The following is a 230,686-nucleotide window of genomic DNA, read 5'->3' on the forward strand; positions in this document are numbered from 1 at the left end:
CGAGCGGCCGATGTATCAAGTCGCCTTCGCGGTCGACGTGTTTCCAGTGCTGGTGCCATGGCTGATGCTCAATCATGGTCGCCTCAGCGTGCTCGTGCATCCGAACACGACCGAGCCGTTGGCCGATCACACCGCGCATGCGTTGTGGATCGGATCGCCGCTCGGCATCCGCAGTGAGAATCTTCCTTCGCACGGCGAGGCAGAGCTGGCGCGTGAGCCGAACACCACGCCGACGATCGCCGCCTGAGCTCGCGTGCCCACGGGTGACCGCTCCGTCTCGTCACGCTCGGAGCCTGGGCGGACTTGCCGGACTACAGCGTGCGCGCGAGATCGAACGCGCGGAGAATGACCTCGGCGGCATCGATGTCGAAATTGCTCGGGCCGAGCAGGCGCGGCGCCAGCGGGCGGCGGCCGGGCAGGGCATGTCCGCCACCTTCGACGCGATACAGCGACACGCCGCCGATCACCTGGCAATCGCGCCAGCTGAGTTGCGTGACGGAGGTGTCGCTGGCGAGATCCCGATGCGGCAGCGCGACGGCCTGGCGCGCGCCGCAACCGTCGCGCCGCGCAAAGAACTCCGCCGTCCTGTCAGCGCTCCACACCCGGCCGCGCCCGCCGCGCAGCCCGACCTCGCCGCCGCGATAGGGCACCATCGGATCAGCCGTGCCGTTGATCATCACCACCGGCAGCGGCCGCGCGGCGCAGGGCTCGATGCCTTCAGGCATGTTGGCGATCACCGTGCCGATGCCGGCAAACAGCTCCGGCGCCTTGCAGGCCAGGGTGAAGCTCATCATGCCGCCATTCGAAATGCCGGCGAGATAGATGCGCCGGGAATCGGCTGTGCCGTCGGCGACGAGCTGCCGCACCAGGGCGCGGATGAAACCGATATCATCGGGACCGCCGGAGCGGCCGTCGCGGCCGTCATTCCATTGCCGGTTGATGCCATCGGGAAAGACCGCGGCGAAGCCATGGGCCGCCGCAGCTTCGGCAAAGCCCGTCGTGCGGGCGGTGCCGGCGCCGCTGCCGAGCGCGCCATGGAGCACGATCACGGTCGGCTGCGGCGTCCTGCCCGCGGTCATCACCAGCGCATGGCGCGGACCGTCGCTTGTGTCGATGGTGATGCCGCGCTCCGCGGCGACGGCCGTGGTCGAGACGAGCAGAACGGCCGCCATGGCGGCCATGGACGATCGGAGATGTGACGTCATGAGCATCCTTCTCGGTTGTCGGATGACTCCCGGCGGTGGCGCTTGTCTCCGGGGGCCGCGGTCAGCACGCGCAGCCGCGTGGCCCAGCTCCGCGCCGCCGCAAGGTCGCGGGCGATCGCAATCCATTCGCCAAATGCGATCCGCAACGGATTGAAGCTCGGTTCAACGCCGACGAGGCCATAGCGCAGCGTCTCGCCGGCCGGGGCCTCGGCGAAACTGCCGAACAGCCGGTCGAAAATGATGAGCACGCCGCCATAGTTGCGATCAAGACAGGACGCGTTGGCCGCGTGGTGGACGCGGTGATGCCGCGGCGTGTTCAGCACAGATTCGAGCGGACCGAGATGCGGCGCGAGCTCGGTATGGATGAAGAACTGGTAGAGCAGATTGACGCCGAGCATGGCGATGATGGCGAGCGGATGGAAGCCGAGCAGCGCCAGCGGCAGATAGAACAGGAAATGACCGGAGATCTCGCTCGTCCAGCCGAGACGAATCGCTGCGGTCAGGTTCAGACGCGTGGAAGAGTGATGCACGGCATGCGTGGCCCACAGCCAGCGAACCCGATGCGAGGCGCGATGGTGCCAGTAATAGACGAACTCGCTGGCGAGAAACAATGCGAGCAGGGCCAGCGGCCGGCTCGGATCGAAATCGAAGATCCTGTAGCGATAGGCGATGATGAAGGGAACGGCCGCGACGAGCGCGACCATTGCGCGGATCAGGTGCTGTCCGACCGCGACGGCGAACGAGGCTGCGGTCTCACGCAGGTCGTGAGTCTCGCGACCGGCGAGCCGGCTGAGCCCATATTCCAGCGTCATGAAGCCGATCGCCGTCAGCAGCACGATCATGCGCGTCGACGGGGGCAGGGAAGAGAGGATGGGCATGGCGCGTGTCCGGCGTCATCGGATGGAGACGGCGCGCCGGCCCGCTCCGGAACAGCAGGCGGACCGGCGATGTCAATGCTTCCGGAGGGCCGCGGCCAGCGGCGCCGCGGCGTCTGCTCAGCGCGTGACGGTGCGGCTGTAGCTGTAGGAATTGCCGCGCGGTCCCGTGCCCTGGCCCTGCCGGGTGCAGCTGCCGTCGCTGCAGCTCGCGGAGCCGGAGCGCGACCAGCTGCGGCCGGCGGGACCGGTGCCGCCACCCTGCCAGGCGCAGGCGCCGCCGGAGCAGCTGCCTGAGCCGCCAAATGAGGTGGTGCCGCGCGGTCCGGTGACCGAGCCGCTGCGGGTCCAGGCATTCGCGTCGACCGCTGCTGCCGCCGAAAGCACTGCCACGAGCAGAAATGTCGCGATGGATGTCTTCACGTCAGTCTCCCAATTCGTTCGCGCGGGCGATCGCGTCGCCTGCAAGGGGATACTGCGCGCTCGATGTCGCGGCCTGATGCACCGCCGGTGTCGTTTGGTCGCGGTGATTGGCTGGATTGTAACGGCTTGTCACACGACGGCCGTCCGATGCCACGACATCGCGCGGGGCGGACTTCGGCCCGCCGCCCCTCGACGCTCCGGCGCCCGTTCAGGCCGCTACCGGCCCGCCGTTGCGCTTCACCACCGGGTCTTGGTCGCCGTGTTGACGTTGATCACCGAAGTCGCCGTGTTGGACGTCGTCGTCGCCGTGGTGTTGATCAGGGTCAGAAGCTTGTAGTAGTCGACGACCTTGGCATTGGCGACGTACATCACGTCCTTGCTGCGCATCTGGAAGCCCGAAGCCAGCAGCATGCCGGAGGGATCGCGCAGGTTGATGTGATAGATCGTCGGGATGCGGTCGTAGATGAAGCGGCTGGTATCGACGCCGAGCTTCTGCAGCAGCGGGCGCTCCTCGTAGCGATACAGGAAGACCTCGGCCGGATCAGATTGCTGATCGTTCAGGCCGCCCGCCTTGCCGATCGCCTGCGCCAGCGTGAGGGTCTCGGTATCGAACGAAATCTCGGAATTGAAGCCGAAGACGTTCTGATTGAGGGCACCGAGGGCCGTGAAAGTCGGGGATTCCCGCGTGATGTAGACGACGTCGTTCGGACGGATGAAGATGTTCTCGCGCGGATCCTGCACGACGCGGCTGAGCAGCACGCGCACGCGCTTGCCGTCCCGCTGCAGGGTCACATAGCTTTCGATGGCCTCGTGCTTCGGGCCGCCCGCACGTGCGATCACGGCCAGCAGGCGTTCGCCCACGCTGTTGAGGGCAAGCACGCCCGGCGTATTGACGTCGCCGAGCACGCTGACCACGCTGGAATGCTGCTGGTTCAGGCTGACCACGACCTGCGGCTCGAGGGCGCGCTTCTGCAGCCGGAAGACGATCTCCTGCTCGATCTGCGGCAGCGTCCGGCCGGCGGCGGCGATCTCGCCCGCATAGGGCACGCGGATATTGCCTTGCTGGTCCACCGCCTGCGCCGGCAGATCCACGAAGTTGCCCGGGCGGGCACCGGCGGCCGTGGGGGGCGTGAACAGTCCGCCGGGCGCCGCTTCGAAGATGGAAACGTTCAGCACGTCACCAACGCCCGCGACCTGCACCGGCTTCGGCCGCTTGTCCGGGAATACGCCCTGGAACGTGATCAGATTGGGCTGCGACAGGAAGCCGATCGTCTCGGAGCTGACGTCGACCAGCGCATAGGGAAGCGCCGTGTTCGACCGCACGCTGGCCGTGGCATTGTCGCTCACGGCGTCGCTGGTCGGTCCTGTCCCGGGGAGCAAGGAACAGGCGGGCAGAAGCGCCAAGATCGCCAGGGTGAGGAGCGCGCGCGAGCGGCGGCAAAGGCCATGAAAGCTGCGCGGGTCCACTGTACTGCTGCGCACAGGAGACCCCCCGCCGCCGGTCGGCCCGGGCGGATTGATCAAGGCCTTCAAACGCGTCCCCGAATACAGCAAAAATACATTTCCCCACGCTGCTCCCTCCACCAAGAAGGGAGAACGTCCCACGTGTTTCAACCTACCCGGCGGCCATACTGGACGAAAGCGTACGGCCGTTCGGATTGGTCCGCTTTTGCCCGGCCGTGCCAATTAGGTCACAGTCTGACATCACCATATTACCGCCCCAAGCTGTCGGCGCCGCCGGAGGTCCCACGGTGAAGGGATGATCCATTCGACCTAACAGGGTCCGAACAATTTTAAGCACAAAGCCGTTGCGCAACGGTTAGCCCGAGTCGCTTGCTCGCGCAGGGGGCGACGACATCGCAGCCCGCGCAGCGCGTCGGTGAGCCGAGGCAGCCGGACAGCCGAGGGAGGCGGACCGGCGCCGCCAAGGCGGGCTGTAGCTGGCGAGATTCGAAGGCCGTGCGGGCGTCGGGACTGCAAGCGGGCGGCCGGTTGTCCAAGGCCGCCGATCAAGTCTATGCTGCCGCGCCAGCCCTTGAGGCTCTTTTTGCAACGGAGCACGCAATTGTCGAACGTGATCAGGATCGCCGCAGCCGCTTTCGCGATCGCCTTCACGGGCCTATCCGATCCCGCGTCGGCGCGCGGCCTCTATCCGCTGACGGAGTGCGGGCCGGATCTCAGCAGACTCTGCCGGTTGCACGGGACATTCGAGGCCACTCCGTTTCATTACAATCTTGCGATTCATCCCGGGTGCATTCGGCGTGTCGCCGTCGAGACGCCCCAGGGCGTATTGTACCGGCGCGCGGTGGTGTGCGGGGCGCCGGGGCGGCCTATGGTGTGGTAACCCGACCCCTTCCTCGTCGTCTCCGAAGGAGCTGGACGCTCCGCTCGGCCGAGTCATGGTCAAGCTTGGCGGCGAGGACTGATGAGGGCCGTGCTCGGCCGGTCCGGCCGCGTTCGGCAACGTCGATCGTCGCTCAGACGATTAAATGGGCAAGTTCCACACCGTATTCTTACGTAATCTAGAATTAAATTAATTGTGTAGAGACGATTCTGCACGGTCGGAGACATAAAAGGGTAGACTGAACAAACTAAAGCTTCAATTGTACCGGACGAAAGGTGCTTAAAAAGGTCTTTCTGGCAATGCGGTAGCATTTTACGGCAAACCGTGGCGAGTGCCAGAAGTATTTAATGTCTTGCTGTCAGATGGTAAATTAACTTGTCGCGAGTGGTTAATTTAATGCCGAAAATCGAATCCGTGCATCATCGCGATGACGGTTCGGCATTCGGGGAAGATGCCCTCAAAACTCGCCAACGAGTGGGGTCCGTCCTTGTGTGACGAGCTTGGTGCCGCGTTGATTGAGGATATTGAGATGGATGGCGGCGGTCGCGCTTTGAATGCCGTCCTGAAATCGCTGAATAAAATACGCCTTGCCAAATTACGTTTCGGCCGGCCAAGGTCGGGCCGTTCGCAGCAATCCGTGCTGCGGTCGCAGATCGAGCTTTGTGATGTCCTGCTCGATGAGATCCAATCCATCAGCACCAGCCTCGGCAAACGCGCGAAGAAGTCCGCGGCACCCAGGCGTCGCCCGATGGCCACGCGGCACGGCCGCGGGACGGCGCACGTGATTCCGCCCCGGCCGGCGGTGCCGGGTCGAACCAGGCAGCAGAAATAATCGCATCGGAATTTGATCGCTGCGGCGGCCGGCCGTCATGGCCGCGCCGCTTGCCGGCGCGAGGCGACAGCCGCTCGGCATTGACCCTGATGACGCGTCAGGTCGCCCCGTGCTGCTGTCGGCGGCCGCTCGACGGCCGGACGTCATCTGGACGTCCTTCAGCCGTCGTGTCGGGCAAGGACGGCGCTCCAAGACGGGCCCGAAACCATATCGCGGCGAGCCATGCGATGCGGCCGCTTCACCTGGCGCACAGGCCGCTGATGTCGCCTCCACGGACGATGACTTTGGACAACGGGTTTTCGGGATCGGCCGCCGGGTGTCCGCAGCCGTCCTCAACCTCACGGCCGATCGCAGCGGCAGTTAGTTCCGCTGCCGGTGTGTGCCTGTCTGACGCCGCGCGCCCCGCTGTCGGCGCGACGTGCGCAAGTCTGATCTGCGTGAGCGCACCTGAAGGATCTAATATTTAGGGAAGGCGTTTGATTCGCCGGAACGATGTCGGCTGCTTTGCGGCATATTCACGGTGGCGTGCTCAATTAAACCCGGTGGCGGCATTTTGTGCGCATGCAAAAATATCTCGATCCGGGTCTTCAGGGTGCTCGCTCGAAAAGGTTGTAAGTCCGTCGCGGCAGCTTTGAAAACCATGTCGTGGTGAGAATGTCAGCTATCAAATACGCGCAAGTTCGATCATCGAAACTACGTCACTTTGACGCGGTCTTGCCGTAGTATGCGACGAATCCGTTGCAGATCGTGTTGATTCGGTGGCTTCTTCCGGCGTGCAAACGAATGCTGCCGCAATCTCGAAGGCGGCGCGACATCGTTTCGGAAATGGGGTTGCGGGTTGAGTTTTATTTGAGTTACAACCATATGGCTTGGCCGGGTTGGTATAACTCAAATATTCAGTTTTTCCGACCGCGAGCCACTTGCGGAACGAAATACCGAATTATATGACGTTAATCCGGCAGGATAGAGATCACAGACAAAGGTCGCTGTATGTCCACCAAGAAGATCGATTTCGAGGCGATGTCTTTCGATGACCTCTGGTCTCTCCACGAGCAGATCAGTCAGATCCTCGCCGTGAGGATCACGTCGGAGAAGCGCGAGCTCGAACGTCGTCTGGCGGTTCTCAACCGCAGCCGCGGTGCCATCGAAGGTGCCGGCAGTGAGGGTGGGCAGTCCTACACCACGAGCGGCAAGGCGCGGCGCAAATATCCCCGGGTTCTGCCGAAGTATCGCAACCCGCAGACTTCCGAGACCTGGTCCGGCCGAGGCAAGCAGCCGCGTTGGCTGGTGGCGGCGATCAAGACCGGGCATCGGATCGAGGAGTTTGCGATCAATGGAGCGGCGGGCGGTTCGAAAAGTCGCCGTCAGCGGGCCTAATCGGGGCCGACTGAGTCAAGCCCGTCGATAGCCCGAGCGACGCGCAGCGTCGGTTCTGCACCTGATTCGCTCCCTCAACATCAGCGAACGACATGTGAGCGGTCTGACGCCCCCGCGTCGCGATCCGCAGTCTCGAGCCTGAGATCGGTCCGATCCGCCCGCACGGCTCCGCCGGTAGGCTTGCGATCATCATCCCTTGCGAATATGCGCTAATAGGCATTGTTGCCGCGGATCAGCTCGATCGGCGTCCTCAGCAGGATCGCGACGTCGAGCGACAGGCTCCAATTGTCGATGTACCAGAGATCGAATTCGACGCGCTGTTCGATCGACGCACGCGTGGGCGTCGGGCCGCGGCAGCCATGCACCTGCGCCCAGCCGGTCAGTCCGGGCTTGACGCGGCGACGGAATGCGTAGTTGCGCACGAGCTTGTCGAATTCGTTGTCGTGCGCCAAGGCGTGGGGGCGGGGGCCGACCAGCGACATGCTGCCGTCCAGAACGTTGAGCAGCTGCGGCAGCTCATCAATGCTGGTCCGGCGCAGCCAGGTCCCGAGCCGGGTGAACCGACTGTCGCCGATCTGGGCCTGGACGATGGAGGGCCCGTCCTCGAGCACGGACATCGTGCGAAACTTGTAGATCTGGAACGCCCGGCCGTTGAATCCGCAACGCTGCTGCCGGAACAGCACCGGTCCGGCCGAGTCGAGCTTGATGGCGATCGCCACCAGCAGCAGCAGCGGCGACATCAAGGTCAGCGCGATGCCGGCCAGCATGACATCCATGAGCCGCTTGGTGGCGTGTTCGAGCGGGCTCAGCAGGCCGCGCTGCAGCTCGATGGAGACGGCATTGCCGAGCTCGCGGCACGGCCGCTTGAAGATGTCCGACGCCGCTCCGACCGGCACGAAGCTCACTGGAAACGGCAGGACTCTCAGCTCGGCGCCGAGCGTGCGCAGGTCGGACAAGGGTTCGGGATTGGCGCCGACGACGATCTCTTCGATGTCGGAGCCGCGCACATAGTCGATCACGCTGGACACGATCCGCTGCCGCTGATCCGGATCCGCACCGGGCTCGGGAAGCAGGAAATGCCGCTGGACGCGAAAGCCGGTGTCGGTGAGCACCTGGGTCAGCCCGGCGTTGTCCTTGCTTGCTTCATCGGTGATCAGAACGATGTTTCGGCCCGAGAACCGTCTCTCCGCCAAGCCCTTTGCCAGCAGATATGCGGTGGTGCGGCGATGCAGGATCAGCGCCGCGAGCCCGAACATCGCGAAGACGATGCTCGTGCCGCGCGAGAATTCGCTCCCGATCTTGAGCGCGAACAGGGCGCCGGCCAGCACCAGGAACGCCGTGACCCAGGTCAGGCAGGCCGCGCGGATCTGGCGCGGCAGGATCAGGAGCTCGGCCGGCCGGTACATCCCGCGGATCTTCATCAGCGAGACGAACAGCGCCGACACGAGGATCGCCAGGCCGAGCGATTTGCTGACGTCGTTGGCGCCCGCCGCGTCCTGCAGGTGATACAGGAACCCGGACAGGACGCTCGACATGGTGATCGTCGCAATGTCCGCCACGATCGCGAACGGCTCCACCGAGTCGTAGTGGACGGGCCATTTGCGCCCCTGGAATTGCCGTTCCACGAGGACGGCCGGCATGCCGTTTCGATCGAGAGTCTCGGGCTGATCCACGTAATGCATGGGATGTCGGTGTTCGAAACTCGGTTAAATGGCGGTTAGTCATTTATTATATGTTTTGGCATTTAATTTAAACAATGAAAAATTGCCATTGGAATTTATTCACGCTGTCGGATTATCCCCCGATACCTGCGCGCAGGCAGCATGACGCCTGACGGTGGCGCTGAGGGGCGGTCAGGTACCGCCGCCGTGCTCGTTTCGGAGGCGACTCCGGGGAATTAATGGATGTAAGATTAATTTTAGTGGGAGCGGATATTTCGATGTCCGTCGCCAAGAATGGCATTTAAAAAGAGATATAATTGGATTATTAATCCGGTGCCGGGCGCCCGTGACGCGGGTGGCGTCCGTAGCCGACCGGATGCGGAGGGAGTTTTTCCCTGCGCGGACGGAAGGGCGACACGAGGGCACGGCGAGCTGTCGTCGAGGCCCGCCGGCGAGGTTGAAGATAGTGCTGCTCATTTCAGAGATTGAGAACCCGAAGGACGTCGCGCCATGAAGGTCGTATTGTTCTGTGGAGGACTCGGGACGCGGATCCGGGAATATTCCGAGAGCATTCCGAAGCCGATGATTCCGATCGGCCACCAGCCGATCCTCTGGCACGTCATGCAGTATTACAGCCAGTACGGGCACCGGGATTTCGTTCTGTGCCTGGGCTACAAGGCCAATGTGGTGAAGGACTATTTCCTGAACTACAATCAGGCGGCGACCACCGACTGCACGATCTCGCAGTTCGGCAAGAAGGTCGAGCTATTGGGCGACCGCCCGCCGGACTGGCGGGTGTCGCTGGTCGACACCGGCATCTGGCGCAACATCGGCCAGCGACTGCGGGCCGTCCGGCACCTGGTCGAGGGCGAGGAGATCTTTCTCGCCAACTACAGCGACGGCCTGACGGACGCGCCGCTGCCGGAGATGATCGATCGCTTCAAGCGTAGCGGCAAGATCGGCTGCTTCATCGCCATCCATCCGCCGATCAGCTTTCACCTCGCCGAATTCGACGCCGACGGCACCGTGGGCCGCATGGCCGCGAGCAACGATTCCGATATCTGGATCAACGGCGGCTACTTCATCTTCCGCAAGGAGATATTCGACTACATCGAGGAAGGGGACGAGCTCGTCGTGCAGCCGTTCAAGCGGCTGATCGACCGCGGCGAGCTGATGGCCTACCGCTACGAAGGGTTCTGGCGGGCCATGGACACGCTCCGCGACCGCCAGGTGCTCGAGGAGATGATCGAGCGCGGCGACACGCCCTGGCATCTCGGCTCCAGTCTTCCGGCGGTGGTGAACGGATGAGGGCGTTGCAGCTCGCCGGTCGCGGCGACCGGCTGTCGGTCCTGTGTCTCGGCGCGCATTCCGACGACATCGAGATCGGGGCCGGAGGCACGCTGCTGTCGTGGCTCGACCAGGGCATCCGCCTGGATGTTCATTGGTGCGTGCTCAGCGGCAATGGCGAGCGCGGCGTCGAGGCGCGGGCGTCGGCCGATGATTTCCTCGCCGAGGTCGCCAGCCGCAATCTCGAGATCATGCAGTTCCGCGACGGCTTCTTCCCCGAGCAGGGCGAGGAGATCAAGGCCTGGTTCGAGCAGCTCAAGGGCCGGATCAATCCGGACGTCATTCTCGCGCACCGCCGCGACGACGCCCATCAGGACCATCGGCAGGTCAACCGCCTGGTCTGGAACACATTCCGCGATCATCTCGTCCTGGAATACGAGATTCCGAAATGGGACGGCGATCTCGGACGGCCCAACGTCTACATACCCCTCTCCGAGCGGATCATGAAGCGGAAGGTCGCGCTGCTGATGACGCATTTCGGCAGCCAGCGCTCCAAGCAATGGTTCGATCCGGAAACGTTCATGGGCCTGGCGCGGCTGCGGGGCATGGAGTGCCGCGCGCCCGAGCGCTACGCCGAGGGATTTGTTGCGCGCAAGCTGTCATTGGGGTGAACGGCGGCCGAAGCCGACTTGCCGCGAGGTCCTCGCGCACGATCTATCCATCTCCGATGGGCGAGGCGATGAGCGGCGCTTGGCCGCTTTGCCAGGCTGCGGCCCGCCCTCAGCCGGCCGCTCGCCGCGGAAGTTCGACGATCTCCTCTGCCGGCGGACGCTCGATCGCGGTGGCCGGCACCTTCTCGAGCCAGACCTCGCGCCACCACGCATAGATGCCGCGCGGGCAGAACAGCCGGTTCTCGCTGTAGCGCGACTGGCAATAGACGCCGTCGAGGATGACGGCCGGCGTCTTCATCCGCCGGATGTAGCCGGTGCGCTCGTCGATGAACTTTTCGACGCGCGTTCGCACCCGGAAAACCTTTCCGCAATAGGGCACCATCTCGGCGTCGAAGCCCATGCCGCGGTTGTTGGTCTGCTTGTCGATGGTGGCCAGGATCTCCTGGTGCGGACGCACCCGGACGAGATCGCCGGGCTGCAGCCCGAGATCGGCGATCGGCGCGTCCTTGTCCGTCAGGAGGATACCGCGCTTGCGCGGGAACGGTACGCCGCCCCACAGCGACTGGATGCGGTCGTAGATCCAGCGCGCGGGCCGGCCGAGCCGCGGACGGCGGGCCATGGTGGCGCCGACATAGGCGAAGTAGAGGAGGCCCTTGAACATCTTCGCGAGCGAGACATTGCCGGACGCGATGTCCTCGGCGTACTGCCGGGCATCCCACCATTTGAGCGGCTGGGTGTAGGTCGGCAGCTCGGTCGCCTGGCAGGCATAGCGCGGGCCTTTTCCGGGCTGCTGGTCCGGCGACTTGGTCGCATCCCACACCGCGCGCACGGTGCATCCGCCGGACGGTTGAAGCGCAGCGGCGCGGTCCGGGATGGCCGCGGCGGGCTTGGCCGGATCGACCGGGGTCAGCCACGCCTCTTTCCAGAAGATCAGGCAGGCCGCCTGGCAGCCGCCATAGGCCTCGCCGTCGCAGCGATGCTCGAGATGCACCGCGTTGGGAAGGCGCCGTCCGAGCCACTCGCCGGTGTTGTATCCGGTGACCGTGTCGCAGGTCTTGTGGGCGCGCTTGTAGACCTGAAAGCGCTGGCCGCACCATTTGAACATCTGCGGCATGAACGGCAACCCTTCGAGGCGCCCGTTGGCATCGAGCGTCGCCAGGATCTCTTCCTTGCTGCGCACTTCGACCCAGTCGCCGGCGGATAGTGTCATGCTCTGTCTTTCAATGCTTCAATCAATGCGTCGTCAGGCCGGGGCGTTCCCGCACGCGGGACGTCCTCATTTCCATGGATCGAATTAAAGCTGCCGAGATTTGCGGTCAACATTTGTTCCTATTGTGGCATTATTTAATTTGGTGGAATAAATTAAATGGGAGAGGTTGCCTGATGCCGCATCGATCGGCGCCGTCCGGATGGGGCACGGTAACAGGCGGATCGAGATGGCGGAGAAGGGATTTTTACCGAGTTTTGCGTATCCCGCCGGAGAAGGCGGGCGGCACCGCCGCTGCCGACGGATTCACTGGACGCCGGCTGGAATATTAAATTATAATCGATTGCAGGTGATTTAAATTTTGTTTTGGTCGGTATCGTAGAGGGTGAGATTTTGAAGGTCCTGATCACCGGAAACATGGGCTATGTGGGTCCGGTCGTCGCGCGGCATCTGCGGGCGCAGCGCCCGGATGCGACGCTGCACGGCTTCGACAATGCCTATTTCGCCCACTGCCTGACCGGAGCGCCTGTCGTTCCCGAGCGATATCTCGACGAGCAGATCCATGGCGACGTCCGCGACATGTCGCTCGACCTCCGCGGCTATGATGCCGTGGTTCAGCTGGCGGCGATCTCCAACGATCCGATGGGCAATCGCTTCCAGGACGTGACGCTCGACATCAACCAGAACACCACCGTGTCGCTCGCCAGGAAGGCTGCGGCGGCCGGCGTGAAGAACTTCGTGTTCGCGTCGAGCTGCAGCGTCTACGGCATCGCCGACGGACCGCCGCGCAAAGAGGGCGATCCGCTCAATCCCATCACGGCCTACGCCAAGTCGAAGATCGGATCGGAGCAGGAGCTCGCCGCGATCGACACCGGCATGACCATCACCTGTCTGCGCTTTGCGACCGCCTGCGGCATGTCGGATCGGCTGCGGCTCGACCTCGTCCTCAACGATTTCGTGGCCTGCGCGCTCACCCGCCGCCAGATCAGCGTGCTCTCCGACGGCACGCCGTGGCGCCCCCTGATCGACGTGGCCGACATGGCGCGGGCGATCGACTGGGCGATCGACCGGCCGGCGGCGACGGGCGGCCGCTTCCTCACCATCAATGCCGGCTCGGACGACCGCAACTACCAGGTCAAGGATCTCGCCAACGCGGTGGCCGCGCGCGTGCCGGGGACCAGCGTGTCGATCAACACCTCCGCGCCGGTGGACAGCCGCTCCTACAAGGTCGATTTCGGCCTGTACCGCTCGCTGGCCCCCGATCATCAGCCGCAGGTCACCCTGGACCAGTCGATCCAGAACCTTGTCGATGGTCTCAAGAGGATGCAGTTCAAGGATGCCGAGTTTCGCTCGTCCGATCTGATCCGTCTCAAGGTCCTGCAGGACCACATGGAGACGGCCCGGATCAACGACAGGCTGCAATGGACGTGATCGCGCCGGCCGCGCCGGGCAGATGCTCGCCTCAGCCGGCAAGGACAGTGACGGAGACACCATGGAACTGACCCTTCCCACCGCCGTCGGCGTCGCGCCCAAGTGCCGGCACTGCGGCGACGACCTGACCCTCAAGCTGATCGATCTCGGCGCCTCGCCGGTCGCCAACGACTACATCGATCCGGCCAACTACATGCGGGCGGAGCCGTTCTATCCGCTGGAGACCTTCGTCTGCCGCGAGTGCCGTCTGGCGCAGACGCGCGACCTCCTGGCCGCGTCCGAGATCTTCCGCGCCGACTATGCCTATTTCTCCTCGCACTCGACCTCATGGCTCGAGCACGCGCGCCGCTATGTCGAAGCCATGGCCGATCGCTTCAAGCTCGGCCCGGCCTCGCGGCATGTCGAGATCGCGTCGAATGACGGCTATCTGCTGCAATACTCGCTCCAGAAGGGCATCAACTGTCTCGGCGTCGAACCCTGCGAAAGCGTCGCGCTGGCCGCGCGCGCCAAGGGCATCGAGACCCGGGTCGAATTCTTCGGCCGCGACTATGCGACCCGTCTCCGGGAGGAGGGCTGGTCGGCCGATCTCCTCACGGCCAACAACGTGCTCGCGCACGTTCCCGACATCAACGACTTCGTCGGCGGCGTCAAAATCCTCCTGGCGCCGGAGGGCGTCGCGACCTTCGAGGTCCAGCACCTGCTGACCTTGATGCAGCGGCATCAGTTCGACACCATCTATCACGAGCATTTCTCGTATCTGTCGCTGATCGCGGGCCTGCGCATCTTCGCCCAAGCGGGCCTGCGGGTGTTCGACGTCGAGCTTCCGGAGACGCATGGCGGCTCGATCAGGTTCTTCGTCTGCCACGCGGAGGCCGCTCATGCGGAGAGCCCGAACGTTGCCGATGTCCTGGCGCGGGAGCGGGCCTATGGGCTGCATGACGATGCCATCTACATGGCCTGGAACGAGCAGGTCAAAGAGACCAAGCGTGCGCTGCTCGAATTGCTGACGGCGCTCAAGCGCGACAACAAGAAGATCGTCGGCTACGGTGCCCCGGCGAAGGGTGTGACGCTGCTGAATTATTGCGGCATCCGCACCGATTTTCTCGACTTCACGGTCGATCGCGCCCCGTCTAAGCAGGGCCGCTACATGCCGGGTGTGCGCATACCGATCCTGCCGCCGGAAGCGATCTTCGAAGCCAGGCCAGATTACGTCCTGATCCTGCCGTGGAACATCAAGAGCGAGATCAAGGCACAGATGGCGGCGATCCGCGACTGGGGCGGCCGCTTCATCGTGCCGGTCCCCAAGGCGACGATCGAGGAGTAGAGCAGGGCATTGCCGCACCATATGCGCGAAGAGTGTTGAGCCATGAGGTTTGTCCCGCTTGGACGGTCGGATGCGCGGCTGATCGAGCTGACCGTTCGCTCCGACGAGCGGGGCAGCTTCACGCGGACCTGGTGCGCGAAGACTTTTGCCGAGCAGGGCATCGCGTTCGTCCCGATGCAGGGCAACAGCTCGGTGACGCGTCTCCGCGGCAGCATCCGCGGCATGCATTTCCAGCGTGCGCCAAGGCCTGACGCCAAGATCGTCCGCTGCAGCGCCGGACTGATCCACGACGTCATCGTCGACATCAGGCCGGACTCGCCGACGCGCGGCGAGGTCTATGCCTGCGAGCTCGGCCCCTCGACGGCGCGGATGCTCTACGTTCCCGCCGGTTTTGCCCATGGATTCCAGACGCTGACCGACGACGTCACGGTCGAGTATCTGATGGGCGAAGACTATGTCGAGCAGCTCTCGGACGGCTTCCGGCACGACGATCCGATGATCGGCATCCGATGGCCGCAGCCGGTGACGGTGTTGTCAGCCAAGGATGCCGCTTGGCCCTCGCTTGCCGAACGGGGTCTTTGGTGAAGCAGCATGACGACAGCGCGGTATCCTGGGGGAGGGATCTGGCGGCCACGGAGCGGCCCGATCGTCTCGAACGTTCTGACGATTTGTCGAGGAGGATCACGGAATGACGAACATTTTCGTTGATGCCACGATGCCCGATGACGAGCGGCGCCAGAAACTGTATCAGGGCGCGCTGTTCCTGCATTCGCCGACGCCCTCGCTCAATGCGCTGGTCGCGTTCGCCAGGGAGCTGATCGAGGAGGCGTTTCATCCCGATGATCCCCGGACGGCGCAATTCGAGCTCCCGGTCGAGCGCTACGTCGAGATCCTCGCCAGGCTGAAGCCGTTCTTCATCCATCACGCCCGGTCCAAGGAGCTGGTGCAGGGCACGCTCCGCGAGTTCGGCTGCGATCCCGAGTTGACCTATTTCGACGTGCCGCGGCTGCGGTCGGCAACCAGCAACGACTATCTCACCACCGGGATCGCGTTCGCATTCCACCCTCATCGCGACACCTGGTACTCGGCGCCGCCGTGCCAGCTCAATTGGTGGCTGCCGGTGTATGACATCGCGCCGGACAACGGCCTTGCATTTCATCCGCGCTATTTCGATGAAGCGATCAAGAACGGCTCCAGGACCTATAACTACTACGAGTGGAACAGGACCTCGCGTGCGTCGGCGGCGCAGCACATCAAGACGGATACACGGGTGCAGCCGAAGCCGGAGCAGGAGATTGCACTGGATCCGCAGATCCGGGTGATCGCGCCGAGTGGCGGCGTCACGATCTTCTCCGGAGCGCATCTGCATTCGTCCGTCCCGAACACCTCGGGCGTGACGCGCTTCAGCATCGATTTCCGTACCGTGCATTTTGCCGATGTCAGCAGCCGGCGCGGCGCCGTCAACATCGACTCGGAATCGACCGGCACGAACCTGCGCGACTTCCTGCGGGTGGCCGATCTCGCGCGGCTGCCCGAGGAGATCGTCACGCCATACGATCAGGTGGAAGCTCCGGCGGAGCATCTGGTCTACCAGCCGACGATCGTGCCGCTGCCGGCCGGCGATCTCGCGGCCGATGCCGCGCAGGCGTCGGCCTGACCGATGAAGTAGGGCTGACGCGTCATGCTGGACATCCTCAAATCCCCGGCTGGTCCGAGAACGCCGGCGATCGATCTCCACGATCTGGTCGCCGAACTGTTTCCGATCAACCGCAGCCTCACCGGGGCGGGTGTCCGTCAGACGCTCGGCATCGTCGCGCGGAATGTCGGGCTTGCGATTCACGAGGTGCCGTCCGGCACGCCGGTCCTGGACTGGCACGTGCCGGCAGAGTGGAACATTCGTCGCGCGACGATCTCGACCCTGTCGGGCCGCGTTCTCGTCGACTTCGCCGACAACAATCTGCACGTGATGGGCTACAGCAAGCCGGTCCAGGCGGTGCTCAGCCGTGCCGAGCTTGCCAAGCACGTCCATACCTTGCCGGACCAGCCTGATCTCATTCCCTACCGGACCGGCTACTATGCCGACGATTGGGGCTTCTGCCTGCAAGATCGTCTGTGGCGGGGGATGACGGACGACAGCTACCGCGTCGAGATCGACAGCGAGCTCTCGCTGGGGGCGTTGACCTACGGCGAATTCTTCGTCCCCGGGCAGACGGACAAGGAAGTCCTGATCACCTGCCATATCTGTCACCCGAGTCTCGCCAACGACAATCTCTCAGGGATTGCCGTCATGACGGCGCTGGCGATGCGGCAGGCGCAGCAGCCGCGCCGACTCGGATACCGATTTCTGTTCCTGCCGGCGACCATCGGCGCGCTCGCGTGGCTCGACCGCAACGAGCGGAATCTCGGACGTGTTGAACACGGCCTCGTCCTCACCTGTCTCGGCGATTCCAGTGGATTTCACTACAAGCAGAGCCGGAGCGGGGCGAGCATCGATCGCGCCGTCGCGCATGTCCTGAAGCACTCAGGCCATCCTCATGAGATTCTGCCATTCAGCCCCTATGGATATGACGAGCGGCAGTTCTGCTCGCCGGGATTCGATCTGCCGGTCGGGTGCCTGATGCGCGGCGTGCACGGCACGTTTCCCGAATATCACACCTCGGCGGACAATCTGGATTTCGTCAAGCCGGACTGTCTCGAGCAGTCCTACGCGGTCACCGAGGAGGTGCTGGATCTGCTCGATCGCGACCGCATCTATGAGCGCGTCGATGGGCGAGGGGAGCCGCAACTGGGACGGCGCGGCCTGTATCGCGCGATTGCCGGCCAGCGCGAGGCGGGCGGGGCGACGCAGATGGACCTGCTATGGGTCCTCAACCTCGCGGATGGCAGGCACAGCCTGCTCGACATGGCAATCCGGGCCGACGTTCCGTTCGCGCGCATCGAGGCCGCTGCGCGGATCGCGCTGGACGCCGATCTCATCAGAACACCGGTTTCATCATCGTGACGTCGCCGCCTTCGTACAGCACCGTGCAAGTGGTCCAACAACACCAGAGTGAGGCGTCATGAGTTCGCAGCCGGGCAAGCCCCGTATCGCCGTCTTCTCACTCCGAAACATCTTCGGCAAAGCCCTCAACCGCGGTCCCCATGTCGAGTTCGAGGACATCATCTGCGAGGTCGATTCCGCCGAGCTGTTCGCGCCCGAACTCGACCCGTCGAGCCGACGGGCGAGCTTCGCGACCCGGCTGGGCTACCACGCGCCCGTGCTGCTGAATCCCGGGCTCACGCGGATCAAGCCGCAGCAGCAATACGACGTTCTGTTCGCGATCTGCGGGTTCCCGCAGGACCTGATCATGTTCGACGCGATCGAGGATCTGAGAGGTGCGTGCGGGACCTCGGTGTGTCTGCTGGACGAGCTCTGGATCAAGGAGATCGCCAAGCACCGGCATTTCCTGAAGATCCTCGCCAAGTTCGATGTCGTGATGCCGTTCCAGATCGGCACGGTGAAGCCGCTCGGCGAGGAGATCGGCAAGGCTTGCGTGCATCTTCCGCTCGCCATCGACGCGATCCGCTTTTGTCCCTATCCCGATCCGCCCGAGAGGGTCATCGACGTCTTCAGCATGGGGCGTCGCTCCCGTGTCACCCACCAGTCGCTGCTCGCGATGGCGCAGCAGAGCGGCCTGTTCTATCTCCACGACACGATCGGCGGCAGCCAGGCCATCGACCTCCGGGAGCACCGGACGCAGATGGCAAACCTCGCCAAGAGAAGCAGGTATTTTCTGGTCAATCCCGGCAAGTTCGACGAGCCGCAGGAGACCGGGCGGCAAGTCGAGTTCGGCTACCGGTATTTCGAGGGCGCGGCGGCGGGCGCCATCATGCTCGGCGAGCGTCCCGACAATGACCTGTTTCCGCGGCTGTTCGATTGGCCCGAGGTGATGATCGACGTGCCGCACACATCGCCCGACATCGACCGGGTCATCAGGGAGCTGGACGGCGATCCGGTCCGCCAGGACCGGATGCGGCGAACCGGCATGGCCCAGACCTTGATGCGGCACGACTGGGTGTATCGGTGGGAGACGATCCTGGAGGCCACGGGTCTGCAGCCGATGCCGGGCCTCGCTGCCCGCAAGGATCGGCTGAAGAGGCTGGCGGAGATGGCGGCTGGCTCGGGGATGGCTCGCGAGCAGGAATTAAATCGCAAGCCGGTATTGTTGGCGCAGTGACGTTTCAATCCTTTTCTCCGCCACAAAGTGGCGTCATCGCTCCAGCGGCCTCCGCGAGCTATTTTATACCGGCTGCATTTTCGACGATCGGATTTTCATTGCCCTGGACGGATCTGTTTGGCCGTGACTGGGAATCGAAAGGTTGGTTACGATGATTGAAAGCGATTGAACGGAGATGTCGGAAGCCGTCGCCGCTTACTTCGAGGAACATCGGGAATCGAGCGATCTCGGACGCCGTGCGTTGCGCGGCGGCCTGATTTCCATCGTCATCCAATACGGCAATGCCGTGCTCCAGATCGGAGCGGCCATCGTCCTGGCCCGGCTGCTCGCGCCGGAGGATTTCGGGCTCGTCGCCATCGTCACCGTGCTGACGAGCTTCGCGCCGCTGCTGATCGACTTCGGCCTGCTCGATGCCACCGCTCAGCGCAGCAGGATCACGCCGGCCCAGGTCAGCGGCCTGTTCTGGGTCAGCACCGGCATCGGCGTTGCGGTGGCGATCGTCGTCGCGGCATCCAGCCCGCTGATTGCCTGGGTCTACGGTGATCCGCGACTGGAGCCGATCGCGCTTTGCGTCGCGATCACCTTCGTGCTGTCCGGGCTGACCAACCAGCATATGGCGCTGCTCCGGCGCACGCTGCAGTTCGGTCGCATCGGCCGGATCCAGTTGTTCGGCACGCTGGCAGGGACGGTTGCCGCCGTCGCCATGGCGTTCGAGGGCTACGGCTATTGGGCGCTGGTCATTCGTCCCGTCGTGACATCGATTTGCGTCGTGGTCGCCGCGTGGTCGGCCTGTCGCTGGAGGCCCGGCGTCCCCGTTTTCGATGCTGAGGTGAGGTCGATGGTCCGGTTCGGGCTGCACGTGGTCGGCTTCACCGTGGCCTATACCTTGTCGCGGGCGGTGGACCGGATCGCGCTCGGGCTGCTCTACCGGCCCGATCAGGTCGGCTACTACCAGAATGCGATGAACCTGTACGACAACTCGATCTATGCGGCGCTCAATCAGACGCATGCGGTGGGAAGCTCGGCGCTGAGCAAGCTGCAGGCGAATCCGGCTGCGCTTCGGCAGAAGTACGAGGTGGCACTCTCGATGCTGGCGTTCTTCCTGATGCCGGCGGCGGCGATCCTCTCCGTCACCGCGGAGGACCTCACCGTCGCGCTGTTGGGGCAGAAGTGGCAGGCTGCGGGAGGGCTGCTCAGCATCATTGCGCTGCGCGGCATTTCGCACGTCGTCGAGGGCTCGCAGGGCTGGCTGCATCTGTCGCTCGGGAGGGCGGACCGCTGGCAGACCTGGGGCATCATCTCTCTCTTTGCGCAGGTCGTTGCGGTGCTGGCCGGGCTGCCCTTTGGGCCGGTCGGCGTCGCCTGGGGCGTCGTGGCCGGATACTCGCTGATCGCGTTGCCGTCGGTGATGTATGCCGGACGTCCGATCGGGATCGGTGCGGAACTGGTGATCCGGGCCGTCGGTCCGCAGACCGTCGGCGCCGTTGCGACTGCGGCTGCGGGCTGGTGGATGCAAGCGACGCTTCTCGGAGCCTATCCCGCGCTCGTGCGCATGGTTCTGTCCGGCTGCTTCTGCGGCTGTCTCTATCTCGCGATCGTGGTCGGAATGTTCCGGGTCCGCGAGCCGCTCAGGATCGCAGGTACGATCATCCATGATTTCGCCGGCAGGCGCTGAGATGGAACGAAGGGGGCCTCGGACAGCACCGCACGTCGCGATTAACTATCGCAATCGTTAAATGCCACATATAAAATATCCCGTGATTTAAATGCTTTAAATGGTCATGGCCCGCGACAACCACCAAGGCTTGGATGTGATGGAGGTCGAGCCTGCGCCGCCAGCGCAGCGCGATCCCGAATGGTCGGTGGCCGGTTTCGCCGACCGACGGCGGCTCAGCATCCTCTGCGTCTCGCATATGCCGGCGAGCCCGCCGCGGTTCGGGGCACAGGCGCGCATGCACGGGCTGATGACCCAGCTCGCGCGCCGCCACGACCTCACGGCGGTGATGCTGGTCGATGACGCCTTCGACATCGACGAGTGCCGGCTGGCCATGCAGTCCTATTGCCGCGACGTGGTGCTGGTGCCGAACCCTTACGGCCGCGACGGTCTCGCGAAGCGGCTGCTGCAGCTGCGCTCGCTGGTCTCGGTGCGGAGCTTCGACCGGCTGCGCGTGGCCCTGCCGGAATTGCAGCGGGTGCTGGATCGGGTGCTGCGGTCCACGCGGTTCGACATCGTCAATCTCGAATTTCCCTATCTCGGTCACTGCCTGTTCCGTCAGGCGCCGGCAGGCGCAACGCCGCCGCGGCTGATCGTGGACTCGCATGAGATCGCCTACGATCTGGCGCGGCAGTTCGCGGCCACGGGGGCGAGCCTGGGCCGCCGGCTCTATGCCGGCGCGAACTGGCGCAAGCTGCGCCGCGAGGAGATCGCAGCCTATCGCCAAGCTGACGGCGTCTATCTCTGCAGCACGGACGATGAGAAGCGTCTGCATGACGACATTCCGAACGCCCGCACGGCGGTCATCCCCAATGCCGCCGATGTCGACTTCTATCAGCCGCGCGGTACCGATCCCGCGCCCGACGGCCGTACGCTGGTCTATTTCGGCCTGCTGTCGACGGTGCCCAACATCGATGCGGTCACGCATTTCGTGCAGGACATCTGGCCCCGCATCGCCGCGCGGCACCCGGATGCGCGCTGCAAGATCATCGGCGGCCGGCCGCCGCAGGCGTTGACGGCACTGGCCGGGCCGCGGATCGAGCTGACCGGTTTCGTGCCGGACCTGCGGCCGCACCTCGCCGCCGCGGCGGCGGTGATCGTCCCGCTCCGTCTCGGTGGCGGCACGCGGCTCAAGATCGTCGAGGCCATGGCGATGGGCAAGGCGATCGTCTCGACCAGCCTGGGTGCCGAGGGCATCGAGGCCGTCCCCGGGCGCGACATCCTCATCGCCGACGAGCCGGGCGCCTTTGCGGACGCGGTCAACGGCCTGCTCGCCGAGCCCGATCTCGCGGCGCGGATCGGCGGCGCGGCGCGGCAGGTCGCGGTCGAGAAGTATGCCTGGAGCGCGGCGGCGCAGGCGCTGGAAGACTTTTATTGCGAGATCCTGGAGGCAAGTTCGTGATGAAGGCCGTGCTCATCGGGGCAGGGCAGATCGCCCGCCAGCATCTTGCCTGCCTCAACACCTTGCCGGGCGTTCAACTGGCCGGCATCTGCGACCTGTCGCCGGCGACCGCGGAGGCCGCGGCCGAGCGCTACGCGATCCCGTCCTGGTTCACCGATCATCGCGCGATGCTGCAGACCGTGCGGCCCGATGTGGTGCATGTGACGACGCCGCCGACCTCGCATTTCCGGCTCGCGATGGACGCGCTGGAGGCCGGCGCGCATGTGATCGTCGAGAAGCCCGCGACCTCGACCTTCGACGAGCTGCAGACGCTGACGTTGCGCGCCAAGCAGACCGGCCGCCACGTCGTCGAGGACTACAACTACGTCTTCAACCGGGCGCCGCAGGACATCCTGCGCCGGATCGAGACCGGCGAGTTCGGCGCCGTGACCCATGTCGACGTGCTGATCTGCCTCGACATCCTCGGCCCCGACGGCTTTGCCGATCCGAACTCGCCGCATCCGGCGCTCAAATTGGCGGGTGGCGCGATCGCCGACTTCCTGCCGCATCTCGCCTCGCTGTCACATGCGTTCGTCGGCCCGCACCGCAAGGCGGAGACGGTCTGGAGCAAGCGCAAGCCGTCACCGCTGCCGTACGACGAGTTTCGCTGTGTGGTCGAGGCCGAGCGCGGCACGGCGACGCTCGGCTTCAGCGCCAGCGCTCAGCCCGACGCGTTCTGGCTGCGGGTCTATGGCGAGCGGATGCAGGCGACCGCCAATCTGTTCGAAACGCGGTTGACCTTCGATGGCCCGCGCAACGTGCCGAAGCCGCTGCGCCCGTTCTTCAGCGGATTGGAGGAGGGCCGCGACATCCGCCGCGCGGCGCTCTCGACCCTGCTGCGCAAGTTCAAGGGCCCGGGCGCCTATGAGGGGCTGTGGGAGTGTCTGGCGCGCACCTATCAGGCGCTCGGCGCGGGAACGGCCCTGCCGATCACGATCGAGGACGTCCTCGCGGTCAATCGGATGGTCGAGGCAATGAAGCCGACCGAGCAGGCGAACATGAGGGAGCTGGCGATATGAGAGCCCTGGTCACGGGCGCCAACGGTTTTCTCGGCCGGCATGTCGTCGATGCGCTGCTCGCCCGCGGCGTCGAGGTTCGCGCCATGGTGCGCCCGGCGACGCGCGTCGATGCGCTCGGCTGGCCGTCGTCGGTCGACGTCGTCAGGGCCGACCTGCGCACCTCGCGCGACCTTGTCGGCGCGTTCGAGAATGTGGACGTGCTGATCCATCTGGCGGCCGTGGTCTCCGGCGGCGAGGACGCGCAATTCGCCGGCACCGTGGGCGGAACCGAGCGGCTGCTCGAGGCGATGGCGGGCAGTGCCTGCCGCCGGCTCGTGCTGTGCAGCAGCTTCTCGGTCTACGACTACACGGCGACGCGCGATGTCCTCGACGAACGCGCGCCGCTGCAGCAGACACCTGACGTCTACACCCGTGGCGGATACACCGTCGCCAAATGGTGGCAGGAGCGGGTGACGCGCCGCTGCGTCGAGACGCATGGCTGGGATCTCACCGTGCTGCGTCCCGGGTTCATCTGGGGTCGCGGCCACGGCTATCTCGCCGCGCTCGGCCAGCAGATCGGACGCCACCACGTCGTGATCGGGCCGCTGACCCGCATCCCGATGACTCATGTCGAGAACTGCGCCGACGTCTTCGCGCTGGCGGCCAGGGATTCGCGGGCGATCGGCCAGACGCTGAACGTCGTGGATGGTCCCGGCGAGCGGGTCTGGTCCTATCTGTCGGACTACATGCGCGGCACCGGCGCGCGCGGCTTGCGGTTGCCCATCCCTCATTGGCTGGCCAGCGCCGTCGTGCGGCTGGCGTTTGCGACCGTGTTCAGGCGGGCCACGAAAGTGCCGGCGATCCTGACGCCCAAGAAATTCGATGCGATGCTCAAGCCGCTGCGCTTCGACAATCGCAAGCTGAGGGAGACGCTCGGCTGGACGCCGCCGCTCGACTACGAACAATGCCTGGCGCGGACCTACGGGCCGCTGCCGGCTTCGGCGCCAGCGCCGGCGTCCTGGTCGTCCGGAACGGCTGCTTCCATTTGAGGGCCGACAATGGTCCAGCGATGCCCGTGCCCTGTTAGTCCGCGATCTCGCGGGCGAGGCCATTCCGTGCCGTCCGTCATTTTGACGTCGCGCGTCTCAAACGGATTGTTCTGATGTGTGGCATCGCTGGGATCATCGGACGGGTGGACGACGACAACCGCGCCGCGCTGCAGCGGATGAACGACGCCATGCTCCATCGCGGTCCGGATGCCGGCGGAATTTGGACCTCGCCCGCGGACGAGCGTGGCTGGGGCGCGCTGCTGGCGCACCGCCGGCTCGCGATCCTCGATTTGTCGCCGGCCGGTGTGCAGCCCATGATCGACCCGGTCAGCGGGCACGTCATCGTCTTCAACGGCGAGATCTACAATTTCGCCGACCTGCGGCAGCGTCTGGTCGCCGACGGCCAGCATTTCAGCTCCACGGGCGATACCGCGGTGATGCTGCGCGCGCTCGGCCTTCATGGGCCGGAGGCGGTGGCGTGGCTGCGCGGCATGTTCGCGTTCGCCTGCTGGGATCCGAAGCAGCGCCGGCTGCTGCTGGCGCGCGATCCGCTCGGCATCAAGCCGCTGTACGTCGCCCGCGCCTCGAACCCAGACGCGGGGTGGTCGGTCGCCTTCGCATCCGAGCTGCGTGCTCTCCTGGCGTCGGGCCTTCTGGGCAGCGCCCAGCTCGATCCGCAGGCCGTCGCCAGCGGCGTCTGGAACGGTTTCGTGGTCGGCCCCGGTACCGCGGTGAAGGGCGTCGAGCTGCTGCCTCCCGGCCATCTCACCGCATTCGACGGCGTCGGCAACACCGTCCGCGATGAGGATTTCTGGTCGATCCCGGAGCGGGCTCCGGATCCGACGATGGATGAGGACCAGCTTGCCGAGATCCTCGAGGAGGGGCTGAGGCTGCACCTCGCCAGCGACGTGCCGCTCGCAGTGTTTCTCTCGGGCGGCATCGATTCCTCGGTCATGGCCAATCTGGCGCAGCGTGCGGCCAGGAGCCCGATCCACACCTTCACGCTGGCGTTCGAGGAGCAGGAGCTGAACGAGGGGCCGATCGCGCGACAGATCGCCGCCGCCATCGGCACCGAGCATCATGAGGTGGTGCTGACGGAGCAGCACTTCGTCGACAACCTCGATGCCGCGCTCGACAGCCTCGACCAGCCGACCTTCGACGGCTTGAACTCCTACTTCATGTCGCACGCCATCCGCGGCGCAGGCTTCACGGTGGCGCTGTCGGGGACCGGCGGCGACGAGCTGTTCGGCGGCTACACGTCATTTCGCGACCTGCCCATCCTGCAGCGATGGTCGGAGCGCACCGCCTGGGTGCCGGCCGGCGTCAAAGCCGCTGCGGCGAAGCTGGCCGCGCAGATGCTGTCGCCGTCGCGCGGGACGGTGGCGCCGCAGACGCGCTGGGCCAAGCTGCCGGAGATGGTCCGGTGCGGCGACGATCTCCTGGCGCTGTACCAAATGGCCTATGCGCTGTTCCTCCCCGGCTTTCAGCGCGAGCTGCTCGCGCCTGATCTCGTCGACACGCTGAACGATGGGCTGCCCGCCGCGATGAGAGCGAAGATCACCGCGGAGACCCGCGCGCGCACCCCGCTGTCGGCGATCAGCGTCATGGAGCAGCGCCTGTTTCTCGGCGAGCGCCTGTTGCGCGACAATGACGTGGCGAGCATGGCGGCCTCGCTGGAGCAGCGGGTGCCGCTGGTCGATCAGGTGCTGTTCGAAAGCGTCGACCGGCTGCCCGATGCGACGCGCTACGCGCCGCTGCGAAGCAAGGCGATGCTCAGGCGGATCGGCCTGCGTGGCCTCGATCCGTCGTTGTTCGACCGGCCGAAGAGCGGCTTCGTGTTGCCGCTCGATCGCTGGATACGGCGCGGCCTGCAGGATGCGATGGACCGGACCCTGCGCGACCCACAGGCGATTGCGCCGGTGGGGCTTGAGCCTGCGGCCGTGGAGCGCCTCTGGCGCGCCTTCCTCGATGGCGCGCCGGGGATCTATTGGTCGCGCGTCTGGTCGATCTACGTGTTCGTGCGTTGGTGCCACCGTCATCGCGTCTTCCACTGAGGCGCGATCGACATCAGGTGAGCGGGCTGCATCGAAGCGCGCGTGGTCAGGCTTCCGGCATGACGATTCCGCCGCACACTGGCACGCGAACGCCGGTCACGAAGCCGGCGAGGTCCGAGGCCAGAAACGCGATCATGTTGGCGACGTCCTGATCGTAGCCACGCCGCCCGAGCGGCACTGACCGCTCGTAGAGCGGCTGCACCTCGTCGCGGTCGCGGCGGTCCCTGTCGGAGATGACCCAGCCCGGGGCGACCTGATTCACCGTGATGCCATGCCCTCCGAGCTCCCGCGCCAGCGATCGGAGCATGCCGTCCATGGCGCATTTGGCCGCCGTGTATGGCGCGCGGTTGTGCAGGGCCAGGCTCGTCATCTCCGTGCCGAGAGAGATGAGGCGTCCCCATTTCCGCTCGATCATCGGTCCGGAAAACACCCGCGCGGTCGCCCAGGCCTGCAGGACCGAAGAGCGGAACACCTTGTCGAACTGGTCGGGTGTCTGCTCGACCACGGGACGTTCGTCGTACCATGTCACCGCATTGTTCACGACGATATCGACAGGACCGAGCGCGCGCTCGGTGGCGCGGCGCATGGCCTGCACGTCCTCGAGCTCGGCGACGTCGCCCGAGATCGTGCAGGCATGTTGCGGCTGAAGCTCGTTCAGCTCCTCGCACAGTCTTTCGGCGGCAGCCCGCGCCGTCAGATAATGGATCGCGACCTTCGCACCACAGGCCGCGAGCGTCCGGGCGATCGGCCGGCCGAGCTCTCCGGCCGCTCCGGTGACCAGCGCGACCTTGCCCGAGAGATTGATCTGGAGCGGGGACTTCAACGGGCGCAGCGCCGGATCGTCCGGCAGGGGACCGAGCGTGTTTCGCCGAATTCGTCGTGCAACCGCGCGCGCGATCCGCATCCACCCGTCCCCGAAAGTATTCATTCGCCCGGGTCGCAGTATTAAATGCGGGACTAATTATTTAAATTGCACAATTTGACGCATTTGTGCCGCAGCCGATCGAGCGGTGACGTGGGCCGATCCGCTCAGGATGCGCGCGGCGTCGGACTCTCGGCGAGACGGTTGCCGAGCGGCCAGTCTGCGCCGGACGCGTCATGCACCGCTCCGGCAGCAGGCGCAGGCCTGAACTTGTGCCGGAGCTGCCTGAAATACGGCTCGATGAAGCGCTCGATCGCCGCCGCGTAGATGACGGAGATCAGGAGCGCGAGCGGAAACAGGAGGTACGGCTTGGCGGCGATCGCGGGCAGGTTCTTGTCGATCGTTCGGATCACGACGTTGTGGATCAGATAGATCGCATAGGAATAGGTGCCGAGCGTCATCACCCAGGAGCGGTTGAGATCACGAAACAGCGGCGCGTCGGCGAAACGCACCGCGAAATAGAACAACGGCATCAGCGCCAGGCCCTGAAGGCTGTAGCGCGCGGTCTCCCGGAACACCGGATCACGGTAGACCAGCGAGACCAGCAGCGCCGCGACGGCGCCGGCCAGCAGCGCCCATTGGGCCGCCGACATCCGCCCCGAGGCAGAGCGCTGCCGCACCGGGTTCATGACCAGCGCCAGAATGCAGCCATAGGCGATCGAGTCGATGCGGGTGTCCGAGGCGTAATAGGTGCGGTCGGAGAAGAACCCAGGCGCATGCACGAGATGGAAGCGCCAGGCGAGGACGCCGAGACAGACGAGCCCGAGCAGCGCGCCGATGGTGCGCGGCCGCAGCGCCGATCCGAGCAGCAGCGTCATCAGCAAGGGATAAACGATGTAGAAATGCTCTTCGACCGCGAGCGACCAGAGAATGCCGGTGCCGTCGGGCACCGTGTTGCCGGGATCGAAGAACAGGCCGTAATAGTTGGCGAAATACAACACCTGGGCGGCCAGGCCCTTGACGGTCATTCCGCCGTCCAGCAGGCCGGCGGCGGTCAGGCCGTAGGCGATCGCCAGGGACAGCAGCAGAGGCGGCATCAGCCGGAACACGCGCCGCGCATAGAAACTGGGAACGTCGAGCCCCCCGGTTCGCTCATGCTCGGCCAGCATAAGCGTGGAGATCAGGAAACCGCTGAGGAAGAAGAAGATGGTGACGCCGAAGCCGCCGGGGACGATGGCCTGAAGTCCGGAATGGCCCAGCACCACGATCAGCACCGACAGCGCGCGGATGCCGTCGAGTGACGGAATAAGCGTGGATGCACTGCCCTTGATGTTCGTTCCGCGTGATGCCGCTGGCGCGGTCGCCCCGTCGCCGGGCGCCGTCATCGGCGGTAGAGCGGACGCGGCACGAAGGCGGCTGAGCTCGAGAATCTTGGCCATGCTGTCCAGACGGAGTCGGAGAAACACGTAGCTTCGTAATCGTCGTGTCAGTGCCGCGGCGATCGGTCGCCGAGCGTCATCGCGTGTCGGCCGCGGCGTGGCTGGCCCGCCAGAGCTGGGCCCGCTCCGCGTTGATCCGGGCGGTGGCGGCGCGCTTGCCCAGGCGCAGGCAGGCGTGCTGGTAGGCGCGGAGGAAGCGGCGGAATTCGAGATCGTCGTAGCGCGGCAGGCCCGTCAGCCAGCTCCGGAAATAGCCCCACAGCATCGCGGTGCTGCCGATCAGGGCGGGATAGGCCGGCAGGTGATAGACCGCCACCGCGAACTGATACAGCGGCGACGTTCCCATGAAGTACTGGCCAAAACCCTTGCGCAGCCGCCCGGTCCAGATGCCCTTGTGACTGGCGCCCTGCGGCCGCAGATGGATGAAGCGCAGCGCTTCGCTGTCGATGCTCTCGGCGATCCAGCCGAGCATGCGGCAGCGGTGGCAGTCGATGCCGTCCCACATCACCTGGCGCACGAAACCGCCGATCTCCTGGAAGCAGGCGACGCGGTAGAACTTGGTCATCCCGACCGACATCTCGTCGCCGCAGACCTCCGGCTCAAGCGCGCCGGTCTGGGGATGGACGAACCACGGCTTGCCCGAGGTGGTCCCGACCCGCGGATCGCTTTCCATCCGCTCCATCAGCAGCTCGAAGTAGCGCGCGGGCAGATCGAGGTCCATGTCGAGCTTGCAGAGATAGTCGAAATCCTCCAGCCGCACGCTCTCCAGCCCGGCATAGAACGCCTCGATCACGCCGGGCCCGACCTTGCGTCCGCCACGATCGGCGCGGCGGATCACGCGCAGATAGGGCAGGCGCTGGGCGTACTCGTCGAGAATGGCCGGGGTGTCATCGGTCGATCCGTCGTCCACCACGATCCACAGCGCCGGCGGCACCGATTGCGCAGCGACGCTGTCGAGAGTCCGGCGGAGGTATTGGGCCTCGTCCCGGCAGGGCGAGATGAGCAGGTAGCGGCGCGATGGCGTCACGTATCAAATCCCTTGCCGAAGGCGGAAGATTGCGACGAATCTCTGCCGAGCAGGGGCGTCGCCGGCCGCCTTTCAATAAATTAAATCGTGAATTAATATTATGTCAGGGCGCGTGTCAAAGTCATGGTGTTTTTAAATCGGCGCCCTCGTTCGCTGTGACCGGTCCTGCGAGAGGTTAACATGGATGGCATCGGCCCCGTGATCCCCGGCTGCACCCAGGCTTCGGCCCGGCCGGTCGCGCGTGGGACGCGCCGGATCGACGCCGCCTGCATCCGGGCGCTGCTCACGGCGGCGCTTGCCCTGCTGTCTGTCCGCGGCATTGCCGCAGCCGCCGAGCCGACCGCGTCCGCCGGGCCGTCACTGGCCGGCAATCTGCTGCCGGTGGAGCGTCTCGCAGCCTGGAATCCCGGGTTGATGTCAGCCGGCGGTATTCCGAACCGCACCATCATTTATCGCGCGCTGTCTCCGAGCGGGAGAGACGACAGCGGCGCGATCCAGGCCGCCCTGACCGCCGCGCCCGCCGGCCAGGTGGTGATGCTCGGCCCCGGGACGTTCATCGTCAACGAGCCGCTCCTGATCAGCCGGCCGGTGACGCTGCGCGGCGCGGGCGCGGGTGTGACCAGGCTGGTGAAAACCAACGGTGCACGGGCACGAACGTCGGCCGTGATTGCCGGCACCAAGGGAATCCTGACGCCGGTCGATCCGAGCACGTACAGCTATGATCCCAAGCCGATCATCATCGTCGGACCTTCGCGCTGGAACAATGGCCCCGACAGCAGCGCGTCGCAGGACCTGCTGGCCGACGGCGTTCAGGGAACGTCGACTGTGACCCTTGCCAACACCGCGAACCTGAAGCCGGGGGATTTCGTTCTGCTCGACGAGGTCTCGGGCGCATCGTGGCAGGCGACACCGGCCGGCTTTCCGGCGGGAGCGAAGGTCTGGCAAGGCGATCGGGTCGCCTGGAACATGCACGATCCGGTTCAGCCGGGGGACGACAATGCCGGCGCGAATGCCGGAGGTCCATATGACCAGACCCCCGGTATGCTGCCGAAGTCGATGTCGTGGTTCGCCCGGACCGACCGGGCGACCGCCGAAATCAAGGAGATCGCCTCGGTGACCGGCAGCACGGTGACATTCACCTCGCCGCTCACGATCAGCTATCGCAGGGATCACCAGGCGCAGCTCACGCCCTACAGCACCGACCCGAACAGCGGTCGCCACGCCGCCAACAATCGCGACATCCACGTTACCAAGGTGGGCGTCGAAGATCTGAGCATCATCGGCGGGGCCGACGGCGCGTTGCGGTTCGAAGCTGCTGCTTATTCCTGGGCGCGATCCGTCGAGGTGACGCAATGGCTCGGCGAGGGCGTGGCGATCAACAATTCGTTCCGGGTCGAGCTGCGCGACTCCTACATTCACGCCGGCTCGTGGCCGCAGCCGGGCGGGGCGGGCTACGCGATCAGCCTGGCGGCCGGCTCCTCGGAGGTTCTGATCGAGAACAACATCCTGGTCGATGTCTGCAAGAACATGGTGTTTCGGTCGTCAGGCGCGGGCAGCGTCGTCGGTTATAATTATGCCGACGACTCGTTCGATTTCGACAATCCCGGCTGGGTCGAGGTCGGCATCAACGCATCGCACATGGCCGGCGCGCATCACGTCCTGTTCGAAGGCAATCTGTCCCACAATGCCGACAGCGACTACACGCACGGCAACGCGATCTATCTCACTTTTTTCCGCAACCATCTCACCGGCCAGCGCCAGCGCTTCGTCGATCGCTCGGGCATCCGGGCCGTGGGTCTCGCCTACGGCTCGTGGTGGGATTCGTTCGCCGGCAATGTGCTGGGCCGACCCGGACGCATGGGCGGTTGGACCTACGACGATCCATCGATGCGGGCCGGCACGGCCGCCTGGGGGCAGGGCGGTGTCGGCAACGTCTGGATGCTTGGCTACGACCCGGAGCGATGGACCATGGCGCCCGATCCGAAGACGCTGGCCACGGTAATCCGCGGCGGCAATTTCGACTATCTCACCGGCAAGGTGGTCTGGACCGACGCTCTCGCGGCGCAGCCGCTGCCGGCGTCGCTGTATCTCAGAGCCAAACCCGGCTTTTTCGGCGATCATCCGTGGCCCTGGGTGGACCCGACCAGCGATACCAAGCTGCATACGTTGCCGGCCAAGGCGAGATTCGATGCGGGCGCGCCATTCGCGGCCGCGCCGGGATCAACGCAATAGAGCGGGCGTGAGACGTCCAACGGGTTTCCGTCAGGTGCGGACGCCGAGCCGCGGGCGCCAAGCCGGCCGTGTACGGCTCCAACGAGCCGGCCGCCTGTTCGCCGGCTGAGCGGCGGGCATGCTCTGTTGTGACCTCCGCCAGTATCGCGCGGCCTCGACCGTGACGAGCACGAACACCACCCAGGTCACGTCGAACGCGCGCAGCCACAGGGTTTCGAGCAGGTTGTAGAGCATGACGAACAGCGCGACGGACAGCAGGATCCACGCCCGCTTGTAGTCGTGCTTCATCACGCGGCCGATGACGTGAACGGTGGCCGCCAGAAAGACGAGGAGAAAGGCAAAGCCCACATAGCCCAGCTCCAGCATCGCATCGTAGTAGCCGTTGTGGGAGTTCGGCATGGCCTTCACCCAGCCGGGTGCATCGGTGATGCTTGGTGCGTCGGCGCCGACCAGCCAGAAGCTCTGATAGCCCCATCCCAGGAGCGGCCGCTTCGCGATCTCCAGATTCGAGAAGGCCCATATGGTCGTCCGGCCGGTGAAGCTGGAATCACCCGTCAGCAGATAGGCGATGCGGCCGGTCGTGAAGCCCGCGAGCTCGCCGACCACGAAGTAGCCGAGGATGATCGCCATCAGGATCAGAAGCGGTGCAACCCGCAGCGTTCTCGCAAGCGCCAGCGTCAGGACGGCCAGGATCGGGGCGACCAGAGCGAGGCCGAGCGCGGTCTTCGAACTGGACAAGAAGATCAGGACGACGGCAGCGGCGGCGACGACGATCCCAAGCGCGCGGCGCGTGCCGGGATAGAGCAGCTCGTGAACCGACAGCAGGAAGGCGATGGCAGCAAACTCGCCCAGCAGGTTCTTGCCCGAGAAGTAGCCCTGATAACCGATGTCGACCAGCGCGTTGCCGTACTGCGCGTAGGTCGCGTAGCCGCCGGGGATCAGCAGAACATTGAGGATCGCCCCCGCTGCAAAGCAGAGGAACATGCCGCGCAGGACGTCGGCGCTCGGCCTCGATAGCAGGGCGGGCAGCACGATGGCGGTGAGGACCATCGCTTCCTGGACGAAACGGACGAAGGCGAATTCGGGTTTGAATGCCCACGCAATGCTGGCGCCAGCCAATCCAAAATAGGCGCAGAGACTGATGATGTTGGGCGGAACGGAAAACCGCTCGCCGCGGGCGAGGCGTTGCATCGTAACGATGATGGCGACGGCCGCGAGAACAGGCCAGAAGACCCGGTTCTCGACCCTGCTCTCGAGCAAGCCCTGGAGTCCGGGCGATGGCGGGAAGCTGAAATAGATCAGCGGCTGAATGAGCGACGAGTAGGCGAAGGCGAGGACCGGAATCAGCGCGCAGACGTCGAACGTCCCCGCGGAGGCCTGCGGCCCGGCCGACATCGACGTGCTCGCTGCAATTCTCGGCATCAATCTCACTCGGATATTCGAACGGGGCGGCCCCCGGCAGCCGCCGGGAATACCGTCCATGATATTATCCAGAGATGGAATTAAATAAAAGAACCTTCGACGCGTGCTCGGAAGGTATCGCTGCGGACGCGCCGAAAATCTGCTCTGGCATTCACAAATAAATCGTATTAAATAAATCATGTGATTTAAAATTAAATAGTGGCTTTTAGGTCGCACGTTTTTCGGTCGGGGAGGTGCGGCAGGGGTCCGCGGCCCGGCATCCTCGTGCGGCGGGGCAGATTGAGGGAGAGCGGTTGATGCTGACCACGCATGAATTGCAGGAGCCGGGATCCTCCCTTTATCGCGTGGGGCGCTCCGGGGCGGGTCGCGATCGGCCGGAGGTCGATGCTGTCGCCCCGGCCGACGCCGCAATTCCCGACGACCTCGCGCGCGACGTCTATTGCGTCCTCGGAATACCGGTCGATGCCATCAACATGCGCGGCGTGCTGCGCCGCATCCGCGATGCTGCTCAACAAAGAACGCGGCTTCTCATTTCGACCCCCAATCTCAACTTCCTTGTCGCCAGCCAGTCGAACAGGAGTTTCAGGGAGTCGCTGATCCTGAGCGATCTCTGCACGGTGGACGGCATGCCGGTGGTCTGGATCGCCAGGCTGCTCGGGATTCCGATCAAGAGCCGGACGGCCGGCGCGGACATCTTCGACGCGCTGAAGTCGGAGGCCGCGCCGGCAAGCGCGCTGAAGCTCTTTCTTTTCGGTGGCCCGGAGGGGGCCGCCGAACGGGCCGCCCGGACGCTGAACGGTCAGTCGGCGGGATTGCAGTGCGTGGGCTGGTCGAACCCCGGTTATTTGTCGGCCGAGGAGCTGAGCCGGGATCACATCATCGACGAGATCAATTCCAGCGGGGCGGACTTCCTGGTTGCCTCGCTCAGCAGCGTGAAGGGACAATCATGGCTGCAGCGCAACCATGAGCGCCTCGAGATTCCAGTTCGCGCCCACCTCGGCGCCGCGCTCAACTTCCAGGCCGGCACCGTGAAGCGAGCACCGGCGTTCCTGCGCCGATCAGGCTTCGAGTGGCTGTGGCGCATCAAGGAGGAGCCCTATCTCTGGCGCCGCTACTGGAACGACGGCACGGCGATGCTCGGCCTCATGCTCACCCACGTGTTGCCGTTCGTGGTGTGGACCTGGTGGATGCGCCGCACGCATGAGCGGGGTGAGGCGCTGACCATCACGCAGGACTATGGGACACGCGCGGTCACGCTCAGCCTGTCGGGGCCCGCCGACTCGCGCCACGTCGACCGGGCCATTCCGGTTTTCCGCGCCGCGACGGCGTCCCGTAAGCCGGTCACGGTCGATTTCTCCAACGTCTGCGCCATCGATGCGCGTTTCCTTGGATTGCTGCTGATGCTGAGGAAGCAGTTGGAAGCCCAGGGCTGTACCGCGACCTTCGTGGGCGTTTCGCCGCTGATGGCCCGCATCTTCCGCTTCGGCGGTCTGGACCGGCAATGAGAGGGGGAGGCCTGTCATCGGTGGCATCACGGCTTCAGCAGTCGATGGTTCGATGATCGCCGCCGCGACGCTTGCCCGCGTTGCGAAGGATTGTCGGAGTCGTCAGTCCGGCTGGCGCCCATCGGCCGATCGTCGCCCATGGAGCGGCGCATGTTCGGAGCTCGACCGATGAGCGCAGCCGGCGGAAAGCGGCGCGAGCTTCTGATCGACTTCTATCGAAGCTGCGCGATGCTGTTCGTGTTCTATCATCACACGGCCAACGTCTTTCCGGACTCCGTCGATCTGTTCACGAAATTCAATCCCTTCGCCGAGCTGTTCGTCGTGATCTCGGGGTTCATGGTCGGGTACGTCTACCTGCACAAGGAGAGACACGGAGAACTCGTCGTCCGCGGCTTGAAGGTGCTCGCCGCCTATTTCGTCATCTCGGTGCCGGTCGCGATCGGCATGGCTGTTCTGGGGAAGAAGCGAGAGCCGGTGGGGCAGGCGATTTTCGACGTGCTGACGTTCCAGTCCGAGCCGACCGCCATCACCATCCTCAAGTTCTACGGGCTGATCTTCCTGCTGCTGCCGGTGATCCTGCCGATGTTCAAGCGCAGCAGGCTCCTGGTGCTGGCGCTGTCTGCTGCGATCTTCGTGGCCTGCACCTGGTTCAGCAATACGAGCACGGCCGCCGAGCTGGAGAATCCGGCCGCCATACTGTTGCTGTTCTCGCTCCAGGCGCAGATGTTCTTCGTGGTCGGTATCTGGCTCGGAGATCTTCATCGGTCCAACCGTCTGATCGGACCCGCGTTCTACACGGCGCTGGCGGGGATCTTCATCTTCGGGCTGCTGCTCGATTACAGCCTCGGCTTTCCCAGCAACGGCGAAAAATACCCCTATCGGTTCGACAAGCTCCTCAACCTGCTTTGGACATTGCCGCTGCTGTTGGCGCTGCTGTGGGCGGTGTACGCGCGCACCCGGCGATCGCCGGCAGTCGCGCTCATCCTCAACGTCGGCCAGAACTCGCTGATCGCGTTCCTCGGGTCGGAGGTGGTGCGGCAATCGGTAAAACTCGCGCTCCTCCTGGGCGGCGTCCACCCGCAGGTTTACGGCCAGACCGTGATGGGTCTGTTCGATGTCGTCCTGGTGACCGCGGTGCTTTGGCTCTACCGGGCGCACTGGCAGAACCGCCAGACAATGCTGCACCCGCTCAGCGGGCCGTAGGCGCATCTTTCGCCTGAAAGTGTTGCTCCGATGCGCTTGTTCGAATCCTCCCGGGCGGCTTAGCTCATCGCTAACCATTGGCCGCTAGCCTCTCGAGACGCCCGAGGAGGCATGAACAGATGTGGGTGATAGCGCTTCATTTTGCAGCCGGCGTGGTTGCCGGGACGATGTTCACGGTGCGCACGCTGCTGGCGCTTGCCGCGGTCGTCTTCATGGAGTGCATCGCCGCGTCGATCATCAGCGGGCTGCCGGCCGCGCTCTATGCCGGCGCCGGTCTGGTTGCAGTCCAGGTCGGCTATCTCTCGGGGATCTACGTTCGCAGCGCTCTGGAGCGTGCCGGCATCGCCCAGCCATCCATTCGCGCCGAGCACCAGCGCTGACGGCCGATCGATCTCCGTCATCGGTTGCCGTCCATGGCGCGCACCGGCCGGCGCGCGCCGATGGACCTACTCGGCCATCACGCTCCCGTAACGAGCATAGTATTTATGGTTGTAGTAGTCGCCGAAGTGATTGGCGTAGCGCTTCAGCGCCTTCATGTCGGTCTTGTTGAGCACGACGCCGAACAGGGCATCGTAGACGTTGGGCGCCGTGTTCAGCGCATGCTCGACCACCTCGGCGGGCGTCCGTCCCCATTCCACGACAAGGACGAAGCTGTCGAGCAGCGCCGAGATGGCCCGCGCATCGACGACGGGGGCGAGCGGCGGAAGATCGACGATGACGTAGTCATAGGCTTCGCGGAGCTGCTCGAACAGCTTGCGCATCTGCTCGTTGCCGAGGATATCGCTGGTGTCGCGCTGTGCGGCGCCCATTCCGGGCAGAAAATCCAGGCGCGTCACCGGGTCGGTCCAGACGGCGTCCGCGAGCTGACGCCCTCCCGAGACGATGTCGGCGATCCCGGTCCCGGCATCGGGGGCGAGCATGGCGGAGAGCGACGGATTCCTGAGGTCGCAGTCGACCACGATCACCCGCTTGCCTGAATTGGCGACCAACTGCGCCAGCGACGCGGCGATGACGGACTTGCCCTCGTTCGGCAGGGCGGACGTCAGTCCGAAGACCTTCCGCGACGTCCGGTTCGGGTCCTGGTCGATGGCGACTTTCAACGAGCGGATGGATTCGGCGAAGCGCGAGGTGGGCATCGCGGATGCGGCCCAGCAGGTCCCGGGGCCTCTCGAGACCATTCGCCGGCTGCCGTCCGGTTCGACCTTGGCGACGGCGTTGGCCGTCGCTTTCTTGGTGAACTTGTCGACTTCGCCTCGTTTGAGCAGAGGGACGACCGAGAGGCAGGGCAGGCGCAGGCGATCCTCGACCTGATCGGTCGTTCGAAAGCTGCGGTCCTTGGCCTCTGCGAGCAGGCCAAGGCCGCCGCCGAGCGCCAGGCCGCCGAACAGGCCGATCGCCATCAGCACGATGGACTTCGGCTTGATCTTCTTCTTCGGTGGCGTGGCGGCGGAAATCACACGCGCCTTGGCGATCGGGAAGGAGCCCTGCTGGACCGAGCCCATGTAGCGCTGAAGGAAGGTGTCGTAGAGGGCACGATAGCTCTTGGCGCTCGTCTCCAGCTCGCGGATGCTGACCTCCGCGGCCCTGGTGTCCTGCGACTTGCCAACGGCTTGCGCCAGCTGCCTCTCGATCTCCTGCTGCTGCTGCTTGGCCTCCGCATAGTCATGCTTGGCGACGTCGGCAAGGCGCCGCACCTCGTCGAGCATCGCCTGACGGATGCTCTTCATCGTCGCACGGATATTGACGACGGCGACGTGATCGTTGCCATATTTCGCAGCATATTCGTACTCGCGCTTGGCGTTATCGAGATATTGCTGACGCAGGCTGTTGATGATCGTCGTGCTGTTGGAATTGCTCAAGGAGAGGCCGTCCGGCGGATTGAGATTGCCGCTGAGTTCCGCCGGGGAGAAGTCGGAGACGGCGGCAATGCGGTCGACCGGCATATCGGCATTGCTCGTCGCGAGCATGTCGTCGAACCGATTGAGCCGGGTCATCAGCGAGGCGGTATGGGTGCGCGCCGCCACCAGACGGTTAGTGAGTTCTGTGACCTGCTGCTGGTCGATGAGCTTGCCGTCTGCCGAAACGATATTGTACCGGCTCTTCAGCTCGTTGACGGCGCGCTCGGCCGTCGTCGCGTCGTTGCCGAGGTCCTGCAGGCGGTCGTGGAGCCAGGCCGTGATGGTGCGCTGCTCGTTGGCCTCCGCCTTCAGCTGCTGATCGAAATACTCCTTGGCGATGGCATTGGCGATCATCGCCGCCCGATGGGGATCGCTGGCGCTGAAATCGACCTCGACGACCGAGCTGGTGCCGATCCTGAAGGCGTTCATCCGGCGCTGGAATTCGTCGAGGAGATCGTCCATGGACGGCGCGTTTGGCTCCGGCGCCAAACCGACGAGCCTGCGGACCGCGTTGACCGCACCGTGCAGCGGGCTGCCTTTACCGTTGAAGTCGGGGTCGTCGGCCAGGTTCAACTGGTTGATGACGCTGGTCGCGATCGACTTGGATTTCAGGATCTCGATCTGCGACTCCATGTCGAGCGGGGGCTCGTCCTGAACCGCAGGTTGCGGCTGCACGACCGCGGCCTTGGAGGTGCCCAGCATGATCTTGACGTCCGCCGAGTAGGTCGGCGGCAGGATTTTCAGCAGGGCGAAGCTGGCCAGGAGCGAAAGCACCGTGGTGATCGCAATCACCAGATAGTGCCGGCGCAGGAATCCCAGCGCCATGTCGAACGGCCCGGGTCCGTTCCGGTCCCAACCCTGCTCCTGCTGAGGGGGGTAGGCAGCCGTGCTCGCGTTGGGATTGTGCAGCATGTTTTGAAGCTTCATCAGTTGCGTTTCGGACGTCGGAGCCGTCCGATTGCCTGCGAGAACGAGAATTTATATATTCGGAGCCATTAAATGATCTGGGACTGCCGCTTGATTTAATTTATATTAAATAAGGTTTTGCTCAGCAAGTGGCCTTTCGAATTAAATATCGCCGGTGTGGAGCGCGCCCGCGCGCCAGCAAGGGCTTCTCCGGCCGGCGGATACCGGCGTCCCGCTCGCCTGCGTCTCGGTATTTGGCCGTGGCGTAACGGTGTGTAACGGCCGTCGCCGGACCATTGCCAAGCCACCGGTTTTGGGCATCAGTCCTGGCGATGAGCATGCCTGCGGCCACGCTTTTGATGGTGGAGGACGACCCGGAGATCAGCCGGCTCGTGAGTGATTTCATGCGCCGGGAAGGGTTCGAGATCGAGGTCGCCGCCACGGCGGCGGCGATGGATGCCGTGCTGCGGCGGCTGCGCCCCGATCTCATCATTCTCGACCTGATGCTGCCGGGAGAGGACGGGCTTTCGATCTGCCGCCGGCTGCGGGCGAGCGACGACATTCCCATCCTGATGCTGTCGGCCAAGAGCGACGAGATCGACCGCGTGGTCGGGCTGGAGCTCGGCGCCGATGACTATATGGTCAAGCCTTTCGGGCCACGCGAGCTTCTGGCCCGCGTGCGCGCGCTGTTGCGGCGTACCCAGGCGAGCCCGCCGCGAGACGCGAGCCGGCGTTTCGGTTTCGACCGCTTCGTGCTCGACGTTGATGCCCGCAGCATCGAGATCCCGGATGCGCAGGGCGCGCCGATCCAGCTGACCTCGGCGGAGTTCGACCTGCTCGCCTGCTTCGTGCAGCGGCCGCGGCGGGTGCTGAGCCGCGACCAGATCCTGGACTGGACGCGCGGCCGCTCCGCCGACCCGTTCGACCGCACCGTCGACATGCTGATCTCGCGGTTGCGGCGCAAGCTCGAGGCCGCAAGCCCGGGAACGAACCTGATCACCACCGTCCGCAACGGCGGATACCTGTTCACGGCGACGGTGAGGCCGGTGGCGTGATGATGCGGCTGACGCTTGCGATGCGTATCGGCCTCATCGTCATCATCGGCCTGTTGGCGATCTGGATCGTCACCCTGGCGCGGTTCTACCGCGCCCGTACCGCGGAGCTCGAAGGCGCGACGCCGCTGCCGATGCGGCTGGCCGCGCTCGCCGAGCTGATCGAGCGAACGCCCCGGACGGAGCGGGGCCGGGTCGTCGATGCCGTGTCCTCCGACCGCTTCGAGGTCCGGCTGGTCGGGGCCGACGCGGCGGCCCGGCTTCTGCGGACGGAGCCCGCGCCGGTCCGGTCCGGATTGCGCGAGGCCTATGCCGAGGCGCTCGGTGCGCGCCCGCTGGCCATCACCTCCGTGTCGGAGCCGGAGGGGCGGTGGTTTCCGCGGCTCTCGCGGGCGCCGCAGAATGCCCTGGAGTTCCGCATCGGCCTGAACGGCGGCGACGTGCTCGTCGTGGATTCGCGCTCGTCGCTGGTGTTGACCCAGCAGGGGTTGCCGATCGGACTCGGCGCGGGCCTGTTCGGAACGGTGGTCGCGCTGTTCGCGCTTCTCATCATGCAGCGCGAGACCCGGCCGCTGGCGCGCCTTGCCGCCGCCGTCGACCGGGTCGACCTCGGCGGAGCGGCGGTGCCACTGCCCGACGTCCGCCGCAACGCGCCCGAGGTGCGCGCCGTGGTCACGGCGTTCGGGCGGCTGCAGGACCGGCTCGCCGATCTGATGCAGGCGCGCATGGCGCTGGTCGGCGGCATTGCTCACGACGTCCGCACCTTCGCCACGCGGCTGCGGCTGCGTATCGACCAGATCCCGGACGACGCCGAGCGGCAGCGCGCCGTGGTCGATATCTCCGACATGATCCGTCTGCTCGACGACGCGCTGCTCGCGAGCCGGGCGGGGGCCGGCGAGCTGCCGCAGGAGCTCATCGCCTTCGACGAGCTGGTGCGGGCCGAGGTCGATGATCGCCGTGCGCACCGGGCGCGGGTGCGTCTCGACCATGCGGGCGATGGACGCGAGCTGCTGATGCTCGGTGACCGCGTCGCGCTGCGCCGGATCGTCGCCAACATCATCGACAACGCGCTCAAATATGGCGAGGCTGCGCATGTCTCGCTGCAACGCCAGCCGGAGCACGCCGTGCTGACGGTCGATGACGAAGGGCCCGGGATTCCCGGCGACCAGCGCAAGGCCATGCTTGAGCCGTTCACGCGCCTGGACACGTCGCGCAATCGTGGCACCGGAGGAGCCGGGCTCGGACTGGCGGTGGTGCGGACGCTGGTGGAGGCGCATCGTGGCAGCATCGAGATCACTGACGCGCCGCGCGGCGCCCGCATCGTCGTGCGGCTGCCGCTGTTTCTCGACGGGCCCGGCGATGTGCATTCCGATCTGACGTGATCGATGGCAGCGTGGTGATCGGAGCGCCGTCTTCAAGCGGTGGCAATTCGCCGTTCTTCCCGCAAAAGTTGAGATAACGACGTAGCGGGCGGGAAGGACGCGGCGGCTTGGTCTTCGCCTTACGCGACGTCGACGATGCGCCCGCTTGATGATCGCGTGGAGATTGTGATAGGTATTCGATGCATCCTCATTGCATCGCCACGCGGATTGAACTGGGCGCGGCGCCGATTTTGTAAACCCATCGTACCGAATGTCATTCAACCGCACGGGCCGCGCGGACCGCGGACTCGTGCGCCGATGGACGACGTCGTTCCGGCTCGCCCGGGCGAGAACGTCCGAGGTCAGGGCAGGATCATCGACATGGCAGCAAGAAAGACCCGCGTGGCGATATTGGGCGGCGGCATCGGCGCGTTGAGTGCGGCCTTTGCCTTGAGCGAGATCGATCCGCGCGGCGAGCTCTACGAGATCACCTTGTATCAGCTCGGCTGGCGTCTCGGAGGCAAGACCGCCAGCGGACGCAACGCCAAGCAGGGACAGCGCATCGAGGAGCATGGGCTGCATATCTGGGCCGGCTTCTACGAGAACGCCTTCACCATCCTGCGTGCCGCGCTGAAGGCACTGGATGCACCGCCGAGCGACCCGATCAGGACGATCGATGATGCCTTCAAGCGGCAGAACGAGATCTTCTACGCCGAGTATACCGACGGCCAATGGCTGCCCTGGCCATTCTGGTTTCAGCCGGATGTCGACGAATCGGTCTATCCCGGCCGGGATAGCCTGTGGGCGCCCGCCGACAACATCGTGCCACCGCTCTCGACCCTGCTGCTGCGGACCATCGCCAGCATCATCTTCAACCTGAACTACTATCTCGAGGATTGGCCGGGTGACCTGAATGCCGAACTGACGAAGGCGATCGCCGCCATGCCCGCCGAGCGGCAGGCCCGGCTGGCGGCGGTCCCGTCCAATGGCAAGGGCCATCCGCTGCTGCTGCTGGCTCACCGCGTCGGCGAAAAGCTGCACAGTGACGTCGAAGCGATCCGCCGCGATGCCCAGGGCGACATGGCGGCGCTTCTCCATGCGTTCCGCGGCATCGTCAAGGAGCACCAGAAGATCGATGGCCTCAAGGAAGGCCTGCGCCGGCTGTTGATCCTCGCCAATCTCGGCATCTGCATGCTGCTCGGCATCATCGAGAACGACTGCCTGACGGATGGGCTGGAGGTTCTCGACAGGTTCGAATTCCGCAGCTTTCTGGCGCAGCAGGATGAAGAGGCTGCCAACAACGCCATCGTGACCGCGCTCTATGAATACATCTTCGCCTTTCGCAGCGGCTCCCGCGAGCCGTCGGAGCAGCAGGTGTCGGCCTGCTCGGCCGTTCAGGGACTGCTGCGGCTGTTCTTCACCTACAAGGGGGCGTTCTTCTATAAGTCCGTCGTCGGCATGGGGGACACGATCTGCACCCCGATCTACCAGCTGCTGGCGCGGCGCGGCGTGAACTTCAAGTTCTTCCACAAGGTCACGAGCCTCGAGCCGACCGAGGACGGTAGCAACATCGCGATCATCAACATCGACAAGCAGGTCGAGTTCGTCGATGGCAAATATGATCCGCTGGTCCTGGTGAAGAACTACTGGTGCTGGCCGTCCGAGCCCAAATGGAAGGAGATCGAGAACGGTGAGTACTACGCGCTGAAGGGCTATAATTTCGAGAACGCCTATGGTCCTCCCAACCCGCCGCAGCCGCCTCCGGCGGCGCGGCTCAGCCTGCAGCTCGGCCAGGATTTCGACCAGGTGGTGCTGGGCATCGCGGTCGGCGCACTCGATGAGATCTGCCGGCCCTTGGTGCAGCAGAAGCCGGCCTGGGCCGACATGGTCGGCAATCTCCCAACCGTGCGCACCATGGCGCTGCAGCTCTGGCTCGACTGCCCGGTCGGGGATCTCGGCGGCCCCTATGTGGCGCCTGGACCGTCGCTGGAGACGATGGGGCCGATCGTCACCACCTGCAAGCCGCCGCTGGACACCTATTCCGACATGTCGCAATTGCTGCCGGCCGAGGACTGGCCGGCGCCGGGGCCGCGCTCGATCGCCTATTATTGTGCCATCATGAGCGACAAGAGCGCGCCGGACAATGAGGAATTGGCGGCGGACTATGTGAAAAACGCATCGAAGGACTGGATGACGTCCTGGCTCGATACGTTGTGGACGAACATCGGCAGCGGCAGCACGTTCCGCTGGGATCTGCTGCACGCGCCGAGCGACATCAGCGGATCGGCGCGGCTCGATTTCCAGTTCTGGCGCGCCAACATCAATCCGAGCGAACGCTATGTGCTGAGCCTGCCGGGCACGCTGCGGCACCGGATGGAGCCCGGCAAGTCCGGCTACGACAATCTCTTCCTCGCCGGCGACTGGACCCGTGTGCCTGAGATCAACGCCGGATGCGTGGAGGTCGCGGCGATGTCCGGCCTTGCCGCGGCGTCGGCGCTGTCGGGCGTCTACATTCCGATCGTCTCCACCAGCCCTGAGCCGTACATCACCAACGCCTATGTCGACTACGCCGGATGGATCACGCTTCCGCCGGCGCCCTATCTCTGCAACGACTCGACCTTCTACGGCTTCGCCGTGCCGGCCGACCTCGGTGCCTGCCAGCGATTCCTCGACCGCTCCTTCAACCGCGTCGCGGGCCGCGACCAGTTCCGCGTGATGCTGGACATGGCGTTCGTCAACGTCATCCAGGTGCGCAAGAGCCAGGCCGCGACGCCGCCATTCGCGGAGCAGGGGACGATGTCCGAGACCGATATCGGGCTGTGGCTCCTGGTCGGCAGCTATGAGCGGGGTGCCCTGCTGCCGAAATCGATCGGCTTCGTGCCTGCCTATCTGTTCGTCGACAATGCCTGGTCGGTGGTTGCGGGGCAGGAGGTCTGGGGCTTTCCCAAATATCACGCGACCATCGTCCAGCCGGCCAGCGCGCCATCGAACGACCCGTTCGACGTCTCGGGGCTGGCGATTGCCTGCTACGGGCCGGATGCCCATGCCTGCCAGCAGCGCGTCATCCGAATCGAAGGCACGGACGGATCGCCCCCGACCGCGACCGCGGTGGCCTCGCCGGCGGATGCGTTCCGGCGGCTCTGTGCCGGAGCCGACGACGAGCGGCTGAAGCAGGTGACGACCGGGCCCGGCATGGCGTCGTTCCTGGGCGGCGTCTGGGGCCTGCCGATTCCCGTGTTCTATCTCAAGCAGGCGCGGTCGGCGGACAGTCTCACCGCGGCGAGCTACAAGACGCTGTTGAACGGCGCGCTTGACCTGACGGCGCTGCGCAGCTGGCAACTGCAATCGGGCAACTGGACGATCGAGATGAGCGCGCTCGACAGCCTGCCGTTCATTCGCGACCTCGGGCTCGGCACGCCCGTCGACGGCAAGCTCGTCCTGACCGCGACCACGCGCATCTGGGCCGAGATCGACTTCACCGTCGCGACGGCCACCCCCATGGCCTGAACAGGTCGTCACGCCGATTGTCGCCTCGGCGCGTCATCATCGACGGCGGCGAGCCGCGCCGCCGCCCGGCGCAGGAACGCCGCCGCGCCCTGCGCCTCGGCCACCGTGACGGCCTCGCGCAGCGCGGCCGTCACCTGGCCCGGCGCATGATCCGGAACGGCGGCCAGGATCTCGGCGCGCCGCCGATGCAGCGGCGACAGGAAATAGCCGTCGCCATAGCGCCGCGCGGCGTCGATCGCCGCATCGATCGTCTGCATCGCCTCGGCCGTGTTGCCGACGATCAGTTGCAGGCCGGCGACCTCGCCGAGATAGAAGCAGGAGAAATGCATCATGCCGAGCGTCTGGAACGCCGGCAGCGCCTCGCACGCCGCCGCCAGCGCCTCGTCTGGATTCCTGCCGAGATGGCCGCGGGCGTGCGCCTGCAGGCTGCCCGCCACCAGCTGATAGAGCGGATAGCCATGGTCGCGGCAGATGGTCAGGGCTTCCTCGGTGGCGAGGAGGACATCCTCGTAGTCGCCGCGTGCGAGCTGATAGAAGGCGAGCCACGACAGCGCCCAGGCGAGGTCGAACGGACGTCCGAGCCGGCGCGCATGCGCGATGAGATCGCTGGCGACCGCGGCCGCACCAGCGTCGTCGCCCATCGCATGCAGCACCTGCAGCAGCGAGGCCTGGGCGGCGACCAGCGGATCCTGCGAGGACAGTTGCGGCAGCCGCGCGCCGTCCGACGCCTGATAGAGCTGCACCGCGGCGGCCAGCAGCCGGCGCGCGGCGGGGAGGTCGCCTCTGGCGAAGAGAATGTAGCCCAACGCAACGCCGCTCTCGATGCGATGCTCGGGAAGGCCGGTCTGCTCGCCGATTCCCAGGCACAGATGCGCCATCTCCTCGGCACCATCGAGATCGCCCGCGATGATCAGGAAACTGCAGATGCCGCGCAGCACGGCGAACAGGCCGGCGGTGTTGCCGAGCGCGTCGCAGATCGCCCGTGCCTCGGACAGCGCCTTGCCGACCTCGGGGACGGTGTAGCCGCGCGAGGCGGCGAGGCTGACGGCAAGCCCGATCAGGAGCTCGAGCTCCAAGTCGGCGCGCTCGCCGTCGGCGGATTGATGACGCAGCAGGTCGAGCGCCGTTTGCAGATGTCGCGCCGCTTCGACATGCGCGGCGCGCGAGGCGGCGCGCCGGCCCGCGGCCGCCCATAGCGGGATCGCTTCGGCGATCGCGCCGCTCTCGGTGAAATGGTAGGCCAGCAACTCCGGCTCGGTGTCCCGCGTCTCGGGAAAGCGATCGCGCAGCACCGCGGCGATCCTGCCATGCAATGTCTGGCGTTCGCGCCGGAGCAGGGACTCGTAGGCGGCGTCGCGGATCAACGCGTGCTTGAACGTGTAGAGGCCGTCGGGCGGCGCGCCGCTGCTCTCCACGAGGCCGGACTTGACGAGCTGATCCAGGCTCTCGCCGAGCCTGGCTTCGGGCTCCGCCACGATGGCCGACAACAGATCGTAGCTGAAGCGGCGGCCGATGGCGGCACCGAGATTGGCAATCCGGCGCGCCGGCCCCAATCGGTCGAGCCGCGCCACCAGGGAGTCCTGCAGCGAGGCGGGAATGGCCACGCTCGCATGGCCGTCCCGCGCGGGCGCCGCGGAGGCTTCGACGACGTACTTCGCCAGCTCTTCCAGGAATAGCGGAATGCCTTCGCCACGGCTGACGATCTGGCGCAGCGTCGCTGCCGGCAGCGCGGCCGAGGCGGCCACATGGCTGCAGATCCGCTCGGCGTCGCCGTGACTCAATCGCCCAAGCGGGAGCCGCGTGACCTGCGGGCTCGCGGCCCAGGGCGGCTCATATTCGAGCCGGGCCGTGACCACGATCAGCCAGCGGCGTTGTGCGGCGCGCCGGATCGCCCGATCGAGCAGCTCGAGCGTGGTCGTGTCGCTCCAATGCGCGTCTTCCAGCACCAGCAGCGCGGGCCCGGTCGGCACCATCATGTCGATCAGCCGGAGCAGCGTCTCCCGCGTGACTTCCGAGCGCTTCTCGACGGTCATCGTCTGCAGCGGACTGTCCGGCTCGGGAGCGACGCCCAGGATATCGGCGAGCACGGCGCGCGCCGTGGCGTCGCCGACGCCGTGCGCGTTCATGAAGCGATCGAGCTTGTCGCGACGCGTCGCTGCGCCGTCGGAGCGGTCGAAGCCGGCGATGAGCGCGAGCTGCTCCGAGATCGGATACAGCACGCTGTCACAACGGGTAGGGCTGCAGTGCCAGATCATCTGGAGCTGGGAGACGTCGGCCACGCGCCGACGCAGCTCCTCGACCAGCCGCGACTTGCCGATGCCCGGCTCGCCATGGAGCAGCACCACCTGTCCGCTGCCGAACCGCGCCGCCGCCCAGCAATCGAACAGACGCGCCAGCTCCTGGTCGCGCCCGACCAGGGGGGAGCTTTCGCCGCGAATGCGGGCGTGGAAACGGCTCGCGACGGCGGCTTCCTCCAGCACCTCGAACGCCTCGACCGGTGCGGCGAATCCCTTCAGCGCGAACGTGCCGAGATCGCGGAAGTCGAACATGCCGCGCGCGATGCGCTCGGTGGTCCGGGCCACGACGATGCTGTCGGGGGCGGCGATCGATTGCAGCCGCGCCGCCAGATTCGGCGTCTCGCCGACGATGTCGACCGGGCGGCCGTCGGCGCGGGGCATGAGGTCGCTGACCACGACGAGGCCGGTGGCGATGCCGATGCGCAGGCGCAGCTTCTGTCCATGCGGGGCCTCGAGCCGGCCGACGGCGTCGCGCAGCGCGATGGCGGCGCGGATCGCGGTGGCTGCATCGTCTTCCCCCGCGCGCGGATAGCCGAAATAGGCGAGCACGCCGTCGCCGGCATATTGCGTGATGGCGCCGCCATGGTGGCCGATGACGTTTTCGCAGGTCGTCAGGAAGGCGTCGATGACGCTGGTCATATCTTCCGGATCGAGCCTGACGGTGAGCGAGACGGAGCCGACGAGATCGCAGATCAGCGCCGTGACCTGCCGCCGCTCGGCCCGATGCATGCCGAGCAGGCGCGAGCTCGTCGTCGTATCGGATGACGGCTGTCGCAACGCCCCACCACACCCGCCGCAGACGTCCGAGCCCGGTGGATTGGGCCGACCACAGGTTTCACAATCCATCTGCGTTCGGGCTCCCGGACACGACTACGGAATGCGAATGAGCGCGAAGCGCGGAGCTTGCGATGAGGGCGCGATCGCGGCGCCCGTATCGACCGACGTCGCGCGCCGAGCGCGAAGCATCGGTTTGCGGTACTGGCATTTCGAGTGCGACCAGGACCGGCTGATCATGTTCAACTCATAGCGCATTCGTGGCAGAGTAGCAACGGTGCCGGATTGCTCGCGGTCGCTCCGGGGAGGGGGGAACGATGTCGGACGGCTCCCTCGGGTGTCCTCGATGCCGGCGGGACCGTTCAAGCCTGCGACGATTTGACATCAATGTGGAAGCATCAGGCCGCCTCGCTTGCGGAAAGGCGCGCATGATCGCGCGATCCCGCGGCGGATGGCCCGTCCGGGTGATGCGTCGTGAGGCCCTCGGAAAGCGTGAGGGCGCAGGGAAGGCCGGACCTCGACTGAGGCCCGTGGCCCGCCTGCGAAAAAAATGCAGGCGGCAGGTACCACAGGTCAGCCGGAAACCCGGCCCTCCCTGCGCGATGGTTGAACGGCTGCTTCGCGTTCTCCCTGGTGCGCCGGGCTTTCTGGCCACCATCCCCACGCGAAGCCAGGGCCTCGACGTGAGTTGATATCAGCATCGGGATATCAGGACCGCGCGACTTGACCGTGCGTGGCGAATTGTTCGTCGGCGCGAGCAACCCGCGCTGCAATCCACCACGCCCACCGCTCCCCGCCTCGCATGTCGTGACGACCGCGATACGCCCCTCAGCTCGAGACGGGATGTAGGAATAGAACCATGATTTTCGGAAAAACGAAAGAGAAATATTTTCGGCGCGGGGACTGGACAGGCCAAATCAGCTTGATCGCGCAGCGGAAATCAGTTTCTCGGCGCATCGAGCATCCAACGATTGCGCCGCCCGTCCGAACCTCGGGATTTGCTGGTCCGACGCTGACGCGTCGTCCTGGACCGACAAGGAGGACGACCGAGACGGCTGGCTGCGCCTCGCCGTCACGGCCAGTCGGCGAAGTTAAGGATGGCCCGTGACTGGCCTTTGGTCCGCTGCGACGAAACGCCCTTGCGCCACGCGCCCGGTGATTGGCCGGTGTGCCTGACGAAGAAGCGGTTGAAATAGGCGCTGTCCTTGAAGCCGAGCGCGAAGGCGATCTGCTTGATCGTCGCGGTGGTGGTTTCGAGCCGGGTCGCCGCCTCCTGAATGACGCGTTGCTGAATCAGCGCGCTCGGTGACCGCTGCAGCACCCGGGTGCACAGCGCGTGCAGGCGATCCGGCGTCACGCCGAGCAACGCAGCGTAGTCGGCGACCCGCAGTTGCTGATGAAAGCGTTCCTCGACGAGCCGGCGAAAGCGGCTCAGGATCTCGGCGCTGGAGCCCTGCGCCTCGCCGGCGCTGTCGTCGGCAAACAGCCGCCAGAAGCGCAGCACGCACAGGGTCAGCTCCGATGACGTGATCGAGGCCGCGCCGCGCCGTGACGGATTTTCGATCTCGGCTGCGATCGCCGCCATCGAGCGCGCGATGACCGCGGCGAACTCGGCCGTGACCGAGAAGGCCAGGACGGCCTCGGTGCCTGCGAGGTCGAGATAGGCGGGCTCGGCGGAGGAGGGCAGGTGGCGGTGCCAGAGCCCGGAGCGCAGCCGCAGGAGATGGCCGGCCGAGCCGGCCGCGACGTCGAGATGCTCGGCCTCTCCCGCTGGCAGCCAGACCAGCGCCGGACCGGACCAGGTCTGGATTTCGTCATCGGCGAAGCGCGCCGAGGCCGTTCCGGCGGTCAGGCAGAGCAGGTGGACGAACGGCCGCGCGGCATCCGAGCGCAGGGCCCAGCGCCGTGCCTCGAAATGCGTGGGAATGGCTTCGGCGCCGAGCGCTGCCGGGGTGCCGCGAGCCACCGGCGGCAGCGTCCGAGGCGCGGCATTACGCGCAGTCGTCGCCCCAGAAAAGTGCACTCTTTTGCCGAAACTGTCCATTGCGCCACCCAAGCCTGCGGTGTTTCCCTCGTCAAGTCCCGACGACCGCAAACAAAAAACCGCGGACGACGCCGGGGCAGAGGAACGTCACCGATTCACCCGCGCGGTCCGCGCGCGTGAACATGGGAGGAGGACAAGGACATGACTTCGACCAACCGTCGTCAGGTGCTACGGATCGCGGGAGCGGCGGCGATCGCAGCCGGCTTTGCCGTATCGGCCGCGCAGGCCCAGACACAGGACAAGATCCGCATCGGCTACGCGATCTCGAAGACCGGCCCCTATGCCGGCGGCGCCGGCATCACCACGCTGCCGAACTATCAGCTCTGGGTGAAGGACGTGAACGCGGCCGGCGGCATCAAGCTCGGCGACAAGCGGCTGCCGGTCGAGATCGTCGAATATGACGACCGCAGCTCGTCGGAAGAGGCGGTGAAGGCGATCGAGCGCCTCGCCAACCAGGACAAGGTCGACTTCATCCTGCCGCCCTGGGGCACCGGTCTCAACCTCGCGGTCGGTCCGACCTTGAACCGGCTCGGCTATCCGCATCTCGCGGTGACGTCGGTGACCGACAAGGCGCCAGAGCTCGCCAAGCGCTGGGCCAATGCCACCTTCTGGCTCGGCACGTCGGCGCAGATCTCCAACGGGCTCGCCGAGCTGCTCGGCAAGCTGAAGAGCGAGGGCAAGATCGGCGGCACCGTCGCGATGGTCAGCGTCGCCGATCAGTTCGGCATCGAGCTGGCCGCCGCCGGGCGCGAGGCCTTCAAGAAGGCCGGACTGACCGTCGCCTACGACAAGACCTATCCGATGGGCTCGCAGGATCTGCAGCCGCTGCTCAAGGATGCGATCGCGAGCAAAGCCGATGCCTTCGTCGCCTTCAGCTATCCGCCGGATACGATCGGGCTGACCGAGCAGGCGCAACTGCTCAAGTACAATCCGAAGGTCTTCTATGTCGGCGTCGGCACGGCGTTCCCGCTGTTCAAGGGCAAGTTCGGCGCGGGCAGCGACGGCGTGATGGGCATCGGCGGCTGGAACGCCGACGCGCCCGCGCTCAAGGATTATCTCGCCCGCCACAAGGCGGCGACCGGGCAGGAGCCGGATCGCTGGGCGAGCCCGATCACCTATGCCAGCCTGCAGGTGCTGCAGCAGGCGATCGAGAAGGTCGGCAAGGTCGACCGTACCGCGGTCGCCAAGGAGATCCGCGAGGGCTCTTTCGACACCATCATCGGCAAGGTGAAGCTGAAGGACGGCCTGCTGCAGGAGGTCTGGAGCGTCGGCCAGTGGCAGAACGGCGAGTTCTACGCCCTGGCGCCGGCCTCGCTGCCCGGCGCACGCGCCGCGGTCGTGCCGAAGCCCGAGTGGAAATAGCCGGAACGAGGTCGTGAGCTTGCGGACGCGCGTCAATGCGCGCGTCCGCGGGCCTCGCGCAAGAGGCACCATCCCATGCTGCTGTTCGACATCCTGCTGCCCGGTCTGGTGCTGGGGGGCATGTATGCCCTGATCGCGCTCGGCCTGACGCTGCAATATGGCGTGGCGCGCATCATGAACCTGTCCTATGGCGAGTCGCTGGTCGCGGCCGCGTTCGGCACGCTGTCGCTCTATTCCGGCCTGCAACTGAGTCCGCTGCTGGCGCTGCTGCTCGCGATGCCCGCCGCGGGACTGCTGAACTGGCTGCTCTACAGGCTGTTGCTGCAGCGCCTGATCCGCCGCGGCAAGGACGCCGGTGCCCAGGAGGTCGACAGCATCCTCGTCACCTTCGGCGTGCTGTTCGTGATCCAGGGCATCATGCTGGTCGCTTTTGGCGGGCAGTATTACAGCTACAGCTATCTCTCCATTCCCGTGACGGTGCTCGGCTCGACGCTCGCGGTGAACCGGCTGGTGGCGCTCGGTTTCGCCGCGCTGATCGGCACCGGCGTCTATCTCGCGCTGACGCGGACGAGGATCGGTACGGCCGTGCGTGCCGTCGCGGTCGATGCCAATGCCGCGCGGCTCGTCGGCATTGATGTCGCTTGGCTCGCAGGACTGGCGTTTGCGTTCGGTGGTGGACTGGTCGCCGCCGGCGGGGTGCTCGTCAGCATGTTCCTCACCTTCAACGCCTCGATGGGCGTCGTCTTCACGATGAAGGCGCTGGTGGTCGTGATCATGGGGGGCGTCGGCAATGTCATGGGCGCGCTGGCCGCAGGGCTGCTGCTCGGCGTCGTCGAGACCGCGGTGGCGCGGCTGGTCGATCCCGGGCTGACCTTGGCCGCGACGTTTGCGATGTTTCTCGCCGTGCTGCTGATCCGGCCGACCGGACTGTTCGGAAAGGCGGCGTCGTGATCAGCCCTGGCAAGATTCTCGCCTGGTGCATCGGGCTCGTCGGCGTTGCCGCAGCGGTCACGCTGCCGCTCTATGCCAACGGCTACTATCTCGCGCTCGGCATCAGCATTCTCTATTTCACCGTGCTGGCAACCGCCTGGGCCATGTTTTCCGGACCGACCCGCTACGTCTCGCTGGCGACGGCTGCGTTCTTCGGCATCGGCGCCTATACGGCGGCGGCGACGGGCGAGACGCTGAGCTGGCCGCTGCAACTGATGACCGCTGCGGGTGTCGGCGCCGTCGTCGCGGCCATCACCGGCCTGTCGACGCTGCGGCTGTCCGGCATCTACTTCATCATCTTCTCGTTCGGCCTGGCCGAGCTGATCCGCCAGCTCGTGATCTGGTACGAGGTCAACATCCACAAATCGGTCGGCCGCTATTTGTTCAGCGACATCACCCAGGAGATGCTGTACTGGCAGCTCTGCGCGCTGACGGCGCTGGTCTTCCTCACGGGCTTTCTGCTGACGCGCTCGCGCTATGGCCTCGCGCTGCGCGCGATCGGCGCCGACGAGACCGCCGCGCGCCATTCCGGCATCGATGCGACGGCGGTGAAGCTCGGGGTCTTCATCCTCAGCGCGATGTTCATGTCGGTGACCGGCGCGATCATGGCGCCGCGCTGGACCTATATCGATCCGGCGATCGCCTTCAATCCGATGATCTCGTTCCAGGTCGTGATCATGGCGCTGCTCGGCGGCGCCGGCTCGCTGATCGGCCCGGTGCTCGGCGTCATCCCGCTGGTGCTGCTGTTCGAGGTGCTGACAGCCGCGCTGCCGAACCATTTCAGCATCGTGCTCGGCCTCGTCTTCATCGGCATCGTGATGGCGCTCCCGAAGGGCGTGATCGGGGTGGTCGATCGGGTCTGGCGGCGCGAGCCCAAGGTCGCCGGCGCCAAGCCGGAGCAGGGCGGAACGCTGCTCATCGCCGAGACCGTCGGCAAATCCTTCGGCGGCCTGCGCGCCGTCGACAAGGTCAGTCTCGACGTCCGCGCCGGCGAGATCCTCGGCGTCATCGGTCCCAACGGCTCCGGCAAGACGACGCTGCTCAACATGCTCTCTGGCGCGCTGGTGCCGTCGGACGGCACCATCCGCTTCGACGGCACCGTCATCAACGGCATGGCCGCCCACCGGATCGCGCGGCTCGGGCTTGCCCGCACCTTCCAGTTGGTGCGGGTGATGCCGGACCTGACGGTCGCCGAGAATGTCGCGGCGGCGGCGGTGTTCCGCACGCGCCAGACCGGTGCGGCCGCGGAATCGATCCATGAGCTGCTCGCCCTGGTCGGCCTCGATGGCATGGCGGAGATGCTGGCGGGCGATCTCACTTACATCGACCAGAAGCGGCTGGAGCTCGCCCGCGCGCTGGCGTTGCATCCGCGTGTTGTGCTGCTCGACGAATGGCTGGCCGGGCTCAATCCGACCGAGCTCGAGACCGGCATCGGGCTGATCGCCTCCCTGCGCGACCGCGGCATCACCATCGTGATGGTCGAGCACGTGATGGATGCGATCCGCGCGCTGTGCGACCGCTGCGTCGTGATGAGCGCCGGCAACGTGATCGCGCGCGGCACGCCGGGCGAGGTGCTCGCCGATCCCACCGTGATCACGGCCTATCTCGGAGAGCCCGATGCTTGAGATCACGCGGCTGTCGCATGCCTATGGCAAGCACCAGGCGCTCACCGACGTCGCGCTCGAGGTCGCGCGCGGCGAGATCGTCGCCATCCTCGGCGCCAATGGCGCCGGCAAGTCGACCCTGCTGAAGGCGATCGCGGGACTGATCCGGCCGTCGCCCGGGGCCGTGATCCGGCTCGGCGGGACGGACATCGCCTCGCTCGCGCCGCATCTGATCGTCGAGCGCGGCATCGCGCTGGTGCCGGAAGGCCGCGGCGTCTTCGGCGATCTCACCGTCGCCGAGAACCTCCAGCTCGGCGCCTATCCGGCGCGCGCCCGCGACGGCGAGGCCGCGCGGCTCGCGCACGTGCTGCAACTGTTTCCGCGCCTTACCGAGCGCATGAGCCAGGCCGTGAGGACCATGAGCGGCGGCGAGCAGCAGATGGTCGCGATCGGCCGCGCGCTGATGTCGCGGCCCGAGCTGCTGCTGCTCGACGAGCCGTCGCTCGGACTGTCGCCGCTCTTGAGCCGCGAGGTGTTCCGGGCGCTCAAGACGATCCGCGGCGACGGCGTCGGCATCCTGATGGTCGAGCAGAACGCGCGCGCCAGCCTGGACATCGCCGACCGCGTCTACCTGATCGAGCAGGGGCGCAATGCCGGCGAAGGCGCGGCGTCCGAGATGAAGAACAATCCCGACATCCAGCGCGCCTATCTCGGCCAGTCGCGCGCGCCGAAATCTCCAGCAACCTCCAGCGAATCCGGGAGTCTTCCATGAACGCGATCAATCTCCTGATTGGCGGCAAGGATCAGTCCGCCGCCAATCAGCGCACCTTCCAGCGCCTCAATCCGATCAGCGGCGAGATCGCAACCATCGTCGCGGCGGCGTCGATCGACGACGCGCTGCGCGCCGCCGATGCCGCCGCGGCGGCGTTTCCGGCGTGGTCCCGGCTCGGCCCTGGCGAACGCCGCAAGCGGCTCAATGCGGCAGCCGATGCGCTGGCGCGCAATGCACCGGAGTTCGTCGCGCTGATGATGGCCGAGACCGGCGCCACCGCGGGCTGGGCCGGCTTCAACGTGCATCTCGCCGAGGGCATGCTGCGCGAGGCCGCGGCGATGACGACGCAGATCGCGGGCGAGGTGATTCCGACCGACGTGCCCGACAACATCGCGCTGGCGCATCGCCAGCCGGTCGGCGTCGTGCTCGGCATCGCGCCGTGGAATGCGCCGGTCATCCTCGGTGTCCGCTCGGTGGCGATGCCGCTCGCCTGCGGCAACACCGTGGTGCTGAAGGCCTCGGAGATGAGCCCGGGCGTGCATCGGCTGATCGGCGCGTGCCTGGCCGAAGGTGGTCTCGGCGACGGCGTCGTCAATGTCGTGACCAACGCGCCCGAGGATGCGCAGGCCGTGGTCGAGGCGCTGATCGCCCATCCCGCGATCCGCCGCGTCAACTTCACCGGCTCGACCCGCGTCGGCCGTCTCATCGCCATGGCCTGTGCCAGGCAATTGAAGCGCGCGCTGCTCGAGCTCGGCGGCAAGGCGCCGCTGGTCATTCTCGACGACGCCGATCTCGACGCCGCGGTGAATGCCGCCGCGTTCGGCGCCTTCATGAACCAGGGCCAGATCTGCATGTCGACCGAGCGCATCGTGGTCGACGACAAGGTGGCGGATGCATTCGTCGCGAAGTTCGCCGCCAAGGCCAACAGCCTGCCTTACGGAGATCCGCGCAAGGGCGACGTGGTGCTGGGCTCGCTGGTCAGCGCCGCCGCCTGCGACCGTGTCGGCGGCCTGATCGAGGACGCGGTGGCCAAGGGCGCGGTGCTGGCGGCCGGCGGCCGCGGCAGCGGCACGATCATGCCCGCGACCATCGTCGATCACGTCACGCCGGCGATGCGCATCTATGGCGAGGAGAGTTTTGGTCCCGTCGTCACCGTCGTGCGCGTCAGCGGCGTCGACGAGGCCGTGCGCGTCGCCAACGACACCGAATATGGCCTGTCGTCGGCGGTGTTCGGCCGCGACATCGCTCGCGCGATCGCTGTCGCCAAGCGGATCGAATCCGGCATCTGCCACGTCAACGCGCCGACGGTGCATGACGAGCCGCAGATGCCGTTCGGCGGCGTCAAGGCCTCCGGCTATGGCCGCTTCGGCGGCAAGGCCGCGATCGACGAGTTCACCGAGCTGCGCTGGATCACGGTGCAGACCGGCGAGCGGCACTACCCATTCTGAGGCGGGAACTCATCCGTGGCCCGGCTCTGGCGCATCGTCGGATGCAGCCGGAGCCGGTTGCATTCCGCGCGGCCATGCGCGGAAACGATTCGAACTGTGTCCGAGACATCGGCAGCAGCGACGTCGGCGCGCGACGTCGCGGCGGTGAGACGCGCCCCCGCCGGGCATCGATGGTGCGAGGTGCGATCGAAATTCACGTTGCAGCTCCGCTGGTTGCGGCAGACAGGCGCGCTACTTTAAAGAAATTCCAACGGCTTTAGATCGATTCAGTTTGCTGCGGCCCTTCTCTTGCCGGACGTTCGGCTCAACACGTGCAACGTCGATGACGAAGGGTGGGTTCGAGCGCATGCGGCTGTGGGTTCAGGTTCATACGTGGACGTCGCTGATCAGCATGATCTTCCTGCTGATGCTGTGCCTGACCGGGCTTCCGCTGATCTTCCATGAGGAAATCGATCATCTGTTCGAGGACGAGATCGCCGCGCCGGCGGTGCCGGCCGACACGCCGCTGCTGCCGCTCGACCGCCTGATCGCGGCGGCCAAGCAGCAGTTGCCGCAGCAGCATGCGCTGTTCGTGAGCCTGAAGCAGGCGGAGCCGCTGATCGTGGTTGCGATGTCGCCGACCGCCATTCCGGTGCCCGGGCAGTTTCATCGGCTCACCGTTGATGCGCGCACCGGCGTCGTGCTCGGCGAGGAGGCGCCGCATCAGGACGTCATGGACGTGATCCTGCGCATCCACCGCGACATGTTCACCGGCCTGCCGGGCGAGCTCTTTCTCGGACTGATGGGACTGGTGTTCGCGGCGTCCATCGTCTCGGGCGTCGTCGTCTACTGGCCCTTCATGCGGCGCCTGCAGTTCGGCACGGTGCGGGATCGCTCGGCGCGGCTGAAATGGCTCGACCTGCACAATCTGCTCGGCATCGTTACGGTGAGCTGGGCGCTCGCGGTCGGTCTGACCGGCACCATCAACACGCTGGCGGTGCCGCTGTTCGACCTCTGGCGCGCAAAGACCATGCCGGCGCTGCTCGCGCCCTATCAGGGCAAGCCGCTGGCGGAAGCAAAGTCGATCGAGGCCGCCGTCGGCGCCGTCCGCACCGCATTCCCCGACCGGCTGGTGACGTCCATCATCCTGCCGACGACGACGCGGTTCGGCAGCCCGCAGCACCTGATGATCTGGACCAAGGGCCGCACGCCGTTCACCGCGCGCATGTTCAAGCCGGTCCTGGTCGACGCCCAGGACAGCAGCAAGATGGTCGTGCCCGAGCTCGCCTGGTACCTCACCGCGTTGCAGGTATCGCGGCCGCTGCACTTCGGTGACTACGGCGGCTTGCCGCTGAAGATCATCTGGGCCGCTCTCGACGTGATCACGATCATCGTGCTGTGCAGTGGACTCTATCTGTGGGCCGCCAAGCGCTGGGGCTTCCGCAGGAAGGCGTCAGGTGTCGTGGCATCGGCCGCGCCGGCAGTGGTGTCGACATGAGCTCCTCCGCTGCCTCGGCGGCGCCGTCCTCCCGCGTCGCGCAACTCTCGACCTGGCAGGTGTTTCGTGCGCCGCTGCTGATCGGCCTCGTCGCCGCAGCCGGGCTCGCCTTCGGACTGTTCGGCGACGGACTGTGGGATGGCCTGTGCTGGCTCGGGCTGTCGATTCCGATCCTGTTGTCGCTCGCCTACGGCACGAGACGGAGCCGCGGCGCGAAGGCCGGAACGCAGGGCGCTCAGGCCGGAACGCAGGATGGGCCGCTCTGAGCGCTGACGTCCGCCGCCGGTCGGCGGAAGACGCCCCGCATCATTGACCTCGATCCGGGCCGCGGGACTACACGCTCGGCCGGCCAACGATCCCGCGCATCTCTTCTCTTACGCGTCTTCTCTCGCGCGCCGCGTCATCGCGATGGCCGCACGCTGCGTCGGCGGCGCGTGATCGGTCTCGCGCAGCGAGCGCCGCCGCGAGCGGCGTCTCTCCGCCCCGGAAACAAACAGATACAACGGTCACGATGCTCTCTCCGATCTGCGCGCGGCGCGGCGGAGATGCGGCGCATTTGAACGCAAAGATTGATTCAAAAGTGGCAATGTGATTAGTTATCATCGTACGATTGATCGAAATGATTTCGATGAGTTCGAGACGATTGGTGTCCTGAGTTGTATCAGCCGACACGATCACGTCGGCCTTCCGCGCGACATGCGCTTCTTTGGAAGGCTTCAAAGAAGCGGCGGGAAAAAAATCTCGTAGTAGCGGCAATCTGTTGAGCTGACCGATTCGGCGAGACTGTCGCTCGTTAGACGAGTTCTACGTCGCGCGACGCCATCCTCAAATACCTGTGTGTTAGGACCACCGACGATCCGAGTTGGAACTTGGAATGATCGGGGTGTCAGGATGGTTTGTCGCATTTGGGATAAGGACGTTGGATTGACGATGTCGTTGGGGCTTGTGAGCTCATTGGCGCTCACGCTGAATGTCGGAGGTGTTCAACCGGCCTTCGCGCAGACCAAGCTCCCCGATGTGACCGTCGACGCGCCGAAGCCGAAAGTCCGGCAGACCGCCTCCAGGCCGCAGGCGACCGCGACACGGACCGCTCAGCGGCGCCGCGTCGCCCCGCGCAACCTGCCGCCGACCGCCCCGGTGGCCTACGTGACGCCGTCGACGGGAACAGTCGGCGCGCCGCCGTCGCCCTATGCCGGCGGCCAGGTCGCCAGCGGCGGCGGCCTCGGACTCCTCGGCAACCGCGGCGTCATGAACACGCCCTTCAACCAGACGAGCTTCACCTCGCAGCTCATCCAGAACCAGCAGGCCCGCACGATTCGCGACGTGCTGATCAACGATCCCTCGGTGCGGACGATCCAGGCGGCCGGCGGCGGCGCCGACAGCCTGTTCATCCGCGGCTTCTACTATGACAGCGGCGACTACGCCTTGAACGGCCTCGCCGGCATTGCGCCGTATTATTCGACGGGCGCCAATTTCATCGAGCGGGTCGAGCTGCTCAAGGGGCCGGCGGCTCTGCTCAACGGCATGACGGTCGGCGGCACCGGCGCCTCGAGCGGCGGTGCGGTCGGTGGCAGCGTCAATCTCATCACCAAGCACGCGCCCGACACCGACATCACGCAACTCACGGCGACCTTCGCGTCGCGATCGCAATTCGGCGAGGAGGTCGATGTCAGCCGCCGCTACGGCGAGCACAAGGAGTGGGGCGTCCGTCTCAACAGCAAGTATTCCAACGGCAATACGCCGTGGGACCGCCAGACCGACGAGTTCGGAAATGCTCACCTCGCGGTCGACTATCACGGCGAGAACGTTCGCATCGACGCCGATATCGGATATCAGGCGGACAAGCTGAATCCGCCGCTTCGCTTCTTCACGGTCGGCCCGACCACGACCAGCATTGCGTCGCCGCCGCCGTCCGGCACCAACTTCCAGATGCCGTGGGCCTATTATGCGCCGACCGATTTCTTCTCGACGGTCAAGGGCGAGGTCGATCTCAGCGATCACATCACGGCCTACGCAGGGTTCGGCTATCACGACAGCAACATCAACTATCGCTATACGTCGCCGGTTATCGGCAATAGCGGCGTTCTCACCGGAACCCCGCTTACGGGGAGCGAGACCTATGAGACGTTGGCGGGCGAAGCCGGCCTTCGGCTGACCGCCGACACCGGGCCCGTCAACCACGCCATCAATGTCGGCTACTCCGTCACCGATCGCACCTATACCCAGCGTGTGGTCACGGGGACGCTGTCGGCGGCGACGCCTTGGAATCTCTATCGTGATCCCTCGAACATCGCGCTGCCGGGATTCTCGTCGACGCTGGCAGCCAATCAGATCGTCGGCGCGAATCTCTGGAGCGTCGGCGTCTCCGACACGATGTCCATTCTCGACAAGAGGATCCAGCTGACCGTCGGTGCGCGCCGCCAGACCGCGGGGACCGAGATAACGAATTTCGTCGCGCCGGGGTCGAGCAGGCCGTTCGCGGACACCTCGGTTTGGACGCCGGCCTATGCGCTCGTCGTCAAGCCGGTCCAGCAGGTCTCGCTCTACGCCAACTATATCGAGGGTTTGCAGACCCCGGCCGTCGTCACCGGCAATTTCAGCAATGTCGGCACGGTGTTCCCTCCGGGGCAGACCAAGCAGGTGGAGACCGGAATCAAGGTCGATTTCGGCCGCATCACGACGACGCTCAGCGCCTTCGACATCTCGCGCCCGAGCATCATCAGCGTCGCAACGGCAGGGGTGGCATTGCCCGCCCAGGTGCTCAACGGCTTGCAGCGAAATACCGGAGCTGAGTTCAACGTGTTCGGCGAGATCACGCCGGAGCTGCGCCTGCTCGGAGGCGCGGCCTACACCCACGGCGTGCAGGAGAAGACGCAAGGCGGCACGACGGACGGCAAGCGCGCCATCGGTGTGCCCGAACTGACGGTCAATCTCGGCGCCGAATGGGACACGCCGTTCGCACGCGACCTGACCCTGACGGGCCGGGTCGTCTACACGGCCGCGCAATATGTCAACGCAACCAATACGCTCTCGTTGCCAGATTGGACGCGAGTGGACCTGGGCGCGCGCTACAAGTTCACCTCGCCGTGGAACGGCAAGCCGATCATCGTTCGCGCCAGCGTCGAGAACGTGTTCGACAAGACCTATTGGGCGTCCGCCTATAGTGGCGTGATCACGCTGGGCGCGCCGCGCACCTACCTCGTTTCCACGACGTTCAACTTCTGAAGCGTCGACGTACATGAGGGCGACCAGGCCGCCGCACGGCAGATGTGCGGCGGCTTGGTTAGTTGGAGCGACGCGTAGAGTTGCATGTCCATTCGACGGAGAGTGTGCGGTCTGTGGCGCGCATGCCAAGGCGGGCAAGCGAATGGAGCGTGATGCAACACCGAACTACACGGCAATTGCTGTAGAGCCGCCGGAATCACCGACTTGAAGCCGATGCATCCAGATGTTGAGTCGTCACCCGCGTGTCACCTTGGAGAGATTAAAAACTTCGATCGGCGGTATCCTTTTGACTGTCATTATCAACTGCATTACTCGTAGTTCATCAACGTCGCTTGTTAGTAGGGAGTAGCCGGTCATGATGGTCTTCGACAGGGACGACGTCACCTTCACCGTCGTCGTGAATCACGAAGAGCAATATTCGATCTGGCCGACATTCAAGGACATTCCGAACGGGTGGACGGCCATAGGCGTCACCGGGAACAAGAAGGAGTGTCTGGACCATATCGAACAGGTGTGGACCGACATGCGGCCGCTCTCGCTGCGGAAATTCATGCAGGAGAACACGCAGGCCTCTGCCGAATCCTGAAGCGAGGGAGGATGGCTGCCATGCGGCTGATCTGTTTGCCCCATGCCGGCGGCAGCGCCATGGTCTACGCGCGCTGGAGGAGAGGTCTTCCGTCCTGGATCGAGGTCCTGCCGCTGGAGCTTCCCGGACGTGGCGCGCGGATGGACGAGCCGCTGCAGACGGATGCGGCCGTGCTGGCGGATCAGCTCGCGTCCGAACTGATCGGGTCGCCGTTGGCGCAGCCCTACGCTCTGTTCGGGCACAGTCTTGGCGGCTTGCTCGCCTTCGAGCTCGCGCACCGGCTGCTCGCGCGCGGTGCGCCGGGGCCGCAGATGTTGCTCGTGTCCGGAACGGAAGCGCCGGCCGTGCGCGACGGCAGCCGCTGGCGCGAGCCGCTCGGCGACGACGCGTTGCGCGACGAGCTTCTCAGGCTGAACGGCACACCGCCGGAGGCGTTCGAAAGCATGGAGATCATGCGCAGCGCGCTGCCGATCCTGCGGGCCGACTTCCTGATGTGCGGGACCTACGTCTATCAGCGGCGCCAGCCGTTGCCCTGTCCGCTGCACGTGTTCGGCGGCGATCTCGACGAGACGCGCGCCGAGGCGCTGGAGGCGTGGCGGGCCGAGACCTCCGGCGCGTTCGGCCGCGACACGTTGCCGGGCGACCATTTCTTCATCCATAGCCGGCAGGCGGAGCTGCTGAATCTCCTTGCCGCATTGCTGGCACGCGCGGCCCGGCCGGAGCTCGCCGTTGCTCGCGCGGGGCCTTGAGCGGCGTGCCGAAAGCGTGGCCCAGCCGGCGAGCCGGCTGGTGATGAGACTTCGATGCTGAAATCGACGGGAGACGGGGAGAGGTCATGTTCGCAGTACAATCGAAAGTAGAGCAAGATTCGTTGCCGTTCCTTCTGCGGGCCAGCCGCGAGCAGCAGCCGCTGATAGAGGCCGTCAGCGACGTCCGCGACATGATCGAGCGCCAGCTCTACGCCTGCGGCGGAATTCTCTTCCGTGGCTTCCATCTCGATGGCGCCGAGGCGTTCAGGAGCTTTGCCGCGAGCTTCGGCCATCCGCTGCTGTCCTACGAATTCGGCTCGACGCCGCGATCGAAGGTCAGCGCCGGCGTCTACACATCGACCGAATATCCGCCGCACCAGAGCATCCCGCTGCACAACGAGCAGGCCTATACGCGCGACTGGCCGATGAAGATCTGGTTCTATTGCGAGCAGGCGGCGCAGCAGGGTGGCGAAACGCCGGTCGCCGACAGCCGGCTCATCCACCGCGACATGCCTGCCGCGATCCGCAACCGTTTCGCCGAGCGCGGCGTCATGTATGTCCGCAACTATGGCAGCGGTCTCGACGTCGACTGGCGGCAGGTGTTCGGCACGGAGTCGAAGGCCGAGGTCGAGGCCTATTGCGCCGCGCATGCCATCGCCTGCGAATGGAAGGATGGCGACGAATTGCGGACACGGCAGGTCTGCCAGGGGACCGCGGTGCATCCCGTGACCGGGGACATGGTGTGGTTCAATCAGGCGCATCTGTTCCACGTCTCCAGCCTCGCGCCCGAGGTTCGGGAGAGTCTTCTCGACATCGTCGGCGATCCGCTCGAGCTGCCGCGCAATGCGTTCTACGGCGATGGTGCGCCGATCGAGGATGAGACGCTGGCCACGGTCCGCCGCGTGCTCGACCGGCACAAGATCGTCTTCCCGTGGCAGACCGGCGACGTCGTCATGCTCGACAACATGCTGACGGCGCACGCGCGCGAGCCGTTCAAGGGGCCGCGCAGGGTGATCGTCGCGATGGCGCAAGCCCATCGCGTGAACTGAAGCCGCGCAATCGACCACCAGCCGCTATCGGACCTCCGCAAGATGCCGCCACAGACCCTCGTCGAACGACTCCGTGAGCATGCCGCCTCGCGTGCCGATCATCCGGCGCTGCGCTTCATCGAAGGCGACGACGTCGTCGACGAGCTGTCATTCGCGGCGCTGGACCGGCGCATCCGTGCCCTTGCCGCGCATCTGCAGGAGATCGCGCGTGCCGGCGAACGTGCCGTGATCCTGTTGCCGAACGGGCCCGACTATGCGGTTGCGTTCTACGCCTGTCTCTATGCCGGGGTCATTGCCGTGCCGGCCTATCCGCCGGAGGCCGGCAAGGAGCGCTACACCAGCCGCCTCGACGGCATCCTGCGCGACGCCGCGCCGCGGCTCATTCTTACGCAGGCGCGGCTTCGCGACGCCGTCACGGCCTGTGTGGGCCAGATCCGGGCCGATGTCGTTGCCGTCGACGAGGTGCCGGTCGGCGCGGCCGTCTCCTGGCGCGAGACGGAGCTGAACGGCGATGCGATCGCGTTCCTCCAATATACGTCGGGTTCGACGTCGCAGCCGAAGGGCGTCTGCGTCACCCACCGAAACCTCGTCGCCAATGAGATTGCGATGGAGGCGGTGCTCGGCGGCACCCGGGATGACGTGTTCGTCAGCTGGCTGCCGCTCTATCACGACATGGGATTGATGGGCGGATTGCTCAATCCGCTGTTCACGGGTTTCACCGCCGTGCTGATGACGCCGCGCAATTTCCTCGAGCAGCCGCGGCGCTGGCTCGAGGCCATCGATCGCCACGGCGGCACCTGCAGCGGCGGGCCGGACTTCGCATTCGCGCTCTGCGCGGACCGGATCTCGGATGCGGCGATCGCGCACCTGGACCTTAGCCGCTGGCGCTTCGCGTTCTCCGGCTCGGAGTTCGTGCGGCGCGCGACGCTGGATCGCTTTGCCGCGCGCTTCCGGCCTGCGGGCCTCGATCCTCGCGTTCTGACGCCTTGCTACGGCCTTGCCGAGGCGACCTTGCTGGTGACCGCAGGCGACAGCGCGAGCCTGGCGGCTTGTCATACGCTCGATTCCGCAGCACTCGCCGGCGGCCGTGTTGCCGATACCGACGCAGGGACGGACCTGATGGTCTGCGGCACCGTGGCCGACGGTCACGCCGTCCGCATCATGAGAACCGATGCGTCCGCCCAGGCCGAGGCGAACGAAGTCGGAGAGATCTGGGTCGCGGGTCCGAGCGTCGCGCAGGGCTATTGGAACAATCCGGAGGCGACGCGGCAGACCTTCGTCGCGCGTGACGGCGCGCGCTGGCTGCGGACCGGCGACCTCGGCTTCGTCCGCGACGGCGAGCTCGTCGTCACCGGCAGGCTCAAGGATCTGCTGATCGTTCGCGGCCAGAACATCTATCCATTCGACCTGGAGCAGGCCGTCGAGTCCGACGTGGCCTCGGTCCGGAAGGGGCGCGTCGCGGCCTTCCCGGTCGAGATCGATGGCGCCGAAGGCATCGGCGTGGCGGCCGAGTTCAGCAGGGCGGTGCTGCGGCGGACGCCGGCCGATGTGCTGATCAAGGCGATCGGCGATGCGGTCATGCGGCAGACGCAAGATTATCCGGCGGTGGTCGTGCTGCTGAACCCGCAGGGCATGCCGTTGACCACCAGCGGCAAGCTGCAGCGCTCCGCCTGCCGCGCCGGGTGGGCGCACGGCACGCTCGACAGTTTTAGGATGTTCGAGCGGCGGCGTGAGGCGGCGGACCGGTCGCCGTCCTCGGAGCTTGCAACGGAAACCGAACGCCGTCTTGCGCTGATCTGGCGGGATGTGCTCCGGGTCACGGCCGTCGGCTGCGGCGACGACTTCTTCATGCTCGGCGGCAATTCGGTCGCAGCCGCCCAGGTCGCGGCGATGGTGCGCGAGCAGTTCGGAATCGAGCTCGCGCTGCGCAGCTTCTTCGATGCGCCGACGCTCGCAGCGCTTGCGGCGCTGGTCGATGCGGCCGGCACCGATGCAAGAGCGCTGGCGCCGCTGCAGCCGGCCCCGGAGGGCGTGCGCGAACTGCTGTCGCCCGCGCAGGAGCGGCTGTGGTTCCTTTGGAGCATGGACCCGGCCAGCACGGCCTACACCATCGCCTGCACGCTCCGCTTCGACGGCGCGCTCGATCAGGCGCTGCTGGTGCAGGCGCTGACCGAGATCATTGCGCGGCACGAGACGCTGCGCACCAGCTTTGCCGCGCCGGACGGTCGTGTCGTGCAGGTGATCCATGCGGCAACCGAGATTCCCGTCGCGGTCGAGGATCTACGGCGCAGGCCGGCAGCGGAGCGCGCGTCGCGGGCCGCGGCGCGGACACGCGAGGAGCTGGCGCGGCCGTTCGATCTCGTCGATGGCCCGCTGCTGCGCGCGGTGCTGATGCAGCTCGCGGACGATCGCCACGAACTGCTTTTGTCGGCGCATCACATCGTCGCCGATGGCCTCTCGCTCGACGTGCTGCTGGCTGAGATCGCTACGCTTTATGACGGGCTCCGGCGCGGAGCAGTCGCGCTGCCGCCGCCATCCGCCATCCAATATGCCGACTACGCCGCCTGGCAGCGGGAGTGGCTCGCCGGCCCCGAGGCCGCGCAGCAGCTCGCCTATTGGCGCGGGCGGCTCGGCGATGCGGATGCGCCGCTCGCCTTGCCGTTCGACCGGCCGCGACCGGCGGTGCCGAGCTATCGCGGCGACACCATCCACCTCGCGATCCCGCCCGATCTGGCGCTGAAGCTGCGCATGCTCGCCAGGGAGCATCGCGTCAGCATGTTCATGCTTTTGCTCGCCGCCTATCAGTTGCTGCTGTTCCGCTACTCCGGCCGCTCCGACCTGCGCGTCGGCGTGCCCGTCGCCGGCCGCCGGCAGGCCGAGCTGGCATCGTTGATCGGCTGCTTCGTCAATACGCTGCTGTTGCGGGCCGACGTGGCCGACGGCATGAGCTTCGCCGAACTGCTGGCGCAGGCGAAAGAGGAGGTCATCACCGGGCTCGCGCATCAGGATCTGCCGTTCGACCGTCTCGTCGATGCGCTCAAGCCGGCCCGCTCCGGCGGCCACAATCCGCTGTTCCAGGTCAAGTTCAACTACATGGCCGCGCCGGCCGGACTTGCGCTCGGCGACGGCCTGCGCGCCGAGACGCGCATCGTCGATCTCGCCGGCTCGCATTTCGATCTCGCGCTCGATATCGTCGACGGCCCGGCGGGCATGGATGCGAGCCTGAATTTTGCGACGGATCTGTTCGATGCTGCCACGGTCGAGCGGATCGGCGGCCAGCTCGTCGATTTTCTGCGGCAGATCGCGGCCGGTCCCGACCGGCCGCTGCGCGACTTCGCGATCGCGCGGGACGTCAGGCAGACCGTCGCAGCGGAGGCGAAGAGCTTCCCCGCGACGGATATCCTCGATCTGATCGGCACTGCGTTTGCGGGCCGCGACGACCGGGTCGCGCTGCGTCAGGGACAGGACACTGTCAGCGCAGCCGGACTGGCGCGCTGGTCGGACCACATCGCGGGCGCGCTCGTCGCGGCCGGCGTCACGCGCGAGACGCCGGTGGCGTTGTGGATCGAGCGGTCGCCGGCCTTCGTCGCGGCGCTGCTCGGCATCCTCAAGGCGGGCGGCGCCGCCGTGCCGCTCGATCCGGCGTGGCCGGTGGCGCGCGTGGAGCGCATCCTTCGCGACGGCGACATCCCCAACCTGATCGCGACCGGCGAACACCTGGCTGCGGCGAGGGCGCTGGCGTGTCGTACGTTCGACGGCACTGAACGCGGCGATGCGTCCGCGTTCGATGCCCCGCGGCCCCATCCGGCGCAGACCGCCTACATCATCTACACCTCGGGTTCGACCGGCGCGCCCAAGGGAGTTGCCGTCTCGCACGGCGCGCTCGCCAACTACGTGCAGGCGCTGCTGTCCCGACTGCAGCCGCCTGCCGGCGGCGGCATGGCGATGGTCTCGACGGTCGCCGCCGATCTCGGCCACACCGTGCTGTTCGGCGCGCTCGCGAGCGGTGTGACCTTGAACCTGCTGCCGGCCGATGCCGCGTTCGATGCGGATGCGTTTGCGCAAGCGATGCGCGATGGCGAGATCGGCGTCCTCAAGATCGTGCCGAGCCATCTGCGCGGCCTGTTGCGGGCGCGGCGCTCGGCCGACATCCTGCCACGCGACGTGCTGATCCTCGGCGGCGAGGCCTGCGATCCCGGCCTGATCGCAGAGGTCCGTCGGCTGCGGCCGCACTGCCGGATCGTTAATCACTACGGCCCGACCGAGACGACGGTCGGCGTGATGACCCATGAGTGGACGGACGCCGACGCCGAAGGTGTGGTGCCGGTCGGATTGCCGCTTGCGAACCTGCGCGCCTACGTTCTCGACGATGCGTTGAATATCGTGCCGGCCGGGGTCGCTGGTGAGCTCTACATCGGTGGCGCCGGGCTGGCGCGCGGCTATCGCGGCGCGCCTGGACAGACGGCCGAGCGCTTCGTCCCCGATCCATTCGGAGTCTCAGGCGAACGCCTCTACCGCACCGGCGATTTGGTGCGCTGTGATCAGGCGGGTCGGGTCGTGTTCGTGGGCCGGCGCGACGATCAGGTGAAGCTGCGCGGCTACCGCGTCGAGCCCGCCGAGATCGGCCGCGCCGTCTGCTCGTTGAATGGCGTCGCCGATGCCGCCGTCGTGGTCCGCGCCGTCGACGCGGAGCGGGAACGCCAGGAGCTCGTGGCCTATTGTGTTGCCGCGACAAACGTCGTGTTGCAGCCGGAGGCGCTGCGGCACCAGCTCTCGGCGATGCTGCCGGACTACATGGTGCCCTCGCGCTTCGTCGTGCTCGAGCGGCTGCCGCTGACCGCCAACGGCAAGCTCGACCGCGCGGCGCTGCCGCAGCCGGACGAGGACGTCGTGCTGTCCTATGCCGCCCCTGTCGGCGCGGTGGAGCAGGCGATCGCGGAGGTCTGGCAGGACGTGCTCGGCCGCGAGCGGATCGGCCGCAATGACAATTTCTTCGAGTTCGGCGGCGACTCCATTCTGAGCCTCCAGATCATCGCGCGGCTGCGCAAGCGCGGCGTCAGGCTGACGCCGAAGCAGATGTTCGCGCAGCAGACGATAGCGGCGCTGGCCGGTGTGGTTGCGACCACCTCCGCACCGGCCATGACGCCGCCGGCAGCAGCACGCAACGCAATGAACGCCTGCGCTGCGGAGCTGCTGCCGATCCAATTGCGCTTCTTTGCCGACGACATTCCCAACCGCGATCACTTCAACCAGGCGGTGCTGCTGATCCCGCGGGACCGGATCGACTGGAGCGTGCTGCAGCGGGCGCTCGATGCCGTGGTGAGGCATCACGACGCGCTTCGCATGACGTACCGTCAGGTCGCGGGCGAATGGCAGGCGGCGCCGGCCGATCTGCCTGCCGAGGCTGAGCTGCTTTGGATCCGCACGGCGGCCGAGCCGGCCGACATCGGTGCGATCGCGGCGGCGGCACAGGCGAGCCTGTCATTGGCAGCGGGATCGCTGCTGCGCGCGGTCGGGTTAGACATGGCCGACGGCAGCCAGCGGCTGCTGATCGCGGTTCATCACCTCGCCGTCGACGGCGTGTCATGGCGGATCCTGCTCGAAGACATCACGATGGCCTATGAGCAACTGGCAGGGCGGGCGGCCGCCGTCACCCTGCCGTCCACGAGCTCCGCGCCGTCGTCGTGGGCGCAGCGGCTGCGCGCGCATGCGGCGTCCGATCGGCTGGCTGGTGAGATGGCCTTCTGGCTGGCGTCCTCGCGCGGCCGCGCGCTGCCCTGTGACGACGATCATGGCGGCGCCGATGTCGAGGCCGAGGCCGAGGAGGTCGTGCTCAACGTCGAGGCGGAGCTGACCGAACAGCTGCTCGATGCCGCGCCTGCGGCCTATCGCACGCAGGTCAACGACCTGCTGCTGGCGGCGCTGGCGCGTGCGCTCTGGAATTGGAGCGGGATCGATGGCGTCGCGATCGAGCTCGAGGGCCACGGCCGCGAGGATGTCTTTGCGGACGTCGATCTCACGCGGACGGTGGGCTGGTTCACCACCGCATTTCCGGTCTGTCTCGACGGCGGCAGCGAGACCGACCGTGCGCTCATCGCCCGCGTCAAGGAGAGCTTGCGCGCCGTGCCCGACCGTGGGCTCGGCTATGGCGTCCTGCGCTATCTCGGCGCGAAGGAGCAGCGTGAGGCGCTATCGCAGACGCCAAGCCCGCGTATCGTCTTCAACTATCTCGGCCGCTTCGATGGGCAGCTCGGCGCGTCGGCGCCGTACCGGATCGCGCCGGAGAATCCGGGACCGATGCGGGCCGCAGACACGCCGTTGCGGGCCTGGCTCACCATCAATGGCGAGGTGCGCGACGGGCAACTGCGTCTCGGCTTCCGCTATGGCAGCCGGCGCTATCGGCGCGCCACCGTCGAACGGCTCGCGGAGCTCTATCGCGCGGCGCTGCATGGTCTCGTCGATCACTGCCTCTGCGCTGCCGGCGGTCTCACCCCGTCCGACGTTCCGCTCGCGGGGCTCGATCAGGCGGCGCTGGACAGGCTCTGCGCGACGATCGACAGTCGCTCCGTCGAGGACATCTATCCGCTGTCGCCGATGCAGCAGGGCTTGCTGTTCCATGCGCTGCGCGACGGCGCAGATGATGTCTATGTCAACCAGCTCTCGATCGAGCTCCGCGGGGTGACGCCGGCGCAGGTGCGTGCGGCATGGCAGGCGGCGAGCGCGCGGCATGCGGTGCTGCGGACCGGGTTCGCCTGGCAGCAATTGTCCGGCGCGGCCCAGCAGATCGTCTACCGCCAGCTCGACGTGCCCGTCGTCGAGGAGGATTGGCGTGGCCGTATCGCGGAAGGGGCCGCGACGGCGGAGATCGATGCGGCGCTTGCGGAGGCGGCGCTGCACGAGCGGAAGCTCGGCTTCGACATCACGCGGCCGCCGCTGCAGCGGCTGCGGCTGGTCCGGCTCGGTGATGACCGGCTGTGGCTGATCTGGACGCATCATCACATCGTGCTCGACGGCTGGAGCTCGGCGCGGCTGCTTGCCGACGTCCTTCAGCAGATCGGCGGCCATGCGCCGTCGGCGGCGCAAGGCAGCTATCGTGACTACATCGCCTGGCTGCAGACGCGAGACCAGGCGGCAGCCGCGGATGTCTGGCGCGAGACGCTGCGCAATTTCGAGCCCACGCCGCTGGCCGGTGCCTTGCGCGCCAGCCGCGCGATCGACGCTGCGAGCGGCCATGGCCGGCTGACTTTGCGCGTGGACGGCGATCTCGCGGCTCGCCTGCGGCGGTTCGCGACACAGCAGCGCATCACGATGAACACGCTGCTGCAGGGGACCTGGGCGCAATTGCTGCGGCAGTATACCGGGCAAAGCGCGGTCTGCTTTGGCGTCACGGTCTCGGGCCGTCCGGCCGAGCTGGCCGGCGCCGAGCACATGGTCGGCCTCTTCATCAACACGCTGCCGCTGATCGACCGCGCGCATCCGCACACCGCGACTGGCGACTGGCTGCGCGCGCTGCAGGCGCACAGCGTCGCGGCGCGCGACTATGAGTGGCTGCCGCTGCACGAGATCCAGCGCCTGGCCGACAGGGCCGGGCAGCCACTGTTCGACAGCCTGATGGTGTTCGAGAACTATCCGATCGATCGGACGCTCACCGCGCGCGACGGAGCCGGGCCGCAGATCGGGCGGGTCGACCACGTGACGCCGACCAACTATCCGATCGCGGTCATCGTGTTCGACGGACCGGAGGGGCTGCGCCTCGACTTCAACTACGATCGCGCGCAATTGGACGACCATGCGGTCCGCCAGGTGAGCGCGTCGTTGCGGGACTGGCTGACGCAGATATCGGCGGATGCCACCCGTCCGGTCGGCAGCCTTCGAATGGTCGACGGTGAGACACTGGCGTGCGTCCTGCGCTGGAGCGGAGCAGCGGTCGGCGAGACCTCATGCCGGCCGCCGTTCAGCGATTTGGTGCCCGGCCTTGTGGCGCAGATCGAGACGCGCGCGAAGGCCATCCCGGACGCGGTTGCGATCGTCAGCGGCGACCGCCGGATCAGCTACGGCGAGTTGAACGCACGCGCCAACCGGCTGGCGCGGCGACTGCGCGCGCGCGGGATCGGCGCCGGTGCCGTGGTCGGACTGGCGCTGGAGCGCGACGCCGAGATGATCGTGGCGCTGCTCGCCGTGCTGAAGGCCGGCGCCGCCTACATGCCGCTCGATCCGGACTATCCGGAAGAGCGTCTCGCCCACATGCTCGGCGACAGCAGTGTAAAACTGCTGCTGACGCAGACCGGGCTGCAGGATCGGTTCACGCGCGCGCTGGCCGACGGCGGAGTGGAGGCCTGGCTGCTGGATCGTGCCCACGAGGGCGGCAACGCCGACAATCTCGACCTTGCCATTCATCCTGAGAGCCTTGCCTACGTCATCTATACCTCGGGCTCGACCGGCTTGCCCAAGGGCGTGATGGTACGCCACGGCGCATTGACGAACTTCCTGGCGACCATGGCCGAGCAGCCGGGGATCACGTCCGACGACCGCGTGCTGGCCCTGACCTCGTTGTCGTTCGACATCGCGGTGCTGGAGCTGTGGCTGCCGCTGACACGGGGCGCACGCATCGTGCTGGCCGACCGGGCGTCGGCGCAGGATCCGGCGGCGCTGAAGGCGATCGTGGCCAGGCACGGCGTGACCTTGATCCAGGCGACGCCGTCGAGCTGGCGCATGCTGCTCGATCATGACGGGGCCGCGAGGCTGCCGCCTGGCTGTCGCGCGCTCAGCGGCGGCGAGGCGCTGGCTCCCGATCTGGCGCGGCGGCTCGTCGCGCTGAGCGGCGAGGTATGGAACCTGTATGGGCCGACCGAGACCACGGTGTGGTCCGCGCGTCACCGGCTGGACTCCGATGATCCAACGCCGGTGCTCGGCGGTCCGATCGGCAACACCACGCTTTACGTGCTGGACGCCAATCTCAATCTGCTGCCGCCCGGGGTGGCCGGCGAGCTGTTCATCGGCGGCGAGGGATTGGCCCGCGGTTATTGGAGGCGCGCCGGGCTCAGCGCGGAGCGCTTCATTCCGGATCCGTTCGGCCGCCCCGGTGCGCGGCTGTACCGGACCGGCGATCTGGCGCGCTGGCGTGCCGATCGCGCGCTCGACTATGTCGGCCGCGCCGATCACCAGGTGAAGATCCGCGGACATCGCATCGAGCTCGGCGAGATCGAGGCGCGGCTGCGCGCGCTGCCCGGCGTCCGGGACAGCGTCGTGGTCGCGCAGGAGGTGGGCGGCAGCAAGAGCCTGGTCGGCTATGTCAGCAGCGAGAGCACGCTCGATGGCAGCGAGCTGCGCGCGGCGCTCGCAGCCGCGCTGCCGGACTACATGGTGCCTTTGCGCGTCATCGTGCTGCCGCGGCTGCCGCTGACGCCGAACGGCAAGATCGACCGCAAGGCGCTGCCGACGACGTCGCAAGGCGAGGCGCGGGACCACTATCAGGCTCCGGTCGGCGAGATCGAGAGCACGCTGGCTGGCATCTGGGCGGAGCTGCTCGGTCTCGACCGTGTCGGGCGAGCCGATCACTTCTTCAAGCTCGGGGGCCACTCTCTTCTGGCGGTACGGCTGCTCAGCCGCATCGCGCAGGAGTTCGGCACGTCGATGCCATTGTCCGAGCTGTTCGCTCATCCCGAATTGACGGAGCTCGCGCGCATCCTCTCGATCAGGCTGATCGAGCAGGAGTTCGCCGAAGATGAGCTCGAGGACCTGATGACGGCGGAGCTATCATGAGCGGACAATCAGGACAGCCTCTTCTGCATGACCTCGATCCCGATGCGCTGCGCCAGCTGGCCTCGCGCGCACGACAGCGCGGCCGTAACGCAGGCAGGCGCGACGTCAACACCATCCCGACCGTCGATCGCGCGGGTCGGCTACCGCTCTCCTTTGCGCAGCAGCAGCTCTGGCTGCTGGCACAGCTCGAGGGCGGAGGCACGAACTATCACATCGACGTCGCGCTGCGGCTACGGGGCCGGCTCGACCTCGGCGCATGGCGCCGCAGCCTCGACCGCCTGTTCTCCCGTCACGAGGCGCTGCGGACGGTCTTCGTCGCCGAAGACGGCGAGCCGCGAGCCGTGCTGTTGCCGCCGGACACCGGCCTGCCGCTGGAGACGCACGATCGTCGCGGCTGGCCGGACCGCGAGGCGCGGCTGGCCGACCTGCTGAATGCATGTGCGCGCGCGCCGTTCGATCTCGCTCGGGGTCCGTTGATCCGCGGCCATCTGATCGGTCTGGGCGACGACGATCACGTCTTTCTGCTCAGCCAGCACCACATCATCTCCGACGGATGGTCGATGGGCGTCATCGTCCGCGAGCTCTCGGCGCTGTATGGCGCCTTCGCCGGAGGCGGCGACGATCCTTTGACACCGCTGGCGATTCAGTATCCGGACTATGCGGCATGGCAGCGCGATGCGCTGACGGCGGACCGACTAAAGCGGCAGCTCGATCATTGGACGACCGTGCTGCGGGACGCGCCATCCGTGCTGGCATTGCCGACGGACCGTCCGCGTCCCGCGCCGCGGTCCGACGCCGGCGCTGCTGTGGCTGTCGAGATCGACGACGGTCTTACGGCCGATATCAGGCAATTGAGCATCGCGCTCGGCGCCACCCCGTTCGTCATCGTGCTGACCGCCTGGGCCATCGTGCTGTCGCGGCTGGCCGGCCAGCAGGATCTCGTCATCGGCACGCCGACGGCCAATCGGATGCGGTCGGAGCTCGAAGGGCTTGTCGGCTTCTTCGTCAATATGCTGGCGTTGCGGCTCGACCTCTCGCGCGGTCCCGCTGTGGCCGAACTGATCGAGCGAGTGAAGACGGCCGTTCTTGCGGCGCAGGATCATCAGGACCTGCCATTCGAGCATCTTGTCGAGGCGCTCCAGCCGCCGCGGCATCCGGAATACACGCCCGTGTTCCAGGTTGTGTTCGCCTGGCAGAGCAATGAATTCGGCTCATTGGCGCTTCCCGGCCTTGCGGTCGAGCGCCTTGCGACCGAGCAGCACAAGGTCAAGTTCGATCTCGAGCTCGATCTCAGTGAGAGCCGTGGCCGCATCTCCGGCAAGATCAACTACGCGACGGCGCTGTTCGACGCCGAGACCGTGCGGCGCTATCGCGGCTATCTGCTGGCTACGCTGCGCGCCATGGTCGCTGACACCAGCCAGCCGGCCGACCGCATCGAGCTGCTACCGGCCGAGGAACGTGCGCTGCTGCTGGACAGCTGGAATTGCACCCGATCGTTCACGCCGGCCGACTGCTGCATCCAGGATCTCATTGCCGAGCAGGCACGCCGCCGGCCGTCAGCGGTGGCGCTGGTCCATGACGAGGTCAGACTGACCTATCGGGAGCTCGAGCTGCGCGCCAATCGCCTCGCGCATCACCTCGTCGCGCTGGGCGCCGGTCCGGACCGGCTGATCGCGATCTGCCAGCAGCGCGGCGTCGATACGATCGTCAGCGTGCTCGCGGTCCTCAAGGCCGGCGCCGCCTATCTGCCGCTGGATCCGACCTATCCGCCGCAACGGCTGCGCGAGATCGTGGCCGATGCCCAGCCGATGCTGCTGCTCCGTGACCGCGAGAGCGCCGGTGCGCTCGGCGACGTGGCATGCCCCGTGGTCGATGTGGAAAGCGATGCACCGGCCTGGAGCGGGCTGCCGGACAGCGCGCCGGATGTTGATGCCCGCGGCGTGACGCCGCGCAATCTCGCTTATGTCATCTACACCTCGGGCTCCACCGGGCGGCCGAAGGGGGTGATGATCGAGCACCATGGCCTGGTCAATCTCGCGCAGGCCCAGATCGGGCTGTTCGACACCGGTCCGGACAGCCGGGTCGCGCAGTTCGCCTCCTTCAGTTTCGACGCAAGCGTGTGGGACATCGTCATGGCGCTCTGCGCCGGCGCCGAGCTGCATCTGCTCGGAAGCCGCGAGCATCGCGACGCAGCCGAGCTGTTGAACTATCTCGCCGACCATCGCATCACCCACGCCACCCTGCCGCCCGCGATGCTGCAGGGCCGCTCGGACCTCGCGCGGCTCTCCGGGCTCGAGGTGCTGGTTCTTGCCGGCGAGTTGCCGAAGTCGGAGCTGTTCGAGGTTTTGCCGTCGGAGATTGCGGTCTTCAACGCCTACGGCCCGACGGAAGCGACCGTCTGCGCCACCGCGTGGCGTCGTCCAGCCGGCTTTGCCGGCGGTATCGTCCCGATCGGGCGCCCGATCGCCAATGCGCGCATCTATCTGCTCGACGCCCAGGGCATGCCGGTGCCGCGCGGTGCCGTGGGTGAGATCTGGATCGGCGGGGCAGGGGTTGCGCGCGGCTATCTCAACCGTCCGGATCTGTCGGCGCAGCGCTTTGCTGCCGATCCCTTCGGGCTGTCGGCCGACGCGCGGATGTATCGAACCGGTGACCTCGGCCGCCATCTGGCCGACGGCAATATCGAATTTCTTGGCCGCAACGACCATCAGGTGAAGATCCGCGGCTTCCGTATCGAGCTCGGTGAGATCGAGCATCGGCTGAATGCGCAAGCCGGCGTGCGGGACTCGGCGGTGCTGGCGCGGCGCGATGCGCAGGGCGATCTCAGGCTCGTCGCCTATGTGGTGCCGGCAGACGACACCGATGACGCCGCCGCATGGGCCGCGCAGCTGCGCGGGCAATTGCAGGCGTGCCTGCCGGATTACATGGTTCCCTCGGCGATCGTCCGCCTCGATGCGTTTCCGCTGACACCCAACGGCAAGGTCGATCGGCAGGCGCTGCCGGCGCCGGACGACGAAGCGTTCGGCCGCGGCGCCTATGATCCACCTCGGGGCGAAATCGAACAGGCCCTCGCGGCCATCTGGCGCGAGCTGCTGGGCATCGAGCGCGTCGGCCGCAACGATCATTTCTTCGAGCTCGGCGGCCATTCGCTGCTCGTCGTCCGCATGCTGGACCGGCTGAAGCGCCATGCACTGACGGTCGATGCGCACATGGTGTTCGCCAGGCCGGTGCTGCGCGATCTCGCGGCCAGCCTGCGGCCCGGCGAGGAGATTGCGATCCCCGCCAACCTGATCACGCCGGAGAGCGCGGCCATCACGCCGGACATGCTGCCGCTGATCGCGCTGAGCCAGCCCGAGATCGACCGCGTGGTCGCCCAGGTGCCGGGCGGCGTCGCCAACGTCCAGGACATCTACGCGCTGTCGCCGTTGCAGGAAGGCATCCTGTTCCATCATCTGCTGGCGACCGAGGGCGATCCTTACGTGCTGGTCGCACAGATGGCATTCGCGGGCCGCGATCTGCTGGATCGTTATCTCGCCGCGGTTCAGGACGTGATCGACCGGCACGACGTGCTGCGGACGTCGTTCCTCTGGGATGGGTTGTCGGTTCCGGCGCAGGTGGTCTGGCGCCACGCACCGCTGAGCGTCACCGAAGTCGCGCTCGAAGGTCACGCGCCGGCTCAGGTCGAGCTGGCCCGCCGCTTCGATCCGGGATCCTGTCGGCTCGATCTGATTCAGGCGCCGTTGCTGCGTCTGATCGTCGCCCGTGACGAGGAAAATGATCGCCTGCTGCTGCTGGTCCTGCTGCATCACATGGTCGGCGACCATACCACGCTGCAGGCGTTGCATGAGGAGGTGCAGCTGATTCTGTCGGGGCGCCGCGCTGATCTGCCTCCGCCGATTCCATTCCGCAATCTTGTCGCCGAAACGCGCAAGCCCGCCGGGCAGGATGCGCAGCAGCGTTTCTTCCGCGGCATGCTCGCCGACATCGATGCGCCCACGGCACCGTTCGGATTGATGGAGGTGCGCAGCGACGGCGACGGCGTGCGCGAGGCAAGGCTGCCCCTGCCGGCCGCGCTCGACGCGCGGCTGCGTGCACAGGCGCGGCGCCTTGGCGCGAGCCTCGCCAGCCTCTGTCATGTCGCCTGGGGGCAGGTGCTGGCGCGCAGCAGCGGGCGCGAGCAGGTCGTGTTCGGCACCGTGCTGCTCGGCCGCATGCAGGCCGGTCACGATACCGGCCGCAGCCTGGGCCTGTTCATCAACACGCTGCCGGTGCGGTTCGATCTCGACGGCACGTCGGTGGAGGACAGCGTTCGCGCGGCGCATGCGCGGCTGGCGGAGCTGATGGCGCATGAGCATGCCTCGCTGGCGATGGCCCAGCGCTGCAGCGGTGTCGCGCCGCCGACGCCGCTGTTTTCCGCGATCTTGAACTATCGGCACGGCCGGAGACAGGATGCGCAGGTGGATGCTGAGCTCCCGCAAGGCGTCGAATGGCTCGGCGGCGAGGAGCGCACCAACTATCCGCTGATGCTGGCGGTGGACGATGACGGCCATGGGCTTCACCTGACGGTCCAGGTCGCGGCGCCGGTCGCGCCCGAGCGGGTCGGCGCGATGATGCAGCAATCGCTCGATCAACTCGCGTTGGCACTGGAAGAGGCGCCCCATACGCCGGTGCGCCGGATCGACGTCGTTCCGGACGATGATCGCGCGCGGCTGCTGCAGGCCTGGAATGCGACGGCGACCAACGCTGCGAATGCGCCCTGCGTGTATCGACAGTTCGAGGCGCATGCGGCGCGAACGCCCGATGCGGTCGCGCTGGTGCATGGACCGGAGACGATCAGCTACGGTGCGCTGAATGCGCGGGCGAACCGGCTGGCGCGGCGGCTGCGGGATCGCGGCGTCGGCCCCGATGTGGTGGTCGGGCTCGCGCTGGAGCGCGGCGTCGCGATGATGGTGGCGCTGCTCGCGGTGCTCAAGGCGGGCGCGGCCTATCTGCCGCTCGATCCGGACTATCCCGCCGAGCGTCTCGCGCACATGCTGAACGACAGCGGTGCCAAGCTGCTGCTGACACAGGCCACGCTGCACGACCGGTTCGCGCCGGTGCTGGAGCGGAGCGAGGCCGAGGCTTGGCTGCTCGAGGTCGCGGCCGGCGATGGCCTCGGCCAGACCGACAATCTTTCCGTCGACGTGCACCCCGAGAACCTCGCCTACGTCATCTACACCTCCGGCTCGACCGGGCTGCCGAAGGGCGTGATGGTGCGCCATGCCGCGCTGACGAACTTCCTGGCGACGATGGCCGAACAGCCGGGCATCGCGGCCGGCGACCGCGTGCTCGCGCTGACGTCGTTGTCCTTCGACATCGCCGTTCTGGAGCTGTGGTTGCCACTCACAAATGGCGCCCAGGTCGTGCTCGCCGACCGTGCCGCGGCCCATGATCCCGAGGCCCTCAAGGCGATGGTCGCACGGCACGGCGTGACCATGATCCAGGCGACGCCATCGAGCTGGCGCATGCTGCTCGATCACGACGCGGCCAATCCTGATCCATGGCTGCCGAAGGGCTGCCGCCTGCTGAGCGGCGGGGAGGCGCTGGCCTCGGATCTGGCGCGGCGGCTGAACGCAGAGAGCAGCGAGGTCTGGAATCTGTATGGGCCGACCGAGACCACGGTGTGGTCGGCGCGCCACCGCCTCGATGGCGCGAATCCGGTGCCGCTGCTCGGCAGCCCGATCGGCAACACCGCACTGTACGTGCTCGACGGCGAGCTCAACCTCGCGCCGGTCGGCGTCACCGGCGAGCTCTTCATCGGTGGTGACGGGCTCGCGCGCGGCTATTGGAAACGCGCGGCGCTGAGTGCCGAGCGCTTCATTCCGGATCCGTTCGGCGACGACGGCGCGCGGCTGTACCGGACCGGGGACCTCGCGCGCTGGCGGGCCGATGGCGTGCTCGACTATGTCGGCCGCGCCGATCATCAGGTGAAGATCCGCGGGCATCGGATCGAGCTCGGCGAGATCGAGGCGCGGCTGCAGGAGCAGCCGGGCGTGCGCGACAGCGTCGTCGTCGCGCACGAGCTCGGCGGCAGCCGTCAGTTGGTCGGTTATGTCGGCGGCGAGGCCCCGCTCGATGGCAGTGAGCTGCGCGCCGCGCTCGCAACGGCGCTGCCGGACTACATGGTGCCCTCGCGCGTCATCGTGCTGCCGAAGCTGCCGCTGACCCCGAACGGCAAGATCGACCGCAAGGCGCTGCCGCGGCCGGATGCGACGCCGCCGGGGGCGCGGCGCGTCGATCCGCGCAATCCGACCGAGGCTGCGCTCGCGACGATCTGGGCCGAGCTGCTGCACAGGCCGGCGGTCGGCGTCACCGATGATTTCTTCGAGCTCGGCGGCGACTCGCTGGTGGCCGTCCAGCTCGTCGGCCGCATCAAGCGCGATCTCGCGCGGGAGCTGCCGTTGAAGCGGCTGTTCGAACTGACCACGGTCGCGACCATGGCATCCGCGCTCGCCGCGGACCCGCCGCCGAGGCGCAGCGACGACATCGCCGCCATGTTCGATCTGCTTGAAGAAGTCGAGTTCGCCAATGAATGATCAGTCCGGACTTCAGGCCCAGCAGCTCAGCGAGATCGCGCGCCGGTTGGTGCGTCTCGACGCGCCAAAGCAGCGCGCCTTCCTGACGCAGTTGGCGGCCAAGGGCATCGATCTTTCGATTCTGCCGATCGCCCGGCAGCAGCTGCAGCGCGCGCTGTTGTCGTTCGCGCAGGCCCGCCTCTGGTTCCTGTGGCGGATGGATCCGGACGGCTCCGCCTACAACATGCCGGTCGCGATCCGGCTGCGGGGCCGTCTCGATGCCGCCGCGCTTCAACGGGCGCTCGACGAGCTGGTCATGCGCCATGCCGCGCTCCGCACCACGTTCCGGCAGGACGGCGGCGAGCCGGAGCAGATCGTGGGACCGCCGGCGCCGGTCGCGCTTCGCCGCATCGAGATTGCCGGCGATGATTGCGAGCAGCAGGCGCGCCGGCTGCTGCGTGAGGAAGCGGCGCTGCCGTTCGATCTCGAATCCGGACCGCTGCTGCGCGCGGCGCTGCTGAGGCTCGACGAGCACGACCATGTTCTCTCGGTGACGCTGCACCACATCGTCGCCGATGGCTGGTCGATGCAGGTCCTCACCGACGAGTTCTGGCAGCTCTATCGCGCAGCCGTCCGCGGCGAGACCGCCTCGCTGCCGGCGCTCGAGATCGACTACGCCGATTTCTCCGCCTGGCAGCGGCTGTGGCTCGGCGCGGTGGAGGAGGAGCGGCAGCTCCGCTACTGGACCGGCCGGCTGCACGACACGGCGATGCTGCAACTGCCGTTCGATCGGCCGCGTTCGGCCCAGACCGACCAATCCGGCGGTGCCATACGCCTGTCACTCGGCGCCGAGCTTTCCGATCGTCTGCGCGAGCTTGCGCGGCAACATCACACGACGCTGTTCGTCGTGCTGCTCGCGGCACTGAAGCTGGTGCTCTATCGCTACAGCGGCCAGGACGACATCAGCATCGGCGTTCCCCTCGCCAATCGCGATCGGCCGGAAACGCGGCGCCTGATCGGGCTGTTGGTCAACACCCAGGTGCTGCGGACGCGGATCGACAGCCTGGGGACGATCGCCGACGTCGTCGAAACGCTGCGCGCGGCTTCGCTCGAGGCCAGGGATCACCAGGACCTTCCGTTCGAACGGCTGCTCGACGTGTTGCAGCCACAGCGCAGCCTGAGCCAGACGCCGCTGTTCCAGGTGCTCTACAACCATCAGCATCGGCGCGGGCCGGCGCATGCGCCGGCTAGCTCTGAATTGCAGATCGAGACGATCGCGGCCGAGATTGAGACGGTGAAATTCGACCTCGCGCTCGACAGCGAGGAATTGCCGTCGGGGGACGTCTCGGCGCTGTTTTCCTTTGCCACCGCGTTGTTCGAGCGGTCGACCATCACGCGGCTCGCCGGCCATTGGCTGACGATCCTGCAGGAAATGGTCGCAGATCCCACGCGCCGGATCGCGGCGCTGGAGCTGTTGTCGGACCGGCAGCGCGACGACGTCAGGCAGTGGAATGCCTGCGCGCCCGCGCGCGCGGCCTTCCAGTCGGTGCACCGGATGTTCGCGCGGCACGCCAAGGACACGCCGGGCGCGACAGCCCTGGTGTTCGGAGCCGAGACGATCAGCTATCAGGCGCTCGATCGCCGCGCCAATGCCATCGCGCAGCATCTGCTGGCGCTCGGCGTTCGACCCGGCGAGCTCGTCGCGCTCTCGATGCAGCGTTCGCCCGATCTCGTCGCCGGTTTCGTTGCCGTCCTCAAGGCCGGCGCCGCCTATCTGCCGCTCGATCCCGATCATCCACCAGCGCGGCTTGCTGCAACCGTTCGCGATGCCGGCGCGCGCGTCGTGCTGGTCGATGCGGCGGGACGATCGCAATGGCCGCCGATGCCGGGCATCGCAGTCGTCGATCTCGGCGTGATCCCGGCCGAGACGACGGAGATTGATCCCGCGGTCGATGTCCATCCCGCGAGCCTCGCCTACGTGATCTATACGTCCGGCTCCACCGGTGTACCGAAGGGCGTCGCGGTCGCGCATGGACCGTTCGCGATGCATTGCGACGCCACGGCCGGTCTCTACGAGATGGACCAGCAGTCGCGCGAACTGCACTTCCTTTCTTTCACCTTCGACGGCGCGCATGAGCGGTTGTGGACCGCGCTGAGCTGCGGCGCGGCCTTGGTGATGCGCGACGCCGATCTCTGGTCGGCGGAGAAGACGCTCGAGGTGATGCGCGCGGAGCGCGTGACCAATGCCGGCTTTCCGCCGGCCTACCTGCAGCAGCTCGCCGAATTCGCGGCGTGGCGCGGCGATCCGCCGCCCGTGTCGCTGTATTCGTTCGGCGGCGAGGCGATGCCCAAATCGGGCTTCGACAAGGTCAGGCAGGCGCTGCGGCCGCGCAAGCTGATCAACGGCTACGGTCCGACGGAGACGGTGGTCACGCCGCTGGTCTGGAAGGTCGACGCCGATGCCGAGATCGACTGCGCCTATGCGCCGATCGGCCATCCGGTCGGCCGGCGCTCGGCCTATGTTCTCGACGGCGATCTGAACATCGTTCCGGTCGGCGTCATCGGCGAGCTTCATATCGGCGGCGAGGGGCTCGCGGCCGGCTATTGGAATCGGCCGGCGCTGACGGCGGAGCGCTTCATCCCCGATCCGTTCGGCGCACCCGGCGCGCGGCTGTATCGCACGGGCGATCTGGCGTGCTGGCGTGCCGACGGCGTCATCGACTATGTCGGCCGGTCCGATCATCAACTCAAGATCCGTGGCTTCCGCATCGAGCCGGGCGAGGTCGAGGCGCGGCTGACGCGGCAGACGGGCGTGCAGTCGGCGGTGGTGGTGGCACGCGAGATCGGCGGACGCCAGCAGCTGATCGGCTATGTCTGCGGCGAGGATGGCTTCGACGAGGCAACGCTGCGCGCGGCGCTGACGAAGGAGCTGCCGGACTACATGGTTCCGGCCCGCATCGTGCCGATGTCGCAGATGCCGCTCACGGCGCATGGCAAGGTCGATCGCGACGCTCTGCCGGTGCCCGAGTCATTGTGTGCCGAGACAGACTATGTCGCGCCGCAATCGGCCGTGGAATTGGAGCTGGCGGCGATCTGGGCCGAACTGCTCGGCCATTCGCGGATCGGGCTCACCGACAATTTCTTCGAGCTCGGCGGCGATTCCATCATCTCACTGCAGGTGGTCGGACGGGCGCGGCAGCGTGGCCTGTCAATCGAGCCGCGCGATCTGTTCCGGCATCAGACGCTGCAGGAGCTGGCGCGGGTCGCGCGCCGCGATCGGGCGGTCATTGTCTCCGCTGAGCCCGGCGCGCGCGACGGCGATCCGGTGCCGCTGTTGCCGATCCAGCGCCGCTTCTTTGCCGAGGACGCGGGCGAACGGCATCACTGGAACCAGGCCTTGATGCTCGTACCCTCGGCGCGGTTCGACTGGCGCGTGATGGCGCGGGCGGTCGATGCCGTGGTGGCGCATCACGATGCCCTGCGGCTGCAATTCGAGCAAAGCGACGGCACGTGGCACGCGAGATACGGCAAGATGCCGGCGAGCGCCGATCTGCTCTGGATCCGCACTGTTCAGGACGCGGCGGAGATCACCTCGGTTGCGGCGGCCGCGCAGGCGAGCCTGTCCTTGCAGGGGCCGTTGCTGCGCCTCGTCGGCATGGACGTTGCGGACGGCAGCCAGCGGCTTCTGATCGTCGTGCATCATCTCGTCGTCGATGGCGTGTCGTGGCGCGTCCTACTCGAGGACATCGCCGCGGCGTATCGACAGGCGGCGCAGGGCGCGGCCGCGATTGTTTTGCCTCCCAAGAGCCAGTCCGTGGCGTCGTGGGGCAAGAGGCTCGAAGACTACGCCGCGAGCAAGGAGCTGGCCGACCAGCTCGTCTATTGGAGACAGCGAAGCGTCGCTGACGATCTGCCGTGCGACGACGATCACGGGGAGACCGATCGCGTCGCCGACGGCGAAGACGTCGCCGTGTCGTTCGATGCCGACGTGACCGGGCAACTGCTCAAGCAGGCGCCCGCCGCCTACAGGACCCAGGTCAATGATCTGCTGCTGGCGGCGCTGGCCCGCGCGGTCAGCCGCTGGTGCGGACTCGGTGAATGCCTGGTCGAGCTCGAGGGCCATGGACGCGAGGATCTGTTCGAAGGCATCGACCTGTCGCGCACGGTCGGCTGGTTCACGACAGCATTTCCGGTTCGGCTCTCCGCTGGCGCGAGCGACGACGCCACCCTCATCAGGTCGATCAAGGAGGAATTGCGGGCCATCCCGGCGCGCGGGCTCGGCTACGGCGTGCTGCGGTATTGCGGCAGCTCCGAGCAGCGCGCCGCCCTGGCGGATGGAGCCGAGCCGCGGATCGTCTTCAACTATCTCGGCCAGTTTGGCGCCGGCTCCGACCTTGCCTTCGCGCTCGCGCCGGAAGGCGCGGGGCCGTCGCGCAGCGCCAGCGCGCCGCTCGGCCGCTGGCTCAGCATCAACGGCCAAGTGCTCGACGGCCGGCTGAAGCTGACATTCAGCTTTGGCCGCCGCCGCTATCGCCGCGCGACGATCGAGCGGCTGGCCGCGTGCTATTCCGCGGCGCTGCGCGAGCTGGTCGTGCATTGCACCGGTGACGCACACGGCCTCACGCCGTCGGACGTTCCGTTGTCGCGCCTCGGCCAGCCGGAGCTCGATTTGCTCGGCGCGACGCGTGATTGGCGCGATGTCGAGGATATCTATCCGCTGTCGCCGATGCAGCAGGGCATGCTGTTCCACACGCTGCGCGACGGCGACAGCGGCAACTATGTCAGCCAGATCGCCGTCGACGTCGAAGGCGCGGACGCGGCGCGCCTGCGCGCGGCGTGGCAGGCGGTGACGGCACGACACGCGGTGCTGCGGACCGCGTTCGTGTGGAGGGAATTATCGAGCGCGCCGCAGCAGGTCGTCCATCGGCAGGTTCCTGTTCCCTTCGTCGAGGAGGATTGGCGCGACCGTGCGGACTCGATGGATCGAGCCACGCGTGACGCGGCGCTGGCCGAGGTGGCGGCGGCCGAATGGCGCGCCGGCTTCGACCTGTCACGGCCGCCGCTGCAGCGGGTCCGTCTCATCGATCTCGGCGGCGGCGTTTGCCGCCTGATCTGGACCCATCATCACATCCTGCTCGACGGCTGGAGCGCGGCGAGGCTGATCGGGGAGATCATGCAGCATGTCGGCGGCGCGTCGCTGGGCGCACCGCGCGGCCGCTATCGCGATTACATTGCCTGGCTGCAACGACAGGATCGCGAGGCGTCGATTGCGTTCTGGTCGCGCTCGCTCTCGACGCTCGGCGAGCCGAGCCTGCTGGCCGATGCGCTTGGCGGGCCGGCCGCACCAGCCGAAGGCCATGCCTCGATCGACCTCGTCATCGATGCAGCGAAAACCGAGCGGCTGCAGCTCGTGGCACGGCGCGAGCGGGTGACCTTGAACACGCTGCTGCAGGGGGCCTGGGGCCAGCTGCTGCGGCGCTTGACCGGCCAGGATGTCGTCTGCTTCGGCGCCACGATTTCCGGCCGGCCGCCCGAGATCGCGGGTGTGGAAGAGACGGTCGGCCTGTTCATCAACACCGTGCCTGTGCTCGAGGACGCGAGACCGCAAACGCTGGTGGGCGACTGGCTGCGCAGCCTGCAGGATCGCAACGTCGACCTGCGCGAGCACGGCTGGATGCCGTTGCACGAGATCCAGCGTCTTGCCGGCCGGGCCGGCCGGCCGCTGTTCGACTCCATCTTCGTGTTCGAGAACTATCCGGTCGACGCGGCGATACGCGATCAGGCCGGCGAGGGGCCGCGCGCCAGCCGCGCCGAGCAGATCTCGATCACCAACTATGCGCTGACGGTCGCGGTGTTCGCGACCGACGCCGGCATCCGGCTCGGATTCCGTTACGATCGCAGCCGGTTCGACCGGCCGCAGATCGAGCGGATGCAGGCGGCGTTCGCCTGTCTGCTCGCGCGCATCGCCGACGACAGCAGCCGCCCGGTCGCGGAGCTGCATGGCCTCGACGCCGACGCTTTGCAACGGGTGCTCCGCTGGAGCTCGGGACGCGCCGCGCCGACGGCGAAAGACGGCTTCGTCGACGTCATGACGCAGATCGAACAGCAGGTCGCACGGTCGCCCGCGGCCGTCGCCCTGATCTCTGATCAGGAGGGGATCAGCTACGCCGAACTGAACGCGCGGGCCAACCGACTGGCGCGACAGATCAGGCAGGCCGGCGTCGCTCTTGATGCTCCCGTCGCCCTCGCATTCGAGCGTAGCGCCGATCTGGTCGTGGCCGTGCTGGCGGTGCTGAAGGCGGGGGCCGGCTACCTGCCGCTCGATCCGGATTATCCGAGCGGGCGGCTCGCCGCGATGCTGGGCGACAGCGGCGCGCGACTGGTGCTGACGCAGCCGCAGTTGCGCGATCGGCTGATGGAGATCATGGCAGGGGCGGGCGCCGAGCTGATGGCCGTCGACGACAGCCGCGCTTCGCACGGGATCGATGCCGGCAGTTCGGATCTCCGCAGTCCGATCCACGCCGAGAGCCTCGCTTACGTGATCTACACGTCCGGCTCGACCGGCACGCCGAAGGGCGTGGCCTGCACGCGTGGCGCGCTGGCGGCACGGCTGGGGTGGATGCAGCGGGAGTACGGGATCGTTCCTAGCGAAACGCTGTTGCAGAAGACGCCATTCAGCTTCGACGTCGCGGTGTGGGAAATCCTGTGGCCGCTGACGGTCGGCGCGCGGCTTGCGATCGCAGCGCCGGGCGCCCATCGCGAGCCGAAGCGGCTGATCGATGCGGTCATTGCGCATGGCGTCACGACGCTGCATTTCGTGCCCCAGATGCTCGCGCAATTCGTGGCCGAGCCCGAGGCGCGCCGATGCGTGAGCTTGAAACGCCTGTTCTCTGGCGGCGAGGCTCTGCCGGTCCAGCTGAGGGACCAAGTCTACGCGGTATTTCCAGCGATCCGGTTCGACAACCGCTATGGACCGACCGAAGCGCTCATCAATGCCAGCTTCTGGAGCTGCCGCGAGGCGAGCGGGCCACGCGTGCCGATCGGCGTGCCGATCCCGGGTACGATCCTGCGCATTCTCGATGCCGACCTCAATCCGGTCGCCGAGGGTACGACGGGCGAGCTCTATATTGGCGGCGACGGGCTGGCGCGCGGCTATCTCGGTCGCGCGGCGCTGACGGCCGAGCGCTTCATTCCAGATCCGTTCGGACCTCCCGGTGCGCGGCTGTACCGGAGCGGCGACTTGGCGCGCTGGCGCAGCGATGGCGCCATCGACTATGTCGGCCGCACTGATCATCAAGTGAAGGTTCGCGGCTTCCGCATCGAGCTCGGCGAGATCGAGGCGCGGCTGTTGCAGCAGCCATCGGTCACTGCCGCCGTCGTCATCGCCAGGGAGTTCGGAGCAGGCCGGCAACTGATCGGCTATGTCTGCGGTGACGACACGCTCGACGGCGTCGTGCTGCGCGATGTCTTGTCCGCGGCCCTGCCGGACTACATGGTGCCGGCGCGGATCGTGGTGCTCGATCGTCTGCCGCTGATGGTGAATGGCAAGGTCGATCGCCATGCGCTGCCGGCGCCGGAGGCGCCCGCATCGGCCAAGCGGATTGCGCCGCGGACGGCGGCCGAGGCTGCGCTGGCGGCCATCTGGGCCGAGCTGCTGCATCAGCCCGATGTCGGCATGACCGACAATTTCTTCGAGCTCGGCGGCGATTCCATCATCTCGCTGCAGATGGTCAGTCGCGCGCGGCGAGCCGGACTTCTGATCGAGCCGCGCGACGTCTTCAAGCATCAGACACTGGAAGCCCTGGCGCGCGACGCGCGGCAGATCGCGCGGCTGGAGACGACGGTGGAGCACGGCCTCGTCTCAGGGCCACTGCCGTTGCTGCCGATTCAACTGCGCTTCTTCGAGCAGGAGCTGGAGGCGCCGGACCACTGGAACCAGGCCTTGCTGCTGCGGCCGCAGCGGCGGCTCGACTGGGACGTGCTGCGGCGCGCGGCGGCGGCGGTCGTCACCCATCATGATGCGCTGAGGCTGCGCTTCCAACGCATCGACGGCACCTGGCGCGCCGAGCACGGGCCGGCGCCGGCCGCCCCCAGCCTGTTTCGAGCGTGCGAGCTGGCTGACGGCGAGGCGGTCACCGCGCTGGCCGCGGAGGTCCAGGCGAGCCTCTCGCTCGCGCAGGGGCGTCTGGTGCAGATGGTCGGCATCGATCTGCCCGACGGCGGGCAGCGCCTCCTGATCGTGATCCATCACCTCGTGATCGACGGCGTGTCGTGGCGTGTGCTGCTGGAGGATCTCGCGGCGGCCTACGAGCAGCTGATGCGTGGGCAGGAGGCGACGCTGCCGCCCAAGACGCACGCCTATGCCCAATGGGGTGCGGCCCTGCACGCGCACGCCGCCTCGGATGCGCTGGCTGCCGAGTTGGATCATTGGTCCGGTCTCCGGCAGGCGGCGGACGTGCCATGCGATGTCGATCATGCGGATCGGGATACGATCGCCGACGCCGACGATGTGCCGCTTGCGATCGACGCCGAGCTGACCGCGCGTCTGCTGGGCGCCGCGCACGGCGCGTACCGAACCCAGGTCAATGATCTGCTGCTGTCCGCGCTGGCGCGCGCGTTATGGCAGTGGTCGGGCCGGGAGATGATGGCGATCGAGCTCGAAGGCCACGGCCGCGAGGATCTCGGCGACGGGCTCGATCTGTCGCGAACCATCGGCTGGTTCACAACCGCCTTTCCGGTGCAATTGACGGCTGGATCGCAGCCGCCCGCCGAGCTGATCAAGGCGACCAAGGAGATGCTGCGGTCCGTCCCCAACCGGGGACTTGGCTACGGCGTGCTGCGCTACCTGGGGTCTGATGCCCAGCGTGCGGCGCTGAGGACGGGCGTGCAGCCGCGCATCGGGTTCAACTATCTCGGTCAGGTCGATGGCAGCGCGGACGAGACGGCGCTGTTCTCGATCGCGCCCGAGAGCGCAGGACCTTCGCGTGCGGCGTCGAGCCCGCTCCGCCACCATATCGCGGTCAATGCGAGAGTGCTCGACGGCCGTCTGCAGTTGTCGTTCGGCTTCAGCAGGAAGCGCTATCGACGCGAGACCGTGACCCGCTTCGCCGATTGTTTCGGAGCGGCGCTGCGTGAGCTGGTCGATCACTGCACGAGCGGTGTCCATGGCCTGACGCCGTCCGATGTGCCGCTGTCGAAGCTGAGTCAGGCCGAGCTCGATGCGCTGGCGCTGGATTGGCGCGAGGTCGAGGACATCTATCCGCTGTCGCCGATGCAGCAGGGCATGTTGTTTCACGCGCTGCACGACGACGTCACCGGGGTCTACGTCAACCAGGCCGCTGCCGAGATCCGCGGCCTCGACGCCGGTAAGCTGCATGCTGCTTGGCAGGCCGTCAGCGACCGTCATGCCGTGCTTCGCACCGGTTTCCTGTGGCGTGAATTGTCCGGACCGCCGCAGCAAATCGTTTATCGCAATGCCGACGTTGCCTTCGTCGCGGAGGATTGGCGGGAACGTGCGGCGGGACTTACTCCGTCGGCGCTGGAGGTTGAGCTCATGGCAGTTGCAGATCGCGAGCGCGCCGACGGCTTCGATCTCTCGCGGCCGCCGCTGCAGCGCGTGCGGCTGGTCCGGATCGCCGATGACCGGCACTGGTTGATCTGGACCCATCATCACATTCTGATAGACGGCTGGAGCTCGGCCCGCTTCATTGCCGAGGTGATGCAGCAAGAGGGGCAGGGGGCGCTGCAAGGACCGCCGCCGCGCTTCCGCGACTACATCGGATGGCTGCAGGCGCAGGACCACGGTGCGGCGGCCGAGTTCTGGCGAGCGGCGTTGGCCGGGCTCGACGAGCCGAGCCTGCTGTCGCAGCCTGCGGCCGGCGCTCGCGTCGGCCATGGCTCGCTCGCCATGATGGTGGACGCCGATCTCAGCGAGCGGCTGCAACGCTTCGCGACCCGCGAACGGGTCACGCTGAACACGGTGGTGCAGGCGGCATGGGCGCATTTGCTCCGTCGGTTCACCGGCCAGCCTACAGTCTGCTTCGGCGTGACGGTATCGGACCGGCCCGCCGAGCTCGCCGGCGCCGAAGAGATGGTCGGCCTCTTCATCAACACCTTGCCGGTGGTCGATACCAAGGATCCGGAGCAGCGCGTCGGCGCGTGGCTGCGGGACTTGCAGGATCGCAATCTCGGCCTGCGGGATCACGGCTGGATGCCGCTGGCCGACATCCAGCGGATCGCGGGCAGGAGCGGGCGTCCACTGTTCGACAGCATCCTCGTGTTCGAGAACTATCCGGTGGACGCGGCCTTGAAGACCCGAGATGGCCGTCTGAGCGTCAGCCGGACGAGGATCCTCGAAACCAGCAACTACCCGCTGTTCGTGAGTGTCGGTCTCGAAAGCGAGCTACGGCTGGTGTTCAATTTCCAGCAGCAACATTTCGACGACGTCCAGATCCGTCGGCTGCAGATGGCGTTCGTGCAACTGCTCGCGGCCATCGCTCGCGATGCGGAGCAGGCGGTCGGCTGCATTGCGGCCGATGATCCCGCGGATATCGCGCTGCTGGCACGGGTGAACGCGACAGCGGCCGCCGTGATATCGCCCGGTGTCGTCGCTCAATTCGAGGCGCAGGCGGGGCGCGCGCCCGATGCGATCGCGCTCGTGCACAATGAGGAGACGCTCAGCTACGCCGCGCTGAACGCGCGCTCGAACCGGCTGGGCCAAAGGCTCAGGGAGGGCGGCGTCGGTCCCGATGTGGTGGTAGGGCTGGCGCTGGAGCGCGGTGTCACGATGATGGTGGCGCTGCTCGCGGTGCTCAAGGCGGGCGGGGCCTATCTGCCGCTCGATCCGGACTACCCGGCTGAGCGTCTCGCGCACATGCTGGCCGACAGCGGCGCCAAGCTGCTGCTGACGCAGGCGGCGCTCCACGACCGGCTCGCGCCGGTGCTGGCGGACGGCCATGCCGAGGCCTGGCTGCTGGACGAGGCGGCTGGAGAAGAAGCTGTCGACGTCGGGAATCTCGACGTCGCCATCCATCCTGAGAACCTCGCTTACGTCATCTACACCTCCGGCTCGACCGGACTGCCCAAGGGCGTGATGGTGCGCCATGGCGCGGTGACGAATTTCCTGACGACCATGGCTGAGCAGCCGGGCATTGCGCGCGATGACCGCGTGCTCGGTTTGACCTCGCTGTCGTTCGACATCGCGGTGCTCGAACTCTGGTTGCCGCTGACTCATGGCGCGCAGATCGTGCTGGCGGACCGCGCCTCGGCCCATGATCCCGCGGCGTTGAAAGCGATCGTGGCCCGTCACGGCGCGACCATGATCCAAGCCACGCCGTCGAGCTGGCGCATGCTGCTCGACCATGACGACGGCGCGCATGGATGGCTGCCTCAAGGCTGCCGCCTGCTGAGCGGCGGCGAGGCGCTGGCGCCCGATCTGGCGCTCCGGCTGCTCGCGCTCGGCGGCGAGGTATGGAACCTGTTCGGGCCGACTGAAACCACGGTGTGGTCGGCACGTCATCGGCTCGATGCGCGCGATCCCGCACCCGTCCTCGGCGGCCCGATCGGCAGCACCACGCTCCACGTGCTCGACGGCGATCTCAACCGCGCCCCTGTCGGCGTGACGGGCGAGCTCTTCATCGGCGGCGAAGGCCTGGCCCGCGGCTATTGGCGCCGGGCGGCGCTCAGCGCCGAGCGCTTCGTTCCCGATCCATTCGGCGATCCCGGTGCGCGGCTGTACCGGACCGGCGATCTGGCGCGGTGGCGGGCCGATGGATTGCTCGACTATGTCGGCCGTGCCGACCATCAGGTGAAGATCCGCGGCCACCGCATCGAGCTCGGCGAGATCGAGGCGCGGCTGCGCACGCAGCCCGGCGTCCGCGACAGCGTCGTGGTGGCGCAAGAGCTCGGCGGCGGGCGGCAGCTCGTCGGCTATGTCAGCGGCGACGATGGGCTCGACGGAGCTGAGCTGCGCGCGACGCTCGCGTCGGCGCTGCCGGACTACATGGTGCCGTCGCGCGTCATGGTGCTGCCGCTTCTGCCGCTGACGCCGAACGGCAAGATCGATCGCAAGGCCTTGCCATTGCCCGACACCCGGCCCGCACAGGGACAGCGCATCTCGCCACGTAGTCCCGCCGAGGCCACGCTCGCCGCGATCTGGGCCGAACTGCTCCACCAGCCGGACGTCGGCGTCGCCGACAATTTCTTCGAGCTCGGCGGCGACTCGATCATCTCGCTGCAGATGGTCGGTCGCGCCCGCCGGGCTGGTCTCGTGCTGGAGCCGAGAGACGTGTTCCGGCTGCAGACGGTCGAGCTGCTCGCGCCGGCCTGCCGAGCGGCGCGGAAAGATCAGCCCGTGATTGCCCTCGCGCGCGGCGCATTGTCCGGGCTGACCAGCGACGAGCTCGCTCGGCTCGGGGTCGACTGGGACCGCATCGAGGACGTCTACCCGCTCTCGCCGATGCAGCAGGGCATGCTGTTCCACAGCCTGCGCGATGCCGGCAGCGGTGTCTACGTCAACCAGATCAGCGTCGAGATCCGCGGGCTGGACGTCGAGCGGCTGCGCAGCGCGTGGCAAGAGGTCTCTGACTCTCATCCGATGCTGCGCACGGGTTTTCTCTGGCGCGAGCTGTCCGGTGCACCGCTGCAGGCCGTCCATCGTGCCGCGAACGCGCCGTTCGTGATGGAGGACTGGCGCGGGCAGGTCGTCGATGAAGCGCGGCTGTCGTCGGCCCTGGCCGCGGAGCGTAACGTCGAGTTCGATCTCGCGGTGCCGCCGCTGCAGCGTGTCCGGCTGCTGCAGCTCGACCACGAGCGCCATCGCCTGATCTGGACCTACCATCACATCCTGATGGATGGCTGGAGCTCGGCCCGCTTCATCGGCGAAATCCTGCAGCGCTATTCCGGGCGGGCGCTCACGGCTCGTTCAGCGCATTATCGCGACTATGTTGCCTGGCTGCTGGCCCAGGACGCGCAGGCCGCCGAGCGCTTCTGGCGCGGACAGCTCACGGCCTTCGACCAGCCGACGCAACTGGCCGATGCCTTCGGAGCACGGCGCCACGATGGGCACGGGCACCAGCGCTGCTACACGCGGCTCGACGAAGATGCGACCGCGGCCTTGAAGGCGTTTGCGCGGCGCGAGCGCATCACCCTGAACACGCTCATCCAGGGCGTCTGGGCGCTGCTGCTGCAACGCTACACCGGCCAGCAGACCGTCACCTTCGGTGTCACCGTCGCCGGCCGTCCGGCTGGTCTCGACGGGGCCGAGCAGATGATCGGCCTGTTCATCAATACGCTGCCGGTGATCGAGACGCCGTCGCCGGCCACCACGATCGGCGACTGGCTGCGTGCCATGCAGGACCGTAACGCGGCGATGCGCAATTTCGAGCAGACGCCGCTCTACGACATCCAGAGCTGGGCCGGCCGTGCTGGCGAGAGCATGTTCGACAGTATCATCGTGTTCGAGAACTATCCCGTCGACCGGGGCCTGCTGCAGGGCGACGGCTCGCTTCAATTCGGCGAGCTGCGCAATGTCGACGTCACCAACTATCCGATGGACCTGTCCATCATGGTCGAGGATTCGCTGCAGGTCGAGTTCACCTATATGCCGAGCCACTTCACGCCGGATCAGGCGGAGCAGGTGAGGGCGCAATTCGAACATCTGCTCGCGGCTATCATGCGAAGTCCGGAAGCCGCGCTCGGCGCGATCGATGCGGCCACCGCTCAGGATGTGCAGCGCGCAGTCGCCTGCAATGGTCGGGCTGCGTCTTCCGCGACGCGTCCGCTAGTGCACGAGATGATCAGCGGTCATGCCCAGCGCGACCCGGAACGTGTCGCCCTCACGATCGGCGGCAGGAACGTGTCCTACGGTGAGCTCGATCGTCGTGCCAACCGGCTCGCGCTCCGCCTCGTCGGCGCCGGGCTCCAGCCAGACCAGCGCGTCGGCGTCGTCGTCGCGCGCAATGAAGCGACGATGGCCGCGCTGCTCGCCGTGCTGAAGGCCGGCGGAGCCTATGTGCCGCTCGATCCCGAGCTGCCGCCGGACCGCATCGCCCATCTGATGCGCGATTCCGGGATGAGCATGCTGCTGTCCGGCGTGCATGAGATCGCCGCCACCGAAGGTGTCCAGGCCGTCGATCTGGCCTCGTTCGATTTCGACAGCGGTCCGCACCATGCGCCGGATCCGGGCCTGCATCCGGAGAATCTGGCTTATGTAATCTACACGTCCGGCTCGACCGGGCGGCCGAAAGGCGTCGCGGTCGCGCATGGACCGCTGGCGATGCATTGCCGGGCGACCGCTGCGCTCTACGAGCTCGACGAGCACGCAACCGAGCTGCATTTCCTGTCGCTGGCCTTCGACGGCGCGCATGAACGGTGGCTCACGGTGCTGTCGCAGGGCGCACGGCTGGTCATGCGCGATGCGGAGCTGTGGACGCCGGAGCAGACGGTCGCCGAGCTTCATGCGCAGCGCGTGACGCATATCGGTCTGCCGCCGGCCTACCTGCAGCAGGTCGCCGAATGGGTGGAGCAGACCGGAAATCCGCCGCCGGTGCGGTTGTATTCGTTCGGTGGCGAGGCCATGCCGAAGGCCGGCTTCGACAAGGTGAGGCGGGCGCTGAAGCCGCGGATCCTGATCAACGGCTATGGTCCGACCGAGACCGTCGTGACACCGCTGGTGTGGAAGGTCGATGGCAACACGGCATGCGACAAGGCCTATGCGCCGATCGGCATTCCCGTCGGCCGCCGCATCGCCTACATCCTCGATGGCGCGCTGAATCTCGTTCCGGCAGGCGCAGCCGGCGAGCTCTATGTCGGCGGCTTCGGGCTCGCGCGCGGCTACCTCGCCAAGCCAGGCATGACGGCGGAACGCTTCGTGCCGGATCCATTTTCGACGGAGGAGGGCGCACGTCTCTATCGCACCGGCGACCTGGCCCGATGGGATGCGAGCGGCACGATCGAGTATCTCGGGCGCAGCGACGATCAGGTCAAGGTCAGCGGCTTCCGGATCGAGCTTGGCGAAATCCAATCGGCTCTGCTGAGCGACCCCGCAGTCGCACAGGCTGCCGTGCTCGCGGTGGCGGGTGCGGGAGGAAGTCAGCTCGTGGCCTATGTGGCGCCACGGGCGCCGGGTGACGCCGCCGCTGCAGCGGCCGAGCGCCTGTCGGCGGCGCTGACGGCCACGCTGCGCCGGACATTGCCGGCCTACATGGTTCCGGCCCGCATCATCGTGCTCGAGCGCCTGCCCACGCTGTCGAGCGGCAAGGTCGATCGCAAGGCGTTGCCCGCGCCTGGTATCGCAGCCGGGCGCGCGTTCATCGCCCCGGAAAGTCCGCCAGAGGTCGCGATGGCGAAGCTGTGGGCGGAGGTTCTCGGCGTCGCGCAAGTGGGCGTCACCGACAACTTCTTCGAGCTCGGCGGCAACTCGATTCTCAGCCTCAAGGTGATCGCGCGGCTTCGCCGCGAACCGGTCCTCGATGGCGAGATCAAGCTGCGGGATCTCTTGCAGAAGCCGACCATTCGCGCCTTGCTCGGCTCGCCCGCAGCATCATCCACGCGGCCGTCGGCGCTGCTGCCCCTGAGTTCGCCGGTCGATGGCGCGGCGCCCGTGTTCTGCCTTCACGGCGGCTTCGGCACCGTGTTCGACTATGCGCCACTGGCGCGTCGTCTGGAGGGAGAACGGCAACTGATCGGTCTGCAGTGCCGGACGCTGATCGAGCCGTCCTTCACCGATCGCTCGCTGGCGGCGATGGCCGTGGACTATGCCGATGAGATCGTACAGACGCAGAGCGAGGGGCCCTATCATCTGATCGGCTGGTCGCTCGGCGGGCTGCTCGCGGGCCTCGTTGCCGCCGAATTGGAACGGCGCGGCGCGCGGGTCGAGCGTCTGGCGCTGATAGACAGCTTCGTTCCGCATGGCGGCCAGCAGCCGTCGCTGCATTGGACTGACGACTTGCTCGCGCTGCTCTCGGTCACGGCGCCGGGCGTGCAATTGTCAGCGATCGCGTCGCAGGTGGCGGTGATCCGTTCCGCCGATGCGCCGGCGACGGACGAGGTGATCCGGGGCCTCGTCACCAATGCGATCGGCATGGCGCCGCTGCAGCCGCGCGACGGCCTTCTCGGCGTCGACGACATCGTCGCGGCCTTCAGAGTCGGACGCCATCTCGCGCAACTGGCGCAAACGGCCGAATGGCCGGCTGATCTCGCTGTTGCGCCCGGCTGCTGGTGGACCTCGGGCCGGCTTCGACAGCGAGATCGGCTCGTGGCGCGGCTGCCGCAGGCGGCAGACCTCGGCGTGGTCGGCGACGATCACTTCGGGATCCTGAGCAACGAATCCTTCCTGACGGCGCTGGGCGCGTGGCTGGAGCCGGACGAGGCGGCGCAGACATCGCCGGCGCTGCAGTCCGAACCGGCTGAATGAGGTGGTCATGAGCCTTCACCCTGATATCGCCGCGTTGCTCGAGATGATCCAGCTCGGAACCGAAACCGGCGCGCGCATCCCGTTTCCGCAACTCACGCCGGCGCAGGCGCGCGCCGATTTCGACGCCTCCTCGCCGCTGCTGGATGTCGATCCGCCGCCGCTGGCGTTCGAGAGGCAGCTTGCGCTGCCGATGCGCGACGGGACGGAGATTGCAGGGCGGCTCTATGCAACGCGGCCGTTGGATGTCGCCGATCCGATGCCCGTGCTGCTCTACATGCATGGCGGCGGCTTCGTCGTCGGCAGCCTCGACTCGCACCAGCCGCTGTGCCGCGGCCTCGCGGATGACAGCGGCGCGGCGGTGCTGTCGATCGACTATCGGCTGGCGCCGGAGCATCGGTTTCCGACGGCGTTCGAGGATTGCGTCGATGCGCTCACCTGGATCGGGGGCGAGGGGCCGGCGCTTGGCTTCGACCCGCGGCGAGTCGCGATCGGCGGCGACAGCGCGGGCGGAACGCTGGCCGCGGCGCTGGCAATCGCCGCGCGCGACGACCGGGCCTTGCCGCAGCCGATCCTTCAGGTCCTCGCTTATCCCGGGCTCAGCCCGCAGCAGATCTCGGACTCCTACGAGAACTACGGCTCGGGCTATCTGCTCGAGCGCGAGACCGTCGACTGGTTCTTCGACCACTATCTGCCCGAAGGCACTGATCGCCACGACTGGCGATTTGCGCCGCTGGCGGCCTCCGACCTCACGCGCGTCGCACCCGCGCTGATCGTGCTGCCCGAGTTCGATCCGCTGGTCGACGAGGGGCAGGCCTATGCCGCACGCTTGCGCGAGGCCGGCGTCGCTGTGGACTTGAAGGTCTATCCCGGCATGGTCCACGAGTTCCTGCGCATGGGCAGCGTCGTGCCCGACGCCCTCCAGGCCCGCGCCGACATCGGCGACAAGCTCGCCGCTGTCTTCGCCACACGAATGGGAGCCGGCGGCCGATGATGACGCCATCCAATCTGGCAATCGCCAACGTCGGAAGCCTGCTGCGGCCGTATTGGCTGCTGCTGGCGGCAGCCTCCCTGCTTGGCCTGCTCGGCGGCGCCAGCGTTGCGGGTCTGCTCGCCGTGGTGAACCGCGGCCTTTACGCAGGCGCAGGCGACGTCGGCGGCCTGATTGCCTCGTTCGCGGGTCTCTGCATCCTGATCGTGATCGGGTCGGTTGGCTCTGACATCAGCGCCAATATCGTCGGGCAGCGGATCGTGGCCTCGTTGCGCAAGTCGCTGGCCGCCAAGATCCTGATGGCGCCGATCGACCAGCTCGAAGCCTATCGGTCGCACCGCCTCATCCCGGTCCTGACCAAGGACGTCGATGCCATCAGCGATTTCGCCTTCTTCTTTCCCGCCTTCCTGGTGTCCGGCGTCATCGTCGCCGGCTGCCTGATCTACCTCGCGGTGCTGTCGTGGCCGTTGTTCCTGGTCACGGCAATCTTGATCGCGCTCGGGTCGTTCGTCCATTACCTCGCCCGCAAGCGCGGAATGACGGGCTTCAATCTCGCGCGCCAATACGAAGACGATCTGCAGAAGCACTACCGCGCGATCTCCGACGGTGCCAAGGAGCTCCGTCTTCATCGCCAGCGCCGGCGCCATGTCCATGTCGATCTGATCGGACGGACGGTCGACCGGATCGGCGACGTGCAGATCAAGGCGATCAATCTGCTGGTGACGGCGCGTGCGCTCGGGACGGTTCTGCTGTTTCTGGTGATCGGGACCGCGCTGGTGCTGCGTCCACTGCTGTGGCCCGACAGCCCGGCCTCGGTGTCCAGCGGCTTCGTGCTGGTGCTGCTGTTCATGCGCGGACCGATCGACCAGTTGATCGGCATGCTGCCGTCGCTCGGCCGCGCCCAGGTTGCGATGCGCCGGATCGCCGAGTTGTCGGAGCGTTTCACCGCCGCAGAGGCTGAACTGCTCGATGATCCCCAGGATCGGACCGCTGAGCAGATCGAATCCATCGAGCTGCGCGGCGTCTCCTACGCATTCCCTGCGTCGTCATCCGAACGCCCTTTTGTCATCGGACCGATCGACCTTCGCATTCGCCGCGGCGAGATCGTCTTCATCGTCGGTGAGAACGGCAGCGGCAAGACGACGCTGATCAAGCTGCTGCTTGGACTCTATGTGCCGGACCGCGGCGTGCTGCTGCGCGACGGCAATCCCGTCGTCAGCGAGACCCGCGACGACTATCGGCAGCTCTTCACCACGATATTCTCGGACTATTTCCTGTTCGACACCCTGGCGCAGCAGAGCAACCAGCCGCCTGACCTCGCACATCGCTATCTCGATCGACTCGAGCTCGCTCACAAGGTCTCGATCGATGGCGGCGCGTTCTCCACCACCGACCTGTCGACGGGCCAGCGCAAGCGGCTCGCCCTGATCAATGCCTGGATCGAGGGACGGCCGGTGCTGGTGTTCGACGAATGGGCGGCCGATCAGGATCCAGCGTTCCGCCAAATCTTCTACACCGAGCTGCTCGCCGACCTCAAACGTCTCGGCAAGACGATCATTGTGATCTCGCACGACGATCGCTACTTCCACTGCGCCGATCGGATCGTGCGTCTGCGCGACGGTCGGATTGACGCCAGCGACGCCGCGGAACGCCGCGAGCCGGCACAAAGGCAGCGCACGCTTACGACTGTTCTGCATGAACCCGCTGCATCGCTTGGAGCATCGAAGCCGTGAGCCGCATCTTTGTAGTTAATCTAAAAACAGCGCTACGGACTTTGTTGTCTTCGTCGTGCCGGCCGATCTACATCCTGAGCGGGAGTGGACAGAGATGACGCCCGTGCAGATCAATGAGAGGGAGGGAGTTCGCATGAGCGCGACCGCGAGCGTTACGGGCAGTATCCGGACATTCCCTGTCGCAATCGACGCGACAATGTCGGTCGTTCGCGACGATGACGGGCTTCGGGTGATCGCGGACGGCGCGCCACTGCTGGCGCTTCGGCCGGATGGCGAACTGACGCGTCTGATCGTGCACGACGGGGTCGATGATTGGCGCCGGCTGTCGCGCGGAGCCGCGGCAATGGCCGAAGCGGTCTTTGCCTGGACGCCGTCGCTGCAGAGGCTCGACCTTGCACTCGACGACAACCCGGCAGCAGCATCGGCCCTTGCGAACGATGGCCTCGCGGTGGTGACCGACGGCAGGCTGGCGCTGTATCCGGACATGGTGATGCAGTTTCGCGAGAACTGGCTGACGGACGCCGCGCGCCCGGCGTTTCCACAGTCCTACGCGATGACCGACGGCAGGCGCCATCCGCGGCGGCCGCCCAAGCCGGTCGGCACCGTCTACGCCCGTTTCATTCCCTGGCTGTCCGACGTCGTCAGCTTTCGCGTCATCGACATCGCTCACGATCTCCCGTTGGTCCACCGCTGGCTCAACGATCCGCGGGTGGACTCGTTCTGGAACGAAGCGGGGGACATCGACAAGCACCGGCAATATCTGTCACGGATCATGTCGGACCCGCACATGGTGCCGCTGATCGGCTGCTTCGGGGATCGGCCGTTCGGCTATTTCGAGCTCTACTGGGCGAAGGAAAATCGTATCGCGCCGTTCTATGATGCGGCGGACTATGATCGTGGATGGCACGTGATCGTCGGCGAGGACGGCTTTCGGGGCCGCCGCTTCATCACGGCCTGGCTTCCCTCACTCATGCACTACATGTTCCTCGACGACTGTCGCACCGAACGTGTCGTCGGCGAGCCGGCGGCGGCACATTCCCAGCAGCTTCGCAACCTGGATCTGGCGGGGTTTGCCCGGATCAAGAATTTCGATTTCCCCCACAAGCGGGCAACCCTCGTCATGTTGCTGCGAGAACGCTTCTTCGGCGATCGGCTGTGGCAGCCGGCGGCCAAGGAAGCACCCACAGAAGCCTAGCGCGGACGGAGCATCACCATGTCGTATCATCCTGCCCCTGACTATGATGTCGTCGGCGTCGGCTTCGGGCCATCGAACCTCGCATTGGCGATCGCGCTCGACGATTGCTTCAGACAGCAGCGTCTGAAATGCCGGTCCTTGTTCCTGGAAAAGCAGCGGGACTTCAAATGGCATGGCGGAATGCTGCTGCCCGGCAGCAACATGCAGATCTCCTTCCTCAAGGACCTGGTATCGCTGCGCGATCCGACCAGTCCGTTCACCTTCGTCAACTACCTGCATAAATCCGGCCGGCTGCTCGACTTCACGAACTGCAAGACGTTCTATCCCAGTCGGATCGAGTTCAACGACTATCTCCGATGGGTCGCCGGCCAGTTCAGCACCACGGTTGCCTACGGAGAAACGGTCGAGTCTGTCGAGCCCGTGCATAGCGGTCAATCCGTCACCGCGCTTCGTGTGCTCACGCGCATGGCTGACGGAAAAGAGCGATCACGCGTCACGCGTCACCTCGTGGCGGCCGTCGGCGGCGTGCCGCACATCCCTTCCATATTTCAACCGATCGCGAGGGATCCGCGGGTCGTGCACACCAGCGGCTATCTGAGTTCATCGCTTGCGGCAGGATCGGATGGCCGGTCGCCGCGGGTGGCGGTCATCGGCGGTGGACAAAGTGCGGCTGAGGTCACGCTCGATCTGAGCGAGCGGCTTCCGGACGCCCGGATCGATCTGGTCTTCCGTGGGCACGCGCTCAAGCCGGCGGACAGCAGCCCGTTCGTGAACGAGATCTTCAATCCGGACTACACCGATTATTTTCATTCGCGGTCCGATCGGCAGCGCGAGACGATCGTCCGCAGCTTCCGCAATACCAATTATGCGGTGGTCGACCCCGACCTGCTCGATCAGCTCTACCGGATGACGTACCAGCAGCGGGTTGCGGGCGCTCGGAAACTGGCTCTCCATCCGCGCAGCGAGATCGTCGCAGCCTATGCTTCCCCTGAGGGGATGGTGCTCGAGATCGTCAACAAGGACGAAGAGGTCCGCCGCCGGGCCGCGTACGATGCTGTCGTGCTCGCCACCGGCTACGAGCGATCTCCGATTCCGGCGTGTCTCGATCCGATCAGCCGCTACATCGAATCGGCGTCGCTCGACCGCGACTATCGTCTGCAGACGAGCCCGGCGTTTCGTCCGCAGGTCTATGTGCAGGGCTGCGCCGAAACCTCGCACGGCCTCAGCGACACACTCTTGTCGGTGCTGCCGATGCGGGCACAGGAGATCACGCAGTCGCTGGTGTCGGCAACAGAACAGGACGCGGCGCCGTCTCACGACCAGGCTGAGCGCGTGTATTCGTGATGGACGGCCGAATGCAAGCCGCGAGGAGCGCGCCGCGCGCGGCGTCATGAAATGAGACGAAACGATCGGGCCGTCCCTGGCGTGTCGCGGTCGAATTGTCATCGGGGGGCGCCGTGCCTGCAATTGCTGGATTGCCGACATCTCGGGTCGGCCGGCGGGTGCGGTGGAGTGCAGGAATGGAAATGGGTGAGCCGCATCTGCCTGAGCGGGCCGTAACCTTGCTGGTGTCGAGTGAATACGCGCGGCTCGTCGGGCGGACCATGTCGGAACGGCTCGACTACATCGTCGACATCGCCTCGCTGCATACGCGCGACGAGTTGGTGCGGCGGCTGGACCTCGGCCGCGTGGTCGTGCGGCAGGTCGAGAAATGGCTCGCGTTCCATGGGCGCCGTTTGCGGCGTCCGAATGAAAGCATCGATATCGTCATGTGCGGATTGGAGTTTCGGAAGCGGCGTGTCCGGCGCTCCCGGGTGGCGGTACGAACGCGACGATTGAACGGCAGGACGCTCCCCAGGGAGCCAGGCCGAGGCGGCTGAACGGCTCGGGCTCTGCCTGAGCGGCGAGCCCACCGGAGGCTCCCATCGAGGCACTAACGGGACCGCGATGCACACGGAATGCACCGCGGGCGTTATCGCGTCGCATCATGGAAAATGAGACTCGTCGTCAAGGTCGAGGCCGGGCGGGTTGCGCGGGGGCTCGGCTCATCCGCTAGCCTCCGCGGTCGATGGGGGCTCACCGTCGCTCGTCAGAGATGGCGCGAGGCGACGGGAAGGTCCACTGCCAACATGGCCAAGAAAACAGTGGCCGGCACACGCTCGTGTGCCCCAGCAATGGGCGACAAGGGAGGAGTTCGATGCACATGCGAAGTGTAGGTATCGCCGTGTTCACGGCGCTTTTGCTGTCCAGCACAGCGTTCGCGCAGGAGAAGATCAAGGTCGGCGTCACCGCGACGCTGGAGGGCACCTATACCGTGCTCGGCGAGGACGGAATGCGCGGACATGTCACCGCGCTGAACGTGTTGGGTAAGAAGGTCGGCGACAAGGAGCTGGAATTCGTCGTCGCGTCGACCGACGCCACGCCGGACTCGGCCGTCCGTGCCGTGCGCAAGCTGATCGAGCAGGACAAGGTGCAGATCCTGCTGTCGCCGCTGTCGGGCGACGAGGGCATCGCCGTCAAGAACTTCGCAAAGACGCACCCCGAGCTGACCTTCGTCAACGCCGCGTCCGGTGCGCAGGAGACCACCTATGTCGATCCTGCGCCGAACTTCTTCCGCTTCAACATGGATGGCGCCCAATGGCAGGTCGGCCTCGGCAAATACGCCTATGAGACCAAGGGCTACCGCAAGATCGCGACCGTCGGCGAGGACTATTCCTTCATCTACACCCAGGTGTTCGGCCTGGCGCTGGAGTTCTGCGGCCTGGGCGGCAAGATCACCAGCCGGCAATGGGTCCCGCTCGGCACCAAGGATTTCGCGTCGGTGATCGCGGCGCTGCCCGATGATGTCGATGCGATCTATCTCGGCCTCGGCGGCGCCGATGCCGTCAACTTCCTCAACCAGTATCAACAGGCCGGCGGCAAGGCGCACCTGATGGGCGGCTCGATCATGATCGACCAGACCATCCTGTCGTCCAAGGGAAATGCCAAAAACGCCCTGATCGGTACGATTGCTGCATCGGGTCAGGCCGATACCTGGGAGGATCCGCGCTGGCAGAAGTTCGTGAAGGCCTATCAGGACTCGTTCCCGCCGGAGAAGCGCTTCCCGAGTCCGTCGCTGCTGGCGACCAACTATTATGGCTCGACCATGGCGTTGATCCTGGCGCTGCGCGAGGTCAATGGCGATCTGTCGAACAACCAGGCCAAGCTCAAGGCGGCGCTGGCGAAGATCGAGATCGATGCCCCCAACGGCAAGATCAAGCTCGACGCCAACCGCCAGGCCATCGGCACCAACTTCGTCACCGAGGTGGTCGACGACGGCAAGGGCGCGCTGTTCAGCAAGGTCGTGAAGGTGATCCCCGACGTCAACCAGACGCTGGGATACGACGCCGCGACCTTCGCCAAGATCGGCCTGCCGAGCCGCACCGTGCCTGAATGTAAGAAGTACTGACCTTTCGACAGGGAGCGACGCGGCTCGAGCGGGCTCGGGCCGCGTCGTCGCGTCCCTTGCTTTCTGACATGCAATGATCGACGCTGACGAATAATAAAAGCCATTTCGGTGAGGAAGTGATGAGTAGGGCGCTCGCCGTCTTTCATGCTCGCTTCGGCCGTGCGACGGTTTATCAGCTCAATCGGCCATTCAATGTGCATGCCCATCGCGAGGGACATCTGATCTTTCACGTTGGTGGGACGCCGGCCGACATCGACGTCTGCGACCAGCACTATCAGATCGGTGAGGACTGGATCGTCGCGGTCAATCCGTGGGAACCGCACAATTTCCTGCCGAACGACATCGACAACGGCGCCATCTTTTTTGTGCTCTACGTCAATGCGGAGTGGTTCACGCCCTCGGCTGCGCGCGAGCAGGGCCTGCGGTTTGGCCGTACCTGCTTCCGGCGGACTGCCGCGCTCGATCGCTGTATTCGCCGCACCGCAGCGTTGGTATGTGGCGCGCCATCGCTCGGCTGTCTCGACGGCGAGCTGAGGCAGCTCATCGACAGTTGCTACGAGGAAAGCTGGCGCGTCTCGGAGCAGATGCCCGAACGGCCATGCGCGGAAGTGACGGACTTTCGTGTTCGCAAGTGCATCAAGCTGATGTCGGACAGTCCGTGCGCCGAGATCGAGCTCGATCACATCGCCCGCGAATCGGGACTGTCACGGCCTCATTTCTATCGGCTGTTCCGCAGCCAGACCGGTGTGACGCCCAATCTCTATCTGAATACGCTGCTGATGGAGCGAGCGCTCGATGCCGTCGTGGCAACGGAAGCGCCGATCGCCGATATCGGCTTCGATCTCGGATTCACCTCGCAGAGCGGCTTCACGCGGTTCTTCGCCGGCAATGTCGGCATGGCGCCGACCGACTATCGCCGCGCTGCAAAAGTGCTGCGCGCCTGACCTGCTGCTGCGCGTCGCGCGAAAAGAGACTGTCGATCAAGTGCGCACTCTCGTCTGCCGCTACACTCTGGGCAACGTGATCCGCAGAAGGATCCGACGAGGGAGGACGAGCGATGGCCGGCAGACCCGGCGATCTTCGGCTGAATGCGCCTTTCCGCTGTGACGACGGATCCGTCCCTCGTATCCTGAGGGAGGGGTGATGAGCCGCTTCATCGAGCGTCACCCGATCTGGTCCCTCATCATTCTCCTCGCCTTGGCGCTGCTGGCGTGGCTGATCTTCGCCGTGTGGCCGCCGGGGCTCGAGGAGGCGATCGGCCGCAAGAAGGTGTTCCTGAGTGCGGTTTTCAACGGCATCACGCTGGGCGGACTGTATTTCCTTGTCGCGAGCGGATTCACGTTGATCTTCGGCCTGATGCGCAACGTCAATCTTGCGCACGGCTCGCTCTATCTGCTTGGCGGCTATGTGGGCTACGGCGTGTCCGCCGCGACGGGGTCGTGGATCCTCGCCTTCGTCGCCGCCTTCATCGTCGTGGCGGCCATCGGTGTTCTCCTGCAACTGCTCGTCTTCCGCCGCATGGAGGGGCAGGACCTGCGCCAGACCATGGTGACGATCGGCCTCTCGATTGTGTTCGCCGATCTGATGCTGTGGGCGTTCGGCGGCGACTTCTATCAGATCCAGACGCCGGCCTGGCTGATCGGGCCGGTGCAGCTGCCGCTGATGACGGCGATGAAATCGTCGGGCGAGGCGGTGTTCCTGCAATATCCGCTGGTGCGGCTGGTGATCTTCTGCGGCTCGGTCGTGATCGGCATTGCGATGTGGCTCGCGCTCAACCGCACCCGCGTCGGCATGATCGTGCGGGCCGGCGTGGATGATCGCGAGATACTAGCGGCAACCGGCGTGCAGATCCAGCTCGTCTTCGTGCTGGTGTTCGCACTGGGCGCGGGGCTGGCCGGCATTGCCGGCGTGGTCGGCGGAACCTTCCAGTCCATCTCACCCGGCGAGGACACGCGCTTTCTGCTGGCCTCGCTGGTCGTCGTCATCGTCGGCGGTATGGGATCGATCCCGGGAGCCGCGCTCGGCGCGCTGATCATTGGGCTCGCCGAGCAGCTCGGCTCGGTCTACATCCCAACCTATGCGATCGTCGTGACCTTCCTGATCATGGTGCTGGTGCTCGCGCTGCGGCCCCAGGGCCTGCTGGCGAGGCGATGAGATGTCGCTGATCCAGGAGGCACGTGCGCGGGAGAGCATGCTGGCAGGCGGCGCCGCACGGCAGCCGGTCGCGTGGTCGGCCACCGAGCAGCCCTGGGCCTGGGCGGTCGCCGCGCTGCTGCTGATCATGCCGCTGATCGCCAACGGCTTCTTCCTGATCGAGATCTTCGGCACGACCCTGATCCTCGGCACCATCGCGCTGAGCCTGATGTTCCTCGCCGGCTATGGCGGCATGGTCAGTCTGATGCAGCTGACGATCGCGGGCTTTGCCGGCTACATGGTTGCCGTTTTCGGCGTCAGCGGCAACGCCAATATCAGCCTCGGCTGGCCGTGGTGGTTGGCGACGCCGGTGGCGCTGGTGCTCGCGGTGCTGTTCGGCACGCTGGGTGGTGCGCTGGCGGTGCGCACCGAGGGCATCTACACCATCATGATCACGCTCGCGATCGGCGCGGCGTTCTATTATTTCACCAACCAGAACTGGGCGATCTTCAACGGCCACACCGGCATCAACACGATCGCCACGCCGCATGTTCTCGGCGTCGATTGGCGCACCGATATCGCGTTCTATTACCTGACGCTGGCGGTGGCCGCGCTGTGCTATTTCGCTGTGCTCTATCTGTCGCGCGCGCCGTTCGGCCTGGCGCTGCAGGGCGTGCGCGACAATCCCAGGCGCATGGCCGCGCTCGGCTTCAACGTCAATGCGCATCGCATCGCCGCCTATGCGTTCGCGGCCCTGATCGCCGGCATGGGTGGCGTGCTGCAGGTCTGGAACTATCGGCAGATCTCGCCCGGATCGGTCGCGGTCGAGCGCTGCATCGACATTCTCATCGTCGCCGTCGTCGGCGGCATCACCCGGCCGGTTGGGCCCTATATCGGCGCCTTCATCTTCGTCATCCTGCGCACTTTCGCGCTCGACTTCCTGGTCAAGGTCGGGCTCGACGGCAACCGGTTCCGGCTGCTGATCGGGCTCGGCTTCCTCGCCATCGTGTTCTGGTCCTCCGACGGCGTCATCGGTCTCTATGAGCGGTGGCGCAAACGCGGCCAGCGCACGGAGGAGCGGCCCCGTCCGGGAGGTCACGGCCATGGATAGGGTCGCGGACCGGCTCTCAGCGCTCGGCTCGACCGCAGCCCTCGAATTGCGTGGCGTGACGCGGATGTTCGGCGCGCTCGCCGCGCTGACCGACATCACGATCACGGTGCGGCCTGGCGAGCGGCGCGCGGTGCTCGGCTCGAACGGCGCCGGCAAGACCACCTTGTTCAACTGCGTGACCGGCGACTTCCTGCCGACGTCAGGCACGATCCGCTTCTTCGGCGAGGACATCACCGCCTTTCCGCCCTACGAGCGGATCCGCCGCGGGCTGCGCCGCACCTACCAGATCTCGGCACTGTTCCTCGGTCTGTCGGTACGCGACAATGTCTATCTGGCATGCCGTGGCGTCTCGCGCGCGCGCTTCTCGATGCTGCGTCCCAGCGCCAATGACGCCCTGATGCAGGCGGCCGAGCGCCTGATCGAGGCCGTGCATCTGACGTCCGTGCGTGATCAACTGGTTTCGGAGCTCGCCCATGGCCAGCAGCGGCAGCTCGAGATCGCGCTGGCGCTGGCCGGCGCGCCCCGATTCATCCTGTTCGACGAGCCGGCGGCGGGTCTGTCGCCGACCGAGCGGCGCGAGCTGGTCGAGATCCTGACGTCGCTGCCGCCGCACATCGGTTACATCATCATCGAGCACGACATGGACGTGGCGCTGCGCGTCGTCGAGAGCGTGACGATGATGCACAACGGCCGCATCTTCAAGGAGGGCGCACCGCAGGAGATCGAATCCGATCCGGAGGTGCAGGAGCTCTATCTCGGAGGCGGCCATGAATGATATCCGCCGCTCCGCGCCTGCGCTCGAGGTCCGCGGCCTCGACGTCTACTACGGCCATTCGCATGCGCTGCAGGGCGTCGACCTCCGGCTCGACAGCGGAGTGTTCTCGCTGGTCGGCCGCAACGGCATGGGCAAGACGACGCTGTGCAAGGCCATCATGGGCCTGCTGCGGCCGTCCGGAGGGACGGTGCGGCTGCGGGGAGAGGATATCACGGGCCTCAATCCCGCGCGCATCGCGCGGCTCGGCGTAGGCTACGTGCCGCAGGGGCGGCGTCTGTGGCGCTCGCTCAGCGTCGACGACCATCTGCGGCTCGCGGCCGGCCAGCGCCGCGGCGCCTGGACTGTCGAGCGCGTCTACGAGACGTTTCCGCGGCTCGCCGAGCGCCGCAACAATGGCGGCGGGCAGTTGTCCGGCGGCGAGCAGCAGATGCTGGCGATTTCGCGCGCGCTGCTGACCAATCCGCAGCTGCTGATCATGGATGAGCCGACGGAGGGCTTGGCGCCGGTGATCGTCGCCCAGGTCGAGGAGATGCTGATCCGGCTCGGCCAGGACGGCGACATGGCGGTGCTCGTGATCGAGCAGAACATCGGCGTTGCAACCGCAATCTCGGCCCGCGTCGCGATCATGGTCAATGGCCGCATCAACCGCATCATCGACTCGGCCCGGCTCGCCGCCGACCGCGAGCTGCAGCAGCGCCTGCTCGGCGTCGGCCAGCATGCCGGCGACGAGACGGATCTCGGCACGGGGCAGGACGGCGACGCGCCCGCCGCACGTGCGGCGGCGCCAACGACGCCGAAAGCTGCGCCCGTCAAGGTTTACGTCTCCAATCCCGTGCTGCCGACGCGCTGGTCGCAGCCGGTGCCGATCGCGCAGATCGAGGCCAAGGCGCGCACGCTCTCCACCAGCGTCAGCCGGCTTGACGAGGCCGCGCGCCAGGGCCGTGAGCGCGCCGTGCCGATCGCGTCAGGTCCGCCCGCGGTGATCGTCGCCGGCACGCTCGACACCAAGGGTGACGAACTGCGCTTCATTCGCGATCTCGTCGCGAGCCACGGGCTGCGCACCCGGCTGGTCGACGTCTCCACCAGCGGACGCCATACGAGCTGCGACGTCTCGGCCCAGGAGGTCGCGCTCAATCATCCGCGCGGCGGCTCCGCCGTGTTCGGCACCGATCGCGGTGCATCCGTCACGGCCATGGCCGACGCGTTCGCGCGCTGGCTGCGCCGGCAGGACAATGTCGCAGGCATCATCTCGGCGGGCGGCTCCGGTGGTACGTCGCTGGTCGCACCTGGCATGCGCGAGCTCCCCGTCGGCGTGCCCAAGCTGATCATCTCCTCGGTCGCCTCGGGAGACGTCGGCGCCTATGTCGGGCCGGCCGACATCGCGATGATGTACTCGGTCACCGACGTCCAAGGACTCAATTCGATTTCGCTGATGGTGCTGAGCAATGGCGCGCATGCGCTTGCCGGCATGGTGATGGCGCGCGAGCAACGGTCCGCTGTCGCTGATCGCACCCGACCGCAACGTCCCGCGATCGGCATCACCATGTTCGGCGTAACCACGCCGGCGGTGCAGAAGCTCACCGCCGAGCTGCGCGACGACTACGAGTGCCTCGTCTTCCACGCCACCGGCGTCGGCGGCCGCTCGATGGAGAAGCTGGTCGATTCCGGCATGCTCGCCGGCGTCATCGATCTCACCACGACTGAGGTCTGCGACCTGCTGATGGGCGGCGTGTTTCCGGCAACCGAGGATCGCTTCGGCGCGGTCATCCGCACCCGCGTGCCCTATGTCGGCTCGGTCGGCGCGCTCGACATGGTCAATTTCGGCGCGCCCGAGACCATTCCGGAGCGCTATCGCGGCCGCAAGTTTCACGTCCACAACCCGCAGGTCACGCTGATGCGGACGACGGCGGCGGAGAACGCGCAGATGGGGCGCTGGATCGGCGAGCGGCTCAACCGCATGGACGGGCCGGTCCGGTTCTTCCTGCCCGAGAAGGGCGTGTCGGCCCTTGATGCACAGGGACAGCCGTTCTTCGATCGCGAGGCGGACGAGGCGCTGTTTCGCAGCCTCGAACAGACGGTGCGGCAGACCTCGAACCGGCGCCTGATCCGCGTGCCGCATCACATCAACGACAATGAGTTCGCAGCAGCGATCGTCGGTGCCGTCAGGCCGATGCTCGGGCGGCTGCCGACGCGGCGCAGACAGGCGAGGTGATGGTGATGCCGAGATATGAGCGCGCACCGCTGCTGAAGAAGTTTCGCGACATGGTGCGCCGTGGCGTGCCGATCATCGGCGGCGGGGCCGGCACCGGCCTGTCTGCCAAATGCGAGGAGGCCGGCGGCATCGACCTGATCGTGATCTACAATTCCGGCCGCTATCGCATGGCCGGCCGCGGTTCGCTCGCCGGCCTGATGGCCTATGGCGACGCCAATGCCATCGTGGTCGAGATGGCCAGCGAGGTGCTGCCGGTGGTGAAGTCGACCCCGGTGCTCGCGGGCGTCAACGGCACCGACCCGTTCCGCGACATGGATGTGTTCCTCGACGAGCTGAAGTCGCTCGGCTTCTCCGGTGTGCAGAACTTCCCAACCGTCGGCCTGATCGACGGCACTTTCCGCGCCAACCTCGAGGAGACGGGCATTTCCTACGCGCTGGAGATCGACATGATCGGGCGCGCGCACGACAAGGACCTGCTGACGACGCCTTACGTCTTCAATGAAGCCCAGGCCGCGGGCATGGCGATCGCGGGCGCGGACATCATCGTCTGCCATCTCGGTCTGACAACCGGCGGCTCGATCGGCGCGCAGACCGCGCCCAAGCTCGAAGACTGCCCCGGCCTGATCGACAGCTGGGCCTCGGCCGCGCTCAGCGTCAACCCGGAGATTCTGGTTCTGGCCCATGGCGGCCCGATCGCGGAGCCGTCCGACGCCGACTTCATCATGAAGCACACCAAGAACTGCCACGGCTTCTACGGCGCCTCCTCAATGGAGCGGCTGCCGGTGGAGCGCGCGCTGACGGAGCAGGTACGACATTTCAAGGCAATCAGCGCGCGGCCACGCCGCGTCTGAGGTGACAACACGAGATCCGGCAGCCCTGGCGCTTGGCGCCACGCTCGCCGGACGGAGACTGAGGGAGGAATGAGATGTCCGGGGTTCTGATCGGTGAGCTGATCCTTTGGCTGATCATCGCGATCATCGTCATCGTGGTCGCAGTCTACATCGTCAACTGGCTGTATCATCGTTCGTCGAAGGAGGTCTCCTTCGTCCGAACCGGTTTCATGGGTGAGCGCGTCGTCATCAATGGCGGCGCCTTCGTGATGCCGTTCATTCACGACTATACGCCGGTCAACATGAACGTGCTGCCGATGGGAATCACGCGCGCGAAGCAGGACGCCGTGATCACGCGTGACCGCATGCGGGTCGACGTCGAAGCCGACTTCTACGTGCGTGTGCAGCCGACCAGGGAAGCGGTGTCGATTGCGGCCGCGACGCTCGGCCGGCGCACGCTCGAACCGGAAAAACTGCACGCGTTGCTCTCCGGCAAGTTCATCTCCGCCCTGCGCGCGGTCGCGGCCGAGATGACGATGGAGCAGATGCACGAGGAGCGCGGCGACTACGTGTCCCGCGTGAAGGCGGCCGCCTCCGAGGCGCTGGCGCAGAATGGCCTGGAGCTGGAATCGGTCGCGATCACCGATCTCGACCAGACCGACCTCGAATTCTTCAACCCCTCGAACCGGTTCGATGCCGAGGGTCTGACGCGGCTGATGGAGGACATCGAGAGCAAGCGCAAGCTGCGCAACGACATCGAGCAGGACTCGATGATCAAGATTCGCACCCGCAACCTCGAAGCCGAGCGCGAGGCGCTCGATATCGAGCGCGAGAGCGAGACGGCGCGGCTGGAGCAGGAGCGCGACATCGAGATGCGCCGCGCCCTGCAGCGGACGGAAGTGGCGCGCGAGCGGGCGCTGCGCGAGACCGAGGCCGAGCAGGCACAGATCATGGCGCGCGAGGCGATCGAGAAGGCGCGGATCGCGAACGAGCTGACGATTGCCGAGGCCCGAATCGCGGCCGAGCGCGACACGCGGCAGCGCGAGATCGAGCGGACGCGTGCCGTCGAAGAGAGGGAGCTGCTGGCGCGCGAGGATATCGAGAAGGCTCGTATCGCCAATCAGCGGGCCATCGATGCCGCGCGGATCGAATCCGAGCGCGAGGTGCGCCAACGCGATATCGAGCGGACCCGCACCATCGAGGAAGCAGAGATCGCGGCGCGCGAGGCGGTCGAGAAGGCGCGGATCCAGCAGGATCGCGTCGTCTCCGATGCGCGCATCGCCAATGACGAGGAGACACGCCGCCGCGAGATCGAACGCACCCGCGCGGTCGAGCAGGCGGAGATCGCCGCGCGCGAGGCGACCGAGAAGGCGCGCATCGCGCAGACCATGATCGTCAATCTGGAGCGCATCAGCTCCGACGAGCGCACCCGCGCCACCGAGATTGCCCAGGTGCGCAACATCCAGGAGGCCGAGATCGAAGCGCAGAAGGCGGTCGAGGCCGCCCGGATCGCGCGCGAGCAGGCATTGTCGGCGGAACGGATCGCTGCCGAGCACGCCACGCGCAAGCTGGAGATCGAGCGCAACCAGGGCGTCGAGATCGCCGGCATCGCCGCGCGCGAGGCGACGGAAGCCAGCCGCATCGCGCAGGAGGAGCGGGTGCGTGCGCTGGAGATCGCGCGCATCCGGACCATCGAGGAGGCGGACATCGCCTCGCGCGAGGCGATCGAAGCGGCCCGCATCGCCCAGGAGCTGGCTGTAACAGCCAAGCGGATCCAGTCGGAGAAGGAGACGCGCAGCCTGGAGATCGAGCGCACGGAGGCCGTCGAGGCCGCCGATCTGAAGCGTCGGGAGGCGGTCGAGCGGCGTCGCATCGAGGTCGAGCTGGCGCTGGAGGCCGAGCGCATCGCCTCGTCGCGGACGCGCGAGGTGCTCAACATCGACCAGAAGAAGGCGATCGAGCTCGCCGACGAAACCCGCGTGATCGAGCTCGCTGCCAAGCGCGCCGAGCGCATCGATGCGGATCGCCAGGTCAAGGAAGCCGAGATCGTTGCGCGCAAGCAGGTCGAGACCGCCGATGTCTCGCGCGAGCAGGCGCTGGAGGCTGTCCGGCTGGAGCGTCGCCGGGCGATCGAGCAGCTCGAGGTCGCGCGCGTCCAGTCGCTGCAGGAGGCCGAGATCGCGGCCCGTGAGGAGGTCGAACGCGCCCGCATCGCCTCCGATCGCGGTCTCGACGAGGCCCGCATCGGCCGCGAGCGCGAGCTGCGCAAGCTCGAAGTCAATCGCGAGAAGGACGTCGAGACTGCGCTGATGGAGAAGGCGATCGCGCTGTATCAGAAGTCGCTGGAGGAATCCGCGGCCAAGGTCGCGGCCGAGGAGGCGCGCACGCGCGCAACGGAAGCGGCAGAGAAAGTGGTCACCGCGCGCGAGAGCGAGATCGCCCGCCGCCGTAAGACCGTCGAGGTGCTGCTCGCCGAGAAGCAGGCCGAAGAGACGCGGATCGCGGCCGAGGCCGAGCGGGTTCGTGCCGCGGTCGAAGCCGAAGCGCAGAAGCTGCTCAACGAGGCCGAGAACGTCCTGACCGATCAGGCGCGCTACTCGCTGTTCCGGCGCAAGCTGCTCGACCGCATCGAGGGCATCGTGCGCGAGAGCGTCAAGCCGATGGAGAAGATCGAGGGCATCCGCATCCTGCAGGTCGACGGCTTGAACGGCAATGGCGGCAACGGCAATGGCGGCCGCAGCGCGACCGACGAGGTGATCGACTCCGCGCTGCGCTACCGCGTGCAGGCGCCGCTGATCGACTCCATCCTCTCCGACATCGGAGTCGAGGGCGGCAGCCTCGCCAAGATGCCCGGCCTGATCCGCGAAGCCAGGGACATGCAGGGCATCCGGAAAGAGACGTCCGCGCGCAAGGATGCAGGCGGCGGAGGTGGAGCAAATGATGCCAGCCCATCCGAGCCGCCAGCCGACCGCGGTCCGCGCAAGAAGGGGTGAGGCACCATGGCGAGAGTCTACGTCTCCACCGTCGTCAATGCCCGCAACGACCGGGTGTGGGCGCGGGTGCGCGATTTCAACGGCCTGCCGAACTGGCATCCGGCGATTGCCGAGAGCCGCATCGAGGGCGGCGAGCCCGCCGACAAGATCGGCTGTGTCAGGGATTTCAGGCTGCGCAATGGCGACCGCATCCGCGAGAAGCTGCTCGGCCTGTCCGACTACGACATGTTCTGCACCTATTCGATTTTGGAATCGCCGATGGGCGTGTCGAACTACGTCGCGACCTTGCGCCTGACGCCGGTTACCGACGGCGACAAGACCTTCCTGGAATGGACCGCCGAATTCGACTGCGCCCCGGAGCGCGAGGCCGACCTGGCCGGCTCGATCGGCGGCGGCGTGTTCCAGGGCGGCTTCGATGCGCTCAAGCGGGCGTTCGGAGGCTGACGCCGTGCCGCACGTCGTCAAGAGCACCATCATCGACGCGCCGACTGACCGGGTGTGGGAGGTGCTGCGCGACTTCAACGGTCATGATCGCTGGCACCCGGCGGTGGCGACCTCGGCGATCGAGCGCTCGCAGACGTCCGACAAGATCGGCTGCGTCAGGCGCTTCCGGCTCAAGGACGGGTCGGAGTTGCGCGAGCAACTGCTGGCGCTGTCCGATCTCGAACAGAGCTTCAGCTACTGCCTGCTCGACACGCCGATCCAGCTGTTCAACTACGTCGCCCATGTCCGGCTGCTGCCGGTCACCGATGGTGATCGCACCTTCTGGCACTGGGAGAGCCGCTTCACGACGCGGCCCGAGCAGGCCGAGGCTCTGACGCGCATGGTGGCGGAAGACATCTACCAGGCCGGCTTCGAGGCGATCCGATCGCATCTGAAGCAGGCGGCATGAGCAAGAGGTGAACCGATGCCGGTCACGGTGAAGACGTTTCAGGCCGCGAGCGACGCGGCGTCGGCGCTGTCGTCCGATCGCGCAGCCCGCTATCTCGGCGGCGGCACGCTGGTGATGCGCGATCTGAACGAAGGCGACGTCTCGATTGCGACCGTGGTCCGCGCGACCGACCGCGCGCTGCAGAGCATCGATGCGGCCGGCGCGCGCATCCGCATCGGTGCCGGGGTCACTTTTGCCCGCGTGCTGGCCGAGCGCGAGCTTGCGCTCCTGCATCCGGCGGCGCGCTCGATCGGCGGGCCGGCGGTCCGCAACATGGGCACCGTCGGCGGCAATTTGTTCGCGCCGGCGCCGTTCGGCGATTTCACCGTCGCGCTGCTGGCGCTGGACGGCATGGTCTCGGTGCAGGGCGGCTTCGGCGTCAGGGACATGCCGCTGGAAGAGTTTCTGCAGTCGCGCGATCGCCAGGCTGGTGCGCTGGTCGTTGCGGTCTCCTGCATTCGGCCGGCATCGGTGGACGCGTTCCGGTATCGCAAGATCGCCCGCATCAAGCCGAAGGGCGGATCTGTGATCACGATCGCCGCGCATGTTCCCCTCGGCGGCGGTCGCGTGACGGGGGCCCGGATCGCGCTGGGATCGATGGCCCCGACCGCCATCCGCGCCAAGGCGGCCGAGCGCGCGCTCGAAGGCCGGCCGTTCGATGCGACCGCGATCAGCGCGGCGGCTGCGGCGGCGGGCGAGGGGACAGCTCCCACGGACAATTCGCTGGCCAGCGCGTGGTACCGCCGCGAAGTCGTGGGCGTGCATCTGCGGCGGCTGCTGTCGGGGCAGGAGAGCTAGGCCATGGCAAAAACTCCCCTTCAATTCCGGCATAACGGCCGCGACGTCGCGCTGTTCGTCGAAGGTGGCACCAACCTCCTGGTCGTGCTGCGCGAGATGATCGGTGACGTCACGCCGAAATTCGGCTGCGGCCAGGGCGGATGCGGCGCCTGCACGGTGCTGATCGATGGCGATGCTCATCTCTCGTGCCTGACCCTGGCGGAGTCCGTCGAGGGCCGTGCGGTCGAAACGCTCGACGGCATCAAGGCCGGGCCGAACCTGCATCCACTGCAGCGGGCGTTCGCCGACGGCTTCGCCGCGCAATGCGGCTATTGCACGCCGGGCATGATCATGGCGGCCAAGGCCCTGCTCGACAAGACCCCGCAGCCGAGCCGCGAGCAGGTCGTCGAGGCCATCTCCGGCAATGTCTGCCGCTGCACCGGCTACGAGCCGATCATCAATGCGGTGTTGGCGGCGGCCGCGTCGCTGCGCGCGAGCGCGTGAGGAGGGATCGCCATGCTGGAATTGCGCAAGGACATCTTCGCCGACGAGCGCGACGACAATCTCAACGAGGTTGGCAAGGGCACCCAGCGCCAGGACATGCTGGGCCATGTCACGGGAACATCGACCTATTTCAACGATCACAAGCTGCAGGGCATGCTGCATCTGAAGGTCGTCAGATCCACGCAGCCGCATGCGCGGCTGCGCCGCATCGACACCAGCGAGGCCGAGCGGAGCGAGGGCGTGCGGCGGATCATCCGCGGCGCCGACGTGCCGCGCAATCTCAACACGCTGCTCAGCCTGATCAATTTCGGCAAGGACGACGAACCGACGCTCGCCGTCGACAAGGTGCGGTACCGCGGCGAGCCGATCATCGCCGTGGTCGCCGAGACGCCGCGCGCGGCAGCCGAGGCGGCGGCCAGGGTACGCGTCGACTATGAGACCTTGCCCGCGGTGTTCGACGTCGAGGAGGCGCTGAAGCCGGGGGCGCCTGTCGTCAACGAGACCTATCCGAAGAACACATTCACCTATCACGAGCGCTACGATCATCAGAAGCTGCGCTTCGGCGACGTCGAGCGTGGCTTCTCCGGCGCCGATCATGTCTTGGAACAGCGCTACCAGATGTCTCCGATCGAGCATGCGCCGGTCGAGACCAACGGCTCGATCGCCGCGCCCGACACCAACGGCCGCTACGTGGTCTATACCTCGACCCAGGCGCTGTTCTTCTCGCTCGACACCTGCGCCAAGATCCTCGATCTGCCGTCGAACACGTTCCACTTCATCGGCGGCACGGTCGGTGGCGGCTTCGGTGGCAAGGTCGACACGCTGACCGAGCCGCTCGCCATTCTCGCTGCGATGTTGACGGGGCGCCCGGTGCGCTACGTGCTCGGGCGAGAGGAGGAGATGCAGTTCGGGCCGCCCCGCGGCGCCGAGCGCATCTACATCAAGGACGGGGTCATGCGCGACGGCCGCATCGTGGCGCGCCAGATCCGCGGCTATTTCGACTCTGGCGCTTATACGCGGCTGTCGAGCTACGCGGTGGTCAAATGTGCCGCGCACCTGCCGGGGCCCTACACGATCCCGAACGTCCATGGCGACATCTACTGTATCTTCACCAACCGCACGCCGGCCACCGCGATGCGGGGCTTCGGCATCACCGGCATGGACTTCGCGCTCGAATGCCAGATGGACAAGCTCGCGCATCTGATCGGCATGGATCCGATGGAGTTCCGCATCCTCAACGCCTATCGCGACGGCGACATGAAGGCGCATCGCCGCGAGGCCAAGAACACCGCGCTGATCGAATGCGTCCAGGTCGCGGCCGAGAAGGCCAAGTGGCCGATCCGGGAGGAGTTCCGGCGCATGTCCTCGCGCAAGGATGGCGGCGGAGCGCGGGCGGCCGTTCCCTCCACGCCACGTGAGCCGGTGAGCGCGCGGCCTGCGCCGGCGCAGCAGCGCACGAGCTATGACCGGGGGCTCCCGGTTTCTCCACCTCCTGAGCCGCCGTCACCACCCCCACAGAGCCCGGCACCGGCTCCCGCACACGGCGCGACGCGGTTCTCGTCGGTATTCGGCACGAGGAGGCGCTGACATGACCAGGCACCGCGGCCGCGGCATGGCGGCGATCAACTATCCCATCGGCATGAATCTCGGCGGCGATCCGAGCCAGGCGCTGGTGCACTCCAATCCCAGCGGCAAGTTCACCGTGGCGCTGTCTTCGATCGATCTCGGACAGGGCATGAAGTCGGTGACGCGGCAGATCTGCGCCGAGACGCTCGGCGTGCCGGTCGAGGACGTCTATGTCGACACCGCCGATTCCGACACCGGCCCGCATTGCATGGGCTCGTTCGCCTCGCGCGGCACGCATCGCGTCGGCAATGCCGTGATGGCTGCCGCCAAGGAGGCGCGCGGCGTCATGATGGAGGCGGCGGCCGAGGAGCTCGAGGTCAACGCCAGCGATCTCGAGACCGATGGCCGCGGCAACATTCACGTCAAGGGCGCGCCGCATCGCTCGATCTCGGTGAAGGACGTCGCCATCGCCGCGCAGTTCCGTCAGGGCAAGACGATCTCCGGCCGTGGCATCTTCCTGGTGCCGCTGTCGGAGGTGGATCCTGAGACCGGCGAAATGTCCCCGGCGACCTGCTACGCGCATGCGTGTCTCGTTGCCGAGGTCGAGGTCGATGACGAGACCGGCGAGGTCGGTGTGGTCAGGATGGACAGTGCCTATGAGCTGGGACGCGCGCTCAATCCCCGCCTCGTCGAGCAGCAGCTGGTCGGCGGCGCCTGGATGGGCATGAGCCACGCGCTCTACGAGACGACGGAGCCGTATTACCCGGACCCGAAGCAAGGACCGCGCGACTTCGTCGAATACCTGATGCCGGGACCTGGCGACATCTGTCCGCACGACATCGCCGTGCTGGAGCGGCCGGCGCCCGACGGGCCGTTCGGCGGCAAGGGCCCTGGCGAAATGTGCGCCAATCCGGTGCTCCCTGCCATCGCGAATGCGATCTTCAACGCCGTCGGCGTGCGCATCGACGAGCTGCCGATCACGCCGGAGAAGGTGCTGCGCGCGATCAGGGCCCAGGGTGGCGCCCGGCCACAGACGCGGCGGTGACGCAGCATGGTGGTCCGCAGCAACATCGTCGGCATCGACTCGCCGCAGGCGCTGGAAAAGGCACTGCGGGCGGCCTACTATCTCGCCGATGACGGGCTCTCGACCGCGGCCTATCTCGCCCTCGCGCTGGGCAAGCCGCTGCTCTTGGAAGGCGCACCCGGCGTCGGAAAAACCGAGGCGGCAAAGGCGATCGCTGCAGTGCTCGGCCGCAAGCTGATCCGGCTGCAATGCTACGAAGGCATCGACGCCGCGGCGGCGCTCTACGAGTGGAACTATCCGCGCCAGATGCTCGCGATCCGCCAGGCCGGCGAGGAGAGCATCGACATCTATGGTGAGACGTTCCTGATCGAGCGGCCGATGCTGGCCTGCCTGCGTGCGCCCGACTCGACGGTGCTGCTGATCGATGAGATCGATCGCGCCGACCAGGAGTTCGAGGCGTTCCTGCTCGAATTCCTCTCCGACTTCCAGATCTCGATTCCAGAGCGCGGCACGATCCGTGCCGCCGAGCGGCCGATCGTGGTGCTGACCTCGAATCGGACTCGTGACCTGCACGAAGCGCTGCGCCGCCGCTGTGTCTATCATTGGATCGACTATCCCGATGCGGAGCGCGAGGCGCGGATCGTGATGATGCGGGCCTCCAGTGTTGCCGAAGCGACCGCGCGGGCCGTGGTGGCTGCAGTGGCGAAGCTGCGGCGCGAGCCGCTGAGCAAGGCGCCCGGGATTGCCGAGGCGGTTGATTGGGCGGAGGCGGCGACGCTGCTCAACCAGACCGGCGCACGCTGGCCCGATGCGTTCAAGCGCGCGATTGGCGTCGCGCTGAAGGATGAGGAGGATCTGTCCTTCATCGCGCCGCGGCTCGATGCGATGCTCGCGGAGGCGATGACATGAGCGAGCCCCGCCTGCCGCAGGTGACTGAGATCTTCGTGACGTTCGCTGCGCTGCTGCGGCGGAACGGCTTCGCGATCGCACCCGAGCAGACCACCGCCTTTCTCGCTGCGATCGAACTGCTGGGGCCGACCAGCCTCGACGATATCCGGCGGGCCGGGACGGCGACCCTAGCGCCGCCGCCCGAGCGGCTTGCGACCTACAATCTGCTGTTCGACATCCATTTCGGCGTTGCCGAGGCGACGGCCTTCGGCGAGAGCGACAGGCAGGATGATGTCGTGCGTCTCCAGGAGGAAGGGAGCGGCGCTGTCGATCCCGATATCGCCGAGGAGCAGAACGAGTCCGGTCTGGCGGCCACGCGTGCCGAGGCGCTGGTCGCGCGCCGCTTGGCTGCGACCACAGGCGGCAACGTCCTGCAGCGTCTCGCGCGCCAGGCGCGTGCCAAGCTGCCGAAGCGGCGCGGCCATCGGCGCATGCGCGCGCGGCGCGGCAGTTTCGTCGACCTGCGACGGACCCTGCGTGAGAGCGTAAGGCGCGACGGTGAGGTGCTGTCGCTGCGGCGGCTGAAGCGACGGCCTCGATTGCGACGATTGCTGCTGCTGATCGATGTCTCCGGCTCGATGAAGGCGCGGACCGAGGACAACATGCGGCTCGCCCACGTGCTGGTGCAGGCCGTACCCCAGGCCGAGGTGTTCACGCTTGGGACACGGCTGACACGTGTGACGCGGCCCTTGCGGCTCAAGCGGCGCGAGCAGGCGCTGCTCGCTGCCTCTCATCTCGTCAGCGACTGGGACGGCGGCACGCGTATCGGCGAGGCGCTGCAGGCCTTCCTCGCGGTGCCGCGGTTCTCGACCTACGCGCGGGGCGCCGCCGTGCTGGTCATCTCGGATGGGCTCGAGCGTGGTGACCATCACGTGCTCCGTGACGCCGTGTGGAAGCTGTCGCTGCGCGCCTGGCGCCTGAGCTGGCTGACGCCGCTCGCGACGGGGCCCGGATTCAAGCCTCAAACCGAGGCGTTGCAGGCGATTGCGCCATTCGTCGACGACATCGCAGCCGGCGGGTCGGACGAGGCCATCGTCGCGCATGTGCTGTCGCTGGCACAGAGGAGGGCGGCATGACCGGATACGTCGATGCACATCATCACATCTGGCGGCAGGCCGATCTGCCCTGGCTGGTCGGGCCGATGCAGCCGCGGATTTTTGGCCCCTACGAGCCGATCCGGCGCGACTACGCGATCGGGGAATATCTCAACGACATCGCCGGCAGCGGCGTCAGGAAGTCGGTCTATGTGCAGACCAACTGGGCGAAGGACGGCTTCGAGGACGAGGCCGCCTGGGTGCAGCGAACTTCTGAGCAGCATGGCTTTCCGCATGCGATCGTCGCCTATGCCGATCTGAGCGTCGACGATGCGCGGCCGCAGTTCGACCGGTTGGCGCGCTACCCGCTGCTGCGCGGGGTCCGGATGCAGCTCCACTGGCATGAGAACCCGCTCTATCGTTTCGCTTCGTCACCAGACCTTTGCAGCGATAACCATATCCGCTCCAACATCGCCCGGCTCGCCGACTACGGCTGGTCCTTCGACCTGCAGGTTTTCGCGCCGCAGATGGCTGGCGCCGCGGCGCTTGCCGAGAGCTGTCCGTCCGTGACTTTCATCCTTCAGCACGCCGGCATGCCGGAGGACCTGTCCGCACATGGTCGCGATCAATGGCGAGCCGGAATGCAGCGGCTGGCGAACTGCAGCAACGTCGTCAGCAAGCTCTCGGGCCTCGGCACCTTCATTCGCCGCAACGATCCGGCGCATGTTGTCGAGGTGGTGCGGGAGACGATCGGAATGTTCGGGCCCGAGCGCTGCCTGTTCGGTTCGAATTTTCCGATCGAGAAGCTCTGGACCGACTATCGCGCACTGGTGGGAGCCTATGAGGCTGCCATCCAAGACCTCGACGAGCATGCACGCGCGCAGGTCATGGGAGGGACGGCGCAGCGCGTCTATCGGCTGGGATGATACCGCCTGCAACGACAACAAAAGCAACAGGGACCGCTCATGGCGCTGGAAATCAAGATTCTCGACTATGGTGACATCGAGCTCGAATCGAGCTTCCTCGTGCTCGGTCGTGATTGCGGCCGCACCCGCCGGGTGCTGACGCTCGGCTTCCTGATCCTGGGCGGCCCGTATCCGGTCGTGGTCGATACCGGCTACCGCTCCAACCAGATCATGGAGACGCTGGGCATGCGCGGGCTGCAGTACCATGAGAACATGATCGAGAACCAATTGGCGCGCCACGGCGTCCGCATGGGCGACGTCCGCTATGTCTGCCACACCCATCTGCACATCGATCACGCCGGCAAGGACGACCTGTTCCCGATGAACACGACGGTCGTGCTCAACCGCCGCGAGCTCGAATACTCCGTCTCCGGCCTGATGCATCCGCAATATCCGGCGCCGGACATCAAGCATCTCATCGACCGGCTGCACACCAAGAGCGCGCTGCGCTTCCTCGACCTCGAGCTCACCGGCCCGGTCGAGCTGATGCCGGGCGTCTATTGCGATGCTGCGAACGCCCATACCGAGGGCTCGATGAACATCCACGTCCACACCGCCGACGGCATCGCCACCATCTGCGGCGACGTCATCTACGATTTCAACGACCAGATCGTGACGCCGTTCAACGAGATCCAGGATGGCGAGCCGCGCACCACCGGCAATCACGGCACCACCAAGCGTGCCGAGAAGGCGGCGATCAAGAAGCTGTTGTCGAGCTCGCGCTATCTGCTGCCGGTGCATGATCGTCCCGCCAAGATCGAAGGCGGCGTCGTAACGGGGCGGCTGCATGACCAGGTGCCGGGTCCGATCGTGCAGTCGCTGCCGCAGCGGCACTGGTTCCCGGCGTGATCCGCACGAGGCACAACGATGACACACGTGACCTTGCGCCCTGAGTTCGAGACCCTGGTCGACCCCTACGCGCCGGTGGCGCAGGTGGCGACCGGCTTCGAGTTCACGGAGGGGCCGATCTGGCATCCCGTCGAGCAGTTCCTGCTGTTCTCCGACATGCCGGCTGATGTCCGCCGCCGCTGGGATGCGAAGCACGGCGTGGTCGAGATGCGGCGGCCCTCGAACAAGTGCAACGGCATGACCTATGATGCCGAGCTCAACCTGATCGTCTGCGAACACGCGACGTCGTCGCTGGTGCGCGAGCGTCCCGACGGCCGCCGCGAGATCCTGGCGTCGCATTTCGAGAACCAGGAACTCAACAGCCCCAACGACGTGTGCGTCCACTCGAGCGGGGCGATCTACTTCTCCGATCCGTGGTATGGCCGCATGCCGGTCTATGGCGTGGAACGGCCGCGCCAGCTCGGCTTCCAGGGCGTGTACCGGGTGGCGCCGGGCGGCGGGCCACCGTGGCTGCTCGTTGACCGCCATCTGTTCGACCAGCCCAACGGGCTGTGCTTTTCGCCGGACGAGAAACTGCTTTACGTCAACGACACGGTGCAGGCGGTGATCCGCGTGTTCGACGTCGGCGGCGATGGTGCGCTGTCGAACGGACGCATCTTTGCAAGCGGCATCCGTTCCGAGCTCGAGCCCGGCGTGCCCGACGGTATGAAATGCGATCAGCGCGGCAATGTCTGGGTCACCGCTCCCGGCGGCGTCTGGGTCTACGCGCCCGGCGGCGAGCTGCTCGGCAAGGTCCGCGTGCCGGAGCTCGTCGCCAACCTCGCCTGGGGCGGGGCTGATTTCCGCACGCTCTATCTGACCGCGACGCATTCGGTCTACGCGATCGCAACCAAGATCGGTCCGCGCCACGAGACGTATATGAGCGGGCGGACTGGCAGCAACGCCGCGCCGGCCACCGCGTCTTCGGCCCCGCAGCTCGCTGCTGGCGACATGCAGCTCGACCCGCGCCGCTGCGCCATGATCATCCAGGACCTGCAGAACGACGTCATCATGGACGGCGGCGCCTTTGCCGAGTCCGGAGCGCCGGGGCACGCCAGGCAGCAGCGTGTTATCGACAATGTCCGGCGGCTCGCTGAGGCCGCCCGCGCGCGCGGCGTCGTCATCATTCACGTCTGGTTCGTGGTCGAGCCCGGCGCCCCCGGCGTGACCCTGAACGCGCCGTTGTTCGAGGGTTTGGTCGACAGCAGGGCGATGGTGCGCGGCAGCTGGGGGGCCGCGCCGGTCGCGGGGCTGGAGCCGCGGAGCGGGGACTTCGTCGTCGAGAAGATGCGGATGAGCGCCTGGGAGGGCACGCGGCTCGAGACCATTCTCAAGGCCACCGGGCGCGACGTCATCATCAACACCGGCGCCTGGACCAACATGTCGGTCGAGCACACCGCGCGGACCGGGGCGGACAAGGGCTACTTCATGGTGGTGCCGGAGGATTGCTGCTCGACCATGAACGCGGACTGGCACAATGCGTCGATCAACTTCGCCATGCAGAATGTTGCTGTCGTGACCACGGCCGACGCGGTGATCAGGGCACTTGGGTGAGGCATGCCAAAGCTGTTGCATCTCGTCGCCTCGCCGCGGGCGGATTCGGAATCCAGCGCCGGCGCGCGCGCCTTCCTGGACCGCTTCAGGCAGGCGCGGCCGGGATGGGACGTCGACGAGATGAATCTGTGGCGCGAGAATCTGCCGGAGTTCGACGGTGAGATTTTGCAGGCGAAGTATGCCCGCATGGGCGGCCGCGCCTTCACCGACGGCCAGCGCGGGGCGTTCGCGGCGGCCGAACGCATGGCGGTGCGGCTCGATCTGGCCGAGCGCGTCGTGATCTCGACGCCGATGTGGAATTTCGGCATTCCCTACAAACTCAAGCACTGGCTCGACATCATCAATCAGCCGGGCCTCACCTTTCACTTCGATCCGTCGCGTGGCTACCTGCCGCTCCTGAAGGATCGTCCGACGCTGGTGATCCTCGCCAGCGGCGGCGACTTCACCACCGGCATCAGCCGGGGGCGGACCGACCTCGCGACGCCCTATTTGCGCGAGGCGCTGCGCTTCATGGGTCTTCGCGACCTCCACTTCGTGGCGATCGGGCCGACCAGCGGACCGGCCACGCACACCGCCGCCGCACGTGAGCGGGCGCACAGGCGGCTCGCCGAGATGGCCGCACGATTCTAGCTGATGCGACGTTCCCGATTGCGATCCGACGGCAGACGAGACGGACTCAGCCGACGAGGTCGACTGCGGCTCCAGCCGCGTCGATCAGGTGAACACGTTCGATCTCGGTGCGGGGCAGCAGTGCACGGATCTCGGGCTCCGACATCAGGCTGAACGCGGTCGAGAGCGCGTCCGCCGCCGTTGCATTGCCGGCGACCGTGGTCACGCTGCGATAGCGCTGCGCGCAGCCGCCGCTGTGCGGATCGAACAGATGATTGAAGCGGCCTTGTGGATCGAAGCGGAGGCCATAGGCGCCTGACGTCGATACGGCCCGATCGATGATCGGTAGCATCGCGGCGATCCGATCGGGATTGTCAGGGTCGGCGATCCCGACCTCCCAGGGCCGCGCGTCCGGCCGTGCGCCGATGGCGCGGGCTTCGCCCATGTCGACCAGGCTGTGCTGTACACCCTCGCCGCGCAGCAGCTCGACGATCCTGTCCGTGACATAGCCCTGCGCGATGCCATTGAGGGTGAGCGCCATGCCGCGCGGCATGACGATGTGATCGCGACTGACGCTCAGCCGCTGATGGCCGACCCGCGTCAGCGCCTCTTGCACGGCCGCCTGCGGCGGGCCGTCGGGATTGGCATCCGGGCGCGAAAAATGATCGGCGTAGAGCGTCCACAGCGGCTGCACGGTCGGGTCGAAGCGGCCGTCGGTCATCGCGGCGTAGCGCTGCGAGCGTGTGAGGATGTCGACCAGCTCGGGCGCGGGGTCCACCAGCACGCCGGTGCGGTTCAGCGTCACCAGCGCCGATTGCTCCAGATACAGGCTGAACAGGCGCTCGAGCCGCCGGGCTTCGCCGATCGAGACCGTGATCAGCCGTTCGGCTTCTTGCCGGTCGCGGTGATGAAGCTTGATCGTGGCGACGGCGCCGAGCAGCGTGCCGCGCCATTCGACCAGTCCGCTTGTGCTGTCGGCCGCATGCGCCCTGGAAGGAGCGACCGCGAGGCCCGCCAATGCGGCGCTGATGCGGATGAAGCGCCGACGCGAGAGCTGATTTGTCATCGTTGCACCTCAGGCGTGTCCTTGTGGCCCGGCTCGATCGCGCCGGCGTTGTCGTCGGGCGAGCTCAGCACATAGTCGCGCGGCACCTCGGTGAAGCCGACGATGCGGCCGCCGTGCTCGGCAGCGAATCGCTCGGCCGCGCTCCGATCCGAGAACGGCACCGCCTCGTCGCTGCCCATGCCGCTCCTGACCCGGCTGCCGATCACGAACACCGCCTTGCGCGCCTCGACCCAATTGTCGGCGCCCGGATTGTCCCAGCTCGCGGCTTTGCCCATGTCGGAGACGTAGATCGCCTGGATGTCCTTGGGCTCGTCGGGCAGCATCGTGAAGGCGATGGCGTCGCGCGCGGAGGAGAACCACACCGGCTCGATCAGGCTGGCGGCGAAGATCTGTCCCTTGGGGCCGGAATGCTCGAGCAGGTTCATTCCGCAATAATGCCCGATCGCCTCCGCCGTCAGCTTGACCGGCGGCGGCGGCGCGGCGGCCTGCTTGTCGTTGCAGGCGGCGAGCGCAAAGGCGGCGATGAGCGCGCCGGCGTAAGCGAGGCGTTTCATAGCTCTCTCCGGGAGAAGGCCAGCGCGGCGCCTGCGAGCGGCACCAACGTCCACAGCACCAACGCGGTGAGCAGCACCTCAACCGACAGCGTACTGCTGCCGGCGAGCCCGGCCATGCCGGAGAACAGGCTGACATTGGCGAAGCCGGTCAGGTTGAACAGCCGGTAGGCGTCGGTCGGGTTGAGCAGCAGCAGCGCGCTGAGCAGGCCGCCGGAGACGTTGCGGCCCTGGTCGATGACCAGAAGGCCGAGCAGCGCCATGTCGTAGATCAGGACGAGCGCGAGCCACAGGCCAATGCAGACACCCGCTGCGGTGCCGCGGTCGCGCACGACTGCGCTGACCAGATAGCCGATCGCGACGAACACCGCGCCAAGCAGAACGGAGGAGCCGATCATCGCGGCGAAGGCCGTGAGCCCGTCGCTGTCGAAGTGGCTGCCGGCGATCAGCAGCGCCACCGCGGCTGCGCTATAGCCGAGGCAGGTCGCGAAGGCGAGCACGGCAAGATGTCCGAGGAACTTGCCGAGCAGCACCTGCCAGCGCGCCACGGGATAGCTGAGCAGCAGCAGCATGGTGCCGCGCTCCATGTCGCCGACGATGGCGTCATGCGAGATCAAAAGCGCGATCAACGGGATCAGGAAGATAGTCAGGCTCGACAGGCTGACGATGACGACGTCGAGTGCGCGCGCGCCCACGGTGCCAGTCGGTGCGCTGCCGAGAAAGGTCAGCGACAGCGCGAGCCCTGCCAGCAGCAGGGTCGACGCCAGCACCCAGCGGTTGCGGATCGCCTGCTGGATTTCCTTCGCGGCGATGGTGATCACGGCATTCATTGCGAACGCTCCGCGTGGCGCAGGAAATGCGCGTAGAGCTCGTCGAGATTGGGCGGGATGAGCTCGAGATCCTGCACGGCGGTGCCCTCGGCCGTCGCACGGCGCAGCAGAGCGATCTTCTCGTCCGGCGCCGCGTCGATCTCGACGATGTGGCCGTTGATCCGACGATAGGAGGTCGCCTCCGGCAGCCACGAGGGCCGGCCGGATAGCGGCAGGTCAGCGACCTTGACCCGGATCCGAGTCGGCAGTCGCGCGAGGCGGCGCAGTTCGTCGAGCGTGCCGTCGGCGACCTTGAGTCCCTTGTTCATGATGATGACACGGCCGGCCCTCTCCTCCAGCTCGGTCAGCGCATGCGATGACAGCAGCACCGTCGTGCCCTCGGCGGCGAGCTTCTGGATCACCTCGTAGAACGTCTGGCGCAGTTCGGGATCGAGACCGGTGGTCGGCTCGTCCAGCAGCAGCACGCGTGGCCGGCCGATCAGCGCCTGCGCCAGGCCAAGCCGCTGGCGCATGCCCTTCGAGTAGGTATTGACGCGGCGCCCGGCAGCGTCGCCCAGCCCGACGACATCGAGCAGCGCCAGTGCGCCGCTCACCGGCTCGCGTTTGAGGCGGGCGTAGAAGGTTTGCGTCTCGCGGCCGGTGAGCGCGGCATCGAAGGCGACGTTCTCCGGCAGATAGCCGAGCCGACGCCGCGAGGAGAACTCGCCGGCGGCCGGGTTTTCGCCGAGCAGCGCGATCGTGCCCTTGGTCGGCCGGATCAGGCCGAGCATCATCTTCATCAGCGTGGTCTTGCCGGCTCCGTTGTGGCCGATCAGGGCCACCATCTCTCCGGCCGCGAGATCGAACGACACGCCCTTGACGGCTTCGACCTTGCCGTAATGCTTGATCAACTCGGCGATATGGACGGTCGCGCTCATCGGGCGCTGCTCCCGGCGGCAGTGCGGCGCGCCGGCGGTGGCGACATCAGCGGATGGCTATCGACCACCCCGCCGGGCAGGATCGCCGGAAACTGCGCCTGCGCCCAGCGGATGACCTGCACGGCCGGGCTGTTGATCAGGACTTTGGCGGCCGGCGCCGTCCACAGCACGCGGTCGATCAGATCGTTCGGCCGGTAGGCGGTGTCGGCAACGCCGTCGCCGTTGAGGTCGAAGCCGGGATTGTCGCTCCAGTAATTGCCGCGGCCGTTCTTCGACCAGTCGAGATGGCGGGTGCCGACATATTTGATCTGGCTGGCGTTGTTGACGAAGGCATTGCCCCGGATGTCGTTGCCTTCGGAGCCGGCGGTGAAGTGCACGCCGATCTCGCAGCCCTCGAACCAGTTATTGGTGATACGATTATTGTTCGTGTTGTAGATGAACACGCATTTCTCGGGGCCGGGACGGACGCCGCCGCTCGGCGTGAACACGCTCTTGTCGGTCAGCGGCACGCCTTCGTCGGTGCCGCGGTTCTCGGCGGTCGCCCAGCGCTCCGCCGGCTGCAAGCCGCCGATCACGCTGTTGCCGGAGATTTGCGAGCCGTTGGTCGCGTTGAACAGCATGCCGCGATCGCGGTCGTGGTCTGAGACGTTGTCCTTCACGACCAGGTTCTTCGAGAACATCATCGCATAGCCGATGATGTTGCCGACCGAGACGTTGCCGGTGATCTCGCCGTCATTGGCGTACATGTAGTGGACGGCAAAGCGCAGCTCGCTGAAGCGGTTGTGGCTGAACGTGTTGTTGCGGCTGGTAATGGCGAACACGCCATCGCGGCCATAGCGGATGTCGTTGTCGATCACCTTGGCGCCCGGCGCGTTCCAGACCGAAACGCCATTGCCGGTGCCGCCGGGCAGCGTCGCGCGCAGGCCGATGATGCTGTTGTGGCGGACCATGGCATTGGCTGATCCGTGCAGATAGACGCCGAACAGATTGCCTTCGATCCGGTTGTTCTCGATCAGCGTGTCGTGCGCGCCCTGGTCGACGAAGATGCCGGAATCCATCTTCTCGAGCGAGCGGCCGGATCCTTTGAGGACGAAGCCTCGAATGACGGTACCCGGTGCCGCGACGGTAATGACGCTCCCATGCCCATCGCCGGTGATCACCGCGCCATGCGCGCCTGTCAGTGTCAGGCGATGGGAGATCCGCAGCGGCCCGCGATAGGTGCCTGCGGCCAGCACGATCTCATCGCCGTCGGCCGCGCGATCGAGGACGTCCTGCAAGTCGGCAATATCGGCCGCGACCTGTCGTGTCGCCGCCGTTGCGCGGAAGGGCAGGCCGGCGACGACGAGCGCCGCCAGCCCCAGAGTCATGATATGGCGCATGCGCCGCATCGCTCACGCGTTCTGCGGCGAGACCAGCATGCGCCCGCGCATTTCCATGTGCATGGCGTGACAGAACCATGTGCAGAAATACCAGTACACGCCGGGCTTGTCGGCGATGAACGTCACCGACGAGGTCTGCTGCGGATCGATCTCCATGTTGACGCCGTAGTTCACGATGCAGAAGCCGTGCACCAGATCCTCGACGTCGTCGATGTTGGTGACATAGACGGTCACCTCGTCACCCTGCTTGACCTCGAACTTCTCGAGCGCATAGGCGGGCGCGCTGGACCACATATAGACGCGCACCTTGTTGCCGTCGCGGATCACCTTGGCGTCGCTCTCCAGTGTGACGCCGTCGGCTGCGGCCTGCTTGCGGGCGTCGGCGAAGAACGGGTCGTCGCGCTTCCAGATCGAGGTCACGCGGCCCTCGAGCTTGGAGCGGTGCACGATGACGGCGTCGTGCGGCTCGGCGAAGCTCGGGCCGTCGTGCACCAGCTCCATCTTGTCGCCGGTGATGTCGATCAGCTGGTCGTTTTCCGGCTTCAGCGGCCCGACATTCAGGAAGCGGTCCTTGGAGAACTTGTTCAAGGACAGCAGCCATTTGCCGTCGGCTTCCTTGGTCTCGCCCATCGAAGCGTGGTTGTGGCCCGGCTGATAGTGGACGTCGAGCTTCTGGATGATGGGGTTGACCTTCTCGCCCTTGAAGGCTCGCTTGGCGAGATCGATGCTCCATTTGCAGACCTGGCTGTCGAGGAACAGCGTAGTGTAGGCATTGCCCCGGCCGTCGAAGGCGGTGTGCAGCGGCCCGAGGCCGAGCTCCGGCTCGGCCACGACGACGTCGCGCGGCTTGATCTTGTCGTCGAACAGGTTGTCGATCAGGCGGACGTCGATCACCGTGACCGTCGGCGCCAGCTTGCCATTGGCGACGACATGGATGCCGTCGGGGGCGGTGTTGAGGCCGTGCGGGCTGTTCGAGACCGGAACGTAGCGCGTGTAGGGCGAGCCCTTGCGGCCGTCGATGACGGGAACGCCGTTCATCTCCTTGAAGTCGCCCTTCTTGACGGCTTCCTCGATGCGCTTGATGTTGAAGATCGTCACCCAGTCCTGCTCGCTTGCCGTCATCTCGGCCAAGGTAACGCCCTTTTCCGAGTTGTAGCAGGTGGAGAAGGCATATTTGCCCTGGTAGTCGCAATCGGTGTTGTCGAGATTGCCGTCGACGATCACCTGCCAGGCAACCTTCATGGTATCGCCGTCGACGGCCGAGAACATCGACCAGTATTTCGACTTGTCGTCGAGCACCTTGCCGTCATTCGGTAGCGGCACCTCATATTCGCCGTTGCAGAACACGTAGCCGGTGCGCGGGAACTTCTGCGGCCGCATGCCGTGGATGGTGTACTGGTTCGGCAGCTCGATGATCTTGTCGCATTTCATCACGTCGGTGCGAATGCGGGCGAGGCGGGTGTTGGCCTTGTCGTTGATAAAGATGTAGCGGCCGTCATATGTGCCATTGGTGAACGACATGTGCGGATGGTGGCAGTCGCCGTTCATCCAGATGCCGAGCCTGTCCTTGAGCCGCTCGCGCGTCTCCGGCAGCAGCCCCTCGGTCATGATCTTGCGGCTCTCGTTGGTCTGGCCCCAGCCGGTGGCGCTGCACCGGTTGAAGACGGGGATGCGCATCAGCTCGCGCATCGACGGCATGCCGATGATCCGCAGCTCGCCGGTCTGGCCGCTGGAGAAGAACACGTAGTATTCGTCGAGCTCGCCGGGGGCGACCTCCGCCTTGCCGGCGCCCTGGGCCGAACGTGGTTGCGCGGCGGCCGGCGCGGTCTCGACGCTCTTGCCAAGTCCAATGCTGCCGGCTACGCCGGCCGCGCCCAGTGCGGCGGTGCCGACGATCCGCCGGCGGCTGATTTTTGTCTGGTCGTCGTCTTGCGCCATCGTCGTCTCCTTATGATGGATGGGTGAGATCGTTGGAGGGGGCCGTCGCCGCCATCGGCTGGCCGGCATGGGTGATCACGGTCTTCGGACCGGATTTCGCGGCGCGCATCGACGGCGATGACATCGCCTCGAATTTCTCGCGCTTGAGCCGGACCTGGATCATGTGCGGGCAGCGCTGATCGTCGTAGTAGAGCTCCTGGCAATGCATGCAGTAGATGCATTCATTGACGTTGATGTGTCCCTCGGGATGGATCGACTGCACCGGGCATTCCTTGGCGCAGCGCTGGCAGGGCGAGCCGCACTCCTTCCAGCGACGCAGCCATTCGAAGGTGCGGATGCGTCCGGGAATCGCCAGTGCCGCGCCCAGCGGGCAGAGATAGCGGCAGAAGAAGCGTTCGATGAACAGGCCAATGCCGAGCAGCGCCGCGGCATACAGCACGAACGGCCAGCTGCGCGAGAATTTCAGGATGATCGCGGTCTTGAACGGCTCGACCTCCGCGACCTGTTCGGCGAGCGCGACCGAATAAAGCGACAGGCCGAACAGGCCGAGGAAGATGATGTATTTGATCGGCCAGAGACGCTCATGCAGACCCCAGGGTACCGTGATCTGCGGCACCTTGAGCCATTTTGCCACTGTGTTGGTGAGCTCCTGCAGCGCGCCGAACGGACAGAGCCAGCCGCAGAACGGCCCGCGGCCCCAGAACAGCAGTCCAGCCGCCGTTGCCGCCCACAGGATGAAGATCAAGGGCGCCGCGAGGAAGAACTCCCAATGGAAGCCGGTCAGCAGCGCGTTGACGAAGGTGACGACGTTGACGACCGAGAGCTGGGCGTTGGCGTACCAGCCGAGCCAGACCAGCACGAACAGGAGATAGGCGCGGCGGACCCAGGTGTAGAGCCGGGGACGGCGCACCAGAACGTTCTGGAAGAAGAAGATCCCCGTGAGCACGGCCAGCGCCAGCGCGGTGATGCCGATGGCGACCATCTGCGAGCGCCAGATGCGCATCCATAACGGCTCTTCGGTGTCGTCGGCGACCGGTTGCGCCGTGGCTGGGGCGGGACGTGCGGTCGTCGCCTTCGCTGCCGGCACAGCGGGGCGCGTCTGCTGCTTCAAGTAGGCGTCGGGCACCGTGTAGTCGATATCGAAAGTCAGGAACGCCTTGTCGTGGCTGCCTGTGCTTCGTTGCACCAGGAGCTGGAGCTGCCATGGCTCGGTCGGGTCGAGCGTGAATTCGGGCGGCGTGACGAACAGTCCGATCTCGCGCAGGGCAGGGGCGCCGGCCGCGGCCAGCGCACCGAGGCGCATGTGGTTCTTGTCGCGGAACCGTGTGCTTCCGCCCTCCTGCAGCACCTCGATGCGGTCGAAGATGCCGCCTCGGACATAAGCGGAGCCCTTGAACGAGTAGATGCCGTCGCCGGCGACGACGATCGCCTGCTGTCCGGGCTGCAATCGCTGCTTGAGTCGCTGATAGCCCTCGTCGCCGAGCAGGCTGCGGCCGATGGTGGGCACGCTGACCATGGCCACATACAGATCAACGAAGGTGTCGCCGGCATCGCCGGGCTCCGGACTTTGCGCGGCCGCCGCATTGCCCGACTTGGCGAACGCATCGTTGACGTCGCCGATGCTGAGGTGCAGGCGCCGCACCGAGCCGTCGCCGAGCAGGCTGCTCCAGTCGCGGATCTCGCTCTTGTCGGGATCGACCGTCTTGGTCACGCCCGGCTGTGCCGCGGCGGCGCTCGCCGCAGCGCCGGCACCGATGCGGCCGCTGCGGATCAGGCGCGTGGCCGCGCGCACGATGCTGTCGTGCATCACCAGCACGGTGACCGTTGCACCTGAGACGATGTCGGCCTGCGGCGCGTGTTCTGCGCCTTGCGCAATCGGCATCATGTCCTTGCCGAGCAGGCCGTTGAGTGCGGCAACGATGCGTGGCTCGGGAATGCCGATCAGCACGATCGGCTCCTTGTGATCGACCAGCTTCAGCCCGGTGATGACGCCCTTGGGATCGATGCCGACGAGGATGTGGATCGGCTTGCCCGAATAGCCGACGGAATTGGCGAAATCGGAGTTGAGATAGACGTAACCCTTGAGCTGATCGCCGCGATACACCGGCATGATCGGCGGCTCGCCTTGCGGCACGCCGAAACGGTCCGCATTGGGGAAGAGATTGCCCGGCGTGATCTTCGAGAGGTAGGTTGCGAGATCGCCGGCCGCATGTGCTGCGCGCGGGGCCGCGATGGCGCAGAGCCCGATGAGGATTGCTACCAAGATAGCAGGCATGCGCCACCGATTGGTGGCGACATCACTCGCAACCATGATCACCTCAAGCGGAACGGCCGGCCCACGAAGGAGCCGTATTCCAGTCAGGACTGTTTCGGGAAGGAAGGATCGTCGCCATTGACAATCCCTGAGATAGAGTCAGGCTAAATTGACTCCTTATCGTGCCGGTTGTCTAGTGGGTCGCAATCCGACGGACGTTGCGCTGGATCAAACAGGCCCGGACAATCAGGCGGACTATTATATGTTGTTGTCACGCACGCTCTCGCTCAAGTCGGAACCGGCCGGGAACCTGCATTCGATCGACGAGCTGTTCGCGCTCGCGAATGCGATGGAGCAGGAGGCGGCCGATCGCTACGACGAGCTGTCCGGAGAGATGCAGCGTCAAGGCCGGCTCGATCTGGCCGACGTCTTCGCGAGGCTGGCCGCGGCCGAGCGCGAGCATGTCGACAGTGTCGCGCAATGGTCGCAAGCGCGTACGGGGCGCGCCCCCGATGCGTCGCTGGTGCGCTGGCAGCCGCCGGAGACCTTTGAGCCCGGCGCGGCGCGCGAAATTCAGGATTCGCGGTTGATGACTCCTTACCGCGCGCTGTCGATGGCGGTGCGCAACGAGGAACGGGCCTTCGCGTTCTGGTCCTATCTCGCCGCATTTAACGATGTTCCCGAGGTCAAGAGGGCGTCCGAGGCCATGGCGCGGGAGGAGCTCGGTCATGTCGCGACGCTGCGCAAGGAGCGGCGCCGTGCCTATCATCTTGAGACCGACGCCAGGCGCGCGGCGTCAGTGGCGTCGGACGCCGGCACGATCGACGCCGGCCGGCTGGAGCGTCGACTCGCCGAGCTGCTCGACGCGATGGCGGCGCGCGCCGCAGGCCGCCCGGCAGATCGCGTGGGCGAGCTTGCGCGCGAAGCCGCGGCAATGGCATCGGACGTTGCGGGCCTGTTGCGCCTGCCGGCTGGGCCCGCGCAAGCCGATGCAGCCGTGCTGGCGGAAGCGCTCGCGGACGCGTATCTGGAGCATGCGGAGCGAGCGACCGAATCGGACCGGCTCGGTCTCATGCAGCGGCTGGCGTCGCAGGCGATCGCGCGGCTGGCCTGGCTGCGGTCGCTCGGTTGAGTCCGACTGCAGCGCTGCTCGGCGAAAGACAAGGGTCGCCCAGCCAGGCTGGACGACCCGGTCATCATGAGGCTCAGTTGCGGGTCGGCGCCGGCACGGCGGTGCGGTTCGCCGGCACCGTGACGGGCTGGAAGGAGAACACGTCGCGACTGCGCGGATCGACGGTCACCTTGAGCCAGCGCACGTCGTTGTTGCCATTGCCCTGATTGTCGCCGAACGTTTCGACGCGAACGAAGTTCTCAAGCCGCTGGCCGGCAGCGTTGAGGAACGGCTGGTCGATCCGGAAGTAGTGGGAATCGCCGTGGACGTAGGCGACCGGCTTGCGGAACGCCTCGACCTCGGTACGCAGCGCAGTCAGGAAGCTGACGAAGCCATCGGGCTGCCCGTCGGTTTCGGCGAGCGTCTTGGGATCGCGCAGCGGCGCACGCGTCGGGTCGGCTTGGTCCCAGCCCGGGTTGCCCTGGGTGATGAACATCACCGCAGCGGAATTGCGCCTCTTGGCTTCAGCGAAGGTCTGCTGCATCCACAGAATCACGGCCGCATTGCGCGCATTGTATTCGTCCGGATCGGGGTTGGTGTCGCAGAGATTGTTGCAGGATCCCTGGATGTTGAGCGTCGCATAGGTCACGCGGCCGAGGGTCCAGCGGCGATTCTCGACGCAACCGACCTTGGTGCCATTGGCGCTGAGGCACAGCGGATCGGTCTGCACCTCCTGGCGCAGCTTGCGCTGGCCGAGCGAGAACGGTGTCGAGAAGAATATCTTGCGCTCGTAGTCGAGCCGGTCGCGCGAGTTGAAGCCGCCGTTCGACGGGCGATCGCAATCGACCCAGTCGTTGTCGCCCGGCGTGAACATGGCCGGTGCCTCCAGGCTGTTGAAGAAGGCGAGCGCCTGGGCGTAGAGGCCGGCATCGCAGGCGGAATTGGAGCCCTGCTTCAGGTCGCCGTCATGCGCCGTGAACTTCAGCCGGTGGGCGTTCATGTCCGCGATCAGGTTCGGGACGCCGACGGTGGCCTGCAAGGTGGAGTAGGGTAGGTCGCCCCAAAGGCCGATGGCGTAGCTGTCGTCATCGTCGTCGAAGCCGTGGTCGTGCGCGAGGCTTGGCGCGGCAGCGGCGAACGCGAGCAACGACACCGTGACCGACAATGTGAGCAGTTCGTGAAAGGCAGATTTGAATGATGATCGAAGTGACATTCTGCAAGATCCCCCAAGACCTCGGTTGTATCGCGCCGCTTCACTCAAGCGGCGGCGGGACGATGCGGAGGGTCGATAACGGGGGCGTGACGATCAGCTGACAATCCGCTGACGGATTCACGATGTTGCGGATCGGTGCGTCACTGAGAGATTGTCGCAGCTGGCGACGCAAAAAGGCCCGCCGCATCGTCTGCGGCGGGCTGTTTTTCACGGCAATGATGTCAGCCGTGGACGCTCGGTCGATCAGCGATCGTCGCCGGAGTGTCCGTCGTGGTCGTGGTGGTGCCAGCCGCCGTCATGATCGTGGTCACCATCGTCGTCGCTGAAGGCGAACAGGTTCATCAGGTCGCCGATCGCCGGACGGTTCTTCGGCACATAGCGGTGGTCATCCCGGTCATGGATCGGGTTGGGCAGCCGGTCGCGGCTGACGGCGGAGATCGTGGGCAGCCGCCAGTTGCGCTCGATGAATTTCAGCAGCGACACGTGATCGTAATAGGTGTGGTCGACATGGCCCTTCTTGGCCAGCGGCGAGACCAGGATGAAGGGGATCCGGGTGCCGTCGCCGAGAAAGTCGACCGGTTGGACATAGCCGGAGTCGTAGTAGCCGCCGCCTTCGTCGGTCGTGATGAAGATCGCAGTCTTGGCCCAGAGCTGAGGATTGGCCTTGACCCGATTGATCAGCGCCTCGAGGAATTTCTCGTAGAGATCCGTGGTCGAATCGGCGGGATGACCGGCGAGCGCCTCGAACGGACGCACGAACGACACCGCCGGCAGCGTGTTGTTCTGCACGTCCTTCACGAAGGCGCCGTAGTTCTGCAGCTTGGCTTCCTCCGCCGGGGTCTTCATGATCTTGTTGAAGCCGGTGAGCGGGTCGCAGATGCCGCAATAGGAGTGGAACAGCAGCGGCACGCCGTCGACGCTGCTGGCGAAGGTGGTGGTGTCGTCACCGCGGTCGGCGCTGTAGTACTTCCAAGAAACGCCTTTCGCCGTCATCACGTCGGCGATGGTCGGCGCGCTCTGCGGCGGCAGCACGAACTTGTCCGAGCCGAGCGCGTTCGACTTGGCGCTGGTCTGGTTCCAGAACATGCTATAGTTGTTGACGAGGTAATAGTGGTTCGGCGCGCAGTTGTTGCTGGTGACGCCGTTCTTGAACAGCTGCTCGTTGACGGCGGCAACGCCGGGCGCGCTTGGGTCGGAGCAGTTGACGTAGGATCCGCCGCTGTAGCCGTCCTGCTTGTAGTAGTTGTTGGTGCCGGGGACGGGATCGGGATTCTCGATCTGGTTGGCGTAGGGCACGGCGGGGGTGCCGTTCAGCGTCTCGGGATTGGTGAAGAACGCAGCGTGGCCGGTGACGAGGGCCTGGAAGTTGGCCCCGGTGCCGCCCATGATCGCTTGGTGATAGTTGTCGCTGATCGCGTACTCGTCGGCGAGCTGCTTGAAGAACGGCGCGTCACCCGGCTGGGCCTTGCCGGAGGCGTCGGTGAACGGGTTCATGTTGTAGAACCCCATCGAGATGGCGCCTTCCATCGGGTTGAACCCGCCGGACGGATAAGGCTGCCCGTTCGACCCGGTGCCGATGGTCTGTTCGACCCACACGAACTTGTCGTGCTTGCCGCCGTCGATGTCCTGCCACATCTGGAAGAAGCGGTGTACCGGATCTCCAGTATAAGCGGCGTATGAGACGTATTTCGAAATCTGGTACGGCCCATTGGGAAGATTGGCCGGGAAACGGGTGTCGAGGACGTTCTGCGGCAGGCCGATTCCATAGGTGGTGTAGGGTTGCGGCAGCGTCGCATAGGCGCCCGTGGACGCGGTCTCGGCAGTATAGCGAACCTCGTCGCGGCCGATCCGCTGCTCTGCCTTCTTGAAGTGCCGGCCCGGCGTGCCGTCTTCGTTGACGATTCCCTTGCTGAGCAGATTGTCGATCGTCTGCCCCGGCTTCGGCTTGTACGTGCCGAATAGATTGTCGAACGTGTGGTTTTCGCCGACGATGATGATGACGTGCTCGATCGGTGTGCTCGTCGCCGCTCCGGCGAAGGCTGGCGCGACGCTGGTCGCGGTAAAGACGGCAGTGGTCGCAAGGGCAAGCGCCTTGGACCGGGTGACTGTTCTGGACATGACATCTCCGGACGGAGTGGGGTAGCGGCGCGCACAGGCTGATGCCGGCTCGCCTGCGGCAATTTATCGCGGCAACAAATTGCAATGCGGTGTCGGTCTTGCTTCGGTTTTGTGAAATGCAGCCGAGCTGCGCGAGCACAGGAGACAAATGCGCCCCATCGCATCGGCCCAGCATCGCGTGCCGGGCCGTCTTCACTCCAACGCTGCAGGGACCGGCTTTCGCCGAGCTATGAACTGGCGATGCTGGTCAGAGCTGGCCCGGCACCCAGTCCAGCGCGAGGGCCTGGCCCTGGGCGATCTGGCTGGCCGACATCTTCGAGGCCACGGCGTTGCGAAGCCGCAGGAAATAGCTGCGCTGAGTCGACCTGGCATGCCCGGCGGCGAGGTTGAGCCATTTGTAGGCGAGCACGACGTCCTGCGGAACGCCATGTCCCTTGTCATACATCAAGCCGAGCATCGCCTGGCCGAACGGATTGCCGGCTGCCGCGGCCTGGCAATAGAGATCGCTGGCGACCTCATAGGCCTGCGGGGTCCCGAAGCCGTTTTCATACATGAAACCCAGCATCGCCTGGGCGCGCGGATCGCCGCGCAGCGCGGGCGCTGTCAGCACGCGGACGGCGCGGACGAAGTCGCCGCGCGCATAGGCGATCCGTGCGGTGCTGACCGAATCTGCGCGAACGGGCGAGGCCAGTGCACCCAGCAGCAGGCTGGCTGCGGTGCAGACGATGGCGACGCGCCGCATCGTCGACCGAATCACTTGCTTGGGGTTAGCGGGTGGTGCGGACACGCAAATCATCCGTGATGCTCGCTCCGACCGATCCGCGGAGCTTGGAACGGAGTTCTTCGGCCACCTGATGCGCATCGCTGCCGTCGCGAATGATCTGCGGCCGGATGAAGATGATGAGCTCGGTCCGTGTGCCCTTCTTGCCCTGATGCGAGAACGCGTCGCCAAGAACCGGGATCTCGTCGAAGCCCGGAATGCCGTTGCGATTGCCGTTCTGCTGCTCGCTGATCAGGCCGGCCAGCAGCACGGTCTGGCCGTTGGCGACGGAGATCGCGCTCTTGACCTTGCGCTGCGACACCGTCGGCGTGAGACTCGTGGCGGTCTGGGCCGCGACGTTGCTGATCTCCTGCTCGACCTCGAGTCGCACATTGCCGTTGGCGGCGATGCGCGGCACGACGCGCAGGATGATGCCGGTGTTGCGATAGTCGATGGTGTTGACGACAGTATTGCTCGACGACAGTACGGTCGCGCTGCCGGTCGAGACCGGCACGACGTCTCCGACCTGCAGGGTGGCGGTTTGGTTGTTGATCACGACCAGCGAGGGATTGGAGAGCACCTTGACGCTAGTGACAGTATGGAGTGCGTCAAGGATCATGTTGGGCGAGGCTTCGTGCCCGATCAGGAAGTTGAAGCCGGGCAGAGCGCGGTTGATCAAGGCCGTCGTCGCCGCGGATGTCGTGGCCGTGGCCACCGACGTGGCTTGCGTATTGGTGATCGACCCCTTGTCGGTCCCGAGGCCGAGCACCTTGCTCGAGAGATAGGCCTGCACGCCGTAGGACAGCTCGTTGGTGAGCGTCACTTCGGCAATCGTCGCGTCGATGCCGACCTGCAGCACCGGCTGGTCGAGCTGCTGCAGCGTGCTGGAGATGATGCGGTAGTTCTCGCGGTCGGCATAGATGAGCAGAGAGTTGTTCACCGTGTCCGGGGTGATCCGGACATTCGGCATGATGGCCTGGCCTCCGCCAGCACCACTGCTGCGAGGCTCCAGCCCGGTCGAGGACGGCGTGCTGCTGGAGGACGATGTGCTCGAGGATGACATGCCCGAGAGACCACCGCCTTGGGATCTGCTCGTCGGATTGGCGCTCGAACTCGATGAGCCGGCTGCATTGGTGTTAAAGGAGAGCCGATCGGCGACCGAAGTCGTCGTGCCGTCGGAGCCCGGCGCGGCCTGGCCGTCGGCGCTGTCGGTGGAGGACGAGCCGGCGCCGCCGAACATGTCGGTGAGCACCTTGGCGAGCTGGCGCGCGTCGCCGTAGCGGACCCGGTAGACGTGGACGCTGGTGCGCCCGGAGTCGGCCTGATCGAGCCGGCGGATCCAGGTCGCCGCGCTCTGCAGCAGCGCCGGCTTGCGCGTCACGACCATGATCGCGTTCAGGCGATTGACGACCTGCAGCTTGACGAGATTCTGGCTCAATCCGTTCTCACCAGAGTCCATGATCTTTTCCAGCTCCGCCATCAACGGCTCTGGCGCCGAATTGCTGACCGGGAAGATGCCGACGGACTGGCCGCGCATCCAGTCGACGTCGAAGCTCATCACGGTTTCGATCGCGGAGCGTCGCTCGGCTCCTGTGCCCTGGATCAGAAGCAGGTTCCGGGTGGTGTCGGCGCGCACGCTGCCGGCGCGGGTCGCGAAGCTGTCCATCAGCTTGAGGATCGTCTGCGCACCGACATATTGCAGCGGCACGACGGAGACGCCGTAGCCGGGCTCGGCGCGGCCGGCTTCGCCGTCGACGCGTCCGGCTCCGATGGCGTCGCCGAGCGGGGTCAGCTTGTAGCCACCGCCTTCGCGGACCAGCACGACGCCGGACAGGCGCAGCGCGCTCTCCAGCACGAACAGGATGTCTGATTTCGGCACCGGCCGCGCCGACACCAGGCTGACGCTGCCCTGCACGCGGGGATCGATCGCGTAGCCCGCGCCGAGGATGTCGCCGATCACGACCTTCGCGACCACTGCGATCGGCGTGTTCTCGAAATTGAGATCATAGCCCTTGCCGTCCGCCGCCGGCAGCGGTCTGACCTCGGCGACCTCCTGAACCGTGGTCCCTTGATAGGTCCGCGCGCTCGCGCGCTCGACCTCGGGGCGTCCCTGGATCGATGCGACCGGTGCATTGTCGCGCGGCAGGATGTCGAGCGAGCGCACCTTGTCGATGACATCGACATCGGCAGGCGCGCTGGCCTGGGAATTGAGCGTTGCCATGTTGCAGGAGGCGAGCAGCACCGCGATCGCCAGCAACGAGGCATGTCTGACAACCGCAGCGGACTGGCTTCGATTGCCGATACCAAACATGGACTTACCGATCTACTCGTGTTGACCGGCCGAAACGGGGCAGCGCCTCGGTTTGACCGCGCAGCCTGCATAACGGTCCAATATGACACTTATGTATAATTGGCGGCTGCCGTCCGACCTTTGCGCCGCGTGTGTGTCTGAAATGTCGGCGCCTCCGGCATTCGTACGGCCGTCATGTTCGCGATCAATAACGTGGGTCACCAGTAGCGGCGTGCCGAGACGATGGGCCGGCACGGGCGCCACCCGGATCACGCCATGAGCGGTACACTGTCGACCCAATTCCATGCCTATCTTCGCGAGCGCCATCCCCAGGCGGCGGGCGAAGGCGGAGCTGCGGCCGAAACGCAGATCGCGCTCTGGGACAGGTTCGGCCTGACCGCCGACGTTTTCGCGGAGGAGGTCGCCGGCTTCACCGGATTGGAGCGCGTCGCACTGCGCGAACTGCTGGCGGCACTGCCCGCGGTGAGCGAGTTCTCCGACCGCTTCCTCCGCGAGGTGCTCGGCTATCCCTACAAGGATTCTGACGGCGCCGCCGTGTTCGCGATGGCCGATCCGACCGATCAGGCCGTGCGCCGGGCCGCGGAGCTGGTGCTCGGCCCGCAGACTCTCTTCAAGGTCGCCTCGCATGAGGATATCGCCGTTGTCCTGGACCAGCGGTTAGAGGATTCCGGCGAGCCCGACATCTCGCCGGCGCAGGAGCTGCGCGACGACGACATCGAGAGTCTCCGCGATCTCGCCAGCGGCGCGCCGGTCGTCCGCGCGGTGAACGATCTGATCGAGAAGGCCGTAGAGATGCGCGCCAGCGACATCCACATCGAGCCGTTCTCGACCGGGCTCGTGGTCAGGCTGCGCGTCGACGGCCTGTTGCGTCCGATCGCGGCGCCCGCGGGCGTGTTGCCGCAGGCGGTGATCTCGCGCATCAAGATCGTTGCCGGCCTCAACATTGCCGAGCGGCGGCTGCCGCAGGACGGCGCCGCGCGCATCCGCGCCGGCCGCGCCGAGATCGACGTTCGCGTTGCGATCATGCCGACCCAGCACGGCGAATCGGCGGTGCTGCGCATCCTGCCGAAGGATCGCTCGCAGCTCGTCGCGAGCCGTCTCGGTCTCGCCACCCAGGACGACGCCGCACTCCGGCGCCTGATCACGCTACCCCACGGCATGATCGTGATCACGGGGCCGACCGGCAGCGGCAAGACCACGACCCTGGCGACGATCCTGTCGCTGCTCAACACGCCGGAGCGCAAGATCCTCACCGTCGAGGATCCGGTGGAGTACGAGATTCCCGGCATCAACCAGTCGCAGATCAAGCCGGCGATCGGGCTGACTTTCGCGAGCGCGCTGCGTTCCTTCGTGCGTCAGGACCCCGACGTCATCATGGTCGGCGAGATCAGAGACAGCGAGACGGCGCATGTCGCGGTCCATGCCGCGCTGACCGGCCATCTCGTGTTGACCACGCTGCACACCGAAACCGCGGCCGCGGCGGTGCCGCGCCTGCTCGATCTTGGTGTCGAAGGCTTCTTGTTGCGCTCCACCTTGCGCGCGGTGATCGCGCAGCGGCTGGTGCGTCAGCTCTGCGATCATTGCAAGGCGCCGGAGGCGCTCGATGAAGAGACATGCCGCCAGGATCCACGTCTTGGTCATCTCGGCCTCGTCCCCGGCGACATCACCTGGCACCCGAGGGGATGCGAGCGATGCGGCCAGAGCGGATATCGCGGCCGGGTCGGCGTGTTCGAGCTGCTCGAGCTGACCACCGGCCTGCGCGAGCTGATCGCGGATAGTGCCGACGGCCTCGCGATCGATCGGCTGGCGATCCGGGAAGGCATGACGACGATGCTCGACGACGGCGTCGCCAAGTGCCGCGCCGGCGTCACCTCGGCCTCCGAGCTGCTTCGTGTCCTCGTGGCGCGGTGAGGTGGATCGTGCCGAGCTACCGCTATCGCGCTCTGACGCAGTCCGGTGAAATCGTCGTCGGATCTCTCGTCGCGCCGTCGCGCAGCGAGGTCGAACGGCGCATCTCGTATCTGCAACTTCTGCCGATCGAAACCGTGGAGGAGAAAAAGGAGCGGACCGGCGCTGCGTCCGGGCTCTCGTTCGGCGCTCCGTCCGCGACTGAAGTGACCACGTTCACGCGCGACCTGGCCCTGCTTCTCAAGGCCGGCGCGCGGCTCGACGACGCGCTCGATCTGTTGTCCGGCGATTCCGATATCGGCCGCCTCCGTCCCGTGGTGGCGCGGCTGCGTGCGGCGATCATGGCCGGTGAAAGCTTCGCCGATGCGGCGGCCGCCCAGCCGCAGTTGTTCTCGCCGATGTATGTCGCGCTGATGCGCGTCGGCGAATCGTCGGGAACACTCGATCACGTGCTGACCGCGCTGGCCGGCGAACGCGAGCGGTCGGAGGCGACGCGCCGCAAATTGACCGACGCGATGCAATATCCTGCCTTCGTGTTCCTCGCGGCGATCGGCGTGATGCTGTTCTTTCTCGTGGCCGTGCTGCCGAATTTCTCGGCCGTGCTGCGTGACTTCGGTGGCCGTACCGATACGGCGCTCGGCTTCTTCATGACGCTGTCGGATCTGCTGCGCGCCAATGCAGCCGCGATTGCACTCGGCTGTGCGGCGCTGCTCGCGGCAGGCTGGTGGCTGTTGCGTCAGCCCGCGGTTCGCGCCGGCCTGGCCAGCGTCGTGGCCGTCATGCCCGGCATCGGCAGCCTGCTGCTGTTCTATCGGACCAGCCTGTTCTGCCGCAATCTCGGCCTGCTGCTCGGCTGCGGCGTCAATCTGAGCGCGGCCCTTCGCATTCTCGTCGATGTGATGGCCGTGACGTCGTCGCGTGCGCCTTGGTCGGCAGCCGCGGATCGCGTCCGTCACGGCGGCAAGCTGTCCCAGGCATTGTCGGCCGACAACATGCTGCCGCCGATGGCGCTGCGCATGCTGCGGCTCGGCGAGGAGACCGGCCAGTTGCCGACGCTGTCGACACGGATCGCTGAGTTCTACGAAGCCAAGCTGCAGCGCGGCCTGGATCGCGTCGTCGGCATCGTCGGCCCCGCCGCCATTCTGCTCATCAGCGTGGTTGTCGGCGGCCTGATCGTCTCGATCATGACGGCTTTGCTTTCTGTGACGCAACTGGTCGGCTGATGACTACCAAGGAGAATGACATGAGATCGGACACGCAGAGCAAGCCGGCCAAGAGTGCCGACCGTGAACACGAGCGCGGCTTCACGCTGGTCGAGATGCTGGTCGTGATCACGATCATCGGGCTGATCATGGGTCTCATCGGCCCGCGCGTGTTGAACTATCTCAGCGAGTCCAAGACCAAGGCGGCGCGGATCCAGTTGCAGAGCTTCTCGGCGGCGCTCGACCTGTTCTATCTCGATGCCGGCCGCTACCCCTCGACCTCGGAAGGCCTCGCGGCGCTGGCGCAACGGCCGGCCGGGTTGAGCGCCTGGAACGGTCCCTATCTCAAGGGCGGGGCAGTGCCGAAGGATCCGTGGAATACGGCCTATGTCTACCGCGCACCGGGCGATCACGGCCCGTACGACATCCTGTCCTACGGTGCCGATGGCCAGGAAGGCGGCAGCGGGACGGCGGCGGACATCGTGCTGGGAACGCCGACGCAGACGAGCGCGCGCAGTGAATGACGGCGGCCAGCGCGGCTTTACGCTGCTCGAGATGGTCTGCGTGCTCGCGATCGTCGCGCTGCTGGCGTCCGTCGCGCTGCCTTATCTGCCGCGGCAGACGTCGCGGCCGCGGCTGCAGGCCTACGCGTTGCAGGCGGCGACACTGCTGAAGTCGGACCGTGCCTCATCGATGCGGACCGGCGCGCGCGTCGACACGGAGATCGACACGTCGCGCCGCTTGATCCGCTCCGGCAGCAGCGCGGCTGCGCTGAAGCTGCCCGACGACGTCGCATTCCTGGCGACGTTGCCGCGCAGTTGCCAGCATCGGCCGGTGCTGGCGACCATCACCTTCTTTCCTGACGGGCTGTCCTGCGGCGGCGCCATCACCTTGTCGCGCGCCGATCTGAGCCTGGAGATCAGGGTGAACTGGCTGACGGGGAGGATCGACATTGTCTCGCGCGTGCTCGCCAATGGTTGAGATCGACCGCCGGAGTGAAGCCGGATTTTCGCTGATCGAGGTGCTCGTCGCGCTTGCCATCGTGAGCGTGTCGATCATCGCCATCGGCGCCGTGGTGTCGCGCAACGCGGCCAGCGTTCGCAAGCTCGAACAGCATGTCACTCTGGTCACCGACATGAGGCTGGCGTTGGCAACGATGCTGGCCGATCGCGGCCGGCTGCAGCCGGGCAGCATCGATCAGCGCTCCGGCTCCGGGTCGGTGGTGCTGCTGCTCAGGCCGCTCGGCGGCGATTGGAATGAGCCGGTGGGACAGACCGGCTGGATCCCGGAGGCGGTGACCTTGCGCGTCAAGACCGGCTCGGGCGCGGTCGCCGATGTGCAGACGGTTCGCCTGGCGCGAGGAGCGCGATGATGACCGCCCGATCCGATCGATCCCGAGAGCAGGGCTTCGCACTGATCGAGGCACTCGGCGCGCTCGCGATCGCCGGCATCGTGTTGTCGGCGCTTGCCGCGGTGACGTCGCAATGGCTGCCGGCGTGGAAGCGCGGATTGGATCGCGTCCAGCGCGCCGAGATGGTGGCCGCTGCGCTGCGGCGGGTCGGCGATGATCTCGCTGTCGTGCAGTTCGTCTCGGCCAATCGCGAGCAGAAGGGACCGTTGTTCGTGGGCGACGAGGTCTCGGCGATGTTCGTGCGCGCCGAACTCGGCCCCAATGCCGGACATGGTCTCGACATCGTGCGCATCGGCGAGGAAGGGAGCAGGGGCGAACGCGCTCTGCGGCGATCGCGTGCCATGTTCGAGCCCGTGCCGGTCGGCCAGCCCGTGACCGAGCATTTCCGGTTCCGCGATCCCGTGGTGCTGCTGTCGGCGCCGTTCCGGATGTCGTTCGCCTATGCCGACGGGACGATGGCGTGGACGTCGGAGTGGCGCGATGCGACCAAGCTACCATCCGCCGTGCGCATGACGGTTTATGACGACAGCCGTGGCGGTGCCGCCGTTCTCGTCAGCGCAGTCCGTATTCACGTCGATGCGCCGGGCGGCGGCTTTGCGGATCCCGGAGCGGCAGGCACCGCGAATCCGTCGGCGGGTGCGGGCGACCCGCCGCAGCTGAACAAGAGCGAGCCGATCGACTGATGCTGGTTCGCTCCTTTACCAGAGGTTCTGCCCAGAGGCGCGGCGCACAGGATGGCTTCATCCTGATCGCGGCGCTGTGGATGCTTGCGGCGTTGGCGGCCCTGGTCGTTGTCGTCTCGCAGCAACTCGGCAGCTCGGCGCGGTTGCTGCGGCTCGAGGACGAGGCGGTCGAGGCCGATGCGCTGGTCTCGGCGGCCATCGAACTGTCGGCGTATCGTCTGCTGCTGTCCAAGGACGAGGAGCGGCCGAGGCAGGGCGGTTTCCGCCTGGCGCTTGCAGGCAACGACATTGCGGTCTCGTTCGTCAACGAAGCGGCGCGGATCGATCTCAATACCGCGTCCAAGGACATGCTCGAAAATCTCTTCGTCACGCTGGGCGTCGAGCGCGATGCTGCCAAGGATCATGCCGAGCGGATCGTTGCGTGGCGCTCCAAGCCGTCCGACACCGCCAAGGCGCAGGCGGAGGAGGCGCGCTATGCGGCGGCCGGTCTCAAGCGGGTGCCGCGCCTGGCGCCATTCGCGCATGTCGGCGAGCTGTCGCTCGTCCTCGGCCTTCCCGCATCGCTGGTTGATCGGGTGCTTCCGCTGGTCACCGTCTTCAACGGTTCTCCGGGAATCGATCCGACGATCGCGGCGCCGGAGGTCGTTGCCGCATTGCCGGGAATGACGCCGCTGATCCTGAAGGATTTCCTCAATGCACGGGCGTCGTTGTCACAGGATGCCGATACGCTCGCCAAGATGTTGGGGCCTGCTGCGAAGGACGCCGCCAAGGGCAAAAGCAAGGCTTATCGGCTGCGCATCGTCGTCGGTCCGGCGGGCGGGCTTCGTCACACTGCGACGGCGGTGATCGTTCCCGGCGAAGGCGAGGAGCCCTATCGGCTGCTGGCGCGCCAGGACGAGGGACCGCAGCCGAGGGGAGCGCTTCAGGCGCGGAGGATGCCATGAAGCTGACCGAAGCGATCGAGCGCGGACTGACGGTGTGGACGGAAAGCGTCGCTACAGCGATCGAGGCCGTCGCCGATCGGCAGCTCAGACGCCCGCGAGTCGTGATCCGCTACGATCAGCCAGAAGCGATCGTCATGACGGTACAGACGCCGCCGAAGGCGAGACCGATGCTGGCGGCGGCACGGCTGAATCCGGCTTTGGGAGCGGCGCAGGTCGGGCTCTCGCCGGAGTGGCTGCGAACCTTGCGCGGTGCTGTCCTGGACATCCATCTGGCCGCCGAGAACGTCCTGATCCGGCCTCTCGACTTTCCCAAGCAGGCGGAGCCTTTTCTGGACGGCATGATCCGGACCCAGATCGGCAGGTTGACGCCGTGGAATCTCGGACAGGTCCTCTACGGCTACAGCGCCCCGCGCGCAGCCAGTGATCGGATCGCGTTGACGCTCGCGGCAACGCCGCGCGCTCTGGTCCAGCCCTTGCTCGCCTTTGCCGATCAGGTCGGCATTGCCAAGCTCGTCATCACCGCCGACGTCGGCCCAACCGATGGCGGTCCGATCCAGATCTTCAAGACGTCGCTGCGTTCGTCGCTTGCCGGCGGCCGTGATCTCGGGCGCGTGCTCAAGCTCAGCTGGCTGTCGGTCGCTGCGACCACGGCGGTGCTGCTGATCGCGACGACGCTGATCAGTGGATATCTCGATGGCGAGATCGAGGACGCACAGGCGCAGGTCACGCGGCTGCGTGCGGCGCTGCGGCCCGCGATGGGCGCCACCGCCGCCGACGGGCTGCTCGCCAAGCGCAAGCAGACCAGCCCCGCCAGCGTGATCGTGCTCGACACGTTGTCGAAGATCCTCCCCGACGGGACGTATGTCGTCGAGATGCATGTCGAGAACGATCGGCTGCAGATATCCGGCCTGACCCAGGATGCACCCGCGCTGATCCGGCTGATCGAGCAGTCGCCGCAGTTCAGCCGCGCCACCTTCTACGCGCCGACGACGCGCACCGCCGGCGAAGCGGGCGAGCGCTTCCACATCGAGGCGCGCATCAACGCCTATTTCGGAGACCGGGCATGAACTGGTCGACATCGCTGCGCCGCATGTTCGTGAACTCACCGGCCGTTTCTGCGATCCTCTATGCGGCGACCATTGTCGCACTGCTCTGGCTTGGTGCCGCTGGGGTCGTCGATCTCGTCGCCAGGCGCGACCAGCTCAATGACACCAACGCGCAACTGGCGCAGTTTTCCGGACGCAAACGGCCAGCCGGCAATTCCGCCGCAGGCAGCGCGACGGCTCCGGGTGGATCGGTGTTCGTGGAGGGACGAACGGTCACCATCGCGGGCGCGGCGCTGGTCCAGCGCCTCACGGAGGCGATCAGCAAGGTCGGCGGCAGCGTGCTGTCGACCCAGGTCGAGCTGCCGGCGGCACGCGCCAACACCAACCTGATCAGCGTGGTGGCAAGCTGCGAGCTCGAACAGCCGGCGTTGCAGCAGCTGCTCTATGATCTCGAGGCCGGATTGCCGTTTCTCTTCGTCGATCAACTGCATGTGCAGCAGCCGCTGGCCGCCGCAGCCGGCGGCGTGGGACGATTGACCGTGCTGGTCACCGTGTCGGGTCAATGGCAAGGAAAATCGTGATGCGATCGTTCGTAGGCTCGGGCCTCGTCACCTTTGCCACCGTGTGCGTGCTTGCAGCTTCGCTCAGCCGTGCCTGGAGCGAGACGGCGGATGGTCTCGAGCCGGCCACGCCCGTTCAGGCCGCGCCCGCGCCCGGCGCCTCCGAACCGCCGGCCGCCATGTCAGAAGCTCCCAGCGCAGAAGCTCCGGGGGGCAGGAGTGCCAACCCGCTGTGGGATGTTCCGATCAGTACCCTTTCGGCGACACGTGATCGTCCGATCTTCTCGGCGTCGCGGCGGCCGCCGCCGGTTGCCGCACCCGTCACGGTGATGCGGGCGCCGCCGCCTGCGCCGCCGAGGGAGCCGGAACGGCCAAATCTGCAGCTCGTCGGCACGGTGATCGGCGACGAGGAGAGCTTCGGCATCTTCGTCGACGCGGCGTCGCAGGCATCGCTGCGCTTGCGGGTCGGCGCTTCGCATGAGGGATGGGTGCTGCAGTCGCTGCGACCGCGTGAAGCCTCGCTGCTGAAGGCGCCGGAGACCGTCACTCTGCAAATGCCGCAGCTCGGCACAGCCGGCAGCGGCGACGTGCAGGCGGGACCGATGACCCCGCCGGCGCCGCAGGCCGGACGCGAGCGGATGGCGCGGCGGGCGCGCTGAGGTCAGCGGCTTACGGCAATCAGAAGGTCACGAGCAATTCGCGGCCGGTGGCCTGCAGGGCGAGTACGGCCAGCAGGCCGAGGACGAGGAACGGGCCGAACGGCAGCGCCGTCTGGCCCGTCAGCCGTCGTCCCATGACGAAGAGAGCGAGCGCCGCAGCGAGTGCCGTCGTCGTGGCGATGAGCAGCAGGATCGGCAGATTTGGCAGGCCGGCCCAAAGCGTTGCAGCCATCAGAAACTTGACGTCGCCGAGGCCCAGTCCCTGGCGGCCGCGGGCCATTGCGTAGAGCAGCCGCAGCAGCAGCAGCGCCAAGCCGATCGCGAGGGCTGCGGCGCAATTCCACAGCGCCTCGGGCAGGTCGACGAGCGTCGCCAGTCTTGCGAAGCCGCTGGCGGCGACCAGCGCATTCATCCAGTCGGGCAGCAGCCCGCTGCGCAGATCCGTCCAGATCAGGCCGGCGCAGGTCAGGAGCAGCACGGCAATGGCTGCGATATTGATGGCGTCGGTCACGCGAGGCGGGGATTGGCGGTGTCGGATCGCCCGAGCATAGGCCTGCTCAGGACGCGAGCGATAGTCCCGCCATCATCAGGCCGATCGCGGCGACCCAGCCACCGACCGCGCGCACGGCGATTCCGCGCCAGCTCGATACCGGCTCGGTTTCAGGACGCCGGAAGGTGAGCGCGAGCGCCATCACGAGGGTGATGGCGACATAGCCTGCACTGGCGAGCCCGGCGGCGTACAGGAGACGGTCGGTCTGCGGCACGAGCTCGCCGGCATTCGCTGCGCCGCGCATCAGCCCGAGCATGAATGCGATCGCGCTCAGCAATGTCACGGGAATGCGCAAGGCCGCGGCCAGCAGCAGCCCGAGAATGAGAATGGTCGCGGCGTCGACGAGCGGGGAAGCCGGGGCGAGCCCCGACCCGGCGGCGAGCGCCAGCCCCGCGCACAGGCCGAGCGGAAACACCACGACCAGCCAGCGTCCGCTCGCCGCACCGAGCGAGCCGGCCAGCAATCCCAGCGCGACCCAGACCACGACGTCCTGCAGGGTGAGCAGCGGATGCAGGGCGCCGGCGTAGAAGTCACCGAGCCGGGCCGATACGATATGCGCATCGGCGAGCTGCGCTTGCGCCAGCAGCAGCACGGATGCGAGCAGGGCGGTCCGGTGGTACGTCCTCATGCCGCGACTCCGAGGCTCGCGATCAGGAAGTAGCCGCCGAGCGCGGCGATGGCTGCGCCGACGCCCTGGATGATACGCTCGCCGCCGGGCCAGCGCGCGAGCGCGCCGATGGTGATGCCGCAGGCGTGGAGAAGACCGGTCGCGACCACGAAGCCGCAGCCATAGGCCAGGGGATTCGCCGCCGTCGGGAGCTCGATGCCGTGCGCGTGGCCATGAAAGATGGCGAAGATCGCAACAATGATAGCCGCAATCGCGAACGGGACACGGACGCGCAGGGCGACAGCGAGGCCAAGGACCAGCGCTGACAGCGCGATGATGAGCTCCGGGACGGGCAGACCGATCTTGAGGATTCCCAGGACGGCTCCGAACGCCATCACCAACGGGAAGACGACCGGCAGGATCCAGATCGCCGCGCCGCCGAGCTGCGCGCCCCAGATGCCGACTGCGACCATTGCGACCAGATGATCCAGCCCGGTCAAGGGATGCAGCAGACCACTGGCGAGGCCGCCGCCGACGCCGGTCTGCTCATGGGCAAAGCCAGGATTCGCAGTCAGCAGCGAGAGCAAAGCCGCACCCAACACGGCGTGCAGGAGTTTGCGCGCGATCATGTTCGTCCCATTCATCATCATGCGGCCGCCAGAACCCGCACCAGGCGGCCCAGGAACCAGAACATCGAGACCGAGCCGATCGCATAGGCCGGCAGCTCGGCGCCCCAGCGCGGCAGCGCCGCGCCGAGCCGGCGATGCGCCCAGATCAGTGCCAGCACCAGCAGCACGAACAGGATCTGCCCGACTTCGACGCCGACATTGAAGAAGAGCAGCGCCGCGGGCAGGATTCGCCGCTCCAGGCCGAGGCCCGCGAGCGCGCTGGCGAAGCCGATGCCGTGGACGAGACCGAAGCTGAAGGCGACGGCCCAGGGGTAGCGGGCGGTCAGCCCGATCTCGCCGCGCTGCTGCTTGATGATCTCGACGCCGACGAACACGATGCTGAGCGCGATGCAGGCGTTGAGCGGGCCTTCGGGAACGCCGATCAAGCCGAACGCCGTTGCAGCCAGCGAGGCGCTGTGGCCGATCGTGAAGGCCGTGATCGTCTTGAGCAGGCGCCAGCCGCCCTGGACGATCCAGATCAGCCCGAGCACGAACAGCAGGTGATCGGCGCCGAGCAGGATGTGGTCGATGCCGAGGTTGACGTAGGTCTTGGCAAGCTCGAGCCAGGTCTCGAGCGTCGGCGCATCGGTGCCCAGCACCGTCACGACCGGATTGGCCGCTGAGATCGTGTAGCTGCGCGTCTCTCCAGCGAGCGACGTCACGCGGATGATGGCAGCCGACATGTCCTCGCCGAGATTGCCGATCGTCATCTGTCCGACGAGGCCCTTGTCGCCGCAATTGAGTTCCGGCAGGCGCAGGTAGCAATGCGGCGGCATCTTGAGCTCGATGCGGTTGACGCCATCCTTCGGCAAGGTCGTCCATCGCCCGATATACGCGCCGGGCCGCATCTCGCGAAATTCGAGCACGGCGATCGTCGCCTGATGCGCAGCCGCCGGCCGCCCAGGCAGCAGCGCTGCGAGCGCGAGCACGATGGCGATCAGGGCGCGCGCGCCGGTCACGGCTCGTACCTGATCGTGTAGTTGGCCTTGAGCCGGCTCACCGCCTCCCAGGCCCGTTTCCGTGTCTCTTCAGTGTGCCAGATCTTGGCTGCCTCGGCGCGGATGTCCTCGAGTTTCGCAGGCGCGCCCGGCGTCCGGGCGTCGAGACGAACCACGTGCCACCCGTCTTTCGACTGCAGCAGGATCCATTCCTGGAGGGGCGCCTTGAGCAGGCCTTCGCTGAAGCCGTCGCCGAAGCCGGCGGCCAGGCTCGGCACCGGCCGGTCGAGAACCGCGCGCGTCTGATCGCGCAGCTCCTCCGACTCGCGCTGCTCGCGAATGTCGTCCAGATAGCGCCGCGCCGTCGGTTCGTCGCTGGGTGGCGTCATGAAGAAGCTGACACGCTCGGGCTCGTCGAACCGCGCATGATTGTCGGCGAACCAGGCGCGCAACTGCTCGTCGCTTGGCTGCGGCACGCGCACCTGATCGAAGATCAGATATTGCAGCTTGAACGCGACACGGTCGCGGATCATCTCGTCGCCGCGGTCGACGCCGAGCGTCTTGCCTTCCCGATAGAGGATTTCGCTGGCGACCCAGGCCTCGACCATCTTCTGCAGCTCGGCCTCGCTCGGGGTCCGCTGCTTGTCCTCGTCGAACGTGTCGATGAAGGACTGGCGCAGCGCCTTGGTCACGGTGATGACCTTCTCGTCCTTCGCTGGCGGATGGATGATGGCGTCGGCCGCGAAGATCAGTCCGCCCAGAACAAGGAAGTGCAGGAGCGGCTCCCTGCCGAGCCCACGCAGGGCGGTCACGAATGATATTCGCGCTGGGGAAGAGCTGTTGCCATCTTGCTGATTGGAGCGTGCAGAGGCGCTCTCAAAGGTCTGCGCCGCATTCGACATGGCAGGGGCTGACATACGTTCTTTACAACTCGGGCTGCGCTCGTTGCGCGGCGCGTATATGCAACGGCACAGTTGCCGTTGTCACCGGGCAAACGTCAGTGTCACAAAAATTTCGCAACGATTGCGGATCGCGATGGCCGTGGAGATGGCACCAGCAAAAATAAATCCTTCAACAAACTGTCTCCGAGTTTTGGTTTGGTCGCGCCGCGAATGACGACGGCGCATCGGTCGCGTTGTCATCTCGGTTTGGAGATCGATCGAATTCTTTAGGGGCGACGATAATGGTTCCATCTACCAAGAAAATCCTGCTGACAGCGGCCTCGGTCTCGCTGGCTCTGTCACAAAGCGCCGACGCCGGGGAGCGTTGGGGGGAAACGAGCAAGAACAATCCGTATGTCGCGGGCGACATGCACAACCACAACACCTGCACCGACGGCTCGGTCGCAGCCGGCTATGCGATCGACCGCTCGGTCGGCAAGGGCACCGCGGCTGCTGGCGGCAATAATTTCGATCTCGACTGGTTCACGCTGGGCAACCACGGCGGTTCGGGTAACCGCGATTGCCGCTTCAGCGATGCGAGCGCCAACATCCCGGGCGACAACACCACGACGTATTGGAGCCAGACGCTCGGCAAGACCATCGACGGCATCACGATCACCAGCCTGAAGGGCACGCCGAACGGCACCGACACCAACGCCAAGATGTGGCGCTGGCAGTCGATCAAGGAAGTCGAGTATCCGACCATCGTCAATCGCGCCGCGACCTACAACAAGGTGCTGGTCGAAGGCCTCGAGTGGATCCTGCCCGGTCACGAGCATGGCGACGTCGCCGTGATCGCCGGCCAGAACCCGCGTGGCTACGGCAATGCCGACAAGATGGCCGAGTTCGAATATCGTTTCGACCGCGGGGACACTGACGCGATCGGTCCGGTCGATTCCAGCAACAACCCGGTCTGGGCCGGCAAGGACAATGTCAACAATTCCGGCACGGCCGGTCACCAGAAGGCCGTTGCCGGCATCGCCTGGCTGCAGGCGAACCATCCGCTGCAATCCTACGCGGTGCCGACCCATACCGAGCGGCAGGGACCGTTCAACCCGAACGGCTCGGCCGGCTACAACATCGAGCACTTCCGTGACTTCAACAATGCCGGCCCGACGGTCGCGTTCGGTATCGAAGCCCCGGGTCACATGGCCGAGGGCGGCGTGAACGGTGGCTCGGGCTCCTATGGCTCGGGCGCGGTCGGCGGCGGCACCTACGGCATGCAGGGCGTCTACACCGCCAAGGTTGGCGGGCTGTGGGACGGTCTGCTCGGCGAAGGCCGCAACTTCTTCCTGTTCCAGAGTTCGGACTGGCACAGCCGCGGCGTCTATGGCGCGCGCGATCCGGGTACGACGGCGGACTTCATCCCCGGCGAGTACACGAGGCTGTACGTGCCGAACGAGCGGCGCTTCTCCCAGCAGTCCATCATCGACGGCATGCGCTCGGGCAACTCCTATTCGGTCAACGCCGACATCATCGACTCCGACATGGAGTTTCGTGCGAAGGGTGAGTGGGACTACGACTGGAAGACGATGGGCGAGACGCTGGTCGTGCGTCCCGGCGAGAAGGTCACGCTCGAGATGGAGATGACCGTTCCGGCGTCCAACAACAGCCCGTACAGCTTCAACAATCCGCTGCTGCTGCCGGTCGGCATCAAGCAGCCCTTGAACAAGCCCTCGCTCGACCACGTCGATCTGATCACCGGTGACATCACCGGCCCGATCGCGCCGGGCGCCCCGGGCTATGCCGTGGCCAATGCCAAGGGTGTCGATGGTGCGGCCATCGTCTACAACCCGTCGGCCAAGATCGCGAAGCAGATCCAGGCGACCAAGATGCAGAGCCGCAAGCTGCGCGACGGTTCGGTCCGGCTCAGCTTCAGGACCACCTTCATCGCGGGCAAGACTCCCTTCTACATCCGCGCCCGCGGCACCAACATCCCGCCGGCCACGCCGAACGTGTCCGACAGCGCCGGCAATCCGCTGCTCGATGCCAACAACGCCACCGTCAGCTGCACGGATCCGGCATGTCCGTCGCACCTCGGCACGGTCGGCGGCGTGAAGAAGGTGACCAACGACGTGCAGGCCTGGTCGAACGTCTGGTTCTATGCGAACCCGATCTTCGTCCGTCCGTACGGTGCGCCCGAACTGCTGGTCGAGAAGAACAAGGAGCTGGCACGCAAGCTGGCTCACGATCATCACCACTGGCACGACTGGGATCATTGGGGCCATTGGGGCCACTGGGGTCGCTGGGCCTTCAACCGCGACTGATTGATCGGCATCGATCCGGTGGGACGATAGCGTCCCGCCGGATCCAGCTTCCTCGGAGCGCCGGTTTGCGAACCGGCGCTTCGTCTTTGCAACCTGCTTTGCCCTGGGGTTCCTCGACGTGATGCCTCGCTTGTCCGCTGTGATTCTCGCCATCCTGGCTCTCACGACCGTTGTCGCATCGGCGCATGACGAGGAACCGACGCAGGAGGCATGCGATGCCGCGGTGGCCGAGGCACGCGCACAGGCGGCGACCTTGCCGGCGGACGACGTGTCGCGCTATTTCGCCGAGCGGGACATTCAGCAGGCGCTGGTCGAGGCCGGCAATGGCGAGTTCGATGACTGCGTCGAGAAGGCCGAGCGGGCCGTGCTGGAAGTACGCGACCGGCCCCACAGCCTGAAGCCCGGCGAGCGGCTCAATATTCTTCGTGCCGACGAAATGCCGACGCGCTGACGGGCGCGCACCGCGTCTCGCCTCTCGTCATCCGGCTGTCATGCAAGTCGGCAATTTGTCGGTCCTGTTGCGGCGCATGCAAGGCCTTGAGACATGGACCAGATCGAAGCTCTTTTTCCGATACCGTTGTTGCGTTCGCCCGGGCTGTTGAGCGTCGAGCTCAAGGACGCGGCGGTGGCTGCCATCCGCAATTCGAAGATCGAGAACAATCTGCGATCCGGACAGCTGTTCCACACCGAGGTCGCCGATCCCCGCGCCAACAATCTGTTTCAGACCATCGCCGAGCTCGCGGTGCCCAAGCTGGTCGATTTCGGCGAGCTGCTGTTCGGCGAGAAGCTGCGCTGGACGGTCAAGGAGATGTGGACGAACATGCTGGAGACCGGCGGCAACCAGACCCTGCACGCCCACGCCAACAGCTTCATCTCCGGCATCTTCTATCTGACGCCGTCGCATCCTGGTAGCCGCACCGTGTTCGTGCGGCCGCCGGGCGGCAGCGACTTCTCGTTCCGCCACCATACCCGCAGTGCCGCCGTCGGCCCGTTCAATGCCGGCAAATATGTGCTGCCCGAGGCGGAGCCCGGCGATCTCGTGCTGTTCCCGAGCTATCTCTACCATGAGGTGCCGCGCAATCAGGGCGACCAGCGCATCACGATCGCCTTCAACGCGATTCCTGATCATCTGGATTGCTGGGGCTACCGCGTCAGCTTCGCGTCCTGACGCGCTATCGTTCGAACTCGCGCGACCGCAGGTCGCGCGCCTCGTGTCGCGACGGCGCGGCGGCATCGATCGCCCGAAGCAGGCGTTCTGCAGCCGCGCGATCCGATCCGAGCAGCGCTTTCACCATGCTCATCAGCGGCGCATAGGCCGGCTCGAACTCGGCGCTGGCGCGAATGGAATCCAGGAGGCCGGGCGCGGCGGCTGCAATGAGCGCCGGTCCGCGCGGTTCGCCGGTCAGCGCCGCGCCGGCCTGGATGAATCGGTTGCGAGCCTGCCAATAAGCGCCGAGCCGCTGCTCCCAGCTTCCACGCTTCGAGTCGCCCAGCAGTTCGCCCGCGTCCGTCTTTGTCTGATTGAGGACCGTCAGCAGCAACTGCCATGGGGCCGCGGAGAGAGCGTGGACGTTGCTGCGCGCGTCGAACGTGACGAACGGGAAATCGTCGGTGTTGTGCGGTCCCGGACCGGCGAAGCTCGCGAGTGCTTTCGCGCCGGCGACATACTGGCCGAGAAGGTCGATCGGCTGATCGAAGCCGAGCGGTTGAATGATCGGGTGAAGCTTCCGGTCGGAAAACCGTGCGGCGAGGAGCTCGGGATCGATCGGGTCCGGGGCCGCTGATCCGATCAGGGCCAGCATCGGCGTGCGCACGCTGTAATGGTTCAGCCAGGCTGACCCGTGTGGGAAGACCGCGAGAAAGCTTCTGATGATGGCCCGCAGCGACGGTGCATCGAGCTGATAGAGCGGCAGCCACTGGCAGAACACGCCCTCGGCCGCCAGCCTCCGCTTGACGGCCGCGAAATGTTCGACCGTGTACAGCGCGCCGCTGCCATCCAGCGCCGGGTGGAACAGGTCGGCCACGATCACGTCGTAGCGTCCGTCGTCGGCGACGATGAAGCGCCGGGCGTCGGCAACGGCGATCGGCGGTCTTTCCTTCTCGGCCGCGGGGTTGTCGAACCAGGACAGCAGCGCGACGACCTCGGAGGAGAGTTCGACCGCGCGCACGTCGAGATCCGGCATCTGCGCTGCGCCGAGCACGGTCGCGCCGGTGCCGACACCGAGGAAGAGCGCGCTGCGCGGCGCCGGATGCAAGAGCAGCGGCAGCATGGCCTGGCGGAAATCGGACCGCACAGAGCTGGTACCGCCCATGCGGAAGTGGCCGTTCACTTCGAGATAGCGTGCCCCCGAGGCGTCGTCGACGACGCTTGCCGTCGCCATCGGTCCCTCGCGCACGGCGAGAAGCTTGCCGCCCGGCGGGACCTTGATGAGCAGGGGGGCGGGAAGGCACAACAGCGCGAGCGCAAGCAGAGCGGGCGCCGCGGCCCACCGCAGCACGACGCGTTGCGGCTGCAGCAACAGCAGATATCCGACGGCAACGAGGATCAATGCCCTCCAGATACCGAAAGCGGGAATCAGCAGCTGTGCTGCGGCCAGCGGTGCAATGGCTGCGCCGACGCTGTTGATGCCGACGGCCCAGCCGACCGATCCCCGGCCGTCACGGACCTCCTGCATGAGCTGGCCGAACAAGGCACCCATCGCCATCGCGGGCAGTAGCAGCAGCGCCAGCGCGATGCCGAGCTCGCCGGCGACGCCGAGGCTCGCCGCGCTATCGGCGAAGCCGCCAAGCAAGGGCGTCATGATCGCCGTGCCGAGGCCAACGAGTGCGGTGAGGCTGATCAGAACGGTTCTGCCGCGTGCAACCGTGGGCCCCAAACGCTGCCAGATCATGCCGCCGATCGCGGTGCCCAGCAGATAGGCCGCCAGCAGACAGGCGAAGCTATAGACCGTGTCCTGCATCATCTGCGCGGCCAGGCGCACGACCAGCACTTCGAACGCGATGCCGAGCAGGCCGGTGACGAACAGAGTTGCCGTCAGGCGGAGGCCGGTGACAGCATGCCTGCTATCGTCACGCGCGCGAGCGTCGGCCTGCACGGCTCGGCCGAGGCGAAGCGCTGCGAGCGCGCAGGCCGCGTTGACGGCTGCCAGGCAAAGCAGCGTCGTCGACAATCCAAGCGCGGGGATCAGCACGAAGGTGGACAGCAGCGTGCCGGCGACGGCGCCGGCGGTGTTCGCGCCATAGACGCCGGCGCTGACGGACCGCGTGCCGTGCGCTGCGGACGTCATGCGTTCCAGCGCGGTCAGCGTGCCGCCCATTGCCACCGTGGCCGGCAACAGCACCAGCGTCGGCAGCAGGAAGCTCGCGCTCCACAACAGGAGGGGGGAGGGAGCCGTGCCGAGCAGCGGCGCCAGGGCGCGCGCGCTCGCCGGAAGCAACCAGATCGCACATAGCCCCCACAGGCCGATGACCGCTTCGAGGACGGCATAGAGCCGGTGCGGATTGGCGACGCGGCGGATCCGGCCATCGAGGACGAAGGCGCCCACCGCGAGCCCAGCAAAAAATCCGGCGATGGCGCCGAGCACGGCCATCATCTCCGTGCCCAGGGCGAGGGCGAGCTGGCGCGTCCAGACGATCTCATAGCCGAGCCCGGCGAGGCCGGATGCCGCAATCAGCAGCTTCAGCGCCCCCAGCCGGGCCGTGCTCTGGCGGGCGACGAGATCGACGCCGGATGACCTGGCACCTTGCTTCTCCGCGACCAGATCATTGTCGCGCGGGTCTGCGTGGCGTGCCTCGGTCAAGGTTTGGTACCTGCAATTCCCGTGATCGGTCTTCGGATGCAGCGCGCCGTGCGGGGGAACTGTTTCGAGATCAAGCTCGGCTGCATGGCGCGCCTAGGTCGAGATCGTTTCCTTGTGTTCGTGTTTCGTGACGGTGGTTTGACAGAGGCCGCGGGAGCACTAGCGTCGTCTGAACGATTCCAGGGGCAATGATTTTTGGTGAGACTGCCACGCGTGCGGATCGTGGATCGGGCTGGTCGCCCTATTGGGCCGGCAGGCCCGCGTCGACCATGAGCTGAACGATCCTGGCCGCGGCCTCGCGATACACCGGACTGGTGTTCTTCATCGGCGGCGCAACGTTGAGCGCGGTCGTGCCGGGCCGCAGCTTCAGTCCCTTCTGGATCGCGGCTCTCGCTTCATCGATCTGTCCGGCCCTCTGATAGGCGGCCGCCAGCAGCATATAAGGACGCCCGGACGCGGCTGTGATGGCGATCGAGCGCTGCAGCCACGGCAGGGCTTCCTCCGCGCGATCCATCATCATGTGCGCCCACCCGACGCCCAGGAGCCATGTCCAGCGTGAGACCGCCGGCGTGTCATAGCGGTCGGCCTGCTGGAAGGTCGCCAGCGCATCCTCGAAGCGGCCGAGATTGAGCTGCCCGAGGCCGACCAGATACAGCGCGAGGCCGTCCCATGGATCGAGACTCAGCGTTCTGGCGCAGATGACCAGGCTTTCGACGAAATGATTGGTTGCGCTGAGGGAAGCGGCAATAGGTCTCGAGCACCGCCCCGACAACCATGACGATCTCGCCGGCCCGGTCGTCGCCTCAGCGGCGGAGGCGGCGGCGACGTCGAGCACGGTGGTCGGGGCGGGGGAGGGAAGGTCCACCTCGGGCGAAGAGACCTTGATCTCTGCCTCCGACGCGATGTCCGCGGTAAAGACGTATCCCCCCATTGGCCGCGCAGGACACGCTGCCCGAACAGTTGATCAAACGACGGCCGAGTAATGATCTGAAAGGTCAACCTGGGCTGCTTGGCCTTCCTCAAGGTGAGCGTTTCAGCCTCGGGACGCAATGCGTTCCGAGAGCCCCAATCAGCGAGCTCGGTCGAAAGAAAGCAGGGACGGCGCGAGATCAATCGAACGATCGTCGCCCTCCGCGTTCCGGACTGAGCTCGGATGTGATCCAGTCGGCAAAGGCGCGGACAGCCGTGCGTTGGTGAGCATTGCGGGGAAATACCAGGCGATGGCCGACGTAGCGGACGTCGGTCGCGCGGCCGGCTAGCGGCGCCACCAGCCGGCCGGATGCCAGCTCACGCTCGGCCAGCAGGGTGGATTCAAGGGCAACGCCGAGACCTTCGGCCGCGGTCGCAAGCGCCAGGAAGCTGCGGTCGAAGCGCATGCCATGAAGAGCGGGAGGCTCGAGACCGTTGGCGGCGAACCATTGATGCCACTGGATCTGCTTGACATCGGAGCGGATCAGCGTTCGTTCCAGCAGGTCGGCAGGCCGCTTGATCGTGGCCGCCAGTGCCGGCGAGCAGAGCGGCGTCACCGTTTCCTCGGCCAGCGGAACGATTTCGACACCTTCCGCATGCGGCTGGCCATAGACGATATCGATGTCGAAATCGTCGTTCTTGAATCGCGCATAGTCGGTGTTCGCCGCAAGCCGCACCTCGAGCTTGGGGTGGGCGGCGAGAAATCGCGCCAATCGCGGCGTCAGCCACTGCGCAGCGAAGCTCGGCGCCGAATGGACGCGGACCAATTGGGGACCGCGCGCGGCGACCTCCTCCAGGCCGCGGCGCAACTGGTCGAAGGCGGCGCCGGCATGGCGCATCAGGTTCTCGCCGGCAGGTGTCAGCCGCACCGAGCGGGCGGTGCGCTCGAACAGCACCGTGCGCAGGGTCGTCTCCAGCTTGCGGATGGCGTGGCTGACTGCGCTCGGGGTCAGGTGAAGCTCATTCGCTGCATCGCGAAACGAGCCAGTCCGTGCAGCGGCCTCAAACGCTTTAATTGACGAAATCGGGACGTTGGACAGCATCGAATGAGTGAACCAGATTCATCTATCCGTGACAACTGCGCGTTTGTCCCCGCCGGTCCGGCCCGCCATGGTCAAGCCCAACACAACGACACTTTGGGAGGACCAAGGATGCTGCTCAGCGGCAAGACGGCGATCATCTCGGGCGCAGCTTCCAGGCGCGGTATTGGGCTGGCCACTGCGCGACGGTTCGCCGCCGAAGGGGCGCGCGTCGCGATCCTCGACCTCGATGCCGCGGCGGCCGCCGACGCGGCGGCCACGCTCGGCCACCAGCATCTCGGGATCGGCTGCAACGTCGCCGACAACAACTCCTGCAACGACGCCGTCGCGCAAGTCATCGCCACATTCGGCGTCATCGACATCCTCATCAACAACGCCGGCATCACCCAGCCGGTCAAGCTGCTCGACATCACGCCCAACGACTGGGATCGCATCCAGGACGTCAATCTCAAGGGCGTGCTGTTCCTGTCGCAAGCGGTGATCCCCCACATGCGCGCGCGCAAGCAGGGCTCTATCGCCTGCATGTCGTCGGTTTCGGCGCAGCGCGGCGGCGGCATCTTCGGCGGGCCGCATTATTCCGCGGCCAAGGCCGGCGTTCTCGGTCTCGCCAAGGCGATGGCGCGCGAATTCGGCATCGACGGCATTCGCGTCAACTGCGTCACGCCGGGCTTGATCGGCACCGACATCACGGCCGGCAAGCTGACCGACGAGATGAAGGCCAAGATCCTCGAGGGCATTCCGCTCAACCGGCTCGGCACCGCCGACGACGTCGCCGGCATCTACACCTTTCTGGCGTCGGACCTCTCCGCCTATGTCACGGGCGCGGTCATCGACGTCAATGGCGGCATGCTGATCCACTAACCAAGGTCTCAAGAGATGGACACCGCAACCAGCCGGCTCGCCAACGCGCCGACATTGGCGCAGCGCGCCTACAACATCCGGCGCAACGCGCTTCGCATGGGCGAGGTGCAAGGGCAGGGCTACATCGCCCAGGCTCTCGACATCTCCGACGTGCTGGCAGTCGCCTACTTCCACGCCATGCGCTACCGGCCCGAGGATCCCAACTGGGAGGAGCGCGACCGTTTCCTGCTGTCGAACGGACACTATGCGATCGCCCTGTACGCCGCGCTGATCGAGGCCGGCATCGTTCCCGAGGCCGAGCTGGAAACCTATGGCAGCGACGACAGCCGGTTGCCGATGTCCGGCATGGCGTCCTACACGCCGGGCATGGAGATGTCGGGCGGCTCGCTCGGCCTCGGCCTCAGCATCGCCGTCGGCATGGGCCTCGGACTGAAGCGCAAGACGTCGAGCTCTCGCGTCTACACGCTGTTCTCCGACGGCGAGCTCGACGAGGGCTCGGTGTGGGAAGCGATCTCGTCCGCCAGCCACCACAAGCTCGACAACCTCATCGGCATCGTCGACGTCAACAATCAGCAGGCCGATGGCCCTTCGACCCAGGTCATGGGCTTCGAGCCTTTGGTGGATCGGCTGGAAGCGTTCGGCTGGTTCGTGCAGCGCGTCGACGGCAACGACCTCGACGCCGTGGTCGCCGCCTTCGATGCCGCCAAGACCCACGCGGCGCCGAAGCCGCGTATGATCGTGGCGGACACGCTGATGGGCAAGGGCGTGCCCTTCCTCGAACAGCGCGAGAAGAACCACTTCATTCGCGTCGAGCCGCACGAGTGGCAGCTCGCGATTGCCGCACTCGACGCCGGGAGGCCGTGATGAAATCGACGAGACCCGCACCGGATCTGAGCAAGCCGCGCCTGACGACCTCGGCGATGATCGCCTCGATCGCTTCCGAGGGCCAGCGCACCAGGCCGGCGCCGTTCGGCCACGCGCTGGTCGCGCTGGCGCGCAGTCGGCCGGAGGTGGTCGGCATGACCGCCGATCTCGGCAAGTATACCGACCTGCACATCTTCGCGAAGGAATTCCCCGAGCGCACCTACCAGATGGGCATGGCCGAGCAGCTGCTATTCGGCGCCGCATCCGGCATGGCGGCCGAAGGCTTCATGCCGTTCACCACGACCTATGCCGTGTTTGCCTCGCGCCGCGCCTACGACTTCATCCACCAGACCATCGCCGAGGAAGATCGCAACGTGAAGATCGCCTGCGCGCTGCCCGGCCTGACCTCCGGCTACGGCCCGAGCCACCAGGCGGCCGAGGATCTCGCGCTGATGCGCGCGATGCCGAACATGACGGTGATCGACCCCTGCGATGCGCATGAGATCGAGCAGGTCGTGCCGGCGATGGCCGCCCATCAAGGCCCGGTCTACATGCGGCTGCTGCGCGGTCAGGTGCCGCTGGTGCTCGACGAGTACGACTACACATTCGAGCTCGGCAAGGCCAAGCTGCTGCGCGACGGCCGGGACGTGCTGATGATCTCGTCCGGGCTGATGACGATGCGCGCGCTCGAGGCCGCCAAGGCGCTGTCCGATGATCGCGTCGACGTCGGCGTGCTGCACGTGCCGACGATCAAGCCGCTCGATGCCGAGACCATCGTGCGCGAATCCGGCCGCTCCGGCCGTCTCGTCGTCGTCGCCGAGAACCATACGGTGATCGGCGGACTGGGGGAGGCGGTCGCCGGGGTGCTGATGCGCGCAGGCGTGCACGTACCGTTCCGGCAGATCGGCTTGCCCGACGAATTCCTCGACGCCGGCGCGCTGCCGACCTTGCACGATCGCTACGGCATCTCGTTGTCGGAAGTCGTCAAGCAGGTCAAGGGCTGGCTCAAATAGCGGACCAGCCGCTGACATGACCCGCCGGCGCGCGGACGCGCCGGACCATAACAACAATTTCATACTGGAGGGACGGGAATGCGCAAGGCAACGACGCGTCGGCGATTCATGGCAGGAGCAATGGTGGGGGCTGCGGTGCTGCCGTTCACCGGGCGATTCGCCAAGGCAGCGGAGTTCACGATGAAGCTCGCGACCGGACAGGATCCGTCGCATCCGGTCAACAAGCGGGCGCAGCAGGCGGCCGATCGCATCAAGGGGGCGAGCGGCGGCCGGCTCGAGATCAATCTGTATCCAGCGAACCAGCTCGGCTCCGACACCGATCTGATCTCGCAGGTCCGCGTCGGCGCCGTCGATGCGATCAACATCGCGAGCTCCGTGCTTGCCACCCGCGTGCCGCTCGCCGGCATCGTCAACACCGGCTTCGCCTTCACGTCCTACGACCAGGTCTGGAAGGCGATGGACGGCAGCCTTGGTGATCACATCCGCAAGGACATCGAGAAGACCGGCGTCATCGCGCTCTCCAAGCCCTGGGACAACGGATTTCGCCAGGTCACGTCCTCGACCCGCGAGATCAAGACGCCGGACGATCTCAAGAGCTTCAAGATCCGCGTGCCGGCGGCGCCGATCCTGACCAGCCTGTTCCAGGCGCTCGGTGCCGGTCCGACACCGATCAACTTCAATGAGGTCTATACGTCGCTGCAGACCAAGGTGGTCGAGGGCCAGGAGAACCCGCTGCCGATCATCGCCACCGCCAAGCTCTACGAGGTCCAGAAATACTGCTCGCTGACCAGCCACGTCTGGGATGCCTACTGGATTCTTGGCAACCGCGCTGCCTTCGGCAAACTGCCGTCCGACCTGCAGACGCTGGTCACGAAGGAATTCAACAAGTCGGCGGATGACGAGCGATCCGACATTGCCGCGCTCAGCCAGAGCCTGCGCGCCGATCTCGCCGCCAAGGGCTTCACCTTCGTGGATGTCGACAAGGAGGCATTCCGTGGCGCGCTCGGCAAGAGCAGCTTCTACAAGGACTGGCGCGGCAAGTTCGGCGAGGAGGCCTGGAAGATCCTGCAGTCGAATGTGGGAGAGCTCGGATGAACTCGGTCGACGCGTCTCTGGCAGCCTCCACGAAGCACGGCGTCGTCGAAAGCCTCGAGCGGGCGCTGACGAAGCTGATCGAGATTCCCGCGATCGTCGCGCTGGTCGCGGAAGTCGGAATCCTCTTCACCGGTGTGACGGCGCGCTTCGCCTTCAACCGGCCGCTGACCTGGGCTGACGAGCTCGCGTCGATCACCTTTCTCTGGCTCGCGATGCTGGGCGCCGTGCTCGCGCTCAGCCGCGGCGAGCACATGCGGATGACCGCGCTGATCGACCGCGTCGCACCGCGCACCCGCGCGGTGCTGGAGAGCGCGGCGCTGATGGCGCCGGCGCTGTTCCTGGCGATCCTGCTGCATCCTGCGATCGACTATGCGAGCGGACAGGCGTTCGCGGAGACGCCGGCGCTCGGCCTGCCCGACAGCGTGCGGGCCGGCGCGGTGCCGGTCGGCATCGGCCTCATGCTGGCCACCGCCCTGCTGCGCATGGCGCGCCACGGCTCGCGCGACATCGCGATCACGCTGGTGATCCTGGCGGCCACGGCGCTCGTGTTGTGGGGCGCGGCGCCGGCGCTCAAGGCGCTCGGCAACTGGAATCTGATCGTCTTCTTCGCGATCCTGCTCGGCGCGGCCGTGCTCGCCGGCGTCCCGATCGCATTCTGCTTCGGGCTCGCCACGGTGGCTTATCTCCTCACGGTCACCTCGGCGCCGCTCGAAGTCGTCACCAGCCGCATTGACGAGGGCGTCTCATCCCTCGTTTTGCTCGCGATTCCCTTGTTCATTCTGCTCGGCCATCTCATCGTCATGACCGGCATGGCGGCAGCGATGGTCGGCTTCCTGGTGTCGCTGGTTGGCCATGTCAGAGGCGGCCTGTCCTACGTGCTGCTCGGCGCGATCCTGCTGGTCTCGGGCATTTCCGGCGCCAAGACGGCCGACATGGCGGCGGTCGCGCCGGTGCTGTTTCCGGACATGAAGCGCCGCGGCATTCATGACGGCGAGCTGGTGTCGCTGCTCGCAGCCTCGGGCGCGATGGCCGAGACCATTCCGCCCTCGATCGTGCTGATCATTATCGGCTCCGTCGCCGGCGTCTCGATTTCGGCCTTGTTCACCGGCGGCATCCTGCCCGGCCTGGTGCTGGCCGCCGCGCTGGCGGTGGTCGCCAAGCGCCGCATGGTCGAGCCGGAGGGCGTGATCCGACCGCGGCCGACCTGGGCCACCATTCGCTCGGCGCTCATCACGGCGCTGCCGGCACTGCTGCTGCCGGTGCTGATCCGCACCGCGGTCACCGAGGGCGTCGCCACCGCGACCGAAGTCTCGACCATCGGCATCGCCTACACGATCCTGGTCGGACTGCTCGTATATCGCCGCTTCGACTGGCGCAGGCTCTATCCGGCGCTGGTGCATACTGCCGCTTTGTCGGGGGCGATCCTGTTCATCATCGGTGCGGCCACCGCGATGGCCTGGGCGCTGACGCAGTCGAACTTCTCGCATGCGCTCGCGGCGATGATGGTTTCGGTGCCCGGTGGCAAATACGGCTTCCTGCTGATCTCGATCGCCGTGTTCATCCTGCTCGGCAGCATCCTCGAAGGCCTGCCGGCCATGGTGCTGTTCGGCCCGCTGCTGTTTCCGGCGGCCAAGCTGCTCGGCGTGAACGAGGTGCACTACGCGATGGTGATCATCCTCGCGATGGGCATCGGCCTGTTCGCGCCGCCCTTCGGCCTTGGGTACTACGCGGCGTGCTCGATCGGACAGATCCATCCCAACGCCGGACTGACCCGCATCTGGCCCTATCTCGGCGCGCTCGCGCTCGGCCTGCTGCTGGTTGCCTTCGTGCCGTGGCTGTCGATCGGCCTTCTCTGACCCCCCGGGTCGGCTGAAAACGTGAGGACCGAGATGCCAGTCGCGAGCTCGAGGCCCAGGACATCGAAAAGAGCTTCGGTGCACCCACGTCCTGCGCGGCGCCAACCTGCGGATTCGTTCCGGCGAGATCCACGCTCTGCTGGGCGGCAATGGATCTCCCGCAGCGGCACCAATCGACGGCTGCCTGATCGATCTCCGGTACAACATTGTTTTACCGGGAGACCAAAAATGGGTCGAAATCAGCGGAAATCGGCGTAAATGGACGCTGATGGGATGCTTCCGGCGCGACTTCTGAATGACTGATATCTCAAATAAAATTGCAAAATCAAACGCTTGGCGTTTCTCCGTCGCCCCCATGATGGATTGGACAGAGAGCTTTTTGAAATCAAATAGTTAGGTGAAGGGCGTGTGCAAATCCTGTGCACGCATGTTCTACTATTCTTTCGCTTTCGTTCTCACGAAATTGCCGCCGGCGCTCGCCGAAACCGTCGGTCCTGCATTGAAGCTTTGTCGGGATGCTGCTCTCGTTATGGTGTCACGGAAATGCCGAGTGGCTGGCGATGTGGACGAACGCCTTGTTCGTTCGTCTGCACATCCGTTTGCGACGGCGGGGGTCGCCGGAGGGGTTGTTGTGCATGAGCGTGGCGACGCGGCTATCTAATTGATGTGGTATCGATTCTCGAGAATCGCCGACCTGGTGGGGACGGGGAGTGGGGACGGTAGCGCGTGACGAAACGTGATCATCATCCTTGATCAGACTCGGTCACGATCAGTCGTCTAGACGCACGACACGCCACCATGTTTCGCTTGTCCCAGGCGTCGAGTTGATCAATCGGATAGAGGACCGCTTTGCCGATTTTGACGAACTCCGGCCCGACACGCATCGCTCGCCAATTCCGCAGCGTCCCTACGCTCACTGCTCCGCGATAGCGTTCCGAGACTTCCTCCGCAGTCAGATACTTTCGATCTCCCATGCTGTCACTCCAGATCACAATGGGCCCGATCGAGCATTTATGATCCCGGTCAGACATAGAACCTGGATGAATCATGGGTAGTGCGAGGGACGATGAACGGCGGTGAATAGGCGTCCATTAGGCCGGCGCTGCTGACGTCCGCTATGCATCCGATAGTGACACTCGGTCCGACGCGTCTTGTTGTGAGGGGCCGGGCCGTAAGCTGCCGTCGATGCACCCGACCGAGAAGGTCCGATATGGGCGAAGAACGGACGTGGCGGGGCCGCCCGACCGTACCCTGAATGGCCCCGGAGGCTGCCGACTTGCGGCGCTGCATCAAGTCGGCAACTATCTGAGGTACACCGGCCGTGACGCTAGCTCGTTCGGGAAGGCAGCACATGACCCATAGCGGTCAAATCAGATCGGCGATAAAACACCGGTTGCGTGAAACTGGAAGTAGAACCCATGGCTTTCTGGACAGCGAGCGTGATTGGATGGATGATCGCATATCTATTGGGTTCTATACCGACGGGCTATCTGGCGGGAAAGCTCCTCAAGGGTATCGATCTCCGAGAGCATGGCTCAAGATCGACCGGCGCGACGAATGTTTTGTGGACCCTTGGTAAATGGCCTGCCTTGGTGGTGCTGGTTGCCGACGTGCTGAAAGGCTCGGCTGCGATCATCGTTGCCCGCTCGTTCTGTCCATGGCTCTCAGCGCAGTTATCTGCAACGCCGCTCTCCCCCATTGATCTGCAAAGTTGGCTGCCATGGGTCGTTTGCCTAGCCGGAATTGCGGTCCTGTTGGGGCACAGCCGCTCGATCTGGTTGAACTTCACCGGCGGCAAGTCGGCTGCGACGGGGCTAGGTGTGTTGCTGGCCATGTCGTGGCCGGTCGGATTGGGGGCTGCGTTGGTCTTTGGCATTGTGCTTGCGACGGTGCGGATCGTTTCCCTCGGGTCGATCCTTGCGGCGTTGACGGCCATCGGTCTCGTCTGCGTTCTCACGCAACCGTTGCCCCATCGGCTGCTGGTGATCGCAGGCGCGATCTATGTGATCGTTCGTCATCGTGCGAATATTCAACGGCTATTGGCAAGGACAGAGCCGCGCATCGGTCGAAGTGTACTGGATGCGAAAGTACAAACCTAGATCTGGACACTCTTCTAGGTTTCGATCTCGCCATGGGCCGCTAGTGACCGATTCCGTTGAAAAACTCGGCAGTAGTTTCGTCGTGAACGCCGGCTGTTCCGAGGACGCGTTGGCTTGGTGGGGGAGTCACGCGGGCATCGGGATCAGCTTGGCCATTTTACGAAGATTCTGAGCGGCTGCAGCAAGGGTGAACTCGTCACGCGCGCCGTTCGGCCCTCTTAGTCGTAGCCGATCGAGCTTGAGAATGCGCTTGAGATGCGCGAACAGCATCTCGATCTTCTTGCGGAGCCGCCGTGAAGTGCGGCCCTCCCATGAGCTTGCGATCTCGCGTGCCATGTCGCGAGCGCCCTCATAGATCGAGCGTGGCACTTTCCGGGCCGGGGTGTTCGGGCTACACCTGCTTTTCAGAGAGCATGCTTGACAGTCGTGCTTGCTCGCGCGGTAGAGGATCGTCTTGTCGTCGTTCACCAGCGTTCCTGTGGTGGTGAGGGTTTTGCCACCGGGGCAGCGATAGACGTCCCCAGCATGGTCGTAAGTGAAGGCCTCACGCGAGAAGGTCCCGTCAGTGCGGGCCGACTTGTCGAAGACGGTCACGTGCGGCTCGATCCCGTGCTCGTAGACCAACCACCCGAGCATCTCAGCGGAGCCATAGGCGCTGTCGCCGAGAAGCCGGCTTGGATAAAGATCGAACCTTTCGAGTGAACGCTCGATCATGCGCTTGGCGGCCAACACTTCTGCCTGGCGGATCGCCGTGGTCGCCTCGACATCGACGATGATCGCGTTCTCGACGTCGACCAGATAGTTCGTCGAGTAGGCGAAGAAGGCTTGGCCGCCATGCGCTCCCGTCCAGCGCGCCGCCGGATCGGAGGGCGATACAAACTTGGGCGTGACCTCCGTCGCGGCACCGAACGCGGCATCATCAAGAGCAGCAAGGTACTCGTCGATCGCTCGGCCCGTGGCCTCCGGCGGAAGCCCCTTATCGCCTTCGATTCCCTTCTGCCGATTGGCATCCGCCTTGATCAGGCTCGCGTCGACCGCGAACCCTTCACCGCCAACCAGGCGCTCCCGGATACAGCGCCGCAAGACGGTCTCGAACACGCGGCGGAAGAGATCGCTCTCACGGAAGCGGCCGTGCCTGTTCTTCGAGAACGTCGAGTGATCGGGGACAGCTCCGTCCAGACCCAGCCGGCAAAACCAGCGGTATGCCAGATTGAGGTGGACTTCGTCACAGAGGCGCCGTTCCGATCGGATGCCGAAGCAGTAGCCGATCAGGAGCATCCTGATCATCAGCTCCGGATCGATCGAGGGCCGCCCGATGTTGCTGTAGAACGGTGCCAACTCCCGTCGCAGGTCCTCGAGGTCGACGAACCTATCGATCGACCGCAGGAGGTGGTCGGCTGGAACGTGCTTTTCTAGGGAGAACTCATAGAACAACGCAGCCTGTTCGACTTGCCGATGCCCCATCATGACCTTTAGTCCTGCCAACTAGACGGACTGAATCATCGATCTCTCTGCGTCGCAACTGCCGACTTTTTCAACGGAATCGGCTGATTGCGGACGTCGGTCGCATGATGGCGACGGTTCGCAATGGGGCACTCGCGTTGCGTTCGGTGCCTCGGATCATTTCCGGTCATCAACAAGAAAGCTGAGTCCAAGGGGCTCCGCCTCTTCGTCAGTCGAGCGCCTGTGCTCCAAAGAATCAATAGGCGCATGGAGGCCAAGAGCCGGGCCACAGAAGCCCAGTTAAGGCCGTGAGCCGGCTCCGAGGGCCGCGCGCAGCGCGAGCCTGGACGCAGCTCCGTTGGTCCGGCAGCGGCCTTCCGAGCACTCATGGCTAGGACTGTCCCAATCTGCGAACCAGTTCGCCAGGCTGCGAATGGTGCCGTTCGGGACGTTGATTGTCCTCGCCTTTCATCTTGGAGCAACTCTACGAGGTCTGCTTTGGTGCCATGCTGCTCTGAGTGAACGCAAAGACATACGACCGCCGATTCTTCGCCGCGGAGAGGCGCTTTTATCTTGCCGGAGTAATCGGGCGTCTCTCCGCCTTCTTCTTCGACATGATCGTCTCCTCTGCTTCATACCATACGGCTACACCCGAGCGGTCGACAACATGACAATGGTCCGGCTTTCGTCGTGATCTTGCGGTGACAACATCTGGTGGTCCATGCAGGAGTCCGTGCTCTGCCCCGCTCGCCATGCGGGCGCACATGTCGTCGTCAGGATCGCGGGGCAACACAGGCACTCACGCGCGCTCGCAGCCTCGATCGGGCTGTCGTCGCCGGCAAGATAGCGTGCTCTCCACATCCGCTTCGATCCACCAAATGCCTTTCCGCCGATCAGCGGAAACTCAGCCATTCTTCTGTCGTCGAGCTGTCTGCCAGACGGCGCTCGCCAGAGCTCTCACATTGCGGCGGCGAGCGCCGTCGGGTTGCTAAGATTCGGTTCAGCGGCGCTTGCATCTTCGGCTGCGAACTGGAACGCAGATCCGTCGATCCACATGCGATGCATGACCACTGCCAGCTTGCGCGCAACGGCCACCACCGCGCGCTTGTGGCCTCGCTTAGCTGCGATCCGGATACCCCAGGCCTTGATGCCGCACCATTGCTTGGAACGCACCAGCATCGCGCTTGCCGCCTCGTAGAGCACGGTACGCACCTCCCCGTCGCCGCACTTCGAAATGTGCCCTTCGATGTCGATGGATGTGCCCGTCTGGATACGCCGGGATGTCAGTCCAAAATGCGCGCCGACGGTCTTCGACTTGCTGAACCTGTACGGATCATCGATAGCCGCCTTGAAGGTCAGTGCCGTCACCGGACCGACGCCGGGAATGGCGCAAAAGCGTCGGCAGAGCTCGTCCCGGCCGACCATCTGCACCAGCAGATCATGCAGCTTCTTGTACTCAGCCCACAGCACTTCCCACGCTCTCAACATGCAGTCCGTTACGCCGGCGATAAGCCGGTCGCAAGCCACCAACTGGTGCACTCGCGCTACAAATGTCGCGCGCTGGACCCGCGGTCCGACCATCAATCCGAAAACCTTCAGGGACTGTCTGATCTCGTTCTCTATGTCGAGCAATTTGCGTTTCAGCGTCCGCCGGTGTCCCAGCAGAAGCCGTATTTTGTGGCTCTCCTGACTCTTGACATGAACCGGTCGATACCAGCCCGCACGCACCAGGTGCGCCAATCCTCGCGCGTCATTTTTGTCGGTCTTGTTGCGCTGGGCTTCCAACGCAGCCGCGGCCTGCCGCGTTTCCAATAGGACCATGGGCAGGCCAAGAGACACCAGCTCACGGTGCAACCACGGTGCTACACTTCCCGCTTCATGGCCGACCTTGTCGAGCCGTGGCAGGTATGGTGCCAACGCTTCGAAGATAATCGCAGGATCCGTCGCCACGCTGGCTTCAAACACGACGGCGCCGTCACGGCTGTTCACGACGCAGATTGCGGTCTTGGTGCTGGATGTGTCGAGTGCTGCTGAGAGTTTCATCGGCGGACGTCCTCTTCGGCGAATCAATGTTGATTCACCGTAATGCTGCGCCTTTGCCGCCAACACTGTCTCGTTTTGCGCTCGCCCGATTACGCCGCCAGTCGATCCCGCCCTAGTAACCGTCCGGTCTCTGCACGCCTTCCCTCTAGTGTGTTGTCGTTCCATTTCGAGTTCTCTGCTGCTGTGGAGAATCTCCGGTGGGATCCAAACATTTCGAGAACAGAGCGCGCCGCGAATGGTGGTCGCTGCACATCGAAGCGTGGCGTCGCAGCGGTCTCGGAATCCGCAAATACTGCCAGCAACAACGTCTGACTGAGAACACGTTGCGGCGTTGGCTGAAGCGGCTGGCCGGCGACGAGACTGCGCTTAAGCTCGAGAAATATCAGACGGAATTGCGCCGCGAGCGCGCCCGGGACGAGCGAGAAAAGGCGCTCCGAAAGCAGAAGCAGCGCAAGTTCACGATCACCTCGGATGTGCGCAATCGGGCGTCTCAGGCGTTCTGGGCGATGCATGTCGAGGCGCTGAACTGGAGCGGAATGGAGCTCCGCGCCTACGCTGCGGCGATGCAGTTGTCGCCGCATTCGCTGCGCAAATGGCGCGACCGACTGGCCACGGGCGAGGTCACGATCGACTGGCGCGCCCATCTTCATCCTCCGCCCGTCCAGCCGTTAGCACTAGTGCTAGGAACTCACAGCCCGAACGCCGCTTGACAGCCGCCGAAATCGGCGATCCAGGGGCGCCCAAGGCACCGCCCGGCGCTTCTTCAGCGACGAGGAGAAGCTCGCGATCGCCAGGGAGACTGAGCTGCCGGGCGCCAAGGTCTCTGCCGTCGCGCGCAAGCATGGGATCGTCACCGGGCTGCTGTTCCGCTGGCGCGCGCAGTTCGGCATTGCGCAAAAGAAGCGCTCCAAGCTCGCCCGCGTCCTGCTGCCCGACGACATGCCCGCCGCGCGCGCCCTGCGCGATCTCGTGCATCCACCGGAGGGCATGATGGCCGTCGACCTCGCCGATGGACGGCGTGTCTTCGCTCCCGCCGGCAGCGATCCGGATGCCGTGCGAGCGAAGATCGAGAGCAAAGAGGCTGCACAATGATGTTCATTCCTGCAGGCGTGAAGGTGCACCTGGCGCTCGGTTACACCGACATGCGCAAGGGCATGGGCGGGCTTGCAATGCTGGTCCAGGACACGCTCAAGAAGGATCCGTTCTCCGGCCATCTGTTTGCCTTCCGCGGCAAGAAAGCATCGATCCTGAAGGTTCTGTTCTGGGACGGAAACGGGCTTTGTCTGTTCACGAAACGCATCGGCTTCGTGTGGCCAGTGATGGCGGGCTATGATGGATCGATCGCACTGACACCGGCGCAGCTCGCGATGCTGATTGAAGGCATCGACTGGCGTGCGCCAGAACGCGTATGGAAGCTTGCGATTGCAGGATGATCTGCAAAATGTAGTGCTGAACTGAGTTGCGATTCTTCTACGAATCAGCGTGTTCGAGTACCATCGGACATGCAGCTCGATCTCACCAATCTCCCCTCCGATCCTGCGCTTCTGCAGCGCCTGGTGCGCGACATTGCTGCTGCGATCGACCATCGCGACACCGAGATCGAGCGTCTCAAGTCCATCATCAAACAGCTGCAGCGAATGCAGTTCGGCCGCAGCTCCGAACGCATCGATCCCGACCAGCTTGCACTCGGTCTGGAGGATCTCGACAGCGACATCGAGCGCGTCGAGGAAGCGAAACCGAAGATCACACCGGAAGCCAACTCTTCGCCGCGACGCCGTCCGCTGCCCGATCATCTGCCACGCGAAGACGTTCTGCTCGACGTGCAAGATCGGGTCTGCAGCTGCTGTGGCGGCGATCTCCATCTGATTGGTGAGAGCGTCAGCGAGATGCTCGATTGGGTCCCGGCGCAGCTTCGCGTCCTGCGTACGACCCGTCCAAAATACGCGTGCCGCGTCTGCAACAAGGTGGTGCAAGCCGGCGCGCCAGAGCGATTGATCGCTGGCGGTCTGGCGACGCCAGTGCTGCTCGCGCACGTGTTGATCAGCAAATACTGCGATCATCTTCCGCTCCATCGGCAGTCGCAGATCTTCGACCGTGATGGCGTCGATCTCTGCCGCTCGACGCTCGCGGGCTGGGTTGGCGGCGCATGCTGGTGGCTTGAGGCCTTGCACGAACGGCTGTGCAAGAACGTGTTCGCCTCCAACCATCTCTTTGCCGATGACACGCCGATCCCGGTACTCGATCCTGGCCGCGGACGAACCAAGACGGGACGGCTTTGGGTGTACGCGCGCGAGCAACGGCCGTGGGCCGGACCCGAACCTCCGGCCGCCATCTACCTCTTCGCACCCGACCGCAAGGCCGAGCGACCAGTCGCGCATCTTGCCGCCTTCAAGGGCATCCTGCATGTCGACGGATACGCCGGCTTCGAGCAGCTGGCCGACAAGGAGGGCATTACGCTCGCGGCATGTTGGAGCCACTCGCGACGCAAGTTCTACGATGTGGCCGAAGCCACTGCATCGCCTGTGGCGACAGAAGCCCTGCGCCGGATCGGCGAGCTCTATGCCATCGAGGCGCGTATCCGCGACCAATCGCCTGCTTATCGCCTAGCCGAACGCAGGACGTTCGCCAAGCCAATCGTCGACGCGCTGAACGTCTGGCTCGATGCCCAGCTCCGCTTGGTCTCCGGCCGCAGCACGCTCGCCGAGGCAATCCGATATGCGCTCTCGCGCTGGCACGGTCTGACACGCTTCCTGAACGATGGACGCGTCGAGCTCGACACCAATCCGGTCGAACGCGCAATCCGCCCTGTCACCCTCGGCCGCAAGAACCACCTGTTCGCCGGCAGCGACGGTGGAGGACATCGTTGGGCGGTCATCAGCTCGCTGATCACGACCTGCAAGCTGAACGACGTCGAACCCTACGCCTACCGGCGGGACATCCTGCAGCGGATGATCGACGGACATCCTGCCAATCGCCTCGATGAGTTGCTGCCGTGGAGCTGGAAGCTGGCTGATCATGTCAAGACCTGATGCATGTGCAGCGGCCGGACGCTTACCCGCCCTACGTTCGCTCCTCTCCAATCTCAGGCTGAACTGCGCTTAGACACCGTGCGGTAGCTACACGAGTAGTGAGTCTCAGGCGGCATTTTTGCTGCGTCTCTGGTCGGCCTATTGGCATCCGGGGGCAGGGTCTTAGCGATCTATCGACAGAAACCAGGGTGATCGAACTGCATCGGCGATGCTATTCGTCCGCAGATCCGAGATGGAATGTCGGACTGCCCGCCAGTATCAATTCAACACGGACCGGTCCGGCATCGAGCAAAACTGGTGTTAGAGCCGCACGCAAATGGTCGATATGGATGGCTCAGATGGAGTGTCGATCGGCGGCAGGTCGGCAGCAACAGCGCGTATGGTGGCCGTTAAGCGCAGGGCTGTAGCGTGCGACATCGCGCAATTCGGCCGTTCCGCTCTGGCTTCGGACATGCCATCCTTGCGGGACACATGCGCAGGGCAGGGCTCGCGAGGCTTGATCCGCTTTCGCCAAGCGGCGGGCAAAATCACCCGCCATCCGGAACCACTACGCGCCATGGCCCCTCCGTATTCTCTCCACGGGCCGAGCGGGAGGGATGCCCAGTCCCGGTCGGGGCTGGTAGCTCCCCGTTTCGGCCACTGAGGTCAGCGTCTTTTTCAAGCAGCCGACCTTTCGCGCGCCTCCGATCGCGTGGGGCCGAGACGCAAGGAGCAGCATCCGATCATGACCGAGTCCGTTCCGCTCCATCCATTCGATGACATGGAGGCGCTGGCCTGGCTGCGCTCCCCGCCCGAGGGACACGTGACGGTCAGCGCCGCTGAGCTCGGACGGCAATGGGGCTGGAATAGGATGCGGACCAGTCGTCGCCTCAAAGCCTGGGAGCGCGCGGGCCTCATCAGCCGTAACGTTGAAGCGATCATTGTAACGGCGACCGTAACACCGACCGTTACAGCCGGTACCGCCGGCGTTACGGACGCCGGCGGCGTCACAGGGACGTCCGGAGCGGAGGAAGCCCGCCGCTCCCCGACACGCGTCGAGCTCGCCGCTTTGATTGTGGCTCTGGCGCTGGCTTGTGTATCGGCTGCCTTTTCCATCGACGGCCTGACCGCGATATTTGCCGGAGCCTTTTGGCCTGTCATCATCATGGGCGCCGTGCTGGAGGCCGGAAAGCTTGTGGCGGCGGCCTGGCTGACTGAGCATTGGACGTCTGCGCCGTTCCTCCTGAGGTTCGCCCTCGTCCTGATGATTGGCGTGTTGATGGGCCTGAACGCCGTTGGGGTATTCGGCTTCCTCACCCGCGCTCACCTCGACCACATGGCATCCATAGATCTCACCCTCGCCGACAAAACCGCAGACGTTGAGGCCCGCCTCGCGATGCAGAGCCGAGTGATCACCGACATTGACCGGCGTGTTGCCCAGATCGACGCGACCATCGACGAGGCGACGCGCCTTGGCCGGCCGGTGGGAGCGATGACGATTGCTGACCAGAGGCGTCGCGAGCGTGCCGACATCGCGGCGGAACGTCAACGTGAGTCCCAGGCTCTCGCTAATCTACAGATCGAAAAAGCCAAGATTGACGCGCAACGCAGACGTGCCGAGGCCGAGGTCGGACCGATACGGTATCTCGCCGAGCTGATCGGCATACCCGCCACGGACTTTGAGCGAGCGGTCCGGCTGCTCACGCTTGCGCTTGTTGCCGTCCTTGATCCGATGGCAGTGGCGATGCTGCTCGCTGCCGGAGTTCACGCCAGGCGCGCGGGTTCATTCTGACCGTTGCGTTTCATCTCTAAACAAGCTCAATGGAGTGATCGGCGCGGCCGACTTCACCCTGATCGCCGCTGTGATCGATAAGCAGAAGCACTTGGCCAAGTATACGGCGCCAGCAGACCCTTATGAGATCGCGCTTGGCTTCTGCATGGAGCGGCTGCAGCGGTATCTGATGGACAAGAAGCAAGCAGACCGGCTCACCCACCTGCAGGTCGAATGCCGAAGGCAGGCCGAGGATGCCAAGTTAGAATTAGAGTTTCGGCGCATTTGCGACGGCAACAATGCCGTAGGCAAGATGCCAAACCTCGACATCCGCTTCATGGATAAGAAGCACAATTCAACTGGACTGCAACTGGCGGACTTAGTTGCTCATCCCATAGGCCGGCACGTCATAAAGCCGGACCAGCCAAATCGCGCATACGAGGTCTTAAAAGCCAAACTCCGCACCAGCGGAAGGAAAAATTGAAGGCTACGGACTTAAAATCTTCCCCTAAAAAGCAAAGAGCCCCGGTGTTCACCGAGGCTCAGCGCCGATCGAGCATTCCCGATCCATTTCATACCTAGATAGAACGAAATGTTCGAAAAGTCAAGGTCGCCCTGACATTGTTGCACTGTTCGCGACGAGGAGGGCAGAAGTCGTCCTTGCAAGTTGTCAGTTTGTCGGCATCTCAAGGCGGACAGGCGGAGGTTGCTTTGGAAGCAGCGGCATCGGTGGAGGCCGCGCGTTTGGTCGCCGCCTGGGGGGCGACGGTACTACGGCTGGAGCAACGCTTGCAGTGATTTCGTGTCCATCCGACTTCCGAAGCCGAATTTCAATGCGGCGCCGCTCCTTGATGTTTGCGGGTATTCCCTGAATCGCGAGTGTCTCATCCGTATTCACCAACTGCGCACCGGAGAGGGGTATCAGCTTGTACTTCGAAAGCGGACTTTGCCTCAGTGCACTCACAACCGATACCGCGCGTGCCAATCCCAATCCGGCGTTGTCTGCAGGAACGAGGCTTGCGATATTGGCGGTATTCTTTAGGACGGAAGCCAGATTCCAGTCGAGATTGGACTGGTGCGCTCCGAGTGGCTGCTCGTCCGTGTGCCCAACCACTTCGATGACGTCGACATCGTACTGATCAATCAACTTTTGAACGTCCGATACTTTGTTGAGAAGCTTGTCTCGAAACTCTGGCGTGAGCTCGGCGCTCCCGCTCTTGAAGAAATACCCACCGGCCTCGCTCAGACTGATGATCGGTGGCCATTGGTGACCGGATGGGCCTGCGCCTGCCGCTCCGCGATTGATGGCATCGAGGATCATCTGAGTGGACGGAGGTGGCCCCCCCGGCCTGGTCACCGCTTTATTGATTGTGGCCATTGCATTCGCGTCCCTCACCGCCTTCTCGACGTCGATATCGTTGGCCCTCATTGTGTTGATTTCAGCGATCCGGTCGCGAAGCTCCTTGAGCGACAATCCGGATTTCTCCAGCTCATCCGCAGTCGCGCGACCCTCAACAAGCTCGCGCCAGTACTGTTCGATGACTTGTGGGTCGCTACTTCGTGCAAGGATCTTTAGTTTCTCAACGAGGGTCTCGCTCTTGAGCGCAGTGACCATATTCTGGTTGCGCTGGTTGTCAGCCAGCAGCTGTTCGACCCTATGTTCGGACTCGGCACGCTTTTCCTGCTCTTTTCGGAGGAAAGCGGCCATGGCGATGAGCAGGCAAAATACCAAGAGCAGCATGATCTCGGCCATCGTGAGCCCGAGGACCAGGCCCTGCCGATAGGAGGAACCTTGCCTGACGATCTGACCATTCATTGCAGACACGGCCTCCTACCTTGTGTTGTGATCCCAGGGCCCTATCGCGTATCGCTGCGCATTCTCTGCCCTGATCTCTTGCATCAGGTTGTTCAGCGCCGCGGCTATGGCTTGCGTTTGCGCAAGCTTCTCGTCGATGGCATTCGCCTGAATCTCAGCACTTTTGCTAAATGAATTCACCGCCCGCGTGAGGCCTTGAACCATAGGCGCGAGCTTAATCTCGATGATATGCTCGGGCGTCTGCAGGGAAGCCAGCTTGTTCACGACGGCATCGATGGCCTTCACGATGCTGGCCGTGCTCTTTGAGAGCCGATCTCCCTCATTAGTCAACTGCTTCGACACCGCTTCCAGTGTTTCCACGACCTGATCGTTCATCGTGTTGAGCGCCTCGCCAGACCGTTTTGACGCTTCTTCAAGAGGTTGCCGGGCTGTCACCGCAAAATCCCTTATTTCGCTAGCCAATTCCTTGCGGGCTTCGCCCAGGGTCTCCTTTAGTTCGTCAAGCGCATCGCTGATCGATTGTTGAGCCATTCTCCTGAAATAGCCAAATTCGAGAACGGTGCTCTCCAGCTCCCGTTTCACCTTCCGGGACGCCTGAGCCAGCTCCATCCGGGCAGTCGCCTCTACTTCGACCGGGTCACGGCGCATTTGGTTGAAAAAGATCCGAAGCGCGATGCCGGCAATGGTCGATGCGATAGCAATGCCGAAATTCTTGACGATTTGCTCGGCCGCTCCCTCGGACGAAAACTGGTATAGCGAAACGGCAAGGCTGGTAAGCGTAAACAGAAATCCCATGTAGTAGAGATTGTCGCCGGATTGATCGTCACGCAGGCGAAACAGACGAGCCATGCCAAGCACAACCGCGTAGCCGACCATGATCAGCACCGGGACGGCTGTAACCTGTGCGGCGCTGAGATCGTGGAGCTTCGCGAAGGTGATGTAGCCGCTCCCGGAAAGGACAACACCGAAGAACAACAGACCGTTCACTAAGCCTGGCGGGAGCGCTCCGGTCTTAACATTGGTATCCATGCGGCTATGCTCCCTGCAGCCGTTTGATGATGCCGACTCGGCCGCGGTTGTCTGAGAACCATTCGGCCCAGAACTTCATGAGTTGGCCATCGTCAATGACGGGCTTTCCGTTCGCCTGCCTGTTCACAAGATGAACAAAAATCGTCGCTCCATGTAGATCGGTTTGGTATTTTATATAGCTGGGCGACTGCTTGTAGCGAAGGTAGGACAAATCTCCCGCGCGAGGATACTGGCTATACTCTTTGGTAGACTCGATCATGTCCGAGATGACGTAAAGGGTCTTCTTCGCGTCCTGCGCCGCGTTCCCAGAAAACTCATCAAGGGCGATGTCCTGGATCGCTCCCATGATTGGCGAGGCATTGGCCCTAGCGGGACCAACGCTGTTCTTGATTGCCTCCGTCGCGGGCTTGCGGAAGCTTTCGATCCAGCGCAACCGAGCTAGGCGCGGGTTGTCGGTCCATTCACTTAGCCCCGCTCCATCGCCAGGGTTACACCTGGAGAATATTGAACGGCTGCGCAGGCCGGCGAAATCGAGGACACGGATATCGAGTCTATAAAAGGAAGGCAGCGTGGTGACAATTTCATTAAGTAAGCCGAGCACTTCGTGGCGCGTGGTCTCGGGCAGATCATCTGAGGTGTCGACGAGCACAACTGTAATTCCTTTTGGGCCGGTCACCGGACAAAGGCTTTGTGTATCCAGAACCGGCCGCCGCTCTGCGAACAAGTAGAAATAAGCGAGTGCGCCGCCACAGGAAATCGCGAGCACGAAGAGAGCGATTCCGATCACACCCGCCCAGCCAATGCCAGGTGCACTGCGCCGCCTGGGACGAGGTCTAGCCACGTTTGTCCTCCGGGAGCATCTGATCGATCTCGCGGTAGGACCGCATGGCCCGCTCAAACGCTTCGTTGATCGCCTTGATCTGCTCCTTAAGTAATTCTTGGGTCTCTTCGATCATCTGGCGGAGGCGTTCCCGCGCGGTCGCGTCCGGCTCGCCGCCAGCATAAATGATGCGCTCGGTTGTGAAAGGCTTATCGAAGTAGGTGGGCGCGGATGTCGATCGCGCCTTGCGGTTGGCTTCGCGATAAATGCCAAGTAGTGCCCGGCCGGCTTGCTCGATCTGGTTTTGATGTTGGTTGAAGCGTTGGCTGAGACGGCCCCGAGATTGGAGAATTGAATCGTACTCGCTGCGACGGACAGACAGATCCCGCGCAGCCGCGTTCATCACTTCCGTCGAATCTTCGCGAATATCCCTCAGCCGGTCGATCAGCTCTGCCTTCAGGTCCGTAAACTGCTGGATGGCATCGATCCACCGCCGTTCAAGCCCAGCGTAGCCGATGTAAGGGTCGAAGAATGTGAGGCCATCGGCCATGGCCACGAGCGAAAAGACCAAACCGATGCTGATGAACACCAAGGAATTGACGTCCGTGAGGTCGAAGGGCGCGGTAAGAAGACGGTGCAAGACGTCCTGCCCGACCTCGGCATCAAGCGTGGGCGGCATCTCCCGCAAGTGAGCGAGCGTCAAGTTTAGCGCGCCGGCAAAGGCTAGATAAGCGACGAAAAATATGGCGCCGACGATCTTGAGCAAGTAGTTCCGATGGAAGATCAGCCGGATCAGCACCAGGCCCCACAGAAAGCTGGCGAGAATGTTCAGGGCCGCGAAAGTGGCCGCCTGTATCGCGGCGCCAATGTAACCGGCGGCATTGGCCTTCGCGAGAAAGCCGGCATTGACCACGACCTCGATGACGAAGAGGATCGCGAGCAAGCCGATTTTCAAGATGATCTTGCCGGGGCTGGCCAGCCGAGCCGGGCGCTGGAGGCCATGGCGTTTCCGGAACGCCTCTCGTTCCATTTCAGATTCGTTCAGGCGGCGACGAAAGGTAAACAACTCGTCCCGCCCCATTGTCGCTTCTGCCTCGAAGTCGCCTACGGCTTCGGGTGCAGCCTGCTGGATAATCGCGAAGCGCTCTTCGAAGCTAAGTGCGGTAACCCGTTCGTCGTAGGTGTGCAGGTGATCCAGATAAACCGTATGGGAGTCCTGCTTGTGCGCCTCGATCCGCTCGACGATCAGATGTTCGACGTCATCCATCGTCTGGGCGTCGGACGCCGGACGATTTTGTGAGCCCCGCTCCTTGCCGAGGCTGGCCAGGTTCATTTCATCGGCTATTCGATCCACGTTAAGATCGAGAAAGACCGTGATCGCGGGCCGGTAGGAATGTGTCGGCTGGTTGAGGAGCGACCAAAGCCGCGCGATAGGGGAGAGACGGACTTCAGAACGAGACATCAGTATACCGAAACTAGAGCTTGGACTTGCGGCAGCCGGCGGCCTGAGCTTCAGCCTCGGTGCAGAACCAACGGCGGGAAGAACTAGGCTGCATGCTGAGCCGATCGTAAAAACGGCCGCCCGGCACGTGATAAATGCACTGCGGCACACTGCTCAGATTTCCTTTGATCAAACAGGTCGGGGCAGGGGGCGCCTGATCTTGCGAGGCATGGGCAACCAACGCGAAATGCGCGTGGGCAGGCACGGCGACTGCGCCCAGGATGACGGTTGACGAGTTGCGGTGCCGCCAATCCCAGGGAGCTATGAACGCCCCGCTCCAAACCCCATGCCGGTGCTCGCGCGCGAAATCCTCGTCAGGCACATAATCCAAGGAGTAGCGGCGGAAGGACAACGCCCAGCCATTCCGGACCAGCCAGCGGGAAACGTTCTCGCCATCGACCGTACATGCCCCTAAAGAGCGTCCGTAGAGATCCACGCCGGACAGCTCGCACTTCCATTCCCGGTCGCGGCTGAAGGCCTGCAGCCGTTCTTTGGCTTCGATCCCGCAGTTCCAGTTCTTGCCCGCTGAATCAAGGCAGACTTGCTCCGTTTCCGGCGCGTCGATACCGCTGAACCGGATCTTGTCCTGCCCGATGTAGACCGTGTCCGCGTCTACGATTCGCGCCATCCCTCTGATTTGCTCCCCCGAAGCAGCATGAACGCTGACCGAGAGCAGCAGCGCTGAAACCGGCAGGCGCATCAAAGGCTACCTTTCTGCAACGATCCTCGATAGTTAAGACCTTATTACACCTTTTGCGCGAATGGGGGGAGACGTTTCAAGCTCGCCGACATGGATAATCGAAGGCATTCCGAAGCACGCGGCGATTGGAGGCGGCTTGTCGATGATCGCGCATTCAATTGCCCCCGGGGCGACGAGCAAATGCGCAAGCAGCCGGGCCAAGCAAGGCCTATTGGGCCGGTCCAGGCGAGCCCGCCCGGAGCCTTCCAGCATTCAGCGGGACTTCGTGCTTGCGGTTGGGCAGTACAGGGAGGTTCATGTGCCCGCCGCCGGCAGCGGTTGCTTGCAGGTCATGAACCCTCCCAAGGATCAGTTCTAGGCCTGGATGAATGTACTCCGGCTAGGCTTGCCGTGCGTTCGGGAGAGCTATCACCGTGAGGCTTAAGTGCGGGGCCTGCGGCCCCCAGACTGTCAAGGCCAAGCCCCTGCGGGCGGAATACGCCGGCCGGGTAGTCGGCTCGCTTGCGCTCCCCTCCGGCCCGCACCAACCCGGCGCATTCCGGCCTGTGACAGCCAACCCCCGCTCATCGGCGCTCGCCTAGTTCCAGTTGCATGCGCAACCGGACAGGAGAAGCGAGGATGAAGAAGGACGTTTATCAGAAGATCACCGACACGATCGTCACGGCGCTGGAGCAGGGCGTGCGGCCCTGGCGGAAGCCCTGGAGCGCACCTCATGGCGAGGGGCGCATTACCCGCCCGCGACGGGCGAATGGCCTTCCGTACCAGGGGATCAACGTGCTGATGCTGTGGTCTGCGGCGATGGAGAACGGTTACGGCTCCGCGACCTGGATGACCTTCCGCCAGGCGATTGCGTTAGGTGCAAACGTCCGCAGAGGTGAAACCGGCACGTTGGTGGTTTACGCCGACCGCATCATCCGGACCGAAACCAACGAGCGGGGCGAAGAGGCCGAGTACGCCATTCCCCTATGAAGGGCTACACCGTGTTCGACGTCGAGCAGATCGACGGCCTGCCCGAGCAGTACCAGGGCAGGCTGCAGGCGCCTTTACAGTCCATTGAGCGCATCGAACTTGCCGAAGCATTCTTCAAGGTTGCCGGTGTCAACGTCGTGCATGGCGGCGGCAAGGCCTTCTATAGCCCCTCAGCCGACCGCGTGCACATGCCGCCGATTGAGTTTTTCCGCGATGCATTGAGCTACTACGCCACCCTTGGCCATGAATGCATCCATTGGACCCGCTATCCCTCGCGGCTTGACCGGGAATTCGGGCGCAAGCGTTTCGGCGATGAAGGATATGCCGAGGAGGAGCTCGTAGCCGAGCTCGGCGCCGCGTTCCTCTTGGCGGATCTCGGTCTCACCCCGGAAATCCGCGATGACCGCGCCGCCTACATCGGCAGCTGGATCAAGGTGCTCAAGAACGATAAGCGCGCGATCTTTACGGCGGCTTCGCATGCCCAGCGGGCCGCCGACCTTCTGCACGGCCTGCAGCCGGAAAGACGAGGCGAGGGCCGCTTAGGCGGCCTTCTGAGGCAGTTTTGCGCCCGAGTTGATGTAGAAGACCGTTCCGTTCTCCAGCCTTAGGAAAACACTCTGACACCGGCCCGGATCGTGCCGGCGCGTCCGCCCAGGTCGATAGCGACGTGCCAATGACCCGACTGCGGCACTCGGAGACGCACCGGCGACCGGCGAGCCTCTCCGCCGAAGTATCGATGCTGGTCACCCCGCTGGTAACTATGGAAGTTGCTGGCATCCATCAGCCGCACATTGGCGACGTGATCGAGGCTGACCTCGACCACTTGCCCGCCGGTGAGATAGCCCAAATCGTTGTGAATGAAGTTCATGACTACTTGTCCTTCACGGTCGTATTGGGGTGGGACAGGCCATGCTTTGTCGTGACGTAGCGGCCAGTGATCGCGCTGCGGTAGTGCTCGCCGCTCGACCCGTGTTTGCCCGGGGACTCGTGGACGGTTGTATTCGGATGGCTGCGAGCATAGTTCCCAGAAATGTACTGCCCTGAGACCGCGCTACGGTAGGGACCACTGCCTTTAGAAGATTTCGACATGGTTGGTATCTCCAAATCGGTGATTGCCAGAACGGAATCGATTGCTATCTTGCAATTGTGGCTCGATTCGAGCCCAGGGTCAAGGCAGTCGGATCAAGGGATAATGGCGTCAGGAAAATTCGATGGGGAGGCATTCTTTGCTGCAATCGACAGCGTGCGGATTGCACGTGATCTCACTTGGAAGAAGGTAGCCGAACAATCGGGTGTGCCGGCCTCGAGCCTGACCCGCATGTCTCAGGGGCGGCGCCCTGACGTGGATAGCCTGTCCGCGCTCTGCGCCTGGTCGGGTCTCAAGGCCGAGCAGTTCACTCGCGGTCTCCCCAAACTGAAAGAGGGGCGCGAGCCGCTTGCTGAGTTGACCGCACATTTGCGTGCAGATCCCAACTTGTCGAAGGAGGGGGCCAAGGCATTGGAGGCACTGATTAAGGCCGCGTACCAGGAGTTCAGGAAGAGGAAGTAGCTGGGAAATGGCCTTACGTCGGGGGTTCAAAGCCGAAGCGAATTGGTATGCAGCCAATCTCCGGAAGGAGTTGGACATCGCACCTCATCTGCCGCTTTGCCCCTGGCAATTGGCCGAGCATCTCGAATTCCCCATCTTTCCGCTGAGCGACTACGCCAGGATGGCGCCCGAAGCCGTTGCCTATCTGCGGACGGTCAACGGCCAGAAGGACTTTTCAGCGGTGACTTTAGCGGTGGGACAGGAACGCTTCATTGTCCACAACGACGCCCATGATGAAAAGCGCCAGGCCGCCGACATCAGCCACGAGCTGGCGCACGGCCTGCTGTTGCATCCGCCGATGAGGATTCTTGACCCGTCGGGCACGCGCAATTACGACAAGGCGATGGAAGCGGAAGCCAACTGGCTCGGGCCCGCGCTTCTCGTCTCGGATGAAGCCGCGATGCATATCGCGGCGCTTGGGCTGACGATTGCGAAGGCCTCAGACATGTACGGCGCGAGTGAACCGCTGGTTCGCATGCGGCTCAATGTGACCGGCGCTTACCAGCGGGTGGCAAACCGCCGCCGTTATGCCTGAGTCGAAGGGGCACGCGCACGGCGGGCCGATCGGCATACTTCCACGCCGAGGTTCTCGAAATAACCGTCGACCAGCTGTTTGATTCGTCCTTTGCCTTCCCCCGCTCCGTATCAGATGACAGGCGGTTCTGCACCAGCCGAAAGCTGACCGTCTGCAGCCAGGGCGGCTTTAGGCTATTGCCAATCGATTCTGTCGTGGCATCTTCGGTAGCGCGGCCATTGTCGGTGCTAAGGGGGAGAGTGCGATGGGGGTTCTGAGCGATCTGGCTAGTTATCTTGGAAAGTTGATTGTCGATAACCGTGCAGCAATTCAGAACTGGATAACATCAAACCGGATACTCAGCGCCGTTATACTGCTGTCGGTAGCCAACTCCGCGCTTATAGCGCAATATTACTACCCCGTAATCAGGTTGTCCTACCTCAACCCATCGGTGGACGGGTCTTGGCCCGACGCTGTCGTTTGCCGGTGGGTTGAGCCGGGTACTGGGGCGGGTAGCCCGACGCGACTGGTCTTCTTTTTGACTGCGTTGGATGCTGGCAGAGTCGGGGGCAACAAGGTCATCTATACGCTCTCCGGCAACGGCGGCTTCGATTACAACGGGACGCATTTCTACGTGCCCCATTTCCTTTGGTTTAGGCAAACGTCGGATCAACATACGTTGGTGAAGCCGGCTGAGCTCGGCGTCGTTCCGCCGCTGAGCCACGAATACTATTATCAACGGGGCTTTCTCGACGGTTCGAAGAATGGCGGCAACGGCGATATCGACTGTGGCGGCACGACGATCGAGGATATCGTCGACAAAGGCAATGGGATGTTCTTCGCCCGTAGACGCCACTGACCAAGTAGTCGCCGCCAGATCGTAGGCATTTATGACCCATCTTAGGTTGTCGCTTCTGGGCTACACTGCCAGCCATGATGTCACGACGTCTCCTGAGGCTGAGCTTGCCGGAGACACGAAGTGACCCGCTGTTTCTATACATCGAGAGAAAACGAGCAAGAGAACTGATACAAAGTAATTACTGCCCCCGGAGTAAAGCCAAATTCAGTCCTTAGAGGGAACGTCATGGAGTCCGCCAGCCCAGAGGTTCGAACACCCGATCGTATCCTATTTATTCATGGGACCTTCGCAGGTCGGCTACCCGACCAAGGTGACGCTTGGTGGCAATTGGGGAGCAAGTTCTCCCAACTCGTCACTAAAGTGCTTCGGGGGTTGGCCATCCCGTCGGAAGAAGCGTTTCACTGGACAGGCGAGAACTCCGATGTTTTTCGCGTCTTTGATGCGGCACTATTACTCGAGCGACTTCGTCGCGAGAACGAAAGGGGCCCCTTTTGTGTAATTGCTCATTCCCATGGAGGAATGGTGCTCTGGCATGCGCTAATGTTATCCGTTGAGCGACAGATCCCGTTGGATAATCTGCGATCCTGGATGACCGTCGGTACTCCGTTCATTTTTTATGAGGCTCGCATTGGGCGTGTCGCGCGACACCACTTAATGGCCGCGCTAATCGCCTTGTTCTTTTCTTGCCTGCTAGCCTTTCATTGGTACAAGTCGTGGCTTGCGGTGGGGCTTTTCGCCCTCGGAGAATTGGCGGCATTTTCCACTTGCGTCCTATATTTGGCAGTGTCGAGTTCGAGGCGACTTCGAAGCCTAGAAAAGGAAACGACGCAGCGGCTCGGTTCTCGTTGGCTCGGCGTACGATCAAAGCATGATGAGGCCATCGCGCTTCTTAGGACGGCTCTACTTTTGCGCACTCCCATCATGCCAGCATGGGAAGACTACCCACGATGGTCGTATTCTCAGACTGGCGCGACAGAAATCCCTGGAAGGATTCCTCAACAAGTGTGGAAACGTCGGGGTCCCTCCAAGGAGCATCCCGCATTCTTCCTCCATCCAAACAAATGGCTCCTTAAAAAGCAGGTGCGTATTTCGGGATGGCGCATGCATGCTCGGGAATGGGTTCTGCGCAACATACTCTTCTGGCCTTTTGATATGGGCCTTAGCCTGATCCGATTTGGATACAACGAATTTCTTGCCAACCTTCTTAATGGTGCGGCAGCTTCCGCCGCAAGATCTCGTTTGCTGGGCGACGATGCGCCTTATTTTGTCGCAGCTAGTGTTACGGATGTCCCTTCCAGAGTGCAGGGCTTAAGTAGCGCAGAACTCCCGCGCGAAGTTGACGACGAATTGGTGCGGCAAGCCAACGCGAACGCTACAGGGTTGCTAGCCGATTTACGACGCAACTATATCTCGCAATTAGTATTGATGCATCCAGGGTCGATTCTGGCCCTCCCGCCAAGCGTTTCTTCAGATCTAACGAGCACACTCGTGCACTGCCTCTATTTTGAGGTCGAATCATGTCAACGATTAATTGCGGGTGCTTTGCGGCACGTGTTTGGAGGCGATGTCAGCCGTATTCAAAAGGACTGGACTAAACAGGCTCATGCAGCAACGCTCAAGATGACCGATGCTTCCTAAAAAGGCTGTTCATATCCGCCGGTCAGTGTGGCTCTTCGGGGCAGAGTGTTAATAATAACTGACTTATGTCGGAGCATTTCAGTCGTCTCTACAACAATCCGGGCCTTGTCTTCGTCGCTCCAGCGCGGACGATGGCGGCCTCTGCGCGTAAAGCCCAGTGACTCATCCACACGTGTCGCTCTGGATCGAATTGTAGTAGCGCGGACCGGAAATAATGAGAGTGACAACTGACATCACGGCGGCTGCCCATTTGAAGTAGTCCGTCCCTTCAGCTTTTGGCTTCCTAACCATTCATACTCTCCTCCGGCGCCACATGCCGCTCCGCGAGCTCCATTCCTTTAGGAGTACTGTAGCCGTGGGCGCGTGCTGCCTCCTCGATCGCTTGGCGGCGCTTGGAGAATGCTCGCTCGATGTGGCGCGGAATAGCCGCCACGCGAAACGTGTCCTTCTGCTCCAGCCGAACACCTTGCCGCTCGAGTTCCGAGGCCAGCGCTTGGCGATAGGTAGCCCCGGCCTGCTTCTGGGCCTTGCAGAGCTCACGGCTGACGATCGCGCCTGCCATCGCGACGCGGAGCTAGGTTGAGAACGAAGGCATGAGTGTGCAACTGCGGATCGGATTCGCGATTAGTGCGATGATCGAGCTGGGCCATTAGGAGGCCCGCGGTTGGCTCTCGGGTGGCTCGGGCCCTGCCACGCCTTGCCCAGCCGGCGGTTGCTTCCAGCTGAGCGGATGCCGCCATCACGGCCGACCGATGAGCCTGCGCGATCATCTGGCGCTCGGGAGCCTCCGATAGCGCCCAGAGCACCGAGACCAATTTGGGGCGCTGAAGGTAATGTCCCAGCCGGCTGCGTGCTCGCGGCCGTGGCCGCCGAGCTACGCAAGCCGCTCGCCCGTCTTGGGATCGATCCCGCGCAGCGCGGCGTCGAACTCTGTTTGCGTGACCGGCCCGTTGAGGCTGAGCCGTTCGGTTGCTTTGCCGGTCCAGCGGCCGGGTGGCTCGCCATCGCGGCTGTAGTAATCGTCGCGCTGCAGATGGCTGTAGTCGCGGGAGGCAGAAGCGGCGTTCCCGCGGGTAGAGATGGAGGCCACCATGGCTCACTCCCGCCGCTTGGGGATCTGGCCGCCAAGTCCTTCGTGAGGCGGGTAGGTGAGGGCGTCGGAGCTGGATCGGCTTATTCGCCGGCGCCGCCCGAGAGCCTTGCCCCGCCAGGGGCCGGGTCCAATCCGCCAGCATGATCGGCTCCCTCAGTTGGCGCAGCTTGAGAATACGTCACATTGATCATGAACGTTTACCGGCCTGCTTTACTGCGGAAGGGCAGTTGCACGCCGGCAGCTTTGCAAATCGCTTCGATCAGGAGCCGAACGGCCCTGGCCTCCCAGTCAATCTGCTCGATAGCTGCATCCCAATGCTCTGACAGCAGATAGGCTGCGTGGCGAGCCTTTATGCCTAGACCTACGATCGTCCGCGCCGGCGTAGCCATAATTGCCCGCTCGACGGGCTCCAGGCGAGCGAGTACCGATTCGATTTCTTGCTCGCGGCTAGCCTCGTCCGAGCGGACGCTGTCCTGGTCTCGCCGCGCCTGATCGTCTCTGTACTGGAGCTCCAGGACCGAGATTTCCGACAGAAGGGTGACAAACGTCGTGTCTAGCTGGACTAGCACGAAGTCGTCTTGAAACTCTTCATCGAGCGCTGTCGAATCTGCTTCATCTTCATGTCGAGGCTTCAGTTTTTTGTTCATTGGTGGGCTGTTGGCATCCATCGATTACCCCCGGGCGCGAGACCCTATCCGTAATCGGTACGTATTGTACGCGAGACGGTACAACAGTTACATGGACCGAACAAGCTGCGTCAGAACAAATTGTTCTTATGCGGGTACTGGGGCAAAAGCTGCGATCACGCGCCAAAGAGCTCGGCTTATCAAATGCCGAGGTGGCGCGTCGTGCAGGTTTGAGCGAACGGCGGTACGGGTTTTACGTCACGGGTGACCGTGAGCCGGACCTCTCGACTTTGTTGCGTGTCTGCAAAGTGCTGGCGACCACACCAAATATTTTACTGGGCGTTTCCGATGATGGAAAGGAAGGTTCGATCCGAGCCGCACTAGTTGAACGACTTCGGATGGCCAGCCGTGCCCTCTCCGACAATGACCTTCAGAGTTTGGTGGTTCAGGCTGAGGCACTTGTGACGCACCGCGGACGGGTCAAGTAGGTCGACAAAATCGGCACGACGATTGGGCCGACCCGCGTCACACACAACGCCTGGCTTTGAGTATCGTAAAAAACGCGCGGCCGGCCCCGCACGATGATGCCAGCAAGAAAAACGGCATGCAGTCTGGCCTATTCCATTCCTATAGCAAAGGCCGATCCGCTGCTCGTGCCGTCAGGCTGCGTATCGGAAGGACGGTCACTTGTACGGTTAGCAGCGCGGCGTCGCTCGGTTGTGGTGAGGTGACTTGCCGACGTGCGGGACCGAGATGGCTATTGTAGTGAATTTCGTATGCCTAGTCATATGATGGGTAACCAGTCAACCACATCGCGAGGACGTTGGAAGCAAGTACCTCGGGCGGCGCTTTTGGATAGCTTAAAGAAGCACTTTTTGAGTTCAGGCCCGTCCTAACACGGCTATATCGTAATGGTGGATGGCAAGTTCCTGCATATTGGAGACGGACTCCCAATAGCCATCTTTGCCGCCATGTAGAAAAACCAGCGTGAGCGCAGCTGGACTGTCTTTTGACAGCTCTTTAGTTATTCGTTTAAGAAAGAACGAATGTCACGGACGAAATGAAGGAGGGAAGTCTTGAGTGAGTTGAACCCTCTGGCTATAGGCCCGGTCAGCTGGCAATCAACCAACCCATTAGAAAACGCTCCTCAAGTTCATCCAATTCTTTGTTCTTATTCACGTCCTCTTTGTTGGACAAGCCGCCGACTATCGCGACTGATTGCTCGGCGCGTTTCGCGGCGGGTTTCGTGCGGGTTCCGCTTCAAACAGCCTTGCTCTTCTCCGGAAGGTTCTGGGGTTGCGCTTTTCTCTGGCGGGCTTACTCCGGGACGACGGTCGGCGGCCAATCCTAAATCCTGCGCCGACAGGAAAACCCCGCAACCAGTCCCGCGGGGTTTTCTTTTGCTCGTGTGGTTCTTGGTCCCGCGCGCTGCTGCCCTCGGTGTTGCCATCAGGGGGGCGCGCTCCTTGCCGGGCCCTGTGAATCGACGATCGTCGCAGATGTTCAAACAGTTTCGCGGCGCCCTCTGCCCGGTGTTGTAGCCGCGGTGTCCGCGCGGCACATTTACCGCATGAGTCAAACGCCCGTCGATATCTGGAATCTCGGCACGTTCGACGAGCCGCTTCGGCAGCTGCTGAAACGTCATGAGGCGCTTGTCCGCCGCTATCTGGTCACCGATCGGCAGCTGTTCGTGGAACAGAAGGCCTCGGACCACGCGGCCATACAACCGGAAAACCCCTTTGCCGATGCCTACCTGACGTTCATCGAGACGGTCGGTCATGAGATGAAGAGCCGGACTCGTCGCGTCTGGCACTACACGCGCCTGACGGACGACGAAAGCAGACGACGTTCGCGAACGAGGCGTCCACGTCTCGACTCTCGCCAGCCTGCGCCGGCGGCTGGATGCCCGCATTGAGGCGGGTTCGTTCACGGCCGAGGTCGGAAAGGCCCTGTATGAGGCCAGTCCTTTCCATGAGCAGGAGGAAAGCCGTTCCGGAAAGTTCTGGATGGCGTCCCATCCTCATGCCGTCGATGACCGCGGGGTAGAGCCGCTGCTCAGGCACTGGGGCGGCGAAGCCACGTCCTTTTGGCAGAAGGACCAGAACCTCATCGACATGCTTTCGACCCTCGGACGATCACGTGTGCTGGAGATGGCCGTGGCCGTCGCCAGCACGAAACAGTGGTATCGGGCCGGGAAGTGCGCCGTGATGACGTTCGCCAGGCACCTGGGCGTGCCGCACGAGCGAAGCGGCTTTGACCTCTGCAGCTTGGTTGATCTTGGGCCTGACGCGGTGCTTGCCGTCCATACCGAGGGAGACAAATCCTTTGACGCGATGGCGCGGGGATATCCCGCTGGGTTCAAGCCGACGCGCCGCTGACGCGTGCTATCAGAGCATTGGTGCCGTTCTGTGTAACAGAGATGATGCCGGTGGCGCTGATGGCCTGCATGCTGGTGGCGTTGCCTGTGCCGGAGACGATGCGGTCGGAACTGCCTGTCGCGCCGATGTTGGTGAGGCCGCTGCCATCGCCGACAAATTGCGCGGCGCTGACTGTGCCGCTCACTGCCAGGTTACCTGCGGTCGTCAGACTGGGCGCATACGTCGGACAACCGATGTCTTCCGGTGGCGAGTGGTCGCCGATGCAGAGCCGGTTGGTGTTGTTGCCGAGCGTCGACGAGATCATCGCCATGTTGCCCCAGTCCTGGGCAATGGCAGCGCCGGCCGTCAGGCTGAAGAGAAGGGCGAGCAACACACCGCGCAGCAGACAGCTTAGAAGAGGGCGGGGCGCCCGTCCCCTCGTCTGGTCAATGTATTGTCAGGGGTGTTGCGGGAGAGTGCGCGATCAGGGGGCGGGATACAGGGGCCTTCCCTCTGCTGATTCCCCGTCGGGTGCGGCCGATCCGGACGCCGTCCGGCTGCAGGCTCATGACAAGCCCCTGCGCCACGCCCGCGCCGGGCGGGTCAAGGCCGCGGAGCGCCCGCCAGGGGGCAGGCCTTGAGGCGTCCGGACGGGCGTGGCCGTCTTCGGAAGAAGAAGGACGTATCAGCCGCAGCGCAGCGGAGGCCACTCGCCCGACCGAGGACCGGTCAACAGCGCAGCCGCAGGAGCATCAGCATAGCGCCGCCGAAGGCGGGATGCGGGACCGACTGCGCCCGGCCGAGGGGTGAACGAGTTGTGAGATCGCGTTTGCGCCTTTACGTCAGCATCATTGTCCTATATCGAATCGCCTTCCCTGTTGGACGAATCTGTCAACAGACTAATTGTTAGTAAGAACAATTTTGTTGATCTTGAAAAGTTGTATCTGCCGCCCAAATCTCTAGAGCAGGTGGGATCATCCGCGCGGGTCTTTCCCGACTTCTCAGGCTGACGGCGACCGCCCCGTAAGGGTGGCCGAACGCAGGAGTATTCCTTGCCTTTCGAGATCGATTTTCTCCGCGCCGGAGACAGTAACGGCGACGCCATCATCTTGAAGTGCGGGGACACTAAGGATGGGGACGTCAGCCTCCATCTGATTGACGGCGGTTTCACTAACACGGGCGACCAGATCATCGCCCATATCAAGCAGAACTATGCCGAGAAGGCTACGATCGCGAGCGTCGTGCTGTCACATGCGGACAACGATCACGCGTGCGGCCTCATTAAGGTGCTTGAGCATGAGGACTTCACGTTCTTCGACCTGTGGATGAATCGAGCCTGGGACTATGTCGACGAGGTGATCGACAGCTTTCACGGATCGTATACCCGCGACGGGCTGATCAAGAAGATGCGCGAGATGCATCCCTATCTCGTGGAGCTTGAGAGGATCGCAGAAAAGCGAGGCATCACCATCAGGGCTCCGCTCCAGGGGGCGAAGATCGGTCCGTTCACGGTCCTTTCGCCCAGCCGTCAGCATTACGTCAAGCTGATCCCCGACCCGGACAAGACGCCGACATCGTATGCGAGCGAGGCACGGGGGATACTCGGCTCACTGTTGAAGACGGTGAAAGATGCGGCGGAGAGGGCGCTGGAACGGCTCGACTATGAGACGCTGGACGAGAAGCCGCCGCCCACTTCCGCGTCAAACGAGACATCCGTGGTTCAGTGGGCCTCCTTCGGCAATGAGCGGGTCCTGCTCACGGCGGACGTCGGCCCCGAAGGTGTGGCTGAAGCGGCTTACTACGCCGAGCACATCAGCCTCTTGAGCCAGCCAAGGCTGGCCCAGATCCCTCATCACGGCAGCCGCCGAAACGTGACGCCCGCTGTACTTGATCGATGGCTCGGCACCTATCCCGCCCAGAACCAGGGGTATGCCGTCGCCTCGGTGGGGAAGAACGCGGACATTTACCCCCGAACCAAGGTTGCCAATGCCTTCACACGGCGGGGATACGAGGTCACCGCCACACACCAGGGCTGGATAAACTTCGTGCGCGGCTATGACCGTCGGCCCGGCGTCACGAATGCCCCCGTGATCCCGTTCAAGCCGGACGTAGGTGATGAGTAGGATCCTGCCGAAATTCGATGCCTATACGGTTTACGCGCGCCTCTTTCCGGCGATCATCGCTGCGGCCCCGGCTATTGCGCTGGCCTGGGCTGTGATCGCAGGAAGGGAGCTCAGGCCGGTGCAGGCGATCGCCGGCACCGCGCTGGCGGTGCTGCTGATGGTCTTCGCCGACGTCGCGAGGCGCCGGGGAAAGGCCATCGAGCCAAGCCTGATCGAGCAGATGGGCGGCTTGCCCAGCGTGACGATGCTTCGGCACGGCGACCAGACTTTGGACGCGGCCACGAAAGCCCGCATGTACTCTTTCCTGGCAGGAAAACTGGGCGAGGCAGCGCCCACGCCCGAGGAGGAGTTGGCCACGCCCGAAGCTGCCGATGCGTTCTATGCGCGCTGCGGCAACTGGCTGCGCGAGAACACGCGCAACAAGAAGAAGTTCGACATCCTGTTCAACGAAAATGTCACCTACGGATACCGGCGCAATCTTTTCGCACTCAAATGGCCAGCCTTGATCTTGAACGTCCTGATCGTCATCGGCTGCGCCGGCTCCATATGGATCCGGCAAGGCACCCTTGATTTGCTGCCGGTGTTCGTGATCGCATTTCTCCACGCATCCTATCTGGCCCTGTTCTCGACCAAGGCGGCTGTAACCGAGGCGGCCGTCACGTACGCGCGGCAACTGCTGCTCAGCGCGGAATCGCCGCACCTGCAGAAGCAAGGGGCGGCCGCCAAGCCACGTTCGGTGAAGAAGCAGCCCTCAAATCAACAATCAGTGCCAAGGCGCGGAGAAAGCGCATGACCATCATCAAGAGTTTTGCCGTCGGGAATGGCGACACGTTCTACATTAAGCATGCCTCGGACAACTTCACGATCATCGACTGCGACCTCAATGAGGAGAATGCCGAGCGGATCATCGACGAGCTGAAGCGCGAATCGGCAGAGAAGAACATCGCGCGGTTCATTTCCACGCACCCCGACGACGACCACTTTGGCGGCATAGAGCGGCTCGATGCGGAAATGCCGATCAGGAACTTCTACGTGGTTAGGAACAAGGCCACTAAGGAAGACGTGACCGCTTCATTCCAGCACTATTGCAAGCTCCGCGACGACGGCGACAAAGCGTTTTACATCTCCAAGGGCTGCACCCGACGCTGGATGAATCGAAGTGACGGCGAGCGCGGCTCTTCCGGCATCAACATCCTATGGCCGGACACGGCAAACCGGTATTTCAAGGACGCTTTGGCGGAGGCTGAGGCTGGAATAGCATACAACAATATGTCCGCGGTCGTGCGTTATGCCGCGGTGGGCGGTGCCAGTTTCCTCTGGCTTGGCGACCTCGAGACCGAGTTCATGGATCACATCGCGGAGAACATTGACCTGAAGAAGACTACGGTCGTGTTCGCCGCTCACCATGGACGGAAATCAGGGAAAATACCCGACGCCTGGCTCGAGAAGCTAGATCCGCAGATCATCGTCATCGGTGAAGCACCGTCGCGCCATCTTCACTACTACACAGGCTACAAGATCATCACCCAGAACCGGGCGGGCGACATCACATTCGACCTCGACGGCGGCAAGGTGCACATCTATGCCTCCAACCTCAACTACTCGCATAAGAGCCTGAAGGACGAGCAGCAGAACAAGCTCCCGGGATACGCTGGGAGCATTACGGTAGAAACCGAGTACACGCTCGAAACCGCGAAATGACGCGGTGAAATCGGCTGCCACAGCGCAACATAGGTGCCGCAAATGACGGCTAGCCCAGCGGCGGGACAATCTGCGGATCGAGGCCGCCGGTCTTGGCGCAGCGGACGCTGTCGATCGCCTCTGCAGGTGTGTGTGCCTCAACCGACCAGTGCCAATAGATGGGCTCACCTAGCTCCATCGTATTGAGCTGAGGCGAGGTTTCACGGACGGTGTAGCGGTGGAGGGTCGGCCGGGCTTTGATCATGGCTTCATCCAGTGATCGCGGGAGCCCACGCTCGTGTTGCGGACCCGCTCGACCAGCGGCTCGCGGCCAAGCTCAAGCTTGCGGGCTGCCTCAATGGCTTCCTTCTGGGTGGGCTCCACCACGCTTGCGCGCTTCGAGCCACCCCGTCTTACCGCATAGTCGCCTTGCTCGCGGCGTTCGACAAACAGTCGGTCCTTTCCGGCCACGGTCTTCTCCACGTTCTGTGAAATTCTGGCACAGGAGAAGTGGTGGCAGTTGGACATGGGTACAAGAGGGTGGAGGGATCCGGATGACTACGGCCTGTGAAGTCACATGCGAGTCGTTTGAGACCGGACACAAGTGTCGTGTCAGAACGGCTCGATGCCTTCAGTCTGCGCCCTGGACACGACATCGCTGCCGGGTCCGATGCCGAGCGTTTGCATGTCCGGAGCGAGGTTCTCGGTCAACATGCTGTCAGCCGGAGCGACTGAGCTCGCAAACGCGCTCGCGAAGTCAGGGAGCGAACTGGCTACGTAGCGGAACAACCAACCGCTCCGTTACCCCTGAGATCGGCGCATCCGCCTTCAATCCCTCAAGGTCCACTTCGCCCGGCTGCCATTTCAAAAGGGCCCCGTCGGATGCAATCATGGACATGGCGATCTTAACGCTTTTCGCTTTGGTCGGAACGAGGAATTTGGCTGATTCCGGAGGCTGCCACGCCGAATTGATATTTTTCGGAGCGATCGCTGCATGAAATTCCTTGCCGTCCACCTTCAGGACGATGTTGAGCGCTCTCGCATCCGACGGGTTGTCGACCTTGTACCAGTTCAAACTGGCAGGCGAGACCTCCACTACGACGAAACTGTTCAGAGCTGGTGGCACCGTGGATGCCGCACTGACGGCCGGCCTTTCCTCCACCGCTTCCAGCACCGCACCCGAAGCGGTATTCAGCTTGTACTTGATTTGAAATTTCAGACGGCTGAATGCGTTGTCTCCGTTCGCGGCAAAAACGGATGCTAGAGGAAACGTGAAATATTTGACAGTAGCTGCAGAGCCGACTTTTTTCCAAGAATCCGCTGGCGTCCACGTCGCGGCCTGCTGCTCAATCGTATTTCCGTTCAGGACGAGGGCAACCTCCGCACCAATGCTTGTCAGGCCCAGATTCTGCGCCTCTCCAATATCGGGGAATGCAAAATAAGCTGCCTGCCACTGTCCGGGCGCGACAGTTCGAATGATGTTCTTTCGAACCGACTCTGGATACTCCTTAATTCCAACGAAACCTTCGACAACAGCTTTGCGATCAACGACAGTACGTACTGCAAAGTTGATTTTCTCCTTGCCCTTTTTCGTCAGCTCGACCCTCTTCATTGCAACAGAATAGCCGCCGGAAAATCCATAGTTTCCCGTTCCCGGCGCTTCCGCAGCCGCCGGATTGATCGTCGGAGGCGGCTTTGATTGATCAAGCAGCGTACTGGAAATACGGGCGAGCAGCGGCTGCAGGTACTTATCGACCTGTTCCATCGTAAATCCTGAGCCCGTAATGACGTTGACCTTGATGCACTGGTTCTGCTCGAGGTTTTCGCGAATATCGGAATTCGTCTTGTTATAGCTCACATTGGCGCTGAATAGACCAAAGAGGGCCCGTGCGGAAACCTGAGCTCGCCATTTTTCTTCCTTGCTCAAATGCTTGAAGGTCTGGTCCCAATCGACCTCCACCTCAAATCCCAATGGCGGCGTCAACCCCTGATAATCGTACTCAGCTCGAATGCCGATGCCGGTATTGCCCTTTATCAGTTCTTCGTAGACATCGACGCCGGGCTTAGTTAGTGGAACTTGAAAGGCGAGCCGCTGAGTTGCGAAAGTGGGAGCGACGCCTTGCCCCGAAGGGGTCGATGAGATGAACGTTCGGTCGCTCTCTCCATAAAGAGCGACAGTACCGCTAGTAAAGGGCAACGGCCCGATCGTGATCTGGTCCGCGCCGACGCCGGTTCTTGCACTTAGCTGCTGTCTCATCTGTTCCAGCGCCGAGGGAGGCACGGCGAATACGAGTGAAAATTGTGCCAACCCGCCTTCCAACAAGCTCCCTGGATTTGACGGATCGGGAAACTGGTATTTGACGAGTGCCATTTCCGGTGCGGCCGCGCCGGTATCGGCATCCTTGATCGCGACGATGCGCGGACCGATCGGCACGTAATACCATTGCGACCTTTGCCGGGCGTCTCGATAAACTGTGACGCTGTAGTCGACGCCGTTGTCCTGGAATTTCACATCATCGACCACATCACTCGCTTCCAAACTGACCTGTTGCGCAGACAACATGCCGGGTCGAATCGCGCACACCGCGAGCGCTGCCAGGAGCGCCTTGGTCAATTTGCCCATCCGTAAACACATTTTAGTGCTCCCGCTCGTTTACTGACAATTCTTGCAGCCCTTCTGGAAGGCGTCAGGCGCATGAGCCCAACTAAAAGTCGTCGTGCCGTTGTTTATTCCCGTCATGCTGAGACACAGCCAATTGTGTTCAAGAGCAGGATCGTTGAAAGGCAGTGGCATCGCGGCGAACATTCCGGTCAAGCTGACTTGGCGTTGACTGCTGATTTGCTCGTCCAGGCCCGTCAACAGGCCAGCGGGAAATATGCCAGACGGCTCGAAGATGCCTGCGGGATTGGCCCGGCACCAGTTGGCAGATACTTGATTGAGATTCAGCATTGATATGGGCAGCGGCGAGGGCGGACTCCAGTAAACGCGTCCCGATATGGCCTGAACCCAGGCTTCATTCTTTTTTGTATCGATGCTCAGGCGCATTGTCGCCGAAAGCTTCATGGCGAAGATAGTGGGGGTGGTCACCGAGAACGTCTGTGAATTTGGCGCCGAAATCATGAAGGACGGAAAATCCTGCACCCGCGTCGGTGCCGGCGGTTTTCCCACTCTGTCCTTGAGACCCAGGTACTCCACCAGATCGGCAGGTGCCAGCGTCCCGGGCTGCTTCGACTTTACAGCTACGAGCGCGAGGCGGAGCTGGGCAATAGTCTTTGGATCGGAGTAATTTGCAGAACCCAGGTAGTTGTCCAGCACCTCCAGCGCAGCGAAATAGGGAAGATTCAACAAAGTGGCTCGATCAACGCTCGCCAGAGCCGCCTGGCAATCCGCCGTCATCGGCGGAGGGGCGTTGGCGGGAGCGGCACAGGCGGTTAGACCGAATTGTGTAGGTGGAGGGGGCCAAAAAACGCGCCTCGACACAGCTTCGTTGATTAAATCGTAAGGTAGCTTGAATTCCTCGGGAGCGCTCGCCGGCATTTCCGCGGGCGTGAAGACTCCGCGCTGAAGTTCGGCGCTGGAGGTGAGGCCGAAGTACAGATGGCGACAGAGCTTCGCCACGAAAATCTTGGCCGTCTTAGACGGGCCGGATCCTCCAATGGGCACCAGGATCCCTGGCGGCGAAGCGTTGAAGAACTTGGTCATCAAGTATTCATCGCCGGCACCGCATATCGGATGCCGAGATGAGTTGAAATATTCCGACAGTTCGGTCGCGGAGCCTGGACTGACGAGAATCACTAGCAGTGCCACGCAGCACGACAACTCCCCAAGTGGCTTCATGCGGTGCCTACTCATTGAATCAGGTTCTCGCGCTGAATCGTTATCACAGGCGATTGACTCTGCCCCCTCACCGGCCGCTCGCCATTGTCGAACACAGCCTTTCCGTCGAACGTGATGGCGGTGGTTCCCACCCGTGGTAGAACCAGATCCTTCGAACTGTTGTCGCCGACTCCGGCAAGATCCAGGTCCTTTGTGTAGAGGGGGATCGACTTATCCAGTGGCTCGACCGAGACTCTAAGATGAATGTACAAGAGCCTGCCCAGCGCGAGCGGGTCCCCGGAGGGAAGCGGGGCGCCCAACGTGTGATTGAACCGAATGGTCTGCAGCAGGTCTTCAGCATGGTACAAGCGGAAAACCCGAAATAAATCAGATGTGTCCTGAATGAAAGCTACGACGGGTACCGTCGGCGCAACGACGGCGTGCCTGGAGTTCGACTGTAGGACCTCCGTTGACGCCGTTCCGATCTTGAGCGCAATTGCGCAGTTATTGCGAACTTCAGTTTCAGAGGATTTCGCCAAACATGTTCTGACGGTTTTTCCTAGACTGAGGCGAATGTCCTTCGTCCCGGCTAGGGTATCGTTAGGGATCGTCCAACTGACTTTTGCCGTTATCCCGCTCGGGGACGCAAGCCGATCCAGCATTAGGAAGGCGCCCATGTCCGTTGGCGCGTCGATATAGCAGCGGAAAAGATTACGCTGTACGCCACAGTTGTGAGCCGGGTTCGAGGAATCCAGCAACTTCATGTCCGAGAATCGAATTTCTGAAACCGGGCCCTTCACATCCCAACCGAGAATCGGGCGATCCGATGGCGCATCCAGAGTTCCCTCCAGAATCAGACGGTATTTGACAACGCCGTTGTCGACGGATTCGACGGCCCAGCCGAAGTAGATCTTTTCCGTGCTGGGGACAGAATTCAACGATGCTTCGGTTGGAAGAAAACTGACGCGCCCCTCAAACAGATCGACGACCGCTTCCGCGCTCTCCTGCGCTGATGTATTAGCCAGTCTTATCTGTTGCAGCTGAAAACGCCTGAGCTGTTTGATGCGATCTCTGACGGCTTGCTGCAATTGTAGATACTGATTCGAATATTGCGTATCGACCGAACCGGTCAGGGTGTGCTGGACTTTATCGACAAAGTCGCGGGCCTGCACCGGATCGTCAGCGAGAACAGCCGCCTGTCCTAATTCCGCCAGCCATTTCTGGTTTGCCACGGCCCATTGGCTGAAGGCTTTGTCAGGCAGCAAGTCTACGAATGCCGCGAAGTCACCAATAAAATTGACTTTTCTTACCGGTGGCCCGTTTGGTGAATTTGGTAGGCTGAGACTGATGCCGACGCGGTCGCCGACGAATTGCTGTGGCCGGTTTGAACGTTCCCAATCCAGCCCTTTCTCGTACTGCGCGAGCACCGTCGACAGATTGAGGTTAGCTTTGCCGAGTTCGATTCTTGCGGGATTCGCCGCGCCGAATCCCTCGATTACCGCGTTGAGAATTGCCGTCGGGATGATCATGGTTGAGGCCAGCGCAGGATCGCTGGACCCCAGTTCCTTCAGCGGCGCCAGTAGTGCGGCCCGAAAACTGTCGGAAAACTCGACCGTTTGAAAATAGAAGTTCACGCTGCCCGAACGATCCGGAAGGAACGGCAGGAAAGGCGGTGGTGGCGGCGGCGCGGAGAGGGAACTCGGCGGGTTGAGAAGTGCACCCGGCGAAACGTCAAAGCACGCGGCTTTTGGATAACATTGATATTTGAAGGCCTGGGTGCTTTCGCTGTGACTGGCGTCGAGGGTCAGGACGCGCGAAATAAGGAAGAGATTGGTCCCCACTCGCGCAGGGTCATCCTCTGTGTTGGTCTGGATTCCATTCAGCTTGGCCAGCAAGTCGGGGCCAAGCATGATCTCGCGCGCGATCATGATCAGGTTTTTGGGTCTTGCCGTCCCAAACTGATCGAACGGCGAAAACTCGTTGGTCAATTGCAGGACATCGGCAAAAATGACGACCGTTGGTTCGGTCGGATTGATGCGCAGCCCCGCCATCTTGGGATCAAGGTTGAAGCGCTGTATCACTTGAATTTTGTTCGACGAGCGAAGGGCGCTAACCACGTCTGTCGGTAAGTTAGCCTGCGCGAACGTTTGGTCGACTAATACAAAAAAAACAAAACAAGACAGTAATGGACGAAGCGGCATCCGGCGCCTCCCAGCTCAACCGAGAATTGTGGCGTCCAGCAATAGAGTCAAGCATCCATTTGTCGGCGGTTGGAGAATCTCGGGCATTCGGCGTGAGATCGCGTCCGCCCTGTGAATCGCGGGCTGGCTGCCTGCCAGGTTTTGTTGAAGCCGCTCCGAATCGGACGGGGCTCGGCGCCTTCGCTCATGCGAAGGAACGCGGCTCCTCGTTATCACGCGGCGTTTCGTCGGGTTTGCGCGAGCTCTCCGGCTACCCTTGGCCGAGCACGGGGCCCGACCAGGACTGACGTAGGTGTTTTATCGTGCCATTTTCGTGGATGTAATGTGACTCGGTTGCGCCGCTAAGCCATTATTGATCAAAAGAAAAAACGAGCGGGGGAATCTATGGGGGTGTCTGTGGCGCGTCCCTGCAACCAGCACAGCCGTCGCTAAGCCGTCTTAGCCGCGAACACCGAAACGGCAGAGATTCACCGGGGGGCTTTGATGGAGTCGCTCCCCTGAGTCGGACCCCGATACCCCAAGATGGCGGCTCCTAAATGTTAAATCGCAGGCGCCGACCTGCAGCATGCTGTCAGCAGAGTGACTACCTCCAGCCCGCGGGCGAGAGGGCGATCTTTGGGCCCGCTTCAATTCGGACAGACCAGAAAAGCTATTTCGGTTCAATCGCGCCTAGAACTGCCTTTTGTCCGAACGCGCCTTGAAAGTATTCAACTGTCAAAACCCTTCCAAGCTGGCGCTCTCGCGCTGATTTCGTCAATCGGCGATATCACTATGGGCCACATATACGTAGCTATAGTCGCGCGGCTCGAGGATGCTGGAGCAGGTGAGTCAGACCATCGATGGCTGACCGATGTAGGAGCGTCTCGGTCGGCTTTCGAAATGGCGCGCCCGCGCTCGGCTCGCTTTCAACCTGGACAGTATCAGAATATGTCCGTTGATCGGGGCAGACCAGAAGTGGCGGGCCGGCGATCGGCACGACACGAACAGCCCATTACGGACGTGGGCTACCGGCATTTGTGCAGTGCGGGGCCAAGTTCGCCGTGACCCGAGAGTCGCACCAATTTCAACGCCTCCGCCAGCGGCTCATGCTCTTCGGCCTTCCTAACCGAGGAGCGTGACATGCAAGATCAAGAGAACGCAATCCCAACGACCCACAAGCACACGCCTTGGAATAAGGGCAAGCTGACGGGGGCGAAGCCCCCACTGCGTCCCAAACATGTTTGGTCAATTCGAACGAAGCTCCAGATCGAAGGTCGTGTCCGAGACCTCGCGATGTTCAATCTGGCGATCGACAGCAAGCTCCGTGGCTGCGATGTCGTGGCGATCAAAGTCGAGGATGTCGCTGCGGGCGGATACACTGCAGATCGCGCAACCGTACGCCAGAAGAAGACCGGTCGACCGGTCCGATTTGAATTGACCGAACAGACTCGTCAGGCGGTCGATCAGTATCTGAAGGCCACCAACAAGAAGCCTGGCGAGTTCTTGTTCGCGGGCCGTCGTGGTCCGCAAAAAAGCATCACCACACGCCAATATGCGCGCCTGGTATCGGATTGGATCGGCAGTGTCGGGCTTGATCCGAGAACTATATGGGACGCACTCACTGCGACGAACCAAAGCGACCCTGATTTATCGGCGCACCGGAAATCTCAGGGCGGTCCAGCTTCTGCTCGGGCACACCAAGATCGAAAGCACCGTCAGATATCTGGGCATCGAAGTAGATGACGCCCTGGCAATAGCGGAACAAGTCGATGTCTGAAATACTCGGGCGGAGCGGGCATGCTCCGCCCGATTTTCGACGTACGGATTGGGCCAGAAGGCGACGTTGCAGGCCGGAGGCGATGACGCCATAGTCCGGACCGTTGCGAACGGCCCTGAGAAAATGCTGAAACTCGACCATATCACTGTCATTGCTCCGAGCTTGGCCGAGGGAGTCCTGCACGTCCGGAACTGTCTTGATCTTGATGTCCCGTTCGGGCAACGTCATGCCTACATGGGCACCCACAATCACCTGCTCCAGCTTGGAGATGCGGTCTATCTGGAAATCGTTGCCGTCGACCCACAGGCGGATGCGCCGGACCGCCCGCGCTGGTTTGGTCTAGACGACCAGAACAAGGTCAGGCGTGATTGGGACGAAGGCCTGCGCTTGCGGAGCTGGGTAGCGAAAACTGATGACATCGGTGCAGTCACAGCAGGCTATGGCCATATCTTTGGCGAGAAGGTCCCACTTCCGACTGTCAACCCCTCCTTCGACTTTGCAATTCCAAATGATGGCTCTCTGCCTCTCGACGGGGCGGCTCCCTCTATTATCGACAGGCATGGCAGACCTCGTTCGATGGCCACAATTGTCGATCTGGGTGCGCGGCTAAGATCCTTCACCCTCGAGCATCCCGATCCCGCCAGTGTGAAGGCACTCTATAGTGCGTTGGCAGTGGACCGGCCGCCCGAAATCAGGATGGGTTCGAAGCTGCGCTATAGCGCGCAGATTGAAACGCGAGCCGGACTCAGGGAGCTAACGTAAGGGCGTCGGCTCCGGGTCAGAAGCGGCCATGACGAGATCAAAGCCCAGTAAGGTCCAAGCCTAGGTTTGTGCTTTCGCATCCGGGACACTTCCACCGATGCGCGGCTCTGTCCTTGCCAATAGCCGTTGAATGTTCGCGCGATGACGAACGATCACATAGATGCCGCCTGCGATCACCAGCAGCCGATGAGGCAACGGTTCCGCAAGAACGCAGACGAGGCCGATCGCCGTCAACGCTGCGAGGATCGACCCAAAGGAAACAATCCGCACCGTCCCAAGCACGATGCCAAAGACCATCGCAGCCCCCAATCCGACCGGCCACGACATCGCCAGCAACACACCTAGCCCCGTCGCAGCCGATTTGCCGCCGGTGAAGTTCAGCCAAATCGAGCGACTGTGCCCCAACAGGACGGCAATTCCGGCTAGGCAAACGACCCATGGCAGCCAGCCTTGCAGCTCAACAGCGGAGAGCGTCGTCGCAGATAACTGCGCAGAGAGCCATGGACAGAACGAGCGGGCAGCGATGATGGCAGCCGAGCCTTTCAGTACGTCCGCAACTAGCACCACCAAGGCTGGCCATTTACCAAGGGTCCGCAAAACATTCGTCGCGCCCGTCGATCTGGAGCCATGCTCCCGGAGATCGATGCCCTTGACGAGCTTCCCCGCCAAATAGCCCGTCGGTGTAGAACCCAATAGATAGGCTATCACCCATCCAGCCAAGGCCGCTGTCCAAAAAGCCATCGCTTCTACTTCCAGTTTCATGCAACCGGTGTTCTATCGCCAATCCGATTTGACCGCTATAGATCAGAACCGGTCTCCTCAGCACTCGATGTACATCATTGGGGAGCAAATCTGGTGACGGAGCGGGTTTCGCACCGAAGGTTGCGATGGCCGGTTTCGCACCCTACCTAATGATGGTCAAGGCAATGGGGGCCCGAATGCCGTTCGTCAATCATCGCGGCCAGCGAATTCATTACACCGTGGACGGCGAAGGACCACTGATCGTCTTGCAGCACGGGCTTCTGATGAGCTGCGAGAGCTGGAAACGCGGCGGGATTGTTGATGCGCTGAGGGATCGATACCGCGTCGCCTGTGTGGACTCGCTTGGCCATGGGGAGAGCGACAAACCTTCCGAGGCGGCCCTCTATCACCAGACGCAACGCGCCGGCGACATCGTTGCCGTGCTCGACGACCTTGACTGCGAGCGGGCCCATCTGGTCGGGCACTCGATGGGCGCTTGGCTGGCCGTCGGTGTGGCGAGGCATCATCCAGGTCGCTTGTCTTCGCTGGTGTTGGGTGGCTGGGACATCGTAAACGGCCTTCCTCCGACCAGCAGAGGGCCGGTAACCTTCGATGCATTCATGAAGTTTGCCGGACGCGCTGCACCTGAGTTGGTCGAGTGGGTCACCCCGGCGTGCGAGCCCGGCGTGCGCGCGTGTTTCGAGGCGCTTGGCCAACTCGATGGCGCACGCGAAGCTGTAATGGCCGCCGGCGTCCCTGTCTTGATCTGGGAAGGGCGGGACGACCCCGCTCACGATCAGCGGAAGGCGTTTGCAGAGGCCGCTGGACTAGCGTTTCTCTCGACGGCCGGCGACCACCTCGGCATGCTTCTTGTCTACGGCGCCGAGACCGCGAAGGGAATACGAGCACTCGCGGCGCGCTGTTAACTGAGCGTGACTTCCGCTCTGGGTCACTTGCTGCCGTCCCGAACGAGCTAACGTCACGGCCGGTGTACCTCGGATAGTTGCCGACTTGATGCAGCGCCGCGAGTCGGCAGCCTCCAGGGCCATTCAGGGTACGGTCCGGCGACCCGGTCACGTCCGCAATTCGCCCTTTTGGAACATGTCGGCGAACGCCGAGGACGTCTGTTGTTCGGGGCAGACCGGAAGGGGCCGCCCGACGGCCAAAGTGACCCGATCAGCCCGAAGCGGACGTGGTCGGTTATCCGGGCACGGAGGTAGATGACGCCCTGGCAATGGCGGAACAAGTTGATCACGGCCCCACCCGGAGCCGATCGGCGAAAACTTTGCTTCACGTCCAGGGAAGAAGCCTTCTGCAAGGCATAGCGAACCGGTAGCCGCCTTCGACGCGGCCCGCGAAGGTGCTGGCGTTGAAGCGCGCCTGCAGCCAGTCGATGCCGGCGATTGTGACGGTGCGATCGGTGGTGACATCCTGCCAGCCATAGGCCAACGCGCCGGCGAGATAGGCCGTACCGAGCTGGTGACGCGCGAACACGCAGGCCTGAAACAGGTCGGAACGGCCGCTGCCGCCATTTGCAACGTTAAAGCTGGTGCCACCGCCCGCCAGCGCAAAGCCCACGAGCGGATCCGGCGAAAGACGATAATCGGCGCCGCCGATGCCGCCATTGACCCGGCGGGTCGTGGCGCCGGTCCCGATGTTGCCGTCGGTGGTCTGCGCGCCACCATATCCGGCCGCCCAAACGCTCCAGCGCTGCTCGAAACTGACGGGTGGATCCCGCCCGATCGCGGCAAACGCGTCGCGCGCCGTGCCCGCGCGCCCTGCTGTACGCGCATCACCAGCGGCGAACGAAGACGCGCCGCCCACCGCGGTGGCGGCATCGTCCCTCCCTGCGATGAACGGGTCGGTGAGTTGCCCCATGAACATGGTCAACGCATTGAAGGCGCTCTGCTGCGCACCGGTTGCCGTTTCGCCGGATATCTGCGTGAGCGTATTCTTGAGCGGCGTACCTTCGAGAGCAGGACGTTGGGTCAGATCAATTGGTTATACTCAGGTGCGGGCGCATTCTGCCACATTGTGCCGCCTAATGATTTCCGCGCTGTGTCCGCACCTCTTGCAATCAATCTCACAGGTGGTATCATTTGTATGCACAACTTTTGGGCCGTATGGTGTTTAGGGGGAGCAAATGGCTACACGCATTTCGGGAATGCTCACCAAATCCCCGTTGCCTGCGCACGTTCGCCTAATATTGCATCCGTCAGACACCGCAACGGTTGACGTTCCGGAGTCCGGCATTCTGTCGAGAAAAGATGGTACGGCAAACGACTTGCCCGGGTCGGTCAGTCTCGAATTATCGGATGACACGAATCTGACGTTCTCGAAGTCGGTTTCTTCGACGGTGCGCGCGAAGCTCTTGAGCGGCGCGCTCGCACGCCTGCCCCCCAGGAACAGGGCCGCTACTAAGGCTAATGCCTGCCCGCCAGGGCAAATAACTAACCTGGACACGCTCGGATGCTGTGTTGACACCGTAGTCACAGACCTCGGGTGCGGCACTTTGGGCTGCTGCGAATGCACCATAGGCACGGACATGACGGTCACCTGCTTCACGTGCTGAAGGCACGTCAGGCCATGTATGCCGGCGCCCAGCCCGAAGATATTGTTCGATTTCTCGTTGAGAAGAGCGTCCTAACGCTGGCGGATGTTCTCGACGGCGGGGTGTCGGTGGTTGAAGCGCAGGGACGCAACAATCCTCTCCTCATCAGGTGCGGTGACCGCACGATACTCTACAAGGCGCCTGATGCAGTGAGGCCTTCGAGCAGGCCGCTGCTGGAGAATGAGGCGCATGCCATTCGAATTCTTGAACGCGACGGAAGTCTTGCCGGGTCCATTCCCACAATCATCTCGCTCGACGATTCCGCGGCAATCAGAGTGTACACGACTGCGTCCGGATATCAGCCCTTCGCTGAGTTGGTCGTGGACACCAGAACCGTCGTTCCAAATGGCCTCTTCGATATGGTGAGACGGCAAGGAAACATTCTCCGGTGTCTGCATCGGACTTGGGACTCCGCCTTCGCGCGAAACCTGCCATGGGTACTCCAAATGGAAGCGCCGCCGCTTGCCATGTACCCGTACTCGAATGCTGCCGCTCGAGAAGTGATCTCCATCGTCCAACAATCCGACAGTCTCAGTGCTGGCTTAAAGCGAGCGCGCAAGGATTGGCGACCTTCCGCACTCGGTCATGGTGACGCAAGGTGGGAGAACTGGCTTACAAATCCTGAAACGGGCGGGCAGATAATCATCGATTTTGAGACGTTTGGGTGCATGGATCCAAGGTGGGATATTGCAGCGTATATTGCTGAGCCTTTGCGACGTTGGGCACTCTCCGACAACCCACGCGAAGGTGAAAAATGGGTGTTTCTGGCACATTCGATGGTCCCGCAACTGTTACAGGGATATAACAATGAGCCGACGCCCTTGGATGTTGAAACCGTCGCCTATTGTGCGGCTTGGATCATCCAGCGCGTATATGAATCCGCTCAAGCGCAATCCGGTATCAGCTCGCAATCGATGCGCGCCCTACAGCTGGCGGAAGGTATTATGTCTGATCCCAACTCAGTCCTGCACGACATATTCCAATGATTGCGGGTGTCAATGACGAGATTCGGACGCTCGCCCGGCGGTTCCTTGAAACGGACACTGGCTTTCAATTGGACTCCGTCGCGTATGCATGGAGCGACGACTCCGCCGCAAGTCGCGTCGAGACACTTGCCGATGCGCTCTATCAGCAGCTGTACACACGCAAGCTGAGCGAGATACCAACCGTTGCGCCAAATATTGAACCACTACCTCGCGGCTATAGCGCGACGCTCGACAATGCGAACACGGGTCGTGGCTGGCAGCTTCGCGGGTTCATGATCGTTAGCCAAAGGGATAGCGAGCTCTTGGTCGCGGCGCCGTGTGGAACGCGCTACCAGGCCAAGCTCAACGACATTGTTGCTCAGGAGCGCGGACCTGACCCGACCGTGGCAATTCAAATGCCAAAGGGTGATGTCACAAGCTCGAACGGCTTCTATATCGCGAGCGGAGATGCGTTTACAGGCGATCTCGGTAGAGGCGTGATCCGATTTTACTGGAATATCGGGACTGCTAGACTCGGCCCCTTGCTGATGGAGGGAATTACATCGGTGCTGAACGGTGCTCGCCTTCCATTCAGATTTAAGATTGTGAACTCAAGATTTGGATTGGCGCGTCGAGACACGGCCGTACTCTACATCAGCGAACAGAGCGCGCGCCTACAAGAAATTGATGATATCTTGGAACTAACGCGCGGGTATGAGCGCATGCTGATTGACGACGCTCCTCTCTTCACGGAAAGGGTCCAACTGGGAGTGTCCCGCGCGAAAGACCCTCGCGATGGAAGAAGCTTTGGCCAATATGTCTGCGCGACAATCGCCGAGACAATCCTGTCGCGATCGCGTCAGTTTGAAAGCATTGATGGTAACGAGCTATGTCAGTCCGTCTTCGCAGCGCTGGGGAGTCCGGCGACTCTCGCGCCCTTGCGCTAATCTGTGAGCACCTGCTCTCGACATGCTATTCCCACGACGGGCGCGCCACGTGGCTCGGATTCTCGATGTACGAGACACGATCGGGCTACGTTCCGTCTCATAAAACGTTGGGCCCCAGCGTCTACAACGGCACCGCGGGAATCGCACTATTCCTGGCAGAGGCGTCTCAATTTTTAGAATCAAAGGACCTCCTTGCGACAGCCAAGGGTGCAATGCTCCAAGCCATAGCGAACAGAAACCAAATCTTGCCTGAAAATGAAATGTCATTCTACACCGGTCTGGTTGGTCTCCTGTTTGTTGCGCAGTACATCCATGCGTTGGTTCGCGACCGTCAAATCGAGCAAGAGATCGAGCCCCTGATTGGGACAATTCTCGCGAAAGACGTGTCTAAATGCGCTCTTGATCAAATACATGGAGTCGCGAGCGCCGTGCCTTTCCTGATTGCGATGGACCGAGCCGGCATACTTGTTGGGGGAATTCACAAGGCGATATCCATCACGGACTATCTCGCCACACGCCTCGAGCCGGCCATCACAGGGCATGCGTGGAAGGAAGCCAACTCTGGAACGCCGGACGGAATTCCACTATCGTGCTTTTCGCACGGGACATCAGGACTGGTCTGGCCACTTATCGAAGCCACCGCAGCTGGCGTCGGCCCGGGCTTTGAAAGAGAGATACAATCTGTATTTAGGTACGAGGACGCCTTTTGGTGCGAGAAGGAAGGCAATTGGTATGACCTCCGCGGAGTGACAGAACGCAGCTTGCCCTCGGCAAAGTATGGGCGGTTTGCGGGTCATTGGTGTCACGGAAATGTCGGCATATTTCTGGTGAGGCGACGCGCCCATGCTCTTGGTCTCGATGCTAGACATGGGCCTTCTCTTGCGCGCATGGCGGAAGGCGTGAATCGAACTGTCGGCGTCGCGATCGAGAACGGAGAGAATTTCTCGATTTGTCATGGGCTCCTTGGCGATATCGAGGCTGTTGAAAGCGCTGGCGCGGTCGAACGCGTTTTTGCGCTTTCGAATGATCGCGCTGAAAACCTAGCTTGGCACTACGGACTGAACGGAAAGCCTGCTCCAGACCTCTTCCTCGGCATTTCGGGAATTGGCCGCGCTCACCTAAAACGTCTCGGCGGGGTCGGGTTTTCTGTGTTGCTGCCGTTGCCCGACGCTGTTCAAGACACGCTTAGCGCACTGCTTCCGGCCTAGGTCTTGCTCTTGTGAGTCTAGGCTTTCGCTAGATGACCCCCTGCGGACAAGGCCGAAGCGGTAATTCAGCCGCGCTGTGCGAGCTTGTTGAGCGTCATTTATTCAACTTCGGCACTGAAGCTTCCCTCAACCAGAAAAACGACGGTGCCGAGTAGCGACAGGATCAGCTGCATCACGACATGTACTTCAGCTTCGACGGCTTCGCGGGTCTTTCTGGATGAACGCAAGGCTATTTCGAGTTCGCTCGATCAATCGGTCGTCGCGATTGAATATTGTCTGACCACCGAAACCCCGTGAACAGACGGTGACAAAGGTAGTCAGTCTTGAGCAAACTTCATTGTTTTTGTTGATATTTTCGTTTGCTACTTACGTTCGGGACGCAGGTGTCCTTGGCATTTAAAGGCATGGAGGGGCGCCGATTGGCCGACGGGTGCCAAAATTCCCGCGGTGTCGGCCCAAGCGTGTGCTCTCTGCTCTATAGTGCTCACGCACAACAAGGAAGGAAGCGCCTGATGACTGAGTTCGCCCTCGAAGCCGGCAAGACGAACGGCAGTACGTTCGCTTCAGTGTCAAGCTGCCTGTAGAGGCGCCGGTGATGGTCCGAATGCTCCTCGGCTTCTAGTAGTCTGCATTGGATCTAGCCTCAATGGCTGACCCTTTGGGTCGCTGGGTTATTGCCCCAGGATGCCTCCCTGTCGCCGTGTCTGTTTGAAGGTCGTGTCCCCGGGCGTGGTGTAACTCGGTAGAGCAAAGCCGTCCGCCCGCGCGCTCCCCATAGCGCCGTAGCGGGTGGACGGCTTTGCGGTGGTCACCGGCGATTGCCCGGTAGGGTCGGGTTGCTGACACCAACCTGATTCGAGGAACCACCGATGACCGACGAGATGATGAACCTTCGTGCGCTCGTAGAGAAGGCCCCCGACGCCGATCTTCTGCGCGAGATGATCGGCTTTGCAGCCCAGCGGTTGATGGAGATGGAGGTCGCCGGGCTGACCGGAGCGGCCTATGGCGAGAAGAGCTCCGAGCGTCTGGCGCAGCGCAACGGCTATCGTGACCGGACCTTGGAGACGCGTGCCGGTGCGGTCGAACTGCGTATTCCCAAGCTGCGCAAGGGAAGCTACTTCCCGGGCTTCCTGGAGCCGCGCCGGATGGCCGAGAAGGCGCTAACGGCCGTGATCCAGGAAGCCTACGTCCAGGGCGTCTCGACCCGTTCAGTCGTTGACCTCGTGCAGGCGATGGGGATGAGCGGCATCTCCAAGAGCCAGGTGAGCCGGCTGTGCGGCGAGATCGACGACAAGGTGAAGGCCTTCCTCGCCCGTTCGATCGAGGGCGACTGGCCGTATCTGTGGATCGACGCCACCTACGTGAAGGTGCGCCAGCAGGGGCGCATCGTCTCGGTCGCGGTGATCGTCGCGATCGGCGTCAACAGCGACGGCCGGCGTGAGGTGCTGGGCATGGACATCGGCCCGTCCGAGGCCGAGACGTTCTGGACCGCGTTCCTGCGCGAGCTCACACGCCGTGGCCTTCGTGGCGTGAAGCTGGTGATCTCGGATGCTCACGAGGGCATCAAGGCCGCTGTCTCCAAAGGTGCTCAATGCCACCTGGCAGCGTTGTCGCGTTCACTTCATGCGCAACGTTCTCGCCCATGCAGGCAAGAGCGGGCGCCGCGTAGTCTCCGCCTTCATCGCCACGGCCTTCGCCCAGGACGACGCCGAGGCAGCCAAGACACAATGGCGCAAGGTCGCGGACCAGATCCGTCCCAATGTGCCCAAGCTCGCAGCCCTCACGGATGAGGCCGAGCCTGACGTGCTCGCCTATATGAGCTTCCCGGCACAGCACCGCGCCAAGCTGCATTTGACCAATCCAATCGAGCGGGTCAATGGCGAGATCAAGCGCCGCACCGAGGTCGTCGGCATCTTCCCAAACGAGGAAGCCATCGTCCGTCTCGTCGGCGCGATCCTGCTCGAACAGAACGACGAGTGGGCCGTCCAGCGCGCTCGCTACATGACGCTGGAAACCATCGCGCCTTTGAGCGATGATCTCATTGCCGGCCTGCCCGCTGTGGCGGGCTGACCAGCTCGGCCCGCACCGGAATCGCCCGGTGACCCACCATGCCAACTACACCACTCTATGGGACACGATCCTTCCGGATCGGTGGAGGCTGCCGTCGTTACGGTTGAGCTCCTGGGGGCACGGGTGGAAGTGCGCGGAGCGCCTGGGCTTGCCGTGCTGAGCGATGTGTTTGCGGCATTGCGCCGGACGTGTTCATGCTGACGGCGCCTGCGGGCCTCATGATCTATGTTGCAACCCGACCGGTCGACTTCCGCAAGGGCGCAGATGGCCTGGCGCTGCTGGCGAAGGAGACGCTGGGCCACGATCCGATGAAGGGCGTGGCGGTGGTCTTCCGTGCGAAGCGCGCGCCGATCGGGTGAAGATCGTCGTCTGGGACGGCAGTGGCCTTGTCCTGTATTGGAAGCGGCTCGAGGGCAGCGCCTTCAAGTGGCCGCCGGTCGTGGACGGCGTCATGCGGATGAACAGCGCGCAGTTGGCGGCGCTTCTGGCCGGCATGGATTGGACGCGCATGCATGCGCCTCGCATCCCGCAGCCGAAAGCACTTGCGTGAGATAGAAATCTTCGCTGCATCGGAGCGCGAAGCATGGCAATCTCGGGGCATTGAGTGAGTTGCCTGATGAGCTGCCGAGCGATCCAGCCGAGCTGCGCGCCTTTGCCGCCGCTCTGCTGGAGCGCTGCGCCCGGCTCGAGCGATTGCTCAAGCTTGCGAAGGATGCGCAGTTCGGTCGTTCCTCGGAAAGGCTGGACGCGGATCAACTCCAGCTCGTTCTGGAAGATATCGATCAGGCCGTCGCAGCTCTCGAAGCTGCCGAGGATCGCGCCTTCCTGACGACCGCGGCGCTCCTGACCAAGGAGGTAACGCCGCAGCCGGTGGCCAGCATCGGAGCGAATTTCGCGACCGGCCCTCCGGCTGTCACGGGCGTTGCGCTCCCGAACGTATATCTCAATTGCCGCTTGCACTGTCGGTGGCGGTCCCGGCAGCTAGCGCTGCCGCTTCTGCCCTTGACCGGGTGACGTGTTCTCGTGAACAGGAAAGACCACGAGCAGACGACCCCGCCAGAACCACTCACCGGCCTTCAAGGCGCAGGTGGCGCTGGCCGCCGCGATCGGACGATAGCCCAACTGGCCCAGTATTTCGACGTTCATCCGAATCAGATCACGGCGCTACCGCGCTCAATCCTTTACCGCGCGGAATCGCTCCGACATTTCATCGTTGCGCGAGCCAGTTATGCAGAACTATCTGCACGAGTTTCCACATGGTGCGTGCGTCATAGTCCTCGCCGATCTGTTTCGGCGTAAAGCCCCAATTATTGTGATCTACGGCTAAGAGCTTGCCGCCATGCGCGAGAGCGGAACGAACGCGGTAGAAGCGGCGCCTTTCTTGGTTAGAGAGACCACTGTTGGGGATGGTCGCTTCGACAAATTCGACAAATCGCCTTGTCGGGCCTGTTCCTATCATCTGCTTGCACTGCGGACATGCCTCTCCCGCAGAGAGCTCGGGCATGAGAACTTCGACCGCGCTCACCAGCGCAATGAACGACGCGGACTTCGATAGCGGGAAGACCTTTCCGGCGTGCTGAAACCAGTAACTGGCGCGGAGAAACTTCTCGCGATCAGCCATTGTTAGCCCGAAGAAGCGGTCGAGTTGCTGCGGCAGGTCAGCTGGCAGCTCCAATTTGCTGTCGAGGGAGATACCGCGCCTTGCAAAGTACTGATCGATCTCAACTAGAGTGATCGGCGTGAATGGGCTCGCGTCCGCAAAGTCGTCGTCACTTGGCTGGGGGCCATCCCACGCATAGCCTTCCTGCAAGAACTTGCTAGGAAGGCGAATTTGACCATCGGAGACATCGAGGCACCAGTGTTTCTCATAATTGCCGAGGCTCCGGACCCGGAAATCCAATAGTGAAGAGAGAACCAGCCCAAGCTCCCGTGCGACCCGCTGCTGGCGATAAATGGTGACCATCATGTCTGGACTGGCGGAGACGGTGTATTCCAGTAACAAGGGATGGTCGCCTATGAGTTCACCTGGCCGAGGTGCCTCAGGTGGCAAGGGCAATATTTGAAGAACATCTCTATAACGAAATTGCCCGACTGTCGGAACGCTAGCGAACAATATCTGTCGACGGACCAGCCTCGTCCCAGGGGAGAGAAGGTCCGTCTCAATCCTTTTGCGCAGCTGGTCGATATCGTCCGGCAACGCATCCGGACCGAGCAGAACTTTGATCAGCTTGCCGTCAGAATCGTAGATGGTCCGGAGGGCACGGCTGCGTTGTTCTCGACCATGCACGATCTCGTTGGGAGGAGCGTGGTGGCCATGGCCGTAGAAGAAGCTGAGCACTCGCTCCAGTTCGTCCTGGTCGAGCTCGTTGCAGCGCAACAGTGCGTAGACATCGTCACCTTCGGCCATGAGGAACGATGGCACATGCGCTGATAAAATGCCAGCGAGAGCAGTCTCGGTTCGCGAATCTGGATTGCCGTCGATCAGGCGCCGGTCGTGGTGGAAGCCTCGGTGACTTCAGGCTTTATGCCGCCTGATGCTTCCAGTGCTGGGGTCTACTACTACTGGACGGGCGCGCTCAGTGGCGCTTTGATCGAAATGGTAACTGATTCGCGGGTAGGGCTATGAAAGAGAGTGCCAAGCGCAACCGCCTCATGGGCCGGGTATCTATCCATGAGCTTCGGCAGCGCATTGCTCGGTTGCGGCGTTCGGATATGCGCGCTCTCTCACAAGAAGCGGTGGCAGCCCGTGTGGCGCGCATCATCGATCAGTACCCGTTCCAGATACGCCCATGGAAGGTGAGCGGCCTGTATCGAGCCCGCGTGAACAGGCCAGGCGCGCTATTCACCTCCGCATCGGAGCTTTGGTATCCACCGAAACCAGACCTTGTAAGGACTGCAGGTCGGCTCAACAGGCCAGGTCAAGTTCTGCTCTACGCAGCGAATACGCCAAATGCGGCAGCCATAGAGTTGCGTGTAAAGCCCGGTGACATGGTGACTGTGCTCGTAGCACGGACCCGCTCCGGAGCCATGGACGAACTGAACACTGCCTTTATCGGGCTTGAGCGGGCGCGTGCGCCGGAAGCGAACGCGCTCGGACCGAGCGACATTTTCCGAACTGCACCGCATTTCCGCGGTCAGTTGGGAGAGGGCAATTACAAAAAGTGGCTTCTGGTTGACGACTATCTGAGCGAAATTTTCGGGGCGGTCGTTCCAGACGACCGGCCGCATTTGTACTATCCCACTATCGCGCTTGCAGACATGCTTTTCAGCGCACCAAAGCTAGATGCGATCCAGTACCCGAGCGTCGCGACCCAGGACCATGGCATCAACGTTTGCATGCGACCAGCTCGGGCGGATGCCGTGTTCAGAGCTTCCGAGGCCTGGATGATCGAGATAGGGGAAAAGGAACTGCATCCAGAGAAAACGCAGCCGCTTATGCAAGTTCGCTTCCGTCTGCGCTCGCAGGAAATTGGTTCCGACGGCGTGATTCACTGGCGACCAGAGGGGGACGGGATTGACCAGGAGACGATCATGGGCTTTGTTCGGCAGCGCATGGAGCGACTGGAACGCTGGCCAACAAAAGTCTAGAGCAGCACGGGCCGTCGTCAGACCTATTCGCGGCGTTTCTCGGCAACGTTTGGGCAGTTGGAGTTCACCTTAATTCTTCGACCTGCATGGGTTGTGTCAATCATAATATCTAGCGGAGGATGCTTCTGACGATCTTTCGCTCATGATTGCGGTGTAACGGTAATGGCACTCAAAGGCTTCGATGGTGCCCCATCGATACTGTCCATTGAAGCCTCGGCGGACCGGCGCTTGGTCCGCCGGGGTCACAGTGCGAAAGGCTTATCGCGAGCACATGTCTTCTGGTCTTTTCTCGACTACGGACATTGCAGGCGGCTTGAGCGCATTTTTTGCGCTAAGCGATGATGGCACGTGCATCGTAAAGTCAAAACTTCAGCGAAAGCACGGCACCGCCTGCGTCGCAATCCTGTGTCACCGACCTGAACAACAAGGCCGCCGTGCTCGGTAATCCTCCGCCGAGGGCCGCCTTGGCAATTTGGTGTTGGTGCTGAGAACTGTCCTTATGGACAGAGATAAGGACAGTGCCCGGATCGGGCGGCTTGAAGTGGTCGAGACGGGTCGGCGGCGACGCTGGTCAGAGGATGAGAAGCTCCGGATCGTGATGGAGAGCCTGCAGGGGAGCCGGCAGGTTTCGGCAACCGCCCGGCGATACGGCATCTCACGTTCGTTGCTTCTCAAGTGGCGGCGGCTGTTCCGCGCGGAACAGAATGAAGCTGGGCCGCGACTGGACTTCGTTCCGGCGACCGTGATTGCAGATCCGGTAGTGATGCCTGATCCGGTTGTGCCGACCAGCGGTGGCGTGATTGAGATCGAGCTTGTGGCCGGAGCGAGGATGCGGATCACGGGCATCGTTGATGAGAGGACGCTGAAGGCTGCTATCGCGGCGTTGGCGGACGGCCGAACGCGATGATCCCAATTCCGCCAAGGGTACGCGTGTGGATCGCGACCGGCCACACCGACATGCGTCGCGGTATGCACAGCCTGGCGCTTGGTGTCCAGGAGAGCCTGAAGCGCGATCCACATGCCGGCGATCTCTACATCTTCCGCGGCCGCCGCGGCGATCTGGTCAAAATTCTCTGGCATGACGGGCTGGGCATGTCGCTGTACGCCAAGCGCCTGGACCGTGGCAGGTTCATCTGGCCTTCGGCGTCGGACGGCGCGGTGTCGATCTCGGCGGCGCAGATGGCTTACATGCTCGAGGGCATCGACTGGAGAAATCCCCAGGCAAGCTGGCGACCGCAAAGCGCGGGCTGAGCCAATAAATCCTTCGGCTTTGAGCGTTTGGGGAGTCACAATACCTCCGATCTGTGATTCACTGCGTCGCATGAACGCTGAGCGCGACGCCGTTCCCGATGACATCGCGGCCTTGAAAGAGGCGCTGGCAGCTGAGCGCGCCAGGGATGGAGATTGCGGCGGAGCTCGCGGTCGCTCGCGCGAAAGCCTCGGAAGACAGCGCGCTGATTGCCCAGCAGAAGCTGCAGATCGCCAAGCTGAGGCATCAGATCTATGGACAGCGGTCGGAGCGTTCGTCGCGGCTGATCGAGCAGTTGGCGCTGACCTTCGAGGAGTTGGAGGCCGACGGCACCGAGGACGAGCTATCCGCCGAGCAGGCGGCGGCCAGGACGACCACCGTCCGCGGTTTTACGCGCAAGCGTGCGGAGCGCCAGACCTTCCCGGAGCATCTGCCGCGCGAACGGGTTGTGATCGATCCGCCGCTAGCGTGCGAGTGCTGTGGCGGCCATCGCCTGCGCAAGATCGGCGAGGACGTGACGCGGACGCTGGAAGCAGTGCCGCGACAGTGGAAGGTGGTCGAGACGGTGCGGGAGAATCCGCCGACGGCTTCTTATTTGAACGGAGCGCAAGGTTGCGGAAGCGATTGCGAAAAGGCGGAAACGGCTTGCTGACATTTAGCGGACCGTCTAGGTTGCGCCTTTTCGGGACGGGGGCGCGGTTAGATGCGTCGATTCTGGATACCTAGTTTGGAAGCGCTCGTCTTCGCCGCGACTTCTGCTTTGACGAACCCGACTGCCACGGCTCAGCAAAGCCCGGTCTTGATATCCGGTGTGTTGGAACCGGAGGAGATGCGGGTCGAGCCGCTTCCGATCAAAAAAATCGAACTGACGGCGCCGGAGCGAATGCTTGGCGACGCGCTGAAAGCCTCCGACAACAGCAAGCCATCAACACTGTTGCCAGCACTCAATCAGATTCTTGCACAGTATCCCGATTTTTCAGATGGCTACGTTATGCGGGCTTTCGCGCTCTGTGATGCCGGTAATGATCGTGCCGCGATCTCGGCAGACCTGGGCCGCGCCCTCAAATCCGTCAGCGGTTCTCGAGCCGGAAAAACGCCGTTTGGGTCACTGCTCGCAACGCGAGCTAAAATCGAATATCTGAACGGCGACTACGTCGCCGCGATCAACGACCTAGAACAAGCTACTCGTTCCGATCTCAGCAAGGCTTTAGAATTGTCGAACAGCGGCGGCGTAAAGCCGGAGAAAACTGGCCCGGTCTGCGTCTGGACCGAAACAGATTTGGACGAGCTGGTGCAACGCTTCGCCCGCGATTATCGACCATATTTGTTCCGAGGACTCTATCACGGCTTCTTCGTATTTTTTGAACAAAATGAGACCACGAAGAAAGCTTTACTCAGCCGCACGTTTGATGACTTCGATACGGCCGCCAAGATAAATCCAGCCTCCGCGTTGCCGCATCTCTTCAAGGCCGAGGTATTTCTCAAAACATTCTTTTTTCAAATGATGAGTATTTATGATCCTCAACACGATCAACTGAATAACACGATGATCAACTTGCTTGATCAAATTCTGGCATTCGACAACGAGAACATCTGGGCACTTAAAGAGCGCGCATTGATGTATTCTCACTTGAAGAAGTGGCGACAGGCGATTGCCGACTACGACAGAGCACTTGTGGCCGATCCGAAAGATCTTGTTAGCCTCAATGATCGCGCTCTTGCCAAAATCGAGATCGGCGACACTTTCGCTGGGATTTTTGATCTCAGTGAAGTGATCAAGAATGGGGAGCGTCAGCTACAGCACTCAGAAAGCTATCAGGCGCGCGCGGATGCTTACATCAAAACGCGACAATGGGACCTGTCCGTCAGAGATTTAACAGCTGCACTTTCCCTTGAACTAGGAGGGCAAGTGCTGCTTGCCAACATCCGTCAATTCCGAGCACTTTACCCTGAATATAGGACAGCCACGGACGATGCAGTCGCGCGAAAGTTACAGCAGACCTTCTACCCGGATTGGAAGTATGAAGATTTTGCAGGAAAGTTTCTGACTGGAAATGGTTCCTTTGGCTTCCCAAACTTCGTGATCGGCGACCTCTTTCTCAAGCGTTCGGACGCCAACCTCAAAGCGGGTAATTGGCACGCCGCCAAACTCGACTTCCGGCGTGCTGCGCGCGGATATAACGGCGCTCCCGATGCGATAGACCGCTGGCGCGAGATCGGCCCACTGAAAAATGCGCGCCTCTACATCGACATGAAGACGTTCAATGACGAGCGCGGCGAAGCCGTAAACATTTGGGTGAAGCAGGCTCACGACGAGAACAGCCCGTATTCGGTGCAGCAATTCGAACTAAACTGCGGCGCGCGGCGGATACGTACGATTTCGTCGGCAAGCTACGATGGGATAGGCAATTTAACAGGAAGCTATGAGGGCAGAAGCGGCTGGGCGGCCGTCGTGCCAGACACGCTCGGCGAAACGCTTTATGATGGTGTTTGCAAGCGGTAACGGTGGTTCACTCGCGCAGTCACTTCCGCATGGCGTCGCGTTGCCGCTCGGCCTCGACGATACTGGCGAAGAGCCTTTGACTTTCAGTTTGTGCGTCGGCTTCCGTGAGTTCCTCTCTGTCAACGCGCTCGGATATTTGAAGGCGCTTCGCATTGAATGCCGCGATGAGGTCCATGTAGCGGTACTTGGCTTTGCTAAACGCTTCGATGATGCGAGGATTGGCACACTCGGCCGACGCAACAAAGGTCTTCAACGTGCCTTCAATTCTCTTATTCCTACATTCAGTGATCGCCGCGACCATCTCGTCTTTCGCGATCACCATAGGGTCTTCTGGCGGCAACGGTGCGCCCATTTCGCGAAGCCCACGTTGTGCTTCGAGCGCCTGCCGATGTTCTTTGGCGTTGGCCAGTTGCGTCTCTTCAACTCGTCCCGCCATCATTTGCGCTGCCGTGCACCGGCCGGCCCACGCGATGCTTTGCGGAAGAGATTTGTTCTCGATTGCATCCGCTTGCAGGCAGACGATTGTCGCGTTCCGCTTGAATTCTTCTAGCGTGCCGCAAGTGCCGTTGATACAACAGCTTCCGCCCGGCATACATTGAGGGGATTGAGCAAAAGAAACCCTGCTCATGGCGGCAAATACGATTACGAGGAGCGCCGCCCGCAATGCGACACGTGCCAGTTTGGCAACCATTTGACCGCCTCCCATTCCAAGTCCTTGGACGGCATCATCGAGTAAAAGGCGTTGCTGTCAATCAGGGGATGCGCGCCAAACGTCGAAAAGACAGGTGCGTACGCGTGTTTTGGGACGGGGCACTACGCCCGGCCCTTCCTTAGACTCTCACTGCGCCACAGCGGTTGAAGATTGGTGAAGTGGCACAGAGCAATCAGCTCGCTCAGCGTTCGCGCCGACGACAGCGGCCTTACGTGATCGACCTCCCATTGCCGGTAATTTGCCCAACACATCCCAATGCGAAAACCGATTCAGTGAAGCAGATGAAATGCCGGTGGCTGATCGTACTTGCGCTTTAGTGTAGTCTGGCCGCGCGTTCGTGAAAAGTTGAAGGGGCGCTTCCGTCGTAGGTATCGCGCGCTTCTTCCGTTCAGCGAAATCTACCTGCCAACTGCCACCGAGTGGAGCGCGCGCTGCATGCAGAACAACCGGCTCGGCGACATCGATCCATTCAACCCGACATCGGCAGCCGAGAAGCTGGCCGTGATGGTGTGGATCCAAGGCGGTAGCAATCTCAACGGCGCGGGCTCCCAGCCCGAGTATGACGGCGCGCGCTTGGCGGCAAGGGCGTGGTGGTCGTGACGATCAACTACCGGCTCGACATCTTCGGCTTTCTGGCCACCCCTGAGCTGACAAAGGAATCCGACACGCATGCGTCGGGCAATTACGGGCTCTTGGACCAGATCGCGGCGCTGAAATGGGTGCAGAACAATATTTCGGTCTTCGGCGGCGATCCGAGCCGCGTGACCGTGTTCGGCGAATCGGCCGGCTCGCTCGATATCAGCGCGCTGATGACCTCGCCGCTAGCGAAAGGCCTGTTCGCGCGCGCGATCGGCGAGAGCGGCGGTGCGCTGACGCCGATCACGGCCTTCGGGCCGAAGCCGCTTGCGGCCGGCGAGCGCGACGGTGCCGATTTCGTCGCCTCGCTTGGAGAGCCTTCGCTTGCGGAGTTGCGCGCACGGCCGGCCGCCGAGCTGTTGGAGGCCATCTTGAAGGTGCCGATCACCTACGGCTTCGGTGTCGTCGACGGTCATGTGGTGCCCGAGCATCCGGCGCAGGCTTTCTCCAAGGGCCGGCAGAACGACGTGCCGCTCCTGGTCAGCTGGAATGCCGATGAGGGGACGTTGTTCGCCGCGCGCGTCAGCTTTTCGGCGGGCGCCCCCTCCTATGCCGATCGCGTCCGCGCCCAGTTCAAGGACCAGGCTGAGCAGGTTCTAAAACTCTACCCGCCGGGATCGACGCCCGATGAGCACAAGGCGGCCTTTGCGGCGCTGTTCGGCGACGAGATCATCGGATATGGCGGCTGGGCCTGGGCGGAGCGGGCCGCGGCCACTGGCAGGCCCGCTGTCTACCGTTATTATTTCATCCGCCGCCCGCCCGGCGCGCCGCTGTCGTCGATCGGCCCGCTCACCGCGCCCGGCGTCTACCACAGCGCAGAGCTCTACTATGTCTTCAACACGCTCGGCGTGCGCGACTGGCCGTGGGAAACGGACGACCGGCATCTCGCCGATGCCATGTCGTCCTATTGGGCGAACTTTGCGAAGACCGGCGACCCCAACGGACTTGGTCTGCCGCAATGGAGCGCTTACAAGCCGAACGGCGGCGGGCAGGTGATGGAACTCGGCAAGGAGATCGGCATGCGTGGGGAGCTGCACCGCGATCGCTACGAATTCTTTGATGCACTATACGGCAAGCTCACCTCGCAATGAATGCGCACCGATGCGAACCATAAACTGCGCGGCCATCACTTTAGGCGGCCCGCTGCTCCTCGATAAGGCGGATTGTGTTCTGGGTAACCTGACAGGTCTCCAGCCATGGATGGGCTGAACGGGGCGTTCTGGAGCCTGCACTGATTCGGACAAGCCGGAAAAGCTATCACGGTTCAATAGCGCTTTGAGGTACCTCTTGTCCGAATGCGCCTTGAAAGTATTCAACTGCCGAAACCCTTCCAAGCTGAAGACGAGGGTTCGATTTTTCAGCGATTCGAGATGAGCTCTTCACTTCCTCAATGTGTCGGTGCCTTTCAGGCAACCTGGATTGAACGGATGGAGTGGAGTGTTTCTGGCTTCAGGTGTGTGTAGCGGCGCAGCATTTTCCAATCCTTGTGCCCGGTGACAAGTGCGGCCTGTTCTATAGAAAATCCAGCTTCGAAGAGGCGACTCGTGCCTTCGTGACGCAAATCGTGAAAATGAAGGTCTTCGATCTTCAATTGCTGGCACTGGCGACGAAATGCTGTTCCAACGGATCGTCCGTTGTAGGGAAAAATCCGACCTTCGTGAATATTCGAGAACCGACCTTGTTCTTCAATGATCTTGCATGCGTCATAGCCTGATACATCCAGCAAGGGAATTCGTTGATCGTTGCCCTTCTTTTTTCGGGGATCTTTCCGATTGCGAATGAGGAGCATTCGGCCGCTAGCGTCGAAGTCGCGCCATTCGACTCTTGTAATTTCATCTTGCCGCATAGCGGTTGCGACCGCAAATCGGATGATACGACCGACTGGGATGTGTTGCCGATTGTTGGAATCCAACGCTGAGATAATACGATCGAGTTCGTCTTGCGTGGGACGGCGATTGCGCTCATGGCCTTTTCCGACAAGCCCGAGACGTCCTAAAGCGATCCGGGCGAGATCGATTGGTTCAGTTGACGCAACAATGCCGTGTACCGCGGCGGCGTGAGACAGAATCGTCTTGATATATCCAAGATCGATGCCGACCGTCACGGGGCCTGCTCCCTCCAGCGCGCGCTCTTTTCCGAATTTGATGAGCCGCTCTCGATCAAGCTCTGGAAGACGAAGATGCCCAAGTCTTTGGTTCAGGAAGATGAGGCTGGCAGTTTTGGAACGACCGATGTCCTTCCCGACCTCTTCCAAGTCTTGACGATGAAGCGCGATGAGGTCGCCGAAGAGCTGGACATCGCGGATTTTGTGCGTCGTTGTCGGTTCTTGGCGATCGATCCGCCGCTCGATATCGATGGCCCATTCTTCGGCGTCCTTTCGGCGGAGAAATGTCTCGTTGACATATTTCCCCTTTCGTCGGACTTGGGCTCTCCAAGAGCCGGATTTCAGCCTGGTGATAGTTGCCACGCGTGTGCGCTCCGTGTGCACTGAGGCGTCGAAAAGCCGGAAAAAACGTCGCACTATGGCGTAGAATAGAGTGCACACGACGCGACCTAACGAACTGAATTTACTAGAAAAATGCAGCTAAATCAATTACATAGATTCGCCGTGGCGCCGATGATGGACTGGACCGATCGGCACTGCCGGGTGTTCCATCGGCTGCTGTCGCGCCGGGCGTTGCTCTATACCGAGATGGTCACGACCGGCGCCGTCATTCATGGCGACCGGCAGCGGCTGCTCGGCTTCGATGCCAGCGAGCATCCGGTGGCGCTGCAGCTCGGCGGCTCCGACCCCGGCGATCTCGCGACGTCGGCCAGGATCGGCGAGGATTTCGGCTACGATGAGATCAACCTCAATGTCGGCTGTCCGTCGGACCGGGTGAAGGACGGCCGCTTCGGCGCCTGTTTGATGGCCGAGCCCGCGCTCGTGGCCGCCTGCGTCGCCGCGATGAAGCACGCCGTTCGCATTCCCGTCACCGTGAAGTGCCGCATCGGCATCGACGATCAGGATCCGGAGGTCGCGCTCGATGCGCTGGCGGACGCGGTCGTCGATAGCGGCGCCGACGCGTTGATCGTGCACGCGCGCAAGGCGTGGCTGAACGGCTTGTCGCCAAAGGAGAACCGTGACGTTCCGCCGCTCGACTACGACAGGGTGTACCGGTTGAAGGCGAGGCTGCCGCACGTGCCCGTCATCATCAATGGCGGCATCGGCAGCATCGAAGCTGCGCAAGGTCATCTCGCGCATGTCGATGGCGTGATGCTTGGGCGAGCGGCCTATCAGGAGCCGTGGCGGCTGCTCGATGTCGATCCCGTCCTGTTCGGCGAGGTCGCGCCGCATCGGACCATGAAGGATGCGTTGGCGGCGCTCGAGCCCTACATCGTGCGCCAGCTCGGGCAGGGCGCGCGGCTGCACGCGATCACGCGGCATCTCGTCGGCGCCTATCACGCGGTGCCCGGCGCACGCGCATTCCGCCGCCATCTCGCCGAGCGTGGCGTCAAGCCAGACGCCGGCATCGAGGTACTGCGCGAGGCGGTCGCGATGGTCGAGGAGCGCCCAGCGGTTGCTGCGCTGGCCTGAGCGGCTCAGGCCAGCGGCAGTTCGGCGACGGCCTGGCGCGCGATCTCTCTGCTGGCTGCGACGAGGCCCAGCTCCTCAGCTGCGGTCGGGAAAGCCGTGCAGCATCAGCCGGTCGGAGCGCACTTCCCAGCGCTCCAGCCGGTCGAGGAAGCTCATGCCGAGCAGGTTGGTCTTCATCTGGCCGTGCGGCACCACCAGCGCCGGCACCGAGCGCTCCACCAGTTTGCCGATCGCGAGCCGGTCCAACGTCAGCCGCGCCGCCTTGGTATGGCCACCGGCAGTTTCGACGTCGACGTCGTAGGCGAGCAGTTCGAGCGGCAGGCCTGCGGCCTTGGCGGTCTCGTAGGTCAGCACCACCGATGTGGCGCCGGTGTCGACCACCATCGGCGCGGTGACGCCGTTGATCTTGGCGCGCAATGCGAACTCGCCGCCTCTGGTGCGCTCGATCTCGACCGCGTTGGTCGGAGGGCTCGCCTTGGCGCGGAGCGCGCGGCTGCGCAGAACCTCCGACACGGTGTCGCTTGCGAGCGCTGCCTGCTCGGGGTCCTTGTAGACGATCACGGCGCCCGCGGTGAGCACCATGGTGACGAAAACGAGCACGACCTTGTTCATGCCGCGCCTCCCGTCGGCACCGAGGCGCTCAGTCGCGCCGACGCGCCAGCGCGGGCAGGCCGGCGTCGTGCATGCGGGACGGCAGCCCGTCCATCAGCGCCAGCCGCTCGTCGGTCGACATGCGGCCCCAGCGGGCGATCTCCGGCAGCGTGCGTCCGCAGCCGAAGCAGAGCTTCGTCTTCGGGTCGATCATGCAGACGGCGATGCAGGGCGTCTCCTGGCTCATGGCGCGAGTTTGAAAGGTTCTGCCACTGTCGTGCAAGTGCAATCATCTCACAGTCCCGTTCCGGCATTCATGATCGGCTTGCGGACCCGACGCTTCTCCTGAGCGGGGGCGATCGCGTGTTCCGGCTGCAATGGCGGTGCCTCGTCCGACAGCGGAGCGAGCGCCGACATCACCCGCTCCGGCGGGAAGGTGACGATCACCTCGGTGCCGATGCGGACCTTCGATTTCAGCGTGAACGTGCCGCCATGCATCTCGATCAGGTTCTTGGCGATGGGCAGACCTAATCCTGCGCCCTGTTCGGCCGACTTGATCGAGTTGGAGCCCTGGCCGAATGAGGCGAGCACGATCGGAATCTCGTTCTCGGGGATGCCCGAGCCGGTGTCCTTGACGCTGAGATATTGTCCGCCCGAGGCCGTCCAGCCGGCCTTCAGCCAGATGTCGCCGCCCTGCGGCGTGAACTTGATGGCGTTGGACAGCAGGTTGAGCACCACCTGCCGGATCGCGCGCTCGTCGGCCCACAGCCGCGGCATCTTCTGCTCGAACACCTCGCGAATGGTGATGCCGCGGCTCGTGGCGCGCAGCTTCAGCAAATGGTGGCAGTCGGCGATCACGTGCACCAGCGCCACGGCTTCCTCGTTCAGCTCGTAGCGGCCGGCCTCGATGCGCGAGAGATCGAGGATCTCGTTGATGAGGTTGAGCAGGTGGACGCCCGAATTGTGGATGTCGGCCGAATATTCCTTGTAGACCGGCACCGCATGCACGCCGAAGATCTCGCTCTTCATCACCTCGGAAAAGCCGAGGATGGCGTTCAGCGGCGTTCGCAGCTCGTGGCTCATCTGCGCGAGGAATCGCGACTTCGCGACGTTGGCGGCCTCCGCACGGTAGCGCGCCTCGTCGGAGATCGCCTTCGCCTGCTCGAGCTCGCCGATCAGGGCGTCCTTCTCGGCGCGTGCTTCGAGCGTGGCGAGCGTCGTCGCGTGCAGCTGATGGGCGAGCAGCACGAAATAGCCTTCGGCCGCGACGGCGAACCCGGCGAGCAGGTAGTTGTCGAACGTGCCCGACAGCGCGAGGCTCAGCGTGATCGCGACCGTCACCGGCGCGGTGACGGCGACGGCTGCGATCGGCAGGTTGGCGGCGAGCATGCTGGAGACCGCGATCACCAGCAGCATCAGGAACATCATCAGCGTGCCCGACACCGCCGCGAGCGCCGGATGGATCAGGATCGCCATCCAGCACACGCCGTAGAGCAGGTCGAGCAGCACGAAGCGCGTGCGCCAACGCCGCGTCGCCGCCAGCGACGGCTGGTCGGCGAGGAAGTTCGAGCAGTTGCGCACGATCGCCGCATGAATGCAGAGCACGCCGAGCGTCCAGGCGCCGGCCGCGATCGTATGCAGCCACACGCTGAGCATCAGGCCGGTTGCCACCACCAGCAGCACGACGATGTAGGAGGCGGAGATGCGGGTCTGCGCGTATTGGCGCAGCAGCTCGCGGTCGAAGGCCGGACGCGTTCCCGATGTCGACGTTAACCGGTCGCGCGCCTCGCGCACCCGCTGCTGCGCGGCCCGGCGCTGGCTTGCTGGTGCAAGCGCCGGCGGATCTGCCGGAAGCTCGACGACCTCAGGCTTTTCAGCGGGTTTACTCATCAAACAACACAAATCCTGCCCGCGAGGTACGGGCTGCTTTCTGCATTGTCTATAACTGGGCCCAAATCCTTAAGACGGATTATAGACAACGAAAAATTTGCGTTAACCGCGCGTTAAATTAACCATTGTGGCGAGGCTCAGCGGAGCTGCATGCGCAGGCGGCGCCAGCCGATCACCACGCCCGTGATGCTGAAGACGAGGCCGATCGCGCAGAGGCCGACGATGAGAAACGTACGCAGCGCCGCCTGCGCAAGCAGGGCCGGAAAGTCGAGCGTGTGCAGCGCCTGATAGAGCCACCGATAGGCGCGCCGGGATGGGTCGAGCTTCTCGAGCACCGCGCCGGAGGCGGCGTCGACCTGATACCAGGTGTCGCCGCAGATCACGCGATGGACCGGCGCGCCCGGCACATCGGAAACAAACGGATAGTCGTCGCCCGGCTCGACTTCGGACGAGCGCGCGCAGTCGCCGCGCAGGCGGGACGCCGCGGCATTGACGTCGGCCGGCTGCAGGAAGCGGCCGACGATGCGTGCCGATGCGCCGTCCAGCAGCGAAATCTGCTGCTGACTCGGCGCGCGCCGGATGCGCTGATAGAGGCGGCCGCCGAAGGCGAACCACTCGATCTCGCGGACCCCGCCATGCACCGCCGCGAGCGCGCCCGCGGTCGCGTCGGTCCAATCCGGCGCGCCGACGAGAATGGCTTGCTCGAACGGCGTCAGACGGCCGGTCGCAAACAGCCTGCCATGGTCCATCGACAGCCAGCCGCTGACCATCCACGTCAGCACGAACTGCATGCAGATCAGGCCGCCCCAATGATGCCACAGGTGCCAGCCGCGGTAGCGCGAGCACAGCCGCGCCTCATGATATCTCAGCCGCATCGGGCCGAGCAGGGCGCCGCTCACGGCGGCGACGACCGCCGCGAGCGACAGCCACCACACGACAGCGTTCCAGGCCGCCCAGTCCTTGCGCAGGATGGTCGGATAGATCCAATGAACGACGCTGCCGACGTAGTTCCAGGCGCGTTCGAACCGAGTCGTGTCGAGCACGACCTCGCCGGTGCGCGAGGAGACATAGAGCTCGGTGCCACCGGGATCGTTGAGCGCGATCCGGTGCAACGGACGATGCACGTCGAACCGGTTCGGCACCGTCCATTGGTCGTAGTCGTCCAGAGCTGCAACGGCGGCGCCGTCGGCTTCGAGCCCGCGCCGCTGCGCTGCTGCGCGTGCGATCGACAGGGCGATGTCGGGGGCGCTCACCTCGGCTGTGGCCAGCGTGTCGGCATGAATGGCCGTGCTGCGGCCGGCGGTCGAGATGACATAGACCGGGCCATCCATGCGCTGCACCAGGCGGACGCGGTCTGGATGGTCGATTCCAGCCTTGGCGAGGGCCTCCGCGGGACCGTGCAGCGACATGGCGACGTCGAGCACGGGCAGCGCGGCGAAGCGCTCGCTCTCGGTCTGCGCCGGGAATGGCACGTAGTGCATCACGATCCCAGTCGCGAACCACAGCACGAGCAGCGGACCGAGCGGGATGCTCAGCCAGCGGTGCGTGAGGATCAGCGCCCGGATCATGCGGCCATCAGAACTTGAACGAGGCTTCGACCTCGTAGGTGCGGGGCGCGCCGAGGAAGATCTGGTCGGGATAGAACGGATCGCTCCAGGCCGCGTAGCGCCGGTCGGTGACGTTGCGGACCCGGAAGGCGAGCCGCGTGCTGGTCGCGGTGGCGAACAGCGGCACCTTCGGCAGGTCGATGAAGGCGAACAGGTCGGCCGTGGTGTAGGCGAGCAGTTTCACCGTGTTGGCATCGGTGCTCCAGCGGTCGCCCACGTGGCGGACGGAGAAACCGAGCTCGACCGGCCACCAGCCGGGATTGAGGAAGCGGTAGGAGCCGCCGCCATTGACGATGACGGCGGGGATGTTGGGCGGCGTGTTGCCCGAGAACGAGCCGCCGCCGGCGAGATCATAATCGGCATAGCGGGCGCGGACATAGGCGAAATTGCCCCAGAGCCTGCTCTCCGGCGTCGGCCGCACCGCAGCCGACAGCTCGATGCCTTGCGATTTGACCTTGCCGGCAAGGTTGAGCTGCTGGCCGGCCTGGGCGCTGTAGACGTTGTTGCGCTCGATGTCGAAGGCCGAGAAGGTCCATTCCGCGCGGCCGTTCCATGCGAGCTGCTTGACGCCGGTCTCGTAGCTGCGCGAATCCGACAGCGTCAGGTTTTGCGTCGGAGTGAGGATGAAGATGCTGTCGGCCGAGATGTCGGTTGCCGTCGCATATTGGCTGTAGAACATCGTGCCCGGCAGCGCCTCCCAGGTATAGCCGATGCGTCCCGTGACCGGTTGCCAGCTCTTGGAATAGGGGAAGCCGGGCCGCTCGGCGCCATTGCGGATCCAATTGCGGTCGAGCGTGAACGGGTTGTAGCGCAGCCCTCCGACCAGCGCGAAGCTGTTGGTCAGCCTCAAGCGGTCTTCGAGATTGAGCGCGACGCTGTCGATCGTGGCGGTCTGAAGCTGTGTCCTCAGCTTACCATAGGTGCCGCGATCGAAGCCGATCAGCGGGACTGAATCGCCGGGAAAATTGGCCGCGCCGGGTCGCGTGAAGTCGGTATGCGAGCTCTCGACCGAGGTGACGAGCCGGTTGGCGAGACCGAAGATGCTGCCGTTCCATATCACGTCGGTGATGTTGCCGACCATGTTGTGGTTGTGATGGACGAAGAAGCGCTCGCGATCGACCAGATTGGTGTTCGCGTTGAAGGCCGAGACCTCGTTATTGTACCAGTCGCGGCTGGCATTGTAGTTGTAGATCTGGCTCCGCAGCGTGACTGCGTTGTTCAGGTCCCATTCGAAGCCGCTGCGGACCCAGGATTCCTTGATGGTCTTGTGGCCGTCGACCACGTTGTAGTTGGTCGACAGCGTGCGGCCGTCGATCGTGACGGCGCCGAGATCGCTGCCGTTGTAGGCGGAGATCTTGGAGCCCGAGACGATGCCGCTGGTTGCGTTCGCGCCGCTATA

Annotated in this window: 174 protein-coding genes and 7 pseudogenes (2 of these 181 cut by a window edge); 119 read left to right on the forward strand and 62 right to left on the reverse strand. The window is 64.6% G+C overall.

The features are described from left to right. Positions 1-247 carry the 3' portion of a DOPA 4,5-dioxygenase family protein gene (locus QW845_RS17975; protein ID WP_315802897.1) on the forward strand. 173 nt of this gene lie to the left of the window's left edge, so only the last 247 of its 420 coding nucleotides appear in the window; its start codon lies beyond the left edge, outside the window; it ends in the stop codon at positions 245-247. A gap of 64 nt (positions 248-311) precedes the next feature. Here QW845_RS17975 and QW845_RS17980 read toward each other — a convergent pair whose 3' ends face one another. The 4 genes from QW845_RS17980 to QW845_RS17995 form a co-directional block, all read right to left on the reverse strand. Next, the gene (locus tag QW845_RS17980; RefSeq protein WP_315802898.1) at positions 312-1,205 is read right to left on the reverse strand and encodes an alpha/beta hydrolase family esterase; all 894 of its coding nucleotides are present in this window, start codon (positions 1,203-1,205) and stop codon (positions 312-314) included. Then, positions 1,202-2,083, reverse strand: a complete 882-nt coding sequence (locus tag QW845_RS17985) for a sterol desaturase family protein (protein ID WP_315802899.1) — start codon at positions 2,081-2,083, stop codon at positions 1,202-1,204. The genes QW845_RS17980 and QW845_RS17985 overlap by 4 nt, the downstream gene beginning before the upstream one ends. A 117-nt stretch (positions 2,084-2,200) precedes the next feature. Further along, positions 2,201-2,503, reverse strand: a complete 303-nt coding sequence (locus tag QW845_RS17990; RefSeq protein ID WP_315717381.1) for a hypothetical protein — start codon at positions 2,501-2,503, stop codon at positions 2,201-2,203. 237 nt (positions 2,504-2,740) lie between these two features. After that, on the reverse strand, positions 2,741-3,850 hold the full coding sequence (locus tag QW845_RS17995; RefSeq protein WP_315802900.1) for a polysaccharide biosynthesis/export family protein: 1,110 nt from the start codon (positions 3,848-3,850) through the stop codon (positions 2,741-2,743). Between the two features lie 1,424 nt (positions 3,851-5,274). Here QW845_RS17995 and QW845_RS18000 point away from each other — a divergent pair. Next, entirely contained in the window at positions 5,275-5,679 is a 405-nt protein-coding gene (locus QW845_RS18000) for a hypothetical protein (RefSeq protein WP_315802901.1), read from the forward strand. 990 nt (positions 5,680-6,669) lie between these two features. Next, on the forward strand, positions 6,670-7,056 hold the full coding sequence (locus QW845_RS18005) for an H-NS histone family protein (RefSeq protein ID WP_315802902.1): 387 nt from the start codon (positions 6,670-6,672) through the stop codon (positions 7,054-7,056). 209 nt (positions 7,057-7,265) lie between these two features. Here QW845_RS18005 and QW845_RS18010 read toward each other — a convergent pair whose 3' ends face one another. Continuing rightward, positions 7,266-8,738: an undecaprenyl-phosphate glucose phosphotransferase gene (locus QW845_RS18010; RefSeq protein WP_315802903.1), complete on the reverse strand. Its 1,473-nt coding sequence runs from the start codon at positions 8,736-8,738 to the stop codon at positions 7,266-7,268. Positions 8,739-9,227: 489 nt separating this feature from the next. Between QW845_RS18010 and QW845_RS18015 the strand changes: the two genes are divergently transcribed. Continuing rightward, positions 9,228-10,025 carry a glucose-1-phosphate cytidylyltransferase gene (locus QW845_RS18015; protein ID WP_315802904.1) on the forward strand — a complete coding sequence of 266 codons (798 nt, stop codon included), beginning with the start codon at positions 9,228-9,230 and terminating at the stop codon, positions 10,023-10,025. Further along, complete coding sequence (locus QW845_RS18020) at positions 10,022-10,675, forward strand: PIG-L deacetylase family protein (protein ID WP_315802905.1); 654 nt, start codon at positions 10,022-10,024, stop codon at positions 10,673-10,675. Before QW845_RS18015 ends, QW845_RS18020 begins: the two co-directional genes overlap by 4 nt. A gap of 109 nt (positions 10,676-10,784) precedes the next feature. Here QW845_RS18020 and QW845_RS18025 read toward each other — a convergent pair whose 3' ends face one another. Further along, on the reverse strand, positions 10,785-11,885 hold the full coding sequence (locus QW845_RS18025) for a hypothetical protein (protein WP_315802906.1): 1,101 nt from the start codon (positions 11,883-11,885) through the stop codon (positions 10,785-10,787). A gap of 390 nt (positions 11,886-12,275) precedes the next feature. On the opposite strand from QW845_RS18025, the gene QW845_RS18030 reads away from it, so the two are divergent. The 11 genes from QW845_RS18030 to asnB all read left to right on the forward strand — a co-directional run bounded on the left by QW845_RS18030 (position 12,276) and on the right by asnB (position 26,110). Beyond that, positions 12,276-13,313, forward strand: a complete 1,038-nt coding sequence (locus tag QW845_RS18030; RefSeq protein ID WP_315802907.1) for an SDR family oxidoreductase — start codon at positions 12,276-12,278, stop codon at positions 13,311-13,313. Between the two features lie 61 nt (positions 13,314-13,374). Further along, entirely contained in the window at positions 13,375-14,637 is a 1,263-nt protein-coding gene (locus QW845_RS18035) for a class I SAM-dependent methyltransferase (RefSeq protein ID WP_315802908.1), read from the forward strand. A gap of 42 nt (positions 14,638-14,679) precedes the next feature. After that, on the forward strand, positions 14,680-15,222 hold the full coding sequence (locus QW845_RS18040) for a dTDP-4-dehydrorhamnose 3,5-epimerase (RefSeq protein ID WP_315802909.1): 543 nt from the start codon (positions 14,680-14,682) through the stop codon (positions 15,220-15,222). Positions 15,223-15,325: 103 nt separating this feature from the next. After that, entirely contained in the window at positions 15,326-16,294 is a 969-nt protein-coding gene (locus QW845_RS18045; RefSeq protein ID WP_315802910.1) for a phytanoyl-CoA dioxygenase family protein, read from the forward strand. A gap of 24 nt (positions 16,295-16,318) precedes the next feature. Then, positions 16,319-17,638 carry a DUF4910 domain-containing protein gene (locus QW845_RS18050; protein WP_315802911.1) on the forward strand — a complete coding sequence of 440 codons (1,320 nt, stop codon included), beginning with the start codon at positions 16,319-16,321 and terminating at the stop codon, positions 17,636-17,638. A 58-nt stretch (positions 17,639-17,696) separates the two neighbouring features. Beyond that, positions 17,697-18,854 carry a glycosyltransferase gene (locus tag QW845_RS18055; protein ID WP_315802912.1) on the forward strand — a complete coding sequence of 386 codons (1,158 nt, stop codon included), beginning with the start codon at positions 17,697-17,699 and terminating at the stop codon, positions 18,852-18,854. A 175-nt stretch (positions 18,855-19,029) separates the two neighbouring features. Continuing rightward, positions 19,030-20,529 (forward strand): lipopolysaccharide biosynthesis protein, encoded by a 1,500-nt coding sequence (locus tag QW845_RS18060; RefSeq protein ID WP_315802913.1) that lies wholly within the window; start codon positions 19,030-19,032, stop codon positions 20,527-20,529. 139 nt (positions 20,530-20,668) lie between these two features. Continuing rightward, positions 20,669-21,970, forward strand: a complete 1,302-nt coding sequence (locus tag QW845_RS18065; protein WP_315802914.1) for a glycosyltransferase family 4 protein — start codon at positions 20,669-20,671, stop codon at positions 21,968-21,970. Then, on the forward strand, positions 21,970-23,028 hold the full coding sequence (locus tag QW845_RS18070) for a Gfo/Idh/MocA family oxidoreductase (protein WP_315802915.1): 1,059 nt from the start codon (positions 21,970-21,972) through the stop codon (positions 23,026-23,028). Before QW845_RS18065 ends, QW845_RS18070 begins: the two co-directional genes overlap by 1 nt. Then, positions 23,025-24,056 carry an NAD(P)-dependent oxidoreductase gene (locus QW845_RS18075; RefSeq protein ID WP_315802916.1) on the forward strand — a complete coding sequence of 344 codons (1,032 nt, stop codon included), beginning with the start codon at positions 23,025-23,027 and terminating at the stop codon, positions 24,054-24,056. Before QW845_RS18070 ends, QW845_RS18075 begins: the two co-directional genes overlap by 4 nt. 113 nt (positions 24,057-24,169) lie before the next feature. Further along, positions 24,170-26,110, forward strand: a complete 1,941-nt coding sequence (asnB, locus tag QW845_RS18080; protein WP_315802917.1) for an asparagine synthase (glutamine-hydrolyzing) — start codon at positions 24,170-24,172, stop codon at positions 26,108-26,110. Between the two features lie 46 nt (positions 26,111-26,156). Here asnB and QW845_RS18085 read toward each other — a convergent pair whose 3' ends face one another. The 3 genes from QW845_RS18085 to QW845_RS18095 all read right to left on the reverse strand — a co-directional run bounded on the left by QW845_RS18085 (position 26,157) and on the right by QW845_RS18095 (position 29,438). Continuing rightward, positions 26,157-26,933 carry an SDR family NAD(P)-dependent oxidoreductase gene (locus tag QW845_RS18085; RefSeq protein WP_315802918.1) on the reverse strand — a complete coding sequence of 259 codons (777 nt, stop codon included), beginning with the start codon at positions 26,931-26,933 and terminating at the stop codon, positions 26,157-26,159. A 206-nt stretch (positions 26,934-27,139) separates the two neighbouring features. Further along, positions 27,140-28,411, reverse strand: coding sequence for an acyltransferase (locus tag QW845_RS18090; protein WP_315802919.1), 1,272 nt, complete (start codon positions 28,409-28,411; stop codon positions 27,140-27,142). A 76-nt stretch (positions 28,412-28,487) separates the two neighbouring features. Continuing rightward, a complete protein-coding gene (locus QW845_RS18095) occupies positions 28,488-29,438 on the reverse strand; it encodes a glycosyltransferase (protein ID WP_315802920.1) in 951 nt (316 codons plus the stop codon). Between the two features lie 180 nt (positions 29,439-29,618). On the opposite strand from QW845_RS18095, the gene QW845_RS18100 reads away from it, so the two are divergent. Next, the gene (locus QW845_RS18100) at positions 29,619-31,670 is read left to right on the forward strand and encodes a right-handed parallel beta-helix repeat-containing protein (protein WP_315802921.1); all 2,052 of its coding nucleotides are present in this window, start codon (positions 29,619-29,621) and stop codon (positions 31,668-31,670) included. Between the two features lie 30 nt (positions 31,671-31,700). Here the strand turns inward: QW845_RS18100 and QW845_RS18105 are convergent, their stop codons facing one another. Further along, complete coding sequence (locus QW845_RS18105; RefSeq protein ID WP_315802922.1) at positions 31,701-33,092, reverse strand: O-antigen ligase family protein; 1,392 nt, start codon at positions 33,090-33,092, stop codon at positions 31,701-31,703. Between the two features lie 296 nt (positions 33,093-33,388). Here QW845_RS18105 and QW845_RS18110 point away from each other — a divergent pair, with 296 nt between their 5' ends. The 3 genes from QW845_RS18110 to QW845_RS18120 all read left to right on the forward strand — a co-directional run bounded on the left by QW845_RS18110 (position 33,389) and on the right by QW845_RS18120 (position 36,180). Then, positions 33,389-34,597 carry a WecB/TagA/CpsF family glycosyltransferase gene (locus QW845_RS18110; protein ID WP_315802923.1) on the forward strand — a complete coding sequence of 403 codons (1,209 nt, stop codon included), beginning with the start codon at positions 33,389-33,391 and terminating at the stop codon, positions 34,595-34,597. Between the two features lie 168 nt (positions 34,598-34,765). Then, positions 34,766-35,800 carry an OpgC domain-containing protein gene (gene opgC / locus QW845_RS18115; RefSeq protein WP_315802924.1) on the forward strand — a complete coding sequence of 345 codons (1,035 nt, stop codon included), beginning with the start codon at positions 34,766-34,768 and terminating at the stop codon, positions 35,798-35,800. 119 nt (positions 35,801-35,919) lie between these two features. Further along, positions 35,920-36,180 carry a hypothetical protein gene (locus tag QW845_RS18120; RefSeq protein ID WP_315802925.1) on the forward strand — a complete coding sequence of 87 codons (261 nt, stop codon included), beginning with the start codon at positions 35,920-35,922 and terminating at the stop codon, positions 36,178-36,180. A gap of 66 nt (positions 36,181-36,246) precedes the next feature. Here QW845_RS18120 and QW845_RS18125 read toward each other — a convergent pair whose 3' ends face one another. Beyond that, the gene (locus tag QW845_RS18125; protein ID WP_409997942.1) at positions 36,247-38,610 is read right to left on the reverse strand and encodes a polysaccharide biosynthesis tyrosine autokinase; all 2,364 of its coding nucleotides are present in this window, start codon (positions 38,608-38,610) and stop codon (positions 36,247-36,249) included. A 326-nt stretch (positions 38,611-38,936) separates the two neighbouring features. Between QW845_RS18125 and QW845_RS18130 the strand changes: the two genes are divergently transcribed. From QW845_RS18130 to QW845_RS18140, 3 genes are all read left to right on the forward strand, one after another. Further along, a complete protein-coding gene (locus tag QW845_RS18130; protein ID WP_315802927.1) occupies positions 38,937-39,659 on the forward strand; it encodes a response regulator transcription factor in 723 nt (240 codons plus the stop codon). Beyond that, positions 39,659-41,038 (forward strand): ATP-binding protein, encoded by a 1,380-nt coding sequence (locus tag QW845_RS18135; protein ID WP_315803160.1) that lies wholly within the window; start codon positions 39,659-39,661, stop codon positions 41,036-41,038. Before QW845_RS18130 ends, QW845_RS18135 begins: the two co-directional genes overlap by 1 nt. A 360-nt stretch (positions 41,039-41,398) precedes the next feature. Then, positions 41,399-44,524 carry an NAD(P)-binding protein gene (locus QW845_RS18140; RefSeq protein WP_315802928.1) on the forward strand — a complete coding sequence of 1,042 codons (3,126 nt, stop codon included), beginning with the start codon at positions 41,399-41,401 and terminating at the stop codon, positions 44,522-44,524. Positions 44,525-44,532: 8 nt separating this feature from the next. Here the strand turns inward: QW845_RS18140 and QW845_RS18145 are convergent, their stop codons facing one another. Next, positions 44,533-47,598 (reverse strand): ATP-binding protein, encoded by a 3,066-nt coding sequence (locus QW845_RS18145; protein WP_315802929.1) that lies wholly within the window; start codon positions 47,596-47,598, stop codon positions 44,533-44,535. A 1,069-nt stretch (positions 47,599-48,667) separates the two neighbouring features. Continuing rightward, the gene (locus QW845_RS18150) at positions 48,668-49,561 is read right to left on the reverse strand and encodes a helix-turn-helix domain-containing protein (RefSeq protein WP_315802930.1); all 894 of its coding nucleotides are present in this window, start codon (positions 49,559-49,561) and stop codon (positions 48,668-48,670) included. Between the two features lie 219 nt (positions 49,562-49,780). On the opposite strand from QW845_RS18150, the gene QW845_RS18155 reads away from it, so the two are divergent. From QW845_RS18155 to QW845_RS18185, 7 genes are all read left to right on the forward strand, one after another. Then, a complete protein-coding gene (locus tag QW845_RS18155; RefSeq protein ID WP_315802931.1) occupies positions 49,781-51,001 on the forward strand; it encodes an amino acid ABC transporter substrate-binding protein in 1,221 nt (406 codons plus the stop codon). Between the two features lie 75 nt (positions 51,002-51,076). After that, a complete protein-coding gene (locus QW845_RS18160; protein WP_315752511.1) occupies positions 51,077-51,952 on the forward strand; it encodes a branched-chain amino acid ABC transporter permease in 876 nt (291 codons plus the stop codon). Continuing rightward, positions 51,949-53,616: a branched-chain amino acid ABC transporter ATP-binding protein/permease gene (locus QW845_RS18165; protein ID WP_315802932.1), complete on the forward strand. Its 1,668-nt coding sequence runs from the start codon at positions 51,949-51,951 to the stop codon at positions 53,614-53,616. The genes QW845_RS18160 and QW845_RS18165 overlap by 4 nt, the downstream gene beginning before the upstream one ends. After that, entirely contained in the window at positions 53,609-54,367 is a 759-nt protein-coding gene (locus QW845_RS18170; protein WP_315802933.1) for an ABC transporter ATP-binding protein, read from the forward strand. The genes QW845_RS18165 and QW845_RS18170 overlap by 8 nt, the downstream gene beginning before the upstream one ends. Then, the gene (locus QW845_RS18175) at positions 54,364-55,815 is read left to right on the forward strand and encodes an aldehyde dehydrogenase (protein ID WP_315802934.1); all 1,452 of its coding nucleotides are present in this window, start codon (positions 54,364-54,366) and stop codon (positions 55,813-55,815) included. Before QW845_RS18170 ends, QW845_RS18175 begins: the two co-directional genes overlap by 4 nt. A 346-nt stretch (positions 55,816-56,161) precedes the next feature. Next, positions 56,162-57,292, forward strand: a complete 1,131-nt coding sequence (locus QW845_RS18180; RefSeq protein WP_315803161.1) for a PepSY-associated TM helix domain-containing protein — start codon at positions 56,162-56,164, stop codon at positions 57,290-57,292. After that, positions 57,289-57,558, forward strand: coding sequence for a hypothetical protein (locus tag QW845_RS18185; protein ID WP_315802935.1), 270 nt, complete (start codon positions 57,289-57,291; stop codon positions 57,556-57,558). Before QW845_RS18180 ends, QW845_RS18185 begins: the two co-directional genes overlap by 4 nt. Positions 57,559-57,625: 67 nt before the next feature. Here QW845_RS18185 and QW845_RS18190 read toward each other — a convergent pair whose 3' ends face one another. Next, positions 57,626-57,970, reverse strand: coding sequence for a hypothetical protein (locus tag QW845_RS18190; RefSeq protein ID WP_315802936.1), 345 nt, complete (start codon positions 57,968-57,970; stop codon positions 57,626-57,628). Positions 57,971-58,222: 252 nt separating this feature from the next. On the opposite strand from QW845_RS18190, the gene QW845_RS18195 reads away from it, so the two are divergent. From QW845_RS18195 to QW845_RS18350, 32 genes are all read left to right on the forward strand, one after another. Beyond that, complete coding sequence (locus tag QW845_RS18195; RefSeq protein ID WP_315802937.1) at positions 58,223-60,517, forward strand: TonB-dependent receptor; 2,295 nt, start codon at positions 58,223-58,225, stop codon at positions 60,515-60,517. Between the two features lie 355 nt (positions 60,518-60,872). Further along, on the forward strand, positions 60,873-61,103 hold the full coding sequence (locus tag QW845_RS18200; RefSeq protein ID WP_315802938.1) for an MbtH family protein: 231 nt from the start codon (positions 60,873-60,875) through the stop codon (positions 61,101-61,103). 20 nt (positions 61,104-61,123) lie between these two features. Next, a complete protein-coding gene (locus tag QW845_RS18205) occupies positions 61,124-61,852 on the forward strand; it encodes a thioesterase II family protein (protein WP_315802939.1) in 729 nt (242 codons plus the stop codon). A gap of 86 nt (positions 61,853-61,938) precedes the next feature. Next, complete coding sequence (locus QW845_RS18210; RefSeq protein WP_315802940.1) at positions 61,939-62,901, forward strand: TauD/TfdA family dioxygenase; 963 nt, start codon at positions 61,939-61,941, stop codon at positions 62,899-62,901. 42 nt (positions 62,902-62,943) lie between these two features. After that, on the forward strand, positions 62,944-72,663 hold the full coding sequence (locus QW845_RS18215; RefSeq protein ID WP_315802941.1) for a non-ribosomal peptide synthetase: 9,720 nt from the start codon (positions 62,944-62,946) through the stop codon (positions 72,661-72,663). After that, positions 72,660-79,238 (forward strand): non-ribosomal peptide synthetase, encoded by a 6,579-nt coding sequence (locus QW845_RS18220; RefSeq protein WP_315802942.1) that lies wholly within the window; start codon positions 72,660-72,662, stop codon positions 79,236-79,238. The genes QW845_RS18215 and QW845_RS18220 overlap by 4 nt, the downstream gene beginning before the upstream one ends. Next, positions 79,231-95,631, forward strand: coding sequence for a non-ribosomal peptide synthase/polyketide synthase (locus QW845_RS18225; RefSeq protein ID WP_315802943.1), 16,401 nt, complete (start codon positions 79,231-79,233; stop codon positions 95,629-95,631). Before QW845_RS18220 ends, QW845_RS18225 begins: the two co-directional genes overlap by 8 nt. Positions 95,632-95,638: 7 nt before the next feature. Beyond that, entirely contained in the window at positions 95,639-96,622 is a 984-nt protein-coding gene (locus QW845_RS18230; RefSeq protein ID WP_315802944.1) for an alpha/beta hydrolase, read from the forward strand. Further along, positions 96,619-98,352 (forward strand): cyclic peptide export ABC transporter, encoded by a 1,734-nt coding sequence (locus tag QW845_RS18235; protein WP_315802945.1) that lies wholly within the window; start codon positions 96,619-96,621, stop codon positions 98,350-98,352. Before QW845_RS18230 ends, QW845_RS18235 begins: the two co-directional genes overlap by 4 nt. 133 nt (positions 98,353-98,485) lie before the next feature. Then, positions 98,486-99,547: a GNAT family N-acetyltransferase gene (locus QW845_RS18240; protein WP_315803162.1), complete on the forward strand. Its 1,062-nt coding sequence runs from the start codon at positions 98,486-98,488 to the stop codon at positions 99,545-99,547. Positions 99,548-99,565: 18 nt separating this feature from the next. After that, on the forward strand, positions 99,566-100,891 hold the full coding sequence (locus QW845_RS18245) for a lysine N(6)-hydroxylase/L-ornithine N(5)-oxygenase family protein (RefSeq protein WP_315802946.1): 1,326 nt from the start codon (positions 99,566-99,568) through the stop codon (positions 100,889-100,891). A gap of 182 nt (positions 100,892-101,073) precedes the next feature. After that, positions 101,074-101,427: a hypothetical protein gene (locus QW845_RS18250; protein WP_315803163.1), complete on the forward strand. Its 354-nt coding sequence runs from the start codon at positions 101,074-101,076 to the stop codon at positions 101,425-101,427. Between the two features lie 317 nt (positions 101,428-101,744). Beyond that, a complete protein-coding gene (locus tag QW845_RS18255) occupies positions 101,745-102,995 on the forward strand; it encodes an ABC transporter substrate-binding protein (RefSeq protein WP_315802947.1) in 1,251 nt (416 codons plus the stop codon). A 119-nt stretch (positions 102,996-103,114) separates the two neighbouring features. Then, a complete protein-coding gene (locus tag QW845_RS18260) occupies positions 103,115-103,939 on the forward strand; it encodes an AraC family transcriptional regulator (protein ID WP_315802948.1) in 825 nt (274 codons plus the stop codon). A gap of 199 nt (positions 103,940-104,138) precedes the next feature. Beyond that, entirely contained in the window at positions 104,139-105,149 is a 1,011-nt protein-coding gene (locus QW845_RS18265) for a branched-chain amino acid ABC transporter permease (RefSeq protein ID WP_315802949.1), read from the forward strand. Position 105,150: 1 nt separating this feature from the next. Further along, positions 105,151-106,239, forward strand: coding sequence for a branched-chain amino acid ABC transporter permease (locus QW845_RS18270; RefSeq protein WP_409997935.1), 1,089 nt, complete (start codon positions 105,151-105,153; stop codon positions 106,237-106,239). Then, on the forward strand, positions 106,232-107,014 hold the full coding sequence (locus QW845_RS18275; protein ID WP_315717437.1) for an ABC transporter ATP-binding protein: 783 nt from the start codon (positions 106,232-106,234) through the stop codon (positions 107,012-107,014). The genes QW845_RS18270 and QW845_RS18275 overlap by 8 nt, the downstream gene beginning before the upstream one ends. Then, positions 107,007-109,226 (forward strand): ABC transporter permease, encoded by a 2,220-nt coding sequence (locus QW845_RS18280; RefSeq protein ID WP_315802950.1) that lies wholly within the window; start codon positions 107,007-107,009, stop codon positions 109,224-109,226. Before QW845_RS18275 ends, QW845_RS18280 begins: the two co-directional genes overlap by 8 nt. 5 nt (positions 109,227-109,231) lie before the next feature. Then, positions 109,232-110,077 (forward strand): phosphoenolpyruvate hydrolase family protein, encoded by an 846-nt coding sequence (locus QW845_RS18285; RefSeq protein ID WP_315802951.1) that lies wholly within the window; start codon positions 109,232-109,234, stop codon positions 110,075-110,077. Between the two features lie 74 nt (positions 110,078-110,151). After that, positions 110,152-113,049, forward strand: a complete 2,898-nt coding sequence (locus QW845_RS18290; protein WP_315802952.1) for a flotillin family protein — start codon at positions 110,152-110,154, stop codon at positions 113,047-113,049. Between the two features lie 6 nt (positions 113,050-113,055). Next, a complete protein-coding gene (locus QW845_RS18295) occupies positions 113,056-113,493 on the forward strand; it encodes an SRPBCC family protein (protein WP_315802953.1) in 438 nt (145 codons plus the stop codon). A gap of 4 nt (positions 113,494-113,497) precedes the next feature. Then, positions 113,498-113,941, forward strand: coding sequence for an SRPBCC family protein (locus QW845_RS18300; protein ID WP_315802954.1), 444 nt, complete (start codon positions 113,498-113,500; stop codon positions 113,939-113,941). Between the two features lie 15 nt (positions 113,942-113,956). After that, complete coding sequence (locus QW845_RS18305) at positions 113,957-114,778, forward strand: FAD binding domain-containing protein (RefSeq protein ID WP_315802955.1); 822 nt, start codon at positions 113,957-113,959, stop codon at positions 114,776-114,778. A 3-nt stretch (positions 114,779-114,781) separates the two neighbouring features. Next, positions 114,782-115,261: a (2Fe-2S)-binding protein gene (locus tag QW845_RS18310; protein WP_315802956.1), complete on the forward strand. Its 480-nt coding sequence runs from the start codon at positions 114,782-114,784 to the stop codon at positions 115,259-115,261. Positions 115,262-115,273: 12 nt separating this feature from the next. After that, positions 115,274-116,848, forward strand: a complete 1,575-nt coding sequence (locus QW845_RS18315; protein WP_315802957.1) for a xanthine dehydrogenase family protein molybdopterin-binding subunit — start codon at positions 115,274-115,276, stop codon at positions 116,846-116,848. A 1-nt stretch (position 116,849) separates the two neighbouring features. Next, positions 116,850-117,872, forward strand: a complete 1,023-nt coding sequence (locus tag QW845_RS18320; RefSeq protein ID WP_315802958.1) for a xanthine dehydrogenase family protein molybdopterin-binding subunit — start codon at positions 116,850-116,852, stop codon at positions 117,870-117,872. A gap of 6 nt (positions 117,873-117,878) precedes the next feature. After that, on the forward strand, positions 117,879-118,760 hold the full coding sequence (locus QW845_RS18325) for a MoxR family ATPase (RefSeq protein WP_315802959.1): 882 nt from the start codon (positions 117,879-117,881) through the stop codon (positions 118,758-118,760). Beyond that, the gene (locus tag QW845_RS18330) at positions 118,757-119,875 is read left to right on the forward strand and encodes a VWA domain-containing protein (protein WP_315802960.1); all 1,119 of its coding nucleotides are present in this window, start codon (positions 118,757-118,759) and stop codon (positions 119,873-119,875) included. The genes QW845_RS18325 and QW845_RS18330 overlap by 4 nt, the downstream gene beginning before the upstream one ends. Further along, positions 119,872-120,759: an amidohydrolase family protein gene (locus QW845_RS18335; protein ID WP_315802961.1), complete on the forward strand. Its 888-nt coding sequence runs from the start codon at positions 119,872-119,874 to the stop codon at positions 120,757-120,759. The genes QW845_RS18330 and QW845_RS18335 overlap by 4 nt, the downstream gene beginning before the upstream one ends. 39 nt (positions 120,760-120,798) lie before the next feature. Next, positions 120,799-121,647, forward strand: coding sequence for an MBL fold metallo-hydrolase (locus QW845_RS18340; protein WP_315802962.1), 849 nt, complete (start codon positions 120,799-120,801; stop codon positions 121,645-121,647). An 18-nt stretch (positions 121,648-121,665) separates the two neighbouring features. Further along, positions 121,666-123,240 (forward strand): isochorismatase family protein, encoded by a 1,575-nt coding sequence (locus tag QW845_RS18345; RefSeq protein WP_315802963.1) that lies wholly within the window; start codon positions 121,666-121,668, stop codon positions 123,238-123,240. Between the two features lie 3 nt (positions 123,241-123,243). Continuing rightward, complete coding sequence (locus QW845_RS18350) at positions 123,244-123,870, forward strand: NAD(P)H-dependent oxidoreductase (protein WP_315802964.1); 627 nt, start codon at positions 123,244-123,246, stop codon at positions 123,868-123,870. 46 nt (positions 123,871-123,916) lie between these two features. On the opposite strand, the gene QW845_RS18355 is transcribed toward QW845_RS18350, so the two are convergent. The 7 genes from QW845_RS18355 to QW845_RS18385 are packed head-to-tail and all read right to left on the reverse strand — an operon-like array spanning position 123,917 to position 132,841. Beyond that, positions 123,917-124,915, reverse strand: coding sequence for an FAD:protein FMN transferase (locus tag QW845_RS18355; RefSeq protein WP_315802965.1), 999 nt, complete (start codon positions 124,913-124,915; stop codon positions 123,917-123,919). Then, positions 124,912-125,469 (reverse strand): nitrous oxide reductase accessory protein NosL, encoded by a 558-nt coding sequence (locus tag QW845_RS18360; RefSeq protein ID WP_315802966.1) that lies wholly within the window; start codon positions 125,467-125,469, stop codon positions 124,912-124,914. Before QW845_RS18360 ends, QW845_RS18355 begins: the two co-directional genes overlap by 4 nt. Continuing rightward, positions 125,466-126,296 carry an ABC transporter permease subunit gene (locus tag QW845_RS18365; protein ID WP_315802967.1) on the reverse strand — a complete coding sequence of 277 codons (831 nt, stop codon included), beginning with the start codon at positions 126,294-126,296 and terminating at the stop codon, positions 125,466-125,468. The genes QW845_RS18360 and QW845_RS18365 overlap by 4 nt, the downstream gene beginning before the upstream one ends. Further along, positions 126,293-127,213, reverse strand: a complete 921-nt coding sequence (locus QW845_RS18370) for an ABC transporter ATP-binding protein (RefSeq protein WP_315802968.1) — start codon at positions 127,211-127,213, stop codon at positions 126,293-126,295. The genes QW845_RS18365 and QW845_RS18370 overlap by 4 nt, the downstream gene beginning before the upstream one ends. Then, positions 127,210-128,601, reverse strand: coding sequence for a nitrous oxide reductase family maturation protein NosD (locus QW845_RS18375; protein WP_315802969.1), 1,392 nt, complete (start codon positions 128,599-128,601; stop codon positions 127,210-127,212). Before QW845_RS18375 ends, QW845_RS18370 begins: the two co-directional genes overlap by 4 nt. 3 nt (positions 128,602-128,604) lie before the next feature. Further along, on the reverse strand, positions 128,605-130,530 hold the full coding sequence (nosZ, locus tag QW845_RS18380; protein ID WP_315802970.1) for a TAT-dependent nitrous-oxide reductase: 1,926 nt from the start codon (positions 130,528-130,530) through the stop codon (positions 128,605-128,607). Positions 130,531-130,540: 10 nt separating this feature from the next. Further along, the gene (locus QW845_RS18385; RefSeq protein WP_409997936.1) at positions 130,541-132,841 is read right to left on the reverse strand and encodes a 4Fe-4S binding protein; all 2,301 of its coding nucleotides are present in this window, start codon (positions 132,839-132,841) and stop codon (positions 130,541-130,543) included. A 205-nt stretch (positions 132,842-133,046) separates the two neighbouring features. Here QW845_RS18385 and QW845_RS18390 point away from each other — a divergent pair, with 205 nt between their 5' ends. Then, positions 133,047-133,916 carry a ferritin family protein gene (locus QW845_RS18390; RefSeq protein WP_315802972.1) on the forward strand — a complete coding sequence of 290 codons (870 nt, stop codon included), beginning with the start codon at positions 133,047-133,049 and terminating at the stop codon, positions 133,914-133,916. A 73-nt stretch (positions 133,917-133,989) separates the two neighbouring features. Here the strand turns inward: QW845_RS18390 and QW845_RS18395 are convergent, their stop codons facing one another. From QW845_RS18395 to gspD, 4 genes are all read right to left on the reverse strand, one after another. Then, positions 133,990-135,108 (reverse strand): hypothetical protein, encoded by a 1,119-nt coding sequence (locus QW845_RS18395; RefSeq protein ID WP_315802973.1) that lies wholly within the window; start codon positions 135,106-135,108, stop codon positions 133,990-133,992. A gap of 243 nt (positions 135,109-135,351) precedes the next feature. Beyond that, positions 135,352-137,226: an alkaline phosphatase family protein gene (locus tag QW845_RS18400; protein WP_315802974.1), complete on the reverse strand. Its 1,875-nt coding sequence runs from the start codon at positions 137,224-137,226 to the stop codon at positions 135,352-135,354. 247 nt (positions 137,227-137,473) lie between these two features. Further along, positions 137,474-137,968 (reverse strand): tetratricopeptide repeat protein, encoded by a 495-nt coding sequence (locus QW845_RS18405; RefSeq protein ID WP_315802975.1) that lies wholly within the window; start codon positions 137,966-137,968, stop codon positions 137,474-137,476. A gap of 25 nt (positions 137,969-137,993) precedes the next feature. Continuing rightward, positions 137,994-140,297 (reverse strand): type II secretion system secretin GspD, encoded by a 2,304-nt coding sequence (gene gspD, locus QW845_RS18410; RefSeq protein WP_315802976.1) that lies wholly within the window; start codon positions 140,295-140,297, stop codon positions 137,994-137,996. 255 nt (positions 140,298-140,552) lie between these two features. On the opposite strand from gspD, the gene QW845_RS18415 reads away from it, so the two are divergent. From QW845_RS18415 to QW845_RS18460, 10 genes are read left to right on the forward strand one after another with little or no spacing between them, the layout of a single operon-like run. Then, positions 140,553-142,208 (forward strand): GspE/PulE family protein, encoded by a 1,656-nt coding sequence (locus QW845_RS18415; RefSeq protein ID WP_315802977.1) that lies wholly within the window; start codon positions 140,553-140,555, stop codon positions 142,206-142,208. Between the two features lie 8 nt (positions 142,209-142,216). Next, positions 142,217-143,428, forward strand: a complete 1,212-nt coding sequence (locus QW845_RS18420) for a type II secretion system F family protein (RefSeq protein WP_315802978.1) — start codon at positions 142,217-142,219, stop codon at positions 143,426-143,428. Between the two features lie 20 nt (positions 143,429-143,448). Beyond that, positions 143,449-143,931: a type II secretion system major pseudopilin GspG gene (gspG, locus tag QW845_RS18425; protein WP_315802979.1), complete on the forward strand. Its 483-nt coding sequence runs from the start codon at positions 143,449-143,451 to the stop codon at positions 143,929-143,931. After that, positions 143,924-144,388 (forward strand): prepilin-type N-terminal cleavage/methylation domain-containing protein, encoded by a 465-nt coding sequence (locus QW845_RS18430; protein WP_315802980.1) that lies wholly within the window; start codon positions 143,924-143,926, stop codon positions 144,386-144,388. The genes gspG and QW845_RS18430 overlap by 8 nt, the downstream gene beginning before the upstream one ends. Then, the gene (locus QW845_RS18435; protein WP_315802981.1) at positions 144,381-144,779 is read left to right on the forward strand and encodes a type II secretion system protein; all 399 of its coding nucleotides are present in this window, start codon (positions 144,381-144,383) and stop codon (positions 144,777-144,779) included. The genes QW845_RS18430 and QW845_RS18435 overlap by 8 nt, the downstream gene beginning before the upstream one ends. Next, positions 144,779-145,501, forward strand: a complete 723-nt coding sequence (locus QW845_RS18440; RefSeq protein ID WP_315802982.1) for a type II secretion system protein — start codon at positions 144,779-144,781, stop codon at positions 145,499-145,501. Before QW845_RS18435 ends, QW845_RS18440 begins: the two co-directional genes overlap by 1 nt. Next, positions 145,501-146,445 carry a type II secretion system protein GspK gene (locus QW845_RS18445; protein WP_315802983.1) on the forward strand — a complete coding sequence of 315 codons (945 nt, stop codon included), beginning with the start codon at positions 145,501-145,503 and terminating at the stop codon, positions 146,443-146,445. The genes QW845_RS18440 and QW845_RS18445 overlap by 1 nt, the downstream gene beginning before the upstream one ends. Next, entirely contained in the window at positions 146,442-147,512 is a 1,071-nt protein-coding gene (locus QW845_RS18450; protein WP_315802984.1) for a PilN domain-containing protein, read from the forward strand. The genes QW845_RS18445 and QW845_RS18450 overlap by 4 nt, the downstream gene beginning before the upstream one ends. Beyond that, positions 147,509-148,072, forward strand: a complete 564-nt coding sequence (gene gspM, locus QW845_RS18455; RefSeq protein ID WP_315802985.1) for a type II secretion system protein GspM — start codon at positions 147,509-147,511, stop codon at positions 148,070-148,072. Before QW845_RS18450 ends, gspM begins: the two co-directional genes overlap by 4 nt. Next, positions 148,072-148,710 (forward strand): hypothetical protein, encoded by a 639-nt coding sequence (locus QW845_RS18460; RefSeq protein WP_315802986.1) that lies wholly within the window; start codon positions 148,072-148,074, stop codon positions 148,708-148,710. Before gspM ends, QW845_RS18460 begins: the two co-directional genes overlap by 1 nt. A 19-nt stretch (positions 148,711-148,729) precedes the next feature. On the opposite strand, the gene QW845_RS18465 is transcribed toward QW845_RS18460, so the two are convergent. From QW845_RS18465 to QW845_RS18485, 5 genes are read right to left on the reverse strand one after another with little or no spacing between them, the layout of a single operon-like run. Beyond that, positions 148,730-149,221 carry a prepilin peptidase gene (locus tag QW845_RS18465; RefSeq protein ID WP_315802987.1) on the reverse strand — a complete coding sequence of 164 codons (492 nt, stop codon included), beginning with the start codon at positions 149,219-149,221 and terminating at the stop codon, positions 148,730-148,732. A gap of 46 nt (positions 149,222-149,267) precedes the next feature. After that, positions 149,268-149,888: a HupE/UreJ family protein gene (locus QW845_RS18470; protein WP_315802988.1), complete on the reverse strand. Its 621-nt coding sequence runs from the start codon at positions 149,886-149,888 to the stop codon at positions 149,268-149,270. Continuing rightward, the gene (locus tag QW845_RS18475) at positions 149,885-150,496 is read right to left on the reverse strand and encodes a HupE/UreJ family protein (RefSeq protein ID WP_315802989.1); all 612 of its coding nucleotides are present in this window, start codon (positions 150,494-150,496) and stop codon (positions 149,885-149,887) included. Before QW845_RS18475 ends, QW845_RS18470 begins: the two co-directional genes overlap by 4 nt. Before the next feature lie 17 nt (positions 150,497-150,513). Next, a complete protein-coding gene (locus QW845_RS18480; RefSeq protein WP_315802990.1) occupies positions 150,514-151,494 on the reverse strand; it encodes a HupE/UreJ family protein in 981 nt (326 codons plus the stop codon). Next, positions 151,491-152,375, reverse strand: coding sequence for a peptidylprolyl isomerase (locus tag QW845_RS18485; RefSeq protein ID WP_315803165.1), 885 nt, complete (start codon positions 152,373-152,375; stop codon positions 151,491-151,493). The genes QW845_RS18480 and QW845_RS18485 overlap by 4 nt, the downstream gene beginning before the upstream one ends. Before the next feature lie 281 nt (positions 152,376-152,656). Between QW845_RS18485 and QW845_RS18490 the strand changes: the two genes are divergently transcribed. From QW845_RS18490 to QW845_RS18500, 3 genes are all read left to right on the forward strand, one after another. Next, positions 152,657-154,681 carry a hypothetical protein gene (locus tag QW845_RS18490; protein WP_315802991.1) on the forward strand — a complete coding sequence of 675 codons (2,025 nt, stop codon included), beginning with the start codon at positions 152,657-152,659 and terminating at the stop codon, positions 154,679-154,681. Positions 154,682-154,802: 121 nt separating this feature from the next. Beyond that, entirely contained in the window at positions 154,803-155,132 is a 330-nt protein-coding gene (locus QW845_RS18495; protein ID WP_315802992.1) for a hypothetical protein, read from the forward strand. Between the two features lie 93 nt (positions 155,133-155,225). Next, a complete protein-coding gene (locus QW845_RS18500; protein ID WP_315802993.1) occupies positions 155,226-155,849 on the forward strand; it encodes a 2OG-Fe(II) oxygenase family protein in 624 nt (207 codons plus the stop codon). Positions 155,850-155,853: 4 nt separating this feature from the next. On the opposite strand, the gene QW845_RS18505 is transcribed toward QW845_RS18500, so the two are convergent. The 3 genes from QW845_RS18505 to QW845_RS18515 all read right to left on the reverse strand — a co-directional run bounded on the left by QW845_RS18505 (position 155,854) and on the right by QW845_RS18515 (position 160,493). Then, positions 155,854-158,481, reverse strand: coding sequence for a spermidine synthase (locus QW845_RS18505; RefSeq protein ID WP_315802994.1), 2,628 nt, complete (start codon positions 158,479-158,481; stop codon positions 155,854-155,856). A 241-nt stretch (positions 158,482-158,722) separates the two neighbouring features. Next, a complete protein-coding gene (locus tag QW845_RS18510; RefSeq protein ID WP_315802995.1) occupies positions 158,723-159,412 on the reverse strand; it encodes a tetratricopeptide repeat protein in 690 nt (229 codons plus the stop codon). 178 nt (positions 159,413-159,590) lie between these two features. Beyond that, positions 159,591-160,493 carry a LysR substrate-binding domain-containing protein gene (locus QW845_RS18515; protein WP_315802996.1) on the reverse strand — a complete coding sequence of 301 codons (903 nt, stop codon included), beginning with the start codon at positions 160,491-160,493 and terminating at the stop codon, positions 159,591-159,593. A 108-nt stretch (positions 160,494-160,601) separates the two neighbouring features. On the opposite strand from QW845_RS18515, the gene QW845_RS18520 reads away from it, so the two are divergent. From QW845_RS18520 to QW845_RS18540, 5 genes are all read left to right on the forward strand, one after another. Then, positions 160,602-161,351: a glucose 1-dehydrogenase gene (locus QW845_RS18520; protein WP_315802997.1), complete on the forward strand. Its 750-nt coding sequence runs from the start codon at positions 160,602-160,604 to the stop codon at positions 161,349-161,351. Between the two features lie 15 nt (positions 161,352-161,366). Next, positions 161,367-162,215: a transketolase gene (locus QW845_RS18525; protein ID WP_315802998.1), complete on the forward strand. Its 849-nt coding sequence runs from the start codon at positions 161,367-161,369 to the stop codon at positions 162,213-162,215. Beyond that, positions 162,215-163,228 carry a transketolase family protein gene (locus tag QW845_RS18530; RefSeq protein ID WP_315802999.1) on the forward strand — a complete coding sequence of 338 codons (1,014 nt, stop codon included), beginning with the start codon at positions 162,215-162,217 and terminating at the stop codon, positions 163,226-163,228. The genes QW845_RS18525 and QW845_RS18530 overlap by 1 nt, the downstream gene beginning before the upstream one ends. A gap of 120 nt (positions 163,229-163,348) precedes the next feature. Beyond that, on the forward strand, positions 163,349-164,323 hold the full coding sequence (locus tag QW845_RS18535) for a TRAP transporter substrate-binding protein (RefSeq protein WP_315803000.1): 975 nt from the start codon (positions 163,349-163,351) through the stop codon (positions 164,321-164,323). Then, complete coding sequence (locus QW845_RS18540) at positions 164,320-166,179, forward strand: TRAP transporter large permease subunit (protein ID WP_315803001.1); 1,860 nt, start codon at positions 164,320-164,322, stop codon at positions 166,177-166,179. The genes QW845_RS18535 and QW845_RS18540 overlap by 4 nt, the downstream gene beginning before the upstream one ends. A gap of 743 nt (positions 166,180-166,922) precedes the next feature. On the opposite strand, the gene QW845_RS18545 is transcribed toward QW845_RS18540, so the two are convergent. After that, entirely contained in the window at positions 166,923-167,153 is a 231-nt protein-coding gene (locus QW845_RS18545) for a DNA-binding protein (protein ID WP_315803002.1), read from the reverse strand. Between the two features lie 444 nt (positions 167,154-167,597). Here QW845_RS18545 and plsY (QW845_RS18550) point away from each other — a divergent pair, with 444 nt between their 5' ends. Beyond that, entirely contained in the window at positions 167,598-168,278 is a 681-nt protein-coding gene (gene plsY, locus QW845_RS18550; RefSeq protein ID WP_315803003.1) for a glycerol-3-phosphate 1-O-acyltransferase PlsY, read from the forward strand. A 126-nt stretch (positions 168,279-168,404) separates the two neighbouring features. Here the strand turns inward: plsY (QW845_RS18550) and QW845_RS18555 are convergent, their stop codons facing one another. The 3 genes from QW845_RS18555 to QW845_RS18565 form a co-directional block, all read right to left on the reverse strand. After that, on the reverse strand, positions 168,405-169,745 hold the full coding sequence (locus tag QW845_RS18555; protein ID WP_315803004.1) for an IS1182 family transposase: 1,341 nt from the start codon (positions 169,743-169,745) through the stop codon (positions 168,405-168,407). Between the two features lie 621 nt (positions 169,746-170,366). After that, a complete protein-coding gene (locus QW845_RS18560; protein WP_315803005.1) occupies positions 170,367-170,633 on the reverse strand; it encodes a hypothetical protein in 267 nt (88 codons plus the stop codon). 45 nt (positions 170,634-170,678) lie between these two features. Continuing rightward, complete coding sequence (locus QW845_RS18565; RefSeq protein ID WP_315803006.1) at positions 170,679-171,764, reverse strand: IS110 family transposase; 1,086 nt, start codon at positions 171,762-171,764, stop codon at positions 170,679-170,681. A 197-nt stretch (positions 171,765-171,961) separates the two neighbouring features. Here QW845_RS18565 and tnpA (QW845_RS18570) point away from each other — a divergent pair, with 197 nt between their 5' ends. The 6 genes from tnpA (QW845_RS18570) (at position 171,962) to QW845_RS18600 (ending at position 177,027) form a co-directional block, all read left to right on the forward strand. After that, entirely contained in the window at positions 171,962-172,474 is a 513-nt protein-coding gene (gene tnpA, locus QW845_RS18570) for an IS66 family insertion sequence element accessory protein TnpA (protein WP_315803007.1), read from the forward strand. 94 nt (positions 172,475-172,568) lie between these two features. Continuing rightward, the gene (locus tag QW845_RS34150) at positions 172,569-172,856 is read left to right on the forward strand and encodes a transposase (RefSeq protein WP_409997943.1); all 288 of its coding nucleotides are present in this window, start codon (positions 172,569-172,571) and stop codon (positions 172,854-172,856) included. Continuing rightward, complete coding sequence (tnpB, locus tag QW845_RS18585) at positions 172,853-173,197, forward strand: IS66 family insertion sequence element accessory protein TnpB (protein ID WP_315803009.1); 345 nt, start codon at positions 172,853-172,855, stop codon at positions 173,195-173,197. The genes QW845_RS34150 and tnpB (QW845_RS18585) overlap by 4 nt, the downstream gene beginning before the upstream one ends. A gap of 69 nt (positions 173,198-173,266) precedes the next feature. After that, on the forward strand, positions 173,267-174,793 hold the full coding sequence (gene tnpC, locus QW845_RS18590) for an IS66 family transposase (RefSeq protein WP_315803010.1): 1,527 nt from the start codon (positions 173,267-173,269) through the stop codon (positions 174,791-174,793). A gap of 724 nt (positions 174,794-175,517) precedes the next feature. Then, positions 175,518-176,564 carry a hypothetical protein gene (locus QW845_RS18595; protein ID WP_315803011.1) on the forward strand — a complete coding sequence of 349 codons (1,047 nt, stop codon included), beginning with the start codon at positions 175,518-175,520 and terminating at the stop codon, positions 176,562-176,564. Between the two features lie 34 nt (positions 176,565-176,598). Further along, positions 176,599-177,027 carry a DUF3800 domain-containing protein gene (locus QW845_RS18600; protein WP_315803012.1) on the forward strand — a complete coding sequence of 143 codons (429 nt, stop codon included), beginning with the start codon at positions 176,599-176,601 and terminating at the stop codon, positions 177,025-177,027. Positions 177,028-177,213: 186 nt separating this feature from the next. Here the strand turns inward: QW845_RS18600 and QW845_RS18605 are convergent, their stop codons facing one another. From QW845_RS18605 to QW845_RS18625, 5 genes are read right to left on the reverse strand one after another with little or no spacing between them, the layout of a single operon-like run. After that, on the reverse strand, positions 177,214-178,359 hold the full coding sequence (locus QW845_RS18605) for a hypothetical protein (RefSeq protein WP_315803013.1): 1,146 nt from the start codon (positions 178,357-178,359) through the stop codon (positions 177,214-177,216). A 15-nt stretch (positions 178,360-178,374) separates the two neighbouring features. Next, positions 178,375-179,388 carry a hypothetical protein gene (locus tag QW845_RS18610; RefSeq protein WP_315803014.1) on the reverse strand — a complete coding sequence of 338 codons (1,014 nt, stop codon included), beginning with the start codon at positions 179,386-179,388 and terminating at the stop codon, positions 178,375-178,377. 4 nt (positions 179,389-179,392) lie between these two features. After that, entirely contained in the window at positions 179,393-180,229 is an 837-nt protein-coding gene (locus QW845_RS18615) for a hypothetical protein (protein WP_315803015.1), read from the reverse strand. After that, positions 180,222-181,670 carry a hypothetical protein gene (locus tag QW845_RS18620; RefSeq protein WP_315803016.1) on the reverse strand — a complete coding sequence of 483 codons (1,449 nt, stop codon included), beginning with the start codon at positions 181,668-181,670 and terminating at the stop codon, positions 180,222-180,224. Before QW845_RS18620 ends, QW845_RS18615 begins: the two co-directional genes overlap by 8 nt. Positions 181,671-181,683: 13 nt before the next feature. Continuing rightward, entirely contained in the window at positions 181,684-182,409 is a 726-nt protein-coding gene (locus QW845_RS18625; protein WP_315803017.1) for a thermonuclease family protein, read from the reverse strand. Between the two features lie 618 nt (positions 182,410-183,027). Between QW845_RS18625 and QW845_RS18630 the strand changes: the two are divergent. Beyond that, positions 183,028-183,986: pseudogene (locus QW845_RS18630) on the forward strand (ArdC family protein). Here QW845_RS18630 and QW845_RS18635 read toward each other — a convergent pair. Further along, positions 183,983-184,246: a DUF1883 domain-containing protein gene (locus tag QW845_RS18635; protein ID WP_315803018.1), complete on the reverse strand. Its 264-nt coding sequence runs from the start codon at positions 184,244-184,246 to the stop codon at positions 183,983-183,985. The pseudogene QW845_RS18630 and the gene QW845_RS18635 overlap by 4 nt on opposite strands. A 219-nt stretch (positions 184,247-184,465) precedes the next feature. Here QW845_RS18635 and QW845_RS18640 point away from each other — a divergent pair, with 219 nt between their 5' ends. The 4 genes from QW845_RS18640 to QW845_RS18655 all read left to right on the forward strand — a co-directional run bounded on the left by QW845_RS18640 (position 184,466) and on the right by QW845_RS18655 (position 187,977). Next, positions 184,466-184,927, forward strand: coding sequence for a hypothetical protein (locus tag QW845_RS18640; protein ID WP_315803019.1), 462 nt, complete (start codon positions 184,466-184,468; stop codon positions 184,925-184,927). A gap of 70 nt (positions 184,928-184,997) precedes the next feature. Then, on the forward strand, positions 184,998-185,501 hold the full coding sequence (locus QW845_RS18645) for an ImmA/IrrE family metallo-endopeptidase (RefSeq protein ID WP_315803020.1): 504 nt from the start codon (positions 184,998-185,000) through the stop codon (positions 185,499-185,501). Positions 185,502-185,745: 244 nt separating this feature from the next. Then, on the forward strand, positions 185,746-186,339 hold the full coding sequence (locus QW845_RS18650) for a hypothetical protein (protein WP_315803021.1): 594 nt from the start codon (positions 185,746-185,748) through the stop codon (positions 186,337-186,339). 225 nt (positions 186,340-186,564) lie between these two features. Further along, complete coding sequence (locus QW845_RS18655) at positions 186,565-187,977, forward strand: hypothetical protein (RefSeq protein WP_315803022.1); 1,413 nt, start codon at positions 186,565-186,567, stop codon at positions 187,975-187,977. Between the two features lie 283 nt (positions 187,978-188,260). On the opposite strand, the gene QW845_RS18660 is transcribed toward QW845_RS18655, so the two are convergent. The 3 genes and pseudogenes from QW845_RS18660 to QW845_RS18675 all read right to left on the reverse strand — a co-directional run bounded on the left by QW845_RS18660 (position 188,261) and on the right by QW845_RS18675 (position 189,738). After that, positions 188,261-188,539, reverse strand: a complete 279-nt coding sequence (locus QW845_RS18660; protein ID WP_315803023.1) for a relaxase domain-containing protein — start codon at positions 188,537-188,539, stop codon at positions 188,261-188,263. Further along, positions 188,514-189,070, reverse strand: a pseudogene (gene mobF / locus QW845_RS34155) (MobF family relaxase). The gene QW845_RS18660 and the pseudogene mobF overlap by 26 nt, the downstream one beginning before the upstream one ends. Positions 189,071-189,267: 197 nt before the next feature. Then, positions 189,268-189,738: a hypothetical protein gene (locus tag QW845_RS18675; protein WP_315803025.1), complete on the reverse strand. Its 471-nt coding sequence runs from the start codon at positions 189,736-189,738 to the stop codon at positions 189,268-189,270. A gap of 107 nt (positions 189,739-189,845) precedes the next feature. On the opposite strand from QW845_RS18675, the gene QW845_RS18680 reads away from it, so the two are divergent. From QW845_RS18680 to QW845_RS18690, 3 genes are all read left to right on the forward strand, one after another. Beyond that, positions 189,846-190,184: a helix-turn-helix transcriptional regulator gene (locus QW845_RS18680; protein WP_315803026.1), complete on the forward strand. Its 339-nt coding sequence runs from the start codon at positions 189,846-189,848 to the stop codon at positions 190,182-190,184. Between the two features lie 1,082 nt (positions 190,185-191,266). After that, positions 191,267-191,611 (forward strand): hypothetical protein, encoded by a 345-nt coding sequence (locus QW845_RS18685; RefSeq protein WP_315803027.1) that lies wholly within the window; start codon positions 191,267-191,269, stop codon positions 191,609-191,611. A gap of 91 nt (positions 191,612-191,702) precedes the next feature. Continuing rightward, on the forward strand, positions 191,703-192,074 hold the full coding sequence (locus QW845_RS18690; RefSeq protein WP_315803028.1) for a hypothetical protein: 372 nt from the start codon (positions 191,703-191,705) through the stop codon (positions 192,072-192,074). Here QW845_RS18690 and QW845_RS18695 read toward each other — a convergent pair. Next, positions 192,055-192,444, reverse strand: coding sequence for a hypothetical protein (locus tag QW845_RS18695; RefSeq protein ID WP_315803029.1), 390 nt, complete (start codon positions 192,442-192,444; stop codon positions 192,055-192,057). The genes QW845_RS18690 and QW845_RS18695 overlap by 20 nt on opposite strands. Before the next feature lie 661 nt (positions 192,445-193,105). On the opposite strand from QW845_RS18695, the gene QW845_RS18700 reads away from it, so the two are divergent. The 3 genes from QW845_RS18700 to QW845_RS18710 are packed head-to-tail and all read left to right on the forward strand — an operon-like array spanning position 193,106 to position 195,877. Further along, a complete protein-coding gene (locus QW845_RS18700; RefSeq protein ID WP_315803030.1) occupies positions 193,106-194,176 on the forward strand; it encodes an MBL fold metallo-hydrolase in 1,071 nt (356 codons plus the stop codon). Further along, positions 194,169-194,969: a hypothetical protein gene (locus QW845_RS18705; RefSeq protein WP_315803031.1), complete on the forward strand. Its 801-nt coding sequence runs from the start codon at positions 194,169-194,171 to the stop codon at positions 194,967-194,969. The genes QW845_RS18700 and QW845_RS18705 overlap by 8 nt, the downstream gene beginning before the upstream one ends. After that, the gene (locus QW845_RS18710; RefSeq protein ID WP_315803032.1) at positions 194,966-195,877 is read left to right on the forward strand and encodes a hypothetical protein; all 912 of its coding nucleotides are present in this window, start codon (positions 194,966-194,968) and stop codon (positions 195,875-195,877) included. Before QW845_RS18705 ends, QW845_RS18710 begins: the two co-directional genes overlap by 4 nt. Positions 195,878-195,926: 49 nt before the next feature. Here QW845_RS18710 and QW845_RS18715 read toward each other — a convergent pair whose 3' ends face one another. From QW845_RS18715 to QW845_RS18735, 5 genes are all read right to left on the reverse strand, one after another. Next, the gene (locus tag QW845_RS18715) at positions 195,927-196,121 is read right to left on the reverse strand and encodes a hypothetical protein (protein ID WP_315803033.1); all 195 of its coding nucleotides are present in this window, start codon (positions 196,119-196,121) and stop codon (positions 195,927-195,929) included. Continuing rightward, positions 196,118-196,339, reverse strand: a complete 222-nt coding sequence (locus QW845_RS18720; RefSeq protein WP_315803034.1) for a DUF2188 domain-containing protein — start codon at positions 196,337-196,339, stop codon at positions 196,118-196,120. Before QW845_RS18720 ends, QW845_RS18715 begins: the two co-directional genes overlap by 4 nt. A gap of 274 nt (positions 196,340-196,613) precedes the next feature. After that, on the reverse strand, positions 196,614-198,470 hold the full coding sequence (locus tag QW845_RS18725; protein ID WP_315803035.1) for a hypothetical protein: 1,857 nt from the start codon (positions 198,468-198,470) through the stop codon (positions 196,614-196,616). A gap of 39 nt (positions 198,471-198,509) precedes the next feature. Then, a complete protein-coding gene (locus QW845_RS18730) occupies positions 198,510-199,559 on the reverse strand; it encodes a hypothetical protein (RefSeq protein WP_315803036.1) in 1,050 nt (349 codons plus the stop codon). Positions 199,560-199,705: 146 nt separating this feature from the next. Continuing rightward, positions 199,706-201,874 (reverse strand): hypothetical protein, encoded by a 2,169-nt coding sequence (locus QW845_RS18735; protein WP_315803037.1) that lies wholly within the window; start codon positions 201,872-201,874, stop codon positions 199,706-199,708. Between the two features lie 1,272 nt (positions 201,875-203,146). On the opposite strand from QW845_RS18735, the pseudogene QW845_RS34160 reads away from it, so the two are divergent. The 3 genes and pseudogenes from QW845_RS34160 to QW845_RS18745 all read left to right on the forward strand — a co-directional run. After that, a pseudogene (locus QW845_RS34160) lies at positions 203,147-203,281 on the forward strand (integrase); the annotation flags it as partial. A gap of 124 nt (positions 203,282-203,405) precedes the next feature. Next, entirely contained in the window at positions 203,406-203,630 is a 225-nt protein-coding gene (locus tag QW845_RS34165) for a tyrosine-type recombinase/integrase (protein ID WP_409997937.1), read from the forward strand. A gap of 123 nt (positions 203,631-203,753) precedes the next feature. Continuing rightward, positions 203,754-204,392, forward strand: coding sequence for a VOC family protein (locus QW845_RS18745; protein WP_315803038.1), 639 nt, complete (start codon positions 203,754-203,756; stop codon positions 204,390-204,392). A gap of 60 nt (positions 204,393-204,452) precedes the next feature. Here QW845_RS18745 and plsY (QW845_RS18750) read toward each other — a convergent pair whose 3' ends face one another. Further along, the gene (plsY, locus tag QW845_RS18750; protein WP_315803167.1) at positions 204,453-205,133 is read right to left on the reverse strand and encodes a glycerol-3-phosphate 1-O-acyltransferase PlsY; all 681 of its coding nucleotides are present in this window, start codon (positions 205,131-205,133) and stop codon (positions 204,453-204,455) included. Positions 205,134-205,279: 146 nt separating this feature from the next. Here plsY (QW845_RS18750) and QW845_RS18755 point away from each other — a divergent pair, with 146 nt between their 5' ends. Further along, positions 205,280-206,059 carry an alpha/beta hydrolase gene (locus QW845_RS18755; RefSeq protein ID WP_315803039.1) on the forward strand — a complete coding sequence of 260 codons (780 nt, stop codon included), beginning with the start codon at positions 205,280-205,282 and terminating at the stop codon, positions 206,057-206,059. Positions 206,060-206,423: 364 nt separating this feature from the next. Here QW845_RS18755 and QW845_RS18760 read toward each other — a convergent pair whose 3' ends face one another. Beyond that, positions 206,424-207,017 carry an autotransporter outer membrane beta-barrel domain-containing protein gene (locus tag QW845_RS18760; RefSeq protein ID WP_315803168.1) on the reverse strand — a complete coding sequence of 198 codons (594 nt, stop codon included), beginning with the start codon at positions 207,015-207,017 and terminating at the stop codon, positions 206,424-206,426. 702 nt (positions 207,018-207,719) lie between these two features. Here QW845_RS18760 and QW845_RS18765 point away from each other — a divergent pair. The 8 genes and pseudogenes from QW845_RS18765 to QW845_RS18795 all read left to right on the forward strand — a co-directional run. Next, complete coding sequence (locus QW845_RS18765; RefSeq protein WP_315803040.1) at positions 207,720-208,730, forward strand: phosphotransferase; 1,011 nt, start codon at positions 207,720-207,722, stop codon at positions 208,728-208,730. Next, complete coding sequence (locus QW845_RS18770; protein ID WP_315803041.1) at positions 208,727-209,656, forward strand: T3SS effector HopA1 family protein; 930 nt, start codon at positions 208,727-208,729, stop codon at positions 209,654-209,656. The genes QW845_RS18765 and QW845_RS18770 overlap by 4 nt, the downstream gene beginning before the upstream one ends. Positions 209,657-209,721: 65 nt before the next feature. After that, complete coding sequence (locus QW845_RS18775; RefSeq protein ID WP_315803042.1) at positions 209,722-210,864, forward strand: lanthionine synthetase LanC family protein; 1,143 nt, start codon at positions 209,722-209,724, stop codon at positions 210,862-210,864. 869 nt (positions 210,865-211,733) lie between these two features. After that, positions 211,734-212,934 (forward strand): annotated as a pseudogene (locus tag QW845_RS18780) (IS256 family transposase). A 194-nt stretch (positions 212,935-213,128) separates the two neighbouring features. Continuing rightward, positions 213,129-213,293 carry an IS66 family insertion sequence element accessory protein TnpB gene (gene tnpB, locus QW845_RS34170; protein ID WP_409997938.1) on the forward strand — a complete coding sequence of 55 codons (165 nt, stop codon included), beginning with the start codon at positions 213,129-213,131 and terminating at the stop codon, positions 213,291-213,293. Further along, positions 213,290-213,484 (forward strand): IS66 family insertion sequence element accessory protein TnpB, encoded by a 195-nt coding sequence (tnpB, locus tag QW845_RS34175; RefSeq protein ID WP_409997939.1) that lies wholly within the window; start codon positions 213,290-213,292, stop codon positions 213,482-213,484. The genes tnpB (QW845_RS34170) and tnpB (QW845_RS34175) overlap by 4 nt, the downstream gene beginning before the upstream one ends. A gap of 50 nt (positions 213,485-213,534) precedes the next feature. Further along, a pseudogene (locus QW845_RS18790) lies at positions 213,535-213,756 on the forward strand (transposase domain-containing protein); the annotation flags it as partial. A 220-nt stretch (positions 213,757-213,976) separates the two neighbouring features. Continuing rightward, positions 213,977-214,116, forward strand: a pseudogene (locus QW845_RS18795) (helix-turn-helix domain-containing protein); the annotation flags it as partial. Between the two features lie 25 nt (positions 214,117-214,141). On the opposite strand, the gene QW845_RS18800 reads toward QW845_RS18795, so the two are convergent. Beyond that, entirely contained in the window at positions 214,142-215,341 is a 1,200-nt protein-coding gene (locus QW845_RS18800; protein ID WP_315803043.1) for a hypothetical protein, read from the reverse strand. Between the two features lie 215 nt (positions 215,342-215,556). Between QW845_RS18800 and QW845_RS18805 the strand changes: the two genes are divergently transcribed. From QW845_RS18805 to QW845_RS18825, 5 genes and pseudogenes are all read left to right on the forward strand, one after another. Then, positions 215,557-216,522 carry an RES domain-containing protein gene (locus QW845_RS18805; RefSeq protein ID WP_315803044.1) on the forward strand — a complete coding sequence of 322 codons (966 nt, stop codon included), beginning with the start codon at positions 215,557-215,559 and terminating at the stop codon, positions 216,520-216,522. A 499-nt stretch (positions 216,523-217,021) separates the two neighbouring features. Next, positions 217,022-217,429: an IS66-like element accessory protein TnpA gene (tnpA, locus tag QW845_RS18810; RefSeq protein ID WP_315803045.1), complete on the forward strand. Its 408-nt coding sequence runs from the start codon at positions 217,022-217,024 to the stop codon at positions 217,427-217,429. 23 nt (positions 217,430-217,452) lie between these two features. After that, entirely contained in the window at positions 217,453-217,773 is a 321-nt protein-coding gene (gene tnpB, locus QW845_RS18815) for an IS66 family insertion sequence element accessory protein TnpB (RefSeq protein WP_315803046.1), read from the forward strand. A 70-nt stretch (positions 217,774-217,843) separates the two neighbouring features. Next, positions 217,844-218,345, forward strand: a pseudogene (locus QW845_RS18820) (IS66 family transposase zinc-finger binding domain-containing protein); the annotation flags it as partial. Positions 218,346-218,498: 153 nt separating this feature from the next. Beyond that, entirely contained in the window at positions 218,499-220,274 is a 1,776-nt protein-coding gene (locus tag QW845_RS18825; protein WP_315803047.1) for a tetratricopeptide repeat protein, read from the forward strand. A gap of 19 nt (positions 220,275-220,293) precedes the next feature. On the opposite strand, the gene QW845_RS18830 is transcribed toward QW845_RS18825, so the two are convergent. After that, on the reverse strand, positions 220,294-220,965 hold the full coding sequence (locus QW845_RS18830) for a hypothetical protein (protein WP_315803048.1): 672 nt from the start codon (positions 220,963-220,965) through the stop codon (positions 220,294-220,296). A 456-nt stretch (positions 220,966-221,421) separates the two neighbouring features. Between QW845_RS18830 and QW845_RS18835 the strand changes: the two genes are divergently transcribed. Both QW845_RS18835 and QW845_RS18840 read left to right on the forward strand, forming a co-directional pair. Beyond that, positions 221,422-221,586 (forward strand): hypothetical protein, encoded by a 165-nt coding sequence (locus QW845_RS18835; RefSeq protein WP_315803049.1) that lies wholly within the window; start codon positions 221,422-221,424, stop codon positions 221,584-221,586. Further along, the gene (locus tag QW845_RS18840; protein WP_315803050.1) at positions 221,574-222,713 is read left to right on the forward strand and encodes a carboxylesterase/lipase family protein; all 1,140 of its coding nucleotides are present in this window, start codon (positions 221,574-221,576) and stop codon (positions 222,711-222,713) included. Before QW845_RS18835 ends, QW845_RS18840 begins: the two co-directional genes overlap by 13 nt. A gap of 314 nt (positions 222,714-223,027) precedes the next feature. On the opposite strand, the gene QW845_RS18845 is transcribed toward QW845_RS18840, so the two are convergent. Then, on the reverse strand, positions 223,028-224,089 hold the full coding sequence (locus tag QW845_RS18845; protein WP_315803051.1) for a site-specific integrase: 1,062 nt from the start codon (positions 224,087-224,089) through the stop codon (positions 223,028-223,030). A gap of 111 nt (positions 224,090-224,200) precedes the next feature. On the opposite strand from QW845_RS18845, the gene dusA reads away from it, so the two are divergent. Then, entirely contained in the window at positions 224,201-225,199 is a 999-nt protein-coding gene (gene dusA, locus QW845_RS18850; RefSeq protein WP_315803052.1) for a tRNA dihydrouridine(20/20a) synthase DusA, read from the forward strand. 75 nt (positions 225,200-225,274) lie between these two features. Here the strand turns inward: dusA and QW845_RS18855 are convergent, their stop codons facing one another. From QW845_RS18855 to QW845_RS18875, 5 genes are all read right to left on the reverse strand, one after another. Further along, a complete protein-coding gene (locus QW845_RS18855) occupies positions 225,275-225,811 on the reverse strand; it encodes a TIGR02281 family clan AA aspartic protease (protein WP_315717625.1) in 537 nt (178 codons plus the stop codon). A gap of 28 nt (positions 225,812-225,839) precedes the next feature. Continuing rightward, entirely contained in the window at positions 225,840-226,037 is a 198-nt protein-coding gene (locus QW845_RS18860) for a DUF1289 domain-containing protein (RefSeq protein WP_315803053.1), read from the reverse strand. A gap of 47 nt (positions 226,038-226,084) precedes the next feature. Then, positions 226,085-227,680, reverse strand: a complete 1,596-nt coding sequence (locus tag QW845_RS18865) for a HAMP domain-containing sensor histidine kinase (protein ID WP_315803054.1) — start codon at positions 227,678-227,680, stop codon at positions 226,085-226,087. Between the two features lie 137 nt (positions 227,681-227,817). Further along, on the reverse strand, positions 227,818-229,248 hold the full coding sequence (locus QW845_RS18870; protein ID WP_315803055.1) for a PepSY domain-containing protein: 1,431 nt from the start codon (positions 229,246-229,248) through the stop codon (positions 227,818-227,820). Positions 229,249-229,255: 7 nt separating this feature from the next. Then, on the reverse strand, positions 229,256-230,686 hold the 3' portion of the coding sequence (locus tag QW845_RS18875) for a TonB-dependent receptor domain-containing protein (protein WP_315803056.1). It continues 960 nt past the right edge of the window; the window shows 1,431 of its 2,391 coding nt (coding positions 961-2,391); the start codon falls outside the window, past its right edge — the gene reads right to left on this strand; the stop codon is at positions 229,256-229,258.

Origin of the sequence: Bradyrhizobium sp. SZCCHNS3002 (assembly GCF_032377435.1) — a bacterium.
Classification (GTDB): Bacteria; Pseudomonadota; Alphaproteobacteria; order Rhizobiales; family Xanthobacteraceae; genus Bradyrhizobium.

Bases quoted from the DNA above. Each gene is read 5' to 3' on its own strand.
- QW845_RS18765 (WP_315803040.1), top strand. From the start codon at position 207,720: ATGTATGCCGGCGCCCAGCCCGAAGATATTGTTCGATTTCTCGTTGAG.
- QW845_RS18045 (WP_315802910.1), top strand. From the start codon at position 15,326: ATGACGAACATTTTCGTTGATGCCACGATGCCCGATGACGAGCGGCGC.
- QW845_RS18350 (WP_315802964.1), top strand. From the start codon at position 123,244: ATGCCAAAGCTGTTGCATCTCGTCGCCTCGCCGCGGGCGGATTCGGAA.
- QW845_RS18235 (WP_315802945.1), top strand. From the start codon at position 96,619: ATGATGACGCCATCCAATCTGGCAATCGCCAACGTCGGAAGCCTGCTG.
- QW845_RS18265 (WP_315802949.1), top strand. From the start codon at position 104,139: ATGAGCCGCTTCATCGAGCGTCACCCGATCTGGTCCCTCATCATTCTC.
- QW845_RS18135 (WP_315803160.1), top strand. From the start codon at position 39,659: ATGATGCGGCTGACGCTTGCGATGCGTATCGGCCTCATCGTCATCATC.
- opgC (WP_315802924.1), top strand. From the start codon at position 34,766: ATGAGCGCAGCCGGCGGAAAGCGGCGCGAGCTTCTGATCGACTTCTAT.
- QW845_RS18745 (WP_315803038.1), top strand. From the start codon at position 203,754: ATGCTGAAACTCGACCATATCACTGTCATTGCTCCGAGCTTGGCCGAG.
- QW845_RS18220 (WP_315802942.1), top strand. From the start codon at position 72,660: ATGAGCGGACAATCAGGACAGCCTCTTCTGCATGACCTCGATCCCGAT.
- QW845_RS18545 (WP_315803002.1), bottom strand. From the start codon at position 167,153: ATGGGAGATCGAAAGTATCTGACTGCGGAGGAAGTCTCGGAACGCTAT.
- tnpC (WP_315803010.1), top strand. From the start codon at position 173,267: ATGCAGCTCGATCTCACCAATCTCCCCTCCGATCCTGCGCTTCTGCAG.
- QW845_RS18110 (WP_315802923.1), top strand. From the start codon at position 33,389: ATGCTGACCACGCATGAATTGCAGGAGCCGGGATCCTCCCTTTATCGC.
- QW845_RS18610 (WP_315803014.1), bottom strand. From the start codon at position 179,388: ATGGATACCAATGTTAAGACCGGAGCGCTCCCGCCAGGCTTAGTGAAC.
- QW845_RS18375 (WP_315802969.1), bottom strand. From the start codon at position 128,601: ATGCGGCGCATGCGCCATATCATGACTCTGGGGCTGGCGGCGCTCGTC.
- QW845_RS18260 (WP_315802948.1), top strand. From the start codon at position 103,115: ATGAGTAGGGCGCTCGCCGTCTTTCATGCTCGCTTCGGCCGTGCGACG.
- QW845_RS18310 (WP_315802956.1), top strand. From the start codon at position 114,782: ATGGCAAAAACTCCCCTTCAATTCCGGCATAACGGCCGCGACGTCGCG.
- QW845_RS18295 (WP_315802953.1), top strand. From the start codon at position 113,056: ATGGCGAGAGTCTACGTCTCCACCGTCGTCAATGCCCGCAACGACCGG.
- QW845_RS18385 (WP_409997936.1), bottom strand. From the start codon at position 132,841: ATGGTTGCGAGTGATGTCGCCACCAATCGGTGGCGCATGCCTGCTATC.
- QW845_RS18225 (WP_315802943.1), top strand. From the start codon at position 79,231: ATGAATGATCAGTCCGGACTTCAGGCCCAGCAGCTCAGCGAGATCGCG.
- QW845_RS18595 (WP_315803011.1), top strand. From the start codon at position 175,518: ATGACCGAGTCCGTTCCGCTCCATCCATTCGATGACATGGAGGCGCTG.
- QW845_RS18200 (WP_315802938.1), top strand. From the start codon at position 60,873: ATGATGGTCTTCGACAGGGACGACGTCACCTTCACCGTCGTCGTGAAT.
- QW845_RS18805 (WP_315803044.1), top strand. From the start codon at position 215,557: ATGAAAGAGAGTGCCAAGCGCAACCGCCTCATGGGCCGGGTATCTATC.
- QW845_RS18205 (WP_315802939.1), top strand. From the start codon at position 61,124: ATGCGGCTGATCTGTTTGCCCCATGCCGGCGGCAGCGCCATGGTCTAC.
- QW845_RS18340 (WP_315802962.1), top strand. From the start codon at position 120,799: ATGGCGCTGGAAATCAAGATTCTCGACTATGGTGACATCGAGCTCGAA.
- QW845_RS18735 (WP_315803037.1), bottom strand. From the start codon at position 201,874: ATGCCGCTTCGTCCATTACTGTCTTGTTTTGTTTTTTTTGTATTAGTC.
- QW845_RS18685 (WP_315803027.1), top strand. From the start codon at position 191,267: ATGAGTCAAACGCCCGTCGATATCTGGAATCTCGGCACGTTCGACGAG.
- QW845_RS18195 (WP_315802937.1), top strand. From the start codon at position 58,223: ATGTCGTTGGGGCTTGTGAGCTCATTGGCGCTCACGCTGAATGTCGGA.
- QW845_RS18325 (WP_315802959.1), top strand. From the start codon at position 117,879: ATGGTGGTCCGCAGCAACATCGTCGGCATCGACTCGCCGCAGGCGCTG.
- QW845_RS18870 (WP_315803055.1), bottom strand. From the start codon at position 229,248: ATGATCCGGGCGCTGATCCTCACGCACCGCTGGCTGAGCATCCCGCTC.
- QW845_RS18800 (WP_315803043.1), bottom strand. From the start codon at position 215,341: ATGGCCGAAGGTGACGATGTCTACGCACTGTTGCGCTGCAACGAGCTC.
- QW845_RS18515 (WP_315802996.1), bottom strand. From the start codon at position 160,493: ATGCTGTCCAACGTCCCGATTTCGTCAATTAAAGCGTTTGAGGCCGCT.
- QW845_RS18015 (WP_315802904.1), top strand. From the start codon at position 9,228: ATGAAGGTCGTATTGTTCTGTGGAGGACTCGGGACGCGGATCCGGGAA.
- QW845_RS18565 (WP_315803006.1), bottom strand. From the start codon at position 171,764: ATGAAACTCTCAGCAGCACTCGACACATCCAGCACCAAGACCGCAATC.
- QW845_RS18290 (WP_315802952.1), top strand. From the start codon at position 110,152: ATGTCCGGGGTTCTGATCGGTGAGCTGATCCTTTGGCTGATCATCGCG.
- QW845_RS18655 (WP_315803022.1), top strand. From the start codon at position 186,565: ATGGAGTCCGCCAGCCCAGAGGTTCGAACACCCGATCGTATCCTATTT.
- QW845_RS18760 (WP_315803168.1), bottom strand. From the start codon at position 207,017: ATGTTCATGGGGCAACTCACCGACCCGTTCATCGCAGGGAGGGACGAT.
- QW845_RS18125 (WP_409997942.1), bottom strand. From the start codon at position 38,610: ATGCTGCACAATCCCAACGCGAGCACGGCTGCCTACCCCCCTCAGCAG.
- QW845_RS18715 (WP_315803033.1), bottom strand. From the start codon at position 196,121: ATGATCAAAGCCCGGCCGACCCTCCACCGCTACACCGTCCGTGAAACC.
- QW845_RS18180 (WP_315803161.1), top strand. From the start codon at position 56,162: ATGCGGCTGTGGGTTCAGGTTCATACGTGGACGTCGCTGATCAGCATG.
- QW845_RS18450 (WP_315802984.1), top strand. From the start codon at position 146,442: ATGAAGCTGACCGAAGCGATCGAGCGCGGACTGACGGTGTGGACGGAA.
- QW845_RS18770 (WP_315803041.1), top strand. From the start codon at position 208,727: ATGATTGCGGGTGTCAATGACGAGATTCGGACGCTCGCCCGGCGGTTC.
- tnpB (WP_315803009.1), top strand. From the start codon at position 172,853: ATGATGTTCATTCCTGCAGGCGTGAAGGTGCACCTGGCGCTCGGTTAC.
- QW845_RS18470 (WP_315802988.1), bottom strand. From the start codon at position 149,888: ATGAGGACGTACCACCGGACCGCCCTGCTCGCATCCGTGCTGCTGCTG.
- QW845_RS18390 (WP_315802972.1), top strand. From the start codon at position 133,047: ATGTTGTTGTCACGCACGCTCTCGCTCAAGTCGGAACCGGCCGGGAAC.
- QW845_RS18120 (WP_315802925.1), top strand. From the start codon at position 35,920: ATGTGGGTGATAGCGCTTCATTTTGCAGCCGGCGTGGTTGCCGGGACG.
- QW845_RS18035 (WP_315802908.1), top strand. From the start codon at position 13,375: ATGGAACTGACCCTTCCCACCGCCGTCGGCGTCGCGCCCAAGTGCCGG.
- QW845_RS18270 (WP_409997935.1), top strand. From the start codon at position 105,151: ATGTCGCTGATCCAGGAGGCACGTGCGCGGGAGAGCATGCTGGCAGGC.
- QW845_RS18305 (WP_315802955.1), top strand. From the start codon at position 113,957: ATGCCGGTCACGGTGAAGACGTTTCAGGCCGCGAGCGACGCGGCGTCG.
- QW845_RS18140 (WP_315802928.1), top strand. From the start codon at position 41,399: ATGGCAGCAAGAAAGACCCGCGTGGCGATATTGGGCGGCGGCATCGGC.
- QW845_RS18650 (WP_315803021.1), top strand. From the start codon at position 185,746: ATGGGGGTTCTGAGCGATCTGGCTAGTTATCTTGGAAAGTTGATTGTC.
- QW845_RS18400 (WP_315802974.1), bottom strand. From the start codon at position 137,226: ATGTCCAGAACAGTCACCCGGTCCAAGGCGCTTGCCCTTGCGACCACT.
- QW845_RS18730 (WP_315803036.1), bottom strand. From the start codon at position 199,559: ATGACCAAGTTCTTCAACGCTTCGCCGCCAGGGATCCTGGTGCCCATT.
- QW845_RS18065 (WP_315802914.1), top strand. From the start codon at position 20,669: ATGGAGGTCGAGCCTGCGCCGCCAGCGCAGCGCGATCCCGAATGGTCG.
- QW845_RS18440 (WP_315802982.1), top strand. From the start codon at position 144,779: ATGACCGCCCGATCCGATCGATCCCGAGAGCAGGGCTTCGCACTGATC.
- QW845_RS18000 (WP_315802901.1), top strand. From the start codon at position 5,275: ATGACGGTTCGGCATTCGGGGAAGATGCCCTCAAAACTCGCCAACGAG.
- QW845_RS18320 (WP_315802958.1), top strand. From the start codon at position 116,850: ATGACCAGGCACCGCGGCCGCGGCATGGCGGCGATCAACTATCCCATC.
- QW845_RS18540 (WP_315803001.1), top strand. From the start codon at position 164,320: ATGAACTCGGTCGACGCGTCTCTGGCAGCCTCCACGAAGCACGGCGTC.
- tnpA (WP_315803045.1), top strand. From the start codon at position 217,022: ATGGACAGAGATAAGGACAGTGCCCGGATCGGGCGGCTTGAAGTGGTC.
- QW845_RS18365 (WP_315802967.1), bottom strand. From the start codon at position 126,296: ATGAATGCCGTGATCACCATCGCCGCGAAGGAAATCCAGCAGGCGATC.
- QW845_RS18445 (WP_315802983.1), top strand. From the start codon at position 145,501: ATGCTGGTTCGCTCCTTTACCAGAGGTTCTGCCCAGAGGCGCGGCGCA.
- plsY (WP_315803003.1), top strand. From the start codon at position 167,598: ATGGCTTTCTGGACAGCGAGCGTGATTGGATGGATGATCGCATATCTA.
- QW845_RS18405 (WP_315802975.1), bottom strand. From the start codon at position 137,968: ATGCGGCGCGTCGCCATCGTCTGCACCGCAGCCAGCCTGCTGCTGGGT.
- tnpB (WP_409997938.1), top strand. From the start codon at position 213,129: ATGCTGACGGCGCCTGCGGGCCTCATGATCTATGTTGCAACCCGACCG.
- QW845_RS18335 (WP_315802961.1), top strand. From the start codon at position 119,872: ATGACCGGATACGTCGATGCACATCATCACATCTGGCGGCAGGCCGAT.
- QW845_RS18460 (WP_315802986.1), top strand. From the start codon at position 148,072: ATGCGATCGTTCGTAGGCTCGGGCCTCGTCACCTTTGCCACCGTGTGC.
- QW845_RS18560 (WP_315803005.1), bottom strand. From the start codon at position 170,633: ATGGCTGAGTTTCCGCTGATCGGCGGAAAGGCATTTGGTGGATCGAAG.
- QW845_RS18710 (WP_315803032.1), top strand. From the start codon at position 194,966: ATGACCATCATCAAGAGTTTTGCCGTCGGGAATGGCGACACGTTCTAC.
- plsY (WP_315803167.1), bottom strand. From the start codon at position 205,133: ATGGCTTTTTGGACAGCGGCCTTGGCTGGATGGGTGATAGCCTATCTA.
- QW845_RS18155 (WP_315802931.1), top strand. From the start codon at position 49,781: ATGACTTCGACCAACCGTCGTCAGGTGCTACGGATCGCGGGAGCGGCG.
- QW845_RS18490 (WP_315802991.1), top strand. From the start codon at position 152,657: ATGGTTCCATCTACCAAGAAAATCCTGCTGACAGCGGCCTCGGTCTCG.
- QW845_RS18175 (WP_315802934.1), top strand. From the start codon at position 54,364: ATGAACGCGATCAATCTCCTGATTGGCGGCAAGGATCAGTCCGCCGCC.
- QW845_RS18230 (WP_315802944.1), top strand. From the start codon at position 95,639: ATGAGCCTTCACCCTGATATCGCCGCGTTGCTCGAGATGATCCAGCTC.
- QW845_RS18055 (WP_315802912.1), top strand. From the start codon at position 17,697: ATGAGTTCGCAGCCGGGCAAGCCCCGTATCGCCGTCTTCTCACTCCGA.
- QW845_RS18040 (WP_315802909.1), top strand. From the start codon at position 14,680: ATGAGGTTTGTCCCGCTTGGACGGTCGGATGCGCGGCTGATCGAGCTG.
- QW845_RS18160 (WP_315752511.1), top strand. From the start codon at position 51,077: ATGCTGCTGTTCGACATCCTGCTGCCCGGTCTGGTGCTGGGGGGCATG.
- QW845_RS18625 (WP_315803017.1), bottom strand. From the start codon at position 182,409: ATGCGCCTGCCGGTTTCAGCGCTGCTGCTCTCGGTCAGCGTTCATGCT.
- QW845_RS18705 (WP_315803031.1), top strand. From the start codon at position 194,169: ATGAGTAGGATCCTGCCGAAATTCGATGCCTATACGGTTTACGCGCGC.
- QW845_RS18485 (WP_315803165.1), bottom strand. From the start codon at position 152,375: ATGTCGAATGCGGCGCAGACCTTTGAGAGCGCCTCTGCACGCTCCAAT.
- QW845_RS18525 (WP_315802998.1), top strand. From the start codon at position 161,367: ATGGACACCGCAACCAGCCGGCTCGCCAACGCGCCGACATTGGCGCAG.
- QW845_RS17980 (WP_315802898.1), bottom strand. From the start codon at position 1,205: ATGACGTCACATCTCCGATCGTCCATGGCCGCCATGGCGGCCGTTCTG.
- QW845_RS18370 (WP_315802968.1), bottom strand. From the start codon at position 127,213: ATGAGCGCGACCGTCCATATCGCCGAGTTGATCAAGCATTACGGCAAG.
- QW845_RS18775 (WP_315803042.1), top strand. From the start codon at position 209,722: ATGTACGAGACACGATCGGGCTACGTTCCGTCTCATAAAACGTTGGGC.
- QW845_RS17985 (WP_315802899.1), bottom strand. From the start codon at position 2,083: ATGCCCATCCTCTCTTCCCTGCCCCCGTCGACGCGCATGATCGTGCTG.
- QW845_RS18210 (WP_315802940.1), top strand. From the start codon at position 61,939: ATGTTCGCAGTACAATCGAAAGTAGAGCAAGATTCGTTGCCGTTCCTT.
- dusA (WP_315803052.1), top strand. From the start codon at position 224,201: ATGCAGCTAAATCAATTACATAGATTCGCCGTGGCGCCGATGATGGAC.
- gspM (WP_315802985.1), top strand. From the start codon at position 147,509: ATGAACTGGTCGACATCGCTGCGCCGCATGTTCGTGAACTCACCGGCC.
- QW845_RS18355 (WP_315802965.1), bottom strand. From the start codon at position 124,915: ATGACAAATCAGCTCTCGCGTCGGCGCTTCATCCGCATCAGCGCCGCA.
- QW845_RS18535 (WP_315803000.1), top strand. From the start codon at position 163,349: ATGGTGGGGGCTGCGGTGCTGCCGTTCACCGGGCGATTCGCCAAGGCA.
- QW845_RS18860 (WP_315803053.1), bottom strand. From the start codon at position 226,037: ATGAGCCAGGAGACGCCCTGCATCGCCGTCTGCATGATCGACCCGAAG.
- QW845_RS18025 (WP_315802906.1), bottom strand. From the start codon at position 11,885: ATGACACTATCCGCCGGCGACTGGGTCGAAGTGCGCAGCAAGGAAGAG.
- QW845_RS18050 (WP_315802911.1), top strand. From the start codon at position 16,319: ATGCTGGACATCCTCAAATCCCCGGCTGGTCCGAGAACGCCGGCGATC.
- QW845_RS18345 (WP_315802963.1), top strand. From the start codon at position 121,666: ATGACACACGTGACCTTGCGCCCTGAGTTCGAGACCCTGGTCGACCCC.
- QW845_RS18075 (WP_315802916.1), top strand. From the start codon at position 23,025: ATGAGAGCCCTGGTCACGGGCGCCAACGGTTTTCTCGGCCGGCATGTC.
- QW845_RS18255 (WP_315802947.1), top strand. From the start codon at position 101,745: ATGCACATGCGAAGTGTAGGTATCGCCGTGTTCACGGCGCTTTTGCTG.
- QW845_RS18475 (WP_315802989.1), bottom strand. From the start codon at position 150,496: ATGATCGCGCGCAAACTCCTGCACGCCGTGTTGGGTGCGGCTTTGCTC.
- QW845_RS18020 (WP_315802905.1), top strand. From the start codon at position 10,022: ATGAGGGCGTTGCAGCTCGCCGGTCGCGGCGACCGGCTGTCGGTCCTG.
- QW845_RS18100 (WP_315802921.1), top strand. From the start codon at position 29,619: ATGGATGGCATCGGCCCCGTGATCCCCGGCTGCACCCAGGCTTCGGCC.
- QW845_RS18060 (WP_315802913.1), top strand. From the start codon at position 19,030: ATGTCGGAAGCCGTCGCCGCTTACTTCGAGGAACATCGGGAATCGAGC.
- QW845_RS18395 (WP_315802973.1), bottom strand. From the start codon at position 135,108: ATGTCACTTCGATCATCATTCAAATCTGCCTTTCACGAACTGCTCACA.
- gspD (WP_315802976.1), bottom strand. From the start codon at position 140,297: ATGTTTGGTATCGGCAATCGAAGCCAGTCCGCTGCGGTTGTCAGACAT.
- QW845_RS18660 (WP_315803023.1), bottom strand. From the start codon at position 188,539: ATGGCAGGCGCGATCGTCAGCCGTGAGCTCTGCAAGGCCCAGAAGCAG.
- QW845_RS18680 (WP_315803026.1), top strand. From the start codon at position 189,846: ATGCGGGTACTGGGGCAAAAGCTGCGATCACGCGCCAAAGAGCTCGGC.
- QW845_RS18835 (WP_315803049.1), top strand. From the start codon at position 221,422: ATGCAGAACAACCGGCTCGGCGACATCGATCCATTCAACCCGACATCG.
- QW845_RS18495 (WP_315802992.1), top strand. From the start codon at position 154,803: ATGCCTCGCTTGTCCGCTGTGATTCTCGCCATCCTGGCTCTCACGACC.
- asnB (WP_315802917.1), top strand. From the start codon at position 24,170: ATGTGTGGCATCGCTGGGATCATCGGACGGGTGGACGACGACAACCGC.
- QW845_RS18865 (WP_315803054.1), bottom strand. From the start codon at position 227,680: ATGAGTAAACCCGCTGAAAAGCCTGAGGTCGTCGAGCTTCCGGCAGAT.
- QW845_RS18435 (WP_315802981.1), top strand. From the start codon at position 144,381: ATGGTTGAGATCGACCGCCGGAGTGAAGCCGGATTTTCGCTGATCGAG.
- QW845_RS18010 (WP_315802903.1), bottom strand. From the start codon at position 8,738: ATGCATTACGTGGATCAGCCCGAGACTCTCGATCGAAACGGCATGCCG.
- QW845_RS18070 (WP_315802915.1), top strand. From the start codon at position 21,970: ATGAAGGCCGTGCTCATCGGGGCAGGGCAGATCGCCCGCCAGCATCTT.
- QW845_RS18510 (WP_315802995.1), bottom strand. From the start codon at position 159,412: ATGGGGGGATACGTCTTTACCGCGGACATCGCGTCGGAGGCAGAGATC.
- QW845_RS18275 (WP_315717437.1), top strand. From the start codon at position 106,232: ATGGATAGGGTCGCGGACCGGCTCTCAGCGCTCGGCTCGACCGCAGCC.
- QW845_RS18005 (WP_315802902.1), top strand. From the start codon at position 6,670: ATGTCCACCAAGAAGATCGATTTCGAGGCGATGTCTTTCGATGACCTC.
- QW845_RS18620 (WP_315803016.1), bottom strand. From the start codon at position 181,670: ATGTCTCGTTCTGAAGTCCGTCTCTCCCCTATCGCGCGGCTTTGGTCG.
- QW845_RS18250 (WP_315803163.1), top strand. From the start codon at position 101,074: ATGGGTGAGCCGCATCTGCCTGAGCGGGCCGTAACCTTGCTGGTGTCG.
- QW845_RS18415 (WP_315802977.1), top strand. From the start codon at position 140,553: ATGAGCGGTACACTGTCGACCCAATTCCATGCCTATCTTCGCGAGCGC.
- QW845_RS18635 (WP_315803018.1), bottom strand. From the start codon at position 184,246: ATGAACTTCATTCACAACGATTTGGGCTATCTCACCGGCGGGCAAGTG.
- QW845_RS18105 (WP_315802922.1), bottom strand. From the start codon at position 33,092: ATGCCGAGAATTGCAGCGAGCACGTCGATGTCGGCCGGGCCGCAGGCC.
- QW845_RS18520 (WP_315802997.1), top strand. From the start codon at position 160,602: ATGCTGCTCAGCGGCAAGACGGCGATCATCTCGGGCGCAGCTTCCAGG.
- QW845_RS34165 (WP_409997937.1), top strand. From the start codon at position 203,406: ATGCGCGCCTGGTATCGGATTGGATCGGCAGTGTCGGGCTTGATCCGA.
- QW845_RS18500 (WP_315802993.1), top strand. From the start codon at position 155,226: ATGGACCAGATCGAAGCTCTTTTTCCGATACCGTTGTTGCGTTCGCCC.
- QW845_RS18280 (WP_315802950.1), top strand. From the start codon at position 107,007: ATGAATGATATCCGCCGCTCCGCGCCTGCGCTCGAGGTCCGCGGCCTC.
- QW845_RS18215 (WP_315802941.1), top strand. From the start codon at position 62,944: ATGCCGCCACAGACCCTCGTCGAACGACTCCGTGAGCATGCCGCCTCG.
- QW845_RS18675 (WP_315803025.1), bottom strand. From the start codon at position 189,738: ATGGATGCCAACAGCCCACCAATGAACAAAAAACTGAAGCCTCGACAT.
- QW845_RS18330 (WP_315802960.1), top strand. From the start codon at position 118,757: ATGAGCGAGCCCCGCCTGCCGCAGGTGACTGAGATCTTCGTGACGTTC.
- QW845_RS18640 (WP_315803019.1), top strand. From the start codon at position 184,466: ATGGTTGGTATCTCCAAATCGGTGATTGCCAGAACGGAATCGATTGCT.
- QW845_RS18555 (WP_315803004.1), bottom strand. From the start codon at position 169,745: ATGATGGGGCATCGGCAAGTCGAACAGGCTGCGTTGTTCTATGAGTTC.
- QW845_RS18755 (WP_315803039.1), top strand. From the start codon at position 205,280: ATGGCCGGTTTCGCACCCTACCTAATGATGGTCAAGGCAATGGGGGCC.
- QW845_RS18090 (WP_315802919.1), bottom strand. From the start codon at position 28,411: ATGGCCAAGATTCTCGAGCTCAGCCGCCTTCGTGCCGCGTCCGCTCTA.
- QW845_RS18530 (WP_315802999.1), top strand. From the start codon at position 162,215: ATGAAATCGACGAGACCCGCACCGGATCTGAGCAAGCCGCGCCTGACG.
- QW845_RS18185 (WP_315802935.1), top strand. From the start codon at position 57,289: ATGAGCTCCTCCGCTGCCTCGGCGGCGCCGTCCTCCCGCGTCGCGCAA.
- QW845_RS18245 (WP_315802946.1), top strand. From the start codon at position 99,566: ATGTCGTATCATCCTGCCCCTGACTATGATGTCGTCGGCGTCGGCTTC.
- QW845_RS18605 (WP_315803013.1), bottom strand. From the start codon at position 178,359: ATGAATGGTCAGATCGTCAGGCAAGGTTCCTCCTATCGGCAGGGCCTG.
- QW845_RS18240 (WP_315803162.1), top strand. From the start codon at position 98,486: ATGAGCGCGACCGCGAGCGTTACGGGCAGTATCCGGACATTCCCTGTC.
- QW845_RS18690 (WP_315803028.1), top strand. From the start codon at position 191,703: ATGGCGTCCCATCCTCATGCCGTCGATGACCGCGGGGTAGAGCCGCTG.
- QW845_RS18360 (WP_315802966.1), bottom strand. From the start codon at position 125,469: ATGAAACGCCTCGCTTACGCCGGCGCGCTCATCGCCGCCTTTGCGCTC.
- QW845_RS18830 (WP_315803048.1), bottom strand. From the start codon at position 220,965: ATGGTTGCCAAACTGGCACGTGTCGCATTGCGGGCGGCGCTCCTCGTA.
- QW845_RS18315 (WP_315802957.1), top strand. From the start codon at position 115,274: ATGCTGGAATTGCGCAAGGACATCTTCGCCGACGAGCGCGACGACAAT.
- gspG (WP_315802979.1), top strand. From the start codon at position 143,449: ATGAGATCGGACACGCAGAGCAAGCCGGCCAAGAGTGCCGACCGTGAA.
- nosZ (WP_315802970.1), bottom strand. From the start codon at position 130,530: ATGGCGCAAGACGACGACCAGACAAAAATCAGCCGCCGGCGGATCGTC.
- QW845_RS18170 (WP_315802933.1), top strand. From the start codon at position 53,609: ATGCTTGAGATCACGCGGCTGTCGCATGCCTATGGCAAGCACCAGGCG.
- QW845_RS18130 (WP_315802927.1), top strand. From the start codon at position 38,937: ATGAGCATGCCTGCGGCCACGCTTTTGATGGTGGAGGACGACCCGGAG.
- QW845_RS18855 (WP_315717625.1), bottom strand. From the start codon at position 225,811: ATGAACAAGGTCGTGCTCGTTTTCGTCACCATGGTGCTCACCGCGGGC.
- QW845_RS18285 (WP_315802951.1), top strand. From the start codon at position 109,232: ATGCCGAGATATGAGCGCGCACCGCTGCTGAAGAAGTTTCGCGACATG.